Origin of the sequence: Pseudoxanthomonas wuyuanensis (genome assembly GCF_900215535.1) — a bacterium.
Lineage (GTDB): Bacteria > Pseudomonadota > Gammaproteobacteria > Xanthomonadales > Xanthomonadaceae > Pseudoxanthomonas_A > Pseudoxanthomonas_A wuyuanensis.
Window position 1 is genome coordinate 1 of record NZ_OCND01000007.1, and the last position, 227,772, is coordinate 227,772.

195 protein-coding genes, 5 pseudogenes and 2 riboswitches (1 of these 202 only partly in view) are annotated in these 227,772 nt (G+C 65.5%); of the genes and pseudogenes, 105 read left to right on the forward strand and 95 right to left on the reverse strand.

Going from position 1 to position 227,772, the window contains the following annotated elements; translation table 11 throughout:
• The 11 genes and pseudogenes from CRO39_RS14065 to icd form a co-directional block, all read right to left on the reverse strand.
• Window positions 1–253: pseudogene (locus CRO39_RS14065) on the reverse strand (hypothetical protein); the annotation flags it as partial.
• 17 nt (window positions 254–270) lie between these two features.
• Window positions 271–1,083 carry a Tle-like phospholipase domain-containing protein gene (locus tag CRO39_RS14070; protein WP_484564824.1) on the reverse strand — a complete coding sequence of 271 codons (813 nt, stop codon included), beginning with the start codon at window positions 1,081–1,083 and terminating at the stop codon, window positions 271–273.
• Complete coding sequence (locus CRO39_RS20570; protein WP_141400807.1) at window positions 1,080–1,943, reverse strand: hypothetical protein; 864 nt, start codon at window positions 1,941–1,943, stop codon at window positions 1,080–1,082. Before CRO39_RS20570 ends, CRO39_RS14070 begins: the two co-directional genes overlap by 4 nt.
• Window positions 1,940–2,485: a Tle-like phospholipase domain-containing protein gene (locus CRO39_RS14075; protein WP_097122597.1), complete on the reverse strand. Its 546-nt coding sequence runs from the start codon at window positions 2,483–2,485 to the stop codon at window positions 1,940–1,942. The genes CRO39_RS20570 and CRO39_RS14075 overlap by 4 nt, the downstream gene beginning before the upstream one ends.
• Window positions 2,482–3,363, reverse strand: a complete 882-nt coding sequence (locus CRO39_RS14080) for a hypothetical protein (RefSeq protein WP_141400808.1) — start codon at window positions 3,361–3,363, stop codon at window positions 2,482–2,484. The genes CRO39_RS14075 and CRO39_RS14080 overlap by 4 nt, the downstream gene beginning before the upstream one ends.
• 363 nt (window positions 3,364–3,726) lie before the next feature.
• Window positions 3,727–6,627 carry a bifunctional diguanylate cyclase/phosphodiesterase gene (locus tag CRO39_RS14090; RefSeq protein WP_097122600.1) on the reverse strand — a complete coding sequence of 967 codons (2,901 nt, stop codon included), beginning with the start codon at window positions 6,625–6,627 and terminating at the stop codon, window positions 3,727–3,729.
• Window positions 6,628–7,045: 418 nt separating this feature from the next.
• The gene (locus tag CRO39_RS14095; RefSeq protein ID WP_097122601.1) at window positions 7,046–9,514 is read right to left on the reverse strand and encodes an XVIPCD domain-containing protein; all 2,469 of its coding nucleotides are present in this window, start codon (window positions 9,512–9,514) and stop codon (window positions 7,046–7,048) included.
• A 233-nt stretch (window positions 9,515–9,747) separates the two neighbouring features.
• Window positions 9,748–10,080, reverse strand: coding sequence for a hypothetical protein (locus CRO39_RS14105; protein WP_141400810.1), 333 nt, complete (start codon window positions 10,078–10,080; stop codon window positions 9,748–9,750).
• A 160-nt stretch (window positions 10,081–10,240) separates the two neighbouring features.
• Complete coding sequence (locus CRO39_RS14110) at window positions 10,241–10,594, reverse strand: hypothetical protein (protein ID WP_141400811.1); 354 nt, start codon at window positions 10,592–10,594, stop codon at window positions 10,241–10,243.
• 33 nt (window positions 10,595–10,627) lie between these two features.
• Window positions 10,628–10,978 carry a hypothetical protein gene (locus CRO39_RS14115; RefSeq protein WP_141400812.1) on the reverse strand — a complete coding sequence of 117 codons (351 nt, stop codon included), beginning with the start codon at window positions 10,976–10,978 and terminating at the stop codon, window positions 10,628–10,630.
• 289 nt (window positions 10,979–11,267) lie between these two features.
• Window positions 11,268–12,596 carry an isocitrate dehydrogenase (NADP(+)) gene (gene icd / locus CRO39_RS14120; RefSeq protein WP_097122606.1) on the reverse strand — a complete coding sequence of 443 codons (1,329 nt, stop codon included), beginning with the start codon at window positions 12,594–12,596 and terminating at the stop codon, window positions 11,268–11,270.
• Window positions 12,597–12,774: 178 nt separating this feature from the next.
• Between icd and CRO39_RS14125 the strand changes: the two genes are divergently transcribed.
• Window positions 12,775–13,314, forward strand: coding sequence for a hypothetical protein (locus CRO39_RS14125; RefSeq protein ID WP_202926349.1), 540 nt, complete (start codon window positions 12,775–12,777; stop codon window positions 13,312–13,314).
• A 340-nt stretch (window positions 13,315–13,654) separates the two neighbouring features.
• On the opposite strand, the pseudogene CRO39_RS21405 reads toward CRO39_RS14125, so the two are convergent.
• Window positions 13,655–13,981, reverse strand: a pseudogene (locus tag CRO39_RS21405) (helix-turn-helix domain-containing protein); the annotation flags it as partial.
• A gap of 167 nt (window positions 13,982–14,148) precedes the next feature.
• Between CRO39_RS21405 and CRO39_RS20580 the strand changes: the two are divergent.
• The 4 genes from CRO39_RS20580 to CRO39_RS14145 all read left to right on the forward strand — a co-directional run bounded on the left by CRO39_RS20580 (window position 14,149) and on the right by CRO39_RS14145 (window position 17,530).
• Window positions 14,149–14,619, forward strand: coding sequence for a hypothetical protein (locus tag CRO39_RS20580; protein ID WP_141400813.1), 471 nt, complete (start codon window positions 14,149–14,151; stop codon window positions 14,617–14,619).
• Window positions 14,620–14,685: 66 nt separating this feature from the next.
• A complete protein-coding gene (locus CRO39_RS14135) occupies window positions 14,686–15,699 on the forward strand; it encodes a hypothetical protein (RefSeq protein ID WP_141400814.1) in 1,014 nt (337 codons plus the stop codon).
• A 78-nt stretch (window positions 15,700–15,777) separates the two neighbouring features.
• On the forward strand, window positions 15,778–16,500 hold the full coding sequence (locus CRO39_RS14140; protein ID WP_141400815.1) for a Cthe_2314 family HEPN domain-containing protein: 723 nt from the start codon (window positions 15,778–15,780) through the stop codon (window positions 16,498–16,500).
• Window positions 16,501–16,591: 91 nt separating this feature from the next.
• Window positions 16,592–17,530, forward strand: coding sequence for a hypothetical protein (locus CRO39_RS14145; RefSeq protein ID WP_097122610.1), 939 nt, complete (start codon window positions 16,592–16,594; stop codon window positions 17,528–17,530).
• A gap of 700 nt (window positions 17,531–18,230) precedes the next feature.
• Here CRO39_RS14145 and CRO39_RS14150 read toward each other — a convergent pair.
• On the reverse strand, window positions 18,231–19,163 hold the full coding sequence (locus tag CRO39_RS14150) for a hypothetical protein (protein ID WP_141400816.1): 933 nt from the start codon (window positions 19,161–19,163) through the stop codon (window positions 18,231–18,233).
• A 215-nt stretch (window positions 19,164–19,378) separates the two neighbouring features.
• Window positions 19,379–19,587 (reverse strand): annotated as a pseudogene (locus CRO39_RS14155) (IS3 family transposase); the annotation flags it as partial.
• A gap of 341 nt (window positions 19,588–19,928) precedes the next feature.
• Here CRO39_RS14155 and CRO39_RS20295 point away from each other — a divergent pair.
• Window positions 19,929–20,615: an XAC0095 family protein gene (locus CRO39_RS20295; protein WP_102047697.1), complete on the forward strand. Its 687-nt coding sequence runs from the start codon at window positions 19,929–19,931 to the stop codon at window positions 20,613–20,615.
• 242 nt (window positions 20,616–20,857) lie between these two features.
• Here CRO39_RS20295 and CRO39_RS14170 read toward each other — a convergent pair whose 3' ends face one another.
• The 5 genes from CRO39_RS14170 to CRO39_RS14190 all read right to left on the reverse strand — a co-directional run bounded on the left by CRO39_RS14170 (window position 20,858) and on the right by CRO39_RS14190 (window position 26,212).
• Window positions 20,858–22,549 carry a sodium:solute symporter gene (locus CRO39_RS14170; protein WP_202926348.1) on the reverse strand — a complete coding sequence of 564 codons (1,692 nt, stop codon included), beginning with the start codon at window positions 22,547–22,549 and terminating at the stop codon, window positions 20,858–20,860.
• Window positions 22,550–23,058: 509 nt separating this feature from the next.
• Complete coding sequence (locus tag CRO39_RS14175) at window positions 23,059–23,532, reverse strand: hypothetical protein (protein WP_097122613.1); 474 nt, start codon at window positions 23,530–23,532, stop codon at window positions 23,059–23,061.
• Between the two features lie 40 nt (window positions 23,533–23,572).
• Window positions 23,573–23,878 (reverse strand): LysM peptidoglycan-binding domain-containing protein, encoded by a 306-nt coding sequence (locus CRO39_RS14180; RefSeq protein ID WP_097122614.1) that lies wholly within the window; start codon window positions 23,876–23,878, stop codon window positions 23,573–23,575.
• Between the two features lie 109 nt (window positions 23,879–23,987).
• Window positions 23,988–24,803, reverse strand: coding sequence for an NADPH-dependent 7-cyano-7-deazaguanine reductase QueF (gene queF / locus CRO39_RS14185; RefSeq protein WP_097122615.1), 816 nt, complete (start codon window positions 24,801–24,803; stop codon window positions 23,988–23,990).
• A gap of 83 nt (window positions 24,804–24,886) precedes the next feature.
• Complete coding sequence (locus CRO39_RS14190; protein ID WP_162125930.1) at window positions 24,887–26,212, reverse strand: M20 family metallopeptidase; 1,326 nt, start codon at window positions 26,210–26,212, stop codon at window positions 24,887–24,889.
• A 349-nt stretch (window positions 26,213–26,561) separates the two neighbouring features.
• On the opposite strand from CRO39_RS14190, the gene CRO39_RS14195 reads away from it, so the two are divergent.
• Window positions 26,562–27,899 carry an APC family permease gene (locus tag CRO39_RS14195; protein ID WP_162125929.1) on the forward strand — a complete coding sequence of 446 codons (1,338 nt, stop codon included), beginning with the start codon at window positions 26,562–26,564 and terminating at the stop codon, window positions 27,897–27,899.
• A 63-nt stretch (window positions 27,900–27,962) separates the two neighbouring features.
• Here the strand turns inward: CRO39_RS14195 and purU are convergent, their stop codons facing one another.
• Window positions 27,963–28,814, reverse strand: coding sequence for a formyltetrahydrofolate deformylase (purU, locus tag CRO39_RS14200; RefSeq protein WP_097122618.1), 852 nt, complete (start codon window positions 28,812–28,814; stop codon window positions 27,963–27,965).
• Between the two features lie 90 nt (window positions 28,815–28,904).
• Window positions 28,905–29,222, forward strand: a riboswitch (cobalamin riboswitch).
• Between the two features lie 215 nt (window positions 29,223–29,437).
• Here purU and metE point away from each other — a divergent pair.
• Window positions 29,438–31,714: a 5-methyltetrahydropteroyltriglutamate--homocysteine S-methyltransferase gene (metE, locus tag CRO39_RS14205; protein WP_097122619.1), complete on the forward strand. Its 2,277-nt coding sequence runs from the start codon at window positions 29,438–29,440 to the stop codon at window positions 31,712–31,714.
• 119 nt (window positions 31,715–31,833) lie between these two features.
• Here the strand turns inward: metE and CRO39_RS14210 are convergent, their stop codons facing one another.
• Both CRO39_RS14210 and CRO39_RS14215 read right to left on the reverse strand, forming a co-directional pair.
• Window positions 31,834–32,235: an acyl-CoA thioesterase gene (locus tag CRO39_RS14210; protein ID WP_097122620.1), complete on the reverse strand. Its 402-nt coding sequence runs from the start codon at window positions 32,233–32,235 to the stop codon at window positions 31,834–31,836.
• A gap of 203 nt (window positions 32,236–32,438) precedes the next feature.
• Window positions 32,439–33,482, reverse strand: a complete 1,044-nt coding sequence (locus CRO39_RS14215; RefSeq protein WP_097122807.1) for a ribonucleotide-diphosphate reductase subunit beta — start codon at window positions 33,480–33,482, stop codon at window positions 32,439–32,441.
• A gap of 18 nt (window positions 33,483–33,500) precedes the next feature.
• Between CRO39_RS14215 and CRO39_RS14220 the strand changes: the two genes are divergently transcribed.
• Window positions 33,501–33,857: a four helix bundle protein gene (locus CRO39_RS14220; RefSeq protein WP_097122621.1), complete on the forward strand. Its 357-nt coding sequence runs from the start codon at window positions 33,501–33,503 to the stop codon at window positions 33,855–33,857.
• A gap of 61 nt (window positions 33,858–33,918) precedes the next feature.
• Here CRO39_RS14220 and CRO39_RS14225 read toward each other — a convergent pair whose 3' ends face one another.
• The 3 genes from CRO39_RS14225 to CRO39_RS14235 all read right to left on the reverse strand — a co-directional run bounded on the left by CRO39_RS14225 (window position 33,919) and on the right by CRO39_RS14235 (window position 37,907).
• On the reverse strand, window positions 33,919–36,237 hold the full coding sequence (locus CRO39_RS14225) for a ribonucleoside-diphosphate reductase subunit alpha (protein WP_097122808.1): 2,319 nt from the start codon (window positions 36,235–36,237) through the stop codon (window positions 33,919–33,921).
• Window positions 36,238–36,512: 275 nt separating this feature from the next.
• Window positions 36,513–36,818, reverse strand: a riboswitch (cobalamin riboswitch).
• Between the two features lie 179 nt (window positions 36,819–36,997).
• Complete coding sequence (locus CRO39_RS20975; protein ID WP_162125928.1) at window positions 36,998–37,291, reverse strand: EF-hand domain-containing protein; 294 nt, start codon at window positions 37,289–37,291, stop codon at window positions 36,998–37,000.
• A 103-nt stretch (window positions 37,292–37,394) separates the two neighbouring features.
• Window positions 37,395–37,907, reverse strand: coding sequence for a hypothetical protein (locus tag CRO39_RS14235; RefSeq protein ID WP_244904263.1), 513 nt, complete (start codon window positions 37,905–37,907; stop codon window positions 37,395–37,397).
• A gap of 195 nt (window positions 37,908–38,102) precedes the next feature.
• Between CRO39_RS14235 and ompR the strand changes: the two genes are divergently transcribed.
• The 4 genes from ompR to CRO39_RS14255 all read left to right on the forward strand — a co-directional run bounded on the left by ompR (window position 38,103) and on the right by CRO39_RS14255 (window position 42,551).
• Window positions 38,103–38,837 (forward strand): osmolarity response regulator transcription factor OmpR, encoded by a 735-nt coding sequence (gene ompR, locus CRO39_RS14240; protein WP_097122622.1) that lies wholly within the window; start codon window positions 38,103–38,105, stop codon window positions 38,835–38,837.
• Window positions 38,834–40,099 (forward strand): ATP-binding protein, encoded by a 1,266-nt coding sequence (locus tag CRO39_RS14245; RefSeq protein WP_162125927.1) that lies wholly within the window; start codon window positions 38,834–38,836, stop codon window positions 40,097–40,099. Before ompR ends, CRO39_RS14245 begins: the two co-directional genes overlap by 4 nt.
• Window positions 40,100–40,192: 93 nt before the next feature.
• Window positions 40,193–41,059 (forward strand): alpha/beta hydrolase, encoded by an 867-nt coding sequence (locus tag CRO39_RS14250; protein ID WP_244904264.1) that lies wholly within the window; start codon window positions 40,193–40,195, stop codon window positions 41,057–41,059.
• Window positions 41,060–41,357: 298 nt separating this feature from the next.
• Window positions 41,358–42,551: a M35 family metallo-endopeptidase gene (locus CRO39_RS14255; RefSeq protein WP_097122625.1), complete on the forward strand. Its 1,194-nt coding sequence runs from the start codon at window positions 41,358–41,360 to the stop codon at window positions 42,549–42,551.
• A gap of 201 nt (window positions 42,552–42,752) precedes the next feature.
• Here the strand turns inward: CRO39_RS14255 and CRO39_RS14260 are convergent, their stop codons facing one another.
• The gene (locus CRO39_RS14260) at window positions 42,753–43,103 is read right to left on the reverse strand and encodes an SIR2 family NAD-dependent protein deacylase (RefSeq protein ID WP_102047698.1); all 351 of its coding nucleotides are present in this window, start codon (window positions 43,101–43,103) and stop codon (window positions 42,753–42,755) included.
• A 289-nt stretch (window positions 43,104–43,392) separates the two neighbouring features.
• Between CRO39_RS14260 and CRO39_RS14265 the strand changes: the two genes are divergently transcribed.
• On the forward strand, window positions 43,393–48,147 hold the full coding sequence (locus CRO39_RS14265) for an RHS repeat-associated core domain-containing protein (RefSeq protein ID WP_097122626.1): 4,755 nt from the start codon (window positions 43,393–43,395) through the stop codon (window positions 48,145–48,147).
• A gap of 447 nt (window positions 48,148–48,594) precedes the next feature.
• Window positions 48,595–48,966: a hypothetical protein gene (locus CRO39_RS20585; RefSeq protein WP_141400817.1), complete on the forward strand. Its 372-nt coding sequence runs from the start codon at window positions 48,595–48,597 to the stop codon at window positions 48,964–48,966.
• Between the two features lie 47 nt (window positions 48,967–49,013).
• Here CRO39_RS20585 and CRO39_RS14270 read toward each other — a convergent pair whose 3' ends face one another.
• The 4 genes from CRO39_RS14270 to CRO39_RS14285 form a co-directional block, all read right to left on the reverse strand.
• Entirely contained in the window at window positions 49,014–50,216 is a 1,203-nt protein-coding gene (locus CRO39_RS14270; RefSeq protein WP_097122627.1) for an IS256 family transposase, read from the reverse strand.
• A gap of 129 nt (window positions 50,217–50,345) precedes the next feature.
• Complete coding sequence (gene zapE / locus CRO39_RS14275; RefSeq protein ID WP_238394679.1) at window positions 50,346–51,512, reverse strand: cell division protein ZapE; 1,167 nt, start codon at window positions 51,510–51,512, stop codon at window positions 50,346–50,348.
• A complete protein-coding gene (locus tag CRO39_RS14280; RefSeq protein ID WP_141400818.1) occupies window positions 51,509–52,549 on the reverse strand; it encodes a lysozyme inhibitor LprI family protein in 1,041 nt (346 codons plus the stop codon). Before CRO39_RS14280 ends, zapE begins: the two co-directional genes overlap by 4 nt.
• Window positions 52,550–52,562: 13 nt before the next feature.
• Window positions 52,563–53,228 carry an alpha/beta hydrolase gene (locus tag CRO39_RS14285; RefSeq protein WP_097122812.1) on the reverse strand — a complete coding sequence of 222 codons (666 nt, stop codon included), beginning with the start codon at window positions 53,226–53,228 and terminating at the stop codon, window positions 52,563–52,565.
• Between the two features lie 151 nt (window positions 53,229–53,379).
• On the opposite strand from CRO39_RS14285, the gene CRO39_RS14290 reads away from it, so the two are divergent.
• Window positions 53,380–54,567: an MFS transporter gene (locus CRO39_RS14290; RefSeq protein WP_097122629.1), complete on the forward strand. Its 1,188-nt coding sequence runs from the start codon at window positions 53,380–53,382 to the stop codon at window positions 54,565–54,567.
• Window positions 54,568–54,601: 34 nt separating this feature from the next.
• Window positions 54,602–55,516, forward strand: coding sequence for an AEC family transporter (locus CRO39_RS14295; protein ID WP_097122630.1), 915 nt, complete (start codon window positions 54,602–54,604; stop codon window positions 55,514–55,516).
• Between the two features lie 212 nt (window positions 55,517–55,728).
• On the opposite strand, the gene CRO39_RS14300 is transcribed toward CRO39_RS14295, so the two are convergent.
• Window positions 55,729–57,240: an AAA family ATPase gene (locus CRO39_RS14300; RefSeq protein ID WP_097122631.1), complete on the reverse strand. Its 1,512-nt coding sequence runs from the start codon at window positions 57,238–57,240 to the stop codon at window positions 55,729–55,731.
• Between the two features lie 186 nt (window positions 57,241–57,426).
• Here CRO39_RS14300 and CRO39_RS14305 point away from each other — a divergent pair, with 186 nt between their 5' ends.
• The 9 genes from CRO39_RS14305 (at window position 57,427) to CRO39_RS14345 (ending at window position 66,928) form a co-directional block, all read left to right on the forward strand.
• Window positions 57,427–58,059 carry a ParA family protein gene (locus tag CRO39_RS14305; RefSeq protein WP_097122632.1) on the forward strand — a complete coding sequence of 211 codons (633 nt, stop codon included), beginning with the start codon at window positions 57,427–57,429 and terminating at the stop codon, window positions 58,057–58,059.
• 16 nt (window positions 58,060–58,075) lie between these two features.
• Window positions 58,076–58,552, forward strand: coding sequence for a SixA phosphatase family protein (locus CRO39_RS14310; RefSeq protein WP_097122633.1), 477 nt, complete (start codon window positions 58,076–58,078; stop codon window positions 58,550–58,552).
• Complete coding sequence (locus CRO39_RS14315; protein WP_097122634.1) at window positions 58,549–59,130, forward strand: YceI family protein; 582 nt, start codon at window positions 58,549–58,551, stop codon at window positions 59,128–59,130. The genes CRO39_RS14310 and CRO39_RS14315 overlap by 4 nt, the downstream gene beginning before the upstream one ends.
• An 11-nt stretch (window positions 59,131–59,141) precedes the next feature.
• On the forward strand, window positions 59,142–61,100 hold the full coding sequence (locus CRO39_RS14320) for a phospholipase D family protein (protein WP_097122635.1): 1,959 nt from the start codon (window positions 59,142–59,144) through the stop codon (window positions 61,098–61,100).
• A 671-nt stretch (window positions 61,101–61,771) separates the two neighbouring features.
• Window positions 61,772–62,194 carry a hotdog fold thioesterase gene (locus CRO39_RS14325; protein ID WP_097122636.1) on the forward strand — a complete coding sequence of 141 codons (423 nt, stop codon included), beginning with the start codon at window positions 61,772–61,774 and terminating at the stop codon, window positions 62,192–62,194.
• Between the two features lie 69 nt (window positions 62,195–62,263).
• Window positions 62,264–63,064: a lysophospholipid acyltransferase family protein gene (locus CRO39_RS14330; RefSeq protein ID WP_097122637.1), complete on the forward strand. Its 801-nt coding sequence runs from the start codon at window positions 62,264–62,266 to the stop codon at window positions 63,062–63,064.
• 70 nt (window positions 63,065–63,134) lie between these two features.
• Window positions 63,135–64,130, forward strand: a complete 996-nt coding sequence (locus CRO39_RS14335; RefSeq protein ID WP_097122638.1) for a YheT family hydrolase — start codon at window positions 63,135–63,137, stop codon at window positions 64,128–64,130.
• Window positions 64,131–64,212: 82 nt separating this feature from the next.
• Window positions 64,213–66,291 carry a tetratricopeptide repeat protein gene (locus tag CRO39_RS14340; protein WP_097122639.1) on the forward strand — a complete coding sequence of 693 codons (2,079 nt, stop codon included), beginning with the start codon at window positions 64,213–64,215 and terminating at the stop codon, window positions 66,289–66,291.
• Between the two features lie 25 nt (window positions 66,292–66,316).
• Window positions 66,317–66,928: a YbhB/YbcL family Raf kinase inhibitor-like protein gene (locus CRO39_RS14345; RefSeq protein WP_097122640.1), complete on the forward strand. Its 612-nt coding sequence runs from the start codon at window positions 66,317–66,319 to the stop codon at window positions 66,926–66,928.
• A gap of 78 nt (window positions 66,929–67,006) precedes the next feature.
• On the opposite strand, the gene CRO39_RS14350 is transcribed toward CRO39_RS14345, so the two are convergent.
• Window positions 67,007–67,819: an META and DUF4377 domain-containing protein gene (locus tag CRO39_RS14350; protein WP_097122641.1), complete on the reverse strand. Its 813-nt coding sequence runs from the start codon at window positions 67,817–67,819 to the stop codon at window positions 67,007–67,009.
• Window positions 67,820–67,933: 114 nt separating this feature from the next.
• Window positions 67,934–68,728, reverse strand: coding sequence for an undecaprenyl-diphosphate phosphatase (locus tag CRO39_RS14355; RefSeq protein ID WP_097122642.1), 795 nt, complete (start codon window positions 68,726–68,728; stop codon window positions 67,934–67,936).
• A gap of 213 nt (window positions 68,729–68,941) precedes the next feature.
• Between CRO39_RS14355 and glnA the strand changes: the two genes are divergently transcribed.
• The 7 genes and pseudogenes from glnA (at window position 68,942) to CRO39_RS14385 (ending at window position 75,882) form a co-directional block, all read left to right on the forward strand.
• A complete protein-coding gene (gene glnA / locus CRO39_RS14360; RefSeq protein ID WP_097122643.1) occupies window positions 68,942–70,351 on the forward strand; it encodes a type I glutamate--ammonia ligase in 1,410 nt (469 codons plus the stop codon).
• A gap of 339 nt (window positions 70,352–70,690) precedes the next feature.
• Complete coding sequence (locus CRO39_RS21300; RefSeq protein ID WP_274382270.1) at window positions 70,691–70,822, forward strand: hypothetical protein; 132 nt, start codon at window positions 70,691–70,693, stop codon at window positions 70,820–70,822.
• Window positions 70,823–70,876: 54 nt separating this feature from the next.
• Complete coding sequence (locus tag CRO39_RS14365) at window positions 70,877–71,215, forward strand: P-II family nitrogen regulator (protein WP_057656795.1); 339 nt, start codon at window positions 70,877–70,879, stop codon at window positions 71,213–71,215.
• A 241-nt stretch (window positions 71,216–71,456) separates the two neighbouring features.
• Window positions 71,457–72,689: pseudogene (locus CRO39_RS14370) on the forward strand (ammonium transporter); the annotation flags it as partial.
• A 37-nt stretch (window positions 72,690–72,726) separates the two neighbouring features.
• Complete coding sequence (locus CRO39_RS14375) at window positions 72,727–73,803, forward strand: two-component system sensor histidine kinase NtrB (protein WP_176520214.1); 1,077 nt, start codon at window positions 72,727–72,729, stop codon at window positions 73,801–73,803.
• Window positions 73,793–75,247, forward strand: coding sequence for a nitrogen regulation protein NR(I) (gene ntrC, locus CRO39_RS14380; RefSeq protein ID WP_097122646.1), 1,455 nt, complete (start codon window positions 73,793–73,795; stop codon window positions 75,245–75,247). Before CRO39_RS14375 ends, ntrC begins: the two co-directional genes overlap by 11 nt.
• A 68-nt stretch (window positions 75,248–75,315) precedes the next feature.
• Entirely contained in the window at window positions 75,316–75,882 is a 567-nt protein-coding gene (locus CRO39_RS14385; protein WP_238394678.1) for a superoxide dismutase family protein, read from the forward strand.
• A 109-nt stretch (window positions 75,883–75,991) separates the two neighbouring features.
• Here CRO39_RS14385 and CRO39_RS14390 read toward each other — a convergent pair whose 3' ends face one another.
• Window positions 75,992–76,876: a serine/threonine-protein kinase gene (locus CRO39_RS14390; RefSeq protein ID WP_097122647.1), complete on the reverse strand. Its 885-nt coding sequence runs from the start codon at window positions 76,874–76,876 to the stop codon at window positions 75,992–75,994.
• 87 nt (window positions 76,877–76,963) lie between these two features.
• Here CRO39_RS14390 and CRO39_RS14395 point away from each other — a divergent pair, with 87 nt between their 5' ends.
• Window positions 76,964–78,244, forward strand: coding sequence for an acetyl-CoA C-acetyltransferase (locus CRO39_RS14395; protein ID WP_097122648.1), 1,281 nt, complete (start codon window positions 76,964–76,966; stop codon window positions 78,242–78,244).
• Between the two features lie 178 nt (window positions 78,245–78,422).
• On the opposite strand, the gene CRO39_RS14400 is transcribed toward CRO39_RS14395, so the two are convergent.
• From CRO39_RS14400 to CRO39_RS14410, 3 genes are read right to left on the reverse strand one after another with little or no spacing between them, the layout of a single operon-like run.
• On the reverse strand, window positions 78,423–79,685 hold the full coding sequence (locus CRO39_RS14400) for a heme biosynthesis protein HemY (RefSeq protein WP_097122649.1): 1,263 nt from the start codon (window positions 79,683–79,685) through the stop codon (window positions 78,423–78,425).
• Window positions 79,682–80,722, reverse strand: a complete 1,041-nt coding sequence (locus CRO39_RS14405; RefSeq protein ID WP_097122650.1) for a uroporphyrinogen-III C-methyltransferase — start codon at window positions 80,720–80,722, stop codon at window positions 79,682–79,684. Before CRO39_RS14405 ends, CRO39_RS14400 begins: the two co-directional genes overlap by 4 nt.
• 45 nt (window positions 80,723–80,767) lie before the next feature.
• Window positions 80,768–81,532: a uroporphyrinogen-III synthase gene (locus CRO39_RS14410; RefSeq protein WP_097122651.1), complete on the reverse strand. Its 765-nt coding sequence runs from the start codon at window positions 81,530–81,532 to the stop codon at window positions 80,768–80,770.
• A gap of 16 nt (window positions 81,533–81,548) precedes the next feature.
• Here CRO39_RS14410 and CRO39_RS14415 point away from each other — a divergent pair, with 16 nt between their 5' ends.
• The 5 genes from CRO39_RS14415 (at window position 81,549) to CRO39_RS14435 (ending at window position 84,704) form a co-directional block, all read left to right on the forward strand.
• Window positions 81,549–82,019, forward strand: a complete 471-nt coding sequence (locus CRO39_RS14415) for a YiiD C-terminal domain-containing protein (protein WP_425479705.1) — start codon at window positions 81,549–81,551, stop codon at window positions 82,017–82,019.
• Between the two features lie 65 nt (window positions 82,020–82,084).
• Window positions 82,085–82,510, forward strand: coding sequence for a hypothetical protein (locus tag CRO39_RS14420; protein ID WP_097122653.1), 426 nt, complete (start codon window positions 82,085–82,087; stop codon window positions 82,508–82,510).
• 60 nt (window positions 82,511–82,570) lie between these two features.
• Complete coding sequence (locus CRO39_RS14425; RefSeq protein ID WP_162125883.1) at window positions 82,571–83,005, forward strand: rhodanese-like domain-containing protein; 435 nt, start codon at window positions 82,571–82,573, stop codon at window positions 83,003–83,005.
• A gap of 103 nt (window positions 83,006–83,108) precedes the next feature.
• Window positions 83,109–83,630 carry a protein-export chaperone SecB gene (secB, locus tag CRO39_RS14430; RefSeq protein ID WP_097122654.1) on the forward strand — a complete coding sequence of 174 codons (522 nt, stop codon included), beginning with the start codon at window positions 83,109–83,111 and terminating at the stop codon, window positions 83,628–83,630.
• A 51-nt stretch (window positions 83,631–83,681) separates the two neighbouring features.
• Window positions 83,682–84,704, forward strand: a complete 1,023-nt coding sequence (locus CRO39_RS14435; protein ID WP_097122655.1) for an NAD(P)H-dependent glycerol-3-phosphate dehydrogenase — start codon at window positions 83,682–83,684, stop codon at window positions 84,702–84,704.
• Between the two features lie 316 nt (window positions 84,705–85,020).
• Here CRO39_RS14435 and CRO39_RS14440 read toward each other — a convergent pair whose 3' ends face one another.
• Window positions 85,021–85,575 carry an outer membrane beta-barrel protein gene (locus CRO39_RS14440; RefSeq protein WP_097122656.1) on the reverse strand — a complete coding sequence of 185 codons (555 nt, stop codon included), beginning with the start codon at window positions 85,573–85,575 and terminating at the stop codon, window positions 85,021–85,023.
• A gap of 345 nt (window positions 85,576–85,920) precedes the next feature.
• Between CRO39_RS14440 and CRO39_RS14445 the strand changes: the two genes are divergently transcribed.
• Window positions 85,921–87,429: a sensor domain-containing diguanylate cyclase gene (locus CRO39_RS14445; RefSeq protein ID WP_176520215.1), complete on the forward strand. Its 1,509-nt coding sequence runs from the start codon at window positions 85,921–85,923 to the stop codon at window positions 87,427–87,429.
• A gap of 40 nt (window positions 87,430–87,469) precedes the next feature.
• Here the strand turns inward: CRO39_RS14445 and CRO39_RS14450 are convergent, their stop codons facing one another.
• From CRO39_RS14450 to CRO39_RS14470, 5 genes are all read right to left on the reverse strand, one after another.
• Complete coding sequence (locus tag CRO39_RS14450) at window positions 87,470–88,765, reverse strand: APC family permease (RefSeq protein WP_097122658.1); 1,296 nt, start codon at window positions 88,763–88,765, stop codon at window positions 87,470–87,472.
• Window positions 88,762–89,511, reverse strand: coding sequence for a L,D-transpeptidase family protein (locus CRO39_RS14455; protein WP_097122659.1), 750 nt, complete (start codon window positions 89,509–89,511; stop codon window positions 88,762–88,764). Before CRO39_RS14455 ends, CRO39_RS14450 begins: the two co-directional genes overlap by 4 nt.
• Before the next feature lie 76 nt (window positions 89,512–89,587).
• On the reverse strand, window positions 89,588–90,439 hold the full coding sequence (locus CRO39_RS14460) for a MurR/RpiR family transcriptional regulator (protein WP_097122660.1): 852 nt from the start codon (window positions 90,437–90,439) through the stop codon (window positions 89,588–89,590).
• A 52-nt stretch (window positions 90,440–90,491) separates the two neighbouring features.
• Window positions 90,492–91,589 carry a dipeptide epimerase gene (locus tag CRO39_RS14465; protein WP_097122661.1) on the reverse strand — a complete coding sequence of 366 codons (1,098 nt, stop codon included), beginning with the start codon at window positions 91,587–91,589 and terminating at the stop codon, window positions 90,492–90,494.
• Between the two features lie 8 nt (window positions 91,590–91,597).
• A complete protein-coding gene (locus CRO39_RS14470) occupies window positions 91,598–92,983 on the reverse strand; it encodes a C40 family peptidase (protein ID WP_097122662.1) in 1,386 nt (461 codons plus the stop codon).
• Window positions 92,984–93,519: 536 nt separating this feature from the next.
• Here CRO39_RS14470 and CRO39_RS14475 point away from each other — a divergent pair.
• The 5 genes from CRO39_RS14475 to CRO39_RS14495 all read left to right on the forward strand — a co-directional run bounded on the left by CRO39_RS14475 (window position 93,520) and on the right by CRO39_RS14495 (window position 101,627).
• Window positions 93,520–94,938, forward strand: coding sequence for a transglutaminase-like domain-containing protein (locus tag CRO39_RS14475; RefSeq protein ID WP_097122663.1), 1,419 nt, complete (start codon window positions 93,520–93,522; stop codon window positions 94,936–94,938).
• Window positions 94,939–94,987: 49 nt separating this feature from the next.
• Window positions 94,988–98,008, forward strand: coding sequence for a TonB-dependent receptor (locus CRO39_RS14480; RefSeq protein WP_097122664.1), 3,021 nt, complete (start codon window positions 94,988–94,990; stop codon window positions 98,006–98,008).
• A 61-nt stretch (window positions 98,009–98,069) separates the two neighbouring features.
• A complete protein-coding gene (locus CRO39_RS14485; protein WP_097122665.1) occupies window positions 98,070–99,632 on the forward strand; it encodes a serine hydrolase domain-containing protein in 1,563 nt (520 codons plus the stop codon).
• A complete protein-coding gene (locus tag CRO39_RS14490; RefSeq protein WP_425479706.1) occupies window positions 99,625–100,356 on the forward strand; it encodes a M15 family metallopeptidase in 732 nt (243 codons plus the stop codon). The genes CRO39_RS14485 and CRO39_RS14490 overlap by 8 nt, the downstream gene beginning before the upstream one ends.
• A complete protein-coding gene (locus CRO39_RS14495; RefSeq protein WP_162125881.1) occupies window positions 100,353–101,627 on the forward strand; it encodes an NAD(P)/FAD-dependent oxidoreductase in 1,275 nt (424 codons plus the stop codon). The genes CRO39_RS14490 and CRO39_RS14495 overlap by 4 nt, the downstream gene beginning before the upstream one ends.
• A gap of 360 nt (window positions 101,628–101,987) precedes the next feature.
• Here the strand turns inward: CRO39_RS14495 and CRO39_RS14500 are convergent, their stop codons facing one another.
• From CRO39_RS14500 to CRO39_RS14525, 6 genes are all read right to left on the reverse strand, one after another.
• Entirely contained in the window at window positions 101,988–102,929 is a 942-nt protein-coding gene (locus CRO39_RS14500; protein ID WP_097122667.1) for an alpha/beta fold hydrolase, read from the reverse strand.
• A gap of 67 nt (window positions 102,930–102,996) precedes the next feature.
• Window positions 102,997–103,425 carry an organic hydroperoxide resistance protein gene (locus CRO39_RS14505; protein ID WP_097122668.1) on the reverse strand — a complete coding sequence of 143 codons (429 nt, stop codon included), beginning with the start codon at window positions 103,423–103,425 and terminating at the stop codon, window positions 102,997–102,999.
• A gap of 110 nt (window positions 103,426–103,535) precedes the next feature.
• Window positions 103,536–104,003 carry a MarR family winged helix-turn-helix transcriptional regulator gene (locus CRO39_RS14510; protein ID WP_097122669.1) on the reverse strand — a complete coding sequence of 156 codons (468 nt, stop codon included), beginning with the start codon at window positions 104,001–104,003 and terminating at the stop codon, window positions 103,536–103,538.
• A 77-nt stretch (window positions 104,004–104,080) separates the two neighbouring features.
• A complete protein-coding gene (gene trmL, locus CRO39_RS14515) occupies window positions 104,081–104,560 on the reverse strand; it encodes a tRNA (uridine(34)/cytosine(34)/5-carboxymethylaminomethyluridine(34)-2'-O)-methyltransferase TrmL (RefSeq protein WP_097122670.1) in 480 nt (159 codons plus the stop codon).
• 124 nt (window positions 104,561–104,684) lie between these two features.
• Window positions 104,685–105,083 carry a hypothetical protein gene (locus tag CRO39_RS14520; protein ID WP_097122671.1) on the reverse strand — a complete coding sequence of 133 codons (399 nt, stop codon included), beginning with the start codon at window positions 105,081–105,083 and terminating at the stop codon, window positions 104,685–104,687.
• A 460-nt stretch (window positions 105,084–105,543) separates the two neighbouring features.
• Entirely contained in the window at window positions 105,544–106,248 is a 705-nt protein-coding gene (locus CRO39_RS14525) for an SDR family oxidoreductase (protein ID WP_097122672.1), read from the reverse strand.
• Between the two features lie 140 nt (window positions 106,249–106,388).
• Here CRO39_RS14525 and CRO39_RS14530 point away from each other — a divergent pair, with 140 nt between their 5' ends.
• From CRO39_RS14530 to CRO39_RS14550, 5 genes are all read left to right on the forward strand, one after another.
• Window positions 106,389–109,259, forward strand: coding sequence for a M16 family metallopeptidase (locus CRO39_RS14530; protein ID WP_097122673.1), 2,871 nt, complete (start codon window positions 106,389–106,391; stop codon window positions 109,257–109,259).
• 262 nt (window positions 109,260–109,521) lie between these two features.
• Window positions 109,522–109,839 carry a DUF4156 domain-containing protein gene (locus CRO39_RS14535; protein WP_097122674.1) on the forward strand — a complete coding sequence of 106 codons (318 nt, stop codon included), beginning with the start codon at window positions 109,522–109,524 and terminating at the stop codon, window positions 109,837–109,839.
• A 127-nt stretch (window positions 109,840–109,966) separates the two neighbouring features.
• Complete coding sequence (locus CRO39_RS14540) at window positions 109,967–110,983, forward strand: 3-oxoacyl-ACP synthase III (RefSeq protein ID WP_097122675.1); 1,017 nt, start codon at window positions 109,967–109,969, stop codon at window positions 110,981–110,983.
• A 115-nt stretch (window positions 110,984–111,098) separates the two neighbouring features.
• On the forward strand, window positions 111,099–112,163 hold the full coding sequence (locus CRO39_RS14545) for a Fic family protein (protein ID WP_097122676.1): 1,065 nt from the start codon (window positions 111,099–111,101) through the stop codon (window positions 112,161–112,163).
• Window positions 112,164–112,208: 45 nt separating this feature from the next.
• Complete coding sequence (locus CRO39_RS14550; RefSeq protein ID WP_097122677.1) at window positions 112,209–113,126, forward strand: alpha/beta fold hydrolase; 918 nt, start codon at window positions 112,209–112,211, stop codon at window positions 113,124–113,126.
• Window positions 113,127–113,542: 416 nt separating this feature from the next.
• Here CRO39_RS14550 and CRO39_RS14555 read toward each other — a convergent pair whose 3' ends face one another.
• Window positions 113,543–113,899 carry a YkgJ family cysteine cluster protein gene (locus tag CRO39_RS14555; protein ID WP_097122678.1) on the reverse strand — a complete coding sequence of 119 codons (357 nt, stop codon included), beginning with the start codon at window positions 113,897–113,899 and terminating at the stop codon, window positions 113,543–113,545.
• Window positions 113,900–114,025: 126 nt separating this feature from the next.
• Between CRO39_RS14555 and oleC the strand changes: the two genes are divergently transcribed.
• The 7 genes from oleC to CRO39_RS14590 all read left to right on the forward strand — a co-directional run bounded on the left by oleC (window position 114,026) and on the right by CRO39_RS14590 (window position 120,869).
• Window positions 114,026–115,753 carry an olefin beta-lactone synthetase gene (gene oleC, locus CRO39_RS14560; RefSeq protein WP_097122679.1) on the forward strand — a complete coding sequence of 576 codons (1,728 nt, stop codon included), beginning with the start codon at window positions 114,026–114,028 and terminating at the stop codon, window positions 115,751–115,753.
• Window positions 115,754–115,897: 144 nt separating this feature from the next.
• On the forward strand, window positions 115,898–116,338 hold the full coding sequence (locus CRO39_RS14565) for an endonuclease domain-containing protein (protein WP_097122680.1): 441 nt from the start codon (window positions 115,898–115,900) through the stop codon (window positions 116,336–116,338).
• Complete coding sequence (gene oleD, locus CRO39_RS14570) at window positions 116,335–117,342, forward strand: 2-alkyl-3-oxoalkanoate reductase (protein ID WP_097122681.1); 1,008 nt, start codon at window positions 116,335–116,337, stop codon at window positions 117,340–117,342. Before CRO39_RS14565 ends, oleD begins: the two co-directional genes overlap by 4 nt.
• A gap of 64 nt (window positions 117,343–117,406) precedes the next feature.
• Window positions 117,407–117,565, forward strand: a complete 159-nt coding sequence (locus tag CRO39_RS14575) for a DUF1328 domain-containing protein (RefSeq protein WP_097122682.1) — start codon at window positions 117,407–117,409, stop codon at window positions 117,563–117,565.
• Between the two features lie 128 nt (window positions 117,566–117,693).
• A complete protein-coding gene (locus tag CRO39_RS14580) occupies window positions 117,694–118,335 on the forward strand; it encodes a ubiquinone biosynthesis accessory factor UbiJ (RefSeq protein WP_097122683.1) in 642 nt (213 codons plus the stop codon).
• Complete coding sequence (ubiB, locus tag CRO39_RS14585) at window positions 118,332–119,990, forward strand: ubiquinone biosynthesis regulatory protein kinase UbiB (RefSeq protein ID WP_097122684.1); 1,659 nt, start codon at window positions 118,332–118,334, stop codon at window positions 119,988–119,990. Before CRO39_RS14580 ends, ubiB begins: the two co-directional genes overlap by 4 nt.
• Window positions 119,991–120,137: 147 nt before the next feature.
• Window positions 120,138–120,869 carry an N-acetylmuramoyl-L-alanine amidase gene (locus tag CRO39_RS14590; protein ID WP_097122816.1) on the forward strand — a complete coding sequence of 244 codons (732 nt, stop codon included), beginning with the start codon at window positions 120,138–120,140 and terminating at the stop codon, window positions 120,867–120,869.
• A 100-nt stretch (window positions 120,870–120,969) separates the two neighbouring features.
• Here the strand turns inward: CRO39_RS14590 and CRO39_RS14595 are convergent, their stop codons facing one another.
• Complete coding sequence (locus CRO39_RS14595; RefSeq protein WP_097122685.1) at window positions 120,970–123,753, reverse strand: M16 family metallopeptidase; 2,784 nt, start codon at window positions 123,751–123,753, stop codon at window positions 120,970–120,972.
• A 90-nt stretch (window positions 123,754–123,843) separates the two neighbouring features.
• Between CRO39_RS14595 and CRO39_RS14600 the strand changes: the two genes are divergently transcribed.
• Window positions 123,844–124,557 (forward strand): pseudouridine synthase, encoded by a 714-nt coding sequence (locus CRO39_RS14600; RefSeq protein ID WP_238394676.1) that lies wholly within the window; start codon window positions 123,844–123,846, stop codon window positions 124,555–124,557.
• An 87-nt stretch (window positions 124,558–124,644) separates the two neighbouring features.
• Here CRO39_RS14600 and CRO39_RS20980 read toward each other — a convergent pair whose 3' ends face one another.
• The 3 genes from CRO39_RS20980 to CRO39_RS14615 form a co-directional block, all read right to left on the reverse strand.
• The gene (locus CRO39_RS20980) at window positions 124,645–125,034 is read right to left on the reverse strand and encodes an MAPEG family protein (protein ID WP_162125879.1); all 390 of its coding nucleotides are present in this window, start codon (window positions 125,032–125,034) and stop codon (window positions 124,645–124,647) included.
• A gap of 420 nt (window positions 125,035–125,454) precedes the next feature.
• On the reverse strand, window positions 125,455–127,167 hold the full coding sequence (locus tag CRO39_RS14610; RefSeq protein ID WP_097122688.1) for a M28 family metallopeptidase: 1,713 nt from the start codon (window positions 127,165–127,167) through the stop codon (window positions 125,455–125,457).
• A gap of 300 nt (window positions 127,168–127,467) precedes the next feature.
• On the reverse strand, window positions 127,468–128,127 hold the full coding sequence (locus CRO39_RS14615) for a DUF4097 family beta strand repeat-containing protein (RefSeq protein ID WP_097122689.1): 660 nt from the start codon (window positions 128,125–128,127) through the stop codon (window positions 127,468–127,470).
• A gap of 220 nt (window positions 128,128–128,347) precedes the next feature.
• On the opposite strand from CRO39_RS14615, the gene gpmI reads away from it, so the two are divergent.
• The 3 genes and pseudogenes from gpmI to CRO39_RS14630 all read left to right on the forward strand — a co-directional run.
• The gene (gene gpmI / locus CRO39_RS14620; RefSeq protein ID WP_280523256.1) at window positions 128,348–129,871 is read left to right on the forward strand and encodes a 2,3-bisphosphoglycerate-independent phosphoglycerate mutase; all 1,524 of its coding nucleotides are present in this window, start codon (window positions 128,348–128,350) and stop codon (window positions 129,869–129,871) included.
• A complete protein-coding gene (locus CRO39_RS14625) occupies window positions 129,868–131,109 on the forward strand; it encodes a murein hydrolase activator EnvC family protein (RefSeq protein ID WP_097122690.1) in 1,242 nt (413 codons plus the stop codon). Before gpmI ends, CRO39_RS14625 begins: the two co-directional genes overlap by 4 nt.
• A 304-nt stretch (window positions 131,110–131,413) precedes the next feature.
• Window positions 131,414–132,733, forward strand: a pseudogene (locus tag CRO39_RS14630) (S41 family peptidase); the annotation flags it as partial.
• A gap of 249 nt (window positions 132,734–132,982) precedes the next feature.
• Here CRO39_RS14630 and CRO39_RS14635 read toward each other — a convergent pair.
• From CRO39_RS14635 to CRO39_RS14650, 4 genes are all read right to left on the reverse strand, one after another.
• The gene (locus CRO39_RS14635) at window positions 132,983–133,396 is read right to left on the reverse strand and encodes a VOC family protein (protein ID WP_097122692.1); all 414 of its coding nucleotides are present in this window, start codon (window positions 133,394–133,396) and stop codon (window positions 132,983–132,985) included.
• Window positions 133,397–133,502: 106 nt separating this feature from the next.
• Window positions 133,503–133,805 carry a putative quinol monooxygenase gene (locus CRO39_RS14640; protein WP_097122693.1) on the reverse strand — a complete coding sequence of 101 codons (303 nt, stop codon included), beginning with the start codon at window positions 133,803–133,805 and terminating at the stop codon, window positions 133,503–133,505.
• 107 nt (window positions 133,806–133,912) lie between these two features.
• Window positions 133,913–134,233: a DUF1820 family protein gene (locus tag CRO39_RS14645; RefSeq protein ID WP_097122694.1), complete on the reverse strand. Its 321-nt coding sequence runs from the start codon at window positions 134,231–134,233 to the stop codon at window positions 133,913–133,915.
• Between the two features lie 125 nt (window positions 134,234–134,358).
• Window positions 134,359–135,051, reverse strand: a complete 693-nt coding sequence (locus CRO39_RS14650; RefSeq protein ID WP_097122695.1) for a rhomboid family intramembrane serine protease — start codon at window positions 135,049–135,051, stop codon at window positions 134,359–134,361.
• A gap of 228 nt (window positions 135,052–135,279) precedes the next feature.
• Between CRO39_RS14650 and CRO39_RS14655 the strand changes: the two genes are divergently transcribed.
• Window positions 135,280–136,662 carry an OmpP1/FadL family transporter gene (locus tag CRO39_RS14655; RefSeq protein WP_162125804.1) on the forward strand — a complete coding sequence of 461 codons (1,383 nt, stop codon included), beginning with the start codon at window positions 135,280–135,282 and terminating at the stop codon, window positions 136,660–136,662.
• A 183-nt stretch (window positions 136,663–136,845) separates the two neighbouring features.
• Here CRO39_RS14655 and CRO39_RS14660 read toward each other — a convergent pair whose 3' ends face one another.
• Window positions 136,846–137,832, reverse strand: coding sequence for an SMP-30/gluconolactonase/LRE family protein (locus CRO39_RS14660; protein WP_097122697.1), 987 nt, complete (start codon window positions 137,830–137,832; stop codon window positions 136,846–136,848).
• A 183-nt stretch (window positions 137,833–138,015) separates the two neighbouring features.
• Window positions 138,016–141,312 carry a bifunctional proline dehydrogenase/L-glutamate gamma-semialdehyde dehydrogenase PutA gene (putA, locus tag CRO39_RS14665; RefSeq protein ID WP_097122698.1) on the reverse strand — a complete coding sequence of 1,099 codons (3,297 nt, stop codon included), beginning with the start codon at window positions 141,310–141,312 and terminating at the stop codon, window positions 138,016–138,018.
• 271 nt (window positions 141,313–141,583) lie between these two features.
• Between putA and CRO39_RS14670 the strand changes: the two genes are divergently transcribed.
• The 6 genes from CRO39_RS14670 to CRO39_RS14690 are packed head-to-tail and all read left to right on the forward strand — an operon-like array spanning window position 141,584 to window position 146,299.
• Window positions 141,584–142,063, forward strand: a complete 480-nt coding sequence (locus CRO39_RS14670; protein ID WP_097122699.1) for a DUF2244 domain-containing protein — start codon at window positions 141,584–141,586, stop codon at window positions 142,061–142,063.
• 18 nt (window positions 142,064–142,081) lie between these two features.
• Window positions 142,082–143,017: a cytochrome c oxidase subunit II gene (coxB, locus tag CRO39_RS14675; protein ID WP_097122700.1), complete on the forward strand. Its 936-nt coding sequence runs from the start codon at window positions 142,082–142,084 to the stop codon at window positions 143,015–143,017.
• A 31-nt stretch (window positions 143,018–143,048) separates the two neighbouring features.
• Window positions 143,049–144,662 (forward strand): cytochrome c oxidase subunit I, encoded by a 1,614-nt coding sequence (gene ctaD, locus CRO39_RS14680; protein ID WP_097122701.1) that lies wholly within the window; start codon window positions 143,049–143,051, stop codon window positions 144,660–144,662.
• 19 nt (window positions 144,663–144,681) lie between these two features.
• On the forward strand, window positions 144,682–144,816 hold the full coding sequence (locus tag CRO39_RS21305; protein ID WP_274382262.1) for a hypothetical protein: 135 nt from the start codon (window positions 144,682–144,684) through the stop codon (window positions 144,814–144,816).
• Entirely contained in the window at window positions 144,813–145,391 is a 579-nt protein-coding gene (locus CRO39_RS14685; RefSeq protein ID WP_097122702.1) for a cytochrome c oxidase assembly protein, read from the forward strand. The genes CRO39_RS21305 and CRO39_RS14685 overlap by 4 nt, the downstream gene beginning before the upstream one ends.
• Window positions 145,392–145,420: 29 nt before the next feature.
• On the forward strand, window positions 145,421–146,299 hold the full coding sequence (locus CRO39_RS14690; protein ID WP_097122703.1) for a cytochrome c oxidase subunit 3: 879 nt from the start codon (window positions 145,421–145,423) through the stop codon (window positions 146,297–146,299).
• Window positions 146,300–146,458: 159 nt separating this feature from the next.
• Here the strand turns inward: CRO39_RS14690 and CRO39_RS14695 are convergent, their stop codons facing one another.
• Window positions 146,459–146,683, reverse strand: coding sequence for a twin transmembrane helix small protein (locus CRO39_RS14695; RefSeq protein ID WP_097122704.1), 225 nt, complete (start codon window positions 146,681–146,683; stop codon window positions 146,459–146,461).
• A 66-nt stretch (window positions 146,684–146,749) separates the two neighbouring features.
• On the opposite strand from CRO39_RS14695, the gene CRO39_RS14700 reads away from it, so the two are divergent.
• The 4 genes from CRO39_RS14700 to cyoE are packed head-to-tail and all read left to right on the forward strand — an operon-like array spanning window position 146,750 to window position 150,189.
• A complete protein-coding gene (locus tag CRO39_RS14700) occupies window positions 146,750–147,496 on the forward strand; it encodes an SURF1 family protein (RefSeq protein WP_425479707.1) in 747 nt (248 codons plus the stop codon).
• A gap of 13 nt (window positions 147,497–147,509) precedes the next feature.
• A complete protein-coding gene (locus CRO39_RS14705; RefSeq protein WP_097122705.1) occupies window positions 147,510–148,082 on the forward strand; it encodes a hypothetical protein in 573 nt (190 codons plus the stop codon).
• A gap of 10 nt (window positions 148,083–148,092) precedes the next feature.
• Window positions 148,093–149,253 carry a COX15/CtaA family protein gene (locus CRO39_RS14710; protein ID WP_097122706.1) on the forward strand — a complete coding sequence of 387 codons (1,161 nt, stop codon included), beginning with the start codon at window positions 148,093–148,095 and terminating at the stop codon, window positions 149,251–149,253.
• Between the two features lie 3 nt (window positions 149,254–149,256).
• Complete coding sequence (cyoE, locus tag CRO39_RS14715) at window positions 149,257–150,189, forward strand: heme o synthase (protein ID WP_097122707.1); 933 nt, start codon at window positions 149,257–149,259, stop codon at window positions 150,187–150,189.
• A 63-nt stretch (window positions 150,190–150,252) separates the two neighbouring features.
• Here the strand turns inward: cyoE and CRO39_RS14720 are convergent, their stop codons facing one another.
• The 6 genes from CRO39_RS14720 to rpsU form a co-directional block, all read right to left on the reverse strand.
• Window positions 150,253–150,789, reverse strand: coding sequence for a protein tyrosine phosphatase family protein (locus CRO39_RS14720; RefSeq protein ID WP_097122708.1), 537 nt, complete (start codon window positions 150,787–150,789; stop codon window positions 150,253–150,255).
• A 16-nt stretch (window positions 150,790–150,805) separates the two neighbouring features.
• Window positions 150,806–152,533 (reverse strand): DNA primase, encoded by a 1,728-nt coding sequence (gene dnaG, locus CRO39_RS14725; protein ID WP_097122709.1) that lies wholly within the window; start codon window positions 152,531–152,533, stop codon window positions 150,806–150,808.
• 131 nt (window positions 152,534–152,664) lie between these two features.
• Window positions 152,665–153,579: a YihY/virulence factor BrkB family protein gene (locus CRO39_RS14730; RefSeq protein WP_097122710.1), complete on the reverse strand. Its 915-nt coding sequence runs from the start codon at window positions 153,577–153,579 to the stop codon at window positions 152,665–152,667.
• A gap of 99 nt (window positions 153,580–153,678) precedes the next feature.
• Window positions 153,679–154,170 (reverse strand): GNAT family N-acetyltransferase, encoded by a 492-nt coding sequence (locus CRO39_RS14735; protein WP_097122711.1) that lies wholly within the window; start codon window positions 154,168–154,170, stop codon window positions 153,679–153,681.
• Between the two features lie 108 nt (window positions 154,171–154,278).
• The gene (locus tag CRO39_RS14740) at window positions 154,279–154,740 is read right to left on the reverse strand and encodes a GatB/YqeY domain-containing protein (protein ID WP_097122712.1); all 462 of its coding nucleotides are present in this window, start codon (window positions 154,738–154,740) and stop codon (window positions 154,279–154,281) included.
• 162 nt (window positions 154,741–154,902) lie between these two features.
• The gene (gene rpsU / locus CRO39_RS14745) at window positions 154,903–155,118 is read right to left on the reverse strand and encodes a 30S ribosomal protein S21 (RefSeq protein ID WP_002808376.1); all 216 of its coding nucleotides are present in this window, start codon (window positions 155,116–155,118) and stop codon (window positions 154,903–154,905) included.
• A 90-nt stretch (window positions 155,119–155,208) separates the two neighbouring features.
• On the opposite strand from rpsU, the gene tsaD reads away from it, so the two are divergent.
• The 4 genes from tsaD to CRO39_RS14765 all read left to right on the forward strand — a co-directional run bounded on the left by tsaD (window position 155,209) and on the right by CRO39_RS14765 (window position 158,383).
• Entirely contained in the window at window positions 155,209–156,252 is a 1,044-nt protein-coding gene (tsaD, locus tag CRO39_RS14750) for a tRNA (adenosine(37)-N6)-threonylcarbamoyltransferase complex transferase subunit TsaD (RefSeq protein WP_097122713.1), read from the forward strand.
• Between the two features lie 79 nt (window positions 156,253–156,331).
• A complete protein-coding gene (gene folB / locus CRO39_RS14755; protein ID WP_097122714.1) occupies window positions 156,332–156,694 on the forward strand; it encodes a dihydroneopterin aldolase in 363 nt (120 codons plus the stop codon).
• Complete coding sequence (locus CRO39_RS14760) at window positions 156,691–157,971, forward strand: mechanosensitive ion channel family protein (RefSeq protein WP_097122715.1); 1,281 nt, start codon at window positions 156,691–156,693, stop codon at window positions 157,969–157,971. Before folB ends, CRO39_RS14760 begins: the two co-directional genes overlap by 4 nt.
• Before the next feature lie 7 nt (window positions 157,972–157,978).
• Entirely contained in the window at window positions 157,979–158,383 is a 405-nt protein-coding gene (locus CRO39_RS14765; protein WP_097122716.1) for a 2-amino-4-hydroxy-6-hydroxymethyldihydropteridine diphosphokinase, read from the forward strand.
• Window positions 158,384–158,559: 176 nt separating this feature from the next.
• Here the strand turns inward: CRO39_RS14765 and CRO39_RS14770 are convergent, their stop codons facing one another.
• Complete coding sequence (locus tag CRO39_RS14770; protein ID WP_097122717.1) at window positions 158,560–159,300, reverse strand: pteridine reductase; 741 nt, start codon at window positions 159,298–159,300, stop codon at window positions 158,560–158,562.
• 146 nt (window positions 159,301–159,446) lie between these two features.
• On the opposite strand from CRO39_RS14770, the gene CRO39_RS14775 reads away from it, so the two are divergent.
• Window positions 159,447–160,895, forward strand: a complete 1,449-nt coding sequence (locus CRO39_RS14775; RefSeq protein WP_097122718.1) for a circularly permuted type 2 ATP-grasp protein — start codon at window positions 159,447–159,449, stop codon at window positions 160,893–160,895.
• Window positions 160,896–161,159: 264 nt separating this feature from the next.
• Window positions 161,160–162,101, forward strand: coding sequence for an alpha-E domain-containing protein (locus tag CRO39_RS14780; protein WP_097122719.1), 942 nt, complete (start codon window positions 161,160–161,162; stop codon window positions 162,099–162,101).
• Window positions 162,102–162,295: 194 nt separating this feature from the next.
• Here the strand turns inward: CRO39_RS14780 and CRO39_RS14785 are convergent, their stop codons facing one another.
• Window positions 162,296–163,126 carry a proteasome-type protease gene (locus CRO39_RS14785; protein WP_097122720.1) on the reverse strand — a complete coding sequence of 277 codons (831 nt, stop codon included), beginning with the start codon at window positions 163,124–163,126 and terminating at the stop codon, window positions 162,296–162,298.
• Window positions 163,127–163,200: 74 nt separating this feature from the next.
• On the opposite strand from CRO39_RS14785, the gene CRO39_RS14790 reads away from it, so the two are divergent.
• Together CRO39_RS14790 and CRO39_RS14795 are read left to right on the forward strand one after the other, a co-directional pair.
• A complete protein-coding gene (locus CRO39_RS14790) occupies window positions 163,201–164,415 on the forward strand; it encodes a class I SAM-dependent methyltransferase (RefSeq protein WP_425479708.1) in 1,215 nt (404 codons plus the stop codon).
• An 11-nt stretch (window positions 164,416–164,426) separates the two neighbouring features.
• Entirely contained in the window at window positions 164,427–164,825 is a 399-nt protein-coding gene (locus CRO39_RS14795; protein WP_425479709.1) for a VanZ family protein, read from the forward strand.
• A 211-nt stretch (window positions 164,826–165,036) separates the two neighbouring features.
• On the opposite strand, the gene CRO39_RS14800 is transcribed toward CRO39_RS14795, so the two are convergent.
• The 3 genes from CRO39_RS14800 to CRO39_RS14810 form a co-directional block, all read right to left on the reverse strand.
• Window positions 165,037–167,373 carry a family 20 glycosylhydrolase gene (locus tag CRO39_RS14800; protein ID WP_097122723.1) on the reverse strand — a complete coding sequence of 779 codons (2,337 nt, stop codon included), beginning with the start codon at window positions 167,371–167,373 and terminating at the stop codon, window positions 165,037–165,039.
• A gap of 103 nt (window positions 167,374–167,476) precedes the next feature.
• Window positions 167,477–170,239 carry a TonB-dependent receptor gene (locus CRO39_RS14805; RefSeq protein WP_097122724.1) on the reverse strand — a complete coding sequence of 921 codons (2,763 nt, stop codon included), beginning with the start codon at window positions 170,237–170,239 and terminating at the stop codon, window positions 167,477–167,479.
• Between the two features lie 132 nt (window positions 170,240–170,371).
• Window positions 170,372–171,379, reverse strand: coding sequence for a glucokinase family protein (locus CRO39_RS14810; protein WP_097122725.1), 1,008 nt, complete (start codon window positions 171,377–171,379; stop codon window positions 170,372–170,374).
• 447 nt (window positions 171,380–171,826) lie between these two features.
• On the opposite strand from CRO39_RS14810, the gene CRO39_RS14815 reads away from it, so the two are divergent.
• The 6 genes from CRO39_RS14815 (at window position 171,827) to CRO39_RS14840 (ending at window position 178,979) form a co-directional block, all read left to right on the forward strand.
• Entirely contained in the window at window positions 171,827–173,101 is a 1,275-nt protein-coding gene (locus CRO39_RS14815) for a sugar MFS transporter (RefSeq protein ID WP_097122726.1), read from the forward strand.
• Between the two features lie 41 nt (window positions 173,102–173,142).
• Entirely contained in the window at window positions 173,143–174,225 is a 1,083-nt protein-coding gene (locus CRO39_RS14820) for a LacI family DNA-binding transcriptional regulator (protein WP_097122727.1), read from the forward strand.
• The gene (locus tag CRO39_RS14825) at window positions 174,222–175,286 is read left to right on the forward strand and encodes an SIS domain-containing protein (RefSeq protein WP_097122728.1); all 1,065 of its coding nucleotides are present in this window, start codon (window positions 174,222–174,224) and stop codon (window positions 175,284–175,286) included. Before CRO39_RS14820 ends, CRO39_RS14825 begins: the two co-directional genes overlap by 4 nt.
• The gene (nagA, locus tag CRO39_RS14830; protein WP_097122729.1) at window positions 175,283–176,422 is read left to right on the forward strand and encodes an N-acetylglucosamine-6-phosphate deacetylase; all 1,140 of its coding nucleotides are present in this window, start codon (window positions 175,283–175,285) and stop codon (window positions 176,420–176,422) included. The genes CRO39_RS14825 and nagA overlap by 4 nt, the downstream gene beginning before the upstream one ends.
• Window positions 176,423–176,432: 10 nt before the next feature.
• The gene (locus CRO39_RS14835) at window positions 176,433–177,503 is read left to right on the forward strand and encodes an acyltransferase family protein (RefSeq protein ID WP_097122730.1); all 1,071 of its coding nucleotides are present in this window, start codon (window positions 176,433–176,435) and stop codon (window positions 177,501–177,503) included.
• A 378-nt stretch (window positions 177,504–177,881) separates the two neighbouring features.
• Window positions 177,882–178,979, forward strand: coding sequence for a PQQ-dependent sugar dehydrogenase (locus CRO39_RS14840; protein WP_097122819.1), 1,098 nt, complete (start codon window positions 177,882–177,884; stop codon window positions 178,977–178,979).
• Between the two features lie 188 nt (window positions 178,980–179,167).
• Here CRO39_RS14840 and CRO39_RS14845 read toward each other — a convergent pair whose 3' ends face one another.
• The 4 genes from CRO39_RS14845 to CRO39_RS14860 all read right to left on the reverse strand — a co-directional run bounded on the left by CRO39_RS14845 (window position 179,168) and on the right by CRO39_RS14860 (window position 183,411).
• Window positions 179,168–179,530 carry a DUF1428 domain-containing protein gene (locus tag CRO39_RS14845; RefSeq protein WP_097122731.1) on the reverse strand — a complete coding sequence of 121 codons (363 nt, stop codon included), beginning with the start codon at window positions 179,528–179,530 and terminating at the stop codon, window positions 179,168–179,170.
• A 68-nt stretch (window positions 179,531–179,598) separates the two neighbouring features.
• A complete protein-coding gene (locus CRO39_RS14850) occupies window positions 179,599–179,877 on the reverse strand; it encodes a hypothetical protein (RefSeq protein WP_097122732.1) in 279 nt (92 codons plus the stop codon).
• Between the two features lie 110 nt (window positions 179,878–179,987).
• Window positions 179,988–181,214, reverse strand: a complete 1,227-nt coding sequence (locus CRO39_RS14855; RefSeq protein WP_097122733.1) for a multifunctional CCA addition/repair protein — start codon at window positions 181,212–181,214, stop codon at window positions 179,988–179,990.
• Between the two features lie 232 nt (window positions 181,215–181,446).
• Window positions 181,447–183,411, reverse strand: a complete 1,965-nt coding sequence (locus CRO39_RS14860; RefSeq protein ID WP_097122734.1) for a transglycosylase SLT domain-containing protein — start codon at window positions 183,409–183,411, stop codon at window positions 181,447–181,449.
• Window positions 183,412–183,452: 41 nt separating this feature from the next.
• Here CRO39_RS14860 and CRO39_RS14865 point away from each other — a divergent pair, with 41 nt between their 5' ends.
• The 5 genes from CRO39_RS14865 (at window position 183,453) to CRO39_RS14885 (ending at window position 189,474) form a co-directional block, all read left to right on the forward strand.
• Entirely contained in the window at window positions 183,453–184,271 is an 819-nt protein-coding gene (locus tag CRO39_RS14865; protein WP_238394621.1) for a sulfite exporter TauE/SafE family protein, read from the forward strand.
• A 149-nt stretch (window positions 184,272–184,420) separates the two neighbouring features.
• Complete coding sequence (locus CRO39_RS14870; protein ID WP_097122736.1) at window positions 184,421–187,285, forward strand: TonB-dependent receptor; 2,865 nt, start codon at window positions 184,421–184,423, stop codon at window positions 187,283–187,285.
• A gap of 419 nt (window positions 187,286–187,704) precedes the next feature.
• Window positions 187,705–188,160, forward strand: a complete 456-nt coding sequence (locus CRO39_RS14875) for an SRPBCC family protein (RefSeq protein WP_097122737.1) — start codon at window positions 187,705–187,707, stop codon at window positions 188,158–188,160.
• A gap of 152 nt (window positions 188,161–188,312) precedes the next feature.
• Window positions 188,313–189,173, forward strand: coding sequence for a class I SAM-dependent methyltransferase (locus CRO39_RS14880; RefSeq protein WP_097122738.1), 861 nt, complete (start codon window positions 188,313–188,315; stop codon window positions 189,171–189,173).
• 40 nt (window positions 189,174–189,213) lie between these two features.
• Window positions 189,214–189,474 carry a DUF6429 family protein gene (locus CRO39_RS14885; protein WP_097122739.1) on the forward strand — a complete coding sequence of 87 codons (261 nt, stop codon included), beginning with the start codon at window positions 189,214–189,216 and terminating at the stop codon, window positions 189,472–189,474.
• Window positions 189,475–189,634: 160 nt separating this feature from the next.
• Here the strand turns inward: CRO39_RS14885 and CRO39_RS14890 are convergent, their stop codons facing one another.
• Both CRO39_RS14890 and CRO39_RS14895 read right to left on the reverse strand, forming a co-directional pair.
• Window positions 189,635–190,408 carry an SDR family NAD(P)-dependent oxidoreductase gene (locus tag CRO39_RS14890; RefSeq protein ID WP_097122740.1) on the reverse strand — a complete coding sequence of 258 codons (774 nt, stop codon included), beginning with the start codon at window positions 190,406–190,408 and terminating at the stop codon, window positions 189,635–189,637.
• A gap of 129 nt (window positions 190,409–190,537) precedes the next feature.
• Window positions 190,538–191,542 carry a glycyl radical enzyme family protein gene (locus CRO39_RS14895; protein WP_097122741.1) on the reverse strand — a complete coding sequence of 335 codons (1,005 nt, stop codon included), beginning with the start codon at window positions 191,540–191,542 and terminating at the stop codon, window positions 190,538–190,540.
• A gap of 183 nt (window positions 191,543–191,725) precedes the next feature.
• Between CRO39_RS14895 and CRO39_RS14900 the strand changes: the two genes are divergently transcribed.
• Window positions 191,726–192,436, forward strand: a complete 711-nt coding sequence (locus CRO39_RS14900) for a helix-turn-helix domain-containing protein (protein WP_097122742.1) — start codon at window positions 191,726–191,728, stop codon at window positions 192,434–192,436.
• Between the two features lie 15 nt (window positions 192,437–192,451).
• Here the strand turns inward: CRO39_RS14900 and CRO39_RS14905 are convergent, their stop codons facing one another.
• The 6 genes from CRO39_RS14905 to CRO39_RS14930 form a co-directional block, all read right to left on the reverse strand.
• Window positions 192,452–194,443 (reverse strand): PAS domain S-box protein, encoded by a 1,992-nt coding sequence (locus tag CRO39_RS14905; protein WP_097122743.1) that lies wholly within the window; start codon window positions 194,441–194,443, stop codon window positions 192,452–192,454.
• Between the two features lie 45 nt (window positions 194,444–194,488).
• Window positions 194,489–195,184, reverse strand: coding sequence for a response regulator (locus CRO39_RS14910; protein WP_238394622.1), 696 nt, complete (start codon window positions 195,182–195,184; stop codon window positions 194,489–194,491).
• 376 nt (window positions 195,185–195,560) lie between these two features.
• Complete coding sequence (locus CRO39_RS14915) at window positions 195,561–196,331, reverse strand: endonuclease/exonuclease/phosphatase family protein (RefSeq protein WP_097122745.1); 771 nt, start codon at window positions 196,329–196,331, stop codon at window positions 195,561–195,563.
• Window positions 196,332–196,344: 13 nt separating this feature from the next.
• Window positions 196,345–197,148, reverse strand: a complete 804-nt coding sequence (locus CRO39_RS14920; RefSeq protein WP_097122746.1) for a thiol:disulfide interchange protein DsbA/DsbL — start codon at window positions 197,146–197,148, stop codon at window positions 196,345–196,347.
• Between the two features lie 99 nt (window positions 197,149–197,247).
• Window positions 197,248–197,880, reverse strand: a complete 633-nt coding sequence (locus CRO39_RS14925) for a thiol:disulfide interchange protein DsbA/DsbL (protein WP_097122747.1) — start codon at window positions 197,878–197,880, stop codon at window positions 197,248–197,250.
• A gap of 91 nt (window positions 197,881–197,971) precedes the next feature.
• Window positions 197,972–198,760, reverse strand: coding sequence for a c-type cytochrome (locus CRO39_RS14930; protein WP_097122748.1), 789 nt, complete (start codon window positions 198,758–198,760; stop codon window positions 197,972–197,974).
• Between the two features lie 428 nt (window positions 198,761–199,188).
• Here CRO39_RS14930 and yihA point away from each other — a divergent pair, with 428 nt between their 5' ends.
• Both yihA and CRO39_RS14940 read left to right on the forward strand, forming a co-directional pair.
• Entirely contained in the window at window positions 199,189–199,824 is a 636-nt protein-coding gene (gene yihA, locus CRO39_RS14935) for a ribosome biogenesis GTP-binding protein YihA/YsxC (protein WP_097122749.1), read from the forward strand.
• Window positions 199,825–200,059: 235 nt separating this feature from the next.
• Window positions 200,060–201,424 (forward strand): glutamate--cysteine ligase, encoded by a 1,365-nt coding sequence (locus tag CRO39_RS14940; protein ID WP_097122750.1) that lies wholly within the window; start codon window positions 200,060–200,062, stop codon window positions 201,422–201,424.
• Window positions 201,425–201,610: 186 nt separating this feature from the next.
• Here the strand turns inward: CRO39_RS14940 and CRO39_RS14945 are convergent, their stop codons facing one another.
• Window positions 201,611–203,146 (reverse strand): sensor histidine kinase, encoded by a 1,536-nt coding sequence (locus tag CRO39_RS14945; protein WP_425479710.1) that lies wholly within the window; start codon window positions 203,144–203,146, stop codon window positions 201,611–201,613.
• Entirely contained in the window at window positions 203,146–203,859 is a 714-nt protein-coding gene (locus CRO39_RS14950; protein WP_097122821.1) for a response regulator, read from the reverse strand. The genes CRO39_RS14945 and CRO39_RS14950 overlap by 1 nt, the downstream gene beginning before the upstream one ends.
• A gap of 234 nt (window positions 203,860–204,093) precedes the next feature.
• Here CRO39_RS14950 and CRO39_RS14955 point away from each other — a divergent pair, with 234 nt between their 5' ends.
• The 3 genes from CRO39_RS14955 (at window position 204,094) to CRO39_RS14965 (ending at window position 206,579) form a co-directional block, all read left to right on the forward strand.
• On the forward strand, window positions 204,094–205,131 hold the full coding sequence (locus CRO39_RS14955; RefSeq protein ID WP_097122751.1) for a glycosyltransferase: 1,038 nt from the start codon (window positions 204,094–204,096) through the stop codon (window positions 205,129–205,131).
• Window positions 205,121–206,116, forward strand: coding sequence for a sulfotransferase family protein (locus CRO39_RS14960; protein ID WP_141400819.1), 996 nt, complete (start codon window positions 205,121–205,123; stop codon window positions 206,114–206,116). Before CRO39_RS14955 ends, CRO39_RS14960 begins: the two co-directional genes overlap by 11 nt.
• An 82-nt stretch (window positions 206,117–206,198) precedes the next feature.
• Entirely contained in the window at window positions 206,199–206,579 is a 381-nt protein-coding gene (locus CRO39_RS14965; RefSeq protein ID WP_141400820.1) for a hypothetical protein, read from the forward strand.
• Between the two features lie 513 nt (window positions 206,580–207,092).
• Here the strand turns inward: CRO39_RS14965 and CRO39_RS14975 are convergent.
• The 3 genes from CRO39_RS14975 to CRO39_RS14985 are packed head-to-tail and all read right to left on the reverse strand — an operon-like array spanning window position 207,093 to window position 209,996.
• Window positions 207,093–208,466 (reverse strand): sensor histidine kinase, encoded by a 1,374-nt coding sequence (locus CRO39_RS14975; RefSeq protein ID WP_162125806.1) that lies wholly within the window; start codon window positions 208,464–208,466, stop codon window positions 207,093–207,095.
• Window positions 208,447–209,154, reverse strand: coding sequence for a response regulator transcription factor (locus CRO39_RS14980; protein WP_097122755.1), 708 nt, complete (start codon window positions 209,152–209,154; stop codon window positions 208,447–208,449). Before CRO39_RS14980 ends, CRO39_RS14975 begins: the two co-directional genes overlap by 20 nt.
• 32 nt (window positions 209,155–209,186) lie before the next feature.
• Window positions 209,187–209,996 carry a MipA/OmpV family protein gene (locus tag CRO39_RS14985; protein WP_238394624.1) on the reverse strand — a complete coding sequence of 270 codons (810 nt, stop codon included), beginning with the start codon at window positions 209,994–209,996 and terminating at the stop codon, window positions 209,187–209,189.
• A 275-nt stretch (window positions 209,997–210,271) separates the two neighbouring features.
• On the opposite strand from CRO39_RS14985, the gene CRO39_RS14990 reads away from it, so the two are divergent.
• The 3 genes from CRO39_RS14990 to CRO39_RS15000 all read left to right on the forward strand — a co-directional run bounded on the left by CRO39_RS14990 (window position 210,272) and on the right by CRO39_RS15000 (window position 214,918).
• A complete protein-coding gene (locus CRO39_RS14990; RefSeq protein WP_097122756.1) occupies window positions 210,272–210,952 on the forward strand; it encodes a class I SAM-dependent methyltransferase in 681 nt (226 codons plus the stop codon).
• Between the two features lie 337 nt (window positions 210,953–211,289).
• Entirely contained in the window at window positions 211,290–213,785 is a 2,496-nt protein-coding gene (locus CRO39_RS14995; RefSeq protein ID WP_097122757.1) for a TonB-dependent receptor, read from the forward strand.
• Window positions 213,785–214,918, forward strand: a complete 1,134-nt coding sequence (locus CRO39_RS15000; protein WP_097122758.1) for a YdcF family protein — start codon at window positions 213,785–213,787, stop codon at window positions 214,916–214,918. Before CRO39_RS14995 ends, CRO39_RS15000 begins: the two co-directional genes overlap by 1 nt.
• 94 nt (window positions 214,919–215,012) lie before the next feature.
• Here CRO39_RS15000 and CRO39_RS15005 read toward each other — a convergent pair whose 3' ends face one another.
• The 5 genes from CRO39_RS15005 to yczE form a co-directional block, all read right to left on the reverse strand.
• Window positions 215,013–216,626, reverse strand: coding sequence for a diguanylate cyclase domain-containing protein (locus CRO39_RS15005; RefSeq protein WP_097122759.1), 1,614 nt, complete (start codon window positions 216,624–216,626; stop codon window positions 215,013–215,015).
• Between the two features lie 24 nt (window positions 216,627–216,650).
• Window positions 216,651–218,129 (reverse strand): ATPase domain-containing protein, encoded by a 1,479-nt coding sequence (locus CRO39_RS15010; RefSeq protein ID WP_097122760.1) that lies wholly within the window; start codon window positions 218,127–218,129, stop codon window positions 216,651–216,653.
• Entirely contained in the window at window positions 218,122–218,550 is a 429-nt protein-coding gene (locus CRO39_RS15015; protein WP_141400822.1) for a hypothetical protein, read from the reverse strand. Before CRO39_RS15015 ends, CRO39_RS15010 begins: the two co-directional genes overlap by 8 nt.
• A 105-nt stretch (window positions 218,551–218,655) precedes the next feature.
• Window positions 218,656–219,510, reverse strand: a complete 855-nt coding sequence (locus CRO39_RS15020; protein WP_097122762.1) for a PhzF family phenazine biosynthesis protein — start codon at window positions 219,508–219,510, stop codon at window positions 218,656–218,658.
• Window positions 219,507–220,196 (reverse strand): membrane protein YczE, encoded by a 690-nt coding sequence (gene yczE, locus CRO39_RS15025; protein WP_097122763.1) that lies wholly within the window; start codon window positions 220,194–220,196, stop codon window positions 219,507–219,509. Before yczE ends, CRO39_RS15020 begins: the two co-directional genes overlap by 4 nt.
• 60 nt (window positions 220,197–220,256) lie before the next feature.
• Here yczE and yczR point away from each other — a divergent pair, with 60 nt between their 5' ends.
• Entirely contained in the window at window positions 220,257–221,714 is a 1,458-nt protein-coding gene (gene yczR, locus CRO39_RS15030) for a MocR-like transcription factor YczR (RefSeq protein ID WP_097122764.1), read from the forward strand.
• Between the two features lie 341 nt (window positions 221,715–222,055).
• Window positions 222,056–224,611, forward strand: a complete 2,556-nt coding sequence (locus CRO39_RS15035) for a TonB-dependent receptor plug domain-containing protein (protein WP_238394626.1) — start codon at window positions 222,056–222,058, stop codon at window positions 224,609–224,611.
• Window positions 224,612–224,864: 253 nt separating this feature from the next.
• Here the strand turns inward: CRO39_RS15035 and CRO39_RS15040 are convergent, their stop codons facing one another.
• Window positions 224,865–225,758 (reverse strand): AraC family transcriptional regulator, encoded by an 894-nt coding sequence (locus CRO39_RS15040; protein ID WP_097122766.1) that lies wholly within the window; start codon window positions 225,756–225,758, stop codon window positions 224,865–224,867.
• A 99-nt stretch (window positions 225,759–225,857) separates the two neighbouring features.
• On the opposite strand from CRO39_RS15040, the gene CRO39_RS15045 reads away from it, so the two are divergent.
• The 3 genes from CRO39_RS15045 to CRO39_RS15055 all read left to right on the forward strand — a co-directional run.
• On the forward strand, window positions 225,858–226,601 hold the full coding sequence (locus CRO39_RS15045) for an SDR family oxidoreductase (protein WP_097122824.1): 744 nt from the start codon (window positions 225,858–225,860) through the stop codon (window positions 226,599–226,601).
• A 147-nt stretch (window positions 226,602–226,748) separates the two neighbouring features.
• A complete protein-coding gene (gene frmR / locus CRO39_RS15050) occupies window positions 226,749–227,024 on the forward strand; it encodes a formaldehyde-responsive transcriptional repressor FrmR (protein ID WP_097122767.1) in 276 nt (91 codons plus the stop codon).
• A 62-nt stretch (window positions 227,025–227,086) separates the two neighbouring features.
• Window positions 227,087–227,772: the 5' portion of an S-(hydroxymethyl)glutathione dehydrogenase/class III alcohol dehydrogenase gene (locus CRO39_RS15055; protein ID WP_097122768.1), read on the forward strand. The gene runs 424 nt beyond the window's last position; only the first 686 of its 1,110 coding nucleotides appear in the window; its start codon is at window positions 227,087–227,089; the stop codon falls past the right edge of the window.

Here is a 227,772-nt window from a genome sequence, read left to right on the forward strand (position 1 = left end):
GCGGTGCGGTCGGGTCGATGGGGGGAAGCGGTTGGCGAAAAAACTGTTGGCGCTGCTCCTGGTATTCGGCGCGCCGTTGCGCAAGCTCGGCCTGCACCGCCGCGGCCTGCTCGGCACGCGCTGCCGGTTCGCCTGCGGGCAGTGGACCGCGCAATTCATCGATGAGGTCGCGTGTAGTGCCTGCCGGACCGCGGAAGGCAATCGTGGCGGCGGCACGTCCGTGCGCAATATCGCCACGGTACTTGTCGACCATGGGTTCGAATACTTGGCTCAGTTGGCGCGCGGCCGGGTCGGCCAGGAGGGAACGGTCGGGCTTGCCCTCGCCGTCGGTGTTGAGGAAGTGGTGCATGCTGTGGGAGCCGGCAAGCATGCCCGCGGCCACGGCCGGCGCGCGCGGGTCCAGCGGGTTGCGGCCGGCGCGCGCGGGTCCAGCGGGTTGCGGTCGTTGGCGTAGCCGGCGGCATGCAGGGTCGCAATCTCGTCGGCGCTGGCGTACACCCGCACCTGCCCGAAATGCGGACTGGCGGCACTGACGAAATCGCCGGCCTTGACGTGGTTGATGACGTGGTCGCCACCGCTTGGGATGCGGTAGCCCAGGCTGGCGGCACCGTAGGCGTTGAAGGTCTCCCCGCGCAGGCCGAACTGGTGCGCGGTGATTTGTGCATGGGTGCCGCCCAGGGAATGGCCGGTGACGGTGACTTCGGGGACCTGGCCGCCGGGCTTTCTTCCTTGTTGTTCCGCATAGTCGAGTGCCCGCTTGGTCAATGCGATGGCATCCGCTGTCTGCGGATTGAAGCGGGCTGCCACCATGGCGCCATCGGTCAGTGCGCCGTCCCGCAGAATCTGGCCCAGGCCCTGGTCGGGCTCAGTGCCGCGATGGGCGACGATGATTTCGCCGGTATCCACGCGCTGGTATATGGTGCCTTGGTAGCCGTTGAAAGGGTTGCTGGCGTGTTCGAGGACCTTGTAGGTTATTCCCCCGAGAACAACATTCTGCTCTTTACCTTCGGGTTGAGGTCCTGGCGGATAGGGCTTGTACGCGTCATCTGCTAGATAAGCATACTGCTGGCTAGTTAAGCTCATTGGACTACTGCCCTAGAAGAAAAAGTAACAGAAAATACTTCTGCTTCGATCTCTGCGCGAAAAACTTTTGGGCCTTGGGCCTCCAAGATAGCTGGATCAGACGGATCTGGCCTACCAAGCCCATCTTTCCAAAAATAGAAAGTTTTCGCTTGCTCGGAAAGCAGCATTTCTGGCGTGTACCAAAGTGCTAGTGACGGATAAAAATGTTTGGAATTAAATTGCATGTCGGCTGTAACAAAGATGCCAGCAAGTTCCCAACGGCAAATTCCTCGCCCATAAAAATTCTCCTCCAACATTGCGTCTAGGTAGATCGTACCAACGTAGCTGCCATCCGCGACCTTAGTCAAAGGAAATGAGATTGAGGTATGCGTGGGCTCAGTTTGAACGCCAGCAAAATTACGTACTGGGGGTAGGCATTGCTGGTCTGCGATGTTGTATTGCAGGCTGCCCTTAGATATTTCATATGGCCCTGACGCACCGGCTATGGTCATGGTTATGGTGTAGGCTCGTTTCGGATCTGGATTGAGCTTGCGTGAGGGTTTCTCTTCCTGCACCGGCGCGCACGCCGCCAACGCCATGCTGGCCGCAACGGCCATCGATTTGAAATCCATCGTCTCGTTCTCCTGGTGGCCGGCCTTCATTGGCAGCGGCATGGTTGAAGCGGAAGCCGGAAGATTGGGTTTGCGTCGTGGCGCAACCGGCAGGCCGCCGGGCGGCGGTGGCCCCAGTTCGTTCGCAGTCCGTATGTTGATGATGTCCAGCTCACGCCGCAGCTGTAGGTCATGCAGCTTGTCGCCTGCATTGGCCCGCAGCTTCACGCGCGGGTCAATGCCGTCATCGTTTTCGTCATGGCAGTTCATATCAACATCCTTGTCGTTGCATGCGTGAAAGCATCCTGGACTATACGACTGCCCAGACTGGCCGCGCCGTAGGCGTTGAAGGTCTCCCCGCGCAGGCCGAACTGGTGCGCGGTGATTTGTGCATGGGTGCCGCCCAGGGAATGGCCGGTGACGGTGACCTCGGGGGTGATGCCGGTCTCGCGGCCGATGTCCTTGGCTCGGTCGATTGCGCGCTGAGTCAACGCAATGGCGTCAGCTGACTGCGGATTGATGCGGGCCGTTGCCATGGCGCCGTCGGTCAGTGCGCCGTCCCGCAGAATCTGGCCCAGGCCCTGGTCCGGCTCGGTGCCGCGATGGGCGACGATGATCTCGCCGGTGTCCTTGCGCTGGTATATGGTGCCTTGGTAGCCGTTGAAAGGGTTGCTGGCGTGTTCGAGGACTTTGTACTCGATTCCTTCGTATTCGAATGTCGGTTCTTTTCCTGGCGGATACGTGCCCGGCTTGTACTCATTGCTGTAGCCAGCATCTGCCAGTCCGGCATATTGCTGGGAGGTCACGCTCACGGCTGCACCTCCTGGGAGACCAGCGTGATGGTGAACAGATCATTATCCAAAATATGCGGTGCGAATCTGGTTCTGTCCGTGTATCCGAAGGACGGAAAGTCCTCCGTTTGGCTGCGCGGATAGCGTTCTTTCCAGAAGTAGGTTGTGACCGACTTCTGCGCATAGACTTCATCGTCATTCATTCCTGGACGGAACCTTGTGTCACGCTCATCGGCCGTGGCGCGTAGGAACCCATCCGTGCCTATGAATTTCCATCGACACACACCTCTTCCGAAATAATCCTCATCCAGAATCAGGTCGGCGTACACCATGCCTCGGTACTCGTTCTCCGATATCCGAGTCATCTCGAACGTCTCCGAACTGGTCATGCGCGGGAATGTGCCGGCGAATTTCAGGTAGCGGCCACATTCTCGGTTCTCTACTTCGTAGTGCGCCACACCCTCAACTACCGCAAACGGCCCCGGCGCGCCCTCGATCTTCATCGTGATGACATAGGCCCGCTTCGGATTCGGATTGATCTTGCGCAAGGGCTCTTCTTCGGACTGCTCGCCAGAACCGGGGGAATCCTGCACCGGCGCGCACGCCGCCAACGCCATGCTGGCCGCAACGGCCATCGATTTGAAATCCATCGTCTCGTTCTCCTGGTGGCCGGCCGTCATGGGCAGCGGCAAGGTTGAAGCGGAAGCCGGAAGATTGGGCCTGCGTCGTGGCGTAACTGGCAGGCCGCCGGGCGGCAGTGGCCCCAGTTCGCTGGCAGTCCGACCGTTGATGATGTCCAGGTCGCGCCGCAACTGCAGGTCATGCAATTTGTCGCCTGCGTTGGCCCGCAGTCTCCTGCGCGGATCAATGCCGTCATCGTCATCGTCATGTCGGTTCATACCAACATCCTTGTGGTCGCTGGCGTGGGAACATGCTTGGCCATGCGGCTGCCCGGACTGGCCGCATCACAGGCCTTGAAGTACCCATCCAATCCGTACTTCGGTGGTTGTGCCGGCGTGAAGGACGCCATCCGGCTGCGGCCAAGCGCCAACGCAACCAAGGCCCGCGGGATCCAGCTCCATGCTTTCGCGTCGTGCATCGTCGTGCTCCTTGTCGATTCCAATCAACACACAGAACGATGGTGGCGCGGAAGGATGAAGGCGTCAATCGAGGTGCAGCGGGTTATCAGCGTAGCCGTGCTCCGTAGGTAACTTCGGATGCTGGGCCAATGTCTGGCCCAGACCCCGGTCCATCCCTCGGCCTCAGCCGCCGGCCAGCCAATGGGCCGCCGGTTGCGGTTGCGCAAACAGATAGCCTTGGCCGTACTCGCAGCCCATCGCCATCAGGACCTCGCGCTGGTATTCGGTTTCGATGCCCTCGGCCACTATCTCGATAGCGAGCGAACGGCCCAGCGCCAGGATCGCTTCGATCACCGCCGAGCTGCGCGGCGACACTCCGGCGGTGAAGGGGCTGACAAAGCTGCGGTCGATCTTGATCATCTTCAGCGGGAAGCGATGCACATGGCCAAGCGATGAGTAACCGGTGCCGAAGTCGTCGAGCACGGCCTCGATGCTGGCCTCGCGCAGCCGCTGCAGCACTGCCACCATCGCTTCGGGGTCGACCAGCAAGGTGCCTTCGGTGACTTCCAGCCGCAGGTGCGCCGGGTCGAAGCCGCTGTCCGCGGCCAGCTCGAGCAGCCGTCTATCAAAACCTTCCATCTGGAACAGGCGCGGCGAAACATTGAGGGTGACGTACACGTTGTCGCGGATCAGGTCGCGGCTGCATTCCATGGCCAGCCGGAACATGCGCCAGTCGATCGCCTCGATCAATCCGCTCTCCTCGGCCACCTTCAGGAAATCGCCGGGCAACAGCACGCCATGCTGCGGATGATTCCAGCGCAGCAGCGCCTCGTAACCGACGATGGCACCATCGGTCAGCCGCACCAGCGGTTGGAAGTACGGCATGAACTCATCGTTGAGCAGCGCATCGCGCAGCGCCTGTTCCAGGTCCAGCACGCCCATCGCGGTGTGTTGCATGGCATCGTCGAACAGCACAAAACGGTTGCGTCCGGCGGCTTTTGCGCGGTACAGGGCAATGTCGGCGTCGTGCAGGATGTGGTCGGCCGATCGGTAGCTCTGGCCGACGACCGCAATGCCGATGCTGATGGAAGCCCGAAGCTCGCGGTCGCCAATGGCCATCGCCGGCTGCATCGACTGCAGCACGCGTCGCGCGACCTTGGCAGCGGTCTCCGGCAGCTGCGCCTGTTCGATCAGAATGGCGAACTCGTCGCCGGCCAGGCGCGCCGTTACGTCGGGTTCGCGCACGCAGGACTCCAAACGCCGGGCAACTTCCTTGAGCACCTCATCGCCGGCAAGATGGCCAAGGCTGTCGTTGACCACCTTGAAGCGATCCACATCGATGTACAGCAGGCCCAGCCGTTGTTCCGGGTAGCGCTGCAGGCGGGCAATGCCGCGGTCCAGACGGTCGAGCAGATAAATGCGGTTGGGCAGCCCGGTCAGCGCGTCATGCATGATCTGGTGCTGCAACTGCGCATCGATCCGTTCGCGCTCGGCAATCTGCTTGCGCAGCTCGATGGTCCGTTCTTCCACCCGCTGCTCCAGCGAAGCGTTGGCCTGCTTCAGGGCGTCGTCGGCTTTGCGCCGCTGGATGCTGTTGGCCAGCTGGTAGGAAACGAAGGTAAGCAGCTCCGCATCGCGTTCGTCGAAATCGATGCCGGCATCGTAGCTCTGCACCGCCACCACGCCTATCGCACTGTCTGCGCCGAGCAAAGGAACGCCCAACCACATGAGCGTGGGTTTGACCATCATCTCGGATTCGACTTCGCCGGCCTCAATCAGCGCCTGCATGCGGGCGACATCGACCAGCTGCGGCTTGCCGGTGCGCAGCACGTACTCGGTCAGGCCAAGCCGCCCCGTCCGTGGTTTCCAGTCGCGCTCGTGCTGGTCCTGCGCGTAGGGGAACGATACGGTCGAGCCATCCTCGGAAACCAGCGCTATGTAGAAATTCCGCGCGTTGACAAGCTCGCCGACGATGGCGTGTACGTGGTGATAGAAGCGCTCGCCGGCGCCATCGGCGTTGGCGAGCGCGGCGAGCCGGTAGAGCGCGGCCTGCAGCCGTTCGCCCCGCTCGCGTTCCTCTACCTCATGGCGTAGCTGGACGTTGGTTTCGGCCAGTTGCCGGGTGCGCTCCCTGACCCGCTGCTCCAGCACTTCCTGCGAGGCCTTACGTTCCAGCGCGGTGAGGGTATGCTCGGCGACGAAGGCGAGCAGGCTCATTTCGGCGGTGGTGTACCGGCTGCCTGCAAGGTAGCTTTGCACGACCAGCGCCCCGCGGGCGTGGCCATCGCGCAGCATCGGGACACCGAGCCAGTCGCTGCTGTCGGCACCGTGTACGCGCAACGGGCCGGACACCTGCTGCCGCAGTTGCTCGGTCGATCCCATCAATGGCTTGCGGTCGCGGATCAGGTACCAGGTCAGGCCGTGCTCGAACCGCGACAGCGGAATTTCCTCGTCGGGACTGAGCTTCTGGGTGTCGACCACGTCGGCGAAGTACAAAAAGCGCAGGCTGTCGCGATCGCTGTCGTACAGCGCAATGTAAAAGTTCTCCGCGTACATCAGATCCGAAACGATGCGGTGCAGGCCGCGCAACATGTCCGGCATGTCCAGGTCGGAGCCGGCCATGTCGGCTATCGCATACAGCGAGCGCTGCAGCATTTCCGCCTGCTCAAGCCGCGCCACGCTCTCCTGCATGCCCTGTATCGCCAGCACTTCGCCCAGGCGGTGCGTCGCTGCTTCCAGCAGTTCCGGGCAGCCGCTGGCGCAATGGAGCACCGCTGCCGTCTGGTCGCCGTCGTCGTGGAGGACGCGTAGGTTTGCGGGCAGGATGCCGCCCATCCGTGCGACCGAGACCGCATCGACCGCCACCGCCGCCAGGTTGGCGTCATGAGGCGCGGCAGGATGGCAAACGATATTGTGCGGCCAGTGCGTCGACCACAGCACGGTGATGTCCGGCGTGTGGCGGTCGGCCTGCAGCAGCACATCGATGACCTCGGCCGGCGTGGCGGCATGCAGCAGGCGGTTGGCTATGGCTTCGGCCTGCGCCGGGGCGGTGGCATTCGGAACCCCGAGGCGCGAGGTGCTCACCGCGTCCCTGCCAGGCGCCAGCTGGCGCCGCCGTCGATACGGTCACGGGTGAAGGCAGCAGAAAGGGTAATGCTGGCTTTCATGAGGGGCGGCGGGGAGGCATGTCTCCAGAAGCCTACGCGCCGTCTGGGCAACGTACCGTGACCGTATTCGCTCCCTGAAGCCTTTCTGCGGGATGAAGCCGGGGTGAGGGAACCCCCCCAAAAGAACGCCCGGCATCAAGCCGGGCGTTCTGGTGTGCGGCAAACAGCGACGGTTACAGGTGCTTGATGATCTCGTCGGCAAACTCGCTGCACTTCACTTCGGTGGCGCCGCTATGTCCGTTCGATCGCCGTGCATGGCCTTTACCCCACCTCATCACCCGCATCGCGCATCCAGCATGGTGAGCTTGTGAGGATGCGACTGATGGGTAATCAGGTTACGCCATGGTGATGCCGGAACCATACGCTTGGGCTTGCTCACGCTGCTGTTCGCGTTGCCGCTGCTCCAGTGCCAGTTGCTGGTCCACTTGCTGCAGCTGCTGGTAGGTTTCCTCGGCCGGCCGCTGCATTTGCTGCGCGGTCGTTTCGCTGCGCAGCGGCACCGCCGCATTGCCGTCGCCGTACTGCGCCACCAGCGGGCTGTCCGGGCCGAGGGTGCCGCTGGCGCGGTCAGGCAACAGCACAAGCAGGTCGACCTGCGGCAACGCCTTCTGCCGGTTCGACAGCGCCACCGCCGCCGTGGCCCGCTCAAGCTGGTCCTCGCTCAGGGCCATGCCGGCCTTGGCGTAGGTGTCGGCGACCTGACCGCGCAGCTGCTGGTAGCCGCGGTGCCCGGCATGTTCGGGATGGCGCGGGTCGTAGGCCGGCAGTTGTTCGGGCACGGGCCGGGCCGTCTGCGCCTGGGATGCTTCGGCCGGCGCATACAGGTGCGGCATCTTCTGCCGGGCCCAGGCGGCGGCGGTGTGCTCCACCGGGCGCAGGGCCTGGTCGACCGGTACGCCGAGCTGGCGGGCCGGAAGATGGTAGTAGTCGCGCCGCTCCACCACGACCGCCTCGGTCGCCGCGCCCTGGCCGCGCAGCTCGACCGAGCCCACCGGGCCGAAATGCGCGCGGCCGTCTTTCTCCCCCGCCAACGGGGTGGTGTCCAGCTTGGCCAGCAGGGCCGCGGCCAGTTGCTCGCTGTTGCGGCCGTGCGGCATTCCGCGCTGGTCTTCCAGCGCATGCACCGCCGCCAGCGTCTGGGTGTAGCGGTAGTGCAAGGGATGGTCCGAATGGCGGAAGTCGCGCAGGTGCTCGGGCACCGGGGGAGGCGCGGTCTGGGCCTGGGGTTGCGTGGTGGGGATGACGGAAGCCTCGCTGCGGACCGGTTGCGGCGTTGGTGCGGGGGAAGCCGGCATCGGTTGCGCAGCTTCGTGTTCCCGCATCGGAGTCACGCGCACCGTTTCCAGTGTCGGAATGCCCGCGTTCGCCTGCTGTTGCCGGTAGGTGGCCTCCAATTCGGTCTTGAGATTCGCTTGCGCCTGGCTGTCCCACAACAAGCCATCATGCGTCCATTGCCCTTGTGGGTTGCGTTCGTACAGTCTTCCGTCGGAGCCCACAATACGACCCGGGTGCTGCAACGCATCGGCCACCCCTTCGGGCAGGGCGCCGTACCGTGACCAGTCGTTGCGTTCATAGGCGGCTTGGAAGCGGGCCGCCAATGCCACCGGAGTCTGCGCGGCATTCTGCGCGATGAGCGATTGCGATGCGGCTTCCAACTCCGCCGCTCGCTGCGGACTGGCCTCAGCAAGGTGTTTTTCGTAGACCGCACTATTGTGGCGGTAGTCGACGATGAGGCTCACTTCGCGGCTCCATTGCCGCGTGTCCGGGTCGCGTGTCCAGGGCGCTTCGCGCGCACTGCGCGCATCGTGCTCATTGGCCGCAAGCGTGTACGGATCGCGCCCGCGTGGCGGCGAACCCAGCGCCAGTTCGATCGAGGTGCGCGAGGCCTGCCAGGTCAGCCGGTCCGACAGCTCCGCGTCGGCGGCCAGGGTGCGGGTCTTGTAGATAGGCATGTCGACCGTTGTCGCCGACATGGCTTGCACGTCCAGATCGCGTTGCGTGCGGGTCCAGCCCCTTTCCGAATGGTCGGGATCGAAGGTCCAGGTATTGCCCTGCGGGTCCTGCTGGCGGTTGATCTTGCGTTCGTTGATCCAGTCGGACACCTTGTCGCCGGCCACCGCGCCGACGACACCGCCAAGGGCGCCGGTGATCAGCAGGCCGGGACCGGTTTCCACGCCGGCCGCCGCGCCCAGGCCGACGCCAGCCGCCGCACCGCTCCAGCCGGCTGCATTCTGGATGGCAAAACGTTCGATTTGGGCCTGGGCGGCAGTGGCGTTGCCTTGCGCGCGCAGGCGCGACACATCGTGAAGCGTATCGGCCGCATCGTAGGCTGTGACCACCACGCCGGCTGCGCCCAGGCCTTTGGCAACCGTGCCGCCGCGTAGGCCGCGCGCGGCGACAGCTTCGGCGGCGACGATGGGCGCGCCCAATCCCTTGCTGACGACGAGGTCCCGGTGCAAAGTCAGATCGTTACCGATGCTGGTGACGTGGGTGGCTTCGGTGAACAAACCGCGGTTCGGCACCAGGTACTGTTCGGCGCCGCCGGCTTTAGCGACCTGGCCGCCCAACTCGGAAGTGGGCGCAACTCGGCTGACAAAAACCTCCGTGGCGCCTTTCGGGCGGATTTCGTGGACGTCGTAAACGGTTGCTTCGCTCTTTATGGGCAGACCGAAACGCTCGGACAGGTTGTGCCCCTTGGCCAGCGCATCTTCGAATTCGGATCGCCTGGCAAAGAACGGCGAGTACGGCGAGACGCTATCGCCGGCGGGGACAATCTTGACCAATGGTTCGTTGATGACCTCCATGCGCGGGAGGTCGCGACCGGAGGTGATTTGACCGATGGCGCGGTCTACAATTTTATATTCATGATCATTTGGCGCAGCCTCCTTGAGGATCCGCAAAAATCTATTTCCTTCTGGCGTTTCCAAATAGTTGAGTGCCGCTTGTCTACTAACACCATGAGTCTCAAAGGTGTCGATTTTATCAACCGCGGAGGCGTGCCGCACCTTAAGTTCTTCGGGAGTTAGTCCATTCCCGCTCATGGCTCAGTCCTCGGCGTCATGGCTCTAATTCGAGCCATAATCCTTTCTTCCTGCTCACTCCGCCCGCCTCTCATTTCGGCGGCGAACTGGTAATAAGCGCCATCAACATCCGGATCTTTGTAAGAAGTATAGGTTCCGTCCGCAAAGCTGTATGCGAATGGGATACTTTCTACTGGCTCCAATACTCGGCCAGTTTTGGCATCCTCAAGTAGCGGTAACAAGCTGCGTAACAGATCCTGCACGTCCTCGCTATCTAGGTATTGCCTCAGTACCCACTCCAGATGCTCGGCAGCAGCCTTGAGCTTGATGGGATCGATGACTTGGTTCATGGGCATATCTCCTTTGCATCAAATTCAGTAGTTTCGCAGGCGTCGTAGGCGAGAGCACCCTTTAGAACGTATGGGGTGAGCGAGCAGGCAGATAAGGGTATTAACTTCGGTAATTTCAGCGACGTGCTGTTTCTTGAGCTCTTCGGAGGTTAGACCATGCTCACTCATGGCCAGAGCCCTCGGCTATCGCCTTCCGCATTGCCTCCATACGGGCATGCCGTTGTTTGTCCTGCTCGGTTAGGCCACCTCCCATCTCTATTCCGAAAGAAGCATAGGCATCGCCAACATCAGGATTCTTGTAGGCTGCATACAGCCCATCTGAAAAGTTATAGGTGCCAGGAATCTCTGTCCTGCCTATCGGCTCAAGAATCCGGTTTGCCTTCGCGTCCTCAATCAGCGGCAATAGGCTATTCAGTAAGCCTTGTATATCTTCGCTATCCGGATATTGCCTCAGCACACACTCCAGATGCTCGGCGGCAGCCTTGAGCTTAATGGGATCGATGACTTGGTTCATGGGCATATCTCCTTTACATCAAATTCAGCAGTTTCACAGGCGTCGTAGACGATCGCCTCGCTTCTGATGGGCAGACCGAGACGCTCGGACTGGTTGTGCGAGCCGGCAAGCATGCCCGCGGCCACGCCCGGCGCGCGGGTCCAGCGGATTGCGGTCGTTGGCGTAACCGGCGGTATGCAGGGTCGCGATCTCGTCGGCGCTGGCATACATACGCACCTGCCCGAAATGCGGACTGGTGGCACTGACGAAATCGCCGGCCTTGATGTGGTTGATGACATGGTCGCCACCGCTTGGAATGCGGCTGCCCGGACTGGCCGTACCACAGGCGTTGAAGTACCAATCCAATCCGTACTTCGGTTGTTGTGCCGGTGTGAAGGACGCCATCCGGCTACCGCCAAGCGCCAATCCAACCAGGGCCCGCGGGATCCAGCTCTATGCCTTCGCGTCATGCATCGTCGTGCTCCTTGTCGATTCCCATCAACACACAGAACGATGGTGGCGCGTAAGGATGAAGGCGTCAATCGAGGCGTAGCGGGTCATCGATGTAGCCGGCAGTAGCCCCGCAAGCCGCTTGTCCAGGCAACAGGCCCAATCTCAAGCCAAAATTCGGACACCCAAAACAAGAACGCCCGGCATCAAGCCGGGCGTTCTGGTCTACAGCAAACAGCGACGGTTACAGGTGCTTGATGATCTCGTCGGCAAACTCGCTGCACTTCACTTCGGTGGCGCCGTCCATCAGGCGGGCGAAGTCGTAGGTGACGCGCTTGCTGGCGATGGCCTTGTTGACGCCGTCGATGATCGCGTCGGCCGCTTCGGTCCAGCCCATATAGCGCAGCATCATTTCGCCGGACAGGATCACCGAACCCGGGTTGACCTTGTCCAGGTCGGCGTACTTGGGCGCGGTGCCGTGGGTGGCCTCGAACACCGCATGGCCGGTGACGTAGTTGATGTTGGCGCCCGGCGCAATGCCGATACCGCCAACCTGCGCAGCCAATGCATCGCTCAGGTAGTCGCCGTTGAGGTTCAACGTGGCCGAGACGTCGTATTCCTTCGGGCGCAGCAGGATCTGCTGCAGGAAGGCGTCGGCAATGGCGTCCTTGATGATCAGGCCCGCACCCGGCTTGCCTTCCGGAATCACGTGCCACGGGCCGCCGTCCAGTTCCACCGCGCCAAAGAAATCGCGCGCCACCTGGTAGCCCCAGTCACGGAAGCCACCTTCGGTGAACTTCATGATGTTGCCCTTGTGCACCAGGGTCACCGACTTGCGCTTGTTCTCGATGGCGTAGCTGATCGCGCTATGGACCAGGCGCTCGGTGCCCAGGCGGCTGACCGGCTTGATGCCGATGCCCACTTCCACGCCCAGCTCGCGCTTGGGCGCGCCGATGCCTGCCAGCGCCTGCTGCCATTCGTCGACCTTTTCCTGGGTGCCAAAGCGGATCTTGCCAAACGGCTGCGGGAATTCTTTGGCAATGAAGTCCAGCACCTTCTGCGACTCGGCGCTGCCGCCGGCCCATTCAATGCCGGCGTAGATGTCCTCGGTGTTCTCGCGGAAGATCACCATGTCCACATCGCCCGGCTTCTTCACCGGCGAAGGCACGCCTTCAAACCAGCGCACCGGGCGCAGGCACACGTACAGGTCCAGCATCTGCCGCAGCGCCACGTTGAGCGAGCGGATGCCGCCGCCCACCGGCGTGGTCAGCGGGCCCTTGATGCTGACCAGGTAGTCGCGGCAGGCCTGCACGGTGGAGTCCGGCAGCCAGGTGCCGAACTGGTTGTTGGACTTCTCGCCGGCAAACACTTCCAGCCAGTGGATCTTCTTCGCCCCGCCGTAGGCCTTCTCGACCGCCGCATCCAGCACGCGCACGCTGGCGCGCCAGATGTCCGGGCCGGTGCCATCGCCTTCAATGAAGGGAATGATCGGGTGGTTGGGCACATTGAGCTTGCCGCCCGAAATGGTGATCTTCTCACCGCCGGCTGGCGGAGTGAGGACAGGTTCTGCCATGGAACTGCTCCCGGTAAAGGACGCGCAACGTGAGGGCTGACGCGAGTGGATTGAACGTGGACCCCCATTGTCGCGGTTTATGCCGGTTGGGGCAAAACCCGGTGGCAGAACGCTGCATGGCACTTGGTGTGCCGCCCGGCCGGGTTTAGCCTGCCAGCAATCCCCACCGGAGAAGGCGATGAAACGGCTATCCATCCTCTCCGGCCTGGCCATGGCGGCATGCGCAAGCGCCGCAAGCGCGCAGGCCCCCGCCGTCACGCCGGCATCCGCCTGCGGCTCCGAACCGCACCGGCAATTCGATTTCTGGCTGGGCGAATGGTCGGTCCATGGCGGGCCTTCCGGCGACCAGTTGCAGGGATACAACACCATCGAACGCAGCGCCAACGGCTGCTGGCTGACCGAACACTGGCGCAGCGCCAAGGGCAGCGATGGCGTCAGCTTGAACGCCTGGGACGCGCAGCACGGGGTCTGGCGGCAATTCTGGGTCGGCGCCGATGGCGTGGTGTTGCGGCTGGAGGGCGGCTTGCAGGACGGCGCGATGGTCATGGCCGGTGAATTGCCGGGCACCGGCGGCACCATCCAAAAACAGAAGATCAGCTGGACTCCCCATACCGACGGCCGCGTGAAGCAGCACTGGCAGATTTCCGACGACGGAGGCGAGACATGGCAGACCAGCTTCCTGGGGGTCTATCGGCGTGAGCCGGTCACGGGCGAATAGTCGCCGTAGATAGAGGTAGGAGCGAGGTAGAGGTAGGAGCGCCGTCCCCGGCGCGAGCGTTTGCTTTTCCCAGGCCAACCGGGAAAGCACCCGCACCGAGGACGGCGCCCCTACAGCGGCCGTGGGCTGCTCCTACCGGGGATTCGATTACCCGGTACGCTTCGATCCAGCCGACCTCGTAGCCGGGGCAAGCTCAGCTACCAAGAACCGTAGGCTGGGTTGGCTTCACCAACCCAGCGCCGTTGAACTGAGAGCACGCAATGCTGACCGGAGGTCACGCGATGCTGGGTTGATGAAACTCTACTCTGACCCCTGTTTTGCACTGACCCCTGTTTTGCACGCCCAACTGCTCGGGCAACTGGTTTGCGATTTGTTCCGGACTCCACTGCTGCTGGGCCAACAGTGACTCCACGTGTGCGTACACGCCCGGGGCGTGCTGCCTGACGCGGCGGCTGCGCCGGCGCCGCCCATTGGCCTGCTCTTGGGCTTTGCTCGGCACATACAGCGGCCGCGGCTTGCATTGAACCATCGTAGCGTTGCGCCGGAGCTCGCGACTGATGGTACTGGGGCTGCGGTCCAACGCAGCAGCAATACTTCGCAGCGAGCGCCCCTCCCGCTTGAGCAGGGACAGGGTGTATCGTTCACCTTCGGTGAGCTGGTGGTACATGCGGGATCTTCTCTTGCCGGAGGGATCCCCTACAGTCTGCCAGCTCACCCCTTCTTCGGGCGCCGCGGGTGTTGCACTTACTTTGTTAACCTGCGAGGCCTAACAATTCAATCAAGCCGAACCCGCTTCGCGGGTGGCTTAATTCAGGCGTTAGGCGCCAGGCAAACATGATCGATACTGCAACAAAAATCTTGAGTACTTTGAGCAAACGCGGTGAGATGACGCTAGAGGATCTTGCAAAGTCATTGCCACGCAAGTTCAACGACCACCGCGATTTCTATCCACTTGCTTCGCTTCTATCTCAAGGTTACATCGAAGATTCGCATGCATTATTGTCTGACAGCTCAAGTGCAGTGCGGACTCTCGCATCAAAGAATCAAATGATCTCTTGGAGACTTTACGCAATGAGCTCTGCTGAGCAATCGGCTAGCTACAAGGGCCATACTTGGTCAGTCCACGGCGGTAGCGAGACCCTTAAAGGTCAAATGCTTGCTCTGACAGGTTCCGGCTATCTGCGACTGGAGGAGTCTAGAGTCAGACGCAACGATAGACTGTTTGCCATTCTTCTTGCCGTGGCGTCTGCTGCAATAGCGGCTTATTTCACGGTTCTCTTCGGTTCTAATGCAGCTGGCGCCTAACAATTCCGTTCAATCCGAAGCCGCTTAGCGGCTCGGTTGAACTCAGGCGATAGAGGAGCGCTGAACGTGGATTACGGACACCTGCCGCAAGAGCTCCACTTCAGCCACAACTTCTGTTTCTTTCTACATGATCAGCTAGTCGCTGCGCTCCAGTTAGGCGAAGAGGCCAAGATATTTGACGTTGAACTGATCAGCGATCAGAAAATCTCAGAGGGCCTTACAGGCGAATCGTTGTTTGAGTGGCTCGATGATAACGGCCATCAATCAGTGATCCTGGATATGTACTATCGGCAGATTACTGCAGCGCTTCTCGCAGACATGCTTCACTTTCTGTATGAGGCATTGCGCTGCTCAGAGAAAGGAAAGATTACTGTTTCATTCGCACTTCTACGCAAACCACTGAAGGAGAACCTGTTCTACCTCGAATGGCTACTTGCAGATCCAAGCGACATGCTTGCCGCGTTCAAAGACGACAGGCCATCCGCAAAGTCTGTGAGGCTGCTCACCGACGTTCGAAAGAAGGAGATCATTCGGCTGGCTGTTGAGAAGACATCAATGGGTCATTGGCTGGACTCAGAACTGATCTATGACCTACGTTACAACAAGAGATTTTCTTCGGGGTTTGAGGACTTGTTCCAAAAGGCCAACCATCTTGTCACCAGCTTCAAGGCCTTGGAGACGGAGCCTGCAAACTTCAATTTCGTGTTCTCCGATGACCATGCTCGTCAATCACAATGGAATGGACTCTATTCTTATCTTCCGCCTCTTCTGCTACATGCAGTTGAGGTGGTTGAGGCACTACTGGCGACGTTTTCAAAGCGGCAAGAAGGTATCGATCTAACCCAGATCCGGAGCGCCATCGGGTTTGCCTACTGGATCGATTCCGGTCCCCACAAGCACCTCGGCGCTGATGCACTCAGGAACATGAAGTCTGCCTTGCTCAGCGACGAGTTGCCTTGTCCCTCCTGCAATGCACAGGTTTTCAGCTCAGATGAATCGCTAATCACACTCTACAATGAGAACACCGTCTCATGTTCTTCGTGCGGTTGGAGCTTTGACCTCAATGCGCGCTCCCTCTAACAGCTCATTCAAGCCGCCGTCGTTCAGCGGCGCGGATTAACTCAAGTGCTAGAACCCGCGATAGATCATTTCGGCACGTTGAAAGAAAGCAAGTTCGTTCAACTTGTTTTCGAAGATGCGCGGGCTTCAATGAATGAAGACCCAGGGGTGCTGGCACCATCCGACGCGGCGATTGATGAGTATCAGTTCTATCGTCAAGGGGTCGGCTTTCATCTGGCACACGCGTTGACATGGCTTGATCAGCTGAGTTTTGCCGTTGAGCTTCTCACCAACTATGACTACTCAAAGAAGATATCGGCCTCTCGCGCAGATCATCTGATCTACAACATTGAGAACTACCTGGTTCGCGTCAATGCTGCGTACGACAGAGCCCTGCAGCTAGTGAACTCAGTATTTCACCTCTGCGTTCATGAGGAGCACGTAACGCATGGTGTAATCGTCACAAATACAAAGGTTCAGCATCGCCCTACTGTCGTCGCAAAGCTGAAGGCCCTACGGAAAATCCTGGATGCATACTCCCAAGACCGGCACACAATCATTCACAAGCATTCGCTTCTTGACGCGAAGATGCGCCGCATTGAACTCTTCTACCAAGATGCAATTCTTGACGCAATGCCCGCGGAGAAAAGAGCGAATCTCAAGGCCTTTCGTGCAACCTATCTGCGAGAATTCGTAGTTGCAAAAAAGCAAGAGTTCAGCAATTTTAACGCCAAGCTGGCTTTAGCCGTTCAGGACCTTTTTGATGTACTTGCGGTGGAGTACACGTTCCAGAAAGCCCAGTTCAAGGCTCGCGGCTTCTAACAATCCATTCAAGCCGACGCCGCTTCGCGGCGCGGCTTAATTCAGGCGTTGATATGCTACGCAAATTCTTCCGCGACTCACAGTGAAGACAATGAAAGATCAAGAAGAGAAGCGTGCGCGGCTGCAAAAGATTCTTGAGGAGGGCATGTTTGACGTCGAGCATGCGCTGGGTATGTACGCTCTGGGGTACTGCACTCTTCTTGCTGAGAGCATATACGACAAGAGTGCGCTAGCTCCTCTTATGCCTGTCATTGAGTCCTGTCACATTTATCTCATTGGATACGTGCCCAGAATAACCCTCGAAATCGCACGACAGGATGGAGATGGAATTCATTTGACTTATTCGGTTCTTGGAAACGAGCACACACTGGCCTACCCTGTTCCAGAAGGATATGTGCTGAAGGAAGAGGAAGATCGTTACTGCCTGGAAGACTCAGCTGGTGAGGCATACTGGCTGAATCCAGATGAGGTACAGCAGCGTCTGAGCAGAGAAACGGGTGGCATTGACTTCAACGTCAAGTACATCGGACAAGCCTACGGGCATGACGGCTCACGTAATGCGCTAGACCGTCTTCTAAAGCACGAAACTCTCCAGCGTATATCACTACTAGGCATCCCGGACGGATATCGCCTGGCCGTCCTGCTTCTTTCAATCCAACCTAGCAATCAGTTGTATACCGTCTTCAATCCTTTCGCAAAGAACAAAGATGAGGACGGAGAGAGGGTGAAGTCAGGTCTGGACAAGTTGTACAACACAAGCGAAGCGGAGCGCACAACACTCTATGAGGCTTCACTAATTAGGTACTTCTATCCTGAGTACAACAAAGAGTTCAAGGACAGCTTTCCCTCGACGAACCTGAAAGTTCTAAAGGATTGCTACAGCAAGGACTTTAGCGCTCTTGTTGCAGAGATCTGTATCGATGAACTTCCCTTCAGGCTCAGATCTGAAACAGTTGAGCCGCGGAACTACCACATCATTCGGCACGACTTACATGAGACTGCGGACAGAAGAATGTTCTTTGGGCTATGACATCCGTGCCTAGTCTCCCGTACGCATGCCTACTCATTCAAGCCGAAGCCGCTTAGCGGGGCGACTTATCCTTACGCAGCCCTTCGAAAACAGGGGTCAGAGTCTGAGGTTTCCCCTTGAAAAACGGGGTCAGAGTACGATTTCTAAGTAGAAAAGGTACTCTGACCCGGTTCTTCCCTGACCCGGTTCTTCCTAATGCTGATCGGAGGTCAGGCAATGCTGGGTTGATGAAACTCTACTCTGACCCCTGTTCTCGAATGAGGACCAAGGAGATCAATAGTTCTGAGCGGGAGACGTCGCTTGTTCTAAGGAAGGTTTTTGATGCATTGAACGGTCAAGGGCAAGGATTGCGCGTTATAGCTGATGATTTGTCGGTACCCGTTGAGGAGCTTCATAGCTTTGTTTTTTGCCTTACGTCGGTATCTCTTGGCGTAAGCAATCCGGCGCCTGCGAAAACTGCCCCGCGTAGGGGGCACCTTCGTGTCGTTCAAGGTTGATCGATGTTCATGACACTGTAGTTCTGGAGGATGCCGTGCTCGCGAATCCTGTCGATCCAACGCCGGACTTTTGAACCGAAAAGGGACGGAGGGGAACTACTCCGCGTTGCTCCGGAAGGGACTCGCCTTATGCGATTCCGCTCCACGAGATCTCCAGAAATCTGATCTGCCCTCTGTTTTGCACCAGCGTACCTCCCTAGTTATCACCAACCCGTGCGTTGGGCCTGATAAATAGCCAGTGCTGCGGCAATCAGTTGAGGAGAGTTCGTCTCTCGCCAAACCGTTTCGGCGGTGGCGCCAGGTTTGCAAGTCTTCTGAGTACCACAGAGATGCATTGTAATGACTTCATTTGCGCCACAGCCGCCGTAACGTTTGCAACTATGCATCTGCGCTGCTATCAACTGGGCCTCCGCCAACTCGGCGTCGCTCAAACTCCACGAGTGCGATTGCGCTAACTTCGCCACTCTCGGAGCTACGTATGCGACCTGCTGCAGGGCTTCGGCCGCTACGACGCCTTCGCTGCCGGCGTGGTCGGATAGCATGACTTTCTCCAGATGCTGAGCCGCAGTCATTGCCTCGCGCCGGCCATCTGCAGTCCCCGAACCAGCGCCTTCGTACAGAGCAGTGACAAACGAGTACGCGTCGAGGACTCGATCATTCCCCGGCAGTTTTAGCAGCTTCTCCTGCTGGGCAGCCAATCCTCCCTCCGTATAGTCCTTACAAAACCTATCGCCAAAACTCTCTGCGACCATCTGAGAGGACGCATTTTCTCTCTCAGCAGCAAGCTGTCCCCGGGGCTTGTAGCTCTCGCAGAACAAAGCTACCTGCGACGTCAGAAAAACTCGTTCGCCTTCCGGAATGGCCTCACGACTCAATCGAGTCTCGAACTCACTGAAGGTTTGAGCAGACATTGCTTTGCCGGACACTTCTGCAGGGAGTCGGGCTTGCGAACCGTCTGCGCTAGCCGCGGCTGTTGTGGCATCGAATGACCTTGCTGCCACAACAGACTGGGATTGAACAGGCTCGGCATTCTTACTCCAATAAAGAATGCCCGCTAACAACACTGCGGCAGCCGCCACTAACAACACGGCTTTCCCTCCCAGTCCCATCTTCTCTGAAAGTTCGTTCTTAGTCATTATCTAAATTGGCCTCTAATCCCTGCCAGCGCTACTTCGAGCAAGCTGGCAATTGAGTAATTCTATAGAAACTGGCGGAATGTCCGTGGCTCTTAACCACAACCACTTACGGATACAAACTGCAGAGATCCCGACATGTTGGAGCGCACGAACCGTTCAATCTGTTGGGTGCTCATGTACTGTACTGCCACGACGGTGCCGGCGCGCATCAGAGGCGATCGTCCCCAGGCCACTATCGCCTTGCTACAGAATTCCTTTGCTGTTGTCTGTGCGGATCAACTTCGGCAGGCCGCGACCCAGCGCCGACCGTTCCAATACGCGGACCACACCGTGCCCGAAGAGCGTACCTCGGCGCCACGGCTTCATGCGTGGCGTCGTCCGCGATCATCAAGCACTTGAGCACTCGCCCCTCCGCCGAGCGGTCCTACCTAAAGACAACCCAAAGGAGGCGAGAGCTAATGAAATTCTGGGTCAAAGCACACTTTAAAAATTTACCCCGAAGACGGTTGACAACCGCCATTCTGCAGGTGCAATCTTTGGGCTAAGGAGCGTAGAAACTCCTCTAGTAGCGGTACCCACCTCCGTTAAACCGGTGGGTTTTTTGTGTCCAGTTCTCGGGCACAACCGACGCGATGCCTGCGTCGGGAGGGCGGCTAATACAACACCCGCAAGGGGAATACGCCCGCCGACTACTAGCGGTTTCTAACCTCCCGACTTCCCGTCGCCGTTCGGCTGCGGGTCACTTCATGGAAAGAGGACGCAACGATGTCGAAATTCGATTCGGATGAGATGGACATGCCCGGCTATTTCCTGCCGGAGGACAGCCAGTTCCGACTGAAGAAGCTGCGCGATTACACGGAGTTCCTGTCGCGACTGGCGCAGCCGCGCACGTCGGATGAGGCGCAGGAGTGGGCGCCCGAGGTGCGCGTGGGCGAGATTTCGATCTGCCTGGAGTTGCTGGCGGAGCAGGTCGAATTGGTGTTGGAGGAGCTGTCGTGGCCGGCGGAGCGGAAGGCGAAGGCGGTAGAGGCGGAAGCGGCTGCGGATACCGAGGAAGATGAGGACGAAGACGAAGATGATGCGCCTGAGAAGATACAGGAGATTTCTGTCGCGGCCGCAGCACCCTATACCTTCGGCGTCACCCTGAACCAGATTGATTCGCTGGAACTGCTTATCCAGACCGTCTCGGCGCATGGGGACGTAGTGGCGGGCAGCCACGAGGCTGAATTCGCCGACCACACACTGCCGCTGATTGGACAGGCCATCTATGACGGGGTGGAAGCCGTGCGTGCCATCCTGGGCAAAGTGAAAGATCAGCGGCTGCGGCCGCGGGGTCCGCTGAACCGAGTGGGCGAAACGCGGGCTGTGTATGACGTTGGGGTTGTGGGCTCGGCCGTGAGGCCGGGGTCGCAACACGGCTTTGGTGATGGCCTGAGCCGGACGTTGCAATAGCGGGTTTGTTGTGTTTTGTCGTCGGCCCGGGTTGTCCCGGGTCGACGTTTGGGCAAAGGGACCGTGCCGGCTGTCGGTACGGGTAAGTCGCGACGGACGCATCGCGTCGCGACTCACGTCGCTCCCACAAGGTAGGTGGTGTAGCCGAAAACGGGGTCAGAGTACGATTTCTAAGTAGGAAAGGTACTCTGACCCGGTTTTTCTAAAAGCAAAGCCCGCGCTGGGACGGCGCTCCTACGCGATCAGTTCAGCCAGAAGCTGAAATACAGATACAAGCCGAGGACCAGCGCGACGATGAGCCCGGACAACACTTTGTTGCCGGTGTCCCAGCTGCGGCTGATCTCTTCGCCGTGCAGCTCGCGGATCGAGGCGTAAGTCAGGCCTTTGATCTGCTCGTCCGCCGGCGGCTCGCTGGTCAGCGAGCCCACGATCATCAGAATGGCGCTCGCGACGAACAGAATGCCGGTCGCGTACAGAAAGTTGAAATCGCCGATGGCGGCCAGGAATGCGGGCGCCTCGATCTTGCCTGCGCCGAAAAAGGCCTGGCAGGTCAGCTTGAACATGCCGAGCACGAAGCCGCCGGCGAGCGCCCACACCGCGCCCCGGCCATTCAAACGTTTCCAGAACAATCCGAGCAGGAACACCGCGGTGATCGGCGGCGCGAGATAACCCTGCACGCTTTGCAGATATTGATACAAGCCGCCGCCGGAGATCACCTTCATTACCGGAATCCACAGCAGGCCCGCGACTACGACCACCGTCGTCGCGATGCGGCCCACGGCCAACAAGTGCCGCTCCGACTGACCCGGCCGAAGCTTTTCGTAAATATCGACGGTGAACAGCGAGGCGCTCGAGTTGAACAGCGACGCGAGCGAGCTCATCAGGGCCGCCAGCAGGCACGCGACGATCAAACCGCGGATGCCCGAGGGCAGCAACGTGGTCACCAGCGTCGGGAACACCGTGTCGCCGTCGATCACCGAGACGCCATCGACCATCTTCATGGGCAGCGCCAGCAAGCCCTTCTGGTGCAAGGCCCATCCGATCATGCCCGGCACCAGGAAGATCAGCACCGGCCACACCTTGAGCAGGCCGCCGAACAGCGCGCCACGCCGCGCCGACTGCAGATCCTTGGCCGACAGCGCACGCTGCACGATGTACTGATCGGTACACCAGTACCAGATGCCGATGATGGGCGAGGCGATCATGACGCCGAGCCAGGGGAAATCGGGATCGCTCAGCGGCCGCCACAGGGCGAACTGCGCGGCATTGGCGCTGGCGGTGCTGACCAACTCGCCCCAGCCCGCGCCCACGCCGGCACCGCCGCCGAGCTGGCTCAAGCCCGTCAACGTGATCACCAACGAACCGAACAAGATGATCACGGCCTGCGGAGCGGCGGTCGCCATGATCGCGCGCATGCCACCGAACACCGTGTAAATGCCGGTGAGAATCACGGTGGTGAATGCGCCCACCCAGAACGCGTTGTCGCGCGAGCCGAAGGTATCCGGCAGCAGCGCCTGAAACACGATGGCGCCGGCGAACACGGTCACGCTGACTTTGGTGAACACATACGCAACCAGTGAGACTACCGAGAGGATGGTGCGCGCCCGTGCGTTGAAGCGGCGCTCCAGAAACTCCGGAATCGTTTGCACGCCGGACTTGTAGTAGAACGGCACGAAGAAGCCGGAGAGCAGGATCAGCACCCACGCGTGCAGCTCCCAGTGCGCCATCGCCATGCCGGTCGCGGCGCCCTGGCCCGCGAGGCCGACGATGTGCTCCGAGCCGATGTTGGACGTGAAAATCGAGGCGCCGATGGTAATGAAGCCGGCGTTGCGGCCGGCCAGAAAGTAATCGACGCTATCCTTCTGGTGTCGGCCGTACCACCACGCCAACGCCCCTATCACAGTGAAATACAACCCGATGACGAACCAGTCCAAGGTGGTCAGAATTGAGGTTTGCACGTCGGTCCCTTGTATTGTTGGGGTAGCGATAAGCGCCTTAAATCCAGGCCGCGGCTTGTGCACCGAAACATTACGCCCGCGCCCTTGCGGATTGCCGGGGCGGTGCAAGTGTAATATTGCCCGATAGCCGTGGGCCGGGTCAGCCAGTTGGCCTTGCCCAGGCTTGGGCTACAGAACACGAACAGAATCCTGGGGGAATCGTGCCGGCATGTTGGTACGGGTAAGTCGCGATGGAAGCATCGCGTCGCGACTGACGTCGCTCCCACAAGGTAGGGGGCGTAACCCCGGGTAACCCCGGACTTGATCCGGGGGCACCCGGGGTGCTCTACACGTAACCCTTCCGTTCCCCGGGTGCGGCCTTCGGCCTTACCCGGACTACGGGATCGCGCGTTTTGGGGTTGGGTGCCGTGTGGGAAACGCGCAAAAAAATGGGCGCGGATGGCTCCGCGCCCAAGCTTGCCCACGGAGGTGGGAGAGAGGGGTGCTTACTTGACTTCGATTTCCTGGGTCATGCCGGCGGGTTGGCCGTTGACCATCACGTCGACCTTGTACTTGCCCTTCGGCCAGGGGTTGGCGTTGGTGAACTCGATGTTGGTGGTGCCGGCGCCGGTGGTGTTGAGCGCCTGCGATTGCTGGCCGGCGACCTGACCATCCTGGAAGGTCAGCTTGGCTTCGACGGTCTGGTTGCTGGCATCGCCCTGGGTGTTGACCGAGACGATGATCTTGTCGTTGACGCCGAAGCTCGTCATGGGCGCGACGCTCATGTCGGTGCCGGCGGCGTTGCCGACGTTGACGCTGGTGACCGAAACCGCGGCGGGGGCCGGCTCCATCGGTGCCGGTGCGGGCTCGCTGGCTGCCGGCGGAGGCGTGACCGCTTCTTCCTGCTTCTTGCAGGCGGCCAGCGCCACTGTGCCGGCCAGCGCGATCATCAGGGCGGAGGTCTTGAGATTGGGCTTCATTGCTGTCGGTCCTTGAATATGTGAAGAAAAAGGGGCTGGCTCAGGCGCTGCTGTCCCGGGAGGGAAGCTTGATGACCTGGCCTGGGAAGATCTTGTCCGGATCGTCGATGACGTCGCGGTTGGCCTCGAAGATGCGCGTCCAGGCATTGGCGCTGCCGTAATGGTCCTTGGCGATCTTGGACAGGGTATCGCCCTTGGCGATGGTGTAGGTCTGCTCGCCGACCAGCTCTTCGGTGCTGTCCACGCGCGCGGTAACACCGGAGAAATCGGCTTTCTCGACTTTCTGTTCGGTCGTTTCGACGTTGGCGCTGACGCCGGAGAAGTCGGCCTTCTTGTCGCTGCTCATAATCAACAACCCTTCCGTGCTGATGTTGGGACAGCGATTAGCCTTGCATGAAGACTGTTAAGAAATGATGTCGCAACCGTGAAGGAATCCAGCCAGCGGACAACCGGGGTTACTGGCGCAGGTCGCGCCGGGCGGTGGGCGCCTGGAAACCGGCAGTAGCGCGCCAGGGATTGATGTCCAGTCCGCCGCGGCGGGTGTAGCGCGCCTCCACCGACAGCGCCTGCGGCCGGCAGTGCGCCATCAGGTCATGGAACAGGCGCTCCACGCATTGCTCGTGGAACTCGGCGTGGTCGCGGAAGCTGATCAGGTAGCGCAGCAGCTCGCCGCGGTCGATGCGCGGGCCGTGGTAGCGGATGATCACGCTGGCCCAGTCCGGCTGGCCGGTGACCGGGCAGTTGGATTTCAGCAGTTGCGAGCTCAGCACTTCGGTGACGATGGCCTGCCGGTCGGCGACCAGGTAGTCGGCCTGTGGCGGGCCGTAGTGATCGATTTCGATATCCAGCGTGTCCAGCGATTCGCCTTCCTCCAGCTCGGCCAGCGGCGGCAGCCCGAACGCCACCGCCACATCGGCGCCGGTGCGCACCGACAGGTCCAGGGTGATGCGGTCCAGCACCGCGGTATCGCTGTTGAAGCGGGTGGCGTTGAGCGAGTTCAGGTACAGCTTCAGCGATTTGGATTCGATCAGGTGCGGCGAATCGCAGGGCACGGTGAAGGTGGCGGTGGCCACGCGCGGCTTGCCGCGCGCGTCCAGCCAGCTCAGTTCATAGGCATGCCAGCGGTCGTGGCCGATGAACGGCAAGGCATCGGGGATGATGCCGATCGACTCGCGCGCGGCGGCGCGCGGGATGGGAAACAGCAGGCTGGGGTCGAACTGGCTGGGGTAGGCGACGTCCCGGCCCAGCATCGAATCTTGCGGCGTATTCATCGCCGCATTTTATAGGCAGGCCATGGCGCCGGCCGGGTCAAGCCGGCCGGCGGTTGGCGGCGATACAGCCTTGCGGGCTGCGATCAGCTGCCGGCGTGCAGGTAGTCCAGCGCCACCTGCATCAGCGCGCGGAAGCCGACGTCCAGCGACTTCTCGTCCAGCAGGAACTGCGGCGAGTGGTTGCTGGGCGCGGTGGCCGGGTCGGTGCCGGCGGCGGTGGCGCCGACGAAGAAGAACATCGACGGCACTTCCTTGGCGTAGAACGAGAAGTCCTCGGCGCCCATCTGCAACGGCGGCTCGAACACGTTGTCCTTGCCCACCGCCGCCTGCAGGCTGGGCAGCATGCGCGCGGTCAGCGCCGGGTCGTTGACGGTGGCGGGGTTGCCGTCGGTGTCCGGCACCTTGGCTTCGACCCGCGCGCCATGCGCGGCGGCCACATGCTCGGAGACGTTCTTCAGATCGGCGAAGATCTTCTGCCGCATTTCCTCGTCGAAGGTGCGGATGGTGCCGACCATTTCCACGTCGTCGGGAATGATGTTGTAGCGGATGCCGCCCTTGATGGCGCCGAAGGTCACCACTGCCGGCTGCTTGGCCAGATCGCTGCGGCGGCTGACGATGGTCTGCGCGGTGCCAATCAGGTCCGCGGTGGCGACGATGGGATCCACGCCGCCCCACGGCCGCGAGCCGTGGGTCTGGCGGCCGATGACCTTGATGCTGAAACTGTCCGAGGCGGCCATCAGCGGCCCCTGCCGCACCGCGATCTGGCCCACCGGCACCGACGAGAACACATGCAGGCCGAATACCGCCTCCGGCTTGAAGTCCTTGAACAGGCCTTCGGCCAGCATCATCGAGGCACCGCCGTCCTCGCCGGCTGGCGGGCCTTCCTCGGCAGGCTGGAAGATCAGCATGATTTCGCCGGGCAGCTCGTCCTTCATCGCCACCAGCGCCTCGGCCACGCCCATCAGGATGCCGGTATGGGCATCGTGGCCGCAGGCATGCATGACGCCGACGGTTTCGCCGCGGTAGCTGGCGGTGGCCTTGGAGGCGAACGGCAGGCCGGTCTGTTCGGTCACCGGCAGCGCGTCCATGTCCGCGCGCAGCCCAATCTTCGGGCCCGGCTTGCCGCCCTTGATGATGGCGACGACGCCGTGATGGGCAATGCCGGTGCGCGGTTGCAGGCCCAGCGCGCGCAGGTGCTCGGCGACCTTGGCGGCGGTGCGCTGCTCGCGGTTGGACAGCTCCGGGTGCTGATGGAAGTCGCGGCGCCAGTCCACCACCTTGGACTGCAACTGCTTGGCGGCGGCGGTCACTTCGGGACGCTGGCCGGGGACTTCCTGCGCATCGGCGGCAAAGGCGGCGGCCAGCGCAAGCATCAACATGACGGAACCAGGGCGGCGGGCAATACGCATCGGCAACTCCAATCGTGGACTGGCCCCGATGCTAACCGGTCTGCGCCCGGGCTGGGGTGGGAGGTGGGCCTTCCTCCTTCCAAAAACCTGATTAGCGTCGCCCAACTGGGTGGGGAAAAGGCACGCGTGGGTCTTTCCTTCTCCCTCCGGGAGAAGGTGGCGCGCAGCGACGGATGAGGGAAGGAAGCAACCGCTTGTAGCAAAGGCCAGCGGCGAGTCGTTGCCATTCCCTCATCCGCCCTTCGGGCACCTTCTCCCGGAGGGAGAAGGAAGCTGAGATTAGACGCCAATCAAACTCGCAATCGCCGCCGCGGCATGCGACGCTGCGGCGCTGCCGAAGAGGACGATGATGAGCCAAACCAATCCAGAACCAGCTGCCCCCGCCCCCGCCGCGCTGGAAGGCGAGGCCGCGCTGATCCGCGCGGTGGGCAGCTTTGCGCTGACTGCGGCGGTCATCAATGTCATCGTCGGCGGCGGCATCTTCAAGATGCCGGCGGCATTGTCGGGGCAGATGGGCATCGCCGCGCCGTTGTCGCTGGTGGCTGGCGCGCTGGCCATCATTCCCATCGCGCTGTGCTTTGCCGCCATCGGCAGCCGCGCCGCGGCCACCGGCGGGCCGTACACCTATGTCAGCGCGGCGTTCGGGCCGTTCGCCGGATTCATCGCCGGCGCGCTGATGTGGATCTGCAATGTCGCCTCCAGCGCCGGCGTGGCCGCGGCGCTGTCGATCCAGGTCGCCAGCCTGGTGCCGGCGCTGGCACCGCCGTTGCCGCGCGCATTGCTGCTGCTGGCGGTCTATGTGGGCATATTCGCGCTCAATGCGTTCGGGGTGAAGCTGGGCGCGCGCGCCATCACAACGCTGGCGGCGCTGAAGCTGACGCCGCTGTTTGCGCTGGTGGCGGTGGGCCTGTTCTTCGTCGATTGGACGCAGGTCAGTTTCAGCATTGGCGCGGCGCCGTCGTGGGCGGCGCTGGGCTCGTCGATGGTGCTGGTGATGTTTGCCTATTCGGGCATGGAAACCGCGCTGGTGCCATCGGGCGAATTGCGCAATCCGGCGCGCAACGTGCCGCGCGCCACGATGGTGGCCATCCTGCTGGTGGTGCTGCTGTACCTGGGCCTGCAGATTGTCGGCCAGGGCCTGCTGGGTGGCGCGCTGGCCAGCAGCGGCGTGCCGATTGCCGATACCGCCGGCGCGCTATGGGCACCGGCGCGCGCGCTGTTGCTGGTCACCGCCTGCGTGTCGATGGCTGGGTTCCTGCTGGGCAATCTGCTGGGTTCTTCGCGGCTGCTGTTCGCGCTGGGCCGCGATGGTTTTCTGCCGCACGCCTACAGCCGGGTCAGCGCATCGCACCGGGTACCGCTGCTGGCGTTGTTCACCCATGCCGGGCTGGGCTGCCTGTTTGCGGTGCTGGGCAGTTTCGAGGCGCTGGTGCTGATTTCCGGCGGCGCGATCTGCCTGGTCTACGTGCTGGTCGGCGCCGCGGCCTGGCGCGCGCAGGCGGTGGATCTGCGCGAACGCGGCGAGCCGTTCGTATTGAAGGGCGGCCCGTTGATTCCGCTGCTGGCGGTGACGGCGATGACCGCCATCGTGGCCACGTTGACCTCGCGCGAATGGCTGGCGATTGGCGTGGCGCTGGGCGTGCTGGTCATCGTCTATGCGGTGGTGCGGGGGTTGAAACCGCGGTAGTTCCGCAAGACCCATGGATCTGCATTTCCCTTCTCCCAGAGGGAGAAGGGAATCAGGCCCGCCCTACCGAAACACCACCGTGCGGTGGCCGTTGAGCAGGATGCGGTGCTCCACATGCCGGCGCACCGCGCGTGCCAGCACCAGCGATTCGGTATCGCTGCCCAGGCGGACCAGGTCGCGCGGGGTCATGGCGTGATCGACGCGGGCCACGTCCTGTTCGATGATCGGGCCTTCGTCCAGATCCCGGGTCACGTAGTGAGCGGTGGCGCCGATGATCTTGACCCCGCGCTGGTGCGCCTGGTGGTAGGGCTTGGCGCCCTTGAAGCTGGGCAGGAAGCTGTGATGGATGTTGATCGCGCGGCCCGCCAGCGCATCGCATAGTTGCGGCGACAGGATCTGCATGTAGCGCGCCAGCACCACCAGGTCGATGCGTTCCAGATCGATCAGATCCAGCAGGCGCCGCTCCTGCTCGGCGCGCGTGTCGGCGCTGACCGGCAGGTGGTGGAACGGGATGCCGTAGGACGCGGCCAACGGCGCGAAGTCTTCGTGGTTGGACGCCACCGCGGCAATGTCCACCGGCAGCTGCCGGCTGTGCGCGCGGAACAGCAGGTCGTTGAGGCAGTGCCCCTGCTTGCTGACCAGCACCAGCAGCCGCGCGCGCCGGCGCGCGTCGTGGATCTGCCAGTCCATGCCGAACACCTCGGCCAGCGAGGCGAAGCCTTCCTGCAGGATGTCGATTTCCGCCGGGCCGGGCACGTCGAAATGCACGCGCAGGAAGAAGCGCCCGGATTCTTCGTCGCCGAACTGCTGGGCGTCCAGGATGTTGCAGCCGGACTCGAACAGCAGCCCGGTGACGCGGTAGACGATGCCGGTGCGATCCGGGCAGGACAGGGTAAGGATGTGGTCGTGGCGCATCGGGCGAGGATAGGCAGCGTTGCCGACAAGTCAATCCGCGGTGCCGGGCCGGATGCCGAATGCCCCGCTTGACGGCGCCCGGGCCTGCCGGTAACGTGCGCTCGTCGAAGGTTTTCATCGCTTCATGCAGATGAAGCGATGAAATTAAATGGGAAGCCGGTGCGGACCGCTGATCGCGGCCCAATTCCGGCGCTGCCCCGCAGCGGTATTTGGAAACGAACTCGCCATTGGCACTGAGGCACCGACCTTGGGAAGCGGTGAGCTAGGAAGGAGCAGAAACGAGGAACGAGTAGCGAGGAACGAGTAAAAGCCGGCCATTGCCGCTTTCCACTCGTTTCTCACTACTCCCCACTCGTTCCTCGCTCCACGTCCATAAGCCCGAAGACCTGCCCCGGCCGGAGGACCTATCCGTCCTCCGTCTGACCTGGAACCTCCGCGGGGAGGTGGCCGGAGCATCCGCATGGCGCGCGTTGCCGTGCGCGCTGCCCTGTGCCCTCGCCCCGTGCGGTTCCGGCTCGCCCGCGGGGGCGAAGGTCGCTGGCGTGACGGGCACCGCGCAAAGGCGCCGTGCGCGCCGCGCGGTTCCTTCGTTCCTCATCCGACACCGCATGAGGAAACGCAACATGACACTGGTAACCAATCTCGGCTTTCCGCGCATCGGCGCCCGCCGCGAACTCAAGCACGCGCTGGAAGCCTACTGGCGCGGCGAATCTTCCGCTGCCCAGCTCCAGGACAGCGGCCGCGAACTGCGCCGGCGCCACTGGCGGCTGCAGGCCGATGCCGGCGCCGGCATCGTGCCCAGCAACGACTTCTCGCTGTACGACCATGTGCTGGACACGGCCTTCCTGTTCGACGCCATACCTGATCCGTACCGCGCGCTGGCCGATGCCGATCCGCTGGCCGGCTATTTCGCGCTGGCGCGTGGCGTGCAGCAGGGCGGCGTGGATCTGCGCGCGCTGGAAATGACCAAGTGGTTCGACACCAACTATCACTACCTGGTGCCCGAGCTGCACCGCGACCAGCAGTTCCGCCTGCGCGGCGACAAGCCGGTGGCCGAATACCTGGAGGCGCGCGCGGCCGGATTCGCCTCGCGGCCGGTGCTGCTGGGGCCGGTCAGCTTCCTGCTGCTGTCCAAGACCGTGGACGGCAGCGACCGCCTGGACCTGCTGGAACGCCTGCTGCCGGTCTATGCCGAACTGCTGGGCCGGCTGAAAGCCGCCGGTGCCGACTGGGTGCAGATGGACGAGCCCTGCCTGGCGCTGGATCTGGACGCCGACGACCATGCGGCCTACCGCACCGCCTATGCCGCGCTGGCGCAGACCGAGCGGCCGAAGCTGCTGCTGACGCCGTACTTCGGCGCGCTGGGCGGCAACCTGGCACTGGCCATGGAGTTGCCGGTCGAGGGCCTGCATGTGGACCTGGTGCGCGGCAAGGAGGAACTGGATGCGGTGCTGAAGGCGCTGCCGCGTCCGCGTGTGCTGTCGCTGGGGCTGGTCGACGGCCGCAACGTATGGCGGGCCAACCTGGACAATGCGCTGACGCTGGCGCGCTATGCCGCCGGCCATGTCGGCGCCGAGCGCCTGTGGCTGGCGCCGTCGTGTTCGCTGCTGCATGTGCCGGTGGATCTGGACAGCGAGAAGTCGCTGCCGGCCGACGTGCATGGCTGGCTGGCGTTCGCGCGGCAGAAGATCGCCGAACTGAAGCTGCTGGCCGACGCGCTGGCCGGGCAGCGATCCGCCGACGCCGGGCTGGCGCTGGCGCGCGAGCGCCTGGAGTCGCGGCGATTGTCTGCGCGCGTGCATAACCCGCAAGTCGCCGAACGCCTGGCGGCGCTGACCCCGGACGATGCGAGCCGCGCGGCCGGCTATGCCGCGCGGCGGCCGCTGCAAAGCCAGGCGTTGCGGTTGCCGGCCTATCCCACCACCACCATCGGCTCGTTCCCGCAGACCCATGAAGTGCGCGAAGCGCGCGCCAGGCACAAGTCCGGCAAGCTGTCCGCTGCCGACTACGACGCCTTCCTGGCCGCCGAGACCGAGCGCTGCGTGCGCTTCCAGGAAACCATTGGCCTGGACGTGCTGGTGCATGGCGAATTCGAACGCAACGACATGGTCGAGTATTTCGGCGAACAGCTGGACGGCTTTGCGTTCACCAAGCAGGGCTGGGTGCAGAGCTACGGATCGCGTTGCGTCAAGCCGCCGATCATCTATGGCGATGTCGCCCGCCCGCAACCGATGACGGTGCGCTGGTCGCAGTATGCGCAGTCGCTGACCGACCGGCCGATGAAAGGGATGCTGACCGGGCCGGTGACGGTGCTGCAGTGGTCGTTCGTGCGCGACGATCAGGATCGCGCGCGCACCTGCCGGCAGATCGCGCTGGCGTTGCGCGATGAAGTGCGGGATCTGGAAGCGGCCGGCATCGGCGTGATCCAGATCGACGAACCAGCCATCCGCGAAGGCCTGCCGCTGCGCCGCGGCGACTGGAAGGCCTATCTGGAGTGGGCGGTGGAATGCTTCCGCATTGCCGCCTCCGGCGTGCAGGACCGCACCCAGATCCATACCCACATGTGCTACTCGGAATTCAACGACATCATCGACGCGGTGGCGGCGATGGATGCCGACGTCATTTCCATCGAGACCTCGCGCTCGCGGATGGAACTGCTGGACGCCTTCGTCAGGTTCCGCTATCCCAACGAGATCGGCCCCGGCGTCTACGACATCCATTCGCCGCGCGTGCCGGACCAGAACGAGATGCTGGCGTTGCTGCAGAAAGCCAAAGCGGTGCTGGCGCCGGAGCAGATCTGGGTCAACCCCGATTGCGGGCTGAAAACCCGCGGCTGGCCGGAAGTGCGCACCGCGCTGACGGCGATGGTGTCGGCGGCCAAGGCGATGCGGGCGGCGTAGGACAAACCTTATTTGTAGGAGCGACGTGAGTCGCGATGAGGCATTCCCATGAAAGCTTCATCGCGACTTGACCAGCCATTCGGCTGCTAAAAAAACGTCGCTCCTACAAGGACAAAATTTCAGGTCGGCAACGGCGGCGCCTGGGTCGGCCGGCCCAGCGGGTCCAGCGCGATCATCACGAAATGCCCCCGCGTGCACAGCTTGCGGTCGCCGCTCAGCAGGTCCTCGGTGATCACGTCCACATCCACATGCATCGAACTGCGTCCGACCTTGACGATGCGCGCGACCACTTCGACCAAATCGCCCTTGTGGATGGGCAGGTTGAAATCGACCTGTTCCGACCGCGCGGTGACGACGGTGGAGCGCGCATAGCGCGAGGCGACGATGAAGGCCGACATGTCCATCCAGGCCAGCGCCTGGCCGCCGAACAGCGTGCCCAGATGGTTGGTATGGTCGGGAAAGACCATATGCAGCAACCGCGCTTCGGTGGGGCGCGGCTCGGCGGAAGGATGTTCACTCATGACGGTGCTCCGGTTCGCCTGCTCCCGGCCGCAGCATAGCGCAGGCGGTTGTGGGAGCGACGTCAGTCGCGACGGCGCCCCGATAGCCATTCGGCGCCAACAACGAAGAACGCGCCGCAGCGCGTCCGGACGGCGAAGAGGCGTGCTTCAATGGCTCTTTCGCGCTGTCGCGACTGACGTCGCTCCCACAACCCATTGTTCCATCAGAACGCGTGATCGAAACCGACCTCGCCCTGCACGCCGACCTGGTAGGCCGAGACGCGGCGCTCGAAGAAGTTGGTCAGTTCCTGCACATCCTGCAGATCCATGAACGGGAACGGGTTGGTCGAACCGAAATGCTTGGGCATGCCCAGCTGCGCCATGCGCTGGTCGGCGCAGTATTGCAGGTACTGGCGCATGTCCTTCAGCGACAGCCCGGCCACGCCGCTGGACAGCGCGTCCTCGGCGAAGGCGACCTCGCATTCCACCGCCTCGCGCATCATCTGCACGACCTGGGCCTTGAACTCGTCATCGATGAGGTCTGGTTCTTCCTCGCGCGCGGTACGGATGACCTCGAACGCGAAAGCCATATGGCAGCTCTCGTCGCGGAACACCCAGTTGGTGCCGCTGGCCAGCCCGTGCAGCAGACCGCGCGAGCGCAGGTAGTAGACATAGGCGAAGGCGCCGAAGAAGAACAATCCTTCGATGCAGCCGGCGAAGCAGACCATGTTGAGCAGGAACTGCCGGCGCTGCTCGCGCGTCTCGATGCGGCGCAGGTCCTGGATGGAGTCGATCCACTTGAAGCAGAACTCGGCCTTCTTGCGGATGGACGGGATGTTCTCTACCGCTGCGAACGCCCTGGCGCGCTCGTTAGGGTCCGGCAGGTAGGTGTCCAGCAGGGTCAGGTAGAACTGCACATGCAGCGCTTCCTCGTACAGCTGCCGCGACAGGTACATGCGCGCTTCCGGCGCGTTGATGTGCTGGTACAGGTTGAGTACCAGGTTGTTGGAGACGATGGAATCGCCGGTGGCGAAGAACGCGATCAACCGCTCGATCAGATGCCGCTCGGCCGGCCCGAACTTGTTCTTCAGGTCGTTGGTATCCAGCGAAAAGTCGACCTCTTCCACCGTCCAGGTATTGCGGATGGCGTTGCGGTACATCTCGTAGAACTGCGGATACCGCATTGGGCGCAGGGTCAGCTCGAAGCCGGGGGAGAGGAGGCGAGAAACGAGTGGAGAGGAGTGAGAAATGAGGGAAGATGTATCCATGGTGACATTGGAGGTCATATGCACTACCAGAATGCGTTGGTGTGGCGGAAGGCGATGGAGGTCGCCCGCGGGGTGTATGGGTTGGTTCCCCTTTTGCCGAGGGAAGAGGTATATGGCATGCGCAGCCAGCTCACGCGTGCCGCAGTTTCGGTTGCGACGAACATCGCGGAGGGGTGGACCCGCGAATCGCCCCGCGACAAGCTCCATTTCTTGACGATTGCGCATGGTTCGCTGTCGGAAGTGGAAACCATGATGACGCTGTGTGAGGACTTTGGTTGGTTTCCGTCTGCGCGAACGGCCGGTGTCCGGGCGGCGATAGATGAAACCAGCCGGATGCTTACCGCATTGCGCCGAAGAAAGAGAAACGAGCGATGAGGAGCGCGCAGAAGCACGCCGCTTTCCCCTCGTTTCTCACTCCTCATCACTCACTCCTGCCTCACTGGCACGCTTCGCAGCTCTCCGGATTCTCCAGCGAACAGGAAACCGCTTCCGCGGGCGCGTAGGCCTTCGCTTCGCCCACCGTGGTCTTGGCGATCTTGGTGGCCGGGCGCGAGCGCAGGTAGTAGGTGGTCTTGATGCCCTTCTTCCACGCGTACATGTACATCGACGACATCGCGCCGATGTTGGGGCTTTCCATGAACAGGTTCAGCGATGCCGATTGGTCGATGAAGGCGCCGCGGTCGGCGGCCATGTCGATCAGCGAGCGCATCGGGATTTCCCAGGCGGTGCGGTAGATCTGCCGCAGCGTATCGGGGATCTGCGCGATGCCCTGCACCGAGCCTTCGGCCTGCTTGATGACATCGCGGATTTCCGGCGTCCACAGGCCCAGCTTCTTCAGTTCGTTCACCAGATAGCGGTTGACCTGCAGGAAGTCGCCGGACAGCGTCTCGCGCTTGAACAGATTGGACACCTGCGGCTCCACGCATTCGTAGCAGCCGGCAATCGAGGCGATGGTGGCGGTCGGGGCGATGGCGATCAGCAGCGAATTGCGCAGGCCGCTTTCCTGGATGCGTCCGCGCAGCGTGTTCCAGCGGTTCTGGTCGCTGGGCACGATGCCCCAGGCGTCGAACTGCAGTTCGCCCTGCGCTGCGCGGGTTTCGGCGAAGGACGGGTGCCGGCCGCGTTCTTCGGCCAGTTCCACCGAGGTTTCCAGCGCGTGGTAATAGATGTTCTCGGCGATCTTGGCCGACAGCGCGCGCGCGGCCTCGCTGTCGAAGGCCAGGCGCAGCTTGAAGAACACATCCTGCAGGCCCATCACGCCCAGCCCGACCGGGCGCCAGCGCAGGTTGCCGCGGCGCGCCGATTCGATCGGATAGAAATTCAGATCGATCACCCGGTCCAGCTGGCGCACCGCCAGCCGCACCGTTTCGGCCAGCTTGTCGAAGTCGAAGAACTGATCCTCGTCCAGGTGATGGCTGAGGTTGATCGAGCCCAGGTTGCAGACCGCGGTCTCCTCGGCCGAGGTCACTTCCAGGATCTCGGTGCACAGGTTGGACAGGTGGATGACGTTGCCGGCCCTGGCGGTCTGGTTGCTGGCCCTGTTGCATTTGTCCTTGAAGGTCATCCAGCCGTTGCCGGTCTGCGCCAGCGTGCGCATCATCCGCGCGTACAGTTCGCGCGCCTTGACCGTCTTGACCGCCTTGCCCTGCGCTTCGGCCTGGGTGTAGGCGCGCTCGAAGGCCTCGCCGAACAGGTCGGTGAATTCCGGTACCACGCGCGGGTCGAACAGCGACCAGTCGCCGTCGCTTTCGACCCGCTGCATGAACAGATCCGGCACCCAGTTGGCCAGGTTGAGGTTGTGCGTGCGGCGCGCCTCGTCGCCGGTGTTCTCGCGCAGCTCCAGAAACTCTTCCACGTCCGCGTGCCACGGCTCCAGGTAGACGCAGGCCGCGCCCTTGCGCTTGCCGCCCTGGTTGACCGCGGCCACCGAGGAATCCAGCGTCTTCAGCCACGGCACGATGCCGTTGGAGTGGCCGTTGGTCGATTTGATCAGCGAACCGCGCGAACGCACCCGCGTGTAGCTGACGCCGATGCCGCCGCTGAACTTGCTGAGCTGGGCGATGTCGCCGTACTTCTGGTAGATCGATTCCAGCGAATCCTGCGGCGAGTCCAGCAGGAAGCACGAGGACAGCTGCTCATGGGTGGTGCCGGAGTTGAACAGCGTCGGCGAACTGGGCAGGTAGTCCAGGTTGCCCATGCGCCGGTACAGCGCCAGCGCCTCGGGCACGTCCTCGCTCAGTGCGCAGGCGATGCGCAGGAAGAACTGTTGCGGCGTTTCGATGACCTTGCGCGTGTGCGGATGGCGCAGCAGGTAGCGGTCGTACAGCGTGCGCAGGCCGAAGTAGTCGAAATGCATGTCCAGCGAATGATCCAGCGCGTCATTGAGCTTGCGCGCATTGGTCTGCACGAAACCGAGCAGGCGGTCGTTGATCAGGCCGACTTCGTGGCCGCGCGCGATCGATTGCGAGAACGCGTGGATTTCCTGGCCGGTGACTTCCTTGCCGATGCAGCCGGCCAGCAGGCGTGCGGCCAGGCGGCTGTACTCGGGTTCCTCGGCGGTCAGCAGCGCGGCGGTGCGGATCGACAGCTCGTCCAGTTCGCGGGTGCTGGCGCCGTCGTACAGGCCGGAAATGGTGCGGGTGGCCACGCGCATCGGGTCGATGGCGTGCAGGCCTTCGCAGTTGCGCTGCACGGCGCGCACGATCTTGTTCAGATCCACCGGCTCGCGGCTGCCGTTGCGCTTGGTCACGCTCATCGCGGTGGCGGTGGGCGGCGGGGTCAGCAGGAACTCGCTGTTGGCGGACAGGGTCTGGCCGCTGGCGTCGGCAACGGCGGTGGTTTCGTTCTGGGTCACGGCTGTGTTCCTCCATGCGTCATGCACGCGGCAGCCCGTCCCTCGCAGGCTGCGGGCCGGTGATCGACAGGATGGGAAAGCGGCGTCGCAAAACCGGCGACAGCGGATCCTCCGCGGCCGGGCCTGCTTCACCAGCCATCTCCCCCCGGAGATTCCGCGGCCGGCACCGCGCGGTGTGCTTCGCGCGGCTGTCGGCAGGTCTTCGGACTTGTGGACGTGAAGCGAGGAACGAGTGAAGAGGAGTGAGAAACGAGTGGAAAGCGGCAATGCCCGGCTTTTACTCGTTCCTCGTTCCTCGCTACTCGTTTCTGCCTTTGCCTAGCTCGCCGCTTCCCGAGGTCCGTGCCTCAGTGCCAATGGCGAGTTCGTTTCCACTTACCGCTGCGGGGCAGTGCCGGAATTGGCGCATCGCGCGCCGCACCGGCTTCCCTTTTCATCCGTCCGGCCTTGCAGCCGACGGAACCGACGGCCACAAGATAGTGTGGTCATCATGGTTCGTCAACGCGATATATGGATTTCTACCGCGCACCGACCGGTTTGGGCGCGGTCGGTCCGAGCGCCGTCGGCCAGGTTTCACGCAGGCCCTGGCGAGCGGCAGGTCGTGGAACATGGGCCCACGGCGCGCGCGGCGGATGGCCGCCGCCGCGCCGATTCCATCGGCTCAGCGGTTCCTGCGGCGTTCGGCCATCTGCGCAGCCATCGCGCGCATCTCTTCAGGCGACAGTTTGCCGTCGCCGTTGGCGTCGAGCTTGTCGAAATACTTGGCCACGCGCGGCAGTCTGGCTTCGGCTTCGGCTCTGTCGATCAGGCCATCGCCATTGGCATCGGCGGCCTTCAAACGATCCTGCAAGGCCTGCTTCTGTTCATCGGACAGGGTGCGCTGCGCGCAGGCCGGTGCGGCGCAGGCCAGCAGCACGGCGGAGAGCAGCAGGGTGGAAGCAACGGAATTCTTCATCGCTGGGTTCTCGTCGGTGGGAGAAAAAGGTGGCAGGTGCGGTGGAGCAGGTTGCGCATCCATGTGCGGCGGGGGAGCCAGGGCACCGCACCTGCCGGAAACATCAGTTGCCGCGACAGGCGACGGCTTCGCCGCTGGCGTTGGTGCAGCTGCGCGTGTGGACCAACGTGCCATCGGACATCGTGGTGCTGCCGCTGTAGTGGTTGCCGTTGGCGCCGGTGGCGTTGGTGCTGCGCGCGCCGTTGACGTTGCCATCGGCGTCGCGCGCCAGCGCGCCGCTGGTGCTGACGCTGCCGCCGTAGCGACCGTTGGCATGGGCGCTGCCCTGGCGGCCGGCACTGCCGTCGGCATTGCGGTAGGCGCTTTGCTGGTAACCGGCATGGCCACCGTAGGCACCGGCGGCGCTGCCGCTGCGTGCGCCGGAAGCGTTGCCCTGGCCGTCGGCCTGCCAGTTGCGCTGGCGCTGGCTGTCGAAGCGGGGATTGCTGCGGTCCACCGCGACGCTGCCGCCGTGGGCGGTACGCTGGACGGTACGGCTGCGCTCGCGGGCATCGGCGTGACTGGCGAGCAGGGTGCTGCCCAGCAGCACGGCCAGCAGTAGCGGAGTCTTGTTCATGGCGGGAATCCTCCTGGGGGAAACGGTGCGTGCCGCACGGGGAAGCGGCGGCAGGACCACATTAGGCCGGGCCGCGACGGCAGGCGTGTCGCCATTGCCAGCGGATGTGTCTGCCGCCCGCGCTGGAAACGTCTGCTTACAAATGAGCATCCGGCACCGTTTGCGGGCCGTCGCGGCGGCGGCGATAGTGGCGCCATGAGCGATGCCGCTGCCCGGATCCTGCTGGTCGATGACGATGCCCGCCTGCGCGAGCTGCTGGTGCGCTACCTGCAGTCGCAGGGTTTCCAAGTGAAGGGCGCCGCCGACGGCGTGCAGATGCGCCAGGCGATGGACCGCGGCCACTACGATCTGATCGTGCTGGATCTGATGATGCCCGGCGAAGACGGCCTGGACATCTGCCGGCGCCTGCGCGGCCAGGGCGATGCCACGCCCATCGTCATGCTGACCGCCAAGGGCGATGAGATCGATCGCATCGTCGGCCTGGAGATCGGCGCCGACGACTACCTGCCCAAGCCGGTCAACCCGCGCGAACTGCTGGCGCGCATCCGTTCGGTGCTGCGGCGCATGCATCCGGTGCCCGGCGCACCGCAGCCGGAAGGCGGCGAAATCGCGTTCGGCGCCTTCCGGCTGGATCTGGGCCGGCGCGAACTGAGCCGCGATGGCCAACCGGTACGGCTGACTTCCGGCGAGTTCGCGGTGCTGGCGGTATTGCTGCGCCATCCGCGCCAACCGCTCAGCCGCGACCGCCTGATGAGCCTGGCGCGCGGCCGCGAACACGAGGCCTTCGAACGCAGCATGGATGTGACCATCGCGCGGCTGCGCCGGCTGCTGGAAGACGATCCGCGCCAGCCGCGGCTGATCCAGACGGTGTGGGGCGTGGGCTACGTGTATGTGCCGCCGGAGCGCGCGGCGCAGGAATGTACGCCATGAGACTGCCGTTGCCGCGCAGCCTGTTCGGCCAGTTGGCGCTGGTGATCGGGCTGGTGCTGACCGGTGCAGGCGTGCTGGCGCTGCTGCTGGGCCGCGAGCTGGCCACACGCCCGGCGGCCGAGCAGATGCTGCGCGCCATGCAGGGCTTTGCCGACGTGGTAGAAGCCCTGGACCGGCACCAGCCGCATGCGCAGACTGTCAGGCAGCTGCGCGAAGCCGGCCTGGAAGTGCGCGAAAGCGCGCCGCCAGAGCAACGCCCCCGCCTGGCGCCGTTGATACGCGAACTGCGCGAACAGGCCCAGGGCAGGCTTGGGCCGGGCCGTGAGCTGCGGGTGGCCCGCAGCGGTCGCACCAACGAGGTCTGGTTGAAACTGCACACGCGCGAGCCGTTGTGGGTGTCCTTCACCCACGAGCGCCGAGGCGCGGGTGTACGCCGGTTCTCGGCATTGCTGCTGCTGGGCTGCGTGGCGCTGGTGTGGCTGGCAGCGGCGTACTTCGCGCGCCGGCTGGTGCTGCCGCTGCGGCGGCTGGCGCAGGCCGCGCCGGCAATCGCACGCGGCGATCCGCCGCCGCCGTCGCATGCGCGCGATCCGCGCGAGGTGGCCGAACTGGCGCAGGCGCTGGACCGCGCCAGCTGCGATGTGCGCGCGGCGGCGGAAGAGCGCGCGTTCCTGCTGGCCGGCATTTCGCACGATCTGCGCACGCCGCTGACCCGGGTCCAGTACGCGATGGAGCTGCTGCCCGGTACCGACCCGGAGCTGCGCCTGGGCATCCAGCGCGACATCGATGAAATCGACGCCATCCTCAGCCAGTTCATCACCTATGCCCGCGATGGCCGCGACGAGAGCAGCGAGGCGCTGGACCTGGCGGAAATCTGCCGCAACGCGCTGGCCGCTTCGCCTGCATCCTGGGACGCCGAACTGCCGGCGTCGGCGCCGCTGCATGGCAAGCCGATGGCGTTGCTGCGCGCGGTCGAGAACCTGATCGTCAATGCGCAGCGGCACGCCGCGCCGCCGTTCGCGCTGCGGCTGTGGTCCGAAGGCGACGCCTGGGTGGTGGAAGTTTCCGACCATGGACCCGGCCTGGGTGCGGAAGCGGCCGAACGCGCGCTGCAGCCGTTCGTGCACGACAGCGGCCAGGGCGGCAGCGGACTGGGGCTGCCGATCGTCGAGCGGGTGGCGCGCCAGCACGGCGGCAGCCTGCAGTTGTTGCCCAACGGCCCGCACGGGCTGCTTGCCGTGCTGCGCTTGCGCGGCGCTTGAAGCCATCGCCTCATGCCAACGGAGTCGAATCCGATGCACACGTCCCTGTTGCGGTTTGGACTGCTGTTTCTGCTGTCATGCAATGCTGTGCCAATGGCGCAAGCGCAGGGCTTTCGCGAGTGGCTGGAAGAGGCGCGCCAAGCATCCAGGCAACCGGCCGCAACACCGCCTGCCCTGCCTGCCGGCGCACGCGCGCTGCGCGATGTGGCCTACGGCAGCGATCCGCGCCAGCGCTTCGACGTCTATCTGCCTGCGCGGACGCGCAACGCGCCGGCACCTGGCGCACCGGTGCTCCTGTTCGTGCATGGCGGCGGTTGGGAAAACGGCAACAAGGACAATCCAGGCGTGGTCGAGGACAAGGCCGCCTATTGGCTGCCGAAGGGCTACATCCTGGTCTCCACCAACTACCGCATGCGCCCGGACACCGCGCCGCTGGACCAGGCCCGCGACGTTGCGCGCGCGCTGGCCAAGGTGCAGCAGTTGGCGCCGCAGTGGGACGCGGATCCGTCACGCGTTGTGCTGATCGGCCACTCGGCCGGCGCGCACCTGGCCGCATTGGTGGGCGCGTCGTCCGCGTTGTGGCGCGAGGCGGGTGCGGGCAAGCCGCGTGGCGTGGTATCGCTGGACAGCGGTGCGCTGGATGTTCCCGACCTGATGCGCCGTCCGCGCATTCCCAAGCTGTACCACCGCGCCTTCGGCGGCAATCCGGACGATTGGATCGCCGCTTCGCCGCACCACCAGCTCACCGGCGAGGCCGTGCCGATGCTGATCGTCTGCTCCACCCGCCGCCCCGATGCCTGCCCGCAGGGACGCGCGTTGGCCGGGAAAGCAGCAAAGCTCGGAGTGCGGATGGAAGTGCTGCCGCAGGATCTCTCGCACCGCGAGATCAATCGCGAACTGGGAGAGATTTCGTCCTATACCAAGGCCGTGGATGGGTTCATCCGTTCATTGGTTCGATAGAGTGGTTCCGTTCTGCGTCGTGCATGATGCCGACATTGAACTCGGCACTGCGGCCACAAACAGAGCATCTATTCCCCGCAACTAGCATACGTATCCAAAGGTTCTGCTTGTATCTCTAGCATTGCTTGGTGGAGCACCTGGCTCTTTCTGGGCAGAGCCGTTGCGCGTCCCGCGCCTGTTCAGGAAGCGTAATGAAACTGAGACGAGAGCCTAAAAAACGCGAAAGCTTCTGGCTAGACTCTATCAAGCATGGTGCACACGCCATGCTTGATCAATCGTAATCAAGGAGCGAAACACGATGAAATACATTCTGACGGCAATAATCTTCGGAATAGGTTATCTCAGTGCTTTTCACTGCTATGCCTTGGGCCATCTAACGGCCACGCTGAAATCCTACACAGCAACGCAACCTTCGCTTCCATCATCCTCGATCATCGAGTTGACGCTGACCAATGATGGGGATCGAATCATTGAGGTGGTTTCTGATGATATCCCGTGGGTCAACAAATACGGAGTAATCACCAACTCCTCTATCGTTATCAAAGACGTTAACGGAAAGGAGGCGAGGTACAAAGGAATAATGCTGGATCGCGTCGATCACAGGCTTCGGACTACCACAATTGAACCGGGGGAAAAGGTCGTCCGTTTGGTCGATGTCCCAAAGAACTACGCCGTTATCGCCGGAGTACGCTACGTTGCAAGTTTCTACAAGGGCGGCATCAGGTACCTGGATAGGCCACGTAGCGATTTCAGAAATCAAAGTGACGACAATCTCATTTCTCTAATGAGAGAGGCGGTGGTCCAGCCATTTCATTTTGTGGCTGACAAGAGCTATTCGCCGGAATCAGTAAGACTCCAGAGCGAGTTTCTCACGCAATCCTGCGATGAAAGCCAGGTTGCTATTTTTCAGAACTCGCTCAGCCAAGCGGCATCCATTTCATGGGCCGCTTTTAATGAACACTCGAGCCAGTTCGAATACTCCATTGATCCCGTAACTATGACGGTGGTCGGTTCTTTTTCGCCATCGCCGCGCTATACCAATTGGTTTGGATTTCGTGCTGGCACCTTCGATCCTCTCAATGTTCCTCCGTTAGATCAGGAGATAGATGATTCAATATTTGCTGTAGCTTATCGACTTCGCGACACCGATCGAACTATCCCACCGATTACTTTGACTTGCCGGTGCTTGCCGGAAGAGGTTAATTCAGAAACTACGATGGCTTGGGTTAGGGAGGATGTTCATTATGAGATTAATGCGTGCCCTTCTTTCTGGGTTGCGGAAGATTTCCCCACGGTCCCTAATGAGAACTCAAGAGTGGGAACGATTTTCCACGAGATCTCCCATTTTCTTGACGGGATATGGGGCGGGTCCTCGGATCTTCATCCGGCGCCAACATACAATCAGAGCTTGGATTTGGCGGTAAACAACCGAGCGCTGGTTGTCCGAAACGCAGACACTTATAAGTTCTATTTCCTCAATCAAGTTTTTTGATAATGGAGCGCACTAGGAATCGCCAGCGGCGATTCCTAGTGCGAACATCCATTTTCAGAGGTCTTGGTTTGGTGCTGGTAGTTCGGGTGTCGAAAATTGGGACATGCAGGCGAAGCACATGCAGTTCGTTCTGAAACTTTATATAGCTGGCGCGGAATAGAATTGGCGCGGCCGCACGATAATGCAGGTTCACAGGTGGTGTCAGCACAGTAACTTCCGGGGTTGACCTCTATGCCATTGGCGCCATTTGTTGCGCCAGCGCGGCGGGTCCAGCTCGGCCAACGCGTAGTGTCCGGCATGCGGCTGTGCTTGCTGCACCAGCGCCATCCGCCAGCGATACCAGCCCCAGACCAGCGCCTTGTCGGCACGCCAGCCATCGGCGCTGGCCAGCTGCTGCGGATCGAATCGCGACCACAGGCTATCGTGCTGGCCGCGAAAAGTAGGGATGCCGCTTTCGGCCGACATACCGGCACCGGTGAGAACGGCGACGGACGTGGCGTCGGCGATCAGCGCGGCGATGGCTTTGGCGGTGTGGTTGGCGGAGGTGGACATTGGCTGCGGGCTTCTCGGTCGCGACCAACGTCGCTCTTGCAAGAGACATGGGGACTGAAGTAAATGTCGCAGATGCCTCAAGCGGCCCTTTGACGCTAACACCGACGGCCAAGCATGATCAAAGCTGACTGCCGATGGAATCAAAAGACCGCCACCTTCTCGTCGCTTTTGAACTGAGCCGGTAGCAGCCTATCTTTGAATTTCAAGAGTGTGGCATTGACGCGGTAAAGGGACGGATGTTAGCTTTTAAAAAAGGGGGCATCCGGGCAGCCATGGATTGCCAGTCGTCATGCAATGTGACGTCAAATCAAGGAAAGTTAACGTGCCAAAAATTAATTTCGGCCATTTTAATCGTGGAGCGCACAATGAAATTTTGCGTTTCCGCACATCTTTCTCTTGGGTAGCCTTTCTTGTTTTCAGTTTCCAGTGTGCGATAACGGCATTCGCCGGAAATGCTGAGAATTTTAGTTCGTCGGCATTGGTTGAGAGAAAGCAGGACCTCTTTATTCCAACGTCATCCGTAATAGTAGGCGGGGTTGATGCTGGTGGCGTGACAAGCTTGTTTCGTGCCGATCAGATTTTGGCTTCTACCGGAAACAAAATCGAACAGGAGAGAGACTTTAGTAGTTCAGGTGAGATGTCGCTTGAGCTTGTTCGCACCTACAACCACTATTGGCAAGGCGTCGGCTTATTCGGCAAGCATTGGATCAGCAACTTCGACTATAAGCTGACCTTCGGCACAACGGCGCTGAATAGCTGCTTTCCTCGTCCCGGTGGCGGGGCCTGCGGAATCGGGAGCAACACGGTTGTTTATGCCTGGCGACCAGATGGTCGCACCATCAAGTTCATAAGGCAGGCGGACGGCAAGTTCTATGAGGACAAGCCCGAGGCCATCGCCTATATCGAACGGCAGTCCGATGGCAAGTTCTGGCTGTTCAATGAAGACTTTGGGCTGGAAATCTACTCGTCGGCTGGCTATGTCGAACGAGTGCGCAACTCGACTAATGTCAACTGGACGTATTCCTACACCAACGGGACATACCCATATCGGATTACGCATACCTCAGGCCGCTACGTAGAGTTCACATGGACCAACGGGCAGCTGACAGCTGTCCGCGATCCTGCCGGCAATCAGTACGGGTTTGCCTACCATGCCAACCAGTTTGGGACCGGGCTGCACCGCCTGGCTTCGTCATCCAAGCCGGGAAGTCCTGCGACGACAGTGACCTACCACTACGAGCTTGCGACGCGTCCGGCCGCCTTGACCGGCAAGTCATTCAACGGTGCTCGCTACTCAAAATTCACTTACGACGCCAATGGCTACGCCACCAGCAGCGAGCATAGCGGGCAGGAGAAATATACGTTTGCCTACACGCCGGGTACGGACGGCTTGCTTACCGTGACCGAAACAAACCCGTTGGGAAAGAGGACGACTTACCAGTTCAAGAATGGCAAGGTAACTACGGTGACCGGCGCGCAAAGTACTTATAGTGCCGGTAGCTATGCCGAAACAGTCTATGATGCGAATGGCTATCCAAAGTTGAAGTCCGACTTCAATGGCAATGACACGGCTTTCACCTATAACGCCAAGGGACAGCTGACCAAGAAGATTGAAGCCTATGGGACGCCGCAGGCGCGCACCACGCTGTACGAATGGTGGGGCGCTGGTGGGCAGCATCGATTGATGAGAAAGACGTTGGTGGGAGTTTTGCAGATCACCTATCAGCATGATGGTACTGGCAGCCGTATCTCGATGATTGAGGAGAAAAATCTGTCGTCCACTGGCGTGGCTAATCAGACTCGGCAAACCTGGTTCACTTACAACTACTACGGCAGCAACTCTGGTGGCGTGATGATGGCCGGCATGCTGGCTTCAGTGACTATGGACGGGCCGTTGGCGGGCAATGCCGATGACGTGACCATGACTTATGACAATCAAGGGAACTTGACTGCGACGCGGAACAGCCTGGGCCATCAAACCACCTACAGCAACTTCAACGGCCTGGGCCAACCCGGCCGGGTGACTGGTCCGAACGGCGACATCACCGACTATGCCTACGACGCGCGGGGAAGAGTGACCCGGGAGCGGACCTATCCCAATGGAACAACGGCTGCCGACACCACGTACACCTACCTCGCCAACGGCCTGCTGAGCCACGTCAAACGGCCGGATGGACAGGTTCGCGGCTTCCAGTACGACGTGGCCCATCGGCTGGTGGGCGAGTATGAACAGGAAGCCGGCCAGAACTACGCCTATCGCGGCTATATCTACAACGCCGCCTCATTGCCAACCTCGCTCGTGGTCAGCCGCAACGGCTATGTGCCCGGTACGACCATCAAAGGGTATGTGGACGGTGTTCTCAACGATTCCGGCAGCAACTACCGGATACGCGGCTGGGCTTGTTCGACCTACATGAACAGCTCCATCAATGTGCATTTCTATGCCGGTGGCCAAGCAGGAGTAGGTACGTTCGTTGGAAGCTATACCGCCAACAAGGCCAGCGAAAGCGCAGTAGCAACGCAATGCCAAGCGCAAGGGACGGCATACCGGTATGAAATCCCGCTGACGGACGCCATCCGTCAGCAGCATGGCAACAAGACCATCCATGTCCATGGCATCTCGCCGACCGGTTCGGGCAGTTTGAACCTGCTGCTGACCAACTCCGGCAGTTTCAGCATTCCTGCGCTGGGGGGCGGGACCGATCCCGAACCACCGTTCCCAGACCCCAACCCTTGCCCGCGCCCGGATGGTCTGCCCTGCCAGCAGCCATTGTCGGCCGGCATGGTGAGCATTCAAGCGACGCCAGGAGCGATGTACGAAAGCTACACCGATTACGATGAACTGGGACGGGTCCGCGCGCAGCGCGGCAACAACGGCCAGAACGTGCACTACACCTATGATTTGAACGGTAACGTCAAGACCGTCACCGACTCGTTGAACCGGGTGACCACACTGACCTATGACGCGCTGGACCGGCTTACCCAGTCCAAGGACCCGCTGAACGGAGTCACCCAGTACGAATACAACGCGGCCGACAAGCTGACCAAGGTCACCGATCCGCGTGGCAAGGCAACGACCTACACCTATGATGGCTTCGGCCAGTTGTGGAAGCAGGTCAGTCCGGACACCGGCACCACCACGTTTACCTACAACGCTGGCGGCCAGCGTACGTCCATGACACGGGCCGATGGCAGTGTCACCACCTACGGCTACGACGGACTGGGAAGGCTTACCGGCGTCACCGCGGGTGGGCAGACACTGACCTACGGCTACGACTGGTGCGTCAATGGCAAGAGCCGCCTGTGCAATGCCGATGGTCCGGGCACCATCGTCCACTACCAGTACGAACCGGACGGCCGTACCCGGGTGCGGCGCGACCTCACCACCGCCAACAGCGTCCAGTCCGATCACTGGACCCGCTACTACTACGACAGCATCGGCCGTCTGAATGCCATTACGTACCCCAATGGTCAGGCCGTGGGCTATGGCTATGCCGCCGGGAAGCTGACGACCATGACGGTCAATATTGGCGGTACGGTCAGCAATGTGGTGACCGGAGCGACGTACCGGCCCTTCGGCCCGGCCACGCGCTGGAACTACGGCAACGGACTGACGCGCAATCTGTATTACGACCAGAACTACACGGCAGGAGACCAGCGCCTGACCGGCATCACCACCATGAACGGCGGAACGACCCTGCAAAGTCTGCTGATGGCGTATGACGCCAACGACGGCATTACAAAAATAACGAACTACGCGAATACGAATCTGACCCAGACCTACGGCTATGATGTTCTGAGCCGTCTAACCGGCATCACGTCTGCCTCGGGCAATCAGACGCTCTCCTATGATGCTAACGGCAACAAGACCCGGCATACCTGGACCTGGGACGAAGGACTGACCGTAGATGCCAACAGCAATCGTATCAACGCAATGACATCGCACAGCTATACCCATGACAGTCTGGGCAACCGCAAGACGCAAGCCTGGAGCACCTCCACGGCTACCTACGGCTATGATGGTTTCAATCGTCAAACCAGCGTTAGCCGCAATACGGCCATCAGTATGGCCGAACCCAACTACTCCACGGTCAACCTGCCGGCCGGTACCAACAGCTACGCCTACAATGCTTACAACGAGCGGGTATGGAAGGCTGCGCCCAGCCACGGCAATTACCGCTACGTCTACGGCCCGGACAGCCTGCTGCTGAGCGAGTACAAGGACAACGGTGGAGTGTGGACCAACTACCTATGGTTCGGTGGCGAACTGGTGGGCATGGTGCGCGGTACTCAACTGAGTTATATCCACACCGACCATCTTGGGCGCCCGGAAATTGCCACCAACACCGCCAAGGCGGTGGTGTGGCGGGCCAACAACTACGCCTTCGACCGGCGAGTGACGTTGGACAGCATCGGTGGACTGAATATCGGCCTTCCGGGCCAGTACTACGACCAGGAGACCAACCTCTGGTACAACGTCAACCGATACTACGATGCGCGGTTGGGTAGGTATACGCAGAGCGACCCGATCGGATTGGCGGGAGGGCTCAATACATATGCCTATGTAGAGGGGAATCCGATTAGTTACATCGATCCTTTAGGCTTGCAGCGAGTCCCAGATCCAACAGATCATCTTTGGCGGCCGCCGTCAGACAACTGTTCGTTCATGATCGATTGCATGGATGCATTGGCTCCTACAGTCAGTGAATGCAAAAAAACTATTTGGCCGATAATGCGTCGTGGTGCTGGATACTTTCTTTGCACTTTTCCTGCGATGCAGGCATGTGATTCTATGACTAAAGATTACTGCAATGGAAAAAAGCTTCCTCCTGTGAAACCTCCGGTCGTAGTACCCGTAGACGTTCATTCATCTCTTGAACCGCCTGCTGGAACGGTCAATGTGGGTGAAATAGAGATTGTTCGTGGCGGCGGTGGAGGTGGATCGGGCGGAATGGGTGGGGGCTGGATCGGGGGGGGAGGTTCGATACGCGTTGGTGTTGTCACTGTCGGAGAGCCAGAGCCCGAAGACAAAGAGCAAGAATAGGGAGTTGCTTAGAAAGGCTATTTCTGTGGCTCATTTATTTTTTGTTGGCAAAGGCGCTGCGCTACGGTTTGTTTCATTCAGCTGGATAATTCGTAGATTTTTTTGGTTGCCACTATTTTGTCTTTGCCGTAGCTGAATACCTGCCCTAGCGATTGTTACTTTCATAATACTAAGGAAATCCCCGATTGCGCCCGGGGACTCCTAAGGTTTCACCTAACAATGGTCGTCATGAATCTGAAACCTCGACCAAGAGATGAGGATTCACGATGAAAGAGTACCTGAGCTTAGCAATACTCGTTGGGACTGCAAACGCCACGTAATGTACATTTCGAAGCGACGCAAGAAGCGGATCATTGGCCAGCTTCGGTGTCAGGGAATACTTACCGGTCCGTTAAAGTCGAAGCCGCTTCGTGGCACAGATCAACTCAAGTGCCAAGGAAAATATCAATGGTAACGTTCGGAAATATTGGGTGGTGGATATATCTTGTATTTTTACTAGGCTGCTTACTTGCCAATGCCTTTGGCGAACCTATTAGTATAGAAACCGGAATAGGCATTGCTATTGGCGCTTTAGCCATGCTAGGTCTATATGGTTATCTTACGAAGCGTAAATATGGAAGTCGAAAACTTTGGGTCGGCTGCTTCTATGCATTGCTGATTGGTACTGTTTTCTATCCATCAAAGGTGATTTTATCATCCTTGTCTGAACCTAAGGCCCTTGTTATTTTCGGGGGGATAGGTGGCATTTTGTTGATGCTTCCGCTGATTATTGCTGTATTTCTATATGCTTTCCGAAGCCACGATATATGGAAGGGGTAATTTAGCGCTATTGGAGTCTGCCAAACCAACTGTGTAACTGAGTTTCGTCACAGTGCCGTCAACGGCCCCCGCTCTTCGCCGAACATCAGCTGAAAGCTCTGCAGCGCCGGCTTCCAGTGGTGGATGCTCTTCCAGTTCTTCGACGCTTCCCGGATCGCCAGGAACAGCGCCTTCAGCGCCGACTCGTCGCTCGGGAAGATGCGCCGGTTGCGCGTGTATTTGCGCATGACCATGTTCAGCGACCTGATCGCGTTGGTCGTGTAGACCACCTTGCGGATCTCCGGCAGGAATTGGAAGAACGGGATGATGTTGTCCCAGTTGCCGCGCCACAGCCGCACCACCGCCCGGTACTTGTCTCCCCACTCGGCCTCGAAGGTGTCCAGTTCCCTCAGCGCTTCCTCGGCCGTCGCCGATTGGTAGATGCGCTTGAGCGCGGCCACGACCACCTTGCTGTCCTTGGCGTTGACGTAGCGCAGGCTGGCCCGCACCAAGTGCACGATGCACAGCTGCGTCAGTGTCTTCGGGAACACCGCGTTCACTTCCTCGGGCAGCCCTTTGAGGCCGTCCATGCTGGCGATGTAGATGTCCTGCACGCCGCGCTGGCGCAACTCCGTGAGTACCGCCAGCCAACACTTGGCCCCTTCGTTCTCGGCCAGCCCCAGCCCCAGCACCTCCTTCTCGCCACGCAGGTTCACGCCCAGCACCACGTGCGCCGATTTGTTGATCACCTGCATGTGCTGCTGAACCTTCACCACGATTCCGTCCAACCAGACGATCGGGTAGATCGCCTCCAGCGGCCGCGTCTGCCAGGCCCGTGCCTCGTCCAGCACCGCATCGGTCACCTGGGCGATCAGCGCATGCGAGATCGTCACCCCGTACAGATCAACCAGCGCCGACTCAATGTCGCGCGTGGTCATGCCCGTGGCGTACAGAGCCAGAATCTTCTCCTCCATCCCAGCCAGCCGCACCTGCCGCTTCTTCACCAGCTGCGGCTCGAACGTGCCCTCGCGGTCGCGCGGTGTCTCGACCGCCAGCTCGCCCACCGCGCTTTGCACCGCCTTGCGGCTCTTGCCGTTGCGGACATTGCCGCCGGATCGACCGTGCCGCTCATGGCCCAGATGCGCCTGCATCTCCGCCTCCAGCGACCGGTTGATCATGTGTTGCAACATCTGCGAATACAGCGTCTCCATCTCCTCGGGCGTCTTGTATCCTGCCGTCAAGGCGTCCAACTGCTCTAGGCTCAACTTCATGCAACAGCTCCTCGCGGCTATCGCCGCATCGTCTCAAAGGGCTGTTACACAGTTCAATTTACAGACCCCGAAGTAATGGCGACAAGCTATCAGTAGATCTTCTCGCATAACTCTCCCAGCTTTGGCAATTCATGCCTTGTGCTCGGCCGCCAGATACTCGGCGCTCTGCATTTCGATCAGCCGCGAGGCGGTGCGTTCGAAGGCGCCCTGCAGGCGGCTGCCGGAATACAGTGCGGTGGGCGGTGTGGCAGCGGTGCAGACCAGGTTGACATGGCGGTCGTACAGTTCGTCGATCAGGTTGACGAAGCGGCGCGCGGCATCTTCGTTGAGGCTGTCGAAGCGGGGAATGCCGCCCAGCAACAGCGTGTTGAACTCGCGCGCTATCTCGATGTAATCGGTGGTGCCGCGCGGGCCTTCGCACAACGCGGCGAAATCGAACCAGACGATGCTCTTGCCGCGCGCGCGCACCGGGATCTTGCGGCTGTCGATCTCGATGTTGCCGGGGTGCGCATCGCTGCCGCCGCTCAACTCGCGCCAGCGCGAGGCCATCCATCCATCGGCCTGGCCATCCAACGGGGCGCGGTAGACCGGCGAACGGGTCAGCGCGCGCAGGCGATAATCTTCCTGCCCGTCCGAACGCAGCACCACGCAATGCTGCTGCAACAGGGCAATGGCGGGCAGGAAGCCGGCGCGCTGCAGGCCGTCCTTGTACAGGTTCTCCGGTGCGGTGTTGGACGTGGTCACCAGGCTGACGCCTTCGGCGAACATGCGGTCCAGCAACCGCGCCAGCAGCATCGCATCGCCGATGTCGGTGACGAAGAACTCGTCCAGCACCAGCACGCGCAGCTTGCCGCGTACCTCGCGCACGATCCTGGCCAGCGGATCGCTTTCGCCGGCATGCTGGCGCAGCCGATCATGCACGCCGCGCATGAAGCGGTGGAAATGGGTGCGGTACTTGCCGCCTTCGCCCGACTGCCCGGCCTGCGCATGCGGCACGCCGGTGCGGCCGGAGGCCGACCAGGTCGGCAGCGGCAGGTTGTCGTAGAACAGGTCAACCAGGAAGGTCTTGCCGCGGCCGACCTCGCCCCAGTAGTACAGGCCTTTCACCGGTTCCGGCCGCCTGCCGAACAGCCTGCCGAGCAAGCCGCCCTCCGGCGATGCGGAAAGCAGCCCGGCGTGAATGCGGTCCAGTTCGGCCAGTGCCGGATGCTGCGCGGGATCGTCCTGCCATTGGCCCTGCCGTACGCCGGCCGCGTAGCGCTGCGATGGCGTCATCGCGCTTGCCGGTTCGCTCATCGGTAGTCCGGCTCCGACATCATCCGCAGCGGGACCGATCCGCGGATGCTTTCCAGCCAGGCGACGGCGGTACGCGGCAGCTTGCCGGTCCAGCCCGGCACGTTGCTGTAATAGCGCACCTCGCTTTTTCCCTGACTGTCGAAATCCAGCAGCGCCACCCACAAGCGGCCATCGCCGGTCTGCATCAACAGGCCGCGGGTGTTGTTGGCGATGCCGCGCACCGCGTAGTCGCCGACGGTGGCGCCGAAGCCGTCCTCATCGGCCAGCGCGCTGCCCAGATCGATGCGCGCCACCAGGGCGGCGTAGTCGTCCTGGCCCAGCAGATCGCGCAACGCCTTGTCGTGCGCGGGCGTTGCGACGATGCCGAGGTTGAGCAGATTCCATACCGGTGCCGCGCCGCCGCCGGCATCGGCGATATAGCGGCCGGCGTAATGGACGCCGGCGCCGGCGCCGCAATGGCCTTGCGACTGTTCCAGTTCGATCTGGCGGTGCACGCGGCGCAACAGCATCCGGCAGTCGGGATCGCTGTCGTCGCCGCCTTGCAATCGCAGCGTGTCGCCATCGAGCTGCGCATCCCCAGAGTAACCGCCCATATTGGCGCCGGCGCTGGCATCCAGGCCAATCCGGTAGCGGTCGGCGTCCAGCCGCTCGATGCTCAACGCCGATGGCGAGGAATGGCCGCCGATGCGCGTCCATTCGCCGCTCCAGTCGAACACGCCCTCGACGGCCGCAGGAGCCAGTTCGGCCAGGCGCCGCGTATAGCTTCGGCGCAGGCAGGCAGCATCGTCCCGGCACTGGTTGCGTTCGGCCAGCCATTGCAGCTGATCGGTCTTCAGTTCGGCCGGGTAGCGGCTGCGCGCCAGGGCCTCGCGCCAGCGCGCCGCCAGCGCCGCATCCAGCGCGCCGGTCGCCGCATCGGCGCAGATGGCGCGCTCGGTGGCGGTGCGCGCCTTGCCGCAATCGAAACCGGCGGCCAGCGCCAGCGCCGGCAATCCGGCCAGCGCGCACGCCAGTCCCATCATGATCGCTGTTCGCACTCGCTCGCTCCTGTCAGTCGGTTGCCGCCGGCAGGAAGGCTTTCATCGCGTGCTTGATGGCGCCGCGCAGGTCCATCAGTTTGCGGTGGAAGAAATGGCTGGTCTCGGGCATGCGGATCAGTTCCGGCGGGTTCTTGAGCCCGTCGATCCAGTCGTAGACGGCCTGCGGGTCGACGATTTCGTCCTGCTCGCCCTGGATCACCAGCCAGGGGCCGCCGGGCGGGACGATGGCGCTGAAATCCCAGCGGCCGGCCGGCGGCGCGATCGAGATCAGCGCGTCGGGTTTCAGTTCGTCGGCCGCACGCAGCGACACGTAGGCGCCGAAGCTGAAACCGGCCAGCCACAGCGCGTGCCCGGGCCGCTGCTCGCGCACCCAGGCCGCCACCGCGCGCAGGTCGTCGGTTTCGCCGTTGCCGTGGTCGAAGCTGCCGGCCGATTCGCCGGTGCCGCGGAAGTTGAAGCGCACCGTGACCGCGCCCAGTTCGCGCAGGCTGCGGGCGGCCATCACCACGACCTTGTTGTGCATGCTGCCGCCCTCGGTGGGCAGCGGGTGGCAGACGATCGCCGTCAGCGGCAGCGCCGGCATACCGTCGGGCCACTCGACGAACAGTTCCAGCGCGCCGGCCGGTCCTGGCAGGACCAGCGGTCCGGACGCCTGGGGAAAGGAGGGGGTAGTCATGCCGACATGATAAGCGCTGCCGCCGCCAGTCCTTTGGAAGACCATTGCGGACACGCAACGCTGCATTGCCGGCAACCGTGTTGCGACGGCATTTGTTGCAACGCACAATAAGGCGCCGGCAGGTTGGCGTGGCCGGAAACCAGGAATCCCGATGCGTCTGCCCATCATTGCGCTGGCCGTCAGCGCGTTTGCCATTGGCACCACCGAGTTCGTCGTCATGGGGCTGCTGCCGCAGATGGCCGACGATCTCGGGGTGTCGATTCCCGCCGCCGGCATGCTGGTCACCGGCTACGCCCTGGGTGTGGTGTTCGGCGGTCCGCTGCTGGCCATGGCCACCGCGCGGCTGCCGCGCAAGACCGTCCTGATGGTGCTGATGGGGTTGTTCATTGCCGGCAATCTGTTGTGCGCGCTGGCGCCGGACTACGACACGCTGATGTTTGCGCGCGTGATCGCCGCGCTGGCGCATGGCTCGTTCTTTGGCGCCGGTGCGGTGGTTGCGGGGCATGTGGCCGGACCAGGCCGGGCGGCGCAGGCGATCGCGCTGATGTTCACCGGACTGACCGTGGCCACCATCATGGGCGTGCCGCTGGGCACGTTGCTGGGCCAGACCCTGGGCTGGCGTGCGACGTTCTGGGCAGTGGTGCTGCTGGGCGTCGCGGCGCTGCTGATCATCGCGCGGCAGGTACCGGATCTGCGCGAGATGCAGGCGCCCCGGCTGGGCCAGGAATTGCGGGTGTTGCGCCAACCGCAGGTGCTGCTGGCGCTGGGCATGACGGTGTTCGGCTTTGGCGGCGTGTTTGCGGTGTTCACCTACATCGTGCCCATTCTCACCGAACAGGCGCATCTGGGCGAACAGGCCATCAGCTGGGTACTGGCGCTTTTCGGCCTGGGCGCCACCTGCGGCACGTTGTTGGGGGGACGGCTGGCCGACTGGCGCCTGATGCCGGCGCTGATCATCGCTCTGGCGGTGCTGAGCCTGTTCTTCGTGGTGTTCGCGGCGATGATGCAGCATCCGGCGGCGGCGGTGATTGGCGTGTTCCTGATCGGCCTGCTCGGCTTTGCCAGCAGCCCGGGTCTGCAGACGCGTTGCGTGCAACAGGCCAGCGCCGCGCCGTTGCTGGCGTCCACGCTGAACCAGAGTGCGTTCAACCTGGGCAACGCCGGCGGCGCCTGGATAGGCGCCAGCCTGCTAAGCCATGGTGCCGGCTACCCGGCGCTGAGTCTGGCCGCCGCCGCGGTCACCGCGGCCGGGCTGGGCCTGACTTTGGCCAGCGCATATCTGCAGCGGCGCAGCCGCCGTCTGCAGGTGTCGCCAGCGATTGCCTGTAGCCATGGATGACGCGGCAATCCGGTGCAGCCGTTAACCTGAGCCGATGGCATTCGACGCGTTCGCCCTGATCCTGGCCATGCTCGCCCTGGGCATGGCGTTTGCACGCCTGAAACTGTTGCCGGCCAACGCGGCCGAAGTTCTGAACCGGGTGGTGCTGTACGTCTGCCTGCCGGCGGCGGTGCTGATCTACGTGCCGCGCCTGCATGTGGATGTCTCGCTGATCGGCATCATCGCCACGCCCTGGCTGCTGACCGGCGCCACGCTGGCGCTGGTGACGCTGGCCAGCCGTTGGCTGAAGTTCCGTCGCGACGAGTTCGCTGCGGTGCTGCTGTGCGTGGCGCTGTGCAACAGCAGTTTCATCGGCTATCCGATGGTGCGGGCCTTGCTGGGCGAACAGGCGCTGCCGTATGCGGTGGTCTACGACCAGTTCGGCACATTTGTGCTGTTGTCCACGTTCGGTGTGTACGTGCTGGCCAGGTACGGCGGCGATGCGCCGCCGAGCGGCCGCCAGATCCTGCTACGGATCGCCAGGTTTCCGCCGCTGTGGGCGCTGGTCTTCAGCCTGATCGCAATGCCGGAACGGCCGCCGCAATGGATTGCCGACGCGTTGCAGAAGTTGGCCGACGCGATGCTGCCGCTGGTGATGCTGGCGGTGGGGCTGTCGATCCAGTTGCGCCTGCCGCGCGATGAACTCAAACCGCTGGCGGTGGGCCTGCTGTTGCGGTTGGTGGTGATGCCGGCGATCGCGCTGCCGCTGTCGCTGCTGATGGGCATGCGCGGCGACATGCTGCAGGCCAATGTGCTGGAGTCGGCCATGCCGACCATGATCACCGCCGCCGCGCTGGCGATTTCGCACAACCTGGCCCCGCGCCTGGCCGCCGCGCTGGTCGGCTACAGCATCCTGTTGTCGCTGCTGACGTTGCCGGCGTGGGTGTGGGTAGTGCGGCTGTTCGCCTGATGGACGTTCAAGCCGGGGCGGTCTCTCCGGCCGGCTGCGACCGATAGGCACGCAGGAACGCATCGGCCAGCGGCGGATTGCCTTCAGGGTGGGAGCGACGTCGGTTGCGATGAAGCTTTACCCGTTGAGCTTCATCGCCACTGACCCGTGGCGGCATGCCGCCACGACTCCCACAGGGAAACGTGCCGAACCGCCTTACCGCAGCCGGTGCGTCAGTCGGCCGGCACCGTCCGCTCGCGCGCCCACTGCCGCAATGCGCCGACCTGTTCGGCCATCAGCACCGACAGCGGGCGGGTGTTGCGGATTTCCTGCATCAGCAGGTCGGTATCCAGCGGCGTGCGTTCGGCATGAGCGGTGTACAGCGCCGAGACGATGGCCTGCTCGATCTCGGCGCCGGAAAAGCCATTGGCGGCGGCGGCCAGCGCCGGCAGGTTGAAGTCGTCGGCCGGCAGCTGGCGCCGGGCCAGATGCAGGCGCAGCACTTCCACGCGGGTATCCGGGTCGGGCAGGTCGACGAAGAAGATCTCGTCGAAACGGCCCTTGCGCAGCAGCTCGGCCGGCAGTTCGTGCACCTGGTTGGCGGTGGCGACGATGAAGACGTGGCCGGACGCGGCCGCGCTCCTGCGCTCGGCCATCCAGGTCAGCAGGTAGCCCAGCACCCGCCGCGACACGCCGCCGTCCTCGCCGCCGCTGGCCAGGCCCTTCTCGATTTCGTCGATCCACAGCACGCACGGGGCCAGCTGTTCGGCCGAGGCCAGCGCCGCGCGCAGGTTCTTTTCGGTTTCGCCGTGGTACTTGTCGTACAGCGTGCCGAAGTCCAGCCGCAGCAGCGGTACGCCGAAACCGCCGGCGGTGGCCTTGGCCAGCATCGACTTGCCGCAGCCCTGCACGCCCAGCAGCAGCATGCCCTTGGGCGGGTCGAGCTGGTACCGGTACGGGTCCGGCGACGCATCGCCGGCGACGAACACGTTGCGGCGCTGCTCGATCCAGCGTTTGAGCCGGCGCGCACCGGCCACCTCGGCGAACTGCGCTGTGTCGTATTCGTAGTGCAGGTGGCCGCTGCGGTTGAGCAGCTCGAACTTCAGCCTGGCCAGTTGCGGCAGGTCGTTGGCGTTCAGCGCGCCGTCGGCGAAGATCAGCTGGCGGGCGATGCGGCGCGCGTCGGTCAGGCTGAGGCCCTGCAGGTTGCGCACGATCTGCTGGACCGCTTCGCCGTCCACTTCCACCCGCCGGCCGCCGTGCTCGTCGGCGTAGTGCGCGGCTTCCTCGCGGACCAGCTTCAGCAGCGCATTGGCATCGGGCAGGCGCGGACTGAAACGCACCGCCAGCGCATCCAGTTCGGCCGGCAGTTCGATCTTCGAACCCACCAGCACCACCACATGCGGCAGGCTGTGGCGGCGCTGCACGATGTCGCGCAGCTGGCGCTGGCTGCTGGCGTAGCCCAGGTAGGGGTGGAAATCCAGCAGCAGGTAGATGCCGCGCTGCTCGGCCTGTTTCATCATCTGCAGCGCGGCGCTGGCGTCGGGCGGGCCTTCGGCCTCGTCCTCGCGATCCATGTCCAGGCGGCGCAGGCCCTCGGTGATCGACCAGCGGTACAGCGCCCGCCAGACCTGCGACAGCGCCTGCCGGAACAGGTCCACCACCCGTGCCTCGTCCTGGGTTTCGATGACGATCAACGGCGTATTGGCGCGGATCAGCGCGGTCAGGTCCTGCAGTTCGCTCATGGGGGTACCGGTCCGTGGGGAACGGAACGATAGCAGCAAGGGGAGAGGAGTGAGGAGTGAGAAGAGCCGGGACCTGGCCTTCGCTCACTCCTCACTCCTCTCCCCTCACTCCTCCTTCGCCCCCCACCTTTCTGCTTAACTGGTCACGGTGTACCCTGCGGCTTCCCCGGGCAATGAGGTGCGCGCATGAAGACGATTCTGGTCGCCAGCTCCAAGGGCGGCGCCGGCAAGAGCACGATAGCCACGAACCTGGCCGCGAATTTCGCGCTGGAAGGCAAACGCACGGTGCTGGTGGACGCCGACCCGCAGGGCTCCTCGACCCGCTGGGCCGAGCGCCGGGCCGAACTGGAAAGCGCCGTGCTGCCGATCGATGCCAGCGGCAAGCGGGCCTGGCTGACGCGGTTGCCGGAGGATGCCGAGCGGGTGATCATCGACGCCGCCGCCGGCGCCATGGCCGAGGATCTGGACAGTTTCATCGAACATGCCGACGCCATCGTGGTGCCGGTATTGCCGTCAGCGATGGATATCGAGGCCACCGTGGGTTTCCTGAACACCCTGGCCAAGGTGCCGCGCGTGCACAAGCGCAAGCTGCCGGTCGGGCTGGTGATCAACCGCAGCAAGCCCTGGACCAACGCCTCGCAGCAGGCGGCCGAAATGCTCAAGACCTGGCCCTACCCGGTGGTGGCGCAGTTGCGCGACACCCAGGCCTATGTGGTGCTGGCCGGGTTGGGGCGCAGCCTGTTCGATTACAAGTCAGCCCAGGTCCGCGATCATCAAGGGGATTGGGATCCGTTGCTGAAGTGGATCAAGAAAGCCTGAACCCTGGAGACCTGCCGTGCGCGAACTGATCCTGCTGCGCCATGCGCACGCTGAACCCGTTGTCCCAGGCCAGGCCGATCTGGATCGGCCGCTGTCGGCGCAGGGCCTGGCCGAAGCCGAGGCCGCCGGCCGCTGGCTGGCCGAACACGGGTGGGTTCCGGACCAGGTGCTGTGTTCGCCGGCCCGCCGCGCCCGCGAGACGCTGGAAGCCATCCTGACCGCCATCGGCTACGTCGAGCAGCGGCTGGAATCGGCCATCTACGAAGCCACCGCCGGTACCCTGGCCGGTCTGGCCGACAACTACCGCGAGGTCGACCGGTTGATGATGGTCGGGCACAACCCCGGCTTCGAGCGGCTGGTGGCGCTGATGCACAGCGGCCAGTCCGGCGACTATCGCGGCATGCCGACCGCCTCGGTGGCGGTGCTGTCGCTCCCGGCCGAGGCCGCCATCGAACCTGGCATCGCCACGCTCTCCGCCTTCTGGTGGCCATGAACCTGCGGTTCGGCAGCCGCTTGCTGGGCCTGTGCGGACTGGGCCTGTTGTGCGCGTTCCCGCAGGTATCGGCCAGCGAAGCGCAGTTCGACCCGGCGCATACGCGGCTGGGCTTCGAGTTGCGCACGCGTTGGGGACAGAAGCTGGAGGGCGTGTTCCCGCGCTACGAGGGCGAGGTCAGGGCGCTGCCCGACGGCAGCCAGCAGGTGCTGCTGCGGATGTTCACCAGCGACGTGGAGATTGTCGGCCACCCGCGCTATACCGAATGGGCGCGCAGCGAGAAGTTCTTCGAATCCGACCGCTACCCGCTGGTGATGTTCGTCTCCAAGCCCTATGACGGCGAACTGTTGCGTCAGGGCGGTCCGTTGCATGGCAATCTGATGATCCGCGGCATCAGCCGTCCGGAGACGCTGACCGTGGAGCCCTCCACCTGCGCGCGGCCGGCGGTGGATTGCGATGTGGTGGCGACCGGCGCGGTGCGCAGAAGCGACTACGACATGGACGATTGGAAATTGGCAGTGAACGAAAGGGTGGTGTTTGTGTTGCGTGCGCGAGTGCGGGATGGGTCCGGGCAGTGACGGCGTTATCGTTGAGGTGGGCTGCGCGCTGCGTGGCGGTGGGGTTGGCGCTGTTGTGCAGCGCCTGCGCCGGGCTGTCGCAGGCGCAGCGGGACCAGGCGGCCGGGATCGCCGCCGCCGCCCGTTCGCAGGTCATCGACTGCCAGCAGGCCAATGCCTGCGCGCTGGACTCGCCGCTGCATGAGTTGGGCGCGCGCGCGCTGGCCGAATCGGCGCCGCAGTCGCCGCGCCATTACGCGCTGATCCTGGATCAAGGCCAGGATGCGTTGCTGGCGCGGCTCAACCTGCTGCGCAGCGCGCGCCACAGCATCGATCTGCAGACCTATATCTTCGACAAGGACGACAGCGCGCGGCTGGTGCTGGAGGAACTGCTGGCCGCGGCGCGGCGCGGGGTGCGGGTGCGGGTGCTGATCGATCAGCTCTCGGCGATTGCCGATCTGCAGATTCTTGCGGCGCTGGCCGGCTCCCACCAGAACTTCTCGATCCGCATCTACAACCCCACTTTCGGCAAGGCCAAGCTCAACTACTTCGACTACGCCGGCAGCGTGCTGTGCTGTTTCCGCCGCTTCAACCAGCGCATGCACACCAAGCTGCTGCTGGTGGACGAACGCATCGGCATCACCGGCGGGCGCAACTACCAGGACGACTATTACGACTGGGATGCCGAATACAACTTCCGCGACCGCGACGTGCTGATCGCCGGGCCGGAAGCCGGCGCGATGGCCGGCAATTTCCAGGCGTTCTGGGATGCCCGCCGCAGCACGCCGGTCGAGCGCCTGAACGATGTCGGGCGCAAGCTGCTGAGCGAAGGCGTGCCGGCGATGCCGCCGCTGGACTACCTGCGTCCGGCGCGGGTCGCCGAGATGTCGCGCGAGGCCAGCGATCCGGAGGTGGTCCAAGCCAGGCTGGTCGAACCGGCGCTGCCGGTGGGGGCGGTCAAGTACGTGGCGGATCTGCCGCAGAAGCACCGCCGCGAATCCAATGGCGACGACGCGCCGGCGGCGCCGGAACTGGAAATGCTGATCGGCAGCGCCAGCCAGGAGTTGCTGCTGCAGACGCCGTACCTGGTGCTGTCGCGGCAGGCGCAGGAGCTGTTCCGGCAGATGCGCAAGCGGCAACCGCCGCCGGCGGTGATCGTGTCCACCAACAGTCTGGCGGCGACCGACAACCCGGTGGTCTATTCGATGTCGTTCAAGTACAAGCGCCGCCATCTGCGCGAATTCGGTTTCCAGATCTACGAATACAAGCCGTTTCCCGAAGATGCCCCGGTCGACTATGCCGCGCTGATGCCGGAGGGCCCGCCGATTCCGGTCCCGGATTCGACGCGCAGCCGCCGGTTCGGCCCGTCCGGGTCGCTGGGTCCGTCCGGCTCCACCGGCCCGTCCGGTTCGCTGGGCGCCGCCGGCGAAACCACCCGCCGGTTGCAGCGCACCGAGTCGCGCCCGTCCTTCCTCAGCAGCGGCGCTGCCAGCGAACCGCTGCCGCTCAAGCGCGCCGGCGTGCGCATGGGCCTGCATGCCAAGTCGATGGTGATCGACAACCGCATCGCGGTGATCGGCACGCACAACTTCGACCCGCGCTCGGAAACCTACAACACCGAGGCGGCGGTGATCGTCGACGACGCCGCGTTCGCGCAGGCGCTGGCGGCCAGCATCCGCCGCGATATCGCGCCGGAAAACTCCTGGGTGATCGCCCCGCGCGCCAAGCCGCCGGTGTTCTCGGGGTTGGACTACAGCCTGGGCAAGGTGTCCGAATCGCTGCCGCTGTTCGACCTGTGGCCGTGGCGCTACGCGACCAGCTACCAGTTCCAGCCCGGGCCGGACTGCCCGCTGCCGCTGGGGCCGCGGGATCCGGATTTCCATCGCTGCTACGTCGCCGTCGGCGATTTCCCGGAAGTCAGCGTGGGGCCCAAATGGCTGTATACGCGCGTATTGACCGCCTTCGGCGCGGGCCTGGTGCCGATATTGTGATGGCGGGAATCGGGACCAGGGTCAGGGGCTTCGGTTTTACCTCCCGGGTTCTTCTCCCAAGTGCGGGAAACGTCTATGTGGAAGCCGGTAGCCAGGGTAGTGCGGGACACGCCGTAAATACCCGCTGCGCGGGCCCGGCCCGCCATCGCAGATGGCGGGCGTTCGGCTGCGCGCGAAGCCGTGCTTCGCAAGCGCTTGCCTCACCCATGTAGGCTCTTCCGCGGCATCCATGCCGCGGACGGTCCCGCAATACCCTGGCCACCGACTTCTGGACACCTGGTCGGCGCTCGAAAAAAGGCCTTCCGAAGTCGCGACCTGTCATCTGCCCAAAGGCGACGGCCGGCGGGCTGGGGGGTGCGGAGAGCAGGCCATGGGTGAGCCAAGGCGGCTTGCGCGGCACTGCCGCGCGCCTTGGCGAACGCCCGGCGCGCTGCGCCGGGCCGGTTCGGGCCGCGAAGCGGAACGAGCCTGCGACCCGACGTAAAGACACGACGTCGTCAGGAGGGCGGAGCACCCCCCAGCCTGACGGCCGGCGACTCCCGCCGAAGCCGACATCTCCAGGAAACGGGAGAAGAACCTTATAAAAAGGGGAATAAAGGGGATCGCGCGGAACCACCGCCTGCCCGCCGGCGTAGACTTGCCCGGATTTTCCTTTTGCAGGGGTCCCCGCGATGAGTTTCCGTCAGCCTGTCGATATCGACGCCATCAATGCCCATGCCCGTGGCAGCCTGGTCGAGAACCTCGGCATCGTCATCACCGAAGCCGGTACTGACTGGCTGCGCGGCACGATGCCGGTGGACGCGCGCACGGTGCAGCCCTACGGCATCCTGCACGGCGGCGCATCGGTGGCGCTGGCCGAAACGCTGGGCAGCGTGGCCGGCAACCTGTGCGTGGACACCAGCAAACAGATGGTGGTGGGGTTGGAGATCAACGCCAACCACCTGCGCGCGATGCGCCAGGGCACCGTCACCGGCACTGCGCGCGCGCTGCACGTCGGCCGCAGCACCCAGGTGTGGGAGATCCGCATCGAGAACGACGCCGGCCAGCCGGTCTGCATTTCCCGGCTGACCCTGGCGGTGGTGCCGGTCGCCTGAGAACCGGGCAAGCCATCGATTGAGCTTCGCCATTCCGCTGGAACAGGTCATCCGGTATCTTGGGCGGATATGAGTACCCCCCTCACTCCTGCCGTCGCAGGCGGCAGTGTGGCGCGCGCCTGCCGTTACCTGTACCGCGTACCGCTGCTGCTGATCCATCTGCTGGTGTTCCTGCCGCTGACCTTGCTGGGCATGCTGCCGCCGCTGGGACGGATGCGGCTGGGCGGCGAACCGCTGGAACACTGCGTGGTGCGCTGGTGGTCGGCCGGGTTGATGCGCATCTTCGGCTTCCGCCTGCGTCGCCATGGCATTCCGCTGCCCGGCGCCACCGTCTTCGTGGCCAACCACGTCAGCTGGGTCGACATTTCCATGCTGCACAGCCAGCGCATGATGGGCTTTGTGGCCAAGCAGGAAATCCGCGGCTGGCCGGTGGTCGGCTGGCTGGCGATGCGCGGCCAGACCATCTTCCACCAGCGCGGCAGCCAGGAATCGCTGGGCGGGGTGCTGCACGAGATGCTGCGCCGGCTGCGCGAAGGCCATTCGGTCGGCGTGTTCCCCGAGGGGCGCACCCGCGACGGCCATGCGGTCGGGCCGTTCCACGCGCGCATCTTCCTGGCCGCGGTGGAAGCCGATGTGCCGGTGCAGCCGGTGGCGCTGCGCTACGGTCCGCGTGGCCGCGCCCAGCCGGTGGTGGCGTTTCAATCCAAGGAGAGCTTCTTCGCCAATTTTCTGCGTCTGCTCGGCGAACCGGCGCGTGCGGCCGACATCTGCTTTCTCGAGCCGATCCGGGTATCGGACGTGGATGGTCGCCGCCGCATCGCCGAGATCTCGCGCGAGCGCATCATTGCGGCGATGAACCAGGAAGGCTGAATGTTTTGGAGGCAATACTCGAATGTACGGTGACACTCTCACCCTTCCACCCGAGGTCGCGCCTCCGCCCATGGTGACTGCTGCCGACTATTGCCCGCCGCGCTGGTTGCGCAACCCGCATGTGCAATCGGTGCTGAGTTCCAGCGCACTGCGGCGCAGCCGCGGCCAGCGCCTGCTGGAAAGCAGCGGCGCGGTCACCACCGAACACATCCTCGACGGCGGCGACGGCGTGCGTCTGCAGGCCTGGCATAGCGCCGTTCCCGGCCAGCCGGTGCGCGGCCTGGCGCTGCTGCTGCATGGCTGGGAAGGCAGCGCCGAGTCCAGCTACATGCGCATGACCGCGGCCACGATGCTGGCGCGCGGGTTCGAGGTGGTGCGGCTGAATTTCCGCGACCACGGCGATACCCACCACCTGAACGAGGAACTGTTCCACTCCAACCGCCTGGATGAAGTGGTGCATGCGGCGGTGGATGTGTCGCGGCGCTTTGGCAGCCGGCCGATGGTGATTGCCGGGTTTTCGCTGGGCGGCAATTTCGCGCTGCGGCTGGGGCTGCGCGCGCCGCAGGCCGGTTTGCCGCTGCAGCGCGTGGTGGCGGTATGCCCGGTGCTGGACCCGGCCACCACCATGGACAGCATCCAGCGCGGCCCGGCGTTCTACGACTGGTACTTCACCCGCAAGTGGCGCAGCTCGCTGATCCGCAAGCGCGAGCTGTTCCCGGCCCTGCACAATTTCGACAACGCCACGCTGTCGCTGGACATCCGCGCGCTGACCGACTGGCTGGTGCGGCGGCATACCTCATTCGCATCGCTGGACGACTACTTCAACGGCTATTCGATCGCCGGCGACCGCCTGATCGGGCTGCAGGTGCCGGCCGACATCCTGATGGCCGAGGACGATCCGGTCATTCCGTTCGACAGCTTCCGCGACTGGCAGCTGCCGGACTGCGCGCGGCTGGAAATCGCCCCCTGGGGCGGGCACTGCGGCTTCATCGAGAACGCCGCCTGCGACGGCTTTGCCGAGCGCTGGGTCGCCGAGCATCTGGACGCCGGCCGCGGCAGGCGCTGAGGCGTCCGGCGGCGGCGCGTGGGCGGCTGCCGATGGATGACACGCTCTACAATAGGCGTTTGACCGAACGCCAGACCCGCCCATGTACGACACCATCATCGATGCCCTGCGCCGCAATGCCGCGGACGAGGCCCTGACTGCCGCGCGCGAACTGGTCGCCAGCCGTCCCGACGACGCGCAGGCGCACCGCTGGCTGGCGACATCGCTGCAGCAGGCCGGCCAGAGCGAAGCCGCACTGGCGAGCATCGATCATGCGATCGCGCTGGCGCCGGAAAATGCCGATCTGCACCTGGCCCGGGCCGGCGTGCTGATCGGCAGCCGCCGCATCGATGAAGCGCAGAGCGCGCTGGCGGCCTCCAGCGGGCTGGACCCCAACCAGTTCCTGGCCTACCTGATGCAGGCGCAGCTGGCGCTGGGCCGCGGCGATCTGGATGAAGCCGAGCGCCTGAGCCGGCTGGCGGCGCGAGTCAGCCCGGAGCATCCGCTGCTGGCCGCCGTTGACGGCATGGTGGCGCTGCGCCGCGGCGATGCCGATCGCGCCCTGCAGATCGTCTCCGCCGCCAGCCAGGTAGCGCCGGAAGAGCCGCAGCTGCGCTTTGCCCTGGGCTTTGTCTACATGGCCAAGCAGCACTGGGCGTTCGCCGAGCAGGCGTTCCGCGGCATCGTCGACAGCAATCCGGCCGCCACCAACCTGCGCAGCCTGATCGCCGACCTGGTGCGCCGCCAGGGCCGCCCCGGCGAGGCCGCCGACGAACTGGAACCGCTGCTGGCCAATCCCGCCACCGGCCACCCGGGCCTGCATCGCTATGCCGGGCAGTTGCGCCTGGCCGCCGGCCACAACGAGCAGGCGCTGGCATCGCTGCGCGCTGCGCTGGCCGGCAACCCGCGCGACCGCGATGCGCTGCTGGGCCTCATCGAGGCCTGGCGACGCCTGAACGCGCCCGATGACGCGCGCGCGACGCTGGACGCGGCGCTGGCCACCACGTCCGATTCGCATGAGCTGTGGCTGGCGCGGCTGCTGTTCGAGCTGGTCGGCAGCGAGCAGGCCGCCGCAGTGGTCGAACGTTGGCTCAAGGCCATGCCCGAGCACCTGCCGGCACTGGAAGCGCAGATGACGGTCTTGGATCTGGCCGGGGATGCGGCCGGCGCCGAGGCCATTGCCCGGCGCATCGTCGAACGCGAGTCCGGCCGCAGCAGCGGCGAGCAGCGGCTGGTGGAGGCGCTGCTGGCGCGCGATGAGCCCAAGGCGGCGATCGAGCGGGTGCAATCGCTGATCGAGCGCGCTACCGATCCGCAGGCCAAGCAGGGCCTGCGCGGCTGGCTGGGACTGGTGCAGGACCGCGCCGGCCGCCAGGCCGATGCCGTGGCTACCTGGACCGGGCTGGCGCAGGAAGCCGCGCCGATGCGCCTGCCGCTGTGGCCGCTCACCGAGGCGCAACAGGCATGGCCACCGTTGGCGCCGCTGCCGCAACCGCTCGGCGCGCGCCCGCTGTTGCTGTGGGGAGCGCCGGGCAGCGGCGTCGAAGCCATCGCCGGTGCGGTGAACAGGGAAGGCAGCTATCTGCGCACCGACCGTTTCGGGCCCACCCCGCCGCAGGATGGCCTGCAGAGCTATCGCACGCCGGCAGCGCTGGTTTCCGGTGCGTTGACCGGCCAGGAGCTGATCGCCGGCTGGCGCGCGGCGTTGCCGGCGCGCCAGGTCAGCGGCGGCAACATCGTCGACTGGCTGCTGTGGTGGGACAACGCGCTGCTGCATGCGCTGCGTCCGCAGCTGCCCGAAGGCATGCTGCTGATCGCGCTGCGGGATCCGCGCGACATGCTGCTGGACTGGCTGGCGTTCGGTGCGCCGGCGCCGTTGGCGATTACCGATGCGCAGCAGGGCGCGGACTGGCTGGCGCAGCTGCTGGACCAGGTTGCCGCTCTGCACGAGCAGGATCTGTACCCGCACCGGCTGATCCGCCTGGACGGCATCGTCCACGATGCCGCCGCCATTTCCGCGGCGCTTGGCCAGGCGCTGGACACCAGCATGCCGCCGCCGCCAGCGGCCTCCGGCGCCCGGCGTTTCGCCGAAGGCCACTGGCGCGACTACGCGCAGGCGCTGAAGCAGCCGTTCGCGGCGCTGACGCCGGTTGCGCAGCGCCTGGGCTATCCGGAAATCTGATTCCGCCACACCGAAGGAGGCATCCATGCGTATCTGGAGCGAGAGTTTCGAAAACGGCGCGCGCATCCCCGCGCAGTTCGCAATGGGCCAGGCAGACGGCTTTGCCGGCAACCGCAATCCGCAGCTGGCATGGGAGGACGTGCCCGCCGGCGTGCGCTCGTTCGCGCTGCTGTGCATCGATCCGGATGCGCCGACGGTGGCCGAAACCGTCGGCCGCGACGACATGGAAATCCCCGCCGATCAGCCGCGCGCCGATTTCGTGCACTGGGCGATGATCGACATCGCCGCCGAGGAGCGCGGGATCCCGGCCGGCAGCTGCAGCGACGGCATCACCGCCAAGGGCAAGCAGAACCCGCCCGGACCGCGCGGCGCGCGCCAGGGCCTGAACGACTACACCGGCTGGTTCGCCGGCGATGCCGACATGGGCGGCGACTACTTCGGCTACGACGGACCCTACCCGCCGTTCAACGATCTGCGCGTGCACCGCTACTTCTTCCGCCTGTATGCGCTGGATGTCGAAAAACTGGATTTGCCGCAACGCTTCAGCGCCGCCGACGTGCAGCATGCGGTGCAGGGACATACGCTGGCCCAGGCCGAGTTCTACGGCACCTATTCGCTGAATCCGCGCGCCGGCTGATTGAACCGGCCTGCAGCGTCTTTTTTCTGCGGGAGCGGCTGAAGCCGCTCCCTCACCATCCACCGTTTTGACCGGCGGTTACGGCTTCACCACTTCCGATTCGACCACCATGTCCAGCACATAGGCCGTATCGGACGCGTCGGCCGGAACCGGGTCGCGCCTGAAGCGCTTGACCCGCAGCACGTTGCGCACGCCCGGCTCGTGGGTATACCCCTCGATCCCTTCGTAGAAGTGGCTGAACCCGTCCGTGCCGGCGATCTTGACGCCGTTGTCGTCGTAGCGGATTTCGCGCACCTGCAGGCATTGCTTGTCGGCAATCAGCGGGTGGCTGCAGGGCTTGGTCTGCGCCGCCACTTCCAGGAAGGCCTGCTCGCCGGCGCCGCCGTAGCGGGTTTCGGCGGTGGCATAGCCGGTGAAGGCCAGCACATCGCCCTGGCTGTTGGTCAGGGTCAGCTGCGGCATGCCGTTGGCCGGCTGAATGGCGAACGACAACGTACCTTCCAGGCGCTTGCTGACTTCCTGGTCCAGCGTCGTCAACGCGTTGTCGGCGCAGGCCATCAGCGTCGAGGACAGTTGCTCGATCTTCAGCTGCGTGCCGTCGATCGCATAGCCGCCGCCGATGCGGTTGCAGGTGTTGGCGATGCCGAGCCGGCCCTGCGCGAAGTCCAGCTGCACCGGCTGCTCGGCGCGGACGAACAGGGTATCGATGCGCCGGCCTTCGGCGTCGGCGGCGCCGCTCAGGCGCCAGTGGTATTTCGGCAGCAGGCTGGCGTCGGCCGGTGCGGTTGTGGCGGCCGATGCCGTCGGCGCTTCGGTCGCCGCCGTGTCATCGGCCGGTTTGGGGCAGCCGGCCAGCAGCAGCGGCAGGGTCAGCAGCAGAAGTCGTTTCATGGCGCGCTCCTAGGATGGCCTATGCAAACGTACGAATGCTTAGAACGGGGTGAAGGCCGCAACTTGCCCGCGCCGGCGCACCGCACGACGCAGGCGCCGGCGGCATGCGCGGTGTCAGCTGCCGGCGGGCATCAGCAACAGCAGCGCCGCGCCCAGCACGATGCGGTAGATGGCAAAACCGGTGAAGCGGTGCGACTTGATATAGCCCAGCAGCCACCTCACCACCACAAAGCCGGTTGCCGTCGCCGCGGCGAACGCCACCGCCACCGCGCCCCAGTTCTCGCTGCCCAGGTCACCTTCCAGCGCCAGTTCCAGGAAGGCGTAGCCGCTGGCCGCGAACATGGTGGGAATACCCACCAGAAACACGAATTCCGTGGCCGACGAGCGTCGGCTGGTGCCGGCCAGCATGGCCATGAAGATCGCTGCCGCCGAACGCGAAGTGCCCGGGAACACGCCGGCCACCACCTGCGCCAGGCCTACCAGCACCGCCACTTTCCAGGTCACCAGCGGCTGATCGCCGCGGCGTTCGGCGAAATGTTCGGCCGCCATCATCCAGACACCGCCCAGGATCAGCGCCCAGGCGATCGGGGTGACCGTTTCCGGCAGTTCCCAGCCGGCCAGCCGCACCGGCAGGCCGACCAGCGCGGTGACCAGGAAGGCGACGGCGATCTTGGCCACGTAGTCGCGGTTTGCCGCGTCGCGCCAGCCGCTGGCCAGCTGCCACAGCCGCTGCCGGAATACCAGCGTGATCGCCAGGATCGCGCCGGCCTGGATGACGATGTTGAAGAAGTCCGAGCGCTGGCCCAGCCAGTGCTGCACGATCAGCAGGTGGCCGGTGCTGGACACCGGCAGGAATTCGGTCAGGCCTTCGATGATGCCGAGCAGCAGGGCGGTAAGCAGATCCGTCATGGCGGGGAAATGAGATGGGGGAATGATCAGGATAGAGGATTATGGAAAGCACCAAAAAGGTGCAGTTCCTTGCGATGAGAAACCACCTTGGTGCAAATAGCCGCGCCGCCTTGACCTAATGCCTATAAAAATCAACAGGTTGCCGCTTATCGGAAGTTGGCATGTGGCTTGCTTATATTCAGCCACGTTCAAACCCTATCCGAGGTTGCAAAGATGTCTGCGGACAATGTTGAAAAGCTGATCAAGGACAACAAGGTCGAGTTCGTCGACCTGCGTTTTGCCGATATTCGCGGTGTGCAGCACCACGTCACGTTCCCGGCCAGCATCGTGGAGCCGGCGTTGTTCGAAGACGGCAAGATGTTCGACGGCAGCTCCATCAGCGGCTGGAAGGGCATCAACGAGTCCGACATGGTGCTGCTGCCCGACGCCAGCACCGCCTACCTGGATCCGTTCACCGCCGACCCCACCGTGGTGCTGACCTGCGACATCCTGGATCCGGCCACCATGCAGGGCTATTCGCGCTGCCCGCGCGGCGTGGCCAAGCGCGCCGAGGCCTACCTGAAGGCCAGCGGCATCGCCGACCAGGCGTTCTTCGGTCCGGAGCCGGAATTCTTCATCTTCGACGCTGTCCGCTACGCCAACGAAATGGGCAACACCTTCTTCAAGATCGACTCCGAAGAAGCGTCCTGGAACAGCGGCACCAAGTACGAAGGCGGCAACAGCGGCTATCGTCCGGGCGTGAAGGGCGGCTACTTCCCGGTGCCGCCGGTCGACTCGCTGCACGATCTGCGCGCTGAGATGTGCAAGACGCTGGAACAGATCGGCATCGAAGTCGAAGTGCACCACCACGAAGTGGCCACCGCCGGCCAGTGCGAGATCGGCACCAAGTTCAATTCGCTGGTCAAGAAGGCCGACGAACTGCTGGCGATGAAATACGTCATCAAGAACGTGGCCTTCCGCAACGGCAAGACCGCCACCTTCATGCCCAAGCCGATCGTCGGCGACAACGGCAGCGGCATGCATGTGCACCAGTCGCTGGCCAAGGGCGGCGACAACCTGTTCTCCGGCGACGGCTACGGCGGCCTGTCGCAGATGGCGCTGTGGTACATCGGCGGCATCTTCAAGCACGCCAAGGCCATCAATGCGTTCGCCAACTCCGGCACCAACAGCTACAAGCGCCTGGTGCCGGGCTTCGAGGCCCCGGTGATGCTGGCCTACTCGGCGCGCAACCGTTCGGCCAGCTGCCGCATTCCGTGGGTGTCCAATCCGAAGGCGCGCCGCATCGAAATCCGCTTCCCGGATCCGCTGCAGACCGGCTACCTGACCTTCACCGCGCTGATGATGGCCGGCCTGGACGGCATCAAGAACCAGATCGACCCGGGCGCGCCCAGCGACAAGGATCTGTACGACCTGCCGCCGGAGGAAGAGAAGAACATCCCGCAGGTCTGCTCCAGCCTGGATCAGGCCCTGGAAGCGCTGGATGCCGACCGCGACTTCCTCAAGGCCGGTGGCGTGTTCAGCGACGACTTCATCGATGGCTACATCGCGCTGAAGATGCAGGAAGTGACCAAGTTCCGCGCGGCGACCCACCCGCTGGAATACCAGCTGTACTACGCCAACTGATGGGTCATGGCGCGGACGCTGTCATGGCTGCGGAGGGGCGGATGTCCGGCCCGCCGCAGCGCGGCGGGCGTTCGGAAGGGATGCGCGGCAGTGCCGCGCAAGCATCCCTTCCTTACCCGCTGGAATACCAGCTGTACTACGCCAACTGACCTTCTTTGCCGTGTTCTCGCGGCGATGGCGACGGCCTACCCCTCCCACCCGTCGCCATCGCCGCACCTACCGCCCGGCTGGGGAGCCGGAAACGCAGGCAACCGCCTGTGCGGCATCGCTGCAACAGGAGCCAACACGATCACGGAGATCGCAGCACTGCAACATCGGGGGACACCACAGGAGAGATTCATGAACCGCAATTCCCTCCCACGTCATCTGTTTCCGCCGCAGGCCATCGCAGCGGGCGCAGCAGCGGTTCATGCATCGCTTCGCACCGACAACGTATGCGCCGTCAGGGGGCTGCGCGCACGGGTGTACTGAAACCGCCGGCCGGCTCGAAGGCCGGCCGGTTCCATCCACCATCGGGGTATGCGCATGAAACTGATCACCGCCATCATCCGGCCATTCAAGCTAGACGAGGTACGAGAATCCTTGTCGCAAGCGGGCGTGTCCGGCATCACCGTCACCGAAGTCAAGGGCTTCGGCCGGCAGAAGGGCCACACCGAGCTCTACCGCGGCGCCGAGTACGTCGTCGATTTCCTGCCCAAGATCAAGATCGAAACCGTGGTCACCGACGAGCGCCTGGATGCCGTCATCGAGGCCATCCAGCAGGCCGCCGGCACCGGCAAGATCGGCGACGGCAAGATCTTCGTCACCTCCATCGACCAGGTCATCCGCATCCGTACCGGCGAAGTCGGCGCGGACGCGCTCTAACACTCGGAGTTCCCACATGAAGACCCCATTGTTTTCCGGGTGGAAAACCCGTGTGCAGATGTTGTGCCTGGCTGCGTTGTGCGGCCTGATGCTGGGCGGGATGGCGTTCGGCGCGCTGGCCCAGGAAGTCGCCGAACCGGTGGCCGAAGCGGCAGCTGCAGCTGCCGAAGCGCCGCCGGCCGAAGCGGCCGCCGAAGAAGCGGCAACCGAGGAGGCCGCTGCCGAAGAAGCCACTGCCGAGCCCATCGTGGACAAAGGCGACGTGGCCTGGATGATGACCTCCACCTTGCTGGTGCTGCTGATGGTGGTGCCCGGCCTGGCGCTGTTCTATGGCGGCATGGTGCGTTCGAAGAACGTGCTGTCGGTGCTGATCCAGGTCGTTACCGTGTTCTCGCTGCTGGCGATCCTGTGGGTGGTCTATGGCTACAGCCTGGCGTTCGAGGGCGGCAACGCCTGGATCGGCACGCTGGACAAGCTGTTCCTCAAGGGCGTCACCATCGACAGCCTGGCCGACACCTTCACCGATGAAGTGAAGCTGCCGGAATACGTGTTCATCGCTTTCCAGCTGACCTTCGCCGGCATCACCGGCGCGCTGATCGTCGGCGCCTTCGCCGAGCGGGTGAAGTTCGCCGCGGTGCTGCTGTTCTCGGTGATCTGGTTCACCTTCGGCTACGTGCCGATCGCGCATATGGTCTGGGGCGCGGGCGGCTACCTGCTGGACAAGGGCGCGCTGGATTTCGCCGGCGGCACGGTCGTGCATATCAATGCCGGCGTCGCCGGTCTGGTCGGCGCCTGGTTCGTCGGCAAGCGGGTCGGCTTCGGCAAGGAGGCCATCAAGCCGCACAACGTCACCCTGACCTTCGTCGGCGCTTCGCTGCTGTGGGTGGGCTGGTTCGGCTTCAATGCCGGCTCCAACCTGGAAGCCACCGCCGGCGCGGCGCTGGCCTTCATCAACACGTTGCTGGCCACCGCGGCGGCAATCCTGGCCTGGGCGTTGACCGAGAAGGTGATCAAGGGCAAGTCCTCCGCGCTGGGCGTGGCCTCCGGCGCGGTCGCCGGCCTGGTCGGCATCACCCCGGCCTGCGGCAGCGTGGGGCCGTTCGGCGCCATCGCCATCGGCGCGGCCGCCGGCATCATCTGCGTCTGGGGCGTGACCGGCTTGAAGAAGCTGCTCAATGCCGACGACAGCCTGGACGTGTTCGGCGTGCACGGCATCGGCGGCATCGTCGGCGCCATCCTGACGGGCGTGTTCACCGCGCCATCGCTGGGCGGTACCGGCGCCGAAGACTTCAGCATTGCCAGTCAGGTCGGAATCCAGGCCTTGGGCGTGGGCGTGACCATCGTCTGGATCGGCGTGGTGTCGGTGGTCGCGTTCCTGATCGCCAAGGTCGTGTTCGGTCTGCGGGTGGCCGAGGAGGCTGAACGCGAGGGCCTGGACATCACCTCCCACGGCGAATCGGCCTACGAGGCCTGATCGCAATGCCGGGGCGCCATTGCACTAAACTGGTGCAATGGCGCCCCGGACCCCCTTCACGATGTCATCCGAACCCGCCACCGAAGCGCTCAGCACGCCGGTGGCGTGGGCCGACGCCGACGGCTATCTGCTCGGCGCCAACTCCGCTTTCGCCCGCTGGCTGGGCGTCAGCAGCCGGCGTCTGCACGGGCAGCCGCTGGCCGCGCTGGAAATAGAGGGCGACGCCATGGCCCGGTTCCTGGAAAACACCGATCGCGACGTGCTGCGCCTGCACCGCATGGCGCTGGCCATGCCTGGCGAGTCGCCGCGGTTTGCCGAAGGCTGGCTGTCGCGGCTGGAGGCTGGCGGCTGGTTGCTGGAAGCCCACCCGCTGGACGAGTTCCCGTCGGTCGATCCGGCCCAGGCCCTGCCCAGCGCGCTCAGCGCTGCATTGAAGGGGCTGGCCCATGAACTGCGCAATCCCCTGGCCGGCCTGAAGGGCGCGGCGCAGCTGCTGGCCCGTCGCGCGGCCCACCGCAGCGACTACGACGACGAACGCGAACTGATCGGCCTGATCGAATCGGAGATCGAACGCCTCAACGGCCTGCTGGAACAGCTGCTGTCGCCGTCGCCGCAACGTCCGCACGCCGCGCTGAACATCCATTCGGTGCTGGAACGCGTGTTGCGGCTGGCCGAAACCGAAGGCGGCTGGTCGGTGCGCCTGCAGCGCGACTACGACCCCAGCCTGCCCGAGCTTTCCGGCGATGCCGACCGCCTGACCCAGGCGGTGTGGAACCTGGTCCGCAACGCCAACCAGGCCGGCGCCACCAGCATCATCCTGCGCACCCGGGTCGAGCACGGTGCGCGCATCCACGACCGCCTGCATGCGATGGCGCTGCGGGTGGAAATCATCGACGACGGCCGCGGCGTGCCGGAAGAGCTGGCCGAGCACCTGTTTTTGCCGCTGGTCAGCGGCAGGGCCGAAGGCAGCGGCCTGGGCCTGGCGCTGGCGCAGCAGGTGGCGCGCGAGCACCGCGGCGCGCTGAGCTACCGCTCGCGGCCGGGCCATACCGTTTTCACCCTGCTGTTGCCGCAGCTTTCCGGCGACGGCGAAGAGGAACCCCATGTCCATTGAACGAGTGCCCGCAGCTGCATCGTCGGCCGATGCCCAGCGCATCTGGGTGGTCGACGACGACCGCTCGGTACGCTTCGTGCTGGCCACCGCGTTGCGCGATGCCGGCTACGCGGTCGACGGGTTCGACAGCGCGGCGGCGGCGCTGCAGGCGCTGGCCTCGCGCGAGGTACCGGACCTGCTGTTCACCGACGTGCGCATGCCCGGCGACGACGGACTGGTACTGCTGGACAAGCTGAAAGCCAGCCACCCGCAGCTGCCGGTCATCGTGATGTCGGCCTATACCGACGTGGCCAGCACCGCCGGTGCGTTCCGCGGCGGCGCCCACGAGTTTCTGTCCAAGCCGTTCGATCTGGACGACGCGGTGGCGCTGGCGGTGCGCACGCTGCCCAACGCCGAAACCGCCGCCACCGACGCGGTAGAAGCCGAAATTCCGCAGGCTGCCGGCAGCACCGAACTGATCGGCGACACCCCGGCGATGCGCGCACTGTTCCGCGCCATCGGCCGCCTGGCGCAGGCGCCGCTGTCGGTGCTGATCACCGGCGAGACCGGTACCGGCAAGGAGCTGGTCGCGCACGCGCTGCACAACGAATCGCCGCGTTCGCGAAAGCCATTCGTCGCGCTGAACACCGCCGCCATCCCGGCCGAGTTGCTGGAGAGCGAGCTGTTCGGCCATGAAGCCGGCGCCTTCACCGGCGCGCAGCGGCGCCATATCGGCCGTTTCGAGCAGGCCGACGGCGGCACGCTGTTCCTCGACGAAATCGGCGACATGCCGCTGCCGTTGCAGACGCGGTTGCTGCGGGTGCTGGCGGAAGGCGAATTCTTCCGGGTTGGCGGGCGCGAGCTCATCCAGGTCGATGTGCGCGTGATTGCGGCCACCCATCAGCACCTGGAAGCGCTGGTCGCCGAAGGCCGCTTCCGTGCCGACCTGTTGCACCGGCTGGATGTGGTGCGGTTGCAGTTGCCGCCGCTGCGCGAACGGTTGGCGGACGTGCCGCAACTGGCGGAAAACTTCCTTGCCGTCGCCACCCGCAAGCTCGACACCCTGCCCAAACGCTTTTCGCCGGCGGCACTGGACGCGCTGCAGGCCTATCCGTGGCCGGGCAACGTGCGCGAACTGGAAAACGTCTGCTGGCGGCTGGCCGCGCTGGCGCCCGGCGACATCATCACCATGGCCGATCTGGACGATGCGCTGGGCCGCGGCGCAGCGGTTGCCGCAACCGCGACCGGCGAGTGGGATGCGGCGCTGGCCGAGTGGGCGCGCCTGCAGCTGGCCCAAGGCGCCGAGGGGCTGCACGCGCAGGCGCGCGAACGCTTCGACCGCGCGCTGCTGGAAGTGGCGCTGGAGTTCACCCACGGCCATCGCGCCGAGGCCGCTGCGCGCCTGGGCGTGGGCCGCAATACCGTCACCCGCAAGCTGGGCCCGGGCCGCAAGCGGGGCGGGTGAGCCTTTTCATTGCGTGTAAATGGCATGGCGGTTAGGTTTGGGACAACCCGAATCACTGGAGTCCCCGCATGCGCATCGCACTGATGGCTGCCGCCGCCGCATTGTCCGTCGCCGCCTGCAGCACCGCGCCGGAAAAGCCCCCGGTCGCCGCCGTTCCCGAGATTCCGACCACCAGCACCGCCAGCGAGGCGGTCGCCAATCTGGCCTCGGCCTCCGGCAGCCTGGTCAGCGGCAGGGTCAAGTTGGTGCCGATGGGCAAGGGCGTGCATATCACCGGCGTGGTCGGCGGGCTGCCGGCGGGCAGCTCGCACGGATTCCATGTGCACGAGAAGGGCGATTGCAGCGCCGCCGATGCCAGTAGCGCCGGTGCGCACTTCAATCCGTTCAATACCGCGCATGGCAAGGCCGAATCCGGCGTTCACCATGCCGGCGACATGGACAACATCGTTGCCGACGCCGAAGGCGTGGCCAGGATCGATGTGCACGTCGCCGGCGTCACCCTGGGCGGCGGCGCGGTCAACGACATCGCCAGCCGCGCGCTGATCGTGCATGCGGCAGCGGACGACTACCGCAGCCAGCCGGCCGGCAACGCCGGCGCCCGCGTCGCCTGCGGCCTGATTACCGTCACCCGCTAGCGGACTGCGGTTGCAGGAACGACGTCAGTCGCGATGAAGCTCTACCGGTAATGCTTCATCGCGACTGACCCGTGCCGGCATGCCGGCACGACTCCTGCAGCCATGTGGGTCAGGACTGCAGCGATTGCCGCGGGTCGGCCTTGCCCGGGCAATGGGCAAAGGTCACCGGGATGCCGTGCGCCTCCAGCACCGCCGCCAGCTGCTGCTGGCGCGCCTGGAAATACTGGTAGGCGCGGTCCAGCTTGTCGTCGCCGACAACCGTCGGCGCATAGCGCAGCCGCCATGCGGCCGGTTCGAACAGCGCGATATGCGCCTGCCCGCCGGCATAGCGCAGCAGCGGCTCCGGCGGCGCATCGAGCCAGCTTTCCTCCTCCGGCGCCAGCAATGCGGTCTCGATCACCGGCCACAACGCCTCCAGGCCGGTGTTCTGGTACTGCATGGCCATCATCGCGGCCAGATCGTGGACGGTCATGTAGCGCGCGTGTTCGACCTGCGCACCGAAGGCCTGCTGCGCCAGCAGCGCGGTATCGGCCTGAGCCATGCCGGTTTCCAGCAGAATCTCCTCCAGCCGCTCGCCGACCGCCGCAACGGCTGCCGGCTCGCCGCTGAGCAGGAACGGCAATACCCGCAGCGCACCGCCGCGCAGCTCATCGTCGGCCTGGAACGGCAGCGGCACATCGCCAAGCTCGTCGGCGCCGAATGCGATCAGCCGCGCCCCCTGCTTGCCGCCCGGCGCCCGTTGCAGCAGTTCCAGCAGGCGCCGATGCAGCGGCCAGCCGGGCCGCAGAGCCTCGGCCGGATCGAAATGCGCCGCCGCCAGGCACAGGTCGAGATCGCCGATCTGCGGTACCAGCGCGGCCAGATCGCGCCCCAGCCGTTCGGCCAGCGCGCCGGCCTGCTGCGGCCGCAGCGCGGCCTGCAGCGGTTGCTGGCCGGCGGAAAGCTCCAGCGCTATCACGCCCATCACGTAGCTGTCTGTTGCGGATCGAGTCATTTGGCGACCGTGGAGGGGGGCATTACACTTGCATTATGCCTGCCGTTGCGCAGGCGTCGAATTCATCCCTTCCGCGCGAGGTCTTCCATGCCATCAGCCCGCCCCGTCGCCATCCTCGGCGGCGTCCGCATTCCGTTCTGCCGTCAGAACACGGCCTATGCGGATGTCGGCAACCTGGGCATGTCGGTGCGCACGCTGGGAGCGCTGGTCGAACGTTTCGGCCTGCACGGCCAGCAGCTGGGCGAAGTGGCGATGGGCGCGGTGATCAAGCATTCCTCGGACTGGAACCTGGGCCGCGAAGCGGCGCTGTCGTCGGGCCTGTCGGCGCTGACGCCGGGCATCACGCTGCAGCGCGCCTGCGGCACCAGCCTGGATTCGATCATCACCATCGCCAACAAGATTGCGCTGGGGCAGATCGACTCGGGCATCGGCGGCGGTTCGGACACCACCTCCGAGGTGCCGATCGTCTACGGCAAGAAGCTGCGCGCGCGGCTGCTGGCGGCCAACCGCGCCAAGACCACGCAGGACAAGATCAAGGCGCTGGTCAAAGGCTTCAAGTTCGGCGAGCTCAAGCCGGAATTCCCCGGCGTGGCCGAGCCGCGCACCGGCAAGAGCATGGGCGATCACTGCGAGGACATGGCCAAGCAGTGGAACATCTCGCGCGACTCGCAGGACGAACTGGCGGTGGCCTCGCACAAGAAGCTGGCCGCCGCCTACGAGCGCGGTTTCTTCACCGATCTGATCGCCCCGTTCCGCGGGCTGGAGCGCGACAACATCCTGCGTCCGGACACCTCGCTGGAAAAACTGGCCACGCTGAAACCGGCGTTCGACAAGATCTCCGGCCGCGGCACGCTGACCGCCGCCAATTCCACCCCGCTCACCGATGGCGCCGCCGCGGTGCTGCTGGCATCGGAGGAATGGGCGCGGGCGCATGGCCACGAGCCGCTGGCCTACCTGCGCGATGCGCAGGTGGCGGCGGTGGACTTCGTCCACGGCGAAGGCCTGCTGATGGCCCCGACCATCGCCGTACCGGAGATGCTCAAGCGCCATGGCCTGAGTCTGCAGGACTTCGACTTCTACGAAATCCACGAGGCCTTCGCCGCGCAGGTGCTGTGCACGCTGCGCGCGTGGGAGAGCGAGGAATACTGCCGCAACCGGCTGGGCCTGGACGCGCCGCTGGGCAGAATCGATCCGGAAAAGATGAACCCCAACGGTTCCTCGCTGGCCACCGGCCACCCGTTCGCCGCCACCGGCGCACGCATCGTCGCCACCGCCGCCAAGGAACTCAAGCAACGCGGCGGCGGCCGCGCATTGATTTCCATCTGCACCGCCGGCGGCATGGGCGTGGTGGCGATCGTCGAGCGCTGAGGCCCGTCGGCAGCGAGAAAGTTGTGGGAGTCGTGCCGGCATGCCGGCACGGGGGAGTCGCGTCATCGATGTTTCCGGTCGCGACTCACGTCGCTCCCACAACCGACCCTAGCGTGCGCCTCGGCGCACCGCAACGTGAGGTCTTGACGAAGATCGCAAGCTGGCGCCGGGACCGCCGCTACGGGCGCAGCCGCGGCACGCCGTGTTCATCGCGCTCTTCCACCACGGCCTGGTCGTAGATCTTCTGCCGGATGTCGCGCCCGGGCAGCTCGATGGCCGCTTCACCGCGGCGGGTCTTCAGCGCGTTGGCGAAGCACCGCTGCGCCATCGCCTCGTCGCCGGCGGCGGCGAATCCTTCGCCCATTTCTTCCCAGGCCTCCGCGCCGGCGCCCTGCGCCAGCGCCCGGTGCAGGAACTCCTGCGCCTGCCCCCACTGATTCTGGCGCCGCGCCAGCCGCGCCAGCGTTACCAGCAGCGCCGGGCTGGCGGGGTGGGCCTGCAGCCAGCGTTGCGCGCTGGCGCGGCGCGAATCCAGCTTGCCGACCGCCAGTTGTCCGTACAGGCGCACCAGCGACTCGTCCCATTGCGTGTCCAGCGCATGTTCCAGGCTGTGGGTGGCGGCATCGTCCCAGCGCAACGCCGCCGCCCGTCCGGCGTAGGCGGTCACCACGGCGACATCGCTGCGCAGCGGTTTGGGCAGGGTTTCCCAGCGCTCGGCCAGTACGTTGGCGTCATCGGCCTGCTGCAACGACTGCGCGGCCAGATCCGCTTCCAGTGAGGCCAGCGCGTCGCTGGTCAGCACCTGCTGCTGGCGCAGCGAACCCAGCAGTCCCCACGCCTCCCCGGCGCGCCCGCCGGCGGCCAGCGCCTGCACCCGCAGCAATACGCCGCGCGGAGGCAGCGGCTGCACGGCAGGCGTATCCAGCAGCGCCAGCGCCGCGGCGTATTGCTGCCGGGCCAGCGCGCGTTCGGCGCCCAGCAGCGCCGCAGCGGTCGGGTTGCGCTGGGCCAGGGCGTCCAGATGACGTTGCGCGGCCACCGCATCGCCACGCGCATCGGCGGCGCGGACGGCCGCCGCCAGTGCGACCGCGTCGACCTCGGGGTCTTCGGCGGCGCGTTCGAGCAGTTTCTCCGCGCGCTGCCAGTAGCCGCCCTGCAGCGCTTCCAGGCCTTCGATCAGCCGCGCCCGCGCCTGCCTGCGGCGGTGCTGGCTCCATATCCGGAACGGCAGGCTGAGCAGGCGCCACAACAGCCACAGCAGCATGGCCGCAAGCAATGCCGCCGCCGCGGCGCGCGGCACCGTGGTGCTGTAGTCGTAGCCGCCGAAACGGACGAAGACCTCGCCGAAATCGCGGCTGGATTCCTGCGCCAGCCATTGCGCGGCGAACACGCCCGCCACCACCAGCAGCAACATCGATACGACGGTCCGGAACAGCTTCATGGTTCCACCTCCGGGTCCGGCGCGTCCGGCGATACGACGGCCGGCGGCACCCGCAGTTGCAGGCCGGCCGAACGCAACTGGCGCAACTGCTGCAGCGTACTGCCCAGTACCGGCAGATCCGGCCGCAACGGCTCGGCGCGCAGGGTTTTCAGTTGCTCCCGACCTTGCCGCAACGGCGGTGAATCGGGCCACAACCGCGGCAACCAGGCGTCGATCCTGTCCAGCGCGGCCTGGAAGCCGGCCCGATCGCCGCGTTCCAGCGCGGCACGGGCCAGGCTGAGTTCGATCTGCAGCGCGGCCTCGCCGGCGGCGCGCTGCGGCGGCGCGATGATCGTTTCATCGCGCGAGGGGCGCACATCGACCAGCGGCGCCAGCAACCGCTGCCAGGCCGGACGCGGTTGCGCGTCCTGGTCGGCGGGCCGGCGGGGCAGGCGCGGGATCTGCGCAGCAAACGCTTCCAGTTGCGCCGCCAGGGCGGCCTGCGGCGCCGGGCCCAGTGCGTCGATCGCAGCGCGTTCCTGCGCCAGCACCTGCTTCAGGTTGAGCAGCCGGTGATCGTCGATGCCGTCCAGCGTGCCGGCCGCCAGTGCGTAGGCGCGGCGCGCACCGTCGACATCGCCGGCGATCTCCAGCCGTTGCGCGGCCTGCGCCAGCAGCATTTCCGCTTCATCCAGCCGCAGCGCCTGCGCGCCGTGACGGCTAGGGTCGGACAGGCGGGCGACGCTTTCCTCGAGCAACGCGCCGCGCTGGCCCAGGCCGAGCACCTCGTCGCGAAGAATCCGGTTGCTGGCGGACGCGTCCTGCAAGCGCTGGGTCTGCGCGCGCAGGTCCCGGCGCAGCGTCTCGACCCGCTCCTGCAGCGCAGCCAGCTGTTGCTCGGCCTCGCTGGCTTGCGCCTGTGCCTGCGCCCTTCGGGACTGCCAGCTTTCCCAACTGCGCCAGCCGGCGAAGGCGACCACGGCGATCGCCAGCAATGCGATCCAGAGACCGCGCTGGTTGCGGCCGCGGGGAAGCGGATTGGATTCGTCGTCGGTCACGTCAGCGTCCCTGTCTCCGGCAGAACATGCGGTTGCGTGCAGATGCTAACGGATACGCCCGGCGATGGCGGCAACCGCGGCATCCAGCAACTGCGCCGGCCGCGGGCCGGCTGCGCGGACAATCCGCTGGAACCCGGCGGCGGCGGCCTGTTCGGCCAGACGGTCGCTGGCGGCAGCCACCGCGCACTCCAGCAACCGGCGCCTGGCATCGTCGGGCAGGCTGGCCATTGCCTGGGTCAGTGCCGCACCGCTGCTCAGCAGCAGACAAGCGGGCGCCGGCAACTGCCGCAAGCGCTCGATGGCGCGTTCGGGGATCGCCACGGCCACGCGCCGGTAGACATCGGCACGGTGCAGGCGGGCGCCGCGCGCCTGCAGCGCCGGCGCCAGCACCCCGCGCCCGTCCGGGGCGGTCACCAGCCCGACCGACCGCCCCTGCAGGTGCTGCAACTGCGGCAACTGCAGCAGCCCTTCGCTATCCATCCGCTGCGGCGAGATCACCGCGCCCACGCCGGCGCGGCGCAGCGCGGCGGCGGTGCCGCTGCCGACCGCCAACCAGTTCTGTCGCGGCCGCGCCCGCAGCGGCGCCAGCCGCGCCGCGCATGCGACCGCGGCCGGACTGGTGAACAACACATTGTCGGCCGCCAGCGCCAGCGCCAGCCCGGTCGCGGCCTCCGGCTGCACTTCGATACGCCAGGGCGAAAGCGCCAGCAGGCCAGCGCCACGCCGCGCCGCGGCACGCCGCAACGCCGCATGCCCGCCCTGGGGGCGCAACGAGATGACGTACCATCCTGCCGGTTCGGTGAAAGCCATGCTGGGATTATGTTCGATGGGTGTGGAAACTGCGCTGCAGGATTTGCGCGATTACTGCCGCAGCATGCCGCCGGTGGCGGCGATGCAGGTACAGGTCGATGGCTATGACGAAGACGGGCTGCGCCTGTCGGCGCCGCTGGCGGCCAACGTCAACGACAAGGGCACCGCTTTCGGCGGCAGCCTGACCTCGCTGATGACGGTGGCCGGCTGGGGATTGCTGACGCTGCGGCTGCAACTGGCAGGGCTGAAGGCCGACGTGTTCGTGGCCGACAGCGCGGTCCGCTATCTGGCGCCGCTGCGGTCGGACCTGCAGGCGCAGGCGGTGCTGGCCCCGGACCAGTCATGGGAAGGTTTTGTGCAGACGCTGCGCCAGCGCGGGCGCGCGCGCATCCAGGTCCTGGCCCGGGTCGCCCTGCCCGATGGCGCCATGGCCACCACGCTCAGCGGGCGTTTCGTCGCCATCGCCAAAGGCGGCGACGGGCCATGAACCGCTATTTCATCCCAAGGCCGGCAATACGTTCTAGGATGTCCGCCATTATCCGGGGGCAGGCGATGCGTATTCATATTCGGGCTGTGATGCTGCTGGCATTGGCGTGGCTGGTGCCCATGAGCGCCGATGCGCTCAATTCGCGCCAGCGTTCCAAGCTGGAGGAGATCCAGAACGCCTATGCGGCGGCGATCCGCTGGGGCGATTTCGAAAGCGCCTGGCAACTGGTGGATCCGGAGTACCGCGCCGAACAGCCGATGACCGATCTGGAATTCGGCCGCTATGAGCAGGTGCAGGTTTCCGGCTATCGCGACATCAACGTCAGCGCCGATCCCGACGGCACCATGGTCCGCAACATCGAGCTGCGGGTCATCAACAAGCACACCATGGCCGAGCGCACGCTGCGTTACCGCGAACGCTGGAAGTGGGACGCCGAAGCCAAGCGCTGGTGGCTGGTGGTGGGGCTGCCGGACCTGTGGCAGGGCCAATGACGCCGCCTTTGCGGCCCGGCTATGCGACAATCGCGGCCCGTTTGACAGCCGCCTACCCCTGTGAACCTTGAAGAACTGCTGGCCTTCGCCGGTCGCAACCAGATTATGTCGCTGGCCTTCGTTGGCCTGACCGTGGCCATCATCGCGACCGAAATCGCCCGTCTTTTCCGCGGCTACAAGCCGCTGCGGCCGGCCGAGCTGACTGCGCTTATCAACCGCGAAAACGCCCTGGTGGTGGATATGTCGGCCAGCGGCGACTTCGAAAAAGGCCACATCGCCGGCAGCCGCAACGTTGCGCCGAGCCAGTTCGACCCCGAAAGCAAGCTGATTGCCGCCGCCAAGTCGCTGCCGGTGGTGCTGGTCTGCCGCAACGGCCAGGTTTCGGCCGGAGCCGCCAAGCGGCTGAAAAAGGCCGGTTTCGAGCAGGTCTACTGGCTCGATGGCGGCGTCGCCGCCTGGCAGCAGGCCGATCTGCCGCTGGTCAAGGGCCGCTGAGCCGCAAAGTCGCGCGCCTGCCCTTGAACCCGGGCAGGCGCGTCGCCATCCCATGACATAATTGTCCATTCACCGCTTCATTCAACCGATCCCGGAGTACGAAATGTCCGACGAAACCACCAACGGCGCGGTCGCGCCTGCCGCCGAAGCCGCGGGTCCCGCTTTCTCCGTCGAAAAGATCTACGTCAAGGACGTTTCGTTCGAGGTTCCTGGGGCACCGGCGATCTTCAGCGAGAACGTACAGCCGGAGCTGCAGCTCAACCTGAACCAGCGCGTGCAGCGGCTGAACGAGAACGTATTCGAAGTGGTGCTGGGCGTGACCCTGACCTGCAAGGCCGGCGACAAGACCGCCTATGTGGCCGAAGTGCAGCAGGCCGGCATCTTCGGCCTGGTCGGGCTGGAGCCGCAGGCGGTGGACGTGCTGCTCGGCACCCAGTGCCCGAACATCCTGTTCCCGTACGTGCGCCAGCTGGTCAGCGATCTGGTCCAGGCCGGCGGCTTCCCGCCGTTCTTCCTGCAGCCGATCAACTTCGACGCGCTGTACGCCGAAACCGTGCGCCAGCGCCAGGCCCAGGCCGACAATGGCGGCGAGCTGGCCAATTCGGAACCGGCCGGCAACGCCTGATCCGTGTTGGGGACTCCGGTCTTGGCGCTGCGGCGCGAACAGGGGTGACCGATGGCTGACCCGATGAAGATTGCGGTACTCGGGGCGGGTTCGTGGGGCACCGCGCTGGCGGCGTTGATGGCGCGGCACGACCACGCGGTCACGCTTTGGGGCCGCGATGCGGCCATCAGCGCGGCCATCGATCAGCGCCACGAAAACACCCGCTACCTGCCCGGCATCGCGCTTCCCGGCAACCTGCGCGCCACCACCGATCTGGCGGCGGCGCTGGCCGATGCCGATCTGGTGCTGGTGGTGGTGCCTTCGCACGCGTTCACCGAAACCTTGCGCACGCTGGCGCCGCTGCGGCCGGCACGTGCCGGCGTGGCGTGGGCGACCAAGGGCTTCGAAACCGGCTCCGGACGTTTTCTGCATGAAGTGGCCGAAGACATCTTGGGGCCCGAGGTGCCGTTGGCGGTGGTGACCGGACCATCGTTCGCCAAGGAAGTCGCGCTGAACCTGCCGACCGCGGTAACCGTGCACGGCAACGATGCCGCTTTCGCGCAAACCGTTGCCGAGGTCATGCACGGGCCGACTTTCCGCGCCTACACCGGTGAGGACATGGTCGGTGCCGAGCTGGGCGGCGCGATGAAGAATGTGCTGGCGGTGGCCACCGGCGTGGCCGACGGCATGCAACTGGGCCTCAACGCCCGTGCCGGCCTGATCACCCGCGGCCTCAACGAAATGCTGCGGCTGTCGGCGGCCATCGGCGCCAAGCCGGAAACGCTGATGGGCCTGGCCGGGCTGGGCGATCTGGTGCTGACCTGCACCGGCGATCTGTCGCGCAACCGTCGCCTGGGCCTGGCGCTGGGACGCGGCCAGTCGCTGCAGGATGCCGTGCGCGAAATCGGCCAGGTGGTCGAATCGGTGCAGACCGCCGACGAGGTGATGCGCCAGGCCGAGCGCCATGGCGTCGACCTGCCGATTTCCAGCGCCGTGCGCTCGGTATTGCATGGCGATCTGACGCCGACCGACGGCCTGCAGCAATTGCTGGCGCGCGAACAGAAACCGGAATACCCGGAGACGTTGTTCAAGTAGAGCGAGAAACGAGGAGTGAGGAGTGAGGAACGAAAGGCCCCTTGTTTCTTCCACCCTGCTCGTCCTGGCTGTTGCTCGTCATCCCGACGTACGCTGGAAGCGCTTCAAGACAGCCTGAAAGGTTGGTCGTCCATCTGCGGTGGCTTCGCTCTGCAGCCAGTATCAATAGAACGGCTCCTCGCTTGACCAGCCATTCGGCTGTTCAGAGCCTGGCGGCGCCCGTCCGTTGACGCATAGAAAAGCCCGGCACAAGTGCCGGGCTTTGGGGGAGCGGCGTGGGGAGAGAGGGACACGCCGCGGGGGGAGCTTTGTTGCTTTACCAGCTGAAACGCGGACCCACGAACCACTGGGTATCGCCGTCGATCAGCTTCACATCGGCCGAAGCGCTCCAGTTCGGGGTGAACTTCACCTGCGCGCCCAGGCGGCCGTAGAACTCGCCGTCGTAGTTGTCGCCGTCTTCGTAGCCGGCCAGTGCGTAGCCGTTGAGACGATTGGTCAACGCGCTGTTGACGCCGACCTCGACGCTGTAGCCGTCGTCGCTGCGAAAGCCTTCCACCTTGGCGTTCTCATATGCGACGCGGGTCAGCAGGTCGACGCGTTGCGAGAGTTCATGGTTGTAGCCGACGCCAACGCGCCACTGCTCGATGCCGACATCGAAATCGTCGAGTTCCTGATCCTGATAGTCAGAAAACAGATGGAAATTGGGATGGATTGCGACGGAGCCTTTCAGCGCCCAGCCGTCAAAGTCAGGGCCATCGATATTGGTGGCGGTGTAACCGCCTTCGACGTAGTTGTAGGAAACGCCTTCGGCCGCTGAAGCGGCGAACGGCGCGGCAGCCATCAGGGTCAGGGCAAGCAAGGACTTCTTCATATTCAACGGAGCCTCAAGTTATTTATTGTTATGCCGGCGCTGAAGCGGATGAACGCCGTTCGCAGCCGGTGCCGTGAAGTATCGGTTGGCCACTGCAACCCGCCCTGAATATCAAACTGAGCAGTACATAAATTGGGTCGCAAGTTGCGGAACTTTTGGCGGACGCCGGAAGAAAACCCGATAGGCAAACCGAGCCGCTGCGACTAGCTGGCTGATGCGTGTGGACCGGGGCTTGCAGATGCCGGACGACTGAACGCCGATACCGCGGATTCCCAACGACGTTCATATCTGCCGCAATCGATCCGAGCGGTGCTCATGCGGGTAAGCACCGACAGCTGCCGCATCGTGAGCGTCAACGGCGAGGGTGTCGGTCGTTCTGTGATCAAAAGCCGGATTCCGCGCCGTGATTTAACAGGCTCTGGCAGCGCGAACTGGCACCATCGATGTGCGTTTGGTGGTGAACCGGCGCGGCGGGTCTTCACGCGGGCTGATGGCCGGATGGACAGCGCAGTGCCGCTGCGGATGCGGCCTCATCGCGTGTTCCAGCCCATTGGCGACCGCGGTGGTGCGCGACGTCTTAGCCTTGGTGAGATTTCCGATGGAGGAACGATCATGTCCGATATGGCGGATGAAAAACCCCGCAAGGAATCACCACACGGTCTGCGGGCAAGCCGGGATTTCCTTGAACGGACCTTGCGCGCTGCCGGCATTGGCGGCTGGGAGCTGGATCTGGAAAGCGGGCAGATGGTGTGGTCGGAGGAAACCTGCCGCATTCACGACGTCCCGGCGAACTACCAGCCGTCGCTGGAGGAGGCGCTGGAGTTCTACGAACCGCAGTCCCGGCCCGTCATCGCCGCCGCCTTCGAGGCGGGCGCACGCGATGGTACCGGTTGGGATCTCGAGCTGCAGATGCGCAGCCGCGCCGGCCGTCAGCGATGCATCAGGAACGTCGGCAAGGCCGAGGTGGTCCAGGGCAAGGACAAGCTGGTGGGGGCCATCGAGGACGTGACGCTCAAGCGCCAGGCGATAGCCGCCATGGAAGCCAGCGAACGCCGTTTCCGCAAGCTGTTCCAGTACAGCATGGGCCTGATCTGCACGCACGATCTGGACGGCGTCCTGCTGAGCGTCAATCCGGCGGCAGCGCGGTCGCTGGGGATGCCGGTGTCCATTCTGGTAGGCCGGCCGCTGTACGATTTCATGCTTCCGGCGCGGCGCGAGCGGTTCCAGCAGTACCTTTCCGAGGTATCCCGTAACGGCACGGACTCGGGCATCATCGAGTTGATAGCCGCCGATGGCGGAGTGCGTTACTGGAAGTACCACAATGTGCTGGACGATGAAGCCGACGAGCCCTATGTGCTGGGCCATGCGCAGGACGTCACCACCCAGTTCCGCCAGGAGCAGCAACTGCGCGAATGGTCGGTCCGCGACCCGCTGACCAGTTGCTTCAATCGCCGGGTCCTGAGCGACATCGAAACCAAGCTGCAGCCCGGCGATCGCTGGGGCTGCATTGCCGTGGATCTGGACCATTTCAAGCAGGTCAACGACACCTACGGACACCAGCGCGGCGACGAAGTGCTGGTCTCGATGGCGTGGTTCCTGAACGAAAAGCTGGAAAAAAAAGATGCGCTGATACGGCTGGGCGGGGACGAGTTCCTGATTCTGCTGGCGGACGCAGACATCGAACGGACCGAGTCGCTGATTGCCGGCTACCGGGCCGATGCCGACAGCGCTCCTATCGGCTTTTCGATGGGCGGCGCGGCACGCCGCCCCGGCCATTCGCTGGAGCAGGCCATCGGCGAGGCGGACAAGAAACTCTACGAATACCGGAGCCAGCGAAGAAGCTCAGCCATGTAGGCGCGAGCCCTGCGCCATCGCCTTGGCCGGCAACGTCGCCTTACTCCGGCGCGCGCCGGAAACGGTAGAGCAGCGCGCCGATCAGCAGCGCGACCGCGGCCGCGACCAGGTTGCGCCAGGTGGCGCTGGCCAGCAGGCCCAGCGACAGCAGCAGCGCGATGACGGGAATCGCCGCACCGCCGGGAAGTTGCAGCACATCGCTGCGATGACCATGCTGCCGGCGCAATACCAGCACCGACAGCGCGGTGCCGATATAGGCGAACAGCCGCGCCACCACCGACAGCATCGCCAGTTGCACGAACGAACCGGACAGCGCCAACGCCAGCGCCAGCGCGCCCTGGGTGATGATGGCCGCAGCCGGAGTGTGGAAACGCGGATGGATGCCGGCCAGCAGGCGCGGACCAAAGCCGTCGTGGGCCAGCGCATACAGCACGCGCGGGCCCAGCAGCATGGTGTTGCTGTTGGTGCCAAGGATGGAGATGGTCGCGCCCACCGTCAGGATCAGCGCCAGGGTTTCGCCGCTGAAGACGGCCGAGGCGTCGGCCAGCGGCGTCTGCGACTGCGCCAGTCCCGGCAGCGTGCCCTGCGCGACCAGTTGCACGGCCGCGTAGATCAAGGTGACAGTGGCGATCATCGTCATCAGCGCGAATGGCACGTCGCGGCGCGGATTCTTGAACTCGCCGGCGGCGGCGGGGATGTTTTCGAAACCCGCGTAGGCGAACAGCAACAGCAACGCCGCTTCGCCCAGGTTGCGCAGATCCGGCGGCTGTCCGGAAATGGCGAACGACCAGTCGACATAGAACATGCCGATGCCGACAAACAGCAGCAGCGGCAGCAGCTTTCCGATCACCAGCGCAACGCCGGTGCGCGCGGCCGACTTGATGCCGATGACATTGATCAGGGTCAGCAAACCCAGCGAGCCGACCACGATCGCTAGGCGTCCGCCGCCGCTGCCGGCGGCCGGCCAGAACCGCGCGACTGCGTCGGCCAGCGCATTGCTCAGCGCTGCCGCCGAGGCGATACGGGTCAGCCACACCATCCAGCCGATCTCGAACCCGACGAACGGGCCGAACGCTTCGCGCGCGTACAGGTAGCTGCCGCCGGGTTCGTCGAAGTAGCTGGCGGCCTGCGCGTAGCACAGCACCAGCATCGCCACTGCCAGCCCGGCCAGCAGCACCGCCCACAGGCTGGCCGGGCCCAACAACAGCGCGGTGGCGGCGGGCAGCAGGTAGATGCCGCTGCCGATCACGTCATTGATCGACAGGCCGACGATCTGCCAGCGGCTGACCGCGCGGACGAAGCCCGGGCGCTCCGGTGGCGGCGCAGGCGCGCTCATGGCTGCGCTCCGGCGGACTGCGGCAGTTGCCAAGACCGTTTGAGTCGCGCGTACTCGGCCTGCGGCAGCAGCACGAACACCGGTTGCGCCTGCGGTTGCAGCCACGCCAGCAGCGCCTGCATCGCTTCGGCGTCCATGGCGGTGCAGCCGGCAGTGGCCTCGCCCGGCGCCTTCCACAGGTGAGCGAAGATGCAGCTGCCGGCGCCGGCCAGGTTGTCCGGGTTGTGCCGGATCACCAGGCCCTGGCGATAACGCTGATCGCCATCGGCATGCAGATCGCGCCGCATCGGCTCGGTGGAACCGGCTACCGCCGCCTCGCCGACCTCATCGCGGTCGACGATGCGGTTGTACAGCGGCGAGCCGTCGACATCGATGCAGTAGTCCGAAGCGCGCATGGCCCGGTACGGCATCGCGGTATCGGCGCTGCCGGCGTAGCCGAAGGCATCGCCCAACGCGAACGCGCCAGCCGGCGCGCGGCCATCGCCTTCGCGTTTCTGCGGGCCGTGGCTTTGCAGCGGATGCAGGCCGATGCCCCAGGCCGAACCGGCGCGTCCCACCGTGATCGGCACTGCCGCGGCGACCGCCTGCCAGCGGCCATCGATCCGTTCGAAACGCTGCAGGCTGCCGTCGCTGGCATCCCAGTCGGGGGTTATGACCAGCACCAGCTGGCCTGCATCATCCCAGGGCAACGCGTTCCCGGTTGCGGCCGCTGCAACCAACGGAAACAGCGCCAGCAGACCCGACATGCTCCAACCATGCAGGCGCCGGAGCAACGGAAGGAAACGTAAGGAACCTCGCATGCGCAACTCCGGGCAGGGCGGTTTACGAATCCAGCATCTGCTGGATCCGTTCCAGGTTGATGTTGAGCTGACGATACCGGTCGGGATTGCTCTGGCACAGCAGCACGAAGACGAAATCGAGCAACGATTGCAGCGATGAGCGGTACAGCAGTTGCTCGACGTGCGGTGCCGGATCGTGCGCCGAAATCACCAGCGCCGCATCGGCGTGCGCGCGCAGCGGGTTGGCGGTATGGCGGGTAATGGAAATGACCTTGCCTTCGCAGGCCTGGAACTGGCGGCTGACCTGCGAGAGCTGCGGCAGCTTGCCGAACTCGGAAAACATCACCAGCGTGTCGCCGGGCCGTACCGCCGACAGGTTGGCCATCATCAGGATCGGATCGGCGTGGTGGACGGTCAGCAGGCCCAGCAGCGACAGCCGCATCGCGAACTCGCGCGCGAACAGGCCGTCATCGCCCAGCCCGCAGACGAATACCTTGCCGGCCTGGTCGATCAGCCCGACGATAGCCTCGATATTGGCGCGCGGATTGAGCGAACGGGTCTCTTCCTCGGCCGCGGCCTTGCTGCGGCGCAGACCGTCCTGCAGGCGCGTAAAAACGTCCGCGTCGGCGGCGGGCTCCTGTTGCGGCACCGGCGCACCGTCGCCGTTGCGGGCCACCGCGGTGCCGACCGAGTACTTCAGGTCCGGATAGCCCTTGAAGCCAAGCTTCTGGCTGAACTTGACCACGCTGGACTGGCTGACGCCCAGCGCGCTGGCCAGCTGCTGCGAGGAGTAGTCGCGCAGCAGGTGGGCGTTGTCGAGAATGAAATCGGCGATGCGGCGCTCGATGGCCGACATCTGGTCGCGCTCGGATCGGATTTTTACCAGGGGCGGCATGCGAAGACCTTATCCTACCTGTGGTGATCTCACCATTGCTGACGGTCCGGCCTCAACCGGAGATCATTTCCAGGCCGCGGACCTCGCGGATGCCCAGGCCGGGCGCATCGGTGATCGAGATCTCCGATTCGTTGAAGATGACCCCGCCCTCGGCCGGATTGAACCGGCACAGCGACGGACCGTCCAGATCGACCTTGGTGATGGCGCCGGCCTTGGCCACCGCGACGTGCACGGCGGCCGCCACGCTGATGCTGGTTTCTATCATGCAGCCGATCATGCACTCCACGCCGTACAGCGCGGCGATGTCGGCGATGCGGATGGCATTGGAAATGCCGCCGGTCTTCATCAGCTTGATGTTGATGATGTCGGCCGCGCGCATCTTGATCAGGTCGATGACCTCGGTGGGTCCGAACACGCTTTCGTCGGCCATCACCGGCGTGTGCACGCGGTCGGTCACGTACTTCAGGCCGTCGATGTCGCGCGCCTTGACCGGTTGCTCCAGCAGCTCCAGCACCACGCCGGCGTCTTCCAGATGCTGCATGGCGAACACCGCCTGCTTGGCGGTCCAGCCCTGGTTGGCGTCCAGCCGCAGCAGCGCCCGGCCTTCGACCGCCGAGTAGATGGCCTTGACACGTTCGATATCCAGGCCGATGTCCTTGCCGACCTTGATTTTCAGCGATTCGAAGCCTCGTTCGACCGCATCGATCGAATCGGCGACCATCTTGTCGATATAGTCCACGCTGATGGTGATGTCGGTGGTGATGACCGGGTCGCCGCCGCCGAGCATCTTGTACAGCGGCGCGTTGTACAGCTGCGCCCACAGGTCGTAGACGGCGATTTCCACTGCGGCCTTGGCGCTGGTGTTGCGCTCCAGCGCGGTCTGGATCAGCTGGGTGATGTGGTTGAGGTTGGCGATTTCCTGCCCGATCAGGCGCGGACGGATGAACTTGGCGATGGCCTCGATGATGGAGCCATGGGTATCGCCGGTGATGACCGCGGTGGCCGGCGCCTCGCCATAGCCGGTATGGCCGCTGTCGGTATGCACCACGACGATGATGTCTTCCACCGTGTCGACCGTGCGCAGCGCGGTCTTGAACGGCGTTTTCAGCGGCACGCGCAGCATGCCGAACCGGATGTCGGTGATTTTCATGAAAGCCTTTAGGGACGGATTCTCTGGATGCTGTAGATGCGGTCGACGAAGCTCTTGTCGCCGTTGAACAGCAGCGGCTCCAATGGAGTCACCGCAACCGAGTTCAGCGGCGCCCGCACGATGTCGCCGCCATCGCTGCGGTAGGTGATGCCGGTGGTGTCATGGATCAGGTAGGTGTTGCCGTCTTCCTGGCCGATCACCATCATCACATGGCCGGGGATATAGATGAGATCGCCGACCTGCAGCGTGCGCAGCGCCTGCAGGCGCTTCTCGTGGCTGTCGTTCTCATCGAACGCGATGCGGTTCAGCGCCGGGCTGACGCCCTGGTCGCGGGTATTGCGTGGCAGTTCCACGCCGAAGCTGCGGTAGACCTCGGAGACGAAGCCACTGCAGTCGCGGGTGTTGTAGGCGTGCCCCCAGCCGTAGCGTTCGCCGAGGAACTTGAAGCTCTGCGTCAGCAGGTTGGCCGGCGTCAGAGGCAGGTACTGGGTTGCCACATCCGCGGTGCGCGGCAGCAGCGCCGGCAGCAGCGTCAGCGCGCCATCGTCGCCGCGCACCGGTAACTGGATGACGTGCGAGGTATAGGGGTGCTGGCCGTTGACCGGCTTGTCGGCCGGCCAATCGGCCAGCAGCGGCACCCGCACGCCCATGTCCAGCTGCAATTCGGAAACTCCGGGTTGCTCGGGGTTGTAGACCGTGCGTACGGTGGCGCCGGTGACGATCAGCGACGGCTGCTTGCGGCCGTAGCCGAATACCGTTTCGCGCCCGCCCAGCGCGACATGGCGTTTCTCGATCCAGGCCGCATACAGGCGGCTGATCGCGAACAGCCACTGGCCGTCGCGGCTTTCGTGGATGACGACGACAGGCGTACCGGGAAACAGCGCGCTTTCCTGGAAGCGGTCGATGTCGGTGTCGCCCGGCGAACTGAATACCCGCAACCGGGTGGGAAAGGTACGCAGATCGGCGCGATGCGCCACCAGGCCGTAACGCGCCGCGGTGTAATCGGGCACTCGATCCAGCGCCAGCGCGTCCTGCAGCGAAGCCAGCGTCTCGGCCGCAACGGTCCGGCGCTGCGCGTCGAACAGCGTGCGCGTCGGTGCGGCCGAAAGCGGCGCGATCCATTCGCGGACCTGTGCGGCGCTGAAGCGGGCGGGCAACTGCTCGATGTCGTGCACCGAGCGGTCCTGCTGCTGCAATCGCGCGTTCTGCGCGGCGATGGCATCGGCATCCAGGATGACCCGGTCGGCGTGCGGTTGCCGCTGCACCCAGTACTGCGCATCCAGATGGCGGTCGGCCACACCGACCACGGCCGGTACAGGCGCCGAGCTGCGCTCGAAGGCCTGGACCGCGGGTGCGACGATCAGCAGCGCAATGGCCATCAGCAGCCAGCGCATCGCAGGCGCTGCCGGAACATGGTGGACGGACGCAGCGGTAGCTCCACGCGGCGGCATGCGCCACGGCTGGACTTGGCCGGTCGTCATTGTGCGGACCCCGTCGGGCCGTGAGGTATGGCGCATCTTCCTCCCCTCTACTGCAAGTCGGCGGCCGCGGAGGGTGCCGGGCCGCTTGGAATATTTATTTCTTATAGCACAAGAATCAAGAATAAATTATTGACCAAGGCCCCGGGCCGTGTTAGAACCTGTTCAAAGCCTGTCGAGAGCGCAGCCAGGTGATGCGTGGCGGAGCGCAGAAAGCGCAGTGTACGTACAGGTACATGAGCATTTCGAGCACCGCACGCGCGCCAGATGGCTAGCGCAGCAAGACTTTGAACAGGTTCTTACACAACCGTGACCAGTCGGCGTGGGTGATGATCGACGTGGAAGCAAGCAGGGGCCAGCGCAATCGTTTCGTTACAGGACGGCACCGCCATTGGGTATTGCCGCGAAGACCGCGCGTGCGGCTGGCAGCCATCCTACTCCTGGCCCTGCCCATGCTGGCCGGCGCAGAACCGGCGTCGTCGCCGATCCTGGCCGGGGTGGTGGCCGATATCGATGCCGGCCGGTTCCAACAGGCCGGGCAACGCATCGATCAGGCCCTGTCTTCGCCTGCGTTGCCGGCTTCGGCCCGGCGGGATCTGGAATTCGAACGCGAACGCATGCGCCGCATCCATCTGGATTTCGCGCTGGACCGCGAGCAGGCGCTGCAGCGCTTGCGCGCGCAGGTACCGGACGCCAGCGACGCCGAGTTCGACGCCTGGGACGATGCCGGCCTGATCGAACGGCTGGATATCGATGGCGAGCCACGTTACTTCAAGCGTGCTGTTTCCAATCTGTTTCTGCTGAGCCCGCAAACCGCCGCACGCCGCGCGCCGCCGGTGCGGCCTTTCAGCCAGGGGCCGTACGAGCGCCTGCATCCGCATCACGGTGAAATCGTGGCCGCGGCTCGTGCCAGCGGCTCGACCAGCGTGGCGCCACGGCGGCTGCAGATTACCCAGTCGCTGACCGTCTACGCCGATGCGGTGCCGGCCGGCGAAACCGTGCGCGCCTGGATTCCGTTTCCGCGGGCGATACCGGGACAGCAGGAAGACATCAGGCTGCTGGGCAGCGTGCCGGCCGCGGCCCAGGTCGCGCCGGAGGACACCCTGCAGCGCACCGCCTATCTGGAACGCACCGCACGGGCCGGCGAACCGACCCGGTTTTCGATCACCTACGAACTGACCGTCTTCGCCCGCCGCTTCGAAATCGATCCGGACAAGGTGATCGCCGCCGGCATCGCGCCGGAGCTGGCTCCCTACATCGAAGAGCGGCCGCCGCATATCGTGTTCACGCCAGCATTGCGCCGGTTCTCGGCCGAAGTGGTTGGCGACGAAACCCATCCCTACCGCATCGCGCAGAAGCTGTTCGCCGCGGTGGACAGAATTCCGTGGGCCGGCGCGCGCGAATATTCCACCATCTCCAACATCAGCGACTACGCGCTGCATGCCGGCCATGCCGATTGCGGCCAGCAGACGCTGCTGCTGATCGCGTTGCTGCGGCTCAACGGCATTCCCGCGCGCTGGCAATCCGGCTGGACCTATTCGGACCAGGACGTCGGCTACGACAACATGCACGACTGGGGCTGGCTGTACCTGGCGCCGTACGGCTGGGTGCCGATGGATGTCACCACCGGCCAGTTGGAGTCGGACGATCCGGCGTTGCGCTGGTTCTACCTGGGCGGGCTGGACGCGTACCGCATCGCCTTCAACGACGACTATTCCACCGATCTGCAGCCGGCAAAACGGCATTTCCGTTCGGAAACGGTGGACTCGCAAAGAGGGGAAGCGGAGTGGAGGGGCGGCAACCTCTACTTCGATCAATGGGACTACGACTTCGAATGGAAGATACGGCCGACAAAAAGCAGCGGCGGTTGACGATCAATCGGCGGTAATCACACCAGACATCTAGCAGGAGAGAGCGGGGATGAAAGGCAAGACATTCAAGAAGGCGGCGCTGTATATCGCGCTGGGGGCGTGCATGGCGTCAATGGCGCCGCTGGCGATGGCGCAGAGCGTCACCGGCGCGGTGGCCGGACGCGCAGAAGCCGGGCAGCAGATCACGGTCACCAACACTGCCACCGGTTTGATCCGCACGGTCTCGGTCGGCGCCGACGGCAGCTACCGTCTGAGCCAGTTGCCGATCGGCGATTACCGCCTGCAGGTCACCCGCGATGGCCAAAGCGTAGGTGAGCCGGTTATGGTCAACGTGTCGCTGGGCGGCACGACCACGGTTAACTTGGGCGGCGACGGCAGCGTGGTCAACCTCAATGCGATACAGGTGGTCGGTTCGCGCGTGGTCAACCGCGTGGATGTGCGGTCGACGGAATCTGCAACCAACGTGAGCCGAGAAGAAATTGCACGTCTTCCAGTGGATCAGAGTTTGGCTTCGGTAGCTACCCTCGCACCCGGCGTAATTGGCGGCAACTCTTCCTTCGGAGGAATATCGTTTGGCGGCTCATCGGTCGCAGAGAACTCGGTATTCATCAACGGTCTCAACGTCACCGATTTCTATCGCCGACAGAGCTTCTCGTCAGCTCCGTTTGCTTTCTTCCAGGAATTCCAGGTCAAGACGGGCGGATACTCTGTGGAGTTCGGGCGCAGCACTGGTGGCGTGATCAATGCAGTGACGCGCTCTGGCAGCAACGAGTTCCAGGGTGGGGTGCAGCTGACCTTCGAGCCGGAAGCCTGGCGCTCGACAGCAGACGATCATCAGTTCCCGGACCTAAACAATGGTACTGCCTACTACAGGGCCAGCCGGGATCGGCAAACCTTCACCAAGACCAATGTCTGGGCCTCGGGGCCGGTGGTCGAGGATAAGCTGTTTCTGTTTGCGATGTTCGAGCAGCGCGATAACAAGACTGGAAACACCAACAACCTTGGCACGACTTGGTCCAGCGGCGAATCCGACAACGGATTCTGGGGAACAAAGCTGGATTGGAACATCACCGACAACCATTTGCTGGAGCTTCTGGCGTTCTCTGATGAAGGCGACTCGCAGACCAGCGTATACGGATACGACTTCGATACCGCAACGCGTGGTGCCTTGACCGGCCGCAGCATGTCGGAAAGTGGTGGGCGGAATGGATCGATCACCTACACTGGCCACTTCGGGCAGAACTTCACTGTCAAGGCGATGTATGGCGAGAACAAGAGCAAAAGTCTGACGCGTTCGTCTGCCGACGAACTGTGCTCGCTGGTGACGATAAATTCCAGCTACAGCAGCATCTACGAAGCGATGGGAAGGCCTACTGTAAGCTGTCATCCAGGCGGTTCGGTCGTCGATCATCATGACAAGCGGGAGGTAGGACGCCTGGACTTTGAGTGGGCGCTGGGCGACCACTTGCTGCGGTTTGGCTGGGACCACGAGCTGATGACTACTGACCGGTCGACGCGCTATCCGGGTCCGGCTGCCATGAGCTATACCGTGTACGGTGTCACCAATCCCGACACCGTGCTGGACAACGGGGCAACTGTTCCGGCGGGGGTGAGCGCCTATGTGATGGGGCGCCGTCGTATCGACGGTGGCGTTTTCGACACCACGGCCAACGCCTGGTACGTGGAAGACAATTGGAGTATCACGCCTAATCTTCTGCTGAACCTCGGTTTGCGCGTCGATAACTTCAACAACAAGACCGCAGCCGGAACCAGCTTCATCAAGATTGACGACTTGGTATCTCCGCGGCTTGGCTTTTCATGGGACATGAAGGGTGACGGCAGCACCAAGCTGTTCGGCAACCTTGGCCGCTACTACCTGCCTGTCACCAACAACATCAACTTCACGTTCGCCGGCGGTCTCATCGACGAGCGGACCTTCTACGTGCTGGATGGTTGGCGCCAGGAGGTCAATCCGGTGACCGGCGGGAGCTATACCGCCCCGAACCTTGGCGCGCAGATTGGTCCGGTGGACGACCAGTACAACGTGTCGGTGGGAGATCTGCGCCAGAGCGTGGATCGTGACATCGATGCTGTGTACCAGGACGAAGCGATTCTGGGTTTCCAGAGCGCCATCAGCCAAGCCTGGTCGTGGGGTGTCAATGCCACCTACCGGCGCATGAAGAATGCGCTGGACGATATTCGCATCAACCATACACCGTGTGGCCCAACCAGTACGTTATGGCCGATCGGCAATCCGGGCAAGTCACTTACCATCTGGGGCACCACCGAGATGGGTTGCGCGACCGACGGATGGATCACTATCGATACGTCCAGGGACGGCTACCGCAAGGGCGGTAGCGGCGAGGTGGTCGGGTACTTCGAGCCCAGGCGGACCTATAAGGCGGTTGAGTTCCAGATAGACCGCGCCTGGGATGGTAAATGGGCGTTCAATGCTTCTTACCTGTGGTCCAAGTCCGAAGGCAATCACGAAGGTCCCGTCAACTCGGATACCAACTACGGCGATACCGGCATGGTCCAGCACTGGGATCATCCAGCCAACAATGAGCGTTACGGGTATTTGTTCAATGACCGCCGGCATCAGATCAAACTGCGTGGCAGCTATACGCTGAATGAGCAATGGTCGTTCGGCAGCACATTGACGGTGCAGTCGGGTGGCCCCATCACTGCCTTCGGCGTGACGTGGCCGAACGACACTCTGGGGGCTGCCAGCTTTGTCACAGAAGGCTCCGGTGGCGGCTCCGGCTGGATCTGTGTGCAGAACTGCGCTGGATCCTACGAGCAGCGCGTCTACGAGTACTCGCCGCGTGGCGCGTTCGGCCGCATGCCCTGGACCTATAACCTGGGTGCCAATGTCACCTGGACGTTGCCGGTGGATGGCATTGATCTGAAAGCGCGCTTCTCCGTCTACAACCTGCTCAACGAGCAGGAAGTGATCAACGTCCGTGGACGTTACGAAGCCAACCCCGGCGTCTATAGGCCGACGTTTGCCACAGGCACCCGCTGGCAATCCCCACGCTATGCCCAGTTGGTGGTGACCTGGAACTTCTGAGCAACGACGGGCACTCCGGCATCGTGCCGGAGTGCCAGGTACCGAGGTACGGAACTACCGGATGCCAAAGACAAGACTGCGCTTGCTTTCCCTCTTTCCCTGCCTGCTGTTGGCAGGGATTTCTTTTTCCGCTTCCGCCATCGAACGCGACCGGATCGACGCTGCGTTCGACGACGCGTTCAACCGCTACCGACTGCCTGGATTGGCCGTCGGCATCATTCAAGACGGTGAAGTTGTCTACCGCCGCACTGCTGGCGAAACGGCAGCCGGCGGTGGGCAGCCCATCGACGCCGACACCTTGTTCAAGATCGCCTCCAACAGCAAGGCGATGACCGCCGGAGTACTGGCGCGGCTGGTCGATGCGGGCAAGCTGAAGTGGGACGATCCGGTGACCAAGTACCTGCCGCAGTTCCGCATGCAGGATCCGTGGGTCACCGCCAACATGCAGGTGCGGGATCTGCTGATCCACAACAGCGGCCTGGGCCTGGGGGCCGGCGATCTGATGCTGTGGCCGGAGCCGAACGATTTCACCCGCGCCGACATCATCGCCGGACTGGCGCACCTGAAACCGACCCATAGCTTCCGTTCCCACTACGCCTACGACAATCTGCTGTATGTGGTGGCCGGCGAGGTCGCGGCCGCTGCGGGTGGCGCGCCTTACGAAACGCTGGTCAAACGCGAACTGTTCGAGCCGTTGGGCATGGATCGTTGCCAGGTCGGCGAATGGAACCGCACCCAGGTCGGCAACGTCGCCCAGCCGCATAGCCGCACCGCGCAAGGAAACCGGGTCATCCGCGAGGATGGTGAGGTGGTGCCGAACATCACCTCGATGGCGGCCGGCGGCATCCGCTGCAGCCTCGACGACATGCTGACCTGGATCGGCATATGGCTGGATCCGCAGCGGCAGCCGGCCTGGCTTTCCGAGCAGCAGCGCAGGGCGGTGTGGACGGCGCATATGCCGATGCCGGTCAGCAAGCGCATGCGCGAATGGGACAACAGCCACTTCTCCGCCTATGGCTACGGCTGGCGGCTGTCCGATGTCGACGGCGTCTGGAAGGTCGCGCACACCGGTACGCTGGCCGGCATGTATTCGTCGGTGATCCTGCTGCCGGACCAGCGCGTCGGCATTGTGATCCTGATCAACGGATCCGGCGAAGCGGCGCGAACCACGCTGGGGCAGGCGCTGACCAAGCGCTTCACCCGTCCATCCGACGCCACGCTGACGGTGGCGCATTACGCGGCAGCGCTGGAGGCGGAGGATGCCGCCGATCCGGACAGGCCGCGGATCGCCGACACCAGTAGTCGCAGTCCTGCCACCGCCGCGGCGTTGGCGGGTCGGCTGGGACGCTACCGCGACCCGTGGTTCGGCGAGGTGGCGCTCTGCGCCGCCGGCGATGGCGTTTCGTTCGTGTCGGCGCGCTCGCCGCTGCTGGCCGGGCGGGTGATGCGGGTCGGTGACCGCTGGCTGGTCGACTGGCACAATGACAGCGTTGACGCCGAACCGTGGTTGGCCTTCAGCGAAGGTCCGCCGATCGGATTGGCGTTGTCGCATGTCGATCCCGATGCCGATTTCAGTTACGACTATGCCGACCTCGATTTCCAGCGGACAGGCCCTTGTGAATGACCGACTCCGGTCAAGCCGGAGGGTCAGCGGGCCGGTTTTCGCCGCGTTGTGCTGGCTGGCAGCGACGGCCTGCGCCGCGCCGCCGGTCCAGCTGTCGCCCGCGCAGAGCGTGCAGGAAACCGATCTGGTGGACGTGGCGACGCTTGTCCCCGACGCGCAACTGGATATCCGCTATGCCGGCACCGGCAACTTCACCGGCGATGTCGTGGACGGCTATCTGGCGCCGAAGTGCTACCTGCTGAGGCCGGTCGCCGAGGCGCTGGTGCGGGTCGCGGATGATTTGCGCGCTGAGGGATTGTCGTTGCAGGTCTTCGACTGCTATCGCCCGGCGCGGGCGGTGCGGCGTTTCGTTGCCTGGTCGAAGGATCTGGACGATCAGCGCACCAAGCCCGACTACTACCCCAACCTGGACAAGTCGCAGTTGCTGGACGGCTACATCGCCGAGACATCCGGCCACAGTCGCGGCGCAACGATAGACCTGTCGCTGACGCGCTGCGCGGATGGGACCTGCCAACCGTTGGACATGGGCACCCGCTTCGATTTTTTTGACACGCTGGCCAACACCGCCGACCCGCGCATCACCGCCGAACAGAAGTACAACCGCCAGCGTCTGCTCAAGGCCATGGCGCGGCATGGTTTCCGCAACTACCCGATGGAATGGTGGCACTACACCTTGCAACCCGAACCGGCGCCGGGCATCGCCTACGACATCCCGGTGCAATGAACGCCACGGTTGCCAATGCCTCATCGCAGGTCGCCGATGTTGCGGTCATCGGTTGCGGCATCGTCGGGCTGTCGGCCGCATTCCATCTGCGCCGGCGCGGATTGTCGTGCCTGCTGATCGACGCCCGGGGACCGGCCGCGGAAACCTCGTTCGGCAATGCCGGCTCCATTTCGGTCGGCAACGTGATGCCGCAATCGACACCCGGCATCGCCTGGAAGGCGTTGCGGATGCTGGCCAACCCGCTGGCGCCGCTGAAGCTGGACTGGGGCGTCAGCCCGGCGTACGCGCGCTGGCTGCTGCAGTTCCTGTGGCAGGGCAAGCGCGACAAGGTGGTGCCGGTGGTCGATGCATTGAACGCCATCAACACCGCCGCGCGCGCGGCCTGGCTGGATATTGGCGAGCGCATCGGCGCGGAGGATCTGATCGCGCATACCGGTTACCTGCATGTCTACAGCGAGCCGGAAACCTTCGCCAGGGGCGAATGGGAACGCCAGCTGATGCGCGAGCGCGGCGTCGCCTTCGATGTGCTCGACCGCCATCAGCTGCGGGATCTGGAACCGGACATCGGCGATCGCTTCCAGCAGGCGGTGTTCCAGCGCGACTCGCTGGCCATGCGCAATCCGGGCGGGTTCTGTCGCCGGCTGTTCGACGATCTGGTGGCCGGCGGCGCGCAACCGCTGATTGCCACCGTGTCTTCGATCCGGCGCGAAGGCAACGGCTACCGGATCACCAGCGACCGCGGCAGTGCCCATGCCGGGCGGATCGTGCTGGCCGCGGGCGCGTGGAGCAACCGGCTGCTGCAACCGTTCGGCGTCAAGCTGCCGGTGATTCCGGCGCGCGGCTACCACCTGATGTATCCGCAGCAGGACGAGGTGGTGCGGCGGCCGACGTTGTGGGCCGAACGCTATATGGTGGTGTCGCCGATGCAGCAGGGCGTGCGCATGACCAGCATCAAGGAACTGACCGCGTTGGGCCGGGACCCGCAGTACGCGCTGATCCGGCGGCTGGATCCGGAAGTGCACAAGTTGTTTCCGATGCTGTCCGGTCAGCCGGTGGCCGAGTGGGCAGGCAACCGCCCGTGCACGCCCGATTCGCTGCCGATCCTCGACCGCGTGGCCGATGAACAGATCTACCTGGCCACCGGTCACGGTCACCTGGGACTGACCCAGGGCCCGATCAGCGGCAAGCTGATCGATCAGCTGATGGCGGGGGAGGCAACCGATATTCCATTGCGTCCCTACCGGCTGGGAAGATTCAGTGGGCGGGATTGAGCCAGTCGCCAGATTGCACAGTGTGGAGAAAGGGGCTTGAAAGAGCTGCTTCTTCCAAGTGAGGAAACGTCTACGCTACGTGGAAGCCGGAGGCCATGGCACCGGCTTCTGGACAGATTGCCGGCGCTCGAAAGAAGCCGCCCGAAGTCGCGTTTCCTGTGGGAGTGGTGCCGGCATGCCGGCACCGGTAAGTCGCGATGAGCTTTACCGGTAGCGCTTCATCGCGACTTACGTCGCTCCCACAAGGAATGAAGGTCTACTCCCCCTCAGGCTTGCGAAAGGTGGCGCTTTTTATCGATGTCCCCGAAACGCAGAATCGGCCGCGCATGCATGATGCGCGGCCGTTCGGTTCGTTTTCGATCATTCCTTGATGAAATCCAGCAAATCCTGGTTCAGCCTATCCTTGTGGGTATCGGTGATGCCGTGCGGTGCGCCGGCGTAGACGATCAGCTTGGCGCCCTTGACCAGCTTGGCCGAGGCCTTGCCCGAGGCATCGATCGGCACGAGTTGATCGTCATCGCCATGGATGACCAGCGTCGGTACGTCGAAGCGCTTCAGATCCTCGGTGAAGTCGGTGGCCGAGAACGCGGCGATCGAATCGTAGGTGTTCTTGTGCCCGGCCATCATGCCCTGTGCCCAGAACGAATTGATCAGGCCTTGCGAGGGCTTGGCACCGGGGCGGTTGAAGCCGAAGAACGGGCCCGAGGCGATGTCCAGGTACAACTGCGAGCGATTGGCCTGGGCGCCGGCACGGATGCCGTCGAACACCTCAATCGGCAGCCCGCCGGGATTGCTCGGCGTCTTCAGCATCTGCGGCGGCACCGCGCTGACCAGCACCGCCTTCTTGACCCGGCCGGTACCGTGGCGGCCGATGTAGCGGGCGACTTCGCCGCCGCCGGTGGAGAAGCCCACCAGCACGACATCCTTCAGATCCAGCGTTTCGATCACCGTGGCCAGGTCGTCGGCGTAGTGGTCCATGTCGTTGCCGTCCCATGGCTGGCTGGAGCGGCCATGGCCGCGGCGGTCATGAGCGATGACGCGGTAGCCGTTCTCGGCCAGGAACAGCATCTGCGATTCCCAGCTGTCCGAACTCAGCGGCCAGCCATGGCTGAAGGCGACGACCGGGCCGTCCTTCGGACCCCAGTCCTTGTAGTAGAGCTGTACGCCGTCGCCGGTGGCGATATAGCTGGAGGTGGGCGGCACGGCGGCATTGGCCGGCGGCGGCGCGGCGGCGGCCGCAAAGGCGGTGGAGGCGGCCACGGCCAGCAGGGCGGTGGCGAAAGAACGGGTGATTGAGTTCATGGAAGGGGTCTCGGGTTGACAGTTCAGTGGGTGTGCCGGCGCGGGGGCGCCGGCCCGTTGGAAAGGGTCAATCGGCAACGACCAGGGTCACGTCGATGTTGCCGCGGGTGGCGTTGGAGTACGGGCAGACGATGTGGGCCTGATCGACCAGCGCCTGCACCTGCTCGCGCGGCAGGCCAGGCACGCTGATGCGCAGTTCCACCTCGATGCCGAAGCCGGTGGGAATCTGGCCGATGCCGACCTTGCCTTCGATGCGGGTGTCGGCCGGCAGCGCCACCTTGGCCTGGCCGGCGACGTATTTCAGCGCGCCGATGAAGCAGGCCGAGTAGCCGGCGGCGAACAGCTGTTCCGGATTGCTGCCTTCGCCGCCGGCGCCGCCCAGTTCGCGCGGTGTGGACAGCTTGATGTCCAGGGCGTTGTCGGAGGAGACGGCGCGGCCGTCGCGGCCGCCGGTGGCGGTGGCAGTGGCGGTGTAGAGGACTTTTTCGATCGACATGGGAATCTCCAGAGGGTGGGTTGTGTGGCAGGAAGGGAACCGGCTGCCACGCCGGAACATAGATAGCTATTAAATAGCGTGCTATTTATATGGGAAATCAACGTTAGGGCTCAGGCACCGCTTATCAGGTTCTGTCGCAGCGCCTCGAGCTGGCGCTTCATGCTGGCCAGCTCTTCCACGCTGCAGCCAGCCGCGCAGAACAAGCCTTCGGGAACCGCCTTGGCGCGGGCTTTCAGCGCGCGCCCGGCGTCGGTCAGCGCAATGATGACCTGGCGCTCGTCGCTGGCTGCGCGGGTGCGGGTCAGCAGACCAGCGGACTCCAGCCGTTTCAGCAACGGGGTCAGCGTGGCCGAATCCAGAAACAGCCGTTCGCCGATGTCCGATACGGTCAGCTGATCCTGCTGCCACAGCACCAGCATCACCAGGTATTGCGGGTAGGTCAGATCCAGCGGTGCCAGCAGCTTGCGGTAGACCTTGTTCAGGGCCAGGTTGGCCGAGTACAGGGCGAAACACAGCTGGCTGTCCAACTGCAGCGGCAGCTCGGCAGGCAACGGGGTCGGGGCGGGCTTGGAGTTCATGTTGCGTAATTTACATAGTGCGCTATGTATTTGCAAGCGATATTTCGCGACACAGCGTTCCAGCCCCGCCCGGCGACTTATTGCCCGCCGTTGAAACCGTGCTGGCGCCAGGCTTCGAACACCACTATGGCGACGGTGTTGGACAGATTGAGGCTGCGGTTATCCGGCCGCATCGGCAGGCGCAGGCGTTGCTCGGCAGGCAGGCCATCCAGCACGTCCTGCGGCAGGCCGCGGGTTTCCGGACCGAACAGGAAGGCGTCGCCGGCGGCATAGGCGGGCTGGTCGTAGCGCCGCTGGCCACGGGTGCTCAGCGCGAACAGGCGCCGGGGCCGGATGGCGGCGATCGCGCTATCCAGGTTGGCGTGCACCTGCAATGTGGCGTATTCGTGGTAGTCCAGACCGGCGCGGCGTAGCTGCCTGTCATCCAGATCGAAACCGAGCGGTTGGATCAGATGCAGCCGCGCGCCGGTATTGGCGCAAAGGCGGATGATGTTGCCGGTATTCGGGGGAATTTCCGGCTGGTACAGCAGGACGTCGATATCCAGGGAGGTCGTCATCGCGCGCATTCTACGCGGCGCGTGGCGACCTCAAACCATGCCCATCAGAGGGCGATGCTGCGGCGTTGCGGTGGAACTCCGGCGCCAGTCGGCTTGCTGCGTTGGAGCGGTATTGCGCTTGCTATCAACGCGAAGCCAGCTGACCGGCCAGTGCGCCGGCCTGGATGGCGAAGGCGCGCATGTCTTCAGCCGACGGACGCACCGTCACCACCGGCATATCGACGATGCGCACCGCCTGGTTGGCCAGGTAGGCGGCCAGGTCCTCGGCGGCCGGACGCACGGTCACGGTGGCCAGGTCGACGATCTTGGCGTTCCTGTAGGCCTGGTAGTGGGCCAGGTCTTCGGCAGCCGGCTGCACCGACACGGTGGGCAGGGTGACGATGCGGTCGGCCGACGGCGCGGCGGCAACAGACTGGTTGGCGACATGCTGGTTGTCGGCATGGGTGGCGGAAATCACCATCGAGCCAGCGCACAGGGCAAACACGGCGGCGGCGGTCAGCGGGAGCAGGGTCTTGGTGTTCATTGTCATGCCTCTGTAGTGATGTTGTTGTGTGGTGTGGTAGTAAGGTAGTACACCTAATCAGACAGATCAAGCAGAACCTTTCGTTCCGGTGTTATTGTTCAGCGTACAGTCAGAAACGGCCTGGGTGTTCTTGCTCTTGCTATGGGTTAAGCAGAAGCCGTGCCAACTTCAAGTCCTTGATTGGATTGGATAAAAGCCAGGTCTCAGATGTCCGTGTCCGGACGTTGTGTCCGCGGGGGTGGCCGTTCCTTCGGGATTTCAAGACGGGGCGCGGCCAGGTTTGTGACCACCGGTACGCCGTGGGCGGGCCCCGGCGGCCATGGCAGGTGTCTTGCATTTGGATGCGGTTCAAGCGCCAACGGTTGCAGCGGCGTACGCGCCGGATCGCGCCGCGTCAGGCAATGGGCGGTGGCCTGCGATTCCGCGCGAGCGCTTTAGAAACCCAAGCGCTGCGGTCGGTTCACCAGGGCAGCGGCTGCCCCTGCCAGTCCAGGAAACTGCCCGAATCCGCGGGCTCCAGCCGGCCCAGCAACTGCAGCAGCGCGGTCACCGATTCGGCCGGGGTCAGCGTGGCTTGCGCGCCGCCCATGTCGGTCTGCACCCAGCCGGGATGCAAGGCCACCACTTTTATGCCGCGTTCGGCCAGCGCTTGCGCCAGCAGCGAGGTCGCCATGTTCTGCGCGGCCTTGCCGATGGCGTAGCTGGGGGTGCGGAATTCCTGCTTCAGCGCGATCGAGCCAACTTCCGAGGAGATGTTGGCGATGGTGGCGCCATCGGCCAGTTGCGGCGCCAGCGCCTGGGTCAGCAGGAACGGGCCCATGGCATTGGTGCGCAGGCTGGCTTCCAGATCCGCCGGTCGCACACTGCCGAAGCGTTCGCCGCCGCGCAGCACGCCGGCGTTGTTGATCAGCAGATCCAGCGGCTCGCCATCGGTCACCAGCTGCAGTTCGCGCGCGAGTTCGGCGTGGCTGCGGGGATCGCCGACGTCCAGGGGCAGCACATGCAGGCGGCCTGGGTGGTCGCCGGCCAGCTGGTTCAATGCCAGGGCCTTGCCGGGCTGGCGGCAGGCCGCCACCACATGGTGCCCGCGCACCAGCAACTGGCGGACGAATTCCAGCCCCAGGCCGCGGTTGGCTCCGGTCACCAGGCAATGCCGACGATCCATAGCGTTCTCCCTGCGAAGCGGTTCCGGTTGCCGCGGCTGCCAGCGGCCGGACCCTGCCTTGTGGCCTAGTGTAATGACCGCAGGCCGCGGTTAGCATCGGAGGCTGTCCCGGTTCGGCCCATACATACAAGGAGTATCCGATGTCCCTACTGCACCGCCCGCGCATCGCGTTGCTGACCGTTGCCTTGTCCGCCGCGTTGGGAGGACTGGCCTATCTGCCTGAGCCCTCGCAGGCCAGGACAGCGGCCGGAACGGACATCGAGATTCCCTACCAGCAGTTCACCCTGCCCAACGGTCTGCGCGTGCTGGTGCACACCGACCGCAAGGCGCCGATCGTGGCGGTCAATGTCTGGTACCACGTCGGCAGCAAGAACGAGCAGCCCGGCCGCACCGGCTTTGCGCACCTGTTCGAGCACCTGATGTTCCAGGGCAGCGAAAACCATCAGGGCGAGTTCTTCGAACCGTTCGAACTGGTCGGCGCCACCGACCAGAACGGCACCACCAACCAGGACCGCACCAACTACTTCCAGAATGTGCCGACCACTGCGCTGGACATGGCGCTGTGGATGGAATCGGACCGCATGGGCCATCTGCTGGGCGCCATCGATCAGAAGGCGCTGGACGAGCAGCGCGGCGTGGTGCAGAACGAGAAGCGCCAGGGCGAGAACCAGCCGTACGGGCGCCGCATCAGCGCACGCATCTTCGAGGCGCTGTACCCGGCCGGGCATCCCTACAGCTGGCAGACCATCGGTTCGATGGCGGATCTGGATGCGGCCACGCTGGACGACGTGAAGACCTGGTTCCGCAGCTGGTACGGGCCCAACAACGCGGTGCTGGTGCTGGCTGGCGATATCGATGTGGCCACCGCCAGGGAAAAGGTCACCCGCTATTTCGGCGACATCCCCGCCAGCGCCACGCTGGCGGACATGAAGACCAATATCCCCAAGCGCACGCAGGACACCCGCGAGACCCTTCCCGATCGGGTGCCGCAGGTGCGCATCTACCGCGCCTGGCCGGTGGCAGAGCTGGGCAGCCAGGATGCCACCCTGCTGGATCTGTATGCGCAGATCCTCGGCGGCAGTGCCTCTTCGCGACTGGACAGCCGGCTGGTGCATGGCGACAAGCTGGCCGACCAGGTCAGTGCCTACGCCTGGAGCAGCGAAATCAGCGGCACCTTCTTTGTCACCGCCACGGTGAAGGAAGGCGTGGACCCGGCGCGAGTGGAAAAGATCCTCGATGAGGAAATCCAGCGCCTGACCCGCGAGGGCCCCACGGCCCAGGAAGTCGAGCAGGCGCGTACGCTCTACCGCGCCAGCTTCGTCCGTGGCATCGAGCGCATCGGCGGTTTCGGCGGCAAATCCGATGTGCTGGCGTCGTGCGCGGTCTATCTGGACAAGCCGGACTGCTACAAGGACGAACTGGAGGATATGGCCCGCGCCACCCCGGCCAGCGTCCAGGCCGCGGCGAAGAAGTGGCTCGGCACCGGTTCGCATACGTTGATTGTCGAGCCCAGCGAAACGCCGGCCTCGGCGCTGCCGGAAACCGTGCATGCGGCGCCGGCCAGCGCACCGGCCGTGATTCCGGCGCCCGACCCGAAATTCAAGACCGTCAAGTCCGATGTCGACCGCAGCCAGGGCGTGCCGAAGACGGCCAGCTTCCCGGACCTGAAGTTCCCCGCCGTACAGCGCGCCACGCTGTCCAACGGCATGCAGGTGGTGTTGGCCGAGCGCCGCGAGACGCCGGTCGTGCAAGTGAGCATGGAGTTCCCCGGCGGCTACACCACCGATGTCGGCGGCAAGCTGGGCCTGGCCAATTTCGCCATGCAGATGCTGGACGACGGTGCCGGCGACTACAGCGCGCTGGAGCTGGCGGCGCGCAAGGAGGCGCTGGGCGCCGAGATCGGCGTCGGCGCCGGCCTGGATCATTCGGCCGTCAGCCTGTCGGCGCTGTCGGACAATCTGGACGCCTCGCTGGATCTGTACGCCGACGTGCTGCGCCGGCCGACTTTCGATTCCGCGGAAATGGAGCGCGTGCGGGCGACCTGGATCGCCGGTATCAAGCAGGAGAAGGCGCGCCCGCAGACCGCCGCCATGCGCATCATGCCGCCGCTGCTGTACGGCCAGGGCCATGCCTACGCCATTCCGTTCACCGGCAGCGGCACCGAGGCCTCGATCGCTTCGCTGACGCGCGAGGATCTGGTGAACTTCCACCGTAGCCGGTTGCAGCCGGAAAAGGCCCGCGTGGTGGTGGTGGGCGACACCAGTTTGGACCAGATCGTGCCGCTGCTTGAGGCGCGCTTTGGCGACTGGCGCACTCCGGGCGATGCGCCGGCGGTGCCGACGGTGGCCGAAGTGCCCTTGCCGGCCCGGCCGCGGGTATTCCTGATCGATCAGCCCGGCGCCATCCAGTCGAACATCTACGTGGGCCAGCTGGTGCCGTCCACCCGCGACGAGGGCACCATCGATTTCGATTTCGCCAACGGTGTGCTGGGCGGGCAGTTCAGCTCGCGCCTGAACATGAACCTGCGCGAGGACAAGCACTGGGCCTACGGTTCCTACAGCAACGCCACCAACACGCTGGGCCAGCGGCCATGGTTTGCGTCGGCAGCGGTGCAAAGCGACCGCACCGCCGATTCCATCAAGGAGCTGAAGTCCGAAATCACCCGCTTCGCCAGCGGCCAGGCCCCGGCCACGGCCGAGGAAATCGCCAAGATCCGCGCCAGCAACACGCTGGAACTTCCCGGCGCCTTTGAGACGGCCGCCTCGGTACTGGGCCAGATCGCCAGCAACCTGCGCTATGGCCGGCCGGACGACTACATCGTCCGGTACAAGGCACGCAACGAGGCCATCGGGCCGGCCGATGTGAGCGCCGCGGCCAGGCGCCTGCAGCCCGAGGCGCTCACCTATGTGGTGGTCGGCGACCTGGCCAAGATCGAACAGCCGGTGCGGGCGCTGCAACTGGGCGACGTCAGCGTGCTCGACAGCGACGGCAGGCCGCTCCGCAAGGATTGATCCGATGTGGCGCCTAGGCGCGCGGCAACGCGCCGGGGCGATGACTCGCCGGTGCAAGGCTGCAGGCCGGTTGCCGCCGACCGCAGCCGCGGGTTGCGGGCCAATCCCTGGCGGCCGGCACCGGGGACCCGCCGGCCGGAGCGGTCCCGCCGCCGCCGCTGCCGGGGCCATCAGCGATGCCGGCGGGCTGCATCGACCGTATTCATGGCCGATTGCAGCGCCGCTGAGGCAGAATGTGGCCCACCCCAGAGGAAAACCGCGCATGCGTCTGCTTATCCTGTCCGCCACGCTGCTTGCCGTCACCGGCTGCACCTGGGTGTCGCTGGCGCCCGCCGCCAAGGCAGTACGGGTGATTCCCGCCGGTGCGGCGCCGGCCGGCTGCGAAAAGCGCGGCGAGGTCTCGGTTTCGGTCAAGCACGGGGTGGCCTTCTATGAGCGCAACGCGCTCAAGGTCCGCGACGAGCTGGAGACGCTGGCCCGCAACGAGGCCCCCGGCATCAACGCCGATACCCTGCAACCGCTGGCCGAACCGGCCAATGGCGAGCAGCGCTTTGCGGCGTACCGGTGCGGTGGGCGATAGCAAAAGTGTGACTGACATCACTTTATTTTTGGGCCGGTCCGACTCGCGGCAAAGATAAAGATGCGGTGAAAGCCCGAAGCCGGTAACCTTGTCGCCCCTTTCCGCCTGAGCCCTGGCGCTAACTTCGATGCTCTTCAAGAACGTCTCCATCGCGGGACTGGCGCATATCGATGCGCCGCACACGCTGACTTCCGATGAAATCAACACCCGCTTGAAACCCACGCTGGACCGGCTGGGCATCAAGACCGACGTGTTGAACGACATCGCCGGCGTGCGTGCCCGCCGCCTCTGGGATGCCGACGTTCAGGCGTCCGACGCCGCCACGCTGGCGGCGAGGAAGGCGCTGATCGATGCCGGTATCGGCGCCGACAGGATTGGCCTGGTGGTCAACACGTCCGTCAGCCGCGACTACCTGGAGCCGTCCACCGCCAGCATCGTCTGCGGCAACCTGGGCGTGAGCGACCACTGCCAGACCTTCGATGTGACCAACGCGTGCCTTGCCTTCATCAACGGCATGGACATTGCCGCCCGCATGCTGGAGCGCGGCGAAATCGACTATGCGCTGGTGGTGGATGGCGAAACCGCCAACCTGGTCTATGAGAAGACCATCGAGCGCCTCAACGCTCCCGACGTCACCGAGCAGCAGTTCCGCGACGAACTGGCCGCCCTGACCCTGGGTTGCGGCTCCGTGGCAATGGTGATGGCGCGCCGCGAGCTGGCGCCGGATGCCCCGCGCTACAAGGGCGGCGTGACCCGCTCGGCCACCGAGTGGAACAAGCTGTGCCGCGGCAACCTGGACCGCATGGTCACCGACACCCGCATGCTGCTGATCGAGGGCATGAAGCTGGCCAACAAGACCTTCGCCGCCGCCAAGATCGCGCTGGGCTGGGCGGTGGACGAACTGGACCAGTTCGTCATCCACCAGGTCAGCCGCCCGCACACCCTGGCCTTCATCAAGTCCTTCGGCATCGACCCGCAGAAGGTCATGACCATCTTCACCGAGCACGGCAACATCGGCCCGGCCAGCGTGCCAATCGTGCTGAGCAAGCTCAAGGAACTGGGCAAGCTGAAGAAGGGCGACCGCATCGCCCTGCTGGGCATCGGCTCGGGCCTGAACTGCACGATGGCCGAGGTGGTCTGGTAAGGCAGCCCGGTCATCAATGGATGGGCCAGGTGGCATGCATCAATTCAGTTGGGAATTGAACGTATCGCCTTTAACATGTATAAAAAATTAGATTTTCTATACATGGACGGCCCGAATGCCCCTGCTTTCTCTTCAAGACCTTGATCCGGGGCGCTTTGAGACTGCGTCGATATTCAGGCGCCTGAATGTCGCCAGTCGTGCCCTGGCCGAGCTGAAAGGCGTTGCAGCCAGCATTCCCAACCAAAGCATCCTGATCAACACATTGACCTTGCAGGAAGCGCGGGACAGCTCGGCAATCGAAAACATCGTCACCACCCAGGACGATCTGTACCGGGAAGAGGACGCGATCGATGCCGCAGGCACAGCGGTCAAGGAAGTGCTGCGTTACCGGCAGGCCCTGCGCGCCGGCTTCGAGCAGGTTCAGTCCTCCGGTTTGCTGACGCTCAATACCATCCTGCAAATCCAGGAACAGCTGGAATGCAACCGCGCCGGTTTTCGCAAACTGCCTGGCACGGCCCTGCGTGACGGCGCTGGCCAACTTGTATACGAGCCGCCGCAGGACGCGAACGAGGTGTTGCGGTCGATGGGGGAACTGGAACGGTTCATTCACGACACTCCCGGATTTCCCGCCGACCCCTTGGTGAAGATGGCCTTGATCCACCACCAATTCGAGAGCATCCATCCGTTCTACGACGGCAATGGCCGTACCGGGCGCATCATCAATGTGCTTTATCTGGTCAAGGAGGGGCTGCTGGCTATTCCGGTGCTCTATCTGAGCCGCCATATCGTGCGCACAAAACCGGAGTACTACCGCTTGTTGCAGGCCGTACGCGACCAGGATGCATGGGAAGACTGGGTGGCCTACATGCTCGATGCCGTGGCCAATACCGCCGCTGAAACCATCGGCACCATCCAGGCCATCAAGGGCTTGTTGCAAACAACCAAGCAACGCGTCCGTGACGGTTACAAGTTCTACAGTCAGGACCTGATCAACAATCTGTTCAACCACCCCTACACTCGCGTGGAATTTGCGCAGCGAGAGTTGCGCGTATCCCGCCTTACGGCGACGCGCTACCTCGACAAGCTGGCGGAGGACGGTGTTCTGGAGAAGTTGCGTGTGGGTCGAAACAACTACTACGTAAATCGCCCGCTCTTCAATCTGCTGGCACGCGGCGACTAGGCAGCTTTGAAAAGCGATATCCCCTTCCTACCGATTGCTGTCCGCATGAACCTTCCCGGCTACCCGTTTACCCCGCAGAAATTCCAGGTCCGCCCGGGCCTTTCGATGTCGTACCTGGACGAAGGCCCGCGCGACGGCGAGATTGTCGTGATGCTGCACGGCAATCCGTCGTGGAGCTATTACTGGCGCAATCTGGTGACCGGGCTCAGCGATTCGGCCGCCGGCAAAGGCTATCGTTGCATCGTGCCCGACCATATCGGCATGGGCTTGTCCGACAAGCCCGACGACGCGCCGGGTTCGCGGCCGGGCTACGACTACACGCTGCAGTCGCGGGTCGATGACCTGGCCGCGCTGCTGGATCACCTGGGCATTACCGGCCCGGTGACGCTGGCGGTGCACGACTGGGGCGGCATGATCGGTTTCGGCTGGGCCTTGTCGCACGCCGCGCAGGTCAGGCGGCTGGTGATCACCAATACCGCCGCGTTCCCGCTGCCGGCGGCCAAGCCGATGCCGTGGCAGCTGTCGCTGGGCCGCGATTCCAGGTTCGGCGCCTTCATCATCCGCGCGTTCAATGCGTTCTCGTCCGGGGCTTCGTACCTGGGCGTGGAAACCAGGATGCCCGCCGATATCCGCCGCGCCTACGTATCGCCATACGACAGCTGGGCCAACCGCATCAGCACGCTGCGCTTCATGCAGGACATTCCGCTGGCGCCGGGCGACAAGGCCTGGGCGCTGGTGGAAGCGGCGGGCCGGCGTTTGCCGGCGTTTGCCGACCGCCCGGCCTTCATCGGCTGGGGCCTGAAGGATTTCGTGTTCGACCAGCACTTCCTGGCCGGCTTCCGCGCCGCGCTGCCGCAGGCCGAAGTGCATGCCTATGAGGATGCCGGCCATTACGTGTTGGAGGACAAGGCGGCCGAACTGGTGCCGCTGATCCGCGGCTTCCTCGATCGCAATCCGTTATAGAACATCCTCCTTGCGGGAGAGCCGTCCCCGGCGCGGGCTTTTGCTTCCATTAGCCGTAGGATGCGGTAAGCCGTAGGCGCACCGCATCACTCGCGTCTTGGTGAGCAGGAGGTTCCCAGGTTCTCGCCGATTTGGCGATCGATGCGGTTCGCTTTGCTCACCGCATCCTAAGAGCTCTGGTGCCGCTGATCCGCGGCTTCCTCGATCGCAATCCGTTATAGAACATCCTTCTTGTGGGAGCACCGTCCCCGGCGCGGGCTTTTGCTTCCATTAGCCGTAGGATGCGGTAAGCCGTAGGCGCACCGCATCACTCGCGTCTTGGTGAGCAGGAGGTTCCCAGGTTCTCGCCGATTTGGCGATCGATGCGGTTCGCTTTGCTCACCGCATCCTAAGAGCTTGCGGCCAGGAGGCCGCTCCTACGATGTCACGCGACCCAGCCAATCCTCCGGCGTCAGCGCCGGCAGGCCATGGGCGGTTCGCGCCTTGTCGCATTGCGGGCTGGGCTGGCCGGCTTCCCAGGACGCTGCCACCTCGCGACAGACGCTGGGCCGCTGCGGATGGATCGTGCAGCGCGAACGCACGCCGATTTCCGCCTCCAGCGCAATGCAGCGCGGCCGCCGGGCCCAGGTGCCGCGCATCGCCAGCCGGTGCGGGTCCATCGTTTCGGTCAATGCTGCCGGGACCGTGCCGCCGAATGCCGGATCGGCCTCGGACCAGTGAAAGCTGACGCGGTAGTGGGCGCAGCAGGCGCCGCACGACAGACAGGGATGCATGGCGGGGCTTCGGGCTGTGCGCGAATGAGCGGGCGGGTGCGGCATTTTGCCGGCTCTGTTGGCTGACGCAAGCGACAGCAGCGGCGACAATAGCGGTCCGACTTCCGAACAAGGCTCCTGCCCGCCATGGCGCCACAACGCAGCGCTGACGGATCGCCCGGCCCGGACTTCCATGGCCTGGCGTCCGGCTCCGCCCCCCATGCCGGCGCCGCACCGGCCGGGCGCGACCCCTGCAACATCGCCGCCAGCCTGCCGCGGCTGGCGCGCGAGCGCCCAGGGCAGATTGCCATCCGCTGCCCCGGCGCGGCCGGCACTTATGATGTGGAACTCAGCTATGCCGATCTGGACCGGCGCAGCGACGCCATCGCCGCCGGGCTGGCCAGCTGCGGCATCGTCCGCGGCACCCGCACCGTGGTGATGGTGCGGCCGACGCCGGAATTCTTCCTGCTGATGTTTGCGCTGTTCAAGGCCGGCGCGGTGCCGGTACTGGTGGACCCGGGCATCGACAAGCGGGCGTTGAAGCAATGCCTGGACGAGGCGCAGCCGCAGGCCTTCATCGGCATACCGCTGGCCCAGATCGCGCGCCTGCTGCTGGGCTGGGCGCGCAGCGCCAGCCGCATCGTCACCGTCGGCCGCCGCTATGGCTGGGGCGGCACCACGCTGGCGCAGGTCGAACGGGCCGGCGCCGGCAGCGGACCGCAACTGGCGGCAACGCAACCGGACGATGTGGCCGGCATCCTGTTCACCAGCGGCTCCACCGGCGTGCCCAAGGGCGTGGTCTACCGGCACCGCCATTTCGTCGCCCAGATCGAACTGCTGCGCAATGCCTTCGGCATGCAGCCCGGCGGGGTGGATCTGCCGACATTCCCGCCGTTCGCGTTGTTCGATCCGGCGCTGGGGCTGACGTCGGTCATTCCCGACATGGATCCGACCCGCCCGGCCAGCGCCGATCCGCGCAAGCTGCATGCGGCCATCGCCCGCTTCGGTGTGACCCAGTTGTTCGGCTCGCCGGCGCTGATGAAGGTGCTGGCCGACTACGGCCAGGCGCTGCCGACGCTGCAGCGGGTCACCTCGGCCGGTGCGCCGGTGCCGCCGCAGGTGGTGGCGAAAATGCGCGACCTGTTGCCTGAAGATGCCCAGTTCTGGACCCCGTACGGCGCCACCGAATGCCTGCCGGTAGCGGTGATCGAGGGCCGCGAACTGCACAGCACGCGCCAGGCCACCGAAACCGGCGCCGGCACCTGCGTCGGCCGGCCGGTGCCGCCCAACCAGGTGCGCATCATCGGCATCGTCGATGCCGCCATCGCCGACTGGTCGGAGTTGTCGGTGCTGCCGGACGGGCAGGTCGGCGAGATCACCGTCGCCGGTCCCACCGCCACCGACAGCTACTTCAACCGCGACAGCGCCACCCGTATCGCCAAGATCCGCGAACGCCTGGCCGACGGCAGCGAACGCATCGTCCACCGTATGGGCGATGTCGGCTACTTCGATGGCCAAGGGCGGCTGTGGTTCTGCGGACGCAAGACACAACGGGTGGAAACCGCCAACGGACCGCTGTACACCGAGCAGGTCGAGCCGATCTTCAACACGCTGGCAGGCATCCGCCGCACCGCACTGGTCGGCGTGGGCGAACCCGGCAACCAGCGGCCGGTGCTGTGCTACGAACTGCAAACCGGCATTCCCGCGGCTGCGCAAGCGCAGGTGGAAACGGAACTGCGCACGCTCGCCGCCCGTCACCCGCATACCGCCGGTATCGACACCTTCCTGCGCCATACCGGCTTTCCGGTGGACATCCGCCACAACGCCAAGATCGGTCGCGAGAAGTTGGCGCTGTGGGCGGCGAGCCGATTGTGATTGAGGCGTCTCGCTTGGCTCCCTCCCTTGCGCGAAGCGCAGGGGAGGGTTGGGGAGGGGTGCTCTTGCTCTGTTTTGCTATATCCGGTAAAGCGGCGGAAACCGTAGGCAATAGGCAAAGTATTCAACAAGGAGCGACAGGGCATGGACAACCTCCGCCACAGAGCCCGCGAACTACGCAACGGAGCTACCGATGCAGAACGCCATCTGTGGCAACGTCTGAGAATGAAACAACTGGGCGGATTTCGATTCCGCCGGCAGGTTCCCGTCGCCGGCTATATTGCCGATTTCCTGTGCCCTGAAACAAAAGTGATCATCGAACTCGACGGTGGACAGCATTGCCAACAGATGGCCTACGATGAGCGACGAACCCATATGCTTGAGGCTCATGGTTATTGCGTCCTTCGATACTGGAACGATGACGTGCTGACACGGACGGAAAATGTACTCGCCGATATCCTCCGGTCTTTGATGTTGGTACGAGGAAAAAGCAACAACAACAGCACCCCTCCCCAACCCTCCCCTGCGCTGTGCGCAAGGGAGGGAGCTTCCGACAAGCGCAAACGCGAAGAGAACAATCAATGAAAATCCTGGTCACCGGCGGTGGCGGGTTCCTGGGCCAGGCGCTGTGCCGCGGTCTGGTCGAGCGCGGCCATCACGTCATCAGTTTCAATCGCGGCAACTACCCGGTACTGCAGGCGCTGGGAGTCGGGCAGGTGCAGGGCGACCTGGCCGATGCGCATGCGCTGATGCATGCGGCGCAAGGGGTCGATGCGGTCTTCCACAACGCTGCCAAGGCCGGCGCCTGGGGCAGCTACAAGAGCTACCACCTGGCCAATGTGGTCGGCACCGACAACGTGCTGGCGGCCTGCCGTGCGCATGGCATCGGCCGGCTGGTCTACACCTCCACGCCCAGCGTGACCCACCGCGCCACCCACCCGGTCGAGGGCGGCACCGCCGACAGCGTGCCGTACGGCGAAGACTTCAAGGCGCCCTACGCCGCCACCAAGACCATCGCCGAAAAAGCGGTGCTGGCCGCCAACGACGCCCACCTGGCCACCATCGCGCTGCGGCCGCGCCTGATCTGGGGGCCGGGCGATCAGCAGATCCTGCCGCGACTGGTGGAACGGGCCAAAGCCGGGCGGCTGCGCATTGTCGGCAGCGGCGAGAATTACGTCGATACCACCTATATCGACAATGCCGCACAGGCGCATTTCGACGCTTTCGAACACCTTGCGCCCGGTGCGGCCTGCGCCGGCCGGGCCTACTTCATCTCCAACGGCGAGCCCAAGCCGATGCGCGAACTGTTGAACGCGTTGCTGGACGCCGCCGGTGCGCCGCTGGTGGAGAAGTCGCTGTCGTTCAAGGCCGCCTTCCGCATCGGCGCAGTCTGCGAAGCGCTGTGGAAAGTGCTGCCGTTGAAAGGCGAACCGCCCATGACCCGGTTCCTGGCCGAACAGCTCAGCACCGCGCACTGGTATGACATGGGCCCGGCGCGGCGCGATTTCGGTTACGTCCCGCGGGTGTCTTTTGACGAGGGCATCACCAAGCTGAAGGAATCACTCCGCCCCAACGCAGCCGTCACCTGATCCTGATTCGCAGCCGTCCACCATGGGAGGCGCCAATCAGGCGCGAAGATTTCAAGGAGATCCCATGTTGCGTTATGCCGTCATTTTTTTCGTCATCGCATTGATCGCCGCGGTGCTGGGCTTCAGTGGTATCGCCGGCGCCGCCAGCAACATCGCCTGGATCCTGTTTGTCGTATTCGTGATCCTGGCCATCGTGTCGCTGCTGCGCGGCCGAAGGGTCTGACGCAAGCGGTCGCGCCGCAACGCCGGTAGCGCCGGCGTTGCGGCCTTGGCCAACCCGGCACTGGCCGGTTTGGTTGACGCCTTAGCTTCTACCGCGGGCCGGAACGCCTTTGCCGCTAGAATGGCGGCATGCCGACCTCCCCGCTTGATGCCCTGAAACCATTCGCCGGCCGCGCGCTGGAAGCCGCACTGAATCGCGCATTGGCGCTGGATCCCGACACCCGCGCCGCGCTGGCGCCGCTGGAGGGCCGGCGCATCGCACTGGCGCTGGAAACCCCGGCGCTGGCGCTGGAAATCCGTGTCGGCGGCGGCGATCTGCAGGTCGGCCCGGTCAGCGAAATCCACGAGCCGGACCTGGCCGTGCGCAGCACGTTGGGCGGCCTGCTGGCGCAGTTGCCGTTCTTTCGCCGCGACAACGCGGCGCCGGTCGGACGGGTGCGGGTATCCGGCGATGCCGAACTTGCGCGCCGCCTGCAGACGCTGGCGGATCGTTTCGATCCCGACTGGCAACAACCTTTCACCACCGTCTTTGGCGAGGTCATCGGCGTACAGGTCGCCAATGCGGCGCGTACGGCGCTGCGGCAGGTGCGGCAGGCGACGGAGAATCTGGCCGAAAGCGCCGCCGAGTACGTCACCGAGGAGTCGCGCGATGTCGTTGGCCGTGCCGAACTCGATGCGTTCCACGATGATGTCGATGGCCTGCGCGACGATGTCGAGCGGCTGGCGGCGCGCGTGGAACGGCTGGCGGCGCGCAGCGGCGGTGGCGCATGAAGGCGGCGCTGCGGGCCAGCAAGATTGGCCGGGTGCTGTTGCGCTACCGGCTGGACGATCTGCTCGACGACACTCCGGCCGAGCGCTGGCTCAAGTTGGCGCGGCCGTTCGTGCCGCGCGCATCGGCCGAAATCGCCGCGCAGCCGCGCGGTGCTCGGCTGCGCTTGGCGCTGCAGGAACTGGGGCCCATCTTCGTCAAGTTCGGCCAGATCCTGTCGACCCGCCGCGATCTGATTCCGCCGGACATCGCCGAAGAGCTGGCGTTGCTGCAGGACCGGGTCAGACCCTTCGACGGCGATGCCGCACGTTGCATCGTCGAACTGGCGCTGGGGCGGCGAATCGGCGAGGCCTTCGAAAGTTTCGACACGGTGCCGCTGGCCTCGGCTTCGATCGCCCAGGTGCACGCGGCCACGCTGCCGGGTGGGCGCGAAGTGGTGGTCAAGGTGCTGCGGCCGGAGATCGAAAAGCAGATCGCCGCCGACATCTCGCTGCTCAAGTCCGCGGCGGCCTTGGTCGACCGCACCCATCCCAGCGCCGACAAGATCCGTCCGCGCGCCATCGTCGCCGAAATCGAATCCACCCTGGCGGCCGAGCTGGATCTGCAGCGCGAAGGCGCCAACGCCAGCGTGATGCGGCGTTTCTGGAAGGATGCGGACGATCTGTACGTGCCGGAGATCATCTGGTCGCACACCGCCGAGCGCGCATTGACCATCGAGCGCGTACGCGGCATTCCGTCCGACGACATCGCCGCGCTGGACGCCGCCGGCATCGACCGCCGCGCGCTGGCGGCCAAGGGCGTGCGCGTGTTCTACACGCAGGTGTTCCGCGACAACTTCTTCCATGCCGATGCCCACGCCGGCAACATCTGGGTGGACAGCGATCCGGCGCGGCGCGCCAATCCGCGTTTCATCGCGCTGGATTTCGGCATCACCGGCCAGCTGTCGTCGGAAGACCAGTACTACCTGGCCGAGAACTTCATGGCCATCTTCAACAAGGACTACCGCCGCATCGCCGAGCTGCATGTCGAGGCCGGCTGGATGCCGGCCTCCGTGCGCATCGACGAACTGGAAGCGGCGGCACGCTCGGTGTGCGAACCGTATTTCACCCGGCCGCTGTCGGAAATATCGCTGGCCGAAGTGCTGCTGAAACTGTTCCGTACCGCACAGAAGTACGAGCTGACCCTGCAGCCGCAGTTGATCCTGCTGCAGAAGACCCTGCTCAACATCGAAGGCGTGGGCCGGCTGATGGACCCGCAGCTGGATATCTGGGCGGTGGCCAAGCCGGTGCTGGAACGCATCCTGGTCGAGCGCTACAGCCCGCAGCGCGCCGCGCAGGAGTTCCGCAAGCGGCTGCCGGAAATCATGACCCACGCGCCGGACATGCCGCGGCTGGTGCATGCCTGGTTGACCCAGCAGGTCGAAGGCAGGCACGAGCTGGCGATGCGTTCGCAGGATCTGGCCGAGCTGACGCAGATCATGAAGGGCATGCAGCGCCGCGTGGTGGCCGCCATCCTCGGCGTGGGCCTGTTGATCGTGGCGGCGGTGCTGTACGGTTTCGAAGCCGGCGGACCGCGCATCCTGTCCATCCCGGCTTCGGCCCTGATCGCCGGCGTCGGCGGCCTGTGGGCATTGCTGGCGGCATGGCCGCGGAGATAACAAGGACCCCCGTTGTGGGAGCGACGCGAGTCGCGACACGGCCGTTGGAAGCCTTTGCGAGCTACGTCGCTCCTACAATCAGGCATTCTTACCCGGCTTCTTATGGCGCAGGTAGATACCGTGCAAGCAGGTTTCCTGAAACTCTTGATGCTGGGCGGTGCATTGTTGCTGACGCTGCCCGCCGGCTGCGTTCATACCCCAGCCGCTGACCGCAATCCGCTGGCCGAATGGGTGCCATCGCCGAACTACGAACCGCGCCGGCCGATCCTGATCGTCATCCATGCCACCGAGCAGACTTCGGTGCAGCGCAGCCTGGATACCTTGCGCAGCCACAACCGCGGCGGCCCGGTCAGCGCGCACTACCTGATCGGCCGCGACGGCAGCCGCTACCAGCTGGTGGCCGACGACCAGCGCGCCTGGCATGCCGGCGCCGGCCGCTGGGGCACGATTACCGATGTCAATTCGGTGTCCATCGGTATCGAACTGGACAACGACGGCGCCGCGGAATTCCCGTCCGCGCAGATCGACAGCCTGCTGGCGCTGCTGACCGACCTGTGCGATCGCCTGCGCATCCCGCGCACGCAGATTGTCGCCCACTCCGATTTCGCCCCCACCCGCAAGCGCGACCCCAACGTTCGGTTCCCCTGGTCGCGATTGGCCGAAGCCGGCTTCGGCATCTGGCCGGCAGCCGATGCGCCGCCGGCTCCGGCCGGTTTCGACCCATGGCAGGCGCTGCAGCTGATCGGCTACCCGCTGGACGATCGCGCCGCCACCGTACGCGCCTTCCACCGCCGCTTCCGCGGCACCGAAACCGACACGCTGGACGAGGAAGATCTGCGCATCCTGCATGCGCTGACACAGGAAAGGCAGCAGCCGTAGCCAGCCGTCCGGAGGGCTTGGGTCCTGCCGGAGCTGGCGCGGCCGGCGTCGAATTGCGGCAGCAGGAACGGCCAACCGCGGGCCGTTCCTGCGCGAGCGGCTACTCGCCTGCGCTGGCGGCCGCAGCGGCCGCGGCCTTGGCGAAGTCGCCGGCCACGAACACGCTCAGCGAGTCCGGCTTGAAATGCCTGGCGATGGCGGCGTTGACCTGCTCCCGCGTCAGCACGGCGAATCGGGCGTCCAGTTCGGCGGTGAAGGCCATCGTGCGTCCGTAGTACAACTGGTCGGCCAGCATGCCGGCAACGCTGTCGTCGTCCGCGCGCGCCTGCTGGCGTTCGGTCAGGATGCCGGAGACGGCATCGCGCAGTTCGTCGGCGCTGACGCCGTCGGCGACCAGCCGCGCCAGTTCCTCGCGCACCGCCGCTTCGACCCTGGCCATGTTCTCCGGCGCGGCGATGGCCTGGATGTTGAAGCTGCCGTTGTCGTCGTTGCCGTCGCGGCTGTCGTCGGCGCGCACGCCGCTGGAAACGCCATAGCTCAGGCCTTCCTTCTGCCGGATGCGGTCGCCCAGCCGCGATTTCAGCGCGCCGCCGCCGAAGATGCGGTTGGCCGCCAGCAGCGCCGGATAGTCGGCATCGGTCACCTTCAGCGACAGGTTGTGCCGCGCCAGCAATACGGCGTTGGGCTTGTCCGGGGTCTGGAAGCTTTCCCGCCGTGAGGCCACTTCGGTATAGCGCGTATCGATGGGCCGGTACGGCTGCGGCGACTGCCAGCCGGCGAACAGGCTTTCCAGCTGCTGCCGCACGGCGGCCGGGTCGAAGTCGCCGACGATGGCGATCTCGCCATCGGCAGTGCCGTAGAAATCGCGATGGAACGCGCGCAGTTGCTCCAGCTTCAGCGCCCTGACCGACGCCAGCGATTCGTCCAGCGTGCGCACATGCAGCGGATGGCCCTCCGGCCACGGATCGAAGTACTGCGAGATGGCCTGGCCGGCCACGCTGCCGGGTTCGCGCCGCGACGCTTCCAGGCCGGTGAGGGCCTGCAGCCGCAATTGCTCGAATTCGTTGTCCGGGAATGCGGGATGGCGCAGGATGTCGCCGGCCAGCGCCAGCGCATCGGCCAGATGCTCGCGCCGGGTCTGCAGCGAGATGCCGCTGGCCTGCAGGTTGCCGTTGATGGTTGCCTGGGTCTTCAGCGCCTCGAAGCGCTGATCGATCTGTTCGCGGCTCAGGCGCTGGCTGCCGCGCATCAGCATGGCGCCGGTCAAGCCGGCGGCCTGGTCGCGGCCGCTCAGCGACTGAACGTCGCCGTGGCGGAAATTGGCCGTGACCACCACCGTCTCGCCGCGGGTGCGCTTGGGCAGCAGCGATACCTTCAGCTTGTCGCCCAGCGTGAAGGTCTGCGTACGCGCCTGGATGTTCTGCGGCGAGGGGTCGAAATCCTCGCCGGCGCTGACGGCGACGCGGCCGGTGTAGCCTTCGACCAGGCGGGCGACATCGGGTGCGGCCGGAATTTCGACACGGTCCGGCGCGTCGGTGGGAATGAAACGCCCCAGCGTGCGGTTGCTGGATTTCAGGTAGGCAGCGGCAACGCGATTGACATCTTCGGGGCCGACCTTCTCGATCGCATCGCGACTGAGGAACAGCAGGCGCCAGTCGCCGGCGGCAAGGAACTCCGACAGTCCCATGCCCACCGCGTTGACGTCGGTGAAATACAGGTCGTAGGCATTGCCGATGCGCTGCCTGGCCTCATCGACTTCTGCCTGGGTGAACGGCCGCTCGCCGATCGCTTCGACCTGCTTCAGCAGTTCGGCCTCGGCCTTGCCGGCATCGCCGTCCTTGGGGATCACCGCAATCACGCTGAGCAGGCCGGGGTCGCGCATCGACTGGCCGCTGGCGCCGGCGCCGGCGGCGATCTTGGTTTCCACCAGCGCCTTGTGCAGTCGCCCGCCCGGGCTGTGGCCAAGGATGTTGGCCAGCACGCTCAGCGCGGCGTTGTCCGGGTGCGCCGCGGCCGGGATGTGGTAGGCGGCGGCGATCAGCCGCAGATCGCCGACGCGGCGCACGGTGACCTCGCGTTCGCCGTCCTGCGCCGGCTCGACGGTATGCAAACGCGGCAAGGTGCGCGCGGGCCGCTTCAGCTTGCCGAAGTGCCTGGCAATGGCGGCAAGCGTGTTGCCGGTATCGATGCGCCCGGCGACGATCAGCGTGGCGTTGTCCGGCTGGTACCACTGCCGGTAGAACGCCTGCAGCCTGTCGATCGGCACGCCTTCCACGTCCGAGCGCGCGCCGATGGTGCTGTTGCCGTAGTTGTGCCACAGGAAGGCGGCCGAGCGGATGCGCTGGAACAGCACGCCGCCGGGATTGTTTTCGCCGGCCTCCAGTTCGTTGCGCACCACGGTCATCTCGCTGTCCAGATCGCTTTTGGCGATGCGCGAATTGACCATCCGGTCCGCTTCCATGCCCAGCACCCAGTCCAGGGTGGCATCGTTGGCCGGGAACGACGAAAAATAGTTGGTGCGATCCAGCGAGGTGGTCGCATTGAAGCCGATGCCGCGCTTTTTCAGTTCGCCGCTGATGTCAGGATGCGTTGGCGTACCCTTGAATACCAGGTGCTCCAGCAGGTGCGCCATGCCGGTTTCGCCGTAGTTCTCGTGCACCGAGCCAACACCGTATACCAGGTTGACGGTGACGGTGGGCTTGCTGGCATCGGGAAACAGCAGCACCCGCAGCCCGTTGCCCAGCGTATATTCGCTGATGCCTTCGATACTGGGGCCGGCGGCGACGCCCTTGGGCAGCGGCGGTTGCGCCAGCGAGGGCGGCGGCGCGGACAGGCTTAGCGCCAATGCCAGGCCCAGTGCGAAAATGAAGCGGGGTGATCTCATCAACGGTCTCCATGCGGGAACATGCAGGCGACGTCCATCGTCGCCCTGCACGGCAGGCAGTGTCTCAAATTTTCCGAAAGAGGTTGGCCGGTGGAACAACAAACCGATGCGCTAAGCGTGCGCTATGCCGACGATCGCCTTGCGGTGATCGACAAGCCGGCGGGGCTGATGGTGCACGACAGCAAGCTGGCGCGGGGTGAGACCGATTTCGCCGCCGACCGCCTGCGCGGGCAGTTCGGCAAGCCGGTGTTCCTGGTCCATCGCCTGGATCGCGCCACCAGCGGTTGCCTGCTGCTGGCGTTCGATCGCGAAGCGGCCAGTGCGCTGGGCCGTGCGCTGATGGCCGGCGAAGTGGAGAAGGACTACCTGGCGGTGTGCCGCGGCTGGCCGGAGCAGAGTTTCACCGTCGACCACCCGCTCGATGGCGGCCCGGGCAAGCCGGAAAAGAAGCCGGCACTGACCCGGTTCCAGCGCTTGGCGACCGGTGAACTGGCATTGCCGTCGGCCGGTTTCGAAACCTCACGCTACGCGCTACTGCGCTGCCGGCCCGACACCGGCCGCTTCCGCCAGATCCGCCGCCACCTCAAACACGTTTCGCACCACATGATCGGCGACACCAGCCATGGCGACGGCCGCCACAACCGCCAGTTCCGCATGCTCGGCGTGCACCGGATGCTGCTGCATGCGGTGCGGCTGTCGTTTCCGCACCCGGCCGGCGGCGGCCGGATGGAAGCGACCGCACCGCTGGATGCGGAATTTCGCAAAGCGTTCGATTTATTCGGCTGGGACGAGTCGCTGCGGTGATCCTTGCGCTGCAGGAGCGACGCGAGTCGCGATGCGGCTTTCCCGATGGCTTATCGCGACTCACGTCGCTCCTGCAGGGACGACGCTTCAGGCGATCTTCAACGCCGCCATCACGATCAACGACAATGCTGCGGCAAAGCCGACCAGCCAGATCAGGCTGCGCAGCGCCTGCCTGTCGGCCAGATAGAAGATGCCATGCAGGATGCGCGCGGCAACGAACACGATGGCGATGGCGTTGACCGTGGCAGGCGCAACCCCGGCCAGTTGCGCCATCAGCACGCCGGCGACGAAGGCCGGAAACGATTCGAAACCGTTGAGGTGCGCGGCGTTGGCGCGATGGGACCGCGGATTGTTCTGCCTGGCCTGCCAGCCGCGCGGGTCGCGGTTGTTGTAGCGCTCGCCGGACTGCTTGGCGATGGAAACCCACAGATAGGGCAGCAGTGCGGCGATCAAGATGCACCAGTAGGCGATGGCCATGCGGATTGTCTCCAGGAAGGGCGCCCAGCCTAGCGCAATGGCGGGAGCTTGGCTCCACGACGGAAAAGATTCTTCTCCGATTCCCGGGACAGCAGCTTCGGAAGTCGTCGCCTTCCGCGCGCATGAATGTCCGCAACTTCGGAGGCTGTTCTCCCAAGCGCTGGCAAGCTGTCCAGAAGCCGGGGCCATGGCGTTGCGGAACCGTACGCGGCACGGACACCGCGTACGAGCTGACATGGCTGAGGCAAGCGCTTGATGGCGGGCCGGGCCCGCGTAGCGGATATGTACAGCGTGTCACGCAACGCCAAGGCCTCCGGCTTCCTCGCAGACCTCCCTTCACGACGGAGAAGAACCAAACAGAAAACGGCGCCCGAAGGCGCCGTTCTGCGTTCAGCGGAAAGCCGCAGGCGCGGCCCGCTCCTACTTCTTCATCATCCGGTCGCGCGCCGCCTTGAACTCGCTGCCTTCGTACCAGTTGGGCCACTGGTTGCCGCCGGCCAGCTGCTTGCCGACGCCGTACAGCGCCTGCAGGTCCTGCACGGTGCCGTCCAGTTTCCAGGTTTCCGGGTAGTACTGGTCGCTGGGGCCGTGGTAGTGCTTGGCGTAGTCGTTGGCGGCCTGCTTGCCGGCTTCGGTGCCGCCTTCCAGCAGGTCCTCGCCGCCATCGGCGTACAGCGCCGGCACGCCGGCCTTGGCGAAATTGAAGTGATCCGAGCGGAAGTAGAAACCGCTCTGCACCGAGGCCTCGCCGCGCAGCGTGCGGCCCTGTTCGGCGGCGATCGGCTTCAGGATGTCTTCCAGCTCCGAACTGCCGTAACCGGTGACGATGAAGTCGCGGGCCTTGCCGGCCACCGACATCGCGTCGATGTTGATCACGCCGGCAATCTTGTCCAGCGGAAAGGTCGGGTGCGCCACGTAGTACTTGGAGCCCAGCAGGCCCGATTCCTCCAGCGTCACCGCGATGAACGCCACCGAGCGCTCCGGCTTGGGTTGCTGGTGGGCGAAGGCCTCGGCGATCTCCAGAATGCCGGCCACGCCGGTGGCGTTGTCGATGGCACCGTTGAAGATGGTGTCGCCTGAGCCATCAGCGGAGTGCTCGCCTTCATGCTTGCCCAGGTGATCCCAATGCGCCATGTACACCACCGCCTCGTCCGCACGGGCGCTGCCGGGCAGCACGCCGATCACGTTGCGCGAGGTCTTTTCGCTGATGCTGCTTTTCAGATCCACCGACAGCCTGGATTTCAGCGGCACCGGCTTGAAGCCGCGGCGGTTGGCGCTCTTGTAGGCCGCTTCCAGGTCCAGCCCGGCATCGGCGAACAACTGCTTGGCGACCTCGGCGGTGATCCAGCCCTGCACCGGCAGGCGCGGTTCGGGATCGTCCTTGGCCGGCAGGTCGTACTGCGGGCCGGACCAGGAGTTCTTGACCACCTCCCAGCCATAGCTGGCGCCGGGGGTGTCATGGATGATCAGCGCGGCGGCGGCGCCCTTGCGCGCGGCTTCCTCGTACTTGTAGGTCCAGCGGCCGTAATAGGTCATCCGCTTGCCGTCGAACAGGTCCTCGTCGCCGACGTGGAAGCCGGGGTCGTTGACGAACATCACCACCGTCTTGCCGGTCCAGTCCTGGTTGCCGTAGTCGTTCCAGCCGCGTTCGGGCGCATCCACGCCGTAGCCGACGAAGATCATGTCGCTGGCGTCGATCTTCACCTCGGTCTGGCCGGTGCGGGTGCCGATCACGTAGTCGCTGCCGAAGGCCAGCTCGCGCGTCTTGCCGCCAACTTCCAGCTTCAGCACGGTGTCGGGCGCGGCAGTGGTTTCCACCATCGGCACGTCCTGGAAGTAGCTGCCGTTGTTGCCCGGCTGCAGGCCGATGCGCTTCATCTGCGCTTCCAGGTAGGCAACGGTCTTCTCTTCGCCGGGCGAGCCTGGCGCGCGGCCCTCGAATTCGTCCGAGGCCAGCGTCTTGACCAGCTCGGCAAAATCGCCTTCGCTGATGTCGGCGCTGAAGGCGTGCGCATCGGCGGCCGGCGCGGTGGCTTCGGCGCCGGCCGGAGTTTCGGCGGGTTGCTGTTTGCAGGCCGTCAGCGCGGCGGCGGCGGCAAGGACGGCAACGGCCATCGGGAGCTTGCGGGACATCGGGATTCCTCACACAACGGAATCCCGATTCTAGCCGGCTTTGCCGGCCCGAGCCTGTGCCGGCAACGGCGAACGGCGGTGGCCGGCCGCAGGCGAACCGCCGGGCCGGGCCGCCCGCGGCCAACGGCCTTGGAGCGTGTTACGTAGTCTGAGGTGGGTGCGAAGCCGCCCGGGATGCGTCGAGACAAGACGCGTAACGCGGTATCGGCGCGTTCCCGGGCGATTTCCCGTAGGGCTGGCCGTCAGCGGCACCGCGCCGGCTGGCGACCGACGCACTCATCTCAAAGTGCATGACACACTTTAATCCTTCGGCGCGGTAGCGCTGTCGAAGATCTGGGCGGTGGCGCCGGTGACCGGGCCGATGCTGGCGCTGCGGTGTACGTACAGCTTGACCGGGCGCTCGAACACCAGCGGGCCTTCGACCACCGCATTGGGACCGATGACGATGCGCGGGTCGCGCTTCTTCTCGAAACTGATGCCCGTGGACTTCTTGACCGCAATGCCGCCCTTGACCTGCGAATCGACACCGACGGTGATGTCGCCGCGGACCGTCTCGATGCCGCCGCCCAGACGGGTGGCGACCAGGCCGATGGAGCCGTTCACCGTTTCCACATCGCCGCGCACGCTGCCGCCGCGGTCGACGAAGATGCTGCCGTTGACGGTTTCGATATCGCCGTCGACGGTGACATCGCTGCCCAGCCGGATGCTGCCGTTGACCGTCGCCAGCGAGGCGGTCTGGGCCTTGTTGTCCACGGTGATCGAACCATTGACGGTGGAGGCGTCCTCGACGATGGCGCCGTCGCGGATGCGGATGCTGCCGTTGACGGTGTCCAGATCGCCATAGGTCTGGCCGGCCTCGGCCTCGATGCCGCCGTTGACCTTGGAAATCTCGGTCTGGCCGAAGGCCGGTACGGCGGCCAGCGCCAGCGTCAGCAGCAGAACGGTACGGGAACGCATCATCAGGACTCCTCCTCGGATAATTGGTACGGGATTGGATGCCTCTGCGGCGGCCATGGTTTAGATGGGTCGATGCCGCGTGAGGAAGACGCATCCCGGCAACGCTTTCTTCATGGCCGCCATGGGAGCACGCTTCGCTACAATCGACACCTGCCTGAAGTCACTGGGAGTTCCAATAGTGCCCCGTTCATCCGCGTCTGCCGTGCGTCCCAAGCCCGTTGTATTGCTTATTCTCGATGGCTGGGGCCATCGCGAGGAACCCGCCGACAATGCCTTGGCGCAGGCCACGCTGCCCAATTGGCGGCGGCTGCTGGCCACCTGTCCGCACACGTTGATCCACACCGAAGGCCGCCATGTCGGCCTGCCGGACGGGCAGATGGGCAATTCCGAGGTCGGGCACATGAATCTGGGCGCCGGCCGCATCGTCTACCAGGACCTGACCCGGGTCGACGCGGCCATCGAGGACGGCAGCTTCTTCGACAACGCCGAACTGGTCGCCGCCTGCCAGGCCGTCAAGGCCGACGGCGGTACGTTGCACATTTTCGGCCTGCTGTCGCCCGGCGGCGTGCACAGCCATGAGAACCACATCTTCGCAATGCTGCAGCTGGCCCAACGCCGCGGCGTGCCGCGGGTGGCGGTGCACGCGTTCCTGGATGGCCGCGACACCCCGCCCAAGTCGGCCGAAGCCAGCCTGCGCAAGCTGCAGCAGCTGTGCGCAACGCTGGGCAACGCCCACATCGCCTCGGTCAGCGGCCGCTACTACGCGATGGACCGCGACAAGCGCTGGGACCGGCTACGCAAGGCCTGGGATGCCATCGTCCAGGCGCAGTCGGAGCAACGCGCCGCCGATGGCGTTTCCGCGCTGCAGGCGGCCTATGCCCGCGGCGAGAACGATGAATTCGTGTTGCCCACCGTCATCGACGGCGCGCAGCCGATGCGCGACGGCGATGCGGTGGTGTTCATGAACTTCCGCGCCGACCGCGCGCGCCAGATCACCGCCGCGTTCGTATCGCCGGAGTTCGAGGGCTTCAGCGATGCCGGCGAAGACGTCCGCCGCCCGCAGCTGTCGCGCTTCGTATGCCTGACCGAATACGACGCCAGGCTGCCGGCGCCGGTGGCATTCGGCCCGGACGATCTGCGCCACACCCTGGGCGAACTGCTGGCCGAGCACGGCATGACCCAGCTGCGCATCGCCGAGACCGAAAAGTACGCGCATGTGACGTTCTTCTTCAGCGGCGGCCGCGAGGACGTATTCGCCGGCGAGGAACGCATCCTGATTCCCAGCCCCAAGGTCGCCACCTACGATCTGCAGCCGGAAATGAGCTGTCCGGAACTGACCGCCAAGCTGGTCGAAGCCATCGGCTCGGGCCGTTTCGACGCCATCGTCTGCAATATCGCCAACCCCGACATGGTCGGCCACAGCGGCGATCTGCAGGCGGCGATACTGGCCGCGCAGGCGGTGGACGTGGCGATCGGCGCCATCGATGCGGCGGTGCGCCAGGCCCATGGCGCGCTGCTGATCACCGCCGATCACGGCAACCTGGAAATGATGCGCGACCCGGACACCGGCCAGCCGCATACCGCGCATACGGTCGGCCCGGTGCCGTGCGTCTATGTCGGCGAACGCGCGGTGCAGCTGCGCGCCGGCGGTGCGCTGCGCGACATCGCGCCGACCCTGCTGGATCTGCTTGGCCTGCCGCAGCCGGCGGAAATGACCGGCCGCAGCCTGTTCGCGCCGGCGCAATGAGAGTGAGCCGGCCGGCGACCTGCGCGGCAATCCTGGCGTTCGCGCTGGGTTGCACGCTGGCCGCGGGTACCGTCGCGCAGAACCAACGCGAGGCGGAAAAGAAACTCCAGCACGTCCGCGAGGAGCTGAAGACGATTGCGCAGGAGCGCCGCAAGCTGGAAGGCGAGCGCGGCGCGGCATCGCGCCAGTTGCGCGAAGCCGACGAGAAGGTCGGCAAATCCAGCCGCGCGCTCAGCGAAACCGAGGCCGCACTGCAGCGCGAACAGCAAGCGCTGGCCGAGCTGCAGCAACGCCGCCAGCGCATGCAGCAGCAGATGGCCAGCCAGCGCGGGCAGCTGACCGCACTGGTGCGCGCGGCCTATACGCTGGGCGGCGACGCCCCGTTGAAGGTGCTGCTGGCGCAGGACCGGATCGCCGATGCCAACCGCGCGCTGGCCTACCACCGCTACCTGCAGCGCGATCGCAGCCAGCGTATCGCCGCCCTGACCGCCGAGCTGAGCGCGCTGGAGCAGGTCGAGCAGGAGATCGCTGCACGCCACGCCGAGCTGGATGCCGCCCGCCGCCGCCAGCGCGAGCAGATCGCAGCGCTGGAAAAGGATCGCAAGGCCCGCGCCGGCGTGGTGGCGGAGCTGGATCAGCGCTACCAGGACCGCAACGAACGCGCCAAGGCGCTGGGCCAGGACGCGCGTTCGCTGGAGCGGCTGCTGGCCAATCTGCGGGCCGCTGCCGCGCGCGCCGAAGCCGAACGCAAGGCCGCCGCCCGCCGTGCCGCGCAGGCGGCGGCCGACAAGGGCAAGGCACCGGCATCGGCGCGCGCGCCGGCGCGGCCGGCGGTGGCCAGTGCACCAGCGCTGAAAGTGGGGGGGCTGGGTTGGCCGGTGTCGGGCAACCTGCTGGCCCGCTACGGCGGCAAGCTGCCCGATGGCCGCGCCAGCGCCGGCGTGCTGATCGGCGCGCCGGTCGGCACCGCGGTCACCGCGGTGGCCGATGGCACCGTGGTGTTCTCCGAATGGATGACCGGCTACGGCCTGATCCTGATCGTCGATCACGGCAACGGCTACATGAGCCTGTACGCCCACAACGACAGCCTGCTGCGCGACGCCGGCGATCGGGTCAAGCGCGGCGATGCGGTGGCCCGGGTCGGCAGTTCCGGCGGGCACGGCACCCCGGCGCTGTATTTCGAACTGCGCCGCAACGGGCAGCCGGTGGATCCGTCCTCGTGGCTGCAACGCCGCTGAACGGCGGCGTTCGGTCCGCTGGCCATTGAACGATGTTTTTACGGCCGGCTCGCGCATAATCGGCAGAAACTTCGCGCTGTCCGCGGGGTCGTAGGAACATGTTTAAGGTCTGTCGCGAGCGCAGCCAGAGCCTGCGCCCCGTACTTGATACGGGGTGGCGCGTGGCGGAGAGCAGAGCGCGTCGTTGTGGAGCCGGCAGTGTACGTACAGGTACATGAGCATTTCGAGCACCGCACGCGCGCCAGATGGCAAGCGCAGCAAGACTTTAAACAGGTTCTAAGTGCTATCCCTCGGAGTACGTGTAATGTCTTTCCGTCTTTCGCTGGCCATCCTTCTCGCCCTGGGCGGCACCTCCGCCTGGGCGCAACAGACGCCTGAGCAGGAACAGGCGCGGGAGGTCGGCTCCAGCGACGATCCCGATGCCGCCGAGACCGCGCCGGCGAAAGTGCCGCTGGAGGAAATCCGCCGTTATGTGGCCGTATTCAACGCGGTCAAGGACGCCTATGTCGAACCGGTGCAGGACAAGGATCTGATGCAATCGGCCATCCGCGGCCTGCTGCTGGATCTGGATCCGCACAGCACCTATTTCGACAAGGATGACGCGGCCGCCTTCGACGAGCAGTCCACCGGCGCCTATGACGGCATCGGTGTGGAACTGCTGCAGCAACCGGACAACACGCTGCGGGTGATTTCGCCCATCGACGACACGCCCGCCGCCAAGGCCGGCATCAAGGCCGGCGATGTGATCACCGCCATCGACGGCAAGCCGATCAGCGGCAAGGACGGCATGGAACCGCTGCGCGGCGAACCGGGTTCCAGCATCACCCTGACCCTGGTACGCGAAGGCACGCCCAAACCGTTCGACGTCAGCCTGACCCGGCAGACCATCCGCATCGCCAGCGTGCGCAGCCGCCTGCTCGAGCCCGGCTACGGCTACCTGCGCATCAGCGCATTCCAGACCGATACCGCGGCCGATTTCCAGAAGCACATCGACAGGCTGCAGGCCGGCGGCAAGCTGCGCGGGCTGGTGCTGGACCTGCGCAGCAATCCCGGCGGCCTGCTGCTGGCGGCGGTGCAGGTGGCCGACGAATTGCTGGACAAGGGCACCATCGTCAGCACGCGCGGGCGCATTTCGATCAGCGATTCCAAGTTCGAGGCCACGCCCGGCGACCGCCTGGCCGGCGCGCCGGTGATGGTGCTGGTCGACGCCGGTTCGGCCAGCGCCGCCGAAGTGCTGGCCGGCGCGCTGCGCGACAACCAGCGCGCGCGCGTGATCGGCAGCCGCACTTTCGGCAAGGGTTCGGTGCAGACCGTACTGCCGCTGGACAACGGCGATTCGGTCAAGCTGACCACCGCGCGTTACTACACGCCCAGCGGCCGATCGATCCAGGCCAGCGGCATCGTGCCGGACGTGGTGCTGCATCCGGATGGCGAAGATCAGCCGGCCAGCCTGGCCGACTACAGCGAGGCGAAATTGCCCGGCCACCTGCGCGGCGACGAAGAGGATCAGGAAGGCTACGTGGCCGGCGACGTGCTCGATGGCGACAAGCCGATCGACGCTGCGCTGGCCGAGCTCAAGAAGAAAGTGGCCGTTAGTGCGCCAACGCCCGGCAGGCAGACACGCTGAGCGCGTCACCGACTTGGTCGGCGCTGGCCCGTGGAGCGGCGCGAGTGGCGACGCAACGAAGCGAAACGCTTTTTGACGCGGACAAGAGCGAAATAACCGTAGATAAGGCTCCGGTATCGACGGGGCACTATCCGTTGTTTTCGCCTTTATCCGTGTCGGAAAAGAGCCATTGGCTTTTCCGGTCGCGACTTATGTCGCTCCTACGGGGCAGGTAAGAATGCAGTCGCGCCGACGGCAGCGGCCGGCTCAGGTTGCGCCGGCCAAGGCCTCATCCCAGAACGCGGCTTCGATCTTGTGGCCATCGGGGTCGCGCACATAGCCGCCATAGTAGGCGGCGCCGTACTGCGGACGTGGGCCCGGCGCGCCCTCGTCGCTGCCGCCTGCGGCCAGCGCGGCGGCATGGAAGGCATCCACCGCCTGCGGCGACTCGGCGATAAAGCCGAAATGGGTGCCGTTGCCGATGCTGGCACGCGCGCCGTCCAGCGGCGTCTGCACCCAGAATTCGGGAAACGCCTTGCCGTAGGCCACCGCGCCTGGAAACGCCTCGATGCGGCGCGCGCCCAGGGTCGGCATCACCGCATCGTAGAACGCGGTCGCGCGTTCGAAATCGTTGCTGCCTACCGAGATATGCGAGAGCAGGCTGGGATTGGGTTCGCTCATGCCGGGAGATTCCTTGGTTATGGGGCGCCCAGGCTAGCGGCCATTGCGGTCAAGGAGTGTCCGCGATGAGGGTATGCAGAGCGCCGCGGCGCGCCTGCGGGCGCGCTCAGCCGCGCGGCGCCAGCCCGTGTCCGCCGACAGGTTGGGTCTCGGTCCGATGGCTGAAACCGGCAATCAGCGGTTTGCCGCGCGCGATGGCCTGTTGCACGGCGGGCAGCGCCAGCGAAGCGCGATGGCTGTCGCTGTTGTCCCAGACCTCGGTGATCCACAGGGCGTCGGCGTCGGCCGGGTCGCGGGCAATGATGTAGCTCAGGCAGCCGGGCATTTCTCCTGTGCCCTCCAGCAGGATATCGATCAAGGTATCGCGTTGGCCGGGTACTGCGGTCATCTTGCCGATCAAACCGTACATCGGGTCTGCTCCTGTTGTTGAGGGCACGCCCCTGGCCGGCGCCGCCATAGCGACCGCAGCCAGACCTGGGAGGGCGATGAATTCGCGCCGGTCCATGCCGGGTCGATCTAACGCGGCTTGGCCGGCAACGGAAACGGCGTCACCACCTTCTCGCCGGTGGCCGCGTCGCGGATGGCCGACTGGCCTTTGCGCTCGACTTCCTCGATGCGGATGATGCTCTGCATCGGCAGGTGCAGCACACGGGTGTTGCCGAACTCGTCGCGCAGCCGCTCCTCGGTGGGGTCTACCACCAGCCCGTCGTGCACATCGAACACCAGTTCGCCGATCTCGGTGAATCCCCACAGCCCGCTGGCCGCCACCTGCCGCGCGTACAGCTCGTAGACCTTGCTGTGATTGAGAAAGGTGACCTTGTAGAGCTTGTTCTTCATGGCGCCGATTATAAAGCGGTAGCGGTGTCCGGGCCCGGCGGCATGGCCAGGCCAGGCCTCAGCCTTCCCAGCCCCCGACCCCCGAGTCCCCAGTCCCCAGTCCCCAGTCCCCAGTCCCCAGCTCCTCAATACCCCTGCCGCTGGCGCAGCCGGCGGGCGATGGCCGCACGGACGAACAGTGCGAACACCACGCCGAACAGGAAGCCGGCGATATGCGCCGACCAGGCCACCGCACCGAACGCCGGACCGATGTAGGCGAACACCACCTGCAGCAACGCCCAGATGCCGATCAGCAGCGACGCCGGCGCCTTGACGAACTCCAGGAACAGCCCCAACGGCAACACCACGCCCAGCTTGGCGGTCGGAAACAGCGCCAGATAGGCGCCGATCACTGCCGACACCGCGCCGCTGGCACCGATGATGACGCTGTCCGGCGAGCCGATGGCCACCACCGCGGCCAGATTCGACACCGCCCCGCCCAGCAGAAACAGCAGCAGGAACCGCCACGGCCCCATCGTGCGTTCGGCCGGCAGGCCGAAGATCAGCAGGAACACCAGATTGCCCAGCAGGTGCGCCCAGTCCGCGTGCAGGAACAGCGCACTGAACAACCGCAGCGCGGTGCCGTCGCGCAGCGACTCCCAGCCGGCCTGCAGGCTGAGCGCGCCGCCGGACAATGCGCCCCAGTCCAGCAGCAGGCTGTCCTGCGCCGCGTCGGGCCGGGTTTCGGCCCACAGGAAGGCCAGCCACAGCAGCGCGAACAGGCTGGGAGTGGCCCAACGCAACGGCGCCTTTTTGCGCGAGGGAATGGATACGAACATGCAGAGGCGACTGTAACGGTTCTGGCGCGGCAAGCTCCAACCGGGCTCACAACCCTGAACCCCGGACTAACCCCAAACCGCCCGGATTGTTAGCGTTTAGTTAGACGTTATACTTGCATACGGCGTCGTATGTCGGGAGGGGCTTCCGGCGGACCAGAGGGTGAGGCATTCACCCGGTCGTTGACGATGCCGGTGAACCTTATCCCACGTCCTCCGGAGAAAACATCCATGGAATTTGCAAACAACCTCACCCGGGTCACCGCCCTGGCGTTCGGCATCGCCAGCGCGCTGGCCTGCGGTCAGGCCCAGGCCTCGGCGTTCCAGCTGAGAGAAAACAGCGTCAAGGCCCAGGGCCGCGCGATGGCCGGTTCGGCCTCGGCCTATGGCGACGCTTCGGTGGTGGCCAACAACCCGGCCATGATGTCCACCTTCAAGGAAAAGACCCTGCAGGCCGACGTCACCGCGGTGGATCTGTCGTTCGAGTTCACCGGTGGCGGCAATGCCGCGGCCGGTAGCGCGCTGCAGCAGCCGTTGACCGGCGGCGACGGCGGCGACGCCGGCGATCTGACCCCGGTGCCGGCCAGCGCGTTCATCCTGCCGCTGAGCGGCAGCTTCGAGTACGTGACCCTGGGCATGATGGTCAGCGCGCCGTTCGGCCTGAAGACCGACTACGACCGCAACTGGGTCGGCCGCTACCACGCCGTCGAGTCCGATGTGCGCATCATCGACCTGACCCTGTCGGCTTCGCTCGAGCTGAGCGAGCGCTTCTCGGTCGGCGTTGGCGCCATCATCGAGCGTTCGGACGTGACCCTGTCCAATGCCATCGACTTCGGCACCGGCATCTGCGCCAACCCGGCGACCCAGTCGCTGTGCTTCATGCCCAACCCGATCACCGGTCCCTACGGCCCGCAGAAGAATGACGGCTTCGTCTCGGTCGAAGGCGACGACACCAGCTTCGGCTGGCTGTTCGGCGTGAGCTGGCGCCCGACCGATCGGCTGTCGCTGGGCTATACCCACCGCTCGGAAATCAAGCACGAAGTCAGCGGCACGGCTACCTTCGAAGTTCCGGCCAACGCCGCATTCCTGACCTCCACCGGCCAGTACGTGACCGGCCCGGGCGGCGCCAAGCTGACCCTGCCCAGCACGGACACCTTCAGCGCCACCTTCCAGGCCACCGATCGCCTGGCCGTGATGGCCGAGGCCTCGCTGACCGGCTGGGAGTCGCTGGAAGAGGTGCGCATCGAGTTCGGCAACCCGGCGCAGCCGGATTCGGCCGAGGACTACAACTGGGGCGACAGCTGGTTCTATTCGGTCGGCGCCGAGTACAAGATCAGCGACCGCTTCACCGTGCGCGGCGGCGTCGGCCGCGACGAGTCGCCGGTCTCGCTGCCGTACCGCACCCCGCGCATGCCCGACCAGGACCGCAACTGGTACGCGGTCGGCCTGACCTGGGCGGCTACCGACAATCTGGAAATCAGCGGCAGCTACACCCGCATCCAGCTGGCCGACGACCCGCAGGTGGATCTGGTCTCCAGCAGCGGCTCGCGTCTGGTCGGTACCTACGACGGCGGTGCGGATCTGTACGGCATCTCGATGCAGTACCGGTTCTAAACCAGTCTGGTCCACGCCGGTCTGGCCAAGCCAGTCCGCAGGTTCCAACAAAAAAACCCCGCTTCGGCGGGGTTTTTTTGGTTCTTCTTTCTCGCCTGACGGCTAAAGCGTTTTTACCCCAAGCGTTTACAGCGGGTTTTGGGGCGAGTAAACCCGATACCTCAACATCTACCCAACGCAGCCTCAGTAAGGCAGCCCGGCCACGTCCAGATCCAGCGACCACACCGTGCCGGCGCCGGTCAGGTACAGCGTCTTCATCTCCGGCCCGCCGAATGCGGCATTGGTGATGTTGGCGTCCACATCGATGCGCGCCAGCTCGGCTCCGGCCGGCGACAGCACCCGCACCCGGCGCAGGCTGTGCTCGGTGACGTACAGATTGCCCAGGCAGTCCACCGCCATGCCGTCGGGCACCGCCACTTTCGCCAGGTCGGTACCGGGTTGCGGTTTGCCGTCCACCAGCGGATAGGCGCGCAGCACGCCGTCGCTGCCGCCGCCAGCCACGTACAACACATCGCCGGCCGGCGACAACGCGATGCCGTTCGGATTGGCGATGCTGTCGTCGACCACGCTCACTTCGCCGCCGGCATAACGGTAGACGCGGGTCTTGTCCTGGCCGCCGACCGCCGCCGACCGCTGGAAGTCCGGATCGGTGAAATAGATCGTGCCGTCCTGCGCGATGACCAGATCGTTGGGCGAATTGAACGGGTTGCCCTGGTACTGGCCGACGATGCGCGCGCGGTTGCGCTCGCCGACGTCGAAGCGCGCCAGTTCCTTGCGGTCATGGGTGGCGGCGACGATGCGTCCCTGCGCATCCAGCGCCAGGCCGTTGCTGCCGCTGCTGATGATGGCCGTCTCCAGCCGGTCCGGCGGGGTGAAGCGCTGGATGCGCGAGCGGAAGCCCTCGCTGAGCAGGAAATCGCTGTAGTACAGCGAACCCTCGTGCCAGACCGGGCCTTCGTACAGCCGCGGCAGATCGTCCTTGGCCTCGGTGACGGCGATGCGCCGGGCGCTCAAGGTGCCGCTGGGCGCGGTGCCGGGTTCGGCAGGACAGCGCCAGGCCGTCTCGCCCGCCGCCGCGGGGGTGGCCGCAACCGCTTGCTGCTCGGCTGGCTGGCAACCGGCCAGCACGGCCATCACCGCCGTGAACAGCGTCGAACGCCATGTTTTCATTCCCTACCCCCGATTCGGACCGGCAGCAAGCGTACTTCAATTCGCCCGTGCTCCCTGCGCCCGGTGTCGCAAAGCGCAGGCGGCGACATCATGCCCGCGCCGGGAAGGCCCCGACGGCATGACCGGTCAATACCAGGAAAACCCCGCCGTGGCGGGGTCTTCTGCGGCAGGCGGGAACCGCCGTCAATCGCCCAACGTCAGCAGCGAGGCGTTGCCGCCGGCGGCGGTGGTGTTGACCGTCACCGTCTTTTCGGTGGCAAAGCGCGGCAGGTAGTGCGGGCCGCCGGCCTTGGGGCCGGTGCCGGACAGGCCCTGGCCGCCGAACGGCTGCACGCCGACCACCGCGCCGATCTGGTTGCGGTTGACGTAGACATTGCCCACCTTCACCCGCGCAGCGATGCGCTCGATGGTCTCGTCGATGCGCGAGTGCACGCCCAGGGTCAGGCCGTAGCCGGTGGCGTTGATGGCATCGATGACCTGGTCCAGTTGCTCGGCCTTCCAGCGGATCACATGCAGCGCCGGACCGAACACTTCCCTGTGCAGCTGATCCAGCGACTGCAGCTCCCACGCGCGCGGGGCGAAGAAGCTGCCGTGGCTGGCGGCCTCGCTCGTTGGCGCCTGCCTGATCAGGCGCGCTTCGGCGGCCATCCGCGCGGCGTGATCCTCCAGAATCTTCAGCGCGTCATCGTCGATCACCGGGCCGACGTCGGTCGACAGCAGCGCCGGGTCGCCGATTCTCAGTTCGTCCATCGCGCCGGCCAGCATCGTCATCACCTTGTCGGCAATGTCGTCCTGCACGAACAGCACGCGCGCGGCCGAACAGCGCTGGCCGGCGGAGGTGAACGCCGAACCGATGGCATCCTTGACCAGCTGCTCGGGCAGCGCCGAGGAGTCGGCGATGAAGGCGTTCTGGCCGCCGGTCTCGGCGATCAGCGTGGCGATGGGACCGGATTCGCGGCCGGCCAGCGCGCGGTTGATCGCGCGGGCGGTGTCGGTGGAACCGGTGAAGGCCACGCCGGCCACGCGCGGGTCGCGGGTCAGCGCCGCGCCGACGATGGCGCCGTCGCCGGGAACGAACTGCAGCACGTTTTCCGGCACGCCGGCTTCATGCAGCAGTTTGACCGCGGCATGGCCGATCAGGTTGGTCTGCTCGGCCGGCTTGGCGATCACGCTGTTGCCGGCGGCCAGCGCCGCGCCCACCTGGCCCAGGAAGATCGCCAGCGGGAAATTCCACGGGCTGATGCAGACGAACACGCCGCGCCCGTGCAACTGCAACTCGTTGGATTCGCCGGTCGGACCGGGCAGCTTTTCCGGCGCGCCGAAGCTGGCGCGCGCCTGTGCGGCGTAGTAGCGCAAAAAGTCCACCGCCTCGCGCACTTCGGCCACGCTGTCGGGGATGGTCTTGCCGGCCTCCTTGACGCAAAGCGCCATGAACCCGGGCATCCGCGCCTGCAGCAGGTCGGCCGCGTATTCGAGGATGGTGGCGCGGCTGGCGGCCGGGGTACGGTCCCAGGCCGGTTGCGCGGCAACCGCGTTCTGCAACGCCTTTTCCACCGCACCGGCATCGGCCGGCTGCCACTGGCCGACGATCTGGCGGCGGTCGGCCGGATTGGCGACGTTGGCCGCCGGCGTGGTCACCATGGCGCCGGGCACCAGCGGTGCGGCGCGCCAGCCGTGCTTGCCGGCGTTCTCGAAGGCCGCGTTGAGCTGCTCGGCGAGTACGCGCAGTTCGTTGTCGTTGGCGAGGTTGGCGCCCATGGAATTCTTCCTTTCAATGCCCTGGTTGCGGAACAGATCTTCCGGCAACGGAATACGCGGATGCGGAATCGACGCGAACGCCGACACGGTTTCGACCGGGTCGCGGACCAGATCTTCGATGGCCACGTCCTCGTCGGTGATGCGGTTGACGAAGCTGGAATTGGCGCCGTTTTCCAGCAGCCGGCGGACCAGGTACGGCAGCAGATCCTCGTGCGAGCCGACCGGCGCGTAGACCCGGCATGGCACGTCGAGGCGGTGCTTGGGAACGACCTCGGCATACAGGTCATCGCCCATGCCGTGCAGCTTCTGGAATTCGAAAGGCGAGGAACCAGAGCCATCCGACGCCGCGGTTTCCGCTGCTGTTCGTTTCTCCTCCGCACCTTGCCCCTTCCCAGACGCAAGCGACACCGATGCCATCCGGCAAATCGCGGCGATCGTCTGCGCGTTGTGAGTGGCGAACATCGGGTACAGCGCGTCGATATTGGCGAACAACCGCCGCGCATTGGCCAGGTAGGACACGTCGGTATTGGGCTTGCGGGTGAACACCGGGTAGCCCGGGTGGCCTTCGACCTGCGCGCGCTTGATTTCCGCGTCCCAGTAGGCGCCCTTGACCAGCCGCACCGGCATCCGCCGGCCGACCCGGCGGGCCAGATCGGCCAGGAAGTCGATCGCATACGGGGTGCGTTTCTGGTAGGCCTGCACGGCCAGCCCGTAGCCTTCCCAGCCATCGAGCGACGGGTCGGAGAAGGTCGCTTCGATCAGGTCCAGCGACAGTTCCAGCCGGTCGGCTTCCTCGGCGTCGATGGTGAAGCCGATGCCGCAGGATTTGGCCAGCTGCGCCAGTTCCAGGATCGCCGGCGCCAGTTCGGCCATCACCCGTGCGCGCTTGGCGTGCTCGTAGCGCGGGTGCAGCGCCGACAGCTTGATCGAGATGCTGGGCGCGGCGAACACGTCGGCGAAGGGCCCGGTCGCGCCGATGGCACGGATCGCCGCGCGGTAGGCGTCCAGGTAGCGCGCGGCGTCCTTGCCGGTCAGCGCGCCTTCGCCGAGCATGTCGAACGAATAGCGGTAGGCCGCGTTGGCGCCCTTGCGCGAACGCGCCAGCGCCTCGCCGATGGTCCGTCCCATCACGAACTGGTGGCCCATGATGCGCATGGCCTGGCGCACGGCCAGCCGGATCACCGGCTCGCCGACCCGGCCGACCAGGCGCTTGAAGGCGCCGCGGACGTCGGCGCGGGTCAGATCGTTGAGCTGGACCAGGCGTCCGGTCAGCATCAGTCCCCAGGTGGAGGCGTTGACCAGCACCGAGTCGCTTTCGCCCATGTGCTTCTTCCAGTCCGCGTCGCCCAGCTTGTCGCGGATCAGCTTGTCGGCCGTTTCCTGGTCGGGAATGCGCAGCAGCGCTTCGGCCACGCACATCAGCAGCACGCCTTCCTCGCTGCCCAGGTCGTACTGGCGCATGAACGCCTCGATGGCGCCCTGGTCGTGCGCGCGGGCGCGGACCCGTTGCACCAGGTCGATGGCCAGCGCCTGCGCGTTGGCCTGTTCGGCGTCGGGCAGGCGCGCCTGTTGCAGCAGTTCGTGCAGGTGTTCGGTTTCGTCGCGCAACCAGGCGGCGGTGATGGCGGCGCGCAGCGGCGACGGCGGCGGCGGAAGTTCGGGAGCGATGAGGCTGCCGCCGGAAGCGGCAGCCCGCGGCGGGAGGGGATCGGGATTGGACATGAGTGACCGCGGGATGGTCGGGAAAGTCGACCATTTTAGGACCAGCCGGGCGGGCGGGATACCGCCGGATCTTGCGCATCCGGTCCTCCGGACCGCCGTTGCCGCCCCCTGGCGGTGGCCGTAGCCGCTGCCGCGCGGCTGGCCGGATGCGCCTGGCGGCGGGCCTTTGCAGGGGCGGCGCGGGATTGCGGCGGATCAATGCAGCTTGCCGCTAACTGTGGTGGAGGCTACCATTTAACGGTTTTCCGCGGCCTCTGGCGCGGTCGGCGACATGATCGAAGTGGTTCCGTCATTGTCGGGTGGAGTTGGCGCGCGGCTGCGGCTGCGACCGCCCCGGGCGATGACGGCCCGTCAGTTCGTGGCCCTGTTCGCCGCGCTGGCGGGGGCAATGTGGCTGGTGGCCCTGATGGGCTGGCTGGCCGGCAATGCCTATGCCCCCGCGTTCGCGTTGCTGCACAGTGCGATGGTGGCTGCGGCGCTGCGCTGGCTCTGGCGCAGCGGCGAACGTGGTGAGGACATCACCATCGGTCCGGACGCGGTGGAAGTCAGCCGCACCACCCAGGCCGGAGCGGTGTTCCGCGCGCATCCTTATTGGGTGCGGCTGCGTATCGAGGCAAGCGGAGAAAGGATTTCGCTGGCTTCCAGCGGCAGGCAGGTCGAGGTGGGCAACTTCCTCGGCCCGGCCGAACGCCGGGAGCTGGCGGACAAGTTGCAGGATTTACTGGCGGCCGCAAGCGGCCGCAACCGATGACGCATTGGGGTCTAGGCAATGACGCAAGTGAACAGATTTTGGAAGCGTTTGATGACGGCGAGCATGCTGCTGGCGATGCCGGCGCTGGCGTGGGCGCAGTCGGCGGACCCGAAGCCGTGGCAGCTGAACATGGGCCGCGGGGTCACCACCTCGTCCAACCATGCCTACGATGCGCACATGGTGGCGTTGTGGGTATGCGTGGTCATCGGCATCATCGTGTTCGGCGCGATGGCCTACGCGATGTTCAAGTTCCGCCATTCCAAGGGCGCGGTGCCGGCGCAGTTCAGCCACAACACCACCGCTGAAATCATCTGGACGGTGATCCCGGTGCTGATCCTGGTGCTGATGGCCTGGCCGGCCACGGCCAAGCTGATCGCCATGTACGACACCCGCGATTCCGAGATGACGGTCAAGGTCACCGGCTACCAGTGGATGTGGAAGTACGAATACCTGGGCGAGAACGTCGCCTTCACCAGCCGCCTGGACCGCGAATCGGACCGCATCCGCCAGAGCGGCGAAGTGCCGGATCTGGAAAAGAACCCGCACTATCTGCTGGACGTGGACAACGCGCTGGTGCTGCCTACCGACACCAAGATCCGCTTCGTGATCACCGCCGACGACGTCATCCACGCCTGGTGGGTGCCGGCGCTGGGCTGGAAGCAGGACGCCATTCCGGGAATCATCAACGAGGCCTGGACCGACATCAAGGAACCGGGCATCTACCGCGGCCAATGCGCCGAGCTGTGCGGCAAGGACCACGGCTTCATGCCGATCGTGGTCAAGGCGGTGCCGAAGGCCGAATACCAGCAGTGGCTGGCCTCGATGAAACCGGCGCCGGCGGCCGAACAAGCCGCGCCCGCCGCCGAAGCCGAAGCCGTTCCGCTGGAAGGCGAACAGCCGGCATCCGACGCCGCCCCCACCAGCGAAACGCCTGCGCCGTCGGCGCAGGGCTGATCGTCCGCATTAGCTGCAAGAGAGTACGCACATGGCCCATACCGCAGTGGATCATCACGACGATCACCACGGCCACCAGCAGAGCTTCATCGAGCGCTGGTTCTTTTCGACCAACCACAAAGACATCGGTACCCTGTACCTGATCTTCAGCTTCGTCATGTTCATCATCGGCGCGGCGATGTCGGTGGTGATCCGCGCCGAACTGATGACCCCGGGCCTGCAGTTCGTCAGCCCCGAATTCTTCAACCAGATGACCACCGTGCATGCGCTGGTGATGATCTTCGGCGGGGTGATGCCGGCCTTCGTCGGCCTGGCCAACTGGATGATCCCGCTGCAGATCGGCGCGCCGGACATGGCGCTGCCGCGCATGAACAACTGGTCCTTCTGGATCATGCCGTTCGCCTTCACCCTGCTGCTGATGACGCTGTTCCTGCCGGGCGGCGCGCCGGCCGGCGGCTGGACGCTGTATCCGCCGCTGTCGCTGCAGGGAGGCTACAACGTGGCCTTCGTGATCTTCGCCATCCACATGATGGGCATCAGCTCGATCATGGGCGCGATCAACATCATCGCCACCGTGCTCAACATGCGCGCCCCGGGCATCGACCTGCTGAAGATGCCGATCTTCTGCTGGACCTGGCTTATCACCGCGTTCCTGCTGATTGCGGTGATGCCGGTGCTGGCCGGCGCGGTGACCATGCTGCTGACCGACAAGTTTTTCGGCACCAGCTTCTTCAATGCGGCCGGCGGCGGCGACCCGGTGATGTACCAGCACATCTTCTGGTTCTTCGGCCACCCCGAGGTCTACATCATGATCCTGCCGGCGTTCGGCGTGGTGTCGGAAATCATCCCGACCTTCAGCCGCAAGCCGCTGTTCGGCTACCAGGCCATGGTGTACGCCACCGCCTCGATCGCGTTCCTGTCGTTCATCGTGTGGGCGCACCACATGTTCACGGTGGGCATGCCGCTGGGCGGCGAGATCTACTTCATGTTCGCCACCATGCTGATCGCCATCCCGACCGGGGTGAAGGTGTTCAACTGGGTCAGCACCATGTGGCGCGGTTCGATCAGTTTCGAGACCCCGATGCTGTGGGCGGTGGCGTTCGTCATCCTGTTCACCATCGGCGGCTTCTCCGGCCTGATGCTGGCCATCGTGCCGGCCGACTTCCAGTACCACGACACCTATTTCGTGGTGGCCCACTTCCACTACGTGCTGGTGACCGGCGCGCTGTTCTCGATCATCGCCGCGGTGTACTACTGGTGGCCGAAGTGGACCGGCCGCATGTACAGCGAGTTCTGGGGCAAGTTCCATTTCTGGTGGACGGTGGTGTTCGTCAACCTGCTGTTCTTCCCGCAGCACTTCCTGGGCCTGGCCGGCATGCCGCGCCGCATCCCGGACTACAACCCGGTGTTCGCCGACTGGAACCTGATCAGCTCGATCGGCGCGTTCGGCATGTTCGCCACCCCGTTCATCATGGCCGCCATCCTGTGGTCTTCGCTGCGCAGCGGCGCCAAGGCCGAAGCGCGCGCCTGGGGCACCGCCAAGGGCCTGGAGTGGACGGTGCCGTCGCCGGCGCCGCACCACACCTTCAGCACCCCGCCGGTCATCAAGGATGGCGATCTGGCCCACGGCGACGTGACCCACTGAGCCGCCGGAAGCCGCCTGCATGAACGCGCCGCTGCCGCCGAACCATGACGCCGCCCGCCGCCGCAAGGCGGTGGTGCGCACGGCGCTGGTCGTGGGCGGCATCGCGGTGGCGATCTACATCGCCTTCATCCTGTCCGGGGTGCTGAACGCATGAGCGCGCCGGCCTCCAACAGCGCGGGTCTGCTGAAGCTGGTCGGCGTGGCGCTGGCCGTATTCGTGCTGACGTTCTCGCTGGTGCCGCTGTACCGCATCGCTTGCGAAAAAGTGTTCGGCATCCGGCTTGAGCAGGGCCCCGGCCAGGCGCGTGCCGCAGCCGAAGCCAGGAAGGCGCGCACGGTGACCGTGCAGTTCGACGGCGGCGTCAATTCCAAGCTGCCGTGGGCGTTCCATCCCGAGCAGCTGACCATGCAGGTGGTCCCCGGCGAGCTGTACGAAGCGCAGTACTTCGCCCGCAACGACAGCCAGCGCGCCATTGTCGGCAGCGCGGTGCCGTCGGTGGCGCCGGCGCGGGCGTCGGGCTATTTCACCAAGACCGAATGCTTCTGCTTCACCGCGCAGACGCTGCAGCCCGGCGAAAGCCGCGACATGCCGGTGCGTTTCATCGTCGATCCGGATCTGCCGGCCGACGTGAACACCATCACCCTGTCGTATACCTTCTTCAAGAACGATGCACTGACCGCGCAGATCGGCACGGGCAATGCGTCGACTTCGCCGTTCGCGGCACCCTGAACACAGCAATAGGATCGGAAGACTCCGCCATGGCCCAATCGCATTCGCCGGACGCCAACGTCTACTTCGTACCGCACCAGAGCAAATGGCCGTTCGTGGGCTCCATCGCCATGTTCGTGACCATGGTCGGTGTGGCCAGCTGGCTCAACGACGTCGGCTGGGGCAAGTGGGCGTTCTTCGCCGGCATCGCGATGCTGTGCGCCACGCTGTTCATGTGGTTTGGCGATGTCATCCGCGAGTCGGTGGCCGGCAACTACAACCGCCAGGTCGATGTGTCGTTCCGCATGGGCATGGTGTGGTTCATCTTTTCCGAAGTGATGTTCTTCGGCGCGTTCTTCGGCGCGCTGTTCTACGCGCGCCAGTACGCGTTGCCGTGGCTGGGCGGCGAAGGCGACGGCGTGATGACCAACAGCCTGTTGTGGGAAGGCTTCAGTGCCGCCTGGCCGACCGCCGGTCCGGGCCAGGTCGGCGGTGCGTTCCAGACCATCCCGGCCTGGGGACTGCCGCTGCTCAATACGCTGATCCTGCTGTCCTCGGGCGTGACGCTGACCATCGCCCACCATGCGTTGAAGGCCGAACACCGCAAGCAGGTGCTGGTGTGGCTGGGCATCACCGTGCTGCTGGGCTGCCTGTTCCTGTTCTTCCAGGCCGAGGAGTACATCCACGCCTACAAGGAACTGAACCTGACCCTGGGTTCGGGCATCTACGGTTCCACCTTCTTCATGCTGACCGGTTTCCACGGCGCGCATGTGTTCCTGGGCACGCTGATGCTGACCATCATGTGGCTGCGCGTGGCCCGTGGCCATTTCAGCAAGGACAACCACTTCGCGTTCGAAGCCGCCGCCTGGTACTGGCATTTCGTCGACGTGGTCTGGCTGGGCCTGTTCCTGTTCGTCTACGTGCTGTAAGCCGGGATTCGGGACTCGCGACTGGAACGGCAAAGAGCCGTCGTCCGCGAGCGCCGAACCAAGAAAGAAAAGCGACGGCTTGCCGTCGCTTTTCTGTTCCAGCAGGCTTTTCCCGAGTCCCGAGTCCCGAGTCCCGAGTCCCGAGTCCAAGCCCAAGCCCTAGGGATTGGAACCGATCCCATGCGGCTGTATCCAGCCCATCTTGATCGATACGATGATGATGAGGATCAGCAGCACCGACAGGCCGATACGCTTGGTCAGGGCGTTGACGGTGCGCTTGCTCTGACCCTTGTCGACCAGCAGGTAGTACAGGCCTGCGCCGAGGTTCCACACGATCAGTATCAGGAACGCGATGATTAGCAGGGTTTTCAACGAATCGTTCATGCTTTTCCCGGGGTGGAGTCGGCGTTGCTGCAGAAGCGCATTATTGCAGCCGCCGGGAAAATTCTGGTGAGCCGCCGCATGCCGCTGGCGCTGGGCTGGGGACTGGCGTTGCTGGCGATGGCCGCGTTCAGCGCCCTGGGCAGCTGGCAGCTGGGCCGGGCCAAGCAGAAGCAAGCGATGCTGGCGGCCGTGCAACAGGTACTGGCGCAGCGCGACTCCCCGATGTCGATGTCTGCGGCGGCGGACGACTCGCAAGCGACCCGTTATGGCTGGGTGGCGGGGCAGGGCCGGTTCATTTCCGCGCCGGCGGTGCTGCTGGACAACCAGACCCGCGACGGCCGTGTTGGCGTGCGCGCGTACCGGGCATTCCAGCCGGTTGCCAGCGCAACGCCGCTGCTGGTCGAACTGGGCTGGCTGCCGCTGCCGCCGGACCGGCAATTGCCGACCGTGCCGCTGCCCGCCGGCGTGCAGGCGTTCCGCGGGCTGCTGACGCCGCCGCCTTCGCCGGGACTGGTCAATGCCCGGCCCGCCCGCCAGGCCGATGGCACGTTGCTGGTGGCGGCGCTGGATCTGCGGCAACTGGCGCCGGCGCTGCAACTGGATGCGTTGGCGCCGCGCGTGCTCAAGCTGGACCCGGATCTGCCGCTGGGCTATGCGCGCGATCTGGAGATCCTGCCCAATACCTTGCCGCCCGAACGCCACCTGGGCTACGCCGTGCAATGGTTCGGATTGGCGTTGGCGGTGCTGGTCACCGCACTGGTGCTGACGGCACGCACGCGCAGGGGCAAGGGCGCAATCGGCGGCCGGCCATGAGAAAATACCGGCCATGAATTCCGCTTCCCCCGATCCCGCCCAGACCCGTCGTGGGCGCTGGATGCTGATTGCCCTGTTTGCGTTGTTCTTCGGCAGCGTCTTCGGTGCCGGCGTGCTGCGCTTCGCCGGCTGGCAGCCGGCAGGGTTGCGCAACCACGGCGAGTTGCTGCAACCGCCGGGCGATGCGCGCGCCATCGTGCCGCGGCTGGCCGACGGCGGCGAATACCGCTGGAACCCGGGTGAACGCATCTGGCGCATCGCGCTGGCGCCACCGGCCGATTGCGCCGCCGAATGCGTGCGGCTGGCGCAGGACCTGGACAAGGTGTGGCGGCTGTTCGGCCACAACGCCGACGAGGTCGAAATCCTGTGGATCGGCACGCCGCCAGCGGATGCGCCGCATCCGGCCTCGTTGCGGGTGCTGCAGGCCGATGCCGCGTTGCTGGCGGCGTTGCCGCGGCTGAACGACCCGGCCGGCGTGCCGGTGTATGTCATCGATCCCAATGGCTTCGTCGTGCTGCGCTACCCGCCCGGTTTCGACCCGGCCGGGTTGCGGACGGATGTGTCCAAGCTGTTGAAGCTGATGTGAGCCGTTGCCTGTGAGCCAATCCCCGACCTCTTCCCCGGCGCGGCCTGCGCGCTACCGGCATTTCCACCGCATCGCCTGGCTGGCGGTGGCGCTGACCCTGTGCGTGGTCGTGTTCGGCGCCTTCGTGCGGCTGTCCGATGCCGGCCTGAGCTGCCCGGACTGGCCGACCTGCTACGGCCGCGCGGCCTGGCCAGGCGCGGCGCAGGAAGCGGTGGGACATGCCGCCAGCGAGATCCGCCCGTTCGAAACCCACAAGGCCTGGCGCGAACAGGTGCACCGCCACCTGGCCGCCTCGCTGGGCATACTGGTGCTGGTGCTGGCGCTGCTGGCGGCGCGCCGGCGCCGTTACGGCATCGCCCAGGTGCTTGCCGCTTCGGCCCTGGTGGCGGCGGCGATACCGCTGTACATGCACGGCGAACACGTCGCGGCATCGGCGCTGGCCATCGCCGGCGAAGCGATACTGCTGTTGGCCGCGTTGCGCTGGAGCAATCTCGATCTGGCGCGGGTGGCGGCGCTGACGCTGGCGGTGATCGTCTTCCAGGCGTTGCTGGGCATGTGGACGGTGACCTGGCTGCTGAAACCCATCGTGGTGATGGGCCACCTGCTGGGCGGTCTGACCACATTCTCGTTGCTGCTGTGGATGGCCTGGCGCGCCACCGACCGGCCGATCCGGCTGGCCGATGCCGCGACGCTGCGGCGCTGGGTGATGGGCGGGCTGATCCTGCTGGCGCTGCAGATCGCGCTGGGTGGCTGGGTCAGCGCCAACTACGCGGCGCTGTCGTGCGGCCTGGATTTCCCCAAATGCGCCGGGCAGTGGTGGCCGCAGGCGGATTTCCGCGAGGGCTTCGTGCTGTGGCGCGGCATTGGCGTCGACTACGAAGGCGGTGTGCTCGATGGCGCCTCGCGCATCGCCATCCAGCTGGCGCACCGCGTCGTCGCGGTGCTGCTGGCGCTGTACCTGCTGTCGCTTGCGATGCGCCTGCTGCGCACGCCGGGCATGCGCGGCTGGGCGATCGCGCTGGTGGTGCTGACGGTAGGCCAGGTCGCGCTTGGCATCCTCAACGTCAAGCTCAACCTGCCGCTGCCGGTGGCGGTGGCGCACAACGGCGGCGCCGCGCTGCTGCTGTTCACCCTGGTTTCGCTGATCGCGCGTCTGCGCAGGCCCGGATAAGCCATGAGCCCGTCGTTGCGCCAATACTGGGATCTGACCAAGCCGCGGGTGGTGGCGCTGATCGTGTTCACCGCATTGGTGGGCATGTTCCTGGCCATCGACGGATTGCCGACTGCGAAACAGGCGCTGCGCGGCGCGTTGGGCTTCCTCGGCATCTGGCTGGCGGCGTCCAGTGCGGCGGCGATCAATCAGCTGCTGGACTCGCGCATCGACGCCAAGATGGCGCGCACCTCGTGGCGCCCGTTGGTGCAGGGCCAGGTCAAGCCATGGCAGGCGCTGGCGTTCGCGCTGGCGCTGGCGGCCCTGTCGATGACCATCCTGGCGGTGTGGGTCAACGTGATCACGGCCTGGCTGACGTTTGCGTCGTTGATCGGCTACGCGGTGATCTACACCGTATTCCTGAAGCGGGCCACGCCGCAGAACATCGTCATCGGCGGCATTGCCGGCGCGGCGCCGCCGCTGCTGGGCTGGGCGACGATGACCGGCATGCAGGGCGAGTGGGACTGGCCGCACGCGCTGCTGCTGGTGCTGATCATCTTCGTGTGGACGCCGCCGCATTTCTGGGCGCTGGCGATCTTCCGCCGCGACGACTACGCGCGCGCGCTGGTGCCGATGCTGCCGGTGACCCATGGTGTCACCTACACGCGCTGGCAGATCCTGTTCTACACCGTGCTGCTGGTGGAAGTGACGGTATTGCCGGTGGTGTTCGGCATGAGCGGGCTGTTCTATCTGGGCGGCGCGCTGGTGCTGGGTTCGGTGTTCCTGTGGTACGCATGGCGGCTGCTGAATCCGCCCGACGAATTCTTCGCGATGCGCGTGTTCAACTATTCCATCGTCTACCTGATGGCGCTGTTCGCATTCCTGCTGGTCGACCACTGGCTGATGCCGTGGCTGCAGCCGGCCGCGCCTGCGCTGATGGAATTCGTTCCGCAATAGACGGTGCGGGCAATCGTTTCCCTGTAGGAGCGATGTCAGTCGCGACCGGAATGACCGCCGCGCTCAGCAGGTCGCGCCAGTGCAGTCCTGCTTGTCCGCCGACTGCGGCAGCAGCCGCTGGGCAACGGCCGGCTCCAGCGATTTTATGCCGGCGGCCTTGCCCAACTGCATCGCATCTCCGGGACTGGCCTGTTCCTGCTGCGCGGCCATCAGCGCCAGCAGCGCGCCGACGCGATTGCCCGATGCGCAATGCAGCAGCACGCCGTCGCCGCTTTCGTCCAGCAGCTGTTTCAGCGCCGCGGCGTTGGCCGCGGTCAGATCGTCGGCGCCGGCGATGGGCAGGCGATGGAAACGCAAGCCGCGCGCCCTGACCTGGGCTTCCTGTTGCGCGGCATCGCCTTCGCCGGCGGGGCGCAGATCGATGACGGTATGCACGCCGTCGGCCGCCAGCCGATCCAGTTGTTCCGGTGTTGGGGGACCGCCGGTAGTCAGGCCCGGACGCGGCTGGCGCAGCTCGGTGGCGCCAAGCAATGCGCAGAACGCGGCCACCGACAGCAGCAACGCGACGTTCACCAGGGTGCGGACGATTGTGCGGTTCATGGCGTTCTCCGATGGTTCAACTGCGGCCGATGCGCGCCTGCAGCAGCGCGCGCAGCTCGTATTTGTCGGCCTCGTCCAGCCCCAGCTCGCGCGACTTGACCTGCAGTTCCTCGATGCGCTGCTGCAGCGTCTGCTTGTCCAGCTGATGGACGGCATCCAGCAGCTCCACCCGCCAGCTTTCCTCGTCGCCAGGAATGACCTGCATGGCCAGCTTCTGCAGCGCGTCCAGTTCGCTGCGTTCGGCGAAATGCTCCAGCAACGCGCCAGTGCTGATATCCGGGCGCGTGCGCACGATTTCAAGCAGCTCCAGCAACAGCTCCACGCCCGGCTGGCGCAGTCCGGCGAACCCGTAGGGCGGCTCCAGCGCCAGCGCCAGCGCCGGCTTGTGCAGCAGCCGCACGACAATGCTGCGGACCAGGCTGGGCTTGTTGGCGCCGCTGGGCGCAATCCGCCGCGGCGGCGGGGCCGGCCGCGCCGGTGCCTGCGACTGCGCGCCGATGCCGGTGATTTCGCCCAGCCGCTGGCGCATCAGATCGCCGAAGGCGCCGTCGGGAATCTGCGCCAGCAGCGGCTTGGCGCGTTCGGCCAGCCGCGCGCGGCCATCCAGCGTGGACAGGTTGATGTCCTTGCCCAACTCGTCGAAGAAGAACTGCGACAGCGGCGTGGCGGCCTGCAGCCGCGCGTCGAAGCCGGCCGCGCCTTCCTGCCGCACGATGGTGTCCGGGTCCTCGCCGTCGGGCAGGAACAGGAAGAACGCCTGCCGGCCGTCCTTCATCCGCGGCAGCACCGATTCCAGCGCGCGCCAGCCGGCACGTTGGCCGGCGGCGTCGCCGTCGAAGCAGAAATACACGTCCGGCGCATTGCGGAACAGCAGTTCGGCATGCTCGGGCGTGGTCGCGGTGCCCAGCGTGGCCACCGCCTGGGCGACGCCGTACTGGAACAGCGAGACCACATCCATATAGCCTTCGACCACGATCAGCCGGGCGATCTTCTGGTTGGCTTGGCGCACCTGCCACAACCCGTACAGTTCGCGGCCCTTGTGGAACAGCGCGGTTTCCGGCGAGTTGAGGTATTTCGGGCCGTCGTCTTTGTCCAGCACGCGTCCGCCGAAGGCGATCACGCGGCCGCGGCGGTCGTGGATCGGGAACATCACCCGGTCGCGGAACTTGTCGTAGGTATGGCCGCGCTCGTTCTTCGACAGCATGCCGGCGCGTTCCAGCAGCTTGAGCCGGCGCTCGTCGGTGCCCAACGCGTCCTTGAGCGCGGAAAAGCCGTCCGGCGCGTAGCCGATCATGAACTGGCTGCGGACGGAAGCTTCCACGCCGCGGCCGTCCAGGTAGGCGCGCGCCTTGTCGCTGCTTTCCAGCTGGCGCTGGAAGAACCGCGCCGCCGCCTCCAGCGCGTTGTACAGATCGCGGGTGTCGTTGTTCTGGTTGTGCTGCTGGGTTTCGCGCGGCACTTCCATGCCGTTGCGCCGGGCCAGTTCCTCGACCGCATCCAGGAATTCCAGCCGGTCGTAGTTCATCAGGAACGACAGCGCGGTGCCGTGCGCGCCGCAGCCGAAGCAGTGGTAGAACTGCTTGGTCGGCGACACCGTGAACGACGGCGAGCGCTCGTCGTGGAACGGACAGCAGGCGGAATACTCCTTGCCCTGGCGTTTCAGCGGCACGCGCGCGGCGATCACCTCGACGATGTCCGTCCGGGCGAGCAGTTCGTCGATGAAGGCGTCGGGGATGCGGGCCATTGATCAGGGCGTGCGGCGCGGCCGGGGTCGGCCACGCCAGGTGCGTGCGGAGCGGGGAAACAATGAGGAAGTGTATGCCGATACGCAGCCCAATGACGGTGCCTGTCGCCGATTCAGGCCTGGCCGGGAGCTCAACGGTCCGGAGCGTCCGCCGGCGCGAGGACCTGATGGATGCCGGCCTGCCGCAGCCGCAGCCGGGCCTGGACGCGCTCGTCGATGACCGCGGTCAGCAGCGCGCCGGCAAAGAACACCAGCGTGGCGTAATAGATCCACAGCAACAGGATGACCAGCGTTCCCATCGAGCCGTAGGCGCTGCCGGGCGCCGCCTCGCTCAGATACAGCCCAATCAGCCAGCGTCCTGCGACGAACAGCGCAGCGGTAATCGCGCCGCCCAGGAAGGCCTGCCGCCACTGCACGCGCCGGTCGGGCAGATAGTGGTAAAGCAGCGCGAAGGCGAATACGTAGATGGCCAGCGATACGGCATTGCCCAGCACCGGCAACAGCGACGGCACCCGCGCAAACATCACCTGCAGCGCGGTGCTCAGCGTCATCGATACCAGCAGCAGGAAGCCCAGCGCGAACACCACCCCGAACGAGAAAATGCGCTTGCGCAGCCAGGCCGCCGCGCCGGCCAGGCGCTGGGCATCGGTGCGGAAGATCAGGTTCAGCGCCGCCTGCAGCCGTGCGAACACCACGGTGGCGCCGACGAACAGCAGCAAGGTGCTCCACAGCCCCGCGATCGAGCCCACGCCGGGGCGGTCGCGCGCGTTGGCGATGATGGTCGCGGCCACCGTGCGCGCGCCTTCGCCGGCAAGATCGCCGATCTGCAGGATCAGGGCTTCCTGCGCGGGGGGGTACAGCGAGGCGGTCAACCACAGCAACAGCAGCAGCAACGGCGCCAGCGACAGCAGGGCGTAGAACGCCAGCGCCGCGGCCTGGGTCATCAGATCGGTTTCGGCGAAGCGTTGCGCCAGCGCGACCGGCAGGCTTTGCTGCAGGCGTTGCAGCTGGCGTCTGAGTCTGGCGGGCGACAGGCGGCGGAGCATCGTGCCGAAAGGATCTCCGGTATGGCGATGCCACCAGCATGCCAGAGCGGCGTTTGCGGTCCGTGAGCGCGGCCGCCGCCGCGCCGGGATCGCGTGCGGCTACTGGCTTTCGGCCAGCGCCAGCAGGGCAGCACCGCTCAACCGCTGCACGGTCCATTCGTCCTGACCCACCGCGCCCAGACTGCGGTAGAAGCCGATGGCCGGCGCATTCCAGTCCAGCACCGACCATTCGAAACGGCCATAGCCGCGCTCCACCGCCAGCCGCGCCAGGTGCGCCATCAACCGCCTGCCCAGGCCCAGCCCGCGATACTGCGGGCGCACGAACAGATCTTCCAGGTACAGCCCGGGCAGGCCCAGGAAGGTGGAGAAGTTCTGGAAGAACAGCGCGAATCCGGCCGGCTGCCCATCGACTTCGGCGATGACGACTTCGGCGGCGGGATGGGCGCCGAACAGCTGTTCGCTCATCCCGGCTTCGGTGGCAACGGCTTCGTGGGCCAGTTTTTCGTATTCGGCCAGTTCGCGGATAAAGCCCAGGATCTGCGGAACATCCGTGCGGGTGGCGGGGCGCAGAGCGATGGCAGGTGCATTCATGATGCATCGAACCTCGTGGTCGGTTCCCTGCCTGCGGAGGCGGGGAGGGCTGGGATGCTGCGGTAGCGCGCGAAACCACACCCCCTGCTTTCGCAGGGGGAGCGCAAATCAGCCGGCCAGCTTCTTCTTCAGCAGCTGCGAGACCAGACCCATGTCGGCCTGTCCGGCCAGCTTGGGCTTCAGTACGCCCATCAGCTTGCCGATGTCGGCCGGACCGATGGCTGCGCCGCTTTCAGCGGACATGCCGGCGATGGCCGCGTCGATGGCGGCCAGGATCTCGGCCTCGCCCAGCTTGGCCGGCAGGTAGCGTTCGATCACGACGATTTCGGCGCGTTCGACCTCGGCCAAGTCCTCGCGGCCGGCGGCCTCGTACTGGCTGACCGAATCCTTGCGCTGCTTGACCATCTTTTCCATCGCCGCCAGCACCGCGGCATCGTCCAGCTCGATGCGCTCATCGACTTCGCGCTGCTTGATGGCGGCGTTGATCAGGCGCACGACGCCCAGCGTGTGCTTGTCGCCGGCCTTCATCGCGGCCTTCATGTCGGCAGTCAGTTGTTCTTTCAGGCTCATGCTGCTCTTCCTCGCAAGATCCGCCCCCTCAGGGACGGGTTGATGGCCGAATCGGCCAAACCGAAAAACACAAAAAGCCGGCCACGCTCGCGCGTGCCGGCTTCTGGCGGCGCTTCCGCGGCTGCGCCTGGAGGCGCGCCGCGGAAGAACCCGCACCTGCGCTCAGTACAGGCGCTGGCGCTTGGTGACGTCGCGCGAGCTGCGGCGCAGCTGGCGCTTCACCGCGGCGGCGGCCTTGCGCTTGCGTTCCTGGGTCGGCTTCTCGTAGAACTCGCGCTTGCGGGTTTCGGCCAGGACACCGGCCTTCTCGCAGGTGCGCTTGAAGCGACGCAGAGCAAACTCAAAAGGCTCGTTTTCGCGGACTTTGACGCTGGGCATACGTAATCTCGACTCTATGTTCGGCCCGGTCACGCCGGGGTGAGCCGCGCATTATAGCGGCGGGGCCGGGAAACGTGCAACATAGCCCCCATGAAGGTTCTGGGCATCGAAACCAGCTGCGACGAGACCGGCGTGGCCGTCTACGACACCGGCCGCGCCGGGGCGGGCGCCCTGCGTGCGCATGCGCTGTACAGCCAGATCGCCCTGCACGCCGAGTACGGCGGAGTGGTGCCGGAACTGGCCAGCCGCGACCACGTCCGCAAGCTGCTGCCGCTGATCCGGCAGACCCTGGCCGAGGCCGGCCTGGCGGTCGACGAACTGGACGGGGTGGCCTATACCGCCGGCCCCGGGCTGGTCGGTGCGCTGCTGGTCGGCGCTGGCGTGGCGCGTTCGCTGGCTTGGGCGCTGGACCTGCCGGCGGTGGCGGTCCATCACATGGAAGGCCATCTGCTGGCGCCGCTGATGGAGGACGACCCGCCCGAACCGCCGTTCGTGGCGCTCTTGGTCTCCGGCGGACACACCCAACTGGTGGCGGTGGAGGCCATTGGCCAGTACCGGCTGCTCGGCGAGACGCTGGACGATGCCGCCGGCGAAGCCTTCGACAAGACCGCCAAGCTGATGGGCCTGCCCTACCCGGGCGGGCCGCAACTGGCCAAGCTGGCCGAACAGGGCCGCCCGGGCGCCTACCGGTTCTCGCGGCCGATGACCGATCGGCCGGGGCTGGATTTCAGCTTTTCCGGACTCAAGACCCAGGTGCTGCTGGCCTGGCGCGACAGCGATCAGGGCGCCGATACGCGTGCCGACATCGCCCGCGGCTTCGAGGACGCGGTGGTCGAGACGCTGGCGATCAAATGCGAACGCGCGCTGGATGCGGCCGGCTGCGACGTGCTGGTGGTCGCCGGCGGGGTCGGCGCCAACCGCCGGCTGCGCGCGCGCCTGCAGCAGATGGCGGAAAAGCGCGGTGGCCGGGTCTGCTTTCCGCGCCCGGAGCTGTGCACCGACAACGGCGCGATGATCGCCTTCGCCGGTGCGCTGCGGCTGCAGGCCGGCCAGCACGAAACGGCGGAAGTCAAAGTCGCCCCGCGCTGGGACATGGCGGCGCTGCCGCCGGTGGCGGCAGCGCGGGAATCGTAAATGGGGAATCGGGAATCGTAAAAGCGATCCCGCGTATGCCGTTACCATTCCCCATTCCCCATTCCCCATTCCCGGTCTCATGGACAAGGTCTTCATCGAAGCGCTGGAAGTCGACGCCGTCATCGGCATCCACGACTGGGAGCGCAGCATCCGCCAGACCCTGAGTCTGGATATCGAACTGGGCTTCGACAACCGCGTGCCGGCCGCCAGCGATCAGGTTGCCGATACGCTGGACTACGACGCCATCAGCCAGCGCATCACCGCGTTCGTGCAGCAATCGCAATTCGGCCTGGTGGAAACGCTGGCCGAGCGCTGCGCGGCGCTGGTACTGGCCGAGTTCAACGTGCGCTGGTTGCGCTTGAAGCTGAGCAAGCCCGGCGCGGTGCGCAATGCGCGGGCGGTGGGCGTTGTCATCGAACGTGCACAGGAGTCCGCCGGATGATGGAACGGCTGCAGGCGTTGCGCGCAACGCTGGAACCGTATCCCTGGGCCTACACCGCCGTTGTCGCCGCGGCGCTGCTGACGGCCGCATGGCTGGCCAACTGGGTGACCAAGCGGGTGCTGCTGCGCGGGCTGCGCAAGGCGTTGAATGCCTCGCCGCTGGCCGGCGGCGATCACCAGGTCAAGCTGCGGGTGATTCCGCGGCTGGCCAACGTGGTGCCGGCCATCGTACTGGCCGCAGGCGTGGCGGTGGTGCCGGGCCTGCCGGAGCTGCTGGTCGCGGTGGTGCGCAACGTCTGCGTCGCCTTCATCATCCTGACCGTCGCGCTGGCCATCTCGGCGGCGCTGGACATGGTCAACGAGGGCTACCAGCGGCGGCCCGATGCGCACAACAAGCCGATCAAGGGCTACCTGCAGTTGCTGAAGATCGTGGTCTTCGTCATTGCCGCGGTGCTGATAGTCGCGGCGCTGATCGACCGCTCGCCGGTGATCCTGCTGTCGGGCCTGGGCGCGATGATGGCGGTGCTGATCCTGGTGTTCCAGGACACGCTGCTGTCGCTGGTGGCCAGCATGACCATCAGCTCCAACGACATGGTGCGGGTCGGCGACTGGATCGAGATGCCCAGCCAGAATGCCGATGGCGACGTGATCGACATCGCCCTGCATACGGTGAAGGTGCAGAACTGGGACAAGACCATCAGCACCATCCCGACCAAGAAGCTGATCAGCGACTCGTTCAAGAACTGGCGCGGCATGAGCGAATCCGGCGGGCGCCGGATCAAGCGCGCGCTGTACCTGGACCAGAACAGCGTGAGGTTTCTGGAACCGGACGAACGCAGGCGCCTGCGCCGCTTCTCGCTGCTCGACGGTTACCTGGCCGGCAAGGAAGACGAATTGGCGCGCTGGAACGCGCAGCTGGCCGAACGCGGCAAGGAGCCGGTCAACACCCGCCGCGTCACCAACCTGGGTACGTTCCGCGCGTATGTCCAGCAGTACCTGCGCGCTCACCCGGACATCCATCAGCAGATGACGTTGCTGGTGCGCCAGTTGCAGCCGACGCCGGCCGGCTTGCCGCTGGAAATCTACTGCTTCACCAGTACGGTGGAATGGGGACGCTACGAGAACATCCAGTCGGATATCTTCGATCATCTGCTGGCGATCCTGCCCGAGTTCGGCCTGCACGTATTCCAGCAGCCCGGCGGCGCGGATCTGCGCCAGGCCGGCGCGGCGGCGCTGGCCGCATCGACCGCCTCGGCCACGCTGGCCGGGACGCCCTGATCTGCATATGCACCGTTACCTGCTGTTGCTGGGCACCGATACCGACGACGAATCGTGGTTGCGGCAAGCCCGGATCCGGCTCGGCCAATCCGGCAGGTTGCTGCGCGAGTCGAAGCTGGTGCATGGCCCCAGCGTGGTGCCGGGCGATGGCCACCGCTACATCAACCAGGCCTTGCTGATCGAAACAACGCAACCTCGGGACGAGTGGGCGGCATGGCTGAAACGGGCCGAGCGCGATCTGGGCAGGCGCCGCGATGGCGCCAACTACCTCATCGATATCGACCTGGCCGCCGAATGCGATGCGCAGGATCGCGTGATCTGGCACAACCCGGACAAGCTGGCGCATGCGTTGTTCCGTGAGCTGGCGGGACAAGTATTGCCTGAAGCTGCTGTTCTGCACGGCATGGAATAGCCTTCCTTGGTAGGAGCGACGTGAGTCGCGACCGCGCCCCGATAGCCATTCGGTGCCAACAATGAAGAACGCGCCGCAGCGCATCCGGATGGCCAAGAGGCAGGCTTCAATCGCTCTACGCGCGTCGCGACTTACCGATGCCGACATGCCGACACCGCGCCTACAAACGCGATCCGTCAGATAAAGATCGAGCGGCCGCCATCGATGGCGACGATCTGGCCGGTGATATAGCCATTGCCGGTCAGCAGCCAGCGCACCGCCGAGACGATGTCTTCCGGCGAACCCTGCCGCTGCAGCGCGGTGCGCTGGCGCACGATGTCCAGGGTTTCGGCCTTGACCGGGTTTTCCGACCACAGCACGTTGCCGGGGGCGACGGCATTGACGCGTATCTCCGGCCCCAGTTCGCGCGCCAGCGACTGGGTCATCATCGCCAGCGCCGCCTTGGCCATGCAGTAGACGCTGTGGCCGGCCAGCGGGCGCTGGGCGTAGATGTCGGCCAGGTTGACGATGGCGCCGCCGGCCGCCTTCAGATGCGGCGCCGCCGCCTGTGCCAGGAAGAACGGTGCGCGCGCGTTGGATGCGAACAACTCATCCCACTGTTGCGGAGTCACCGTGCCCAACGGCGTGGCGTAGTAGGCCGAGGCATTGTTGATCAGCGCATCCAGCCGGCCGAAGCGGCCAACCGTGGCGGCGACGATTTCCGCCAGCCGGTCGAACTCGCCCAGATCCGCCTGCACCGCCAGCGTGCTGCCAGCGCGCGCGGCTTCCAGTTCCGCCACCAGCGCCTGCATCTCCGCGCCGGAGCGGCGGTAGTGCAGCGCCACGTCGTAGCCGTCGGCATGCAGGCTGCGCGCGATCGCCGCGCCCACGCGTTTGGCGCTGCCGGTGATCAGGGCGACGGGGCGGGTAGCGTTCATGCGGACGATCCGTTGACGTATCTGGCGCTATTGTCGCTGCAAGCGTCGCCTTGCGCGCGGCGCTTGACGGATTTGCCCGGTGCAGGCATGTTGCATTGCACCACCCCTGCCGGCATCGGGCCTGCAGACGCAGCGGAAAGGGGCGAATGGACTGGGCGAAATACCGCACCACCACTTTCGACGAGCTGATCCAGGCCAATGGGCAGCCGCATCCGGCCGCGCGCCGAGTGGTCGAATACCTGGCCGGGCTGTCCAGCCGCGAAATCGCCGAACGCCAACTCGCCGCCGATGTCATCGCCCGCGTCCAGGGCATCACCTTCACCGTCTATTCCGACGGCCGCAACGTCGATCGCACGCTGCCGTTCGATCTGATTCCGCGCGTCATCGACCGCCGCGAGTGGCAGCGCACCGAGGCCGGCCTGAAACAGCGCATGCGCGCGCTGAACCTGTTCATCGGCGACATCTATGGCCGGCAGCGCATCGTCAAGGACAAGGTGTTTCCGGCGATGCTGCTGAAGGATTCGGTCAACTTCCGCCCGCAGTGCGTCGGCGTCGAGCCGCCGCTGGGCGTATGGGCGCATGTCTGCGGTTCGGACCTGGTGCGCGACGGCGACGGCACGCTGTACGCGCTGGAAGACAACCTGCGCATTCCCAGCGGCGTGTCGTACATGCTGGAAAACCGCATGGTCGCCAAGCGGGTGTTTCCGGAACTGTTCGAAACCAGCTCGATCCTGCCGGTGGACGACTATCCCAGCCAGCTCTACGACACCCTGGCCGCGCTGTCGCCGCGTCCGGGCAACACCCCGGTGATCGCGCTGCTGACGCCGGGCGTGTTCAACAGCGCCTATTTCGAACATGCCTATCTGGCGCAGGCGATGGGCATCGAACTGGTGGAAGGCAGCGACCTGTTCGTCGCCGACGACGACTGCACCTATATGCGCACCATCTACGGTCCGCAACGGGTCGACGTGATCTACCGGCGCGTGGACGACATGTTCATCGATCCGGAAGTGTTCCACCCCGAGTCGGTGCTGGGGGTGCCCGGGCTGATCCGCAGCTGGCGCGCCGGCAAGGTGGCGCTGGCCAATGCGCCCGGCGCCGGGGTGGCCGACGACAAGGTCGTCTTCGCCTATGTGCCGAAGATGATCAGGTACTACCTGGACGAGGAACCTATCCTGCCCAACGTGCCCAGCTACCTGTGCCACAACGCCAAAGAGCGCAAGTACGTGCTGGCCAACCTGGACAAGCTGGTGGTCAAGCCGGCCAACGAATCCGGCGGCTACGGCATGCTGATCGGGCCGCGCGCGGGCAAGCGCCAGCGCGAGAAGTTCCGGCAGCTGATCGAAGCCGACCCGCGCAACTACATGGCCCAGCCGACGCTGTCGCTGTCCACCGCGCCCATCGTCACCAAGCAGGGGCCGTCGCCGCGGCACCTGGACCTGCGGCCGTTCATCCTGTCGCGGCAGGACACCTATGTGACCACCGGCGGCCTGACCCGGGTGGCGATGGAGAAAGGATCGCTGGTGGTCAATTCCTCGCAGGGCGGCGGCGCCAAGGACACCTGGGTGGTCGACCTGGAAGAGGAGGAGGACTAGGGCTTGCTACCGCTGTTGGGACAGGCCACGCCGCGCTTGAGTGCGTGCGGGGCAAGGAAGAACGAGGGAATCTATGTCGATAAATGACCGAGTAATGACGCAGCACCGCGCGCACTCAAGCGCGGCCCCTCGGGTTGTCGTGTCCGGCCGCCATGCGGCCGCGCACGACTTGGACAGGCGGCCAGCCTGCCGCGGCGTCGTGCACGACCACCTGACGACCGGACACGGCAACGTGGCCTGTCCCAACAGCGGTAGCAAGCCCTGATGTTGTCGCGCGTGGCCGACAACCTGTACTGGTTCAGCCGCTACGTGCGCCGCGCCGAGAACACCGCGCGGCTGGTCGGCGTCGGCAGCCAGCTGCAGCTGGACATGCCGCGTTCGGTGCGCTTCGCCTGGCGGCCGATGATCGACACCGCCGGCGCCGGCGAGGTGTTCGCCGAGCTGTTCCCCGATGCCGGTGAGGACGTCAGCGACGTCGAAGTGGTGCATTTCCTGCTGCTGGACGAGCGCAATACCTCGTCTCTGCGCAGTTCGGTCGATGCCGCGCGCGAGATCCTGCGCAGCATCCGCGACAGCCTGCCGCAGGACGTATGGGAAGCGGTCAACGACCTGCACCTGTACATCGCCGCCAACGGCGAGCGCAGCATCAGCCGGCGCTACCGCATCGACTTCCTCAGCCGCATCATCGACGGCTGCCTGAAGGTGTCCGGTCTGCTCAGCGCCAACGTCAGCCGCGACATCGGCTTCCAGTTCCTGCGCCTGGGCACGGCGCTGGAGCAGGCCGACATGACCACGCGTATCATCGATGCCGGCGCCTCGGGCCTGATCACCCCGCGCAACGAGGACGATCTGGAGGTCTACCAGAACATGCAGTGGATGGCGGTGCTACGTTCGCTGGCCGCCTACCAGATGTACCGGCGCCATGTGCGCCAGCGGGTCACCGCCGAGCATGCGCTGCGCTTCCTGCTGCAGAACAACGAGTTCCCGCGCAGCGTGCAGTTCTGCCTGATCCGCGCCCAGCGCGTGCTGCCGGCAATGCCGTTCCGTCCCAGCGTGGACCGGCACATGAACCGCGTCGTCGGCCTGACCCGCAACGCCGATCCGGCCTGGCTGGCGGCCAAGAACCCGGCCGCCTTCATGGACGAAATCCAGGTGCACCTGGGCGCGCTGCATAGCGCGATTGCCGAAGGCTATTTCCACGGTTGAAGCGGTATCGCCACTCCAAGCGTTTTGTAGGAGCGACGTGAGTCGCGATGGCGCCCCGACAGCCATTCCGGGGGCGCAATGAAAAACGCGCCGCAGCGCGCTCGGAGAGTAAACAAAGCTGGGTTTGTCGCGTCTTCTGGCTAGCGGTCGCGACTCACGTCGCTCCCACGGGGGACAAGCACGGAAGGAACACCCTACTGCTGCCCTTGCGCATCGCCCGGATCCTGCCGCGACGGCAGCCGCCGCGGCGGCATCGGCGGCAATGCGCCGGTCGGCGCTTCCGGTTCGTGCGGCGGCTCCCATGGGAAACGCGGCAGGCTGCGCACGGCCGCTTCCAGCTTGCGCGACCAGCTGTCGTGGATTTCCGCGTACAGCGGGGTGTCGCTTTCCAGCCGCATCTTCTGGGTGACTTTCAGATCCCCGGCGCGGACGATGGCCATGTCCACCGGCAGCCCGACCGACAGGTTGGAGCGGATGGTCGAATCCAGCGACACCAGCGCGCAGCGGGCGGCGTCTTCCAGCGTGGTTTCCGGGCGCAGGATGCGGTCCAGGATGGGCTTGCCGTACTTGGATTCGCCGATCTGCAGGTATGGCGTCTCCGGCGAGGTGGCGATGCAATTGCCGAGCGGATAGACCATGTACAGGCCGGGCCGCTCGCCGGCGATCTGGCCGCCGAGGATCAGGGTGGACTGCACGCTGACCCCGCTCTGCTGGGCATCGTCGCTGACCCTTGCCTGGCTGGCGACCAGGGTTTCGCCGACGTACTCGGCTACCTCGTACAGATGCGAGAACGTGCGCAGGCTGCGGGCGGCGTTGGGATCGTCGGCATCGCGCTGCAATCGCGACAGCGTCAGCTGGGTGGTGGCCAGGTTGCCGGCGGACATGATCACGAACACCCGTTCGCCCGGCCATTCGAACAGGTGCATCTTGCGATAGACGCGCACGTCGTCGAACGAAGCGCTGGTGCGCGTATCCGCGGCGAAGACCAGGCCTTCGTTCACTTCGATGCCGACGCAGTAGGTCATGGCGTGTCCGTTGTTGCTATGCACCACGATTCTATGCGTGCCCCGCAGCCTTGGCTAGCCGCGGCCCACGTACAATGGCGGGCATTCCCCACACTGGTTACGCAATGCAGGCCGAACTGCCTTTGCCCGACGCCGATGCGCAGGCCCATAGCCGGCGATTGAGCGACTTCATCCGCACCGAGATTGCCGGCGCCGGCGGCGCGATACCGTTCTCCCGCTTCATGGAGCTGGCGCTGTATGCGCCCGGACTGGGTTATTACAGCGCCGGCAGCAGCAAATTCGGCGAAGCCGGGGACTTCGTCACCGCGCCAGAACTGGGGCCGCTGTTCGCCAGTTGCGTGGCCGAGGCGGTGGCGCCGGTGCTGCAGCAACTGGGGCCGGAAGCGGAGTTCGTGGAAATCGGCGGCGGCAGCGGCGCGTTCGCCGAGGTGATGCTCAAGCGCCTGCTGGCGCTGGATGCGCTGCCGGCCCGCTACGCGATTCTGGAGCCGAGCGCGGATCTGCGCGAGCGCCAGCGCGAACGGCTCGGCCGCAGCCTGATTCCGCCGGTGTTCGACCTGGTGGAATGGCTGGACCAGCCGCCGGCGCAGGACTGGAATGGCGTGTTGTTCGCCAATGAGGTGATCGATGCCTTGCCGACGCCGCGTTTCACCCTGCGCGATGGCGAAGTGTTCGAAGAAGGCGTAGCGCTGGATGGCGAAGGCCGGTTCGTGCGTACCGAGCGTCCGGCCGATGCGCTGCTGGCTGCCGCGGTGCGGCATGTCGAGCGCTACCTGGATGCGCCGTTCCCCGATGGCTACCGTTCCGAACTGCTGCCGCAGTTGCCGTACTGGATCCAGGCGGTGATGGGCGGGCTGCGGTCCGGCGCCATGCTGTTCGTCGACTACGGTTATCCGCGCCGCGAGTACTACCTGCCGCAGCGCAGCGACGGCACCTTGCGCGCGTTCTACCGCCAGCGCGTGCACAACGATGTCTTCCTGTGGCCGGGCTTGCAGGATCTGACCGCTTCGGTCGACTTCACTGCACTGGCCGAAGCCGGCACCAATGCCGGTTTCGATCTGGCCGGCTACTGCACGCAAGCCAGTTTCCTGCTGGGCAACGGCCTGCAGCAGCGGTTGGAGGAAGTCGAAGAACGCGCGCAGGAAACGGCCAAACAGCGCTTCCGCAATGAAGCCAAGCAGCTGACCCTGCCCAGCGAAATGGGCGAACGCTTTCAGGCCATGGGTTTCGCGCGCGATGTCGAATTCGGCGCGGCGTTCCTGATGAACGATCTGAGCTGGCGCCTGTAGGACGCGCACGGATGAAACCCTTCAAGTACCCGAAGTTGTGGTTGTCAGTGTGGCTGGCCGCCATTGCCGCCGTCGTCGTTCTTTCGCTGCTGACCTTGTCCGGCCTGCCGGAACTGCCCAAGGGCAGCGACAAGCTCGAACACTTCCTTGCCTATTTTTTGCTGTCGGCCGCCGCGGTGCAGCTGTTTTCCACGCAGCGCGCGCATGGCCTGGCGGCGGTCGGGCTGATCGCGATGGGCATCGGGCTGGAATTCGCCCAGGGCGCCTACACCACCCAGCGCATGCAGGACCCGTTCGACGCGTTGGCCAACACGCTGGGCGTGCTGGCCGGACTGGCGGTTGCGCTGACCCCGCTGCGGGACCTGTTGCTGCGCTTCGAACGACGGCTCGTTGCCCGGACACCAGGCTGACGCGCCGGCTGATCCTGTAGGAGCGACGCGAGTCGCGACCGTGCTGCGACAAACCTTCGACACAGATAAAAGCGGATAGGGCGGATAAAACATCCTGTTCTTATCTGCATTCGTCCGCTCTTGCCTGCCTCCACTCTTTCCCGGCGATGAGGATCCACCGACACCCTGTCGCGACTCACGTCGCTACTGCAAGGTTGCGATGGCGGTGGCGCTATGGCTGCAGCGCCACTTCATCCAGCACCCACATGTCCGGCCGGGTGTCGCCGGTAAACAGCACGCAAAGATCCTGTTTGCCGGTGATGCCTTCAGGTAGCGAGGCGGTCAGATTGATGAATCCATCGGCATCCGGTGCCGCCGGCAGCGTTACGCTGTTGAGCACCTTGCCGTGGCAGCCGTTGGCGCGGATTTCCAGTTCGCCGTGCGCGGTTTTGGCGGGCTCGAAGGTGCGGCTCGGCTCGTCGTGCGCCAGCTGGAAGTAGTACGGAATCCGGCCGGCACGCACGTTGACGGCGCTGATGCCGTCCAGATCCGCGCCGTTCCACTGCCAGCACGGGTAGAAGATGGTGACGTTGAAGATGGCGCGTTCGCCTTGCGCCGGGCCGTCGTCTTCCAATCGCAGCAGCAAGCGGCCGGTGTCCGGACAGACCGCCAGCTGTTCGTCGCTGCGCCGCAGCAGCGAAGCGGCATCAATCCGGAACTCGCTGGTGTCGCCAAGCGGCTTGCCTTCGAAGAATGTGGCGGCGCGCACCTGCACCGGCAGCTTCACATCGAACGGCGACCGGTATACCGGAGAGGCGGCAACGGGTTGGCTGCCGTCGGTGCTGTAGCGCACTTCGTAGCCGAGCGGGTTGGAAAGCATGACCTGTGCGGTACCGGCCTTGCGATCATCGTCGATGGCGATGCCCACTTCGAACGGCGTCTTCGCGTAGCCAATGCCCATCGCGCTGTAGCGATGCAGCTGCGCCGGCAGCCGGGCCAGGAAATCCGGATAGTCCTTGCCGGCCTGCGGCGTCCAGCCGGTTTCGGCGACCGCGGCCAGGCGCGGGAACACATTGTGCTGCAGGCGCTGGAAGTTGCGCGTGTGTTCGGTCCACATATTGGCCTGCAGGCCGAGAATATGGTGCCTCTGGCTGTCTTCCAGTTCAGTCGGTACCGGTTCGAAGGCGTAGATCTGCTCCAGCGGGATAGTGGCGGGCCGACCCGGCGGCTCGTTCGGCGAGTCGGTCTGCAGGTAGTCCAGATAGGTTTCCGACGACGGCGACATCACCACGTCATGGCCCTGCCTGGCCGCTTCCAGGCCGCCTTCGATGCCGCGCCAGGACATCACCGTGGCTTCCGGCGGCAGGCCGCCTTCGAGGATTTCGTCCCAGCCGATCAGGCGGCGATCGTGCGCGGCCAGGAACTTCTCCAGTCGCTTGATCAGATGGCTCTGCATCGCCATCTCGTCCTTGGCGCCAAGCTCGCGCATGCGCTGCTGCACACGGGCCGAAGCCTGCCACTGGTCCTTGACCGCTTCGTCGCCGCCGACATGCACATAGGGGCCGGGGAACAGTTCGACGACTTCGGCCAGGACGTTCTCGAGAAACACGAACGTGCTTTCTTCCACATTGAACAAGGTGGTGTTGACGCCCCATTCGTTCAGCACATGGATCGGCTTGCCGGTCACGCCCAATTCGGGGTAAGCGGCCACCGCGGCCTGCGCATGGCCGGGCACGTCGATTTCCGGGACGATGGTGATGTGCCGCTGGGCGGCGTATTCCACCACCTCGCGGATCTGATCCTGGGTGTAGTAGCCGCAGTACGGTACTGGCTTGCCGGTCGCGGGATCCCTGCCGGCATCGCCGGCGGGGATGCGGCAGCCGCCGACCTCGGTGAGCCTGGGGTAGCGCTTGATTTCGATGCGCCAGCCCTGGTCATCGGTCAGGTGCCAATGGAAGGTATTGAGCTTGTGCAGCGCCATCGCATCGAGCATCTGCTTGATTTCATCGACCGACTGGAAGTGACGGGCGGAGTCGAGCATGAAGCCGCGCCAGGCGAAGCGCGGGGCGTCGTCGATGCGCAGCGCCGGTACGCTGATGCGGTCGTCGTCGTTGCCGGTCAGCAACTGCCACAGCGTCACCGCACCGTAGAACAGGCCGCGCGCGTCGGCAGCGGTCATCTGGATCCGTTCGGGGGAGACCTCCAACATGTAGGCCTCCGGTGAAGCGGCGGCCATGCCCGAGTCGATGGCGAACACGATGCCGCTGGCATCGTCGTCCGCTGCGTCGGAGATTTTCAGATCGATGCCGCGCGCCTTGGAGACAAAGCCGGCGAACTGAGCGGCCACCGTTCTTGCCGCTTCGCCCCGGGCCAGTAGCGGCGTGGCCGCGTCCACGATGAACTCGCCGTCGTTGCGCTGCACACTGGCCGGCGCAGGGATCAGCGACAGGCGCTCGGCTGTGGGCGTATCCGTATCGACGGGCTCGTCCTTGCCGCATCCGGACAACGCCACCGGCAGCAGGCCGGCGGCCAGCAGCAACGCGAAAACCCTCGTACCTGAAAAGCCCATCGAATCATCCTCGTGTTATGGCCAGCTTGCTTGCGATTCAAACAAAGCGGGCCCGGACAAGTCCAGGCCCGCAGCGGGAGAGATGTCCCTTGCATCGACAGCGTCAGAACTTGAAGCGGAAGTTAAGGTAGTACTGGCGGCCGTTCTGATAGATCGAACGCGGCTGGTCGCGGTTCAGTGCGTAGTACTTCAGCTTCGGCTCGTTGAGGTTCAGGCCGTCCAGGGTGATCGACAGCCAGTCCGTCGCCTTGAAGCCCAGCGACGCAGACAACACATCGGTCTCGTCTTGGTAGAACGCAGTCGCACGATCCAGGCCGCTGTAGAACTCCGAGCGGTAGGTATAGTTGATGCGGGCGTTGAAGCGTTCGTTCTCGAAGTAGGCACCAATGTTGTAGGTGTTTTTCGAGGTGCCTACCAAGTCGCGGCCGTCGTCCTGTTCACCGTCGGCGTAGGTGTAGTTGGCGTTGATGCCGAAGTTCTCGCCGATCGGCTGCTCATACGTCAGCTCGATGCCTTTGACCTTGCCATCGCTGTTGACCGGCACGGTCAGCACGTAGTCCGCCAGGTAACCCTGCGGACTGGTGGTGCTGTAGGTCATGTATTGGCGGGTCTCCTGGCCGTAGGACACGTAGTCCTTCAGATCCATGTAGAACACGCTGGCTGCCAGCAGGGCACGCGGGGCGAAGTACCACTCCACCGACGCATCGAAGTTGGTGGACAGGATTGGTTTCAGGTCGGGATTCCCGCCGCTGCCGGAACCGACGCCACCATCGGTGGCAGGTGGGCTAAGCGAAACCGCACCGGCCAGTGCCGAATAGTCCGGACGGGTCATCGTGCGCGACGCGGCGAAGCGGGCCACCAGGTCGTCGGTGATGTCGAATTTGATGTTGGCGCTGGGCAGCAGGTCGGTGTAGGTGTGCTCGGTGACCACCGGCAGGTACGGGCCGAAGTCCGAACCGGTGATGGCATCCGGCGAACCAGTGCCGGAGACGTTGTTGTGGATGCGCTCTTTGGTCCGCACGTAGCGCAGACCCATGTTGCCGCTCCAGCGGTCGCCTTCCAGATTCAGCTGAACGTAACCGGCCGAGTTCTCTTCATGGATTCCGTACAGGCCGGCCCAGTCGGTGCGCGTGGCGGGGTTGCGATTGGTGAAGCGGTCGTTGAAAGCGGCCAGCTGGCTGGGCGAAAAGTACCAGATATCGCGCGGGAAACTGCCGCCCAGGCCGCTGGCAAAATCACCCGGATAGTTGGCGTAGCCGCCGGTCGGGTAGTTCGCTGGGTCGAACGGCGACTGCGTGCCCACCGGGCAGAAGTATTGTTGGCTCCAATCGAAGGCCACCGTGTTGCCACTGGCGTCCTTGCACGCCGGGCCCTGGCCGGTCGCGCCCAGAGATTCGCGGCTGTGCTCGGCGTAGCGCAGGCCGAATTGCAGCGAGGTCATCGCGCCGCTGTCGATGAAGTATTCGCCATCGATTTGACCCCACTTCTCTTCGTCTTCCACCTTCACGTCCTGGTAGCCGAAGATCCAGCCCAGCGTGTCGGCCGACGGATTGGCCGGGTTGCCGCCGATGTTCCAGTCGGCGGCACCCACGCCATTGAGGCCCCAACTTCCACCGCCGCCGATGCCTACGTTCCATTCGGCCACGTCCTGGGTCGGCGTTTCGCCGGTGCCATCGGAGGTGCCCAACTGGGCCTTGAACACCAGCTTGTCGCTGGCTTTCCACTCGGCATCAAAGGCGACAAACGAGGAATCCGCGCTCGCGTCCGGGCGAGAGATCTGGTCGTATACGCCATAGGTGGTGCCCGGCACGCCGGCGAAGTCGGCTTGCACCAGCGTGCCGTTGCGGACTACGTAGCCCGGCAGCGGCGCCTGGCCGTTGCCCTGCGCCAAAAAATGGGTCACCCACAGCAGGTAGTTGCGGTTGTAGTTGCCGGCGTCCTGGTTGGACACGAACGCGTTGAGGCCCAGGGTCAGGTCCTCGGTGGGCTTGAGCTGGACTTCAAGCAGGCCACCCTTGCGCTTGCGCTTCTGCTCAAACAGCGCCGAACCGATCATGGTCGGGTACCACACGTTGGCGAGGTCAGGATTGCTCAGTGCAACTGCGCTGTCCGGTGCGATCTGCTCGTAGCCCAGCAGCTCTTGGCCGTCGCGGCGCAGGCTGCGCTCTTCGGAGAATGCCTGCAGCAGCACACCGAAGGTGTTGGCGTCGTTCTTCCAGTTCAGCAGGCCGCTGAACTGCGGTTCGGTTTCGCTCGGTAGGTCGGAGTACACCGCGCCGATTGACGCTTCTGCGGTGAAGTTCTCGGCGAACTCCAGCGGCTTGCGCGTGATGATATCCACCGATCCCGCCACGCCGCCTTCCACCAGGCTGGCTTGCGAGGACTTGTGCACCACGATCTGGCTGACTAGTTCGGACGGCAGCAGTGTATAGCTGACGCTGCGGCCGACAGTGCCGGTTTGATTGAGCACAAACCAGTCGCCGGAGGCGATGTTGTGACCGTTGAACAGGGTCTGGGTGAGGCTGGGATTGGTACCGCGCATGGAGACGCGGTCGTTCTCGTCGAAGCCACCTTCATTGGCACCTGCCGAGCTGACCGTCACACCGGGGATGCGCTGCAGCGAGTCGGCGACGTTCTTGTCGGGCATCTTGCCAATGTCCTCGGCGGTGATGACTTCGACATGGGAGCGAGCCTCGCGCTTCACGTCCAGTGATCTTTCCACGCTGCCACGGATACCGGTCACCACGATCGTGTCCAGATCGGTTGCGGCGGGCTGCTCGGTTGCGGCTTCCTGAGCCTGTACCTGCGCGGCCACGCCAAGACACGTCACGATGGCGGCGGATAGAACGGATTTGCGGTAATTCATGATGTCTCTCCCATCACTTATTGAGTTTCGGTTCGGGAGCGAGCCCGCGACCGTGCCTGTACCCTGATTGCTGCGACCGGACGGTGCCGCGTGCCCGGTCGATGACGCTCGCGCCTGTCCCGGCGCCTTCTCTCAATCTCCGTTGCGTTGGCCGAGATACCAGCTGGCCGCGCCAATCACGCCCAGTTGCCCGTGCTCGACCAACTTCACGGGAATCCGCTCCAGCGCCTCGCGCATCGGTCCCTTGTTGAGAAACCGTTCGACGAAGCTGCTGTGCAAAAGGAAATCGCGTATCTGCGGCAGGATGCCGCCGGCCAGATACACGCCGCCCTGCACGCCGTACAGCAGCGCCATGTCGCCGACCGCGCTGCCCAGCAGGCCGCAGAAGACTTCCAGGCTTTCGCGCGCCAGCGGGTCGTTGCCGGCGATGGCGGCGGCGGTGATTTCGCCAGGCTGGGCATAAACCGGCCGGGCGCCGCGCAGCGCGCACAACGCGGTGTAAAGGTTCATCAGGCCGGGGCCGGACAGCGCGTACTCGATCGGTACATGGCTGCGGGTCTTCAGCATCTGGGCCAACAGCGCCATCTCGGTGGCGTTGCCGGCGGTCAGCGCGGCCTGGCCGGCTTCGGTGGGCAGCACCACGGCGCGCTTGCCGGCAGGAATCCACACTGCCGCGCCCAGGCCGGTACCGGGGCCGAGAATCAACGTCGGGCCACGCACGGCGGCACTGGCCGGACCGGCGAGCTGCAGCACCTCGCTGGCATCGACCTGCGCCGCGGCATGGGCGACGGCTTCGAAGTCGTTGACCAGGCGCAGGTCGGCAAAGCCCAGCCGCTGGCGGATATCCTGCGGCGACAGCCGCCACGGCAGATTGGTGGTGATGACGGTGCCGTCTTCGAGCGGGTAGCCGGCACTGGCGATGACGCCGCGACTGACCGCAACACCGGGCAGGCTGTGCAGGAAGTCCTCGATGATGTCGGCCAGGCTGCCGTAATCGGCGCAAACGTACTTGCGGTACTCGAGCACGCGGATCGGATGGGCGGCATCGCCGCTGGCCTGGACCAGGCCGATGCGGACGTGGGTGCCGCCGACATCGGCGGCGATGAACGCGCTGTCGAAGGAAGCGTTGTCCGGCGTCATGTACGGCTCCGGCGTTGGATTGGCGATTGCGACCACACGTTTCCCCACAGATCCGCTGGCGGGAAAGCGCCAGTGGCCCTCCCCAATGCCGTCGGAGTGTGGGAGCGATTTGACAACGTTGTCAACACTCTGTCATGAATCAAGGGCGGGGCGGTGCAAAAAGTGATCATTTTCGTCCTATAACGATCGCACGGGATTCGATTGGGTTCATATGGGTACATTTCTATTCATTTTTAGCAGGTTTGATGGCACATCTGAGCGGACTTTATGCTGCGATGCAGCATCGAAGGCCTGGGAGAGACAGGCCTTTTCTGCTCCAGGGGGCGTCGAAAAGTGGCTTGCGGGGCATTTTTGTGACAACGTTATTCCCGCTCGAAGCAGCCCGGCGCCCGACGCCCTGCTTCTCGCGAACGAGCCAGCCCACATCCGCAGCGGAGTCCGCCCGTCATGACAGCCGTTCAAGGCACGCGCCACACCACTTCCATCGCCATTATCGGCGTGTTGTTCTTCATCATCGGGTTCTTCACCTGGATCAACGGACCGTTGATCACCTTCGTCAGGCTGGCTTTCGATCTGGACGAGGTGAACGCGTTCCTGGTGCTGATGGTGTTCTACCTGTCGTATTTCTTCCTTGCCCTGCCGGCGGCTGCGCTGCTTAAAGTCACCGGCATGAAGAAGGGCCTTGCGGCCAGCCTGTTTGTCATGGCCATCGGCGCGGTGCTGTTTGGCGAGTTCTCGACCCAGCGCTGGTATCCCGGCGCGCTGTCGGGACTGTTCGTGATCGGCGGCGGTCTTGCGCTGCTGCAGACCGCGGTCAATCCCTACATCAGCATCCTGGGGCCTATCGAAAGCGCGGCGCAACGCATCGCGGTGATGGGCATCTGCAACAAGGTGGCCGGCATCCTGGCGCCGTTGGTGCTGGGCGCGCTGGTGCTGCACGGCATCGGCGATCTGGCTACGCAGGCCGAAGCCGCCGATGCGGCCGGAAAGGCAACGCTGTTGAACGAGTTCGCCGCCAAGATCCACATGCCTTATCTGGTCATGGCCGGCGTGCTGGTGGCCGTGGCCATCGCCATCCTGTTCTCGCCGCTGCCGGAGCTGAAACCGTCCGAAGCCAACGCCGAACCGGCCGGCACCGGCGGCGACGGCAAGCGCAGCGTGTTCCAGTTCCCGCATCTGTGGCTGGGCGTGCTTTGCCTGTTCGTCTACGTGGGCGTGGAAGTGCTGGCGGGCGATGCCATCGGCACCTACGGCAACGGCTTCGGCCTGCCGCTGGACGAGACCAAGTTCTTCACCTCGTTCACGCTGACCGCAATGCTGTGCGGTTACGTGATTGGATTGCTTGCGATTCCGCGCTTCATATCGCAGGAACGCTACCTCAGCGTTTCGGCAGTGCTGGGCCTGGTGTTCGCCGTGGCCGCGCTGTTGACCAAGGACTACGTGTCGGTGGGCTTCATCGCCGCGCTGGGCTTCGCCAACGCGATGATGTGGCCGGCGATCTTTCCGCTGGCGATCAAGGGCCTGGGCCGCTTCACCGAAACCGGCTCGGCGCTGCTGATCATGGGTATCGCCGGCGGCGCCATCATCCCGCAGCTGTTTGCGGTGCTGAAGCAGCACTACGATTTCCAGGCTGTGTTCGCCGCACTGGCGGTGCCGTGCTACCTGTACATCCTGTTCTTCGCGCTGCGCGGCCACCGCATAGGCAAGCCGCAACGGCGCTGAACCGGGCATCATTGCCCAACCCTCGAACGAAAGATTCCGCCATGCGCAGACCGACCATCAAGGATGTTGCCGAACGGGCCAAGGTTTCGTTGAAGACCGTGTCGCGGGTCATCAACAACGAGCCCTCGGTGATGCAGGGCACGCGCGCGCGCGTGCTGCATGCCATCGCCGAGCTGGACTACGAACCGGATCAGTCCGCGCGCAACCTGCGCAGCGGCACGCCGTTCGTGATCGGACTGGTCTACGACAATCCCAATCCGTATCACATCATCGGCGTGCAGAACGGCGTGCTGGCGGCCTGCCGCGAAACCGGCTTCGGCCTGCAGATCCATCCGGTCGATTCCACCTCGCCGCTGCTGGCCGAGGAACTGGTCGAGTTCGTCCAGCGCTCGCGCCTGGCCGGACTGGTGCTGACCGCGCCGATGTCCGAACGCATGGATCTGGTCAACGCCCTGGCCGCGCGCGGAGTCAAGCTGGTGCGCATCATCGCCGCCACCGAGGATCCGCAGGACGGCCACGCCTGCGTCTACGTGGACGACCGCGATGCCGCCTACGAGATCACCGAGCATCTGATCCAGCTGGGCCACCAGCGCATCGGTTTCCTCTGGGGCGGGCTGGCGCACCGTTCCAGCACCGAGCGCTACGCCGGCTACGAGCAGGCGCTGAAGGATTACGGCATCTCCGTCGACAAGCACCTCATCGTGCCCGGCGACTACACCTTCGATGATGGCTTCCGCGGGGCGCGCCGGCTGCTGGCGCTGCGCGAACCGCCGACCGCCATCTTCGGCTCCAACGACGAAATCGCCGCCGGCGTGCTGGCCGCGGCCAAGTCGGCCGGCATGAACGTGCCCTACGACCTGTCCATTGCCGGCTTCGAGGACAGTCCGTTCTCCAAACAGTCCTGGCCGCCGCTGACCACTGCCAAGCAGGCCACCGAAGACATCGCCAAGCAGGCGGCACGGCTGCTGATCGCCGGGCTGCGCCAGGACGCCTACGACGACAACCCCACCCCCGTGCACAACCAGGGCTTCGTGCCGCAGCTGGTGGTGCGCGGGTCCTCCGCACCGGTGCGGCCGCGCAGCGAACGCCCCGAACGCCTCGAACGAACCGACCCCAATCCATGACTGACCGCCCAGCTTTGCCGGCCGAAACCGACACCTTGATGTTCCAGGAAGCGCGACAGACCGCCGAGGTCGTCGCCACGCAGTTCTCCCGCAACGACGCGGTCATCCGCGCGCTGGCGCAACAGCTGCGCGAGAATCCGCCGCCGTTCGTGGCCACCTGCGCGCGCGGCAGTTCCGATCACGCGGCCACCTACGCCAAATATCTGTTCGAAACCCAGCTGGGCATCGTCACCGCCTCGGCCTCGCCGTCGGTCGGTTCGGTCTACGAGGCCAGGCAGCAGCTGAAAGACGCGCTGTACCTGGTCATATCGCAATCCGGCAAAAGCCCGGATCTGCTGCGCAACGCCGCCGCCGCCGCCGAGGCCGGCGCGCGTGTGGTCGCCATCGTCAACGCCGAGGATTCGCCGCTGGCGGCACTGGCCGATACGGTCATCCCGCTGCATGCCGGGCCCGAACGCAGCGTGGCCGCGACCAAGAGCTACCTGGGATCGCTGGCCGCGATCCTGCAGCTGGCCGCGCACTGGAAGAATGAAGCGCCATTGCTGCAGGCGCTGCCGAAGTTGCCGGACGCATTGCGCGCGGCATGGCAGTCGGACTGGTCGTCGCTGACCGATGGCCTGGCCGATGCGCACAACCTGTTCGTGCTGGGCCGCGGGTTGGGACTGGCGGCGGCGCAGGAAGCGGCGTTGAAGTTCAAGGAAACCTGCGGCCTGCATGCCGAGGCCTACAGTTCGGCGGAAGTGAAGCATGGTCCGATGGCGCTGGTCGGCCCGGGTTTTCCGGTGCTGTGCTTCGCCCAGCCGGACGAAACCGAAGCCGGCACGCTGGCGCTGGCGCGCGAGTTCCGCGGCCGCGGCGCCCAGGTGTGGGTGTCGTCGGAACACGGCGACCCCGGGTCAAATCCGGAGCAGGCCTTGCCGCTGGCGCCTGCGCCGCATCCGGCCTGCGCACCGTTGCTGACCATCCAGAGCTTCTACCGCGCCATCAATGCGCTGGCGCTGCGCCGCGGCCACAACCCCGATGTGCCGCCGCATCTGAACAAAGTCACCGAAACCGTATGAACACCTTCGCCTTCGTCAACGCAAACGTGCTGACCGCGGACGGCTTCCGCTCCGATCTGGCGGTGCTGGTCAAAGGGCGCGACATCGCGGCCCTGGTGCCGTGGGCGGAACTGGGCGAGGACATCGAGCGCCGCGATCTGCACGGCGATGCGCTGCTGCCCGGCTTCATCGATGCGCAGGTCAATGGCGGCGGCGGGGTGTTGTTCAACAATGCGCCCACGGTCGATGCGCTGCGCACGATTGCGCAGGCGCACCGCAGGTTCGGCACCACCGGACTGCTGCCGACGCTGATCAGCGACGATGCCGCGGTGATGGCGCAGGCCATTGCGGCCACGCGCCAGGCCATTGCCGAAGGCGTGCCGGGCATCCTGGGCATCCATCTGGAAGGCCCGTACCTGGCGCCGGCGCGCAAGGGCACGCACAACGCCGAGAAATTCCGTGTGCCGGACGAAGCCGAAATCGAGCTGGCCACATCGCTGGAAAACGGCGTCACCTTGCTGACGCTGGCGCCGGAGCGGGTGCCGGCCGAGAGCATCCGCGCGCTGGTGCGGCGCGGCGCGATCGTGGTGGCCGGCCATACCGCGGCCAGCTATGAGCAGACCCGCGCTGGACTGGCGGCCGGTGTCCGCGGGTTCACCCATCTGTACAACGCGATGTCGCCGCTGCAGGGGCGCGAACCGGGCGTGGTCGGTGCGGCGCTGGAAGACCCCGACAGCTGGTGCGGCATCATCGTCGACGGCGTGCATGTGCATCCGGCCAGCCTGCGCGTGGCGCTGGCGGCCAAGCCGCGCGGCAAGCTGTTCCTGGTCACCGATGCGATGCCGCCGGTGGGTGCGGCCGATCCCAGCTACGAACTGTATGGCGAAACCATCACCGCCAGGGATGGCGTGGTGCGCAATGCCGCCGGTGCGCTGGCCGGCTCGGCGCTGGACATGGCCACCGCGGTGCGCAATGCGGTGGAGCTGCTGGGACTGCCGCTGGAAGAGGCGGCGCGGATGGCATCGACCTATCCGGCCGAATTCCTGGGCCTGCAGGCCAGCCATGGCCGCATCGCCGCGGGCTATCGCGCCGACCTGGTGGCGCTGGACGGGGACATGCAGGTAACCGGCACCTGGATCGCCGGGCAGGCGCCATAGGAGCGGCCTGATGCCGGCGGCGCCGCGGCTTGCCTCGGTCGATGCATTGCGCGGGACTACCGTGGCGGCGATGCTGCTGGTCAACAATCCCGGCGACTGGGGTCATGTCTATGCGCCGCTGTTGCATGCCCATTGGCATGGTTGCACGCCGACCGATCTGATTTTCCCGTTCTTTCTGTTTATCGTCGGCGTGTCGATCGCATTGGCGATCCTGCCGCGGAGCGAAGCGGGCGTGACCAAGCCCGCGCTGGCCCGGGCGGTGTGGATACGCGGCGCAAAAATCGTCGCCATCGGCCTGCTATTGCATGCGCTGGCGTGGTGGTGGCTGGACCAGGCCTGGTTCCGCCCGTGGGGCGTGCTGCAGCGTATCGGCCTGTGTTTTATTGCGACCGGTTTGCTGGCGTTGAGCACGCGGCAGCGCACGCAATGGTGGCTGATCGGCGCGCTGCTGATCGGCTACTGGGGCGCGCTGGCCGCGAGCGGAAGCTACGCACCGTGGCTCAACCTGGCCAGCCGCGTCGATACCGCGCTGTTTGCGCCGCTGCTGTACCGGTTCGATCCCGCCAGCGGCCACGGTCACGACCCCGAAGGGCTGTTGAGCACATTGCCGGCCATCGCCACCACGCTGCTGGGCCTGCGCGCCGGCGACTGGTTGCGGCAAGGGCGTAGCGCCCGGCTGTTGCCGGTCGGCATCGCGCTGCTGGCATCGGGCGGGTTGTGGTCGGTGTGGCTGCCATTGAACAAGAACCTGTGGACGTCCTCGTACGTGCTGTGGACGGCAGGCTGGGCGATGCTGGCGCTGTGGCTGTGCCACGCGCTGATCGATCGCCGCGGCTGGCCGGCGCTGGGACGCAGCTTCGGCGTCAATGCGATTGCCGCCTACGCGGGCGCGGCGGTGATGGTGTACGCCTTCGCCGGGCTGGGCTGGTGGGAACCCATCTACCAGTCGGGGTTTTCCAGCTGGATGACGCCACGCTTTGGTCCGTATGCGCCATCGCTGGCCTTCGCGCTGGCCTTCGTGCTGGTGTGGTGGGGGGTGGTGCGCTGGATGGACAGGCGTCGCTGGCATCTGAAGGTGTGATTGGCAAGCGGTGGTGCGGCTTGCCGCCGCATGCAAGATGCGGGGCTGCGCCGTGGCGGGCGCCTGCGGCGGGGCTGGCTGGTCACGGCCGGGGCGTTCCGGGCCGGCGCGCCAAGCCAGTCACGCTTTTTTTCGCAGCAGGGGTGTAAAAACGCTTTACCCTCCAGAAGCGGGTGCGCCATGAATCGTGTTCCTGTCCTGCTTTCCGGCCTGCTGTTGTTGAGCGGCTGCGGCGGCGCCATCGAAGCGACCTCGCCGACTGCCGACGAACAGCGCGAATCGGCCGAATCGGCTCCGCTTTTGCTTGTCGGCACCCGGCCGGCGCCGGCCGAAGCGTCAGCGCCGGCCGCTGCCGCAATCCAGGCCGGAGCCACGCCGATGGCCACCCAACGCGTCACCGGCGGGCCATTGCCGCCACGCCGGATTCCCAACCCGCCCTTCGTCAGCAACGAGGTGGCGCGCTTTGACGAACCGTGGGCGATGACCTTCCTGCCCGATGGCCGCCTGCTGGTCACCGAGAAACGCGGCCGCCTGCGACTGGCCAATGTGGCTACCGGCCAGGTCGGCGAAATCACCGGCGTGCCGGCGGTGGCTTACGGCGGCCAGGGCGGATTCGGCGATGTGGTGCTGCATCCGCAATTCGCCAGCAACCGGCTGGTGTACATCAGCTATGCCGAAGCCGGCAGCAACAATACCCGCGGCGCGGCGGTGGCGCGGGCCACGCTGGCGCTGGACGCCAGCGGCAACGGCGGCAGCCTGTCCAACCTGCAGGTGATCTGGCGGCAGGCGCCAAAGGTGACCGGCGAAGGCCATTACAGCCACCGCATCGCCTTCGGCAGCGACGGCAAGCTGTGGATCACCTCCGGCGACCGGCAGAAGATGGACCCGGCGCAGGACCTGCAATCGGCGCTGGGCAAACTGATCCGCCTGAATGCCGATGGCTCGGTGCCGGCCGACAATCCGTTCGCCAGCCAGGGCGGCGTGGCGGCGCAGGTATGGACGCTGGGCCATCGCAATCTGCTGGGCATCGATTTCGATCCGCAGGGCCGCTTGTGGACGCATGAGATGGGGCCGGCCGGCGGCGACGAACTGAACCTGATCGAGCGCGGCAGCAACTACGGCTGGCCCATCGTCTCCAACGGCAACCACTACGACGGCACGCCGATTCCCAACCATGACACCCGGCCGGAGTTCAACGCGCCGGAGGCCTGGTGGACGCCGGTGATCGCGCCGTCGGGCTTCGTCATCTATACCGGCCAGATGTTTCCGTACTTCCACGGCCACGGATTCATCGGCGGCCTGGCGTCGCAGGCGCTGATCCGCATCGAGTTTACCGGCACCCAGGCGCGCGAGGCCGCGCGCTACCCGATGGGGCAGCGCATCCGTGAAGTGGAGCAGGGCCCGGACGGCGCGCTGTGGCTGCTGGAAGACGGCAGCAACGCACGCCTGCTGAAATTGACGCCGAACCCGAACTAGGGCGTGTCAGTTGCTTTGGTCCCTTGTTGGAGCGACGGCTTGACCCGCCGTTCGGCGGTTGAAAGCCAACAGCCGAATGGCTGGTCAAGTCGCGATTGGCTTCGCTAGGAAGGCTCATCGCGACCTACCGGCACCGGCATGCCGGTGCCACTCCTACAGGATGGACAGGACCGCTGCCCTGAAACGGATCAGTCTCGCATTTCGACGATAGGCTTGAAGCCGCCCCAGATCATCCGTTTGACGTCGAACGGCATCGTCTTGACATCCATGTTGGCGATAAGCGGGTCGGCCATCACCTGCTTATTGACCTTGTCGCGGTGCGCACGCGAGCGGTAGGTGATCCACGAGAACACCACCACTTCGTCCGGTTTCAGCTTCACGCTCTTCGGGAACGATGTGAGCTTGCCGGGCTGCACATCGTCGGCGACGCATTCGACGTAGTCGAGCGCGCCATATTGGCGCCAGATCTTGCCGGCCTTGCGGGCCAGACTGCGGTAGGCGGCCAATTTGGCCTTCGGTACCGGTAGCAGGAAACCATCCACGTAAGCCATTGCTCATCTCCTCCTCTGGGGTCGCGGTCGCCGGAGGCCGCAACACGCGCAGCTTCCGGCAGCGGGTTCTACGATGTCGGTTCGACAAACGGTTCCGCGGACCGCGGCGCGCCGGGCGCCTGCTCGTCCAATGATTGCCGGTAGCGGATGCAGCCGCGCAGGAACTGCGGCCATTCCGGCACGACCGGTACCGGGTCGGTCTTTTCCGGCAGCAGCGACCACAGCGCCGGGTGGTGCCAGCACAGTTCATGGCCGCTGCTGTCGCGATGTTCGCGGATGCCATGCCGCAGCCTTCTGACCTCGGCCAGCAACTGTTCGCGCGTCAGCGATTGGAGATCGTCGTCCATGGGCCGGTCGAATGGAATCGTGTGCCTTTACCGCGGCGGGCATTGCCGGCAGTGTCGACGCGGCGTGGTTAAGCGGGTGTCATTGGCCGCCGGGGCGTGCTGCGATGCCTTCAGCCCTGCGCTCTGGCTATGCCGATGGCCGCAACCCGGGCCTTGCGCAGCGCCTGGCCGATCTCCGGGCCGGCCATGCCGTCGCTGGCGACGTCGCGTGCGCTGACTGCCATCGCCGCCTGGTGCAGCCGCTGCAACTCGGCGCCCTGCGGGTAGCCGGCGTTCTCGCTGCCCAGCCGGCCGCGCTTGTCGGCTTCGCAGACCAGCGCCAGCTGGGCGATGCGCGCCGGCTTGCGGAACGCATCGCAGCGCGCCAGCAGTTCGTGCACGGTGGCATCGCGCAGTTCGGCCAGCCGATGCACGTTGAGGTGTTCGCGGCAGGCCATCACCGCCAGTTCGCGGTACTCGGCCGGCACCTTGAGCCGTTCGCACAGCGCCAGCACCGGTTTGATCCCGGCATGCTCATGGCCGATATGCTTGGGCAGCATGTCTTCCGGCGTCAGCGCCTTGCCCAGGTCGTGGGTCAGCGCGGCAAAGCCGATCAGCGCATCGCCGGGCGCCAGCCGTGCGGCCATGTCGCTGACCAGTTGCTGGTGCACGCCGGTATCGACTTCCGGATGGTATTCGGCGCGTTGCGGCACGCCGTACAGCGCATCGACTTCCGGCAGCACGGCCGCCAACGCCTGCGCATCGCGCAGCGTGGACAGGAATGCGGATGGCTGTTGGCAGGCCAGCGCGCGCCGCAATTCCTGCCAGACCCGTTCCGGCACCAGCGCATCGAGTTCGCCGCTGGCGGCGATTTGCCGCATCAGCGCCAGCGTCTCCGGCGCCACCGTAAACCCAAGCGGCGCGAAGCGGGCCATGAAACGCGCCGCGCGCAGCACCCGCAGGGGATCCTCGACGAAGGCCGGGCCGACATGGCGCAGCACCCGCGCGTGGATGTCGCGCGCGCCGCCGTACGGGTCGACCAGATTGCCGGACTCGTCCTGGGCAATCGCGTTGATGGTGAAATCGCGGCGCTGCAGATCCTCTTCCAGCGTCACCGACGGATCGGTGTCGACGACAAAACCGCGATAGCCGCGGCCGCTCTTGCGTTCGGTGCGCGCCAGCGCGTATTCCTCGCCGGTTTGCGGGTGCAGGAACACCGGGAAATCGCGTCCCACCGCCTTGTAGCCGTCCTGCAGCATCTGTTGCGGGGTGGCGCCAACGACGACCCAGTCGCGGTCGCCCGGCTCGATACCCAGCAACCGGTCGCGCACGGCGCCGCCGACGAGATAGATCTTCATGGACAGAATGATGCCTGATTCTTCTGTTGGTTCGGAGAAGGAAGAATCCAGCTCCGACTGATTCGGAACGACTCCGGTTTGAGAGACCTAACCGCTGGGTCGTCGAAAACACCAACGGCATTCAAAGCCCCTCCCCCTTGCGTGGGGAGGGAGGGGAAGCCGCTGCGTCCTCCCGCAAGCAGGCTTCTTCGCCCCGCGAGGCATGGGGGGAAAGCACCGAACGTGTGAAAAATCAGCTCGCCGCGCTGGGCGCCGCCGCCGGGCAGACGAAGGATTTGCGTTTGCCCTGGATGCGGCCGTGCATGCGGTCGGTCACCGGCAGCGCATCGCCGTTCAAGCGCCAGTCGTAGATCACGCTGAAGGCCAGCACGCGGGCGACGTACTCGCGGGTTTCCTTGTAGCTGATGGTCTCGATCCAGAAATCGGCATCGTAGTTGGGCCGCTGCGACTGCCAGCGCGCGGTCGGCGCCGGGCCGGCGTTGTAGGCGGCGATGGCCACGTACGGCACGCCGTACTTGTCTTCCATCTGCCGCAGGTAGGCGGTGCCGAGCATGATGTTGGTGTCCGGGTCGTACAGGCTGGCGGCGCCGGCCCAGGGCATGCCCAGGCGCTTGGCGGTGGCCGCGCCAGTGGTCGGCAACACCTGCATCAATCCCATCGCGTTGGCGCCGGAGCGCGCGCGCGGATTGAATACGCTCTCGGCGCGGATTTCCGCCGCCACCCAGGCCGGGTCGATGGCGTTCTTGGCCGCCTCGCGGCGAATCGCGGCATCGTGGTGCAGCGGAAAGCGCAGCTCGTACAGCCGCTGTTCGTCGGGATTGCGACCCAGCGAGAACACCGCGCGGTCGAACCAGCCGTTGTCGCGCGCCACTTCCACCGCGAGGCGGCGCTGGGTATCGTCGAAGCGCGCCAGCGCGCTGTTCCATTCGGCCGTCGCCCAGCCCGGCCGCTCCAGCTTCCACAATTCCATCGCCCGCACGATGGCGGCATCGCGGGCGACGGCGTTCCTGGCCGCCGCGCTGTCGTTGGGCTTCAACGGGCACAGCGCATACGGCCGGTTCAAGCGATCGGCGGCCAGAAAGCCATGGAAGGTCGCCGACCGGGCGGCTTCGCCGAACAGGCGCTGCGCTTCGGCAGCGTCGCCGGTCTTTTCCGTCAGCCGCGCCTCGAAATAGCGCCAGCGCGAATCCTCGCGCTGGGTCTTGGGCATCTTGCGCAACCCCGCCAGCGCCGCACGCCAGTCGCCGCGCGCCATCGCCTCGCGCACGCGCCACTCGTACAGGCGTTCGTCATAGGCCGACTCGGGAACGGCGTTCAGACGCCGGGCCGAATCCGGTTCGTACGAGGCCACCGTCCACAGCGCGATCTGGTACAGCACCTGGCCGCGCTCGGCTTCGTTCATGCCCAGCGCCTGCGCATATTGCGGCAGTTGCGCTTCGGCCGCGCCGGGATTCTTGCTGCCCAGCCTGGCCAGGCCTATCGCGGCCATGCGCCGGCTGCGCTCGGTCCTGGGCCAGGTCAGCGCGCGCGCGTGCACGCCATCGATGAAGGCAGCGTAGTCGTTGGCCAGCGCGGCTTCGCTGGCCGGCAGGCCGCGTGCGGCGGCGCGCATCACCGCGGTCTGCTGTTCCGCAGCGGCCGCGTCGATGCGCTGCCAGCGCAGTTCCGGGCTCAGGCCGCCGCGGCTGGCCAGCAGCGCGAACACGGTATCGCAGCCATCGGGCAGCGACTTGGCGCCGCTGCGCCAGACCGCCTGCGCATCGGCGGTCCATTGCGCGTCGATGCGGCCGGTGGCCTGACGGGCATTGAGCTCGGCGCACCGCAGGGCGGCGTTGTCGGCCGGCTGCCAGTGCTGCAGGAAGGTCCGCCAGTCCTGCCGGCGCGACAACGCCGCCAGCCACAGGTTGCGGAACTGCTCGGCCACGGCCTGGCCCTGGTAGCGCTGCAGGAATGCCTGCGCCTGCGCATTCGATACGCCATCCATGTTGCGGCTGAGCTGGGCAAACTCGACCCAGCCGTACAGCGGGTGATTGGCGATGCCGGCCGATTGCGCGGCATTGAACTGACCGCGGCCGGCGGCATCCAGCGCGGCGCGGATCTGCGGGCGCTGCGCGTCCAGGTTCTGCGCGCGGACGGCAGTGCCGGCCAACAGCGTCAAGCAGGCAACGAGTACGATGAAGGGAGTGGGGCGATTCATGGCGGAAATATACCGAAGCCGGATGAACGCTCGTGATGAGGATGAAGGACGCTATGGGCTGGGAAGGTTTGCTGGTGTTTCCGTTGTTGGGTGTAGCGGCCGGCGTGTTGGCCGGGTTGCTGGGGATAGGCGGGGGCCTGGTGCTGGTTGCGGCGCTGGTGTGGCTGCTGCCGCTGTACGGCATTCCCACCGAAGCGGCGATGCATGCGGCGCTGGCCAGCTCGCTGGCCAGCATTGTGCTGACCGCGGCGTCGTCGGCGTATTCGCATCATCGCCGCGGCAGCGTGATGTGGCCGACGGTGGCATGGATGGTGCCGGGCCTGCTGATCGGCGGCTGGCTGGGCAGCGGGCTGGCGGTGTATCTGGATGATGCGGTGTTGCGCTGGATCGTGGCCGGCTACTGCTTTATCGCCGGCGCCCAGATGGCGTTCGGCAAACCGCGCAACGGCGGCAATGGCGACGCGGTGCCGCCGCCGCGCGGATGGCCGATGAGCGTTGCCGGTTCCGGTATCGGCGCAGTGTCGGCGGTGGTCGGCATCGGCGGCGGCAGCATGACCGTGCCGTTGCTGGTATGGCTGGGAGCGGCGCCGGTGCGCGCGGTGGGCACGTCCAGCGCCTGCGGCGTGGCCATCGGCATCGCCAGCGCAACGGGTTATGCGCTGCATGCGCCGGCCGGCGCGTTGCCGCAGCATGCCTTGGGCTACATCTATTTACCTGCGGCGATAGGCGTGGCGATTACTTCGGTGCTGGCGGCGCCGTACGGCACCCGGCTGGCTCACCGCATCAGCGGCGCCGCGCTGAAGCGGGTGTTTGCGGTGTTCCTGGGGCTGATGGGGCTCAGCATTGTGATAGCCGGGTGAAAGCGTGATGGCAGTTGCCATTCGCTACACGCAACCGTCTTTTGCTTGCCGGTTCTTTACGGGTTGTTTACAAAAGCCGACAGGCCACTGTTGCAGTAGGCAGGGGGAAGGGGCGGTGGCCAACACTACCCATCCATGGAGAGAGAGCCATGAAACTGCGACGCCAACGCTTGGCCATAGCTGTTCACTGTAGTCTGCTGCTTGCCGTTCCTTCGATCGTCCTGGCGCAGGATGCGCCCACCACGCTGGATGCCGTACAGGTCACCGGTACCCGCATCAAGCGCGCCGAACTGGAAGGCCAGGTCCCGGTGCAGACGCTCACCCGCGAGGACATCGAGCGTTCGGGCCTTAACTCGATAGGCGAGGTGCTGCAGGAGCTGACCGGTTCCGGTTCGGCGCTCAACACCAAGTTCAACTCGTCCGGCAACTTCGGCTTCCCGCCCGATGGCGGCGGCGTCGGCGCCGGCTCGGCGCAGGTGGATCTGCGCCACCTGGGTTCCAAGCGCGTGCTGGTGCTGGTCGACGGCATCCGCTGGATCAATGAGGCCTCGGCTTCCGGCGTCGGCGCGGCGACCGACCTCAACACCATCCCGCTGGCCATCGTCGAGCGCATCGAAGTGCTCGAAGACGGCGCCTCGTCGCTGTACGGTTCCGACGCGATTGCCGGCGTGGTCAATATCATCACCCGCCGCGAGTTCGACGGCGGTCAGGTCACGCTGAACTACGGGCAGTTCAGCAAGGGCGACGGCACCCAGCAGGGCATCGACCTGGCCTGGGGCCACAGCACAGAGCGCACCAGCCTGTTCCTGGGCGCCAGCTATACCGACCAGGACCCGGTCTACTCGCGCACCCGCGAACAGTCTCGCTTCCCGACCCCCGGCACCGGGGTGGCGTTCGGCAGTTCGGCCACGCCGTACGGGCGTTTCATCTTTGCCGATCCCAACAGCGGCGAGGTCGTGGATCTGACGCCGAATACCGGCGCAACCAGCCCGGTCTATGACTCATCCCAGACCGGCTGCGACCGCACCGACGATTACCACTGCTTCAGCACCGCCGACCGCTTCAATTTCGCCGAATACAACCTGCTGGTCACCCCGTCCGAGCGCAAGGGTGTGTTCGGCCAGTTCCGCTTCTTCATCAACGACAACCTGCACTGGTACGTCAAGGCGCTGGGCAACCGCCGCGAGTCGACCAACCAGGCCGCGCCGGAACCGTTGTTCCTCGGCCCGGAAGCCGGCACCGGCAATCCGTTGGCCGACAACATCTTCATTTCCGCGCTGAACCCGTACAACCCGTTCGGCTTCGATCTGGATTCGGAAGACAATCTGATCCTGATCGGGCGCCGCCCGGTGGAAGGCGGCGCGCGCGTGTTCGAGCAGAAGGTCGACACGCAGTACTTCAACACCGGCCTGGTCGGCAGTTTCGGCGCCGGCAACCGCACCTGGTTCTGGGACGTCAACGCCGCCTACAGCAAGAACGAGGCCGAGCAGACCAACTACGGCAGCTACAACATCAACAACATCGCGCTGGCCCTGGGCGACCCGGCGGCCTGCGCCGCGGTGGCCGGCTGCGTGCCGCTGAACATCTTCGGCGGGCCCGGCACCATCACCCCGGAGATGCTGGCGTGGATCCAGCCGGTGGTGCGCGACCGCAGCGAGAACAAACTGACCCTGGCCTCGGCCAACCTCAGCGGCGATCTGTTCGACATGCCGGCAGGGCCGCTGGCATTCGCCGCCGGCTACGAATACCGCAAGTACGAAGGCTGGTACCAGCCGGATCCGCTGACCGTGGCCGGCCACTACAACGGCGTGCCGTCGCTGCCGACCGCTGGCGAATACGACGTCAACGAAGTGTTCGTCGAACTGAGCGTGCCCATCTTCGCCAAGTCCGCGCTGGGCGAAAAGCTCGATCTGAGCCTGGCCGGGCGCTATTCGGACTACTCCACCTTCGGCGGCGAGTTCACCCCCAAGTACGGCCTGCGCTGGCAGGTGACCGATGAATTCCTGTTGCGCACCACCTACGCCGAAGGCTTCCGCGCGCCGTCCATCGGCGAGCTGTTCGGCTCGGCGGCGCGCGCGGATCTGCAGATCTCCGACCCCTGCTCGATCGGCCTGGGCGGCACGCCGCCGCGCGGCAACCCGGCCAACTGCGCCGCGTTGGGCGTGCCGAGTGGTTTCCAGCAGCCCAATTCGCAGATTTCGGTGACCACCGGCGGCAACGAACTGCTGGACCCGGAGCGCTCGCGCAGCTTCAGCGCCGGCATGGTGTGGAGCCCCGGCTTTGCCAGCGATGCGTCATGGTCGGATCGGCTGGATCTGGAAGTGACCTTCTACCGGCACAACCTGGAAGGCGCCATCCAGGCCATCGACGCGCAGACCCAACTGGACCTGTGCGTGGAAACGCTGGATCCGCAGTACTGCGACGGCATCACCCGCGCGGCCACCGGCGGCATCAACGGCTTCAACAACCGGCTGGTCAACCTGGGCTACATCAAGACCGACGGCTGGGACGTGGATCTGTTCTGGACGCTGCCGGAAACGGCCGCCGGCCGCTTCAAGCTGGCCTGGCAGAACACCTTCGTGACCCGTTACGAAGCCGTCGGTGCCGGCGGTTCGCGGCAGCCGCGCGAACCGGGTGTGGAAGTCAATGACAGCGCGATCCCGGAGTGGACCTCGACCGCCACGCTGGACTGGAAGCTGGGCAACTGGAATGCCTCGTGGTCGATCCGCCACATCGACGAGCTGACCGAAGACTGCGGCGACGCGGCCGCCTTCCCGGTATGCAGCGACCAGGCCAACGGCACCAATACGCTCGACGCCACCACCTACCACGATGCGCAGGTGGGCTATAAGTTCAACTGGCTGAAAGGCCTGCAACTGACCGCCGGCGTCAACAACCTGTTCGACGAGGATCCGCCGATCTGCCTGTCATGTTCGCTCAACGGCTACGACGCCTCCACCTACGACATCCCGCAAGGACGCTTTTGGTACCTGCGCGCGGACCTGAAGTTCTAGTCCGGGGATGCGGCAAACCGCAGCACGGAAGGAGCCGGCGCAAGCCGGCTTCTTTCTTGGGTACCGTTGATTTTCGACCGAACAAGTTACTTTCCGCTGGCGATAGAACGCAGCGATGCTTTGTTGCACCATGCCACCCAACGTTCTTCCATCCCAGCTACAGTTCATTCCGTCTCCGTCTCCGTCTCCGCCTCTGTCCAGCCAGCCATTGGCATCGAGGGAGAGCATTCCCAATGCTCACCCTGCACAGCGCAATTCTCCAGACGGGATGTTCGCCGGGCGATCCGACCAGGCCGTGCTTGCCGTGCCGATGAACCTTGTGCCCATTCAGGTTTTCCTCTGCCCTGCCATTGTCGAATTCCTGCGGGCCTGATCGTCATGGCTGGGAGGGACTTCCTCGGAACGCAGCGGAGCAAGCCATGCCAGCACTCAAGCGGTTGCAGTGGTCGGTAGACATTGCCGCACCGGCCTCCAGGGTCTACCAGACGTTGGTCGGGCCGCAGAGCTATCGGGAATGGACGTCCGCCTTCGGTGAGGGCCTGTACTTCGAAGGCTCGTGGCAGAAGGGGCAACGGATACGCTTCCTGACTCCGGACGGGCACGGGGTGATTTCGGAGATTGCCGAGAGCCGGCCTAACGAGTTCATCTCGATCCGGCATCTGGGCTACATCGATGACGATGGCGTTGAGGACACCAGTAGCGAAGCGATCCGCGCCTGGGCGCCGGCGTACGAGAACTACACGTTCACGCCAACGCCGCAGGGAACGAGGCTCACGGTGGACCAGGACATGACGGACGATTTCGAGAGCATGCCGGAAGCCTGGCCGAAGGCGTTGGCCAAGCTGAAGGCATTGTGCGAGAACCGCGCGCAGTAGCGCCGGACCCGTCCACGCTGGTGCGGCCTCGCGGCAGGCCGGTCCGGCTTTGCGATGTCGGTCTGCCGCCCAGGTCTGTGTCGCCCGCGGCACAGGCCTTACTCTATGGCGATGGAGCGCAACGCGGATCCATAAAGAAGGGGAGCGAACGTATGGGTTCTCAATCCAGCGGTCAGGCGCGTCACATGGAGGAACAGCGACGGCAGTGGGACAGCGTTGCCGCCGGTTGGAAGAAGTGGTGGCCGGTCATTGAGGCCGGCGCGCAGTACGTAAGCGAGCGCATGCTTGAACTGGCGGAAGTCGCTCCCGGCCAGCGGGTGCTGGACATTGCAACCGGTATTGGCGAACCGGCCTTGTTGGCCGCAAGCCGGGTCGGCCCCGTGGGGAGGGTCGTGGCGACGGATCGGTCGTCGCAGATGCTCGATATCGCCCGGGAAAGAGCGAGCGGACTGGGACTGAGGAATGTGGACTTCATGGAGGCCGATGCCGAGCGACTGGATTTTCCCGACCGCAGCTTCGACGCCGTCCTGTGGCGCTGGGGTTTGACCGATTTGCCGAATCCGCTGGATACGCTGGTCGCGATACGGCGCATGCTGACCCCCGATGGTTCGTTCGTCACTGCCGTTTGGGAAGCCGGGCCACGGGCCCGCCCGCTGGCCAGCCTTGCCGCGGCGGTCGCCCGGGAGATGTTTGATTCGCCGTCGCCGCGAGCGGCGCATCCTCCTCTGCCTGGCTCAGTGGAAAAAGCGCTGCAAGACGGGCTGACCCGTGCCGGGTTTTCGGATGTGCGCGTTGAGGAGATGACGCTGACGCTGGAGTTTCCGTCCGCCGAAGACTGCATCCGGTACCTGATGGAAGTTTCGCCGGCATTTGCCGCTTTGCTTTCCGGCAAGTCGCCGGGGCAGCAGCAACGGTATCGGCAGACACTTGCCGACCGGCTTCGCCAGTACCTGTCGGTCGATGGCGGCATTCGGATTCCCAACGCAACGATCTGTGCGGTGGGGCGGAGATGATGGGGTTGCGCGTCCCGGGGGGCAGGTCTAGTGTTCGTCAATGACTTACGATCAATCCCGCATTGACGAGGCAGTCCTGGCGCTTCTTGCTGCCCATCTCTTCAACACGAACAGCGCATGGAAGGGTTACGACTTCGCTGTCATGAACCGCCTTCACGATGCCGGCTATATCTTCAATCCCGTCGGTAAACAGAAGTCCGTGCAGCTCACCGAGGACGGCATGAAGCGCGGACGTGAGCTTGCAGGCAAACTTTTTGGGGCCGCAGGAGCCGGTGGCTCGGATCGGCATCGCGACGCCTGACAGCCGGTCCAACCGAACTCGCTCCGGAGCTCGGCTTGGGTACTGCTGAAAATCAGGGCAAACGCTGAAAAGGTCGAAGCTCGCCATCCCGGTGGCCATGCATTGGCGGCTTCCGGCCGCGTGCGCAGGCCAGCGGCGCGTTTGCCAGAGGCCTGCCGATTCAGCGCGCTGTATAACCGCCGTCGATGACCAGGGCCGAGCCGGTGACGAACTTGGATTCGTCCGACGCCAGGTAGACCACGCCCCATGCGATGTCGTCCGGTTCGCCCATGCGGCCCAGCGGATGCAGTTCTCCCACCTGGGTGCGGGCGGCGTCCAGATCGGTGGCGCCACTGTCCAGCAGGTGCTGCTTCACCATGGGAGTCCAGATATAGCCGGGATGGATGGAATTGACGCGGATGCCGTCGGCGGCGTACAGCAGGGCATCGGTCTTGGTCATCAGCGTGAGGGCGCCCTTGGAGGCGTGGTAGGGAGGCACATCCGGCGCGCCCACCAGGCCGTAGATCGAGGAAAGATTGATGATGCTGGCGCCGCGGTTGCGGCGCAGGTGCGGGATGGCGTGCTTGACGCAGAAGAACACGCCTTTGACGTTGATGGCCTGAACGAGATCCCATTCCTGTTCGGTGATCTCATGGGTCGGCTTGTTGATGCCGGCGATGCCGGCGTTGTTGACCAGCACATGCAGGCCGCCGTAGTGGTTGGCGACGCCGTCCAGGGCGTTGCGCACGGCGTGTTCGTCGGCAACGTCCACATGCCAGTAGCGGGTCTGCGCGCCTTGCGCGCACAGTTCATCGGCCAGCGCGCGCCCGGGTTCGTCAAGAATGTCGAACAGCGCCAGTCGCGCGCCTTCGTCGGCCAGCCTGCGCGCGCAGGCGTGCCCGATGCCGACCGCCGCTCCGGTGATGACGCAGACTTTGTCCTTTACCCTGTTCATGGTCGTGGCCGTTCGTTCATGGTGCCGGAATGCCAATGGAACGCACCGCGGCGATGGCTTCACCCGGGCGCGGACTCCATGTGTGCACGCGGTTTTCTCATGGCGGGCGGCGCGCCGGGTTGATCCTGGTCAATACTCCGGCTCCGCGGTTTTGCCGTATTCGGACAGGCATGCGAGCCCGGGGCTGGGCGCGCCGCCTTCGCCGTCTTCCCATCGGCTACCGGGCGGGATGGGGCGGTAGGTCATGGGGTGGCTGACGGTGGTGTCGATCCAGGGTTGCATCGCCGCGCACAGTCCGGCCTGGGCGGCCTGGAGCGTTTGCTGCCGGTCGGTCGGACCGAACCGGAGCGATGGCGCCGATGCCGCCGGCTCGCGCATGGCATCGATGCCGTCGGCGGCGTTGTTGGCCAGCATGGCCAGGCGCGGGTGCGAGCCGATAGCGGTCAGTTCGCGGTGGCGTACGCCGTGGCGGATGCCCTCCTCCACCAAGAGTGGCGGCATCCGGCGACGTTGCCAGCGTTCGGCCAGTTGCGCGCGCTCGCAAGGCGCGAGCCGCGAGCCGCGCTCGTCGGCCAGCGCGATGGACGCGCGCAGACTTCCTTCGGCCAGAGCGATGGCCACTTCGCGGGCATGTGCGCGGGCCTCGGCGCTGCGGTAGGGGATGTCCAGGCCGTGCAGCGCGTTGGCCAGTCCAATCACGCCAACAGACAAGGAATCGGACTGGCGCCATGGCGCGAAAAGGGTCGTCGCATTGTCCAACAGCCGCACGGCCAGGCCCGCCGTATCCATGAAGCGGCTTCTGTCGAAGTAGGCCTGCGGCGTGTACGGGGCGATTACGAAGGCGCCGACATTCAGCACTGCCGATGGCGCTCCCGGAGCGTCGATTGCCGCACCGGTGCCTGCGTAGCGCAGCAGGCGCTCGTCGGGCAGCAGCTCCCAGCGGCTGAAAGCGTGCGCAAGATGGTGCGCCAGCAGCGGCGCCAGCGTGCCCTCGACCGCGGCCAGGGCATTGGCCACGCGCCACCAGGTGGCATCGACGGTCAGATCGTGCAGGGTGCCGCCGTCGCGCCAGCGGAACCAGGCGTCCCAGGCGTGCACCGCAACGGGGTCGGTGAACAGGGTCGATGGCAGCACGAGGTTTTCCCCAACAACACTTCAGCAGGCCGCCATGGTGGCGCGCCGCTTCCTTGGCGACTTGACCGCGGTCAACAACCGATGCGCTGTTACACAGCGTTACGCATGGTTACGCGGACAACATTGTGCCGATGAACCTTCGGGCTAGGCTTCAGCGCAGGTTTGGACACTGGAGCAGGCAGCATGTTGGATTCGACACTCGTTCGCGCAAAACCGGCACTGTCGCCGCTGGCGTGGTCAGGCAATGCGCACCACGCCGGCTGCCCCAGCCTTGAGGCGCTGCTTCGGGATCTGCCGCTTCAGCGCCGGCACCTGCGCGCGCGCCAGCATGTGTTCCGCGCCGGGCAGCCCCGGCAATTCCTGTATCTGATACACGCCGGATTCTTCAAGACCAGCCTGATCAGCGAGGACGGACGCGAGAAGATCACCGGCTTCCGGATGCGCGGCGATCTGCTGGGTGTGGATGCGATCGATCTGCCCCGCCACGCCTGCGACGCCATCGCGCTGGACGTGGGCGAGGTATGGGAGATTCCGGTGGCCGAAGTGCAGGACGGCCTGCCGGGGTTCCAGGAGCGTTTGACCGCCGTGCTGGCCAACGAGATCCGGCGCGATTGGAGCTGGATGCTGGCGCTGGGCACCCTGACGGCCGAACAGCGGGTGGTCACGTTCCTGCTGGATCTTTCCGCCCAGCTGGAACGGCTTGGCTTCAGCGCCAGCCGCCTGTTGCTGCGCATGTCGCGGGCGGACCTGGGCAACTTTCTGTCGCTGCAGCTGGAGACGGTGACGCGCGTGCTGTCCAGGCTGCAGGCCAACGGGCTGATCGATGTGGTCCGGCGGGAAATCCGCATCGCCGACCGCGCCGGCCTGCACGCGCTGCTGGCCGGCGTCAACTGATTGCGGCGCAAGAGCTCATGGGCGGGCGGCGGCCTGGTCCAGGCTGCGCCGCACTGCCGCCAGCAACTGCTCGCGCCGGTAGGGTTTGCGCAGCAGTTCGAAGCCATCCCTGCCGTCGTCGCCGGGCGCGTCTTCGTAACCGGAGGTCAGCAGCACGGCCAGCGCAGGATTCAGCTGGCGCGCCGCATGGGCCAACTCCTTGCCGTTCAAGCCTGCGCCGAGCATGACATCGCTGAAAAGCAGCGCGATATCCGCTTCCGATGCCAGCCGGGCCATCGCCCCGTCGGCATCGGCCGCGGTCAGCACCCGGTAGCCGACTGAGCCCAGGAACGCTTCGGCCACGCCGCGGACTTCCGGTTCGTCTTCCACCACCAGCACGGTCTCGCCACCGCCGGTTGACGCGGGCCGCGCCTGCGGCGGCTCGTAGGGGAGCCGGGCCACGGGCAGGTAGAGATCGATGCGCGTACCGTATCCCAGGCGGCTGGCGATCTCCATCTGGCCGCCGCTCTGCTCGATAAAGCCGTAGACCATGCTGAGCCCCAGCCCGCTGCCGCGGCCCAGGCCCTTGGTGGTGTAGAAAGGCTCGATCGCGCGCGCCAGCGTTTCCTGGGTCATGCCCAGGCCGGTGTCGGTCACCGAGAACATCACGTAGTGCCCCGCGCGCAGATGCGGACGCGCGGTGTCGGTACCGATCCAGCGTTCTTCGACGGCGATGCTGATCTCGCCCCCGCGCGGCATCGCATCGCGGGCATTCAGGGCAAGGTTGAGCAGAGCGGCATCCAGCTGCGCTGCATCGGCATAGGCGGCGGGCAGTGTTGCCGGACACTCGACCTTGAGCCGGATCGACTCGCCCAGCGTCCTTTGCAGCATCAGTTCCAGATCCCGCAACAGTTGCGCAGGCGCGATTGCGCTCGGGCTCAACCGTTGCTTGCGGGCGAACGCCAGAAGCTTGGAGGTGAGTTCTGCGCCGCGTTCCACCGAGCGCAGCGCGCTGGCGATCAGCTCCAGCGCCCCCGGTTGCTGCCCGCATTCGGCTTCCAACAGCTGCAGGCTGCCGGACATCACCGTCAGCAGGTTGTTGAAGTCGTGCGCGACGCCGCCGGTCAGCTGTCCTATCGCGTCCAGGCGTTGGGCATGGGCCAGCTGCTCTTCGGTGCGGCGGCGGAGCATCAGCGCGGCAAGCAGATTGGCGACGGATTGCAGCAGGTGCAGCGCGTCGTGATCGAAGCGGCGCGTCTGACCCGACCAGGCCAGCAGCGCGCCCATCGGACGGTCGTGATCGAGCAGCGGCACGACCGCCGCGCTGCCGTGCGCGGTTCGTACGCAGGGAAGATTGCCGGCATCCTGCGCCAGGTCTTCCAGCACCAACGTCTGCGCAGTGGCGACCCGCCATTTCTCCGGGACGTTGGCGGTACCCAGTGGGCACTGCTCCAATCCCACCCCCGCGTGCACTTCCAGTTTCCCGTCCTGGCGCTTGAACAGCACCGCAACGGTCTCCACGCCGATGGCTTCGGCCAACTGCGCGGGAAGGCCGACGATCAACTTGCCTTCATTGGCCGATTCCAGCGCCTGCTGCCCGATCCTGGCCACCAGCGCGTCGTAGCGCGCGCGCGCAAGCGCCTGCCGGGCGCGCTGGGTTTCGGAAATGTCCCGGATCGAGGCCAGGTACTGCATGCCGTCGTCGGTCTGCAGGGGGCTGAGCGCGATCTCGACCGGGAACTGCTCGCCATCCTTCCGCTGCCCCACCAGCGCCATGCCGCCGTCGCCCATGGGGCGGATGCGCGGGGCAGCCATGTAGCCGGAACGGTGCGCGTGATGGCGCCGGCGCACCGCTTCGGGCATCAGCTGTTCGACGGCGACGCCATCCAGTCCTTGCCGCGGGTAGCCGAACAGGCGCTCGGCCTGCTGGTTGGCCAGCACGATGCGGCCGTCCCGGTCGACCACCAGCAGCGCGTCGGGCACGGTTTCGAACAGTTGCGGGAAGAGCACCATCTCAGCGCCTGCCATGGGCAAGCGGCGCAACGCATTTCATCGCGGCGTCCATAACGCGCTCTAGAACCGCCGTACCGGCGCTGCGAACAGATAACCCGCGCCGCGCACCGATTTGATGATGGCCGGTTCGGCCGGATTGGCTTCCAGCTTTCTGCGGAGCCGTCCGATCTGCACGTCGATGGCGCGATCGTAGGGACCGGACTCGCGGCCATGCAGCGCATTCATCAGCTGGTCGCGGCTGAACACCTGGTGCGGGCGTTGCAGCAGGGCCAGCAGCAGCTCGAATTCTCCGGTCGTCAGCGCGACCGGTTGTCCAGAGCGGTCGTGCAACTGTCTGGCCGCCACGTCCAGCTTCAACCCATCGAACTCGAAGCCCTGGCTGTCGCGGCGCTCCGGCGGCGGCGCGACCGGCTGGGCGCGCCGCAGCACCGAGCGGATGCGCGCCAGCAGCTCGCGCAGGTCGAAAGGCTTGGTCACGTAGTCGTCGGCGCCCAGTTCCAGGCCGACAATGCGTTCGACCGGCTCGCCGCGCCCGCTGACGATGATCAGCGGCCCATGCCAGCGCTGGCGAAGCTCGCGCATCAGCGTCAGGCCATCGGCATCGGGCAGGCCCAGATCCAGCAGGATCAGATCGACCTCGCGGCCGCCCAGTACGTGGTGCAACTGGTGCGCGCTTTCGGCCACGCTCACCGACATGCCCTGTCCGCTCAGATAGCGCGACAGCAGGTTGACGATCTCGGCGTCGTCCTCCACCACCAGAACATGAGGTAGCCCGGATCCGGCGGAAGGCGACGGGGGTGCTGGGGCATGCATGCGCGATACCGTAGCAGGCCGCGTCCAACCGTTCTAGTGTGGTGTCCCGCAAATAGCTTGCTTGTATGGCGCAGTGGATTGGCCCCCGAGACAAGGCGCGAGGAGGAGGCATAGCGGGACTATGGTGACGACGAGCAACGCAGGATCGGGGGCCAGGACCAAGTCAGATGAGTAAGTTATTTGCGGGACACCACACTAGCTTGGCGGGCCGCCGAAAAAATGCTTTGCGGGCATCGCCAAGACCGGCGGCGACCTGAAAGAGGCGCAGGACGCGGGGTTTTCTGCAAGCTGCCAGAGTTGCGCCACGGCGTCCGCGCGCTCAGCGCAGCGCGCGCTCGGGCACATCGATGTTCATCGCCAGGGCCAGGTGATCGGAGTTGGCCGCGGGCAGGGCGCGGGCGTCGTGGGTGGCCAGGTCGGCGCTGACCAGGATGTGGTCGATGGCGCGTTGCGGGCGCCAGCTGGGGAACGTGGGGACGCAGAACTGCGGCGGCAGCAGGCGGGTGTGCTTGTACAGCGTTTCCATTTCCGGCCGGTCGGGCAGGCAGTTGAAGTCGCCCATCAGCACCGCATTGGGGTGATCGGACAGCAGTTCGGCGATGAAGGCCAGCTGCGCGCGCCGCGAGTTGGCGCCCAGCGACAGGTGCGCCACCGCAACGGTCAGGCCTTCGCGGCCGTCGCCGAAACGCGCCATCAGCACGCCGCGGCCGCTGATGCGGCCGGGCAGCGCGTGGTCGCTGACTTCCACCGGTTCCAGCCGGCTGAGCAGGCCGTTGGCGCTGCCGGCCACCCGCGCCACATTGCGGTTGGGCTGGTGGCTCCAGTAATCGAAACCGGCGCGCTCGGCCAGGTAATGGGTCTGGTTGGTGAAGCCCGAGCGCAGGCTGCCGGGGTCGGCTTCCTGCAGGCCGACGATGTCGTGCTCGCCGGCCATGGCCGCAATCGTGTCCAGGCTGCCGCGCTTGTTGCCGGCCGGCAGCGCATGCGACCAGCTGCGGGTCACATAGTCGCTGTAGCGGCGGGTGCTGGAGCCGGCCTGGATGTTGGCGCTCAGCAGCCGCAGCCGGCGGATGCCGGACGTCGTGCTCATTGGCGGAAGCGGCTTACTGCGCCGAGCGCTCCTGCGCGATCAGATGCTCAACCGTGTTGAGCATCTTCTCATAGCCGCCGGTCTCGCCGACCGACACGGTGTACTTGCCGTTGACCACCAGCGTCGGTGTGCTCTCGATCCGGCTGGCCACCGCGAAGCTCTTGCCGCGGCCGAGCTTGGCTTCCAGTCCGAAGCTGTTGTAGGTGCTGATGAAGGTCTTGGCGTCGACGCCGTACTTGGCGTAGAACTGGCCGAACTGCTCCGGGGTCACGCCCTGCACCGGCAGGCTGCGCTGCACATGCACGGCGTTGAACATGGCGTCGTGGGTCTTGTCGACCACGCCCATCGACTCGGCCGCCCAGTAGGCGCGCGCGTACGGCACCCAGTAGCCGCCGAAGGCGGCCGGCACCGGGGTGAAGCGCACATCGGCCGGCAGCCTGCGCTTCCACGACTTGACCACCGGTTCGAACTGCGCACAGCCGCCGCAGGTGTAACCGAACACCTCGACCACTTCGATCTTGCCGTTGAGCGGCGCGAACGGCTGGCCGTTCTGGATCACGGTGTAGTCCACGCCCGGCACCGGCGCCGGGCCGCTGGGCGGAGCGATGGCGGCCGCGGGCGCGGCCGGCTCGGCGGCGGCTTCATCGGCGGTCGCTGCCGGCGTTTCGCTGTCGGCAGCCGGTTCGGCAGGCGCCGTCGTTGCCGGTGCCGCCGTTTCGGCGGCCGGCGCCGCGGCTTCGGGCGCTTCGTTGGGTTTGCTGCAGGCGGCCATCAGCGGCAGCAGCAGCGACAGGGTCAGGACCAGACGTAGATTCATCGCTCAAACTCCAACGGGGTCAAAGGGGGTAGATATACGGCATCGGGCCGGCAACGGGGCATTCTCGGTGCCCGCCCACCGGCATACCGTGACCGGCCGTCACTTTCGTGCGGCGCGCTCGCGGGCAATCAGGTAGTCGGCAATCCGCAGCGCATCCGCAAAACCATGCCCGATCACGCGGTACTTGCCGTTGACGATCAGGGTCGGGGTGCCTTCGACACCGGCGGCGGCGGCGAACTCGCGCGAACGTTCCAGCCTGGCGTCGGTTTCAGGACTGCGCATGGCATCGGCGAAACGCTGGCGATCGGCGCCGTAGCCGGCATAGAAGCTGGCGATTTCTTCGACCGAGGCGTTCTGGATAGGCAGCGCGTGCTGCTGGTGCAGGGCCTTGAACATCGCCGCGTGGGTCTTGTCCAGCAGGCCCAGCGACTCGGCCGCGTAGTAGGCGCGGGCGTACGGCATCCAGTAGCCGCCGAAGGCCGCCGGCAGCGGGGTGAAGCGCACGTAGGACGGCTGCTTGCGCTTCCAGGCGCTGACCGCCGGTTCGAAGTTGGCGCAATGGATGCAGGTATAGCCGAAGACTTCGACCACCTCGACCTTGCCGTTGAGCGGGGCGAGCGGTTGCCCGCCGGGGATCTCGACATAGTCCACGCCTGCCACCGGGGTGGCGGGCGCGGCCACGGCCAGCACCGGCAGCAAGGCCAACAGCAGCAGCAACAGGCGGGATTTCATCGCCGAATCTCCGGATGCAAAAAGAAACGCCGGCCATCATCGGGCCGGCGCAATGAACTGTGAACCATCGACCGCGCGCGGCCGCCAAAGTTCACGACTTCGGTGCGGCCTGCGCCACGGCCTCGTCGTCGGCACGGTCGTGCAGGCCCTGGATGTAGCTGGCCAGCGCCTGAATTTCCTGCTCGGTCAGCGGCTTGGCGACCGTGGCCATGATCTTGAACAGCGCCGGATCCTTCTCCGACGTGGTGCCGGCCTGGTACTCCTGCAGCCGGCGCACGGTGTAGTCCTGCATCTGGCCGCCGATGTGCGGATAGGCCGGGCCGGGGTTGCCGGCGCCGGCGGGGCCGTGGCAGGCCAGGCAGGCCGGGACGCCGCGCGCGGCGTCGCCGCTGCGGTACAGCTGCTGGCCGACTTCGTAGAACTTCATGCCCTTGTACGGGCCATCGGCAATCTCGCCGTCGTCGGCCAGGCCGGCGCCGGCCTTCTGGGTGGCGAAATAGGCGCCAACGTCGCGCATGTCCTGTGCGCTCAGGGTCTGCGCGAACGGCACCATCACCGCGGCCAGCCCGGTGCTGCGCTCGCCGGAGGCGAACAGCGCCAGCTGGCGGGCGATATAACGTTCGCTCTGGCCGGCAATGCGCGGGTACTGCGGATCGCTGGGATTGCCGTCGGCGCCATGGCAGGCGGCGCAGGCGGCGGCCTTGCCCTGGCCGGCTTCGGCGTCGCCCCAGGCGGTCTTGGTCAGGTCCACGGCATCCAGCGACGCCGTTTCCACCGGGGCGTTTTCCGGCAGCGGATTGACCGTGGTCTGTGCAAATGCGACCGCCCCGACGGCCACAATGGCCAGTCCGGCAAATCCCATGACGCGAGCGTGGCGCATGCTAAAGCTCCGTAAACCTTGACGAAGCGGCGCCGAATGGCAGCCGCGAAACCGGCCAATTATCGTCGCGACGGGCCTCGGCGGTCAATTCGGCGCAGGCCGGACGGGTCGCCGCGTTGCCCAGGCGACCCATCGCCGCACCGGGCGTGCCATGCTAGGGCCTGTTAGCGCTATTGGGGTAAGTCACGTTGTTCTCCAGCGCTTGCCAGGTGGTTGTGCGCGGCGCAGCGACAGGCTGGTGGCCTGTTCAAGCCGCGCGCGGCCGCCTGGCAAGCGCTGGAGAACAACCCGGAGGGCCGCCACTGCGTGCGCACGTTACCGCGTCATCACTCGGGCATGTATCGACATACATTTCCTCATTCTTCCTTGTCCCGTACGCACGCAATGGCGGCGTGACCTACCCCAATAGCATTAACAGGCCCTAGGCGATGTCCAATCCGCTCAATTCCGCCCATTACCTGCTTTCGGCCCACAACGCCCGCCAGCTTCCGCCCGATACCGGCGTGGAGGTCGCGTTCGCCGGCCGCTCCAACGCCGGCAAATCCAGTGCGTTGAACGCGCTGGCCGGCCACAACGCGCTGGCGCGGGTGTCCAAGACTCCCGGCCGCACCCAGCAACTGGTGTTCTTCCAGGTGCAACCGGAGCGGTACATGGTGGACCTGCCCGGCTACGGCTACGCCAAGGTGCCGCACGAACTGCAGGCGCACTGGCAGGCGTTCCTGGATCAGTACTTCCGCAGTCGCGAGGCGTTGCGCGGATTGGTGGTGGTGATGGATATCCGCCATCCGCTGAAGGACTACGACCGGCAGATGCTCGGCTACGCCGTGCAGCGCGGGCTGCCCGCGCATGCGTTGCTGACCAAGGCCGACAAACTGGGCCGCGGCCAGCAGGCCAACACGCTGCAGGCGGTGAGGAAGGAGCTGTTCTCGGCCTTCGGCGACACCGTCAGCGTGCAGACCTTCTCCGGCGAGTCCAAGCAGGGCGTGGAAGAAGCGCGCAAGGTGGTTGCCGACTGGTTGGGCCTGCTGCCTTCTGCGGCGTCCGCCAAGCGCCTGATGGAATAGATCATTCCCTGTAGGAGCGACGTGAGTCGCGATAGGGCTTTACCGGCGCAGCCTCATCGCGACTCACGTCGCTCCTACGGCAGACATGGCTTGGGGTGGAATGCTCGCTGCCGGTGGAACACTGTAGGCAGGCCGGCAGAGCGCTGCGCGGCCGGGCGGCGGGCTATAGTGCCGACCTTGCGGTGCGGGCCCTGCGGCCCCACATCGCCGTCCTTCCTTCCGCGCGAGCCAGCCCTTGTCCAGCCCCAGCCATGCCGCCGAAACGATCGTCACCGACCGCGCGCAGTTGGTGCAGTACATCGCCTCCGGCGAAAAGGCCAAGGCCGACTGGCGCATCGGCACCGAGCACGAAAAGTTCGGTTTCCGCCTGGACGACCTGCGTCCCCCCACCTTCGACGGCGACCGCGGCATCGAGGCCTTGCTGAAAGGCCTGACCCGGTTCGGCTGGGAAGCCATCGAAGAGAAGAACCGGGTGATCGCTCTGTCCAAGGACGGCGCCTCGGTCACGCTGGAACCGGCCGGGCAGCTGGAACTTTCCGGCGCGGCGCTGGAAAACATCCACCAGACCTGCGTGGAAGTCGGCAGCCACCTGAAGGAAGTCAAACAGGTGGCCGACGAGCTGCAACTGGGCTTTCTCGGCATGGGCTTCCAGCCCAAATGGCGGCGCGACGAAATGCCATGGATGCCCAAGGGCCGCTACCGGATCATGAAGAACTACATGCCCAAGGTCGGCCAGCTGGGCCTGGACATGATGACCCGCACCTGCACCGTGCAGGTCAACCTGGATTTTTCCAGCGAAGCGGACATGATCAGGAAGTTCCGCGTGTCGCTGGCGCTGCAGCCCATCGCCACCGCGCTGTTCGCCGATTCGCCGTTCACCGAAGGCAAGCCCAACGGTTACCTGAGCTACCGTTCGCACATCTGGACCGACACCGACCCCGACCGTACCGGCATGCTCGACTTCGTGTTCGAGGACGGCTTCGGCTACGAGCGTTATGTCGACTACCTGCTCGACGTGCCGATGTATTTTTCCTACCGCGACGGCATCTATCACGATGCCAGCGGGCAGAGCTTCCGCGATTTCATGCAGGGCCGGTTGCCGGCGCTGCCGGGCGCATTGCCGACGATGGCCGACTGGTCCGATCACATGACCACCGCGTTCCCGGAAGTGCGGATGAAGAAATTCCTGGAGATGCGCGGCGCCGACGGCGGCCCGTGGAATCGCCTGTGCGCCTTGCCGGCGTTCTGGGTGGGCCTGTTGTACGACGATGCCGCGCTGGATGCGGCCTGGGACCTGGTCAAGGATTTCAGTCTGGTCGAACGGCACGCGCTCAGGGACGGCGTGCCGAGGCACGCCCTGCGACTGCCGTTCCGCAACGGAAGCGTGCGCGATCTGGCGGTCGAAGCGATCAAGATCGCCATCGCCGGCCTGCGCCGCCGCGCCGTGCTCAACAGCAAGGGCGTCGACGAAAGCGGCTTCCTGGACACGCTGGTCGAGATCGTCGAGGCCAACCAGACGCCGGCCGAACACAAGCTGGCCTTGTTCAATGGCCCGTGGCAGGGCGACATCGATCGCGTGTTCCGCGAGTTCGCTTACTGATCAGGCAGTCGATGCAGGCGTTGTGCGGGGCGTTTCCGGTGCGCCCGTTTACCGCGCACGCTTGATTCCGTCGCTCAGGCCCAGCGCGCGCGGCTATCCAGTGCATAGCCCGCTCCGGGCGGGGCAGGCTCGGCGCGGGAATGACCGGGCGCAAACGCCTGGAACAAGATGCTGCGGAGTTTCCCGCTACCGTCGCGAACCGTCTTTGCGCCTGGCGTCGCGTTGCGGCATGCATGGCAGCAGCACGGTGACGCGCAGGCCGCCTTCGGGGCGGTTTTCCAGGCTGATTTCGCCACCGTGCGCCAACGCGATGCTGTGCGCGGCCGATAGCCCCAAGCCGATACCGCCTGTATCGCGGTTGCGCGAGGCCTCGCCGCGGAAGAACGGCATGAACAACTGTTCGCGCTGCGCCGGATCGATGCCGGGGCCGTCGTCGTCGATGCGCAGGCGGCAGTTGCCGTTCCCGGCGGTCAGCGAAAGCCGCGCGCGCTGGCCGTACTTCAGCGCGTTATCGATCAGATTCGTGACCATCCGGCGCAACGCCAGCGGGTCGCCGCTCAGCACCACCGAGGCACCGGGCTCGAACGTCACCTCGTGGCCGGTGTCGATGAGGTCATCGACCACGCTTTCCACCAGCAGGCGGAAATCGAGCGGTTCGCGCAAGCCGGCGCGGCTGTGATCGCGGATGAAATCCAGCGCCGCGGCAATCATCGCCTTCATTTCGTCGATGTCGGCGGCGGCCTTTTCGCGCAGTGCAGGCGGGACGCCATCCAGACGGAACGCCAGCCGTGCCAGCGGCGTGCGCAAGTCGTGGGCGATGGCGGCGACCATATGCGTGCGCTCGTTGAGCAACCGGGCCAGGCGCGCCTGCATGGCATTGAACGAATCGGCGGCCTGCACCAGCTCGGGCGGACCGCTGCGCGGTAGCGCCGGCGCATCCGGATTCTGGCCCAGGCGGTCGGCGGCGTCGGCAAAGCGCCGTATCGGCGCGGCCAGCGCGCGCGAAAACCACCAGGCCATCGGCAGCGTGGCCAGCAGGCCCAGCACGAACAGCAGCGCCACCTGGCGCTTGAACCGGCCGGAAAGTCCGCGCCCGGCGTATTCGATCACGCGCCATTGGCCATCCGCCTGGCGAACGGCGGCGATGAAGTCCTCGTGCATGCCGAAGCGCATCGCCCGACCGTCCTGGAACGGCATCATCTCCGGCGGTACGCCCGGCGGCGAGCCCCCTTCCAGGTTCGGCGGCAGGCTCGGGAGCGGTCGGCCATACGGGAGCGTCCCATCGCGCGGTTCTGGCGGGAAGCCAGCGCCGACGCCTGGCAGCGGGTCCTCGGCGGGCAGTGGCCCGTCTTCCAGGCGCCGTTGGAACCTGACCTGGACAGGCGGCCCGTCTTCCAGCCGCCGGTAGAACCGGATCTGGGTAGGTTCCACTTCCAGCCACTGGGCCAGCACCGCCTGCATGCGCGGGTCTTCGCGGTAGCCCCTGGCATCGGGCATGGTCGGCGCCAGAGCCGTGGCGTATACCTTCAGGCGCGTGTTGTCGCTGGGCATCTGGCTGGACAGCAGCGCCACCACTTCCGGCAGATGTACCGGCGGCGAAAACACCGGAGTGCGCATCACCAGCAGCGCGATGCCGATGCCCTGCGCCACCAGCAGCGCCGCGGCCACCAGCAGGAAAGTGCGGACGAAGATGGAAAGGCGGCCCCGGCCGGCGCGCCTGATCACAGCCGCACGACCGTCGGCAGCAGCATGTAGCCTTCGTTGCGCACGGTGCGGATCAGCTCGGTCTGCACGCGCTCGTTGATCTTGCGGCGCAGGCGGCTGATCTGGCTGTCGATGGCACGGTCGTAGACTTCGCTGCCGCGTCCGCGCGCGTAGTCCAGCAACTGGTCGCGGCTCAGCACGCGCTGCGGATGTTCGACAAAGGTGCGCAGCAGCGAGAATTCGCCGTCGGAAAGATTGATGAAGATGCCGGTGGGGTCGCGCAGATCGCGACGCATCACATCCAGCCGCCAGCCGGCGAACTCGTAAAGATTGCCGCGCACATCCGTCGGTATCGCCGGCGACTGGCTGCGGCGCAGCAGCGCGCGCACCCGCGCCAGCAACTCGCGCGGGTTGCACGGTTTGGCCAGATAATCGTCCGCGCCCACTTCCAGGCCGATGATGCGGTCGGTATCGCTGCCCAGGGCGCTGAGCATGATCACCGCCGGCCCATGTTCGCTGGCCAACTGGCGGGCGGCGCTCAGGCCGTCCTCGCCCGGCATCATCACATCCAGGACCACCAGATCCGGACGGCGCGCCTCGATGGCGCGGCGCATTTCCGCCACGTTGTTGGCCGATTCGACCTGGTAGCCATGACCGGCCAGGAAGTCGGTGATCAACCGCCGCAGATCCGGATCGTCGTCGACGACCAGGATGAGTGATTGCATGTCCATATCGGCAGTCTCGGCGCTCATGGCATAGGAATAGCAGTCCAGTGTATTGAGCGTTTGTCCGGGCCGTAAAGAAGCTGACAAAAACGTTCAAGTTCCGTTGTTCGCCCATGCGCGCGGAGCCGAACCCTGCCGCTGCCTGAACGCTTCTGGCCGTGTGTCGGCGCTGACAAACACTGACACAACCGCGGCAAAACCGGTGGCGAAGCTAGGCCACCCACCGCAGATGCGCGACCCATGCCTTCGATACGCCTGATCAGCCGCAACAATGGCGTCGGTTTGAGCCGCGACCTGGAGGTGATGGCCGAAGCGCTGGATTCGCCCGGTTCGCTGATCGAGGTGGTCGGTTTCGGCTCCACCCGGGCCTTCAACTGGGGCCGCGAGGCCAGCCTGTGGGTGGCGCGCGGCCTGCGTGGCAGGGCGCGTACGCAGATCTTCTCCGAACGGGTCTATCCGCGCTGCCTGCCGTTGGGCCAGCGCAACCTGCTGGTGCCGAATCCCGAGTGGTTCCTGCCGAAATGGCACCGCTATCTTGGCTGCTTCGAGCAGGTGCTGTGCAAGACCCGGCATGCCGAAGCGGTGTTCCGCCGCCTGGGTTGCCGCACCCGTTACATCGGCTTCACCAGCCGCGACCGGTACGACCCGCAAGTGGCGCGCCGCCATGCGTTTTTCCATCTGGCCGGGCGCAGCGCCGCAAAGGGCACGCAGGTGCTGCTGGAGACCTGGAAGCGGCACCCGGAGTGGCCCACGCTGACGGTGGTGCAGCATCCGAAAGCGGCCAGGGAGGTCGCGACGGCAGCCAATATCGATCATCGCGTCGGCTATCTGGACGATGCCGGCCTGCGTCATTTGCAGAACGCGCACGCCTTCCATATCTGCCCGTCCGAGACCGAAGGCTTCGGCCATTATCTGATGGAGGCGATGAGCACCGGAGCGGTCGCCATCACCACCGATGCCGAACCGATGAACGAACTGGTCACGCATCGGCGCGGCATCCTGATTGTGCCGGCCGGAGCCCACCGCAACGGGCTGGTCAGATCCTACCGGGTCGATGCGCAGGGCATCGAGACCGCGGTTTCCCGCGCGTTGGCGTTGTCGCCCGCGCAGCGGTGGAGCCTGGCCTGCGAGGCGCGCGAATTCTTCCTTGCCAACGACCGCGCATTCCGCCAGCGCCTGCGCAGCGCGGTGCTGAGCGATGGCTGCAACCGGTTGACGGCGAGCGCATCGCATCACCTTGCCGACGACCCGGCATCGGCCATTGCCAATGATGGTTGAGCACGGCACATACCCGACCGCCAGCCGCGGCGATGGGACGGCTGGATGCGACCGGCACGCCGGCATCCTGGCGCGCGCATTCCTGGTCGGCTGTCCGCGCTCGGGCACCACGTTGCTGCAGAGTCTGCTGTCGGCGCACTCGGCGATCCACTCGCTGCCGGAAACGCATTTCTTCCAGAATCTGCTCCACAGCCAGGAGCATCGCCGGCTGGCGCATGCGCACCAGCCCCCGCACCGGCGTTGGCGGCGCCACCTGCAGGCATGCCGACGCAGTGCCATGGCGGCATGCGGTTGGGTGAGTGCCGGCCGCAGCCGCAGGAGTTGGGCCGCCATTCCGGAACTGGCCGGCATGCTGGCAACCCGCCCCCTCGCTGGCCTGCAGGCCTATCGCCTGAGCGCGCACGTCGGGCGCTTCGTCGATGCGTTGGACCAGCAAAGCCTGCAGACAGGTAAACGCATCTGGCTGGAGAAGACGCCGGACCATCTGTTCTATGCCGCGCAGATCCAGCGCCACGTCGCCGATGCGCGCATCCTCCACATCGTCCGCGATGGTGAGGAAGTGGTCGCCTCGCTGTACCGCGCCGCGCAGGACTATCCGGCGTGGCAGCCGTTTCTGGATATCGAGCGGGCGGCCGACCGCTGGAATCGCGCCCTGGCCGAGAGCCTGTCCTGGTGCGGCCACCGGCATCACCTGCTGGTGCGCTACGAAACCCTGTTGGCCGATCCGGTCCGGACGCTGTCGCACGTGCTGCGTTTCCTCGAATGCGCCGACGAGTCCGGCATCTGGGAGCGCCACGCGCGCGTGGCCCGCGATCTTATACGCGCGGACGAGCCCTGGAAACGAGCCAATTTTGGCGCCCTGACCGACCGCCGCAAGTTTCTCGATACCTTCACCCCCACTCAGCGCCTGCGCATCCGCTCGATGCTGCAGCGGCCGGACTGGTGGTCGCTGTCGCAGCTGCCGCAGGTGGTGGCGCGCCCTTGAAGCGGCAACGACAACCTCCTGTCCCAACCATCAGAAGCTCCTCCCGATAGCGTCAACAGACCCGTAGCATGGAGATCAAAACATGACGTCACCTTTTCTCAGACCTGCCGTAATGGCGATGGCGGCCGGCGCGCTGTCGTTTGCGATTCTGGCCGCAACCGCCGCTGCGCAGGCAGCGCCGCCGGCTGCCGATGGCGGCGAGTCGTCGCATCCGCCGCCCCCCGCCCATGGCCGCAATCCCGAGTTCGACGCGGCGATGCAGGCCTGTGCGGCAGAACAGGGCGTCGCGCCGCTCCCCGCTCCCGGGCATCGGCCCGCACCAGGCGAGCGCGGAGAGGCCGATGAAGGCAAAGGCAAGCGGCCGGACATGAAGAAGCTCGAAGCCTGCATGGCCGCCAAGGGTTTTGCCAGGCCAAGAGGCGGGCCGGGCGGCGACCGGCCGCCACCGCCGCCGGAACGCTGAAACCTGCGGTTGCCGCTGCGGTTCGCGGACCGCATTCCATCGGCGCGGACAGGTAGCCCGGCTTGCCGGCGCAGGCGCGGCAAGCGCCCCTGAAGCGGTTGTTGTCGCCATGGTTGCCGTCCCCTCGCCGCCGCGTAGGCGGGATCCGGCGACTTTCCCGCGCCCCAGGCAAAACGGTGTGGCGACTCCCCTCCTTCATTCGCGGAAGAGGCAAGCTCCCGATTCGAGCGACGACAGGACAGCCGGGGCTATGCGGTTCCTGAGACCGGCGAATCTGCCGGCAACCAACGGCGTGGCAGGTCGATGGTGAAGGCGCAGCCGGCGCCCGGAAGGTTGCCCACGCGGCGGATGCCTGCATTGGCCTGGACGCTGCGCCTGGCGATGGACGGGCCAGGCCCGAGCCGGCTGCTGTCGCAGCCGCCTTGAATGAAAGGCTGGGACAGCTTTTTTTGGCATTCTGCAGGCGCTTGCAGGGTGAAGATGGCCGCACCCGCCCGTCTTCGCGCCGCGCTCTCAAGCCCGGTCGCCATCCTTGCCGGTGCGCACCAGGAAACGCGCGCCGGTGCGGTTGGGAGCAGGGTCAAGCCGAATGCTCCAGCCATGGGCAAGGCAGATCTCCATGCAGATGGAAAGGCCAAGACCGGCACCCTCGCCGTCCTTGGGATTGCCGCGCCAGAATCGCTTGAACAGCTGCGCGCGGTGGTTCTCGGCGATGCCCGCGCCCTGATCCTGGACGCTGAAGCCGGCGGCATCGATGATCACGCGCACGGCGCTGCCCGGAGGAGAATGGTGTATGGCGTTTTCAAGCAGGTTCTTGACCAGGACAAAGACCGCCGCCGCATCGCCATCGACCGTTCCGTCGGGTGCGCCCTCTACGTCCACCGCCACGGCGACCTGCCGCTGCTCGGCCAGGCGGGCGAGATAGTCCACCGCGTCGTCGACGACCGCGCGGATGCCGAGCGGGGCGAACGAATAGTTGTGGCCCTCGCTGACCTCGGCCAGATGCAGCAGCTGATGGACCTGGCGCGCCATCAGCGCGGTGTCGCGCAACAGCAGCGCCTTGTTGGCCGCGCCACCCAGTTCGATCTCGGCCTGCAGCAGGGCCAGCGGCGTCTTCAGCTCGTGGGCGGCCGAGGCCAGGAATTCCTGCTGGACGCGGAAGCCGTTTTCCAACCGCGCCAGCGCCGCATTGAAGGCTTCGATCATCGGCACCACTTCGGAGGGAAGGCCTTCGCTCCGTAGCCGGGTGCCCAGATTCCGGGGGCCGACGCTTGCGGCGGCCTGCGAGGCCTGCCGCAACGGCCGCACCATGCGATTGACGGTCAGATAGACCACCAGCGCAAACGTGGCCAACGCCAGCAATACCGTGATGGCGCCTGCGCGCAAATAGAGTTCGCCGGCGTAGTCGTTCAATGTCGTCACCAGCCGGTCGCTGCGCGCGACCCGGACGGTGTAGCGGCTTCCCTCATGGGCGATCGTCTCCTGGGTGACCTGCAGCCGGATGTCGGCGCCGCCGCTCTTGACCGGCATGATCCGCGCCGACGGCGGCATTGCCATGAGCGCCTGCAATGCGGGGCCGTCAGGGCTATGGGCCACGGTTCGTTTGCCGGCGTCGATGAGCAGGTAGGCGGCATCCTTGGGCATGGCGTCATAGGTATTTGCGGTTTCGGGCTTCAGGAACACCCTGACATTGCCGTCCGGATCGATGCGCAGCCCTTTTTCGATATGTTCCACCTCGTCGGCAAGCTCGGCGCGCAGAACCGCATCGGGCGAGCTGGGCCAGATGAAGGCCGACATGACCAGGACGGCGGCGATGGTCGCGGCGATCACGGCAAGCATCGTTGCGGCCATCAACCGCCCGGTCAGGCTACGCGGGAGCATCTTCATGGCGCAGGGCGAACCCCAGGTTGCGGATGTTGACGATGGACAGGCCGGCGTCGATGGCGCCCAGCTTCCTGCGCAGCCGGTGCAGGGCCACATCCAGCGCATTGGGCGTGACCGCCTCGGTTACGCCCCATGCCGCCGCCTCCAGCGCGCTGCGGCGGACGACCTGGCCTGCCGCGCGTACCAGGCAAATCATGATCTGCAGCTCGGCCGAAGCCAGGCTGATCTGTTCGCCGGCACAGCTCATGCAACCGGCTTCCGGCAGCACCTGCAGACCGCGGTGCACCAGTTGCAGGTCGCGCAGTTCGGGCGGGCGACGCATGAGCGCGCGCACCCGCGCGGCCAGCTCCTCCATTGCGAAGGGCTTGGGCAGATAGTCGTCGGCACCGGCATCCAGTCCATCCACGCGGTCGCGCAGCGCGTCGCGCGAGGTCAGCATCAGGCAGGGCGTGCGATTGCCGGCCGCGCGCATGCGCCGGACCAGTTCGAGGCCGTCGCCATCGGGCAGGCCGCGGTCGATGATCGCCGCAGCGTAGGCATGCTGGACGACACCGTGCCAGGCCGTATCCAGGTTATGGAAGGCATCGACCGCGATTCCCGCAGCGCCCAGGCCCCGTTCCACCAGAACGGCCAGGCGTTCGTGATCTTCGACCAGCGCGATTCTGTTGGGAAGGAGAAAGGGTTGGGACATGAGCGGCCAGGGAAGGAAGCGGGTCGGACCGGTCAGAAGCTGCGGCTGATACCGATCATCAGTCTTGCCGAGCCGTCGGTGTCGGGCTCGATGAGCGGGCTTTCGGTGATCTCGTTGGGGAGGAACTTGTAGTCGAGCGATCCTTGCAGTTTCCACTTCTCCCCCAGCGGCCGGGAGAATCCGATGCTCACCTGGGGCACCACCGCCGAGCCAGGCTGGTAGAAGGGCACGCCACGGGCGATCTCTTCGTCCAGGGTGCCATAGTAATAGTTGACCAGGTCGTCGGACATCCAGCGCACGCCGATCCCTGGCACCACCGTGGTCCGGCCCCAGTGCAGGGCGTAGGCGTAGTCGGCGGCCACTTCGTACCCGCCGCTGGCGTCGGTGACGTCGACCAGCGCACGCAGCTTGAACTCGCCCGCGCGCCCGCTCCAACTGGTTGCCAGGCCCGCGTCCAGCCCATCGTCGCGATCGTCCAGCAGGCTGGCATCGATGCCGTTGCGGGCCAGTTCCTGGCGGCCGAGATCCTCGATGTCGAAGCCATCGAAGCGGCCGGCGACGATTACGTCCAGGCTGAAGGTGTCGCCCTTGATGGCATGCACGCCACCGGACAGGCCGCGCCAGAACACGCGGTCTCCATCGAAAGTCAGCAGCGGAAATGGACGCACCCGCGTGTCCTCGCCCGCGTAGGGACTGTCGCTCATGGACGCGGCCAGGCCGAGCGTCCATCGGTCGTCGTCCGCCTTTGCCAGCAGATCGCTGCTGGAGGTTTGAGCAAAGGCAAGTGCGGGAATCAGGAAAGGCACGGTAGCGATGTACTTGAGCATGGGGCGCGGCTTCATGGGGGAGGGCGGACGAGTCTTGCCGCCGGCGACTTACGCGCGACTTACGCGTGGCCGCTGATAGGCCTCCCGTTCAGCTGGCTCGACACTCGCCTTTGCCGGTGACCCGGGCATGCGCAGGGCGCAGCCATCATCGCGGGTACACCGCCGATCGCGGTTCCATTCGCGCATGGCGACGAGGGGACCGGCTTGGCCTGCTGTCCGTTTCTGGACGCGGGCCGGATGCGGACGTTGCGCGGTAGCATTCAGGACCTGTACCGATCTCTGGAGTCCTCGTGTCCTCGTTTTCCGATCCGCAAGCTGTCGCCCGGTATGCCGAAGGCCCTGTCAGGCAGGTACCGGGTTTTCATGCCCTGCAACAGATGGCGGCCCTGCTTCTGGCCGAGTCCGTTCCCGAAGATGGCCATGTCCTGGTTCTCGGTGCCGGTGGCGGCCTGGAACTGAAGGCCTTCGCCGAGGCGCAGGCGCACTGGCGCTTGCTGGGTATCGATCCGTCAGCCGAGATGCTGAAGCTGGCCAATGCCACGTTGGGTCCGCTTGCCTCGCGCGTGCAGTTGCTCGAGGGCTATATCGACGCCGCGCCGGAGATTCCATTCGATGGCGCGACCTGTCTGCTGACCCTGCATTTCCTCTCGGTCGAAGAACGCTTGCATACGCTGCGGGAACTGAAACGACGCTTGAAGCCGGGAGCGCCGCTCATCGTCGCCCATCACAGCTTTCCGCAAGGCGAGCGCGAGAAGGCGCGCTGGCTGGAACGGTACGCAGCGTTCGCGGTGTCGTCCGGGATTCCCTGGGCGAATGCGAAGACGGCCATCGATGCCATCGGCGCCCGGCTTCCCGCGTTGTCGCCGGAGCAGGATGTCGCGCTGATGCAGCAGGCGGGCTTCGAGACGATTGAACTGTTCTACGCAGGATTCACGTTCAAAGGCTGGGTCGCTTACGCGCCAGCGCAGTAGCCAGGCCGCAAGCGCAACGCCAGTGCGGTTGAAGCCTGATGGCGGGATCGAATCCCGCTTGCCATTGAAGATGCGCAGCGTTGTGCCGCGCTGGCGGGAGGCGTTGAGGGATCGCATCGCTGCCGGTGCCCGCCGGCAGCGCCGAACGTAGCCAGGCCGTGTCATCGGCGGCAGTGGAGGTTCCCCGCGCCTGGAAAAACCCCCGATGTTACGCACGCCTGTAACGAACGCTTCGGACAATGCCCGATTGTCGCCTGGCGGCGACGGACTTCTCCACTCATCGAAGGGTTCATGGCTCATGTACGGTCTGCGTGGTTACCCCTACGGTCGCATTGCGATGGCAATAGCGATCGCGTTTGCTGCTCCCGTGCTGTCGAACGCGCAGGAGGCGGCGGTTGCGGGCCCTGAGGCGACGGCGACTTCCGCTTCCGGGGAACGCGACAAGGTCAGCGATCTGGACGCGGTCGTCGTTACCGGTTCGGCCCGGACCCAGCGCCGTTTCGACGCTTCCTATGCGGTCAATTCGCTGACCGCGGAGGAAGTGCAGAAGCTGGCGCCCAAGAGCTATGCCGACCTGCTGGGCAACGTGCCGGGGATCCATGTCGAATCGACCGGCGGCGAAGTGCAGAACATCACCCGCCTGCGCGGCATTCCGACCGACCGCGGCTACATCATTTTCCAGCAGGACGGCTTGCCGCTGTACCACGAAATCGACGGGCACTTCTTCAACTCCGGCGAAGGCATGCACCGCTTCGATGTCATGAACCAGCGCGTGGAAGTCGTGCGCGGCGGTCCGGCGCCGATCTACGCCAGCGGCGGCGCGGCCATCGTCAACAACATCCTGGCCGAGGGCGGCGACCAGACCAAGGGCAAGGCCCAGCTCACGCTGGGCGATACCGGGCTCTACCGCGGCGAGGTCTATCAATCGGGCGCCCTTTCCGAGGACACCTACTATGCCGTAGGCGGCTTCCTTCGCCACCACGACGGCTATCGGGACAACGGCTTCCCCAACGATCAGGGCGGCCAGTTGCGCGCCAACCTCAAGCACTACATGGAAGACAGCTGGATGAAGGTCAGCGCCACCTTCGTCGACGACCACAACGTCTTCTACCTGCCGATCCCGATTGCCGATCCGCGCGATCCGTCGGTGTCGCTGGATCCGTACCTGGACTACTTCACCGGTACGATGAACTCGCCTTCGCTGCGCAACGTGAACCTGAAGTACCTGGATTCGGCCGGTGTCATGCAGAGCCTGCACCGGGATCTGGCCGATGGCCGCCATATGCGCTTCGGCAACATCGGCTTCCAGTACGAGAACAGCGCCGGCGACTGGGTCGTCTCGCTCAAGTCCGGCTACACCAAGGGCAAGTTGAGCTTCGATGCGCTCTACTCCACCACCAATCCGGTCGACGGCAACACGTTCGCCAACAGCTACCTGAGCCGGGCGCAGGGCGCTTTCGGCGCGGATGTCGCGTCGATGGGCTATGCCCTGGCCGGCAGCAACGGCGCGACGGCCTACGACCCGTATTCGGCTTCCGGCCTGGTGATGTCGGCGCAGTACCGCGCCATCGAATCGGAGTTCTATTCGGCGCAGGCGGACCTGAGCGCGGCCCGCCGCTTCGAAACCGCGTCCGGCGCGCACGATCTCAATATCGGCGTCTATACCGCGTTCTACGGCACCACGGCGTTCACCGCCTACCAGGACATGCTGCTGGAAGTCGCGGGCAAGCCAAGGACGCTGGACCTGGTGGCCTACTCGGCCCAGGGCGCGCCGCTGGGTTACGTCACCGACAACGGTGTGCTGCGCTACACGACCACGCTCAACGCCGGCGAGGTCGATGCCAAGATGTTTGCGGTTTACGTCAACGACACCTGGGAAATCACCGACAGGCTCAAGCTGGACGCCGGCCTCCGCCACGAGCGCTACAGCTATGACGGCTATGCCCAGCAGACCGTCAGCGCCGACCTGGGCGACGCCGACACGCTGGCCGACGATACCACCCGGCGCTTCAGCGGCGCTACCCAGACGCACAACATCGATCCGTCGGTCACCAACTGGACGGTCGGCCTGAACTACGACTTCACCGCCACCTTCGGCGCCTACGGCCGCGCTTCGCATGTGGAAATCGCGCCGCAGTCCAGCGTCGCACGCAGCATCGATCCGACCATTGTCGAGACCAAGACCGATCAGTACGAACTGGGCCTGAAGGCGACCTTCGATCGCGCCTATCTGTACCTGACAGCGTTCTACACCAAGTTCGACCCGCTCAATGCCTCGTTCGTGGCCTACAACCCGGTCACCGGCCGCAACGACCAGTCGGTGCCTTTCATCGGTACCGCGGTGTCGAAGGGCGTCGAGATAGACGGCATGTTCAGGGCTTCGGACTGGTTCTCGCTGGCCGGCGCGGTGACGGTCAGCGACCCGCAGTACAGGAACCTGCAGAACAGCGCCGGCGCGGATCCCAGCGCGGTCAACGGCAACCAGATCGTCCGCGAGCCCAAGCTCTACGGCAATATCCGCCCGACCTTCAGGTTCCTGGCCGGCAACGACGAGATCGAGGCCTATCTTCGCTACGATTTCGTCGGCAAGGCCTACGTGGATCTGTTCAACCGCACGGCGTTGCCTTCCTACCAGACGCTGGGCCTCGGGCTGTCCTGGAAGCGCGGCCCCTGGGGCGTGCAACTGGTCGGCGACAACCTGACCGATGAGAAAGGCCTGACCGAAGGCAATACCCGCACCGACGCGTTGGCAGGCCAGGGCTCGAGCGAGGCGATTTACGGCCGTCCGTTGTTCGGCCGCAATTTCCGCCTGGTACTGAGCCGGAGCTGGTGATGCGTTTCGCGCTGCTGCTGTGCATGGCCGTGGCCGCGTTGCAACCGGCATTCGCGGCCACCGCGGAAGACAGCGTAACCGCCGCGCTCGGCCAGCGTCTGTTTCCGGTGGTCGCTGCGATGGACCGGTCGCAGGCGAACGTAAAGGTCCGCTCGATGCTGGCCGAGCGAGATCGCCGTCTTGCCGCCTGCGCGGAGGATGCGGCTTGCAAGGTCGATGCGTCGGTCTGGAAGGAACACGAGATGGGCCTGGTAGCGCAGATGGCCGCTGCCGATGGAACCTCTGCCGAGGCCCGCGAGCGCCGCGACGCCGTCATTCGCGAGCTGGTGGGGCTCAACGCCGTCCTCGAGGTCTATGGCAAAGGCGGCACCCCGCGCTATCCGCAGATCGACGGTCCGATAGGGAAGCAGGGCAGCCGGCGGCTCGCCGCCGACGTCGCCGTGGCCGCCTCCATCAGCGAGCTGGGCCGCGAAGAAGCGGTCGCCGCGTTCGATCCCAGTATCGGCCTGGCGCTGGCCTTGCTCGACGCGAATGAACGCCTGGACGCCATCGCCTTCGAGCCGCTCGACGGCGGTCTCAACTCGGACGCCTTCCAGCATGCCCGGGGACTGGACTGGTCGCGCTACCGCTACACCGCGATCATCGTCCTTGGCGCCGGACCGGAAGACCTGCTGACGCCGCTGAGCGCACGCGGCAAGCTGCACGTCAAGGTTGCCGCCCAGCGCTACTTCAGCGGTCTGGCGCCCTTCATCATCGTGAGCGGCGCGGCCGTGCATCCGCGCGGGACGCGCTCCGTCGAGGCCGTCGAAATGCGCCGCGCATTGATCGAACGTTACCGGGTGCCGGCGCATGCGATCGCGATCGAACCCTACGCGCGGCATACGACCACCAACCTGCGCAACGCCGCGCGGCTGCTGATGGCGATGAAGGCGCCGATGGATCGCGACGCGCTGGTCCTGAGCGACCCGCCGCACATCGACGCGGTGGAAAGCGCCGAGTTCGTTGCGCGCAACCGGCGCGAACTGGGTTACCAACCCGGCAGCGTGGGGGAACGCACTTCGTCCTTCGATATCGTTTTCCGTCCGTCCCCGGACTCGGCCCGGGTCGATCCGCTCGATCCGCTCGATCCCTGAGCCTTCGCGAGCCGGGCATGCGGAAGATGCCAGCCGCGGCGTTGCTATCGGCGTCGCCCTGCAGCCATCGGGCCAGGCTGCAGGCAAGCCCAGGCTATCGTCGACCCGCTGAGACGCAAGGAAGGGTGATGGTGAATTTGCTGCCCCGATTCCTCCCGCTGCTCTGAGCGGTTACCGTGCCCTGATGCGCTGCGACGAGTTCGTGCACCAGGGCCAGGCCTATGCCAAGGCCGCCGCTGTGCAACGTCAGGGCGCCGGCCTCCTGCACGAACAGATCGAAAATATGCGGCAGCGCATGGGGAGGGATGCCGATGCCGTTGTCGGAAACCGTTATCCTGACCTCATCCCCGGCGGCCTCGATGCCCACTTCGATATGGCCGCCCGCAGGGGTGTACTTGGAGGCGTTGTCCAGCAGATTGCTGAAGATCTGCCGCAGGCGCACCTTGCTGCCGCGCACAAGTATGGGCTTCGAAGACAATTTCGTTTCAATGGTCTGAAAGCGGTCGGCAATGTGGGAGGCATTGGTTTCCACCGCATTGGCCAGGATGGCGTTGACATCCACCTCGCTGAGCTCCATGCGTAGCTTGCCCGTGTTGACCCGGGATACATCGAGCAGGTCTTCTATCAGGTAAACCAGGTGCCTGACTTCGTCTTCTATGACCGTCTTCAGCCGCTTGGGCTGCGCTTCGTCAGCGCCCCCTAGGCTCAACATGTCGGCAGCCAGTTGGATGGCGGTCAGCGGATTGCGCAGTTCGTGGGCAACCATCGCCAGAAACTTGATCTCGTTGTCGCGCGCCTGATCCGCGAGATCCTTGAGTTCGTGAGCGGCAAGGGCGGTCATGACCAGTTGCTCGTTGACCTGCCTCAGCTGGGCCACGCCCGGTCGCTGCGACGGCTTGAGCGCCGATGGCTTGCGTAGACGCGGCGCGGCCGGCTCGGCAGCCGGCGCATTGCAGGCGATCCGCGTCGACTCCTGAAAACCGAAACGGCTGCCTCCCAGCCGTTTGACCACATACATGGCGCTGTCTGCCATCTCGATCAGCTGCGGGCCCGTAGACGCATCCAGGGGATAGATGGCGATGCCAATGCTGGCGGTCAGGCTCAGAACATGCCCGCCAACCTGGGTGGGCACGGCCAGGGCTTCCAACATCTTCGCCGCAATGTCGGCCGCGTCGCCCAGGTGGGAAAGTTCGCTGAGCAGCACGACAAACTCGTCGCCGCCATGCCGGCTGACCGTATCGGTGCTGCGGACCACGGATTCGAGCCGGCGCGCCGCCAACTGCAGCGCGGCATCGCCGGCGGCATGGCCCAGGGAGTCGTTTATCAGCTTGAGGTGATCGATATCCACGAACAGCACGGCCATCAACGCGCCGTGGCGCTTGGCCATCCCTATCGCATTCTCCAGCCGCTCCAGCGTAAGAGCCCGGTTGGGCGTATTCGTCAGCGCATCCCGTTGACTGGAAACGATCAAGCCTGCCAGGCTCGCTTTCGCGCTTTCAGCTACCGCGCTGGCATCAAGGGCCGCAATCAGGAGCTTCTCATTGGCCTCCCGCAGCTCCTGGGTGTGGTCTGCATGGTCCTGTTGGTGAAGCGCGGCCAGATTGCGTCGCAATCTCGTTAACTCGGCGCGGATCGCATCGGCCTGCGAGGTGAGCGCCGCCAAACTGCCGGAAGCGGCGTCTTGCTCGCTTTTGGGCGGTTTTTTCATGTCGATCCGGACAGCCGCACGGCGTCAGCCGCCAGCTTGGCCGCCGGCCTCGGTTGCGCCGGAACGCTCCGGACGGCCGCCGAGCAGGCCACGGTAGTCGGGCATCATCTCGCCAATCCGGATTCCCCCGTCGTCGATTACGAACTGCCGAAGCTCATTGGAGTGCGCAGCTGCGCGCACCTTGACCACCGCCATTACGCGCAGCAGGCGGCTCTCCACTTCTATGTATCGTTGCACGATGATCGCATCGGTGAGAAACGCCGCACCGTATGGACTGAACCTCAGATCCGTGTAGCGGTCCTCCAGTTCGGAGGTCATCAGCATGCTGACGCCGGTGCTGACCACGGCGTTCACCATCTGGCAAAGGGATTGCCGGTAATTGTCGGTAAACGTAGGCGCCAGCATCAGCTCGAAGCCGGACAACGAGTCCAGAACCACGCGGGTGGCATTGAGCCGTTTGATTTCGGCCAGGAGCAGCGCGGTCACTTCCTCCACCGACAGGTCCGCTTGCTGCGCGCGAATCAGGCCGACATCTCCGCTATCGACAAGGTCCGAAACGATCCGGCTGCGCGATAGCTTGGGACGCTGTTCGAACGAGGCAATCACCGATTTTTCGCCGCAGCGGGCGCCCTCGGCCAGGAACTGGCCGGCCAGGATGCTTTTACCGGAGCCTGACGGCCCCGCCACAAGCAGCGAATAGCCGCGTGGCAATCCACCCCCCATCATCTCGTCCAGGCCGGGCACTCCCATGCTGAGCGGAGGGCCTGCGGGCGGCGCGGCAAGCTCGGTGCCCTGAATCGAGACCTGGGCCGGGGGAAACACCTGGATTCCGGCGCTGCCGATGCGAAACGTGTGCTGGCCGGGAATCGAGGCCTGGCCGCGCATCTTGATGACCTCGATTTTCCGAACCACCGAGTTTCGGTCCAGGCTTTGCCGCAGCCAGATCAGCCCGTCGCTGACCGTGAACACGGGGTTCGGTTCGTTCTCGCTGAAGTACTCGCCAATCAGGAAGGTCGTCGCCTGCCAGTTGGTCATCAACATCCCCAGTTCCTGCACGAACTGTTGCAGGCCCATGGAGGCAGGCTCGTGGGTGCGGCTGGCGATGACGACAGCGCGGAAGGAATCGACGAAAACCAGGCCAGGGGAATGGGCTTCCACCGCCTGGACGATGCGGGCGAGCACCGCGCGCAGGTCGCCGGACTGCATTTCCTCCGACAGGTTTATGAAGTGAACCGAGCGGCCGATGGCAGCTTCGTCGAAAAAATGGAACTGCTGCTGGTATCGCAGCATCTTCAGCGGCGGCTCGCCGAGCACGGTAAAGAAGACCGCAGGCTTCTCGATCGTGGCCAGGGAAAACATTATCTGATGCGCCAGAGTCGTCTTTCCGCTGCCGGGCGGGCCAGCGATGATGTTGAAGGAAAATTCCGGCAGCCCGCCCCCAAGGATTTCGTTCAGGCCCGCAACACCCGTCCCCAGGCGGTTGATGTTCGCTTTTTTACTCATGAGGAGTTTCCTGCACGGCATGGCCGCTGGGTGAAGGGTCGAACATCGGGTGAAGCAGACGCTCCGTGAGCGCTGCGCCGATCAGGCTCGCCAGGACGGCATGGAGGGTCGTAAACAGCGCCTCGGCGATTTCGAGCGCGTCCGCAGCCGGTTGCCGGGCTATGGCCGATTGCAACGTTGCATAGTCGTTGCCTGCGCCATCTTCGCCATGCGGCGAATCCGCCCATGAGGCGTCTTGGCCTATCAGGAACAGGCTGCGGCGGTACAGCGCCGAAACGCCGCGGTCGCCGATGACCGGCGCAAGGGCCGAATGGAACGCATGCATTTTCTCAGCGGCGACCGCCGCGATGCGGTCGGCGCCGGCCCCTTCGGCCGCTAGCCGGGATAAAGCAGACGCAATGGTGTCTGACTTGGCTTCCATCGCATATGGTCCCATACCCGTATTAACGCGGTCTTCACGGGGCACAGTACTCCGAAAGCGACGCCGCTGCGCATCACTCAACCCTGCCAACGCATCCGCTGGCGTTTACCGGCCTTGGCCAGCGGCCGCTTCGATCTTCACCGCGGTGCCGCTGACCCGGATGCCCGCGCGCCGATCCTGCGGGACGGAAACGGCCAGCCGGCTGGGACGGCCCAGGTCATCGCCTTGACGGATGGCGAAGCTCCGCTGCGCCGGCAGTGCGTCGTGGGCGGCAAGATAGGCGCCCAATGCAGCCGCTGCGGCGCCGGTGGCGGGATCCTCGACCACGCCGCCGGGCGGGAACGGATTGCGGGCATGGAACGTCTGCGCGTCTTCGCGCCAGACCAGGTTCACCGTGGTCCACCCGCGTTGCGCCATCAGGGCGGCGAGCGCGTCGAAGTCGTAGTCCAGCTGCGCCAGACGCGACCGCGTGGCCGCGAAGATCACCGGATGCCAGGCGCCGGCGTAGGCCAAGGCGGGCGGCAGCGCCGGGTCGAGTTCGTCGCTGCGCCAATCCAGCGAGGCCAGTATCAGATCGAGGTCTTCCGCACCCAGCGGCACGACCTGCGGTTCGACGCTGACCAGCGTGGCCATCAGCGCTTCATCGACGGACACGCGCACCAGCCCGGCCCGCGTATGCAGCAACCGCTCGCCAGGGCCGTAACGCTCGGCATGGGCCACGGTTGCGGCGATGGTGGCGTGCCCGCAGAAACTCACCTCGGCGAGCGGACTGTAGTAGCGCGCGTCGAAGGCACCGTCGGCCCGCGGCAGCAGAAAGGCGGTTTCGGAATAGCCGATCTGGGCGGCGATGCGTTGCATGTCGGCATCGGACATCGCCCGCGCATCGAGCACCACGCCGGCGGGATTGCCGCCGTCCGGGTCGGTGGTGAAGGCGCTGTAGCGCAGGACAGGAGGGCTCATCGTGTTTCTCCGGCAGGTTGTTCGATGCGGCCGGTGGACGCATCCAGCCGCACTACCAGGTAGCGAAGGAAGAACTGCGTTGCCGGCCCGACACCGAGCGCGAACACCACGGTGCCGACGCCGACCGTGCCGCCCAGCGATACGCCAACGATGAGCACGGCGACTTCGATGACGGTACGGACCCGGCGGATGGACCAGCCGGTCCGCCGCGCCAGGCCGGTCATCAGGCCGTCGCGCGGCCCCGGCCCCAGTTGCGCGCCCACATACAGGGCCGTGGCCAGCGCGCACACCAGCACGCCGCCGAGCAGGTAGGCGCAGCGCAGCGGCAAGCCCTCCGGCGCGTCCAGCAACGCCAGGTTGACGTCCGCGAACGGTCCCAGCAGCAGAGTGTTGGCCAGCGTGCCCAGGCCCGGCATCTGGCGCAGCGGAATCCACGCCAGCAGCACGGCGGCCGCGGTGACGATCATGACCATGCCGAAGGACCACGGCAGGTGCAGCGAAGCGCCCAGGTGGAAGACATCCCACGGCGAGGCGCCCACCGCACCTTCGATCATCAAAGCGATAGCCAGGCCGTACAGCCACAGGCCCAGCAGCAGCCGCAGCAAGCGTTCCGGCAGCCGCCCGGCGCGGAGTTGCGCGATGGGCCCCAGATTGGCCAGCCCGGAAGGAGGAGTCGTGGTCTTCATGGGGCCACCATCGCGTCAATTGGCTCTTTTCCATAGAGCCAATCGTGCGATAGTGGCCTCATGAACCGCGCGCTTGCCCCGGATCGCCTTGCCGTGCTGGTCGGTGCCTTCGACCGCGCGCCGGCCTACCGCGGCCTGCGGCTGGCATTGCAGGAACTGATTGGCGATGGCCGGATTGCCATCGGCACCCGCCTGCCCAGCGAGCGTGCCGTCACCGCGGCGCTGGGCGTTTCCCGCAACACCGTCACCCGGGCCTATGCGGATCTGGTTGCGGCCGGCTTCGCCGTCGCCCGGCAAGGGGCGGGAACCTATGCGGCCGCGCCTATCGACCTGCGCCGCGCACACGACCATGCGCTGCATTCGTTTGCCGCGACGCAGTCGGCCGAAGGCGCGATAGACCTCAATTGCGCGGCCGGCGCGGCAACGCCCGGTGTCGCTGCCGCGTACCAGCGTGCGCTGGACGCGCTGCCGTCCTATCTGGCCAGCGATGGCTATCTGCCGTCGGGACTGCCGGGGTTGCAGGCCATCATTGCCGAGTCGTACGTGCGGCGCGGCCTGCCCACGGCCGCCGCGCAGATCGTCATCACCTCCGGCGCGCTTTCGGGCATTGCCATCGCCGCCCGCGCGCTGTCGCGCCCGGGCGACCGCATCATGATCGAATCGCCGGTGTACTCGAACGCCATCGAGGCGCTGCGGCTGGGCGGCGGCCGCCTGATCAGCGCGCCGTTGTCCGATCCGCTGGGCGATGAAGGTTGGGACATGCACGGTATCGAAGCCACGTTGCGGCAGACCTCGCCGCACCTGGCCTACCTGATTCCGGATTTCCAGAACCCCACCGGCTTCCTGATGGGCGACGCGGCGCGCGCGCGGTACGCCGCTGCGCTGCGCAGGGCGCGCACCATCGCCATCGTCGACGAAACGCTGCAACCGACCAGCCTGTCCGATGAGCCGATGCCCGCGCCGTTCGCCAGGCATGCGGCCGACGCCATCACCATCGGCAGCGCATCGAAGATGTTCTGGGGTGGCTTGCGGGTGGGATGGATCCGGGCTCCGCGCGAACTGGTCAGCCGGATCGTCGCCGCACGCGTGCAGATCGACCTGGGCAGTTCGCTGTTCGATCAGTTGGTGGTGGCCGAATTGTTCGGCGCCGCCGACATCCGTGCGGCCCGCCGCGAACAGCTGCGGCAACGTCGCGATGCGCTTGCGCAGGCCCTGGCGGAGCGACTGCCCGGTTGGCGCTTCCGCCTTCCTGGCGGCGGCCTCACCTTATGGGTGCAGATGCCCCATGGCAGTGCAACCCGCTTGGCCGCCGACGCCGAACGCGCCGGTGTCCATCTGGCGCCAGGCCCGGTTTTCAGCGTTGAAGGCGGAGCCGATCATTGGCTGCGCCTCCCGTATGCCAAGCCGGAGGAGGCGTTGAGGCTGGCGGTTGCACGCATCGCCGGTCTCTGGTCGGCCCACCCGCACGAGTCGAAGCCCAAGCAGCGCCGCGAGCCGGCCAGGCGCCTGATCGCGTAGCGCAGATGATGGCGCGGCCACTGCATCGCTGCATGCGGACGTAACGCGCATTCCTCTTCCGCAGCGGCGGCGGCCAACGGTGTTTCCATACCTGCTCTGTGGCAACTGAACGGAAGAACCGCGACGCGCATCAACCGTCCGGCGCCTACTACCACAGGTTTATTGCCAGAAAATTTAATTCCTGTTAATGATTGCTGCGACGCAGCAAGTGTTCAGGACTTGCTGCCTATCGGAGAGATGTCACTAAACAGCAACGCAACTTTTTGGCTTTTTGGGGAGCATGCATGAACAAGAGAGAGAGAAATTACGCCCGCGTTTCAAAAACGCGATTGGCGTCAGCAGTGAAATGGGCGCTGGCCGCAGCGGTACTGTCGGCCAGCGGGGCGGCATTGGCGCAGACGGCCGAACCAGCGAACGCACCGGCCGATGAACCGGCCACCCTGGAAACGGTGTCGGTGCTGGGCAGCCGCAGCCAGCCGCGCTCGGTGTCCTCTTCGGCGGTGCCGATCGACATCATCAGCGCGGAGGAATTCCGCAACCAGGGCGCAACCGACGCGCTCGACCAGCTGCGCGTGCTGGTGCCTTCGTTCAACGTCAGCACGATCCCGATCGACGATGCCGCCAGCCTGATCCGCCCGGCCAACCTGCGCGGCCTGCCGCCGGACAATACGCTGCTGTTGGTCAACGGCAAGCGCTTCCACCGCGCGGCGGTCATCACCTTCCTCGGCCACGGCCTGTCCGACGGCTCGCAGGGTCCGGACCTGTCGGTGTTCCCGTCGCTGGCGCTGGATCAGGTTGAAGTGCTGCGCGACGGCGCCGCGGCGCAGTACGGCTCGGACGCCATTGCCGGCGTCATCAACTTCGGCCTGAAGAAGCTGCGCGAAGGCGGCACGGCCGAGGTCTTTGCCGGCCAGTACTACGAAGGCGACGGCTTCACCACGCAGTACTCGGCGCAGATCGGCCTGCCATTGACCGAAAACGGTTTCGCCACGCTGACCGCCGAATGGCGCGAGGCCGACGCCACCTCGCGCAGCGTGCAACGCGACGATGCCGCGGCGGCGATAGCGGCCGGTTACCCGGGCGTGCCCACTCCGGCGCAGATCTGGGGTTCGCCGGAAGTGAAGGAGGACTTCAAGTTTGTCGCCAACCTGGGTGTTTCCACCGACAGCGTGGACTTCTACCTGTTCGGCAACTACGCCAAGCGCGATGTGGACGGCGGCTTCTACTTCCGCGACCCGACCGCGCGTTCTGGCGTGTACTCCAACGATGGCGGCCAGACCCTGCTGGTAGGCGACATGACCGGCGCCGGCGGTTGCCCGACCATCGCACTGCGCGACGGCGCCGGCAACCTGATTCCCTACAGCACGGTCAGCGCCGCGGTGAGTGCGCTGCCGTCCAACTGCTTCAGCTTCCTGTCGATGCTGCCGGGCGGGTTCACCCCGCGCTTCGGCGGCAAGCTGGAAGACAGTTCGATCGTGGCCGGCGCCAAGGGCACCTGGGGCAGCAACTGGCACTGGGACGTGAGCGCTTCGTACGGCCGCAACGACATCGAGTTCATCATCTACAACACGGTCAATGCCTCGCTCGGGCCGGATCAGCCCGACGGCCTGTACTTCAGGCCCGGCGGCAACACCCAGACCGAAAAAGGCGTCAACTTCGACGTCGGCCGCGATTTCGAGACCAGCTTCACCGCCGAACCGCTGCGGCTGGCGATGGGCGCCGAATGGCGCGAGGAGAGCTTCGAGATTGCCGCCGGCGACGCCGCCTCCACCGGTATCGGCCCGCTGACCGAACAGGGCTTCGCGCTGGGCTCCAACGGCTTCAACGGTTTCAGCCCGCGTACCGCCGGCACCTTCGACCGCAGGAACTGGGCGGTGTACCTGGACACGGAAGCGCAGTTCACCGAGCAGCTGCTGCTGGCCGCAGCCGTGCGGCATGAGGACTTCGACGACTTCGGCAGCACCACCAACGGCAAGCTGACCGGCCGTTTCGACTTCACCGATACCTTCGCCGTGCGCGGCGCCGTCAACACCGGTTTCCGCGCCCCCACTCCGGGCCAGGCCAACATCAGCCAGATCAGCACGGTGTTCGGCGGCACCGCCCTGGTCGACATCGCCACGCTGCCGCCGACCAACCCGATTGCCGCATTGAAGGGCGCCCAGCCGCTGACCCCGGAAGAGTCGGTGAACTTCTCGCTGGGCATGGTCTGGAGCAGCGGCGACTGGCTGGTCACCGTGGACGGCTACCGCATCGAGGTGGACGACCGCATCGCGCTGAGCACCAGCTTCGAACTGACCGACGAAGAGCGCGCGGCGCTGGTGGCATCGGGCAATCCGGAGGCCGCCTCAATCTCCGAAGTGACCTATTTCGGCAATGCCTTCGACACCACCACCACCGGCCTGGACGTGGTGACCAGCGTGGAGACCGATCATTTTGGCGGCACCACCACCTACTCGCTGGCGGCCAACTGGAACAAGACCGAGGTGGACCGCTACGACGCCAACTTCATCAACGAGGCGCGCGTGTACAAGCTGGAGGAATCCCTGCCCAAGACCAAGGGCTACTTCAGCGTCAACCACCAGCGCGAGGTCTTCCACGCCAACCTGCGCGTGAGCTACTACGGCTCGTGGTACGAAGACCACCTGGACAGCGGCGTGGTTTCCGCCGACGACGGCGGTCTGCCCATCTACGAAGGCAGCGCGGTCATCGTGGACGCGGAGATCGGCTGGAAGTTCGCCTCAGGCCTGTACGTCAATGTCGGCGCGCAGAACCTGTTCGACAAGACCCCGGGCGACAACCCGTGGGGAGCGTCGGTGGCTGGCGCGCAGTACCCGGTGCATTCGCCGTACGGCTTCAACGGCGGCTTCTACTACGCGCGGGTGGGCTGGAAGTTCTAGGCCCGGCCCTGACACAGTCGCAACGGTGATGTTGTGCGCGATGCCCCCGCACGTCGGGGGCATCGCGTTTGCGGCACCGCCCGCGCACGCACCTCGGCCGGACGGGTCCGGAGCAACGCTGTTCAAGGCGCATCCTCAAGCCATCCATGGGCTTGGTCCACGCCAGCATCGGCGATGGCATCCGCTCGCGTCTGCGCCAGGCCCAGGAAGGTCGCCTTCGGCTGCTAGCGACCTGACTGCCGCCGGTTGCGTGTCAACCTTTGCCGTACCGGCTTGGCGGTTGGCCTACGCGGCGACGGAAGGCAACGCTGAAGGTACTGGTTGAGCCATAGCCGACGCGTTCTGCCACTTCCGCGACGGTCAGTTCATCGCGCCTGAGCAGGTCCTTGGCTATCTCCATGCGCCAGGCCAACAGGTACTCCATGGGAGGCGCGCCGACGATACGGACGAACCGGTCGAAGAAGGCCGAGCGCGACAGCGCCGCAGTTCTGGCGAGTTCGGCTACCGTCCAGGGGCGATCGACGTGCGCGTGCATCTGCTTCAACGCCACCGCCAGCCGTTCATCGCCCAGGCCGCGCAGCAGGCCAGGAGGCGCGCTTCCTGCAGTGGACCAGCGCATGGCCTCGACAAGCAACATCTCCACCAGCCGCGAGAGCATGTACTCGCTGCCCGGCTTCTTGTCCTCATATTCTTCGCCCACCATCTGTACAAGCTGCATCAGGCGGCTGGAGCCCTGGACGTGGACCACCGCGGGCAACAGCGATATCAGTAGCCCGGCATCGAAAGTGTCGAACAGGAAAGCGCCGCCGAGTGAGCGCATGTCCGGCGGTCCTTCCTGCTCACCGTGGCGCCGTTCTCCCTGTTCCCGGGGGGCGGCCTTGGGATCGATGAACACCGGCGGCGCCGGCACGAAACTGGACAGCGTGAAAGGCGGAGTCGTGGGCAGCAGCACGAAGTCCCCCGCGCGGATTTTGATTGGCTCATGCCCGTCCACCGCCAGCAGGGCGCCGCCTTGCAGGACGATGCAGAAGCCAGGCTGCCCATACTCGGCGTAGCGCACGGCCCAGTTGCCCTTGCCGCTGATGACGTTGGCAAAGACCGCCCGCGGGCGAAGGAGCCGGACGACATCGGAAAGCGGATCGCTCATTCCGGACTTTGGCTAAAAAACAACGGACTTTGCATCATCGATAATCCGGAGATGCTGGCCTATCGTTTCTCGCGAGTCAACCCACTCTCGGAGAACGAAATGAAGACTGTCCTTATCACCGGCTGTTCCTCCGGCTACGGCCTGGAGACTGCCCGCTACTTCCTGTCCCAGGGCTGGAACGTCATCGCCACCATGCGCACTCCGCGCCAGGACCTATTGCCGGCCTCTCCCAACCTGCGCGTGCTGGCGCTGGACGTGACCCGGCCAGAGAGCATTGCGCAGGCACTGGATGCGGCGGGCGACATCGACGTTCTGGTCAACAACGCCGGCATCGGCCTGTTCGGGGCGTTCGAAGCCACGCCCATGTCCACCGTACGGGACGTCTTCGAAACCAACACCTTCGGCGTCATGGCCATGTGCCAGGCCGTGATTCCCCGGTTTCGCCAGCGCCGCGCCGGCCTCATCGTCAACGTAACGTCCAGCGCCACCCTGGCACCGTTCCCGCTGGTGGCCGCGTACACCGCCAGCAAGACCGCGGTCGAAGGCTTTACCGCATCGCTGGCGCATGAACTCAAGTCATTCGATGTGCGGGTCAAGCTGGTAGAACCCGGCTACGGCCCCTCCACCAGCTTCACCGCCAACGGCCAGCAGCGCATGCAGGGGCTGATTCCGCAAGCGTACGAAGTCTTTGCCCACCGCGTTTTTGCCGGCCTGGGGCACACCACCGCGGTGACGAAGGAAGACGACGTGGCCCAGGTCGTGTGGCAGGCGGCCAACGACACCTCGGACCGCTTGCACTTTCCTGCAGGTGCCGACGCGCTGGCGCTGGCCGCGCAGCGTTGAGCATGCACCATGGCCGGTGTAGCCCACCGTGACCGCGGTGCGTACCGACCGGACAAGCCAAGTCCGTTCAATCGCTGCGACGCGAATGGAAATCCTGGCGGCTTGCAGATACTATACCCCAGTATTGGATAGTCGCCGGGCCGCCGCATGCCGCACACCCCGCAGGAAAAGAAACGCGTACTGACCCGGGTGCGTCGCATCAAGGGGCAGGCGGAGGCGCTGGAACGCGCGCTGGAAGCCGGCGTCGACTGCGCTGCGGTGCTGCAGCAGATCGCGGCCATCCGCGGCGCGGTGAACGGGCTGATGTCGGAAGTGATGGAAGCGCATATCCGCGAGGAGTTCGGCCAGGCGGCCGGTTCGCAAGCCCAGCGCGCGGCGCGCGTGCGCGAAATGACCGGGCTGGTCCGCTCCTATCTCAAGTAACCGGCGGCCGCATCGTTTCGGCCCCCGTTGTCCTATCGGTATCGAACACGCAGGAGTAAGTCATGAAAAGTCGCGCCGCCGTTGCCTTCGCCGCTGGCGAACCGCTGCAGATCGTCGAGATCGACGTCGCCCCGCCGCGCAAGGGCGAAGTGCTGGTAAGGATCACCCACACCGGCGTCTGCCATACCGATGCCTTCACGCTGTCGGGCGACGACCCGGAAGGCCTGTTCCCGGCGGTGCTGGGCCACGAGGGCGCAGGCATCGTGGTCGAAGTCGGCGAGGGCGTCACCAGCGTCAAGCCGGGCGATCACGTGATTCCGTTGTATACCGCCGAATGCGGCCAGTGCCTGTTCTGCACTTCCGGCAAGACCAACCTGTGCGTGGCCGTGCGCGCGACCCAGGGCAAGGGCGTGATGCCGGATGGCACCACGCGCTTTTCCTACAACGGCCAGCCGCTCTACCACTACATGGGCTGCTCGACCTTCAGCGAATACACCGTGGTCGCCGAAGTATCGCTGGCCAGGATCAATCCCGAAGCCAACCACGAGCAGGTCTGCCTGCTGGGCTGCGGCGTAACCACCGGCATCGGCGCCGTGCGCAACACCGCCAAGGTGCAGGCCGGCGACAGCGTCGCGGTGTTCGGGCTCGGCGGCATCGGCCTGGCGGTGGTCCAGGGTGCGCGCCAGGCCAAGGCCGGCCGCATCATCGCCATCGACACCAATCCGGACAAGTTTGCGATGGCCCGGGA

What these genes read in the sequence shown, in the direction of transcription:
- CRO39_RS14070 (WP_484564824.1), bottom strand. Translation starts at nt 1,083, where the DNA reads ATGAGCTTAACTAGCCAGCAGTATGCTTATCTAGCAGATGACGCGTAC.
- CRO39_RS20570 (WP_141400807.1), bottom strand. Translation starts at nt 1,943, where the DNA reads ATGAACTGCCATGACGAAAACGATGACGGCATTGACCCGCGCGTGAAG.
- CRO39_RS14080 (WP_141400808.1), bottom strand. Translation starts at nt 3,363, where the DNA reads ATGAACCGACATGACGATGACGATGACGGCATTGATCCGCGCAGGAGA.
- CRO39_RS14095 (WP_097122601.1), bottom strand. Translation starts at nt 9,514, where the DNA reads ATGGAGGTCATCAACGAACCATTGGTCAAGATTGTCCCCGCCGGCGAT.
- CRO39_RS14105 (WP_141400810.1), bottom strand. Translation starts at nt 10,080, where the DNA reads ATGAACCAAGTCATCGATCCCATCAAGCTCAAGGCTGCTGCCGAGCAT.
- CRO39_RS14110 (WP_141400811.1), bottom strand. Translation starts at nt 10,594, where the DNA reads ATGAACCAAGTCATCGATCCCATTAAGCTCAAGGCTGCCGCCGAGCAT.
- CRO39_RS14115 (WP_141400812.1), bottom strand. Translation starts at nt 10,978, where the DNA reads ATGGCGTCCTTCACACCGGCACAACAACCGAAGTACGGATTGGATTGG.
- icd (WP_097122606.1), bottom strand. Translation starts at nt 12,596, where the DNA reads ATGGCAGAACCTGTCCTCACTCCGCCAGCCGGCGGTGAGAAGATCACC.
- CRO39_RS14125 (WP_202926349.1), top strand. Translation starts at nt 12,775, where the DNA reads ATGAAACGGCTATCCATCCTCTCCGGCCTGGCCATGGCGGCATGCGCA.
- CRO39_RS20580 (WP_141400813.1), top strand. Translation starts at nt 14,149, where the DNA reads ATGATCGATACTGCAACAAAAATCTTGAGTACTTTGAGCAAACGCGGT.
- CRO39_RS14145 (WP_097122610.1), top strand. Translation starts at nt 16,592, where the DNA reads ATGAAAGATCAAGAAGAGAAGCGTGCGCGGCTGCAAAAGATTCTTGAG.
- CRO39_RS14150 (WP_141400816.1), bottom strand. Translation starts at nt 19,163, where the DNA reads ATGACTAAGAACGAACTTTCAGAGAAGATGGGACTGGGAGGGAAAGCC.
- CRO39_RS20295 (WP_102047697.1), top strand. Translation starts at nt 19,929, where the DNA reads ATGTCGAAATTCGATTCGGATGAGATGGACATGCCCGGCTATTTCCTG.
- CRO39_RS14175 (WP_097122613.1), bottom strand. Translation starts at nt 23,532, where the DNA reads ATGAAGCCCAATCTCAAGACCTCCGCCCTGATGATCGCGCTGGCCGGC.
- CRO39_RS14180 (WP_097122614.1), bottom strand. Translation starts at nt 23,878, where the DNA reads ATGAGCAGCGACAAGAAGGCCGACTTCTCCGGCGTCAGCGCCAACGTC.
- queF (WP_097122615.1), bottom strand. Translation starts at nt 24,803, where the DNA reads ATGAATACGCCGCAAGATTCGATGCTGGGCCGGGACGTCGCCTACCCC.
- CRO39_RS14190 (WP_162125930.1), bottom strand. Translation starts at nt 26,212, where the DNA reads ATGCGTATTGCCCGCCGCCCTGGTTCCGTCATGTTGATGCTTGCGCTG.
- CRO39_RS14195 (WP_162125929.1), top strand. Translation starts at nt 26,562, where the DNA reads ATGAGCCAAACCAATCCAGAACCAGCTGCCCCCGCCCCCGCCGCGCTG.
- purU (WP_097122618.1), bottom strand. Translation starts at nt 28,814, where the DNA reads ATGCGCCACGACCACATCCTTACCCTGTCCTGCCCGGATCGCACCGGC.
- metE (WP_097122619.1), top strand. Translation starts at nt 29,438, where the DNA reads ATGACACTGGTAACCAATCTCGGCTTTCCGCGCATCGGCGCCCGCCGC.
- CRO39_RS14210 (WP_097122620.1), bottom strand. Translation starts at nt 32,235, where the DNA reads ATGAGTGAACATCCTTCCGCCGAGCCGCGCCCCACCGAAGCGCGGTTG.
- CRO39_RS14215 (WP_097122807.1), bottom strand. Translation starts at nt 33,482, where the DNA reads ATGGATACATCTTCCCTCATTTCTCACTCCTCTCCACTCGTTTCTCGC.
- CRO39_RS14220 (WP_097122621.1), top strand. Translation starts at nt 33,501, where the DNA reads ATGCACTACCAGAATGCGTTGGTGTGGCGGAAGGCGATGGAGGTCGCC.
- CRO39_RS14225 (WP_097122808.1), bottom strand. Translation starts at nt 36,237, where the DNA reads ATGAGCGTGACCAAGCGCAACGGCAGCCGCGAGCCGGTGGATCTGAAC.
- CRO39_RS20975 (WP_162125928.1), bottom strand. Translation starts at nt 37,291, where the DNA reads ATGAAGAATTCCGTTGCTTCCACCCTGCTGCTCTCCGCCGTGCTGCTG.
- CRO39_RS14235 (WP_244904263.1), bottom strand. Translation starts at nt 37,907, where the DNA reads ATGAACAAGACTCCGCTACTGCTGGCCGTGCTGCTGGGCAGCACCCTG.
- ompR (WP_097122622.1), top strand. Translation starts at nt 38,103, where the DNA reads ATGAGCGATGCCGCTGCCCGGATCCTGCTGGTCGATGACGATGCCCGC.
- CRO39_RS14245 (WP_162125927.1), top strand. Translation starts at nt 38,834, where the DNA reads ATGAGACTGCCGTTGCCGCGCAGCCTGTTCGGCCAGTTGGCGCTGGTG.
- CRO39_RS14250 (WP_244904264.1), top strand. Translation starts at nt 40,193, where the DNA reads ATGGCGCAAGCGCAGGGCTTTCGCGAGTGGCTGGAAGAGGCGCGCCAA.
- CRO39_RS14255 (WP_097122625.1), top strand. Translation starts at nt 41,358, where the DNA reads ATGAAATACATTCTGACGGCAATAATCTTCGGAATAGGTTATCTCAGT.
- CRO39_RS14260 (WP_102047698.1), bottom strand. Translation starts at nt 43,103, where the DNA reads ATGTCCACCTCCGCCAACCACACCGCCAAAGCCATCGCCGCGCTGATC.
- CRO39_RS14265 (WP_097122626.1), top strand. Translation starts at nt 43,393, where the DNA reads ATGCAATGTGACGTCAAATCAAGGAAAGTTAACGTGCCAAAAATTAAT.
- CRO39_RS20585 (WP_141400817.1), top strand. Translation starts at nt 48,595, where the DNA reads ATGGTAACGTTCGGAAATATTGGGTGGTGGATATATCTTGTATTTTTA.
- CRO39_RS14270 (WP_097122627.1), bottom strand. Translation starts at nt 50,216, where the DNA reads ATGAAGTTGAGCCTAGAGCAGTTGGACGCCTTGACGGCAGGATACAAG.
- zapE (WP_238394679.1), bottom strand. Translation starts at nt 51,512, where the DNA reads ATGAGCGAACCGGCAAGCGCGATGACGCCATCGCAGCGCTACGCGGCC.
- CRO39_RS14285 (WP_097122812.1), bottom strand. Translation starts at nt 53,228, where the DNA reads ATGACTACCCCCTCCTTTCCCCAGGCGTCCGGACCGCTGGTCCTGCCA.
- CRO39_RS14290 (WP_097122629.1), top strand. Translation starts at nt 53,380, where the DNA reads ATGCGTCTGCCCATCATTGCGCTGGCCGTCAGCGCGTTTGCCATTGGC.
- CRO39_RS14295 (WP_097122630.1), top strand. Translation starts at nt 54,602, where the DNA reads ATGGCATTCGACGCGTTCGCCCTGATCCTGGCCATGCTCGCCCTGGGC.
- CRO39_RS14300 (WP_097122631.1), bottom strand. Translation starts at nt 57,240, where the DNA reads ATGAGCGAACTGCAGGACCTGACCGCGCTGATCCGCGCCAATACGCCG.
- CRO39_RS14305 (WP_097122632.1), top strand. Translation starts at nt 57,427, where the DNA reads ATGAAGACGATTCTGGTCGCCAGCTCCAAGGGCGGCGCCGGCAAGAGC.
- CRO39_RS14315 (WP_097122634.1), top strand. Translation starts at nt 58,549, where the DNA reads ATGAACCTGCGGTTCGGCAGCCGCTTGCTGGGCCTGTGCGGACTGGGC.
- CRO39_RS14325 (WP_097122636.1), top strand. Translation starts at nt 61,772, where the DNA reads ATGAGTTTCCGTCAGCCTGTCGATATCGACGCCATCAATGCCCATGCC.
- CRO39_RS14330 (WP_097122637.1), top strand. Translation starts at nt 62,264, where the DNA reads ATGAGTACCCCCCTCACTCCTGCCGTCGCAGGCGGCAGTGTGGCGCGC.
- CRO39_RS14335 (WP_097122638.1), top strand. Translation starts at nt 63,135, where the DNA reads ATGGTGACTGCTGCCGACTATTGCCCGCCGCGCTGGTTGCGCAACCCG.
- CRO39_RS14340 (WP_097122639.1), top strand. Translation starts at nt 64,213, where the DNA reads ATGTACGACACCATCATCGATGCCCTGCGCCGCAATGCCGCGGACGAG.
- CRO39_RS14345 (WP_097122640.1), top strand. Translation starts at nt 66,317, where the DNA reads ATGCGTATCTGGAGCGAGAGTTTCGAAAACGGCGCGCGCATCCCCGCG.
- CRO39_RS14350 (WP_097122641.1), bottom strand. Translation starts at nt 67,819, where the DNA reads ATGAAACGACTTCTGCTGCTGACCCTGCCGCTGCTGCTGGCCGGCTGC.
- CRO39_RS14355 (WP_097122642.1), bottom strand. Translation starts at nt 68,728, where the DNA reads ATGACGGATCTGCTTACCGCCCTGCTGCTCGGCATCATCGAAGGCCTG.
- glnA (WP_097122643.1), top strand. Translation starts at nt 68,942, where the DNA reads ATGTCTGCGGACAATGTTGAAAAGCTGATCAAGGACAACAAGGTCGAG.
- CRO39_RS21300 (WP_274382270.1), top strand. Translation starts at nt 70,691, where the DNA reads ATGAACCGCAATTCCCTCCCACGTCATCTGTTTCCGCCGCAGGCCATC.
- CRO39_RS14365 (WP_057656795.1), top strand. Translation starts at nt 70,877, where the DNA reads ATGAAACTGATCACCGCCATCATCCGGCCATTCAAGCTAGACGAGGTA.
- CRO39_RS14375 (WP_176520214.1), top strand. Translation starts at nt 72,727, where the DNA reads ATGGCGCCCCGGACCCCCTTCACGATGTCATCCGAACCCGCCACCGAA.
- ntrC (WP_097122646.1), top strand. Translation starts at nt 73,793, where the DNA reads ATGTCCATTGAACGAGTGCCCGCAGCTGCATCGTCGGCCGATGCCCAG.
- CRO39_RS14385 (WP_238394678.1), top strand. Translation starts at nt 75,316, where the DNA reads ATGCGCATCGCACTGATGGCTGCCGCCGCCGCATTGTCCGTCGCCGCC.
- CRO39_RS14390 (WP_097122647.1), bottom strand. Translation starts at nt 76,876, where the DNA reads ATGACTCGATCCGCAACAGACAGCTACGTGATGGGCGTGATAGCGCTG.
- CRO39_RS14395 (WP_097122648.1), top strand. Translation starts at nt 76,964, where the DNA reads ATGCCATCAGCCCGCCCCGTCGCCATCCTCGGCGGCGTCCGCATTCCG.
- CRO39_RS14400 (WP_097122649.1), bottom strand. Translation starts at nt 79,685, where the DNA reads ATGAAGCTGTTCCGGACCGTCGTATCGATGTTGCTGCTGGTGGTGGCG.
- CRO39_RS14410 (WP_097122651.1), bottom strand. Translation starts at nt 81,532, where the DNA reads ATGGCTTTCACCGAACCGGCAGGATGGTACGTCATCTCGTTGCGCCCC.
- CRO39_RS14415 (WP_425479705.1), top strand. Translation starts at nt 81,549, where the DNA reads ATGGGTGTGGAAACTGCGCTGCAGGATTTGCGCGATTACTGCCGCAGC.
- CRO39_RS14420 (WP_097122653.1), top strand. Translation starts at nt 82,085, where the DNA reads ATGCGTATTCATATTCGGGCTGTGATGCTGCTGGCATTGGCGTGGCTG.
- secB (WP_097122654.1), top strand. Translation starts at nt 83,109, where the DNA reads ATGTCCGACGAAACCACCAACGGCGCGGTCGCGCCTGCCGCCGAAGCC.
- CRO39_RS14435 (WP_097122655.1), top strand. Translation starts at nt 83,682, where the DNA reads ATGGCTGACCCGATGAAGATTGCGGTACTCGGGGCGGGTTCGTGGGGC.
- CRO39_RS14440 (WP_097122656.1), bottom strand. Translation starts at nt 85,575, where the DNA reads ATGAAGAAGTCCTTGCTTGCCCTGACCCTGATGGCTGCCGCGCCGTTC.
- CRO39_RS14450 (WP_097122658.1), bottom strand. Translation starts at nt 88,765, where the DNA reads ATGAGCGCGCCTGCGCCGCCACCGGAGCGCCCGGGCTTCGTCCGCGCG.
- CRO39_RS14455 (WP_097122659.1), bottom strand. Translation starts at nt 89,511, where the DNA reads ATGTCGGGTCTGCTGGCGCTGTTTCCGTTGGTTGCAGCGGCCGCAACC.
- CRO39_RS14460 (WP_097122660.1), bottom strand. Translation starts at nt 90,439, where the DNA reads ATGCCGCCCCTGGTAAAAATCCGATCCGAGCGCGACCAGATGTCGGCC.
- CRO39_RS14465 (WP_097122661.1), bottom strand. Translation starts at nt 91,589, where the DNA reads ATGAAAATCACCGACATCCGGTTCGGCATGCTGCGCGTGCCGCTGAAA.
- CRO39_RS14470 (WP_097122662.1), bottom strand. Translation starts at nt 92,983, where the DNA reads ATGCGCTGGCTGCTGATGGCCATTGCGCTGCTGATCGTCGCACCCGCG.
- CRO39_RS14475 (WP_097122663.1), top strand. Translation starts at nt 93,520, where the DNA reads ATGCTGGCCGGCGCAGAACCGGCGTCGTCGCCGATCCTGGCCGGGGTG.
- CRO39_RS14480 (WP_097122664.1), top strand. Translation starts at nt 94,988, where the DNA reads ATGAAAGGCAAGACATTCAAGAAGGCGGCGCTGTATATCGCGCTGGGG.
- CRO39_RS14485 (WP_097122665.1), top strand. Translation starts at nt 98,070, where the DNA reads ATGCCAAAGACAAGACTGCGCTTGCTTTCCCTCTTTCCCTGCCTGCTG.
- CRO39_RS14495 (WP_162125881.1), top strand. Translation starts at nt 100,353, where the DNA reads ATGAACGCCACGGTTGCCAATGCCTCATCGCAGGTCGCCGATGTTGCG.
- CRO39_RS14500 (WP_097122667.1), bottom strand. Translation starts at nt 102,929, where the DNA reads ATGAACTCAATCACCCGTTCTTTCGCCACCGCCCTGCTGGCCGTGGCC.
- CRO39_RS14505 (WP_097122668.1), bottom strand. Translation starts at nt 103,425, where the DNA reads ATGTCGATCGAAAAAGTCCTCTACACCGCCACTGCCACCGCCACCGGC.
- CRO39_RS14510 (WP_097122669.1), bottom strand. Translation starts at nt 104,003, where the DNA reads ATGAACTCCAAGCCCGCCCCGACCCCGTTGCCTGCCGAGCTGCCGCTG.
- trmL (WP_097122670.1), bottom strand. Translation starts at nt 104,560, where the DNA reads ATGACGACCTCCCTGGATATCGACGTCCTGCTGTACCAGCCGGAAATT.
- CRO39_RS14520 (WP_097122671.1), bottom strand. Translation starts at nt 105,083, where the DNA reads ATGAACACCAAGACCCTGCTCCCGCTGACCGCCGCCGCCGTGTTTGCC.
- CRO39_RS14525 (WP_097122672.1), bottom strand. Translation starts at nt 106,248, where the DNA reads ATGGATCGTCGGCATTGCCTGGTGACCGGAGCCAACCGCGGCCTGGGG.
- CRO39_RS14530 (WP_097122673.1), top strand. Translation starts at nt 106,389, where the DNA reads ATGTCCCTACTGCACCGCCCGCGCATCGCGTTGCTGACCGTTGCCTTG.
- CRO39_RS14535 (WP_097122674.1), top strand. Translation starts at nt 109,522, where the DNA reads ATGCGTCTGCTTATCCTGTCCGCCACGCTGCTTGCCGTCACCGGCTGC.
- CRO39_RS14540 (WP_097122675.1), top strand. Translation starts at nt 109,967, where the DNA reads ATGCTCTTCAAGAACGTCTCCATCGCGGGACTGGCGCATATCGATGCG.
- CRO39_RS14545 (WP_097122676.1), top strand. Translation starts at nt 111,099, where the DNA reads ATGCCCCTGCTTTCTCTTCAAGACCTTGATCCGGGGCGCTTTGAGACT.
- CRO39_RS14550 (WP_097122677.1), top strand. Translation starts at nt 112,209, where the DNA reads ATGAACCTTCCCGGCTACCCGTTTACCCCGCAGAAATTCCAGGTCCGC.
- CRO39_RS14555 (WP_097122678.1), bottom strand. Translation starts at nt 113,899, where the DNA reads ATGCATCCCTGTCTGTCGTGCGGCGCCTGCTGCGCCCACTACCGCGTC.
- oleC (WP_097122679.1), top strand. Translation starts at nt 114,026, where the DNA reads ATGGCGCCACAACGCAGCGCTGACGGATCGCCCGGCCCGGACTTCCAT.
- CRO39_RS14565 (WP_097122680.1), top strand. Translation starts at nt 115,898, where the DNA reads ATGGACAACCTCCGCCACAGAGCCCGCGAACTACGCAACGGAGCTACC.
- oleD (WP_097122681.1), top strand. Translation starts at nt 116,335, where the DNA reads ATGAAAATCCTGGTCACCGGCGGTGGCGGGTTCCTGGGCCAGGCGCTG.
- CRO39_RS14575 (WP_097122682.1), top strand. Translation starts at nt 117,407, where the DNA reads ATGTTGCGTTATGCCGTCATTTTTTTCGTCATCGCATTGATCGCCGCG.
- CRO39_RS14580 (WP_097122683.1), top strand. Translation starts at nt 117,694, where the DNA reads ATGCCGACCTCCCCGCTTGATGCCCTGAAACCATTCGCCGGCCGCGCG.
- ubiB (WP_097122684.1), top strand. Translation starts at nt 118,332, where the DNA reads ATGAAGGCGGCGCTGCGGGCCAGCAAGATTGGCCGGGTGCTGTTGCGC.
- CRO39_RS14590 (WP_097122816.1), top strand. Translation starts at nt 120,138, where the DNA reads ATGCTGGGCGGTGCATTGTTGCTGACGCTGCCCGCCGGCTGCGTTCAT.
- CRO39_RS14595 (WP_097122685.1), bottom strand. Translation starts at nt 123,753, where the DNA reads ATGAGATCACCCCGCTTCATTTTCGCACTGGGCCTGGCATTGGCGCTA.
- CRO39_RS20980 (WP_162125879.1), bottom strand. Translation starts at nt 125,034, where the DNA reads ATGGCCATCGCCTACTGGTGCATCTTGATCGCCGCACTGCTGCCCTAT.
- CRO39_RS14610 (WP_097122688.1), bottom strand. Translation starts at nt 127,167, where the DNA reads ATGTCCCGCAAGCTCCCGATGGCCGTTGCCGTCCTTGCCGCCGCCGCC.
- CRO39_RS14615 (WP_097122689.1), bottom strand. Translation starts at nt 128,127, where the DNA reads ATGATGCGTTCCCGTACCGTTCTGCTGCTGACGCTGGCGCTGGCCGCC.
- CRO39_RS14625 (WP_097122690.1), top strand. Translation starts at nt 129,868, where the DNA reads ATGAGAGTGAGCCGGCCGGCGACCTGCGCGGCAATCCTGGCGTTCGCG.
- CRO39_RS14635 (WP_097122692.1), bottom strand. Translation starts at nt 133,396, where the DNA reads ATGAGCGAACCCAATCCCAGCCTGCTCTCGCATATCTCGGTAGGCAGC.
- CRO39_RS14640 (WP_097122693.1), bottom strand. Translation starts at nt 133,805, where the DNA reads ATGTACGGTTTGATCGGCAAGATGACCGCAGTACCCGGCCAACGCGAT.
- CRO39_RS14645 (WP_097122694.1), bottom strand. Translation starts at nt 134,233, where the DNA reads ATGAAGAACAAGCTCTACAAGGTCACCTTTCTCAATCACAGCAAGGTC.
- CRO39_RS14650 (WP_097122695.1), bottom strand. Translation starts at nt 135,051, where the DNA reads ATGTTCGTATCCATTCCCTCGCGCAAAAAGGCGCCGTTGCGTTGGGCC.
- CRO39_RS14655 (WP_162125804.1), top strand. Translation starts at nt 135,280, where the DNA reads ATGGAATTTGCAAACAACCTCACCCGGGTCACCGCCCTGGCGTTCGGC.
- CRO39_RS14660 (WP_097122697.1), bottom strand. Translation starts at nt 137,832, where the DNA reads ATGAAAACATGGCGTTCGACGCTGTTCACGGCGGTGATGGCCGTGCTG.
- putA (WP_097122698.1), bottom strand. Translation starts at nt 141,312, where the DNA reads ATGTCCAATCCCGATCCCCTCCCGCCGCGGGCTGCCGCTTCCGGCGGC.
- CRO39_RS14670 (WP_097122699.1), top strand. Translation starts at nt 141,584, where the DNA reads ATGATCGAAGTGGTTCCGTCATTGTCGGGTGGAGTTGGCGCGCGGCTG.
- coxB (WP_097122700.1), top strand. Translation starts at nt 142,082, where the DNA reads ATGACGCAAGTGAACAGATTTTGGAAGCGTTTGATGACGGCGAGCATG.
- ctaD (WP_097122701.1), top strand. Translation starts at nt 143,049, where the DNA reads ATGGCCCATACCGCAGTGGATCATCACGACGATCACCACGGCCACCAG.
- CRO39_RS21305 (WP_274382262.1), top strand. Translation starts at nt 144,682, where the DNA reads ATGAACGCGCCGCTGCCGCCGAACCATGACGCCGCCCGCCGCCGCAAG.
- CRO39_RS14685 (WP_097122702.1), top strand. Translation starts at nt 144,813, where the DNA reads ATGAGCGCGCCGGCCTCCAACAGCGCGGGTCTGCTGAAGCTGGTCGGC.
- CRO39_RS14690 (WP_097122703.1), top strand. Translation starts at nt 145,421, where the DNA reads ATGGCCCAATCGCATTCGCCGGACGCCAACGTCTACTTCGTACCGCAC.
- CRO39_RS14695 (WP_097122704.1), bottom strand. Translation starts at nt 146,683, where the DNA reads ATGAACGATTCGTTGAAAACCCTGCTAATCATCGCGTTCCTGATACTG.
- CRO39_RS14705 (WP_097122705.1), top strand. Translation starts at nt 147,510, where the DNA reads ATGAATTCCGCTTCCCCCGATCCCGCCCAGACCCGTCGTGGGCGCTGG.
- cyoE (WP_097122707.1), top strand. Translation starts at nt 149,257, where the DNA reads ATGAGCCCGTCGTTGCGCCAATACTGGGATCTGACCAAGCCGCGGGTG.
- CRO39_RS14720 (WP_097122708.1), bottom strand. Translation starts at nt 150,789, where the DNA reads ATGAACCGCACAATCGTCCGCACCCTGGTGAACGTCGCGTTGCTGCTG.
- dnaG (WP_097122709.1), bottom strand. Translation starts at nt 152,533, where the DNA reads ATGGCCCGCATCCCCGACGCCTTCATCGACGAACTGCTCGCCCGGACG.
- CRO39_RS14730 (WP_097122710.1), bottom strand. Translation starts at nt 153,579, where the DNA reads ATGCTCCGCCGCCTGTCGCCCGCCAGACTCAGACGCCAGCTGCAACGC.
- CRO39_RS14735 (WP_097122711.1), bottom strand. Translation starts at nt 154,170, where the DNA reads ATGAATGCACCTGCCATCGCTCTGCGCCCCGCCACCCGCACGGATGTT.
- CRO39_RS14740 (WP_097122712.1), bottom strand. Translation starts at nt 154,740, where the DNA reads ATGAGCCTGAAAGAACAACTGACTGCCGACATGAAGGCCGCGATGAAG.
- rpsU (WP_002808376.1), bottom strand. Translation starts at nt 155,118, where the DNA reads ATGCCCAGCGTCAAAGTCCGCGAAAACGAGCCTTTTGAGTTTGCTCTG.
- tsaD (WP_097122713.1), top strand. Translation starts at nt 155,209, where the DNA reads ATGAAGGTTCTGGGCATCGAAACCAGCTGCGACGAGACCGGCGTGGCC.
- folB (WP_097122714.1), top strand. Translation starts at nt 156,332, where the DNA reads ATGGACAAGGTCTTCATCGAAGCGCTGGAAGTCGACGCCGTCATCGGC.
- CRO39_RS14760 (WP_097122715.1), top strand. Translation starts at nt 156,691, where the DNA reads ATGATGGAACGGCTGCAGGCGTTGCGCGCAACGCTGGAACCGTATCCC.
- CRO39_RS14765 (WP_097122716.1), top strand. Translation starts at nt 157,979, where the DNA reads ATGCACCGTTACCTGCTGTTGCTGGGCACCGATACCGACGACGAATCG.
- CRO39_RS14770 (WP_097122717.1), bottom strand. Translation starts at nt 159,300, where the DNA reads ATGAACGCTACCCGCCCCGTCGCCCTGATCACCGGCAGCGCCAAACGC.
- CRO39_RS14775 (WP_097122718.1), top strand. Translation starts at nt 159,447, where the DNA reads ATGGACTGGGCGAAATACCGCACCACCACTTTCGACGAGCTGATCCAG.
- CRO39_RS14780 (WP_097122719.1), top strand. Translation starts at nt 161,160, where the DNA reads ATGTTGTCGCGCGTGGCCGACAACCTGTACTGGTTCAGCCGCTACGTG.
- CRO39_RS14785 (WP_097122720.1), bottom strand. Translation starts at nt 163,126, where the DNA reads ATGACCTACTGCGTCGGCATCGAAGTGAACGAAGGCCTGGTCTTCGCC.
- CRO39_RS14790 (WP_425479708.1), top strand. Translation starts at nt 163,201, where the DNA reads ATGGCGGGCATTCCCCACACTGGTTACGCAATGCAGGCCGAACTGCCT.
- CRO39_RS14795 (WP_425479709.1), top strand. Translation starts at nt 164,427, where the DNA reads ATGAAACCCTTCAAGTACCCGAAGTTGTGGTTGTCAGTGTGGCTGGCC.
- CRO39_RS14800 (WP_097122723.1), bottom strand. Translation starts at nt 167,373, where the DNA reads ATGGGCTTTTCAGGTACGAGGGTTTTCGCGTTGCTGCTGGCCGCCGGC.
- CRO39_RS14805 (WP_097122724.1), bottom strand. Translation starts at nt 170,239, where the DNA reads ATGAATTACCGCAAATCCGTTCTATCCGCCGCCATCGTGACGTGTCTT.
- CRO39_RS14810 (WP_097122725.1), bottom strand. Translation starts at nt 171,379, where the DNA reads ATGACGCCGGACAACGCTTCCTTCGACAGCGCGTTCATCGCCGCCGAT.
- CRO39_RS14815 (WP_097122726.1), top strand. Translation starts at nt 171,827, where the DNA reads ATGACAGCCGTTCAAGGCACGCGCCACACCACTTCCATCGCCATTATC.
- CRO39_RS14820 (WP_097122727.1), top strand. Translation starts at nt 173,143, where the DNA reads ATGCGCAGACCGACCATCAAGGATGTTGCCGAACGGGCCAAGGTTTCG.
- CRO39_RS14825 (WP_097122728.1), top strand. Translation starts at nt 174,222, where the DNA reads ATGACTGACCGCCCAGCTTTGCCGGCCGAAACCGACACCTTGATGTTC.
- nagA (WP_097122729.1), top strand. Translation starts at nt 175,283, where the DNA reads ATGAACACCTTCGCCTTCGTCAACGCAAACGTGCTGACCGCGGACGGC.
- CRO39_RS14835 (WP_097122730.1), top strand. Translation starts at nt 176,433, where the DNA reads ATGCCGGCGGCGCCGCGGCTTGCCTCGGTCGATGCATTGCGCGGGACT.
- CRO39_RS14840 (WP_097122819.1), top strand. Translation starts at nt 177,882, where the DNA reads ATGGCCACCCAACGCGTCACCGGCGGGCCATTGCCGCCACGCCGGATT.
- CRO39_RS14845 (WP_097122731.1), bottom strand. Translation starts at nt 179,530, where the DNA reads ATGGCTTACGTGGATGGTTTCCTGCTACCGGTACCGAAGGCCAAATTG.
- CRO39_RS14850 (WP_097122732.1), bottom strand. Translation starts at nt 179,877, where the DNA reads ATGGACGACGATCTCCAATCGCTGACGCGCGAACAGTTGCTGGCCGAG.
- CRO39_RS14855 (WP_097122733.1), bottom strand. Translation starts at nt 181,214, where the DNA reads ATGAAGATCTATCTCGTCGGCGGCGCCGTGCGCGACCGGTTGCTGGGT.
- CRO39_RS14860 (WP_097122734.1), bottom strand. Translation starts at nt 183,411, where the DNA reads ATGAATCGCCCCACTCCCTTCATCGTACTCGTTGCCTGCTTGACGCTG.
- CRO39_RS14865 (WP_238394621.1), top strand. Translation starts at nt 183,453, where the DNA reads ATGAAGGACGCTATGGGCTGGGAAGGTTTGCTGGTGTTTCCGTTGTTG.
- CRO39_RS14870 (WP_097122736.1), top strand. Translation starts at nt 184,421, where the DNA reads ATGAAACTGCGACGCCAACGCTTGGCCATAGCTGTTCACTGTAGTCTG.
- CRO39_RS14875 (WP_097122737.1), top strand. Translation starts at nt 187,705, where the DNA reads ATGCCAGCACTCAAGCGGTTGCAGTGGTCGGTAGACATTGCCGCACCG.
- CRO39_RS14880 (WP_097122738.1), top strand. Translation starts at nt 188,313, where the DNA reads ATGGGTTCTCAATCCAGCGGTCAGGCGCGTCACATGGAGGAACAGCGA.
- CRO39_RS14885 (WP_097122739.1), top strand. Translation starts at nt 189,214, where the DNA reads ATGACTTACGATCAATCCCGCATTGACGAGGCAGTCCTGGCGCTTCTT.
- CRO39_RS14890 (WP_097122740.1), bottom strand. Translation starts at nt 190,408, where the DNA reads ATGAACAGGGTAAAGGACAAAGTCTGCGTCATCACCGGAGCGGCGGTC.
- CRO39_RS14900 (WP_097122742.1), top strand. Translation starts at nt 191,726, where the DNA reads ATGTTGGATTCGACACTCGTTCGCGCAAAACCGGCACTGTCGCCGCTG.
- CRO39_RS14905 (WP_097122743.1), bottom strand. Translation starts at nt 194,443, where the DNA reads ATGGCAGGCGCTGAGATGGTGCTCTTCCCGCAACTGTTCGAAACCGTG.
- CRO39_RS14915 (WP_097122745.1), bottom strand. Translation starts at nt 196,331, where the DNA reads ATGAGCACGACGTCCGGCATCCGCCGGCTGCGGCTGCTGAGCGCCAAC.
- CRO39_RS14920 (WP_097122746.1), bottom strand. Translation starts at nt 197,148, where the DNA reads ATGAATCTACGTCTGGTCCTGACCCTGTCGCTGCTGCTGCCGCTGATG.
- CRO39_RS14925 (WP_097122747.1), bottom strand. Translation starts at nt 197,880, where the DNA reads ATGAAATCCCGCCTGTTGCTGCTGCTGTTGGCCTTGCTGCCGGTGCTG.
- CRO39_RS14930 (WP_097122748.1), bottom strand. Translation starts at nt 198,760, where the DNA reads ATGCGCCACGCTCGCGTCATGGGATTTGCCGGACTGGCCATTGTGGCC.
- yihA (WP_097122749.1), top strand. Translation starts at nt 199,189, where the DNA reads ATGTCCAATCCGCTCAATTCCGCCCATTACCTGCTTTCGGCCCACAAC.
- CRO39_RS14950 (WP_097122821.1), bottom strand. Translation starts at nt 203,859, where the DNA reads ATGGACATGCAATCACTCATCCTGGTCGTCGACGACGATCCGGATCTG.
- CRO39_RS14955 (WP_097122751.1), top strand. Translation starts at nt 204,094, where the DNA reads ATGCCTTCGATACGCCTGATCAGCCGCAACAATGGCGTCGGTTTGAGC.
- CRO39_RS14960 (WP_141400819.1), top strand. Translation starts at nt 205,121, where the DNA reads ATGATGGTTGAGCACGGCACATACCCGACCGCCAGCCGCGGCGATGGG.
- CRO39_RS14965 (WP_141400820.1), top strand. Translation starts at nt 206,199, where the DNA reads ATGACGTCACCTTTTCTCAGACCTGCCGTAATGGCGATGGCGGCCGGC.
- CRO39_RS14975 (WP_162125806.1), bottom strand. Translation starts at nt 208,466, where the DNA reads ATGAAGATGCTCCCGCGTAGCCTGACCGGGCGGTTGATGGCCGCAACG.
- CRO39_RS14980 (WP_097122755.1), bottom strand. Translation starts at nt 209,154, where the DNA reads ATGTCCCAACCCTTTCTCCTTCCCAACAGAATCGCGCTGGTCGAAGAT.
- CRO39_RS14985 (WP_238394624.1), bottom strand. Translation starts at nt 209,996, where the DNA reads ATGAAGCCGCGCCCCATGCTCAAGTACATCGCTACCGTGCCTTTCCTG.
- CRO39_RS14995 (WP_097122757.1), top strand. Translation starts at nt 211,290, where the DNA reads ATGGCAATAGCGATCGCGTTTGCTGCTCCCGTGCTGTCGAACGCGCAG.
- CRO39_RS15000 (WP_097122758.1), top strand. Translation starts at nt 213,785, where the DNA reads ATGCGTTTCGCGCTGCTGCTGTGCATGGCCGTGGCCGCGTTGCAACCG.
- CRO39_RS15005 (WP_097122759.1), bottom strand. Translation starts at nt 216,626, where the DNA reads ATGAAAAAACCGCCCAAAAGCGAGCAAGACGCCGCTTCCGGCAGTTTG.
- CRO39_RS15010 (WP_097122760.1), bottom strand. Translation starts at nt 218,129, where the DNA reads ATGAGTAAAAAAGCGAACATCAACCGCCTGGGGACGGGTGTTGCGGGC.
- CRO39_RS15015 (WP_141400822.1), bottom strand. Translation starts at nt 218,550, where the DNA reads ATGGAAGCCAAGTCAGACACCATTGCGTCTGCTTTATCCCGGCTAGCG.
- CRO39_RS15020 (WP_097122762.1), bottom strand. Translation starts at nt 219,510, where the DNA reads ATGAGCCCTCCTGTCCTGCGCTACAGCGCCTTCACCACCGACCCGGAC.
- yczE (WP_097122763.1), bottom strand. Translation starts at nt 220,196, where the DNA reads ATGAAGACCACGACTCCTCCTTCCGGGCTGGCCAATCTGGGGCCCATC.
- yczR (WP_097122764.1), top strand. Translation starts at nt 220,257, where the DNA reads ATGAACCGCGCGCTTGCCCCGGATCGCCTTGCCGTGCTGGTCGGTGCC.
- CRO39_RS15040 (WP_097122766.1), bottom strand. Translation starts at nt 225,758, where the DNA reads ATGAGCGATCCGCTTTCCGATGTCGTCCGGCTCCTTCGCCCGCGGGCG.
- CRO39_RS15045 (WP_097122824.1), top strand. Translation starts at nt 225,858, where the DNA reads ATGAAGACTGTCCTTATCACCGGCTGTTCCTCCGGCTACGGCCTGGAG.
- frmR (WP_097122767.1), top strand. Translation starts at nt 226,749, where the DNA reads ATGCCGCACACCCCGCAGGAAAAGAAACGCGTACTGACCCGGGTGCGT.